Origin of the sequence: Roseovarius sp. (genome assembly GCF_030373445.1) — a bacterium.
Lineage (GTDB): Bacteria > Pseudomonadota > Alphaproteobacteria > Rhodobacterales > Rhodobacteraceae > Roseovarius.
This window is the reverse complement of sequence record NZ_JAUCYU010000006.1, coordinates 1-227,217: the sequence shown is the minus strand read 5'-3', so window position 1 is coordinate 227,217 and position 227,217 is coordinate 1. Positions and strand designations below refer to the sequence as shown.

Genomic DNA, 227,217 nt, shown 5'->3' with positions numbered 1-227,217 from the left:
GCGCCCCGCGCTCGGCCGCGCCGGGCCTCGGCAACCTGCGGACCCTGACGGTCGAGGACGTGTCGGTGCCCAAGGCCGATATCGTGGCGGTGCCCATCGACATCACCAAGGACGAGCTTGTGAGCGTCTTCCGCGACAGCGGCAAGACCCGGCTGCCGGTCTATGACGGCACGCTCGATTCGCCCGTGGGCATGGCGCACCTGAAGGATTTCGCGCTGAGCTACGGGTTCAACGGCAAGGGCGGCAGGTTTTCGCTCAAGCCGCTGGTGCGGCCGCTGCTTTACGTGCCGCCGTCGATGCCGATCGGCGTGCTGCTGCAGAACATGCAGAACGAGCGGCGCCACATGGCGCTGGTGATCGACGAATACGGCGGGGTCGACGGGCTGGTCACGATCGAGGACCTGATCGAACAGGTCGTGGGCGAGATCGAGGACGAGCACGACACCGGCGACGACACCTACTGGATGCAGGAGAAACCGGGCACCTACCTCGCGCAGGCCAAGACCCCGCTCGACGAGTTCGAGGAGGAGATCGGCCAGTCGCTGACCGAGGCCGAGGAGGTGGACGAGGAAGAGATCGACACGCTGGGCGGGCTGGTCTTCATGCTGCTTGGCCGGGTGCCGGTGCGTGGCGAGATGGTCGAGCACCCCGACGGCACGGTCTTCGAGGTGGTCGAGGCCGACCCGCGCCGCATCAAGCGGCTGCGCGTGCGACTGCCCGGACATACGGACGCCTAGGGCGGATGCGCGCCCCGGAAACCGTTCGGGCGCTGGGCGCACGCGCGCAGGTGGCCCTGGCGGTGCTGGCCGGCGCGCTGGGCGCGCTGGGGCAGGCGCCGCTCAACATCTGGCCTGCCACGTTTCTCTCCCTCGCGCTGGTCTACGGGCTGGGCCGGGCAGCGCCGGGCTGGCGCCGGGCCGGCCTGCTGGGCTGGGCCGCGGGCACCGGGTATTACATGCTGGCGCTGTTCTGGATCGTCGAGCCCTTCTTCATCGACGCCCCGCGCCATGGCTGGATGGCGCCTTTCGCGCTTGTCTTCCTCGCCATCGGGCTGGGCAGCTTCTGGGCCGGCGCGCTGGCGGTGACCCGGGCGCTGGGCGGGCGCGCGGCGCCCTTCATCGCCAGCTTCATGCTGATCGAGGCCGCCCGCACCTACCTGCTGACCGGTTTTCCCTGGGCGCAGATCGGCCACGGGCTGATCGACACCGGGCTGCTCTACTGGGCCTCGTGGAGCGGCTCGCTCGGCCTGACCGCGCTGGTCCTGGCGGGCGCAAGCGGGCTCTGGATGCTGATGGCCGGGCGCTGGCGGGCGGGCGTGCCGCTGACCGCGCTGCCGCTTCTGCTGTGGGCCGCGGCGATCCCGCTTCTGCCCGATGCCGGGGCCGAGGCCGACGCCGCCACCATCCGCCTTGTCCAGCCCAACGCCCCGCAGGACGAGAAATGGGACCCGGAGAAGGCCGTGGGCTTCTTCCGCCGGCAGCTCGATTACACGGCGGCCGCCCCGCAGGAGAAGGCGCCCGACCTGATCGTCTGGCCAGAAACGGCGATCCCCTGGGTGCTCGAGCGGGCCGGCCCGGCGCTCGACGCGATCTCCGAGGCGGCGGGCGAGACGCCGGTCGTCCTCGGCCTGCAACGCTTCGAGGGGCGGCGCTATTTCAACTCGCTCATCCGGCTCGACCGGGGCGGCGAGGTGACGGCGCTTTACGACAAGCACCATCTCGTGCCCTTCGGGGAATACATGCCGCTGGGGGATTTCCTAGCGAATTTCGGCATTTACGGCCTCGCCTCGAACGAGGGGAACGGCTATTCCGCCGGCCCCGGCCCGCAGGTGATCGAGCTGGGCAGGCTGGGCCTCGCCCTGCCGCTCATCTGCTACGAAGGGGTTTTCCCGCAGGACGTGGGTGCCTATGACCAGCGGCCCGACCTGCTTTTGCTGATCACCAACGACGCCTGGTTCGGCAACATCCTCGGGCCCTACCAGCACCTGGCCCAGGCCCGCCTGCGCAGTGCCGAACAGGGGCTGCCGATGATCCGGGTGGCCAATACCGGCGTCTCGGCGATGATCGACGCCAACGGGCAGGTGACCGCGCACCTGCCGCTGGGCGAGGCCGGGCTGATCGACACCGCCCTGCCGCCCGCACTGCCGCCCACGGCCTATGCCCGGACGGGCGATGCGCCGATCGTGGGCTTTGCCTTCTTTCTGCTCCTTCTTTCCTTTCTTTATCACAGGCGCCGGGGCGCCGGCGTTTAGGCGTTGACGCCCCGGCGGGGCCAGCCTAAGCAGTCTTGACCCGTCACAACGGCTTCCTGACGTGACGGGAAAATCTTAATGGAGCGTTTTTCATGTCCCGTCAGAACTATACCTTCACCTCCGAATCCGTTTCGGAGGGGCACCCCGACAAGGTGTGCGACCGCATTTCCGATGCCGTGCTCGATGCCTTCCTGGCCGAGGATGCGCTGGCCCGCGTGGCCTGCGAGACCTTCGCCACCACCAACCAGGTCGTCATCGGCGGCGAGGTGGGCCTGACGGACCAGGACAAGCTGCGCGACTACATGGGCCGGATCGAGGATATCGCCCGCGATTGCATCCGCGATATCGGCTACGAGCAGGACAAGTTCCACTGGCAGACCTGCAACGTGCTGAACCTGTTGCACGAACAGTCGGCGCATATCGCCCAGGGCGTCACCGGCGAGGGCAACCGCGACGAAGGCGCGGGCGACCAGGGGATCATGTTCGGCTTTGCCACGAACGAGACCGACGCGCTGATGCCGGCGCCGATCCAGTTCTCGCACGCGATCCTGCGGCGGCTGGCCGAGGTGCGGAAATCGGGCAAGGAACCGGCGCTGGGACCGGATGCCAAGTCGCAGCTTTCGGTGCGCTACGAGGGTGGCAAGCCGGTGGGCGTGACCCAGGTTGTGCTGTCGACACAGCACCTCGACGAGGACCTGACCAGCGACAACATCCGCGAGATCGTCGAGCCCTATATCCGCGAGGTTCTGCCGCAGGACTGGCTGTCGGACGAGACGGTCTGGCACGTGAATCCCACGGGCAAGTTCGTGATCGGCGGGCCGGATGGCGACGCGGGCCTGACCGGGCGCAAGATCATCGTCGACACCTATGGCGGCGCTGCGCCGCACGGGGGCGGGGCGTTCTCGGGCAAGGACCCGACGAAGGTCGACCGCTCGGCCGCCTATGCCGCGCGCTACCTGGCCAAGAACGTCGTCGCCGCCGGCATGGCCGAGCGCTGCACGATCCAGCTGTCCTATGCCATCGGGGTGGCCGAGCCGCTGTCGATCTATGCCGAGACCCACGGCACGGGCGAGATCCCGGAGGAGGAGATCGAGAAGGCAATCCGCGCCTCGATGAGCCTGACGCCGCGCGGCATTCGCGAACAGCTTGAGCTGAACAAGCCGATCTACCAGCGCACCGCGGCCTACGGCCATTTCGGGCGCGAGCCGGAGGCCGATGGCGGATTCAGCTGGGAACGGACCGACCTTGTCGAGGCGCTGAAGAAAGCCGTCTGACGTTTCGGAACAGGATCGAAGGGGCGGCGCCGGGCGCCGCCCTTTTCTGTGGAGGAAGCATGGGTAAAGCCGGGAAACTTAAAGGATGTCGTGTCGATTTGCAAATTGAGCGCCTTCCCGTGTGTGAAATGTACAAGCTTGTCTCGCTCATATCTGACCGGAAACGGGTGTCCCATGAACGATAAATCCCATCCCTCCGGCGCACCGTGGCGCAATTTCTACGGGCGGCTGAAAGGCAAGTCGCTGCGCAAGTCGCAGAAGGTCTATATCGACGAGGATCTTGCCACGCTATCTCCCGGCAAGGTCGACTGGGACGTGAACCCCGAGCGGGAAGCGCTTGACCTGAAAGCGCTTTTTGGCGACCGGCCCGTCTGGCTGGAAATCGGCTTCGGCGGCGGGGAGCACATGGTGCACCAGGCCGCGCGGAACCCCGAAATGGGCTTCATCGGCTGCGAGCCGTATATTAACGGAGTGGCCATGCTGCTGGGCAAGATCCGCGAGGAGGGGTGCGAGAACATCCGCATCCACCCCGGCGACGTGCGCGACCTGTTCGATGTTTTGCCAGAGAAATCAGTGGATCGCGCCTTTCTCCTCTATCCCGATCCGTGGCCCAAGAAGCGCCACCACCGCCGCCGCTTCGTGACGCCCGAGCACCTGGAGCCGCTGGCGCAGGTGCTGAAACCGGGGGCGATCTTCCGGGTGGCGACGGACATTCCCGATTACGTCCGCCAGACCCTGCAACAGGTACCGAAACACGGGTTCGAATGGCTGGCCGAGGGGCCGGCGGACTGGCGCGAGCCGTGGGATGACTGGCTGTCGACACGCTACGAGCAGAAGGCCCTGCGCGAGAGGCGCGTGCCGCATTACCTGACATTCCGGCGGGAAGGTTAGGGTTTCAGGTCAGAGGCTTACACGTCGCTGTTCAACACCCGTCCCGGGCCTGACCCGGGACCTCAGCGGCAAGAAGCGAGGCCCCGGGTCAGGCCCGGCGCGCGGGATCTCAGGCCGCCAGCTTCCCGCCCAGCCGGTCCAGCATGTCGAGGCATTGCTGCAGCTGGTCGATCGAGACGAACTCGTCGGGCTTGTGGGCCTGGTCGATCGAGCCTGGCCCGCAGATCACCGACGACATGCCGAACGTCTGGAAAATCCCCGCCTCGGTGCCGAACGGCACCACGTCGACCGAGTTGGCGCCGGTCAGCTCCATCACGATGTCCCTGGCCTCGTTTTCGTCAACCGGTTCAAGGCCTTCCACCTCGCCGATCACCTCGGTGACGATGTCGGCATCGGGGCAGACAGCCTTCATCGCGGGCAGCAGGTGGGTCAGGCAATACTCGCGCAGGTCGTCCTTGACGAAATCCGCGTCGGATAGCTGGACGGGCCGCATTTCCCACTGCACCTCGGCATGGCCGGCGATGACGTTATGCGCCACGCCGCCCTGCAGGCTGCCGGTGTTGATGGTGGTCCAGGGCGGCTCGAAGCGGCTGCCGGCCGGCGCGCGGGCGCGCAGGGCGTCCTTCAGCTCCAGAAGGCGGTTCACGTAGCGCACCGCGTATTCCACCGCGTTCACGCCCCGGTCGGGGGCCGAGCCGTGGCCGGCAAGGCCCGAGAAGCGGGTGGTGTATTCATAGCACCCCTTGTGGCCTTCGATGATCCGCATCGAGGTGGGCTCTCCGATCACCGCAACGCCGGGCCGCAACCCCCTGGATTTCAGGCTCTTTACCAGGGACTGCGCCCCGAAACAGCCGACCTCCTCGTCATAGGTGAAGGCGAAATGCACCGGCCGGTCCTTCACCCGCTCGGCAAAGACCGGGGCCATGGCCGTCGCGGCCGCGATGAAGCCCTTCATGTCACAGGTGCCGCGCCCGTAGAGCCGGCCCTCGTGCTCGATCATCTCGAACGGATCGGAGACCCAGTCCTGCGGGTCGGCGGGCACGACGTCGGAATGGCCCGACAGCACGATGCCCCCGTCAACTTCGGGGCCTATCGTCGCGAAAAGGTTGGCTTTATGCCCGATATCGTCATGAAAGACATCGACCCGGGCGCCGGCCTCTTCCAGCCGGTACGCCAGGAAGGCGATCATGTCGATATTGCTGAACTCGGAAACGGTGGGAAAGGCGATCAGGTCGCCCAGAAGCGCCACCGTATCGGAAAGCTGTGTTGTCACGCGCACCCTCCCGGCTGTTGGAAAACCTGATCGACTGTGTTGAGGCGGGGCTGCCCCGTCAAGTCAATTCTGGGCAGAACTGTACGCAAGCGGGCGGAGAGGCGGGCGGATGATGGAAGAACCGGCGCCGGGCCCGGTTAATGGTCTGTCCGCGGTCCGGGCCCGCGGGCCATGTCGCATCGCCCGCCGCGCGATGTCGATCCGGGATACGCGGGGCCGCGCGGCGCATGGTAGCAAGGGCCAACTTCCCCGAGGTTTCAAAACGAAATGACGCGCGGTGCCGCGCGCAAGGAGACGACATGGCAGAATTCGACTGGCACGCGGAGCGCGCCGATTTGCAGGGCCTCGCCCAGCTTGACCGCAGCCCCGAGGGCGAGGGCATCGACCTCAAGGCGGTGCGCCAGTACCGGCAGGCGCAGGTGCGCCGCGAGATGGGGCGCCACGGCATCGACGCGGTGATCCTGAGCGACCCGGTGAACATCCGCTACGCCACCGGCACCCGCAACATGCAGGTCTTCTCCATGCGCAACGGCCCGTCGCGCTACCTGTTGTTGACCGCCGACCGTTCGGTCCTGTTCGAATTCACCGGCTGCCTGCACCTGGCCGACGGGTTCGAGACGGTCGACGAGGTGCGCCCCGCGAAAACGGCAAGCTTCGTCGCCGCCGGCCCGAAGATTGCCGAGCGCGAGGTGGCCTGGGCGCGGGACATGGCGGCGCTGGTCGAGGAGCTTGCCGGCAAGCGCGCCACCGTGGGGCTGGAGCGGATGAACGCGGGCGCCGCCATTGCCCTGCACGAGGCGGGCGTGCACGTGGTCGACGCGCAGGCGCCGGTCGAGATGGCCCGCGCGATCAAGTCCGACGAAGAGATGAAATGCGTCAACGCCTCGCTGCGCGCAACCGAACGGGGCGTGGCCAAGCTGCGCGAGGCGATCCGGCCGGGGCTGACGGAGGCGGAATTGTGGTCGGTCCTGCACCAGTCGGTGATCGCCCAGAACGGCGATTACGTCGAGACGCGGCTTCTCAACGCCGGGGCGCGGACGAACCCGTGGTTCCAGGAGACGAGCGACAAGGTGATCGGGGAAAACGAGCTGATCGCGCTCGATACGGACGTGGTGGGCTGTCACGGCTATTACTCCGATTTCTCGCGCACCTTCCATTCCGGGCCGGGCAAGCCCACGGCGGAGCAGCGCGAGCTGTACCGCGTGGCGCATGAGCAGGTGTCGCACAATCTCGGCATCCTGCGGCCGGGCATGTCGTTCCGCGATTACGCCGATGCGGCCTGGGACATTCCGGAGAAGTACCATGCCAACCGCTATTACCTTTCGGCGCATGGCTGCGGGATGACGGGGGAGTATCCCTACCTGTACCACCGGGGCGATTTCCCCGATGCGGGCTATGACGGCGAGATCAAGCCCGGCATGACGTTGTGCGTCGAGAGTTACATCGGCGAGGACGGCGGCAAGGAGGGCGTGAAGCTGGAGCAGCAGGTGCTGGTGACGGAGAGCGGGGTGGAGCTGTTGTCGCGGTTTCCGTTCGAGGAGGAATTGCTGGGGTAGGGTGAAACTGCCGGGTGATGGAGCCGCGCGATTGCCAGCCCGTCGGGGCGGCCCCCTCTCGGCGATTGCCTTGCAATCGCCTGCCGGGCAGCGGGCGATCGCGCGGCGGAGCGCTAAGGCGCTCCTTGATTCCGCGCGAGTCGGCTCACTGGTGTGAATAGATCAGAAAATGCGCGGAGGGCCTGTAAGCCGGATTCTGTCCCGGGTTGCCCCGGGGATGACCATTCATCTGGGCCTGCTGTCGCCAACAGGCTCGTGCTGCCAACCCGGACCGCGGGGCCAAGGCCGGCCCGTGATGCGGTCCCTATTCGGCATTGCTCCCGGTGGGGCTTGCCGTGCCGGTCCGGTTGCCCGTCCCGCGGTGGGCTCTTACCCCACCGTTTCACCCTTACCCCGTGTGATCCGCGAACGGATTGCAGGGCGGTCTGTTTTCTGTGGCGCTTTCCCTCGGGTTGCCCCGGCCGGGCGTTACCCGGCACCGTCGCCTTGTGGAGTCCGGACTTTCCTCGCCACCTTGCGGTGGTGCGGCCATCCGGCCCTCCGCGCATCTGTGGCAGTTAGGCGTTCGGCGCGTCCCGGTCAACGGGAAAGCGGCGGGCCAGGTCCGCGGCCAGCGCGGCATCGGTTTCATCGGCGGGCCCGCTGGCCCAGGGCCGGAAGCGCAGGCGGAAGGCGTGAAGGACCTCCTCCGGCGTGGCCTCGGGCGGATAGCCGAAGCGGCGGGCGGCGTCGAGGAATTCGCCGCCGTCCGCAGGCTCCGGCCACACCGACAGCCCAGACAGCGCCAGCCGCCGCCAGTCGAACCGGGGGCCGGGGTCGAACTTGCGGTCGGGGGCCATGTCGGAATGGGCGATCACCCGGTGCGCCTCGATCGACCAGCGGGCCATGATCCCCGTCATCAACTGCTCGAGCATGGCCATCTGCGGCTCGGGGAAGGGGGCGTTGCCGGTATTGACCAGCTCGATCCCGATGGAGCGGGAATTGACATCCGTGACCCCTGCCCAGTGGCCCGCGCCCGCGTGCCACGCCCGCTGCGCCTCGGGCACCAGCTGCCAGAGCGCGCCGGTCTCGGAAACAAGGTAATGCGCCGACACCTCGGCGTCCGGGTCGCAGAGGCGCTCCTGCGCCGCGGCACGGCTTTCCATGCCGGTGTAATGCAGCACGATCATGTCCGGCCGCGCGCCGCCCCGCCGCGCGCCGCAATTGGGCGAGGGGTGGGCCGTGGCCGACGGGTGGTCGGGCGTCACGTCAGCCGTTGACCGCGATGCGGAAGGGGGCCGGGTTCCACGCGCAGGCATATCCGTCGCCATCGGGGTCGAGGCCCATCTTGTCGCGGTTCGGGCCGCCATTGGCGAGAAAGTCGATCTGCGCACGGTCGGGCGAGGAATACTTGGCGCAGTTGCGCTCGAACCGGCTCTGCTTGTTGAGGCCGATCCGGTTGTAGACCTTGGTGCCGACCGGGTGCTTGGTGGCCAGCGCGTATTCCACGATGTTCGGCCCGGTATTGCCCGAGCGCGAGGGCAGGGCGGTGGGCTGCACCACCTGGTACTGTTCGCGGTTGCGGGCGATCAGCGCGGCATCGCTCTCGATCGAGCGGGCATCGCCCACGGCGTTGAAATCGTTCTCGGTCGAGATGCCGGAGGCGGATTCGACCGTTTCCGGGGGCGGGTTGCCGGGGCTGGCGCGCAACGGTTGCTGGGCGGAGTCGGCGCGCGTCGCGGCCAGCGCGGCCTGCGTTTCCCGCGCCAGCGTCGCACTGTCGGTGTCGTCGGAGGAGGCCGAGGCGATGCTGGCGGACCCGGCGGTGCCGCTGGTTTCGTCCGACATGGCCCCGGCGGGCGGGACGGCGCTGGCGCCGGTCAGCACGACCTCGCGCGCCTGCCGCTTGGCCTCGTACTCGCTGTAATCGTCGAAGCCGACGCCCGCCGCGCTGTCGGGAATGCCGGGCGAACAGGCCGAGACGGCCGCCAGGGCCGCAACGAGGATTGTGAAACGCATCTGCTTATGTCCTGCCATCTATCGTTTTGGACAGTTTACCACCATTTGGCCGGTTTTGCCACATATCCCGCCGCCTGCTCGAGCGCGTAGGCCGTGTTGAGGAGATCGCCCTCTTCCCACGGCCGCCCGATCAGTTGCAGGCCCAGCGGCAGCCCCTGCCGGTCAAGCCCCGCAGGCACGGCGATGCCGGGCAGCCCGGCGAGGTTCACGGTGACGGTGAAGACGTCGTTGAGATACATCTGCACCGGATCGGCCTCGGCCATCTCGCCCAGCCCGAAGGCGGCAGACGGGGTCGCCGGCGTCAGGATCGCGTCGATGCCGTCGGCAAACACATCCTCGAAATCCTTCTTGATCAGCGTCCGCACCTTGCGGGCCTTGTTGTAATAGGCGTCGTAGAACCCCGCCGACAGCACGTAGGTGCCCACCATCACCCGGCGCTGCACCTCGTGGCCGAAGCCTTCGGCGCGGGTCTTCTCGTACATCTCGGTGATGCCGTCGCCCTGTTCCAGCTTCGCCCGGTGGCCATAACGCACCCCGTCATAGCGGGCGAGGTTCGACGACGCCTCGGCCGGCGCGATCACGTAATAGGCGGGCAGGGCGTATTTCGTATGCGGCAGGGAAATATCGCGGATCTCGGCGCCCGCATCCTTCAGCATCGCGGTGCCGTCGGCCCAGAGTTTCTCGATCTCCTCGGGCATCCCGTCCATCCGGTATTCCTTGGGAATTCCGATGACCTTGCCCTTGATGTCGCCCGTCAGCATCGCCTCGAAATCCGGCACGGCCAGGTCGGCCGAGGTCGAATCCTTCGGGTCATGCCCGCACATCGCCTCCAGCATGATCGCGGCATCCCGCACCGACTTGGTCATCGGCCCGGCCTGGTCGAGCGAGGAGGCAAACGCCACGATCCCCCAGCGCGAGCACCGCCCATAGGTGGGCTTGATGCCGGTGATGCCGGTAAAGGCCGCGGGCTGGCGGATCGACCCGCCGGTATCGGTGCCCGTTGCGGCCAAACACAGGTCGGCGGAGACGGCTGAAGCCGAGCCCCCCGAAGACCCGCCGGGCGTCAGCGCCGTCTCGTCATTGCCGCGCCGCCACGGGTTCACCGCGTTGCCATAGACGGATGTCTCGTTCGACGAGCCCATGGCGAACTCGTCCATGTTGAGCTTGCCCAGCATCACCGCGCCCGCATCGAACAGGTTCTGCGTGACCGTCGATTCGTATTCCGGCTTGAACCCTTTCAGGATCCCGCTCGCCGCCTGGCTCGGCACGCCCTTGGTGCAGAACAGATCCTTGATCCCCAACGGAATCCCGCACATCGGCGCATCGTCGCCCTTCTGCAGCCGCGCATCGGCGAACTTCGCCTGCTCCCGCGCGATCTCGGGCGTGTTGTGCACGAAGGCATTGAGCGCGCCCGCGCCCTCGATGGCGGTCAGGCACGCCTCCGTCAGTTCGCTCGACGTCACTTCGCCCGCGCGCAGCTTGTCGCGCGCCTCGGCGATGGTGAGGGTATTCAGGTCGGTCATGCTTACTCCACCACCTTGGGAACCGCGAAAAAGCCTTCGCGCGCGTCCGGCGCGTTCGACAGCACCTTCTTCTGCTGGTGCCCGTCGGTCACCTTGTCCTCGCGCCGCTTCAGGCGCATGGGCGTCACGCTGGTCATCGGCTCGACGCCCTCGACATCCACCTCGCCCAGCTGTTCGATGAAGCCGAGGATGGTGTTGAATTCATTCGCCAGCGCCGGCAGGTCGTCCTCGTCCACGCGGATGCGGGCGAGCTTGGCCACGCGGGCGGCGGTTTCCAGATCGATCGACATTTCGGGCCTCTTCGCGGTGCTCGGGTCTGACGCCAGCGTTTACCCCCCGTGCGGGCGGCGCGCAAGCATGTGACGGCGGTAGACCTCGATCATCCAGCCCAGCAGCAGGCCATTGAGCAGATGCCATGCGAAATGGGTGCCGATGGGCCAGCTTTCGCAGAGCGGCATGTCGAGGCTGCGCAGGGTGATCGAGACGAAAAGCAGCCCCGCTCCGAGAGCGAGGCCGCGCGCGGTCTCGGACGCGCGGCGGGCGAGAACCACCGCGTATCCGGCGATCAGCACGACGACGGGCAAATACCCGGCCGAGGCCGACAGCACCGGCACCTGCGCGAAGAGCGGCACAAGGACCGCGGCAAAGGGAAAGAACAGCCCGACAGACACCAGCGACCAGGGCTTCGACAGCCGCAGGTAATCGCGGCTCGAGGCATAGAGATACACCAGGATGAAGGCCAGGATCGGCGTGGTATCGGCGAGCGCCGCCCAACGCTCGGCATGGGTGTGGAACAGGAAGCTGCCGATCCCGATCACCGCCAGCAGCACCACCATCGCTTTGGCCAGCGGCAGGTGCGCGCCGCGCAGCCGCCAAGCCATCACTGTTGCCGCGACGAGGAAAGCGAGGTTCGTGACCGCGTTCACCGGCTCGGCCCAGTAGGCGGGCCCGAGCCGTTCGCAATATCCGTCGATTGACGCAAACCAGTCCATCGGGGTTTCCTCGCGCGCAGGAGCCACTACGTTACCTGCCAAAGATAGGGAGAACATCATGCAAATCACATTCCTCGGACACGCGTCTTTCAAGATCGCCATCGGCGGGCAGGTCCTGCTGATCGACCCGTGGCTGACCGGCAACCCGATGCTGACCGAGGATCAGCACGACGCGGCGGTCGAGGGCGCGACGCATATCCTGCTGACCCATGCGCATTTCGACCACGTGGCCGACACGGTCGGCCTGTCCCGCAAGCTCGATATCCCGGTGGTCGGGCAGTACGACCTGATGGGCTATTGGGAGGACAAGGAGAAGATCGCCACCGTCGGCTTCAACAAGGGCGGCACGGTCGACCTTGGCGGGGTGAAGGTCACGATGGTCCACGCCGTCCATTCCTCGAGCTTCGGCACGGATGACGGGCCCAACGTGCCCGGCACGGAATGCGGCTTCGTGATCGAGGGCGACGGCCACACGATCTATGTCTCGGGCGACACCGACGTGATCGCCGACATGAAAATCTTCAACGACCTGCACAAGCCCGATATCGGCATCCTTTGCGCGGGCGGGCATTTCACCATGGACATGAAGCGCGCGGCCTACGCGGCCAAGACCTTCTTCGACTTCAAGACGGTCATCCCCTGCCACTACAAGACCTTCCCCTTCCTCGAGCAATCGGCCGAGGCGCTGACCAAGGCGTTGCCGGGCGTGAAGGTGATCGAACCCGAGGTGATGAAGCCGTTCGACCTCTGAGTTGCACGGAACAGGAAGAAGGGGCGGCACCCGCCCTTTCATCTTTCCGAAAATACTCGAATACGAAGGGCTCAGCGCCGCGCGGCGAAGAAGGCTCTGAGCAACGCCTCGGCCTCTTCCGCGGCGATCCCGTCATAGACCTCCGGCACGTGGTGGCACTGCGGATGGGTGAAAATGCGCGGCCCCTGCGCGACGCCGCCCGATTTCGGGTCGGCCGCGCCGTAGTAGAGCCGGGCGATGCGGGCGAAGGAGATCGCCGCCGCGCACATCGGGCAGGGTTCCAGCGTGACATAGAGGCTGTAGCCGGGCAGGCGCTCGCTTTCTGCCAGTTGGCAGGCGGCGCGCAGCACCAGTATCTCGGCATGGGCCGTCGGGTCGTTCCTCTCGCGCGTCCGGTTGCCCGCCTGCGCCACAACGGCACCAGTCGCATCGACGAGCACCGCGCCCACCGGCACCTCGCCCCGGTCGCCCGCCGCGCGCGCCTCGGCCAGCGCGGTCTCCATATGGCTCTTGAACGTCATCCCCCTTCCATGCCCCGCGCATGACGCTTTCGCAAGCGCGGCTTTTGCGCTAAGCGGCCTTCCATGAACAGCAAGACCCCAGATGGCGAGCGCATCGCCAAGGTGATCGCCCGGGCGGGCGTGGCCAGCCGGCGCGAGGCCGAGCGGATGATCGAGGCCGGCCGCGTGACGGTGAACGGCAAGGTGATCGACCGCGCCGCCCTGAACGTGACCGACAAGGACAAGGTGACGGTCGACGGCAAGCCCCTCGACGCGCCCGAGCCGCCGCGGCTGTGGCTCTACCACAAGCCCACCGGCCTCGTGACCACCACGAAGGACGAGCAGGGCCGCGCCACCATCTTCGACGACCTGCCCGAGGACATGCCGCGCGTCCTCAGCGTCGGCCGGCTCGACATCAACTCCGAAGGCTTGCTGCTGCTGACCAATGATGGGGGGGTGAAGCGCAAGCTGGAACTGCCCTCGACCGGCTGGATGCGCCGCTACCGCGTGCGGGTGAAGGGCCGGCCCAGGGACGAGACCTTCGAGCCGCTCCGCAAGGGGCTGGAGCTTGACGGCGAGCGGTTCCAGCCGATGACCGTGACCCTCGACCGCCAGCAGGGCGCCAACGCATGGGCCACGGTGTCGATCCGCGAGGGCAAGAACCGCGAGATCCGCCGCGCGATGGAGGCCGTGGGCCTTTCCGTCAACCGCCTCATCCGCGTCTCCTACGGCCCGTTCCAGCTTGGCCAGCTCAAGCCCGGCGCGGTGGAAGAGGTGCGCCCCCGCGTGATGCGCGAGCAGTTGGGGCTGAAGGACGACAGGCCCGGCAAGAGTGGCAAGCCCGACGCCAAACCCGTTCCCCAGCGCACCCGCCGCCCGAAACGCCGGTAACTCAGCCCCCCGCCACCGGCTGCGTCCACCCCTTGCGATAGGCGCTCGGGCTCTTGCCGTACCGCTTCCGGAACCGCTGCGACAGCTGCGACGAACTGGTGAACCCCGTTGCCGCTGCCACGTCGGCCACCGTCATGTTCGTCTCGTTCAACAGCGCATGCGCCCGCGTCACCCGCAGATCGAGGTAGAACTGCGCCGGGCTCGCCCGGATATACCGCTGGAACAGCCGCTCCAGCTGCCGCTTCGACAGCCCGATATGGTCCGCCACGTCCGCCATCTCCACCGGGTCCTCGAGATGCGCCCGCATGAACTCCACCGCCGCGATCAGCCGCGGGTTCCGGCTCCCGATGGCCGAGGCATAGGCCGTCCGCTGCGGCACCGCGCGGTTCTCCGACCGGCTGTGCAGGCACATGTCGGCCACGATCGTCGCCAGCTCGCCGCCGAAATCCGCCTCGATGATCGCCAGCATCATGTCCGTCGCCGCACTACCCCCGCCGCAGGTCAGCAGGCCGTCGTCGTTCTCGTAGAGGTTCTCGGTCGGCTCCAGGTCCAGGAAGGTCTCGACGAAGGCCGGCTGGTTCTCCCAGTGCAGGGTGAACCGCCGCCCCTCCAGCAGCCCCGCCCGCGCCAGCGCGAACGCCCCGGTGCAGATACCGCCCACCCGCGCGCCGAAGGCCCTCTGCCGGCTGACCCAGCCCACCGCCCGGCGCGACGTGCTCTCGTTGGGCTCGATCCCGCCGCAGACGAAAGCCGCCCCGCCGCGCGGCACGTCGCGCAGGGGGGTGTCGGGCGTGATGGTGACCCCACAGGAGCAGGTGACCGTGGCATCGTCCTCGGTCATCACGTACCAGCGGTACAGCTCCTTGCCGGTCACCTGGTTGGCCACGCGCAACGGCTCCAGCGCCGAGGTGAAGGCCAGTAGCGTCAGCTTCGGCAACAGCAGGAAATGGTAATCCCGCGGCGGCCCGTCATAGGCGATCTTGAGGCTGGCGGCGCCCCGGGGCACGAAAGAGCGGTCTTGCATGGGCATGGCTTAGCACCGTGGCGCGCGTATGTGCAAAATTCCTTGCGCCGGCGGGGCGGCTTGGGCATGGCTGGGCGAAACAGGCTGTTGGCGGAGGGCACGTATGGGCACGATCAACCTGGCGGAAAAACTGGCGCGGTTTACCACTCACTGGGATCCGCATGTCGTGGCCGATTACAACGACAACGACGTCATGGTGGTGAAATTCCAGGGGGAGTTTCCCTTTCACAAGCACGACACGACCGATGATTTCTTCCTCGTGCTCGAGGGCGAGATGGTGATGGAGTTCGAGGACCGCCCGAACCAGACCCTCCGCGCCGGGGAAATGATCGTGGTGCCGCAGGGCGTGGTCCACCGCCCGCGCGCCGAGCAGGAGGTCAGCGTGCTGCTGATCGAGCCGAAGGGCGAGCCCAACTCCGGCGATGCCGACCGCGAGCCGGCGCCGAAGCCGCGGATCTGAAAAGGGGCCGGACATGCGCGCATTGCTGCAACGGGTGGCCCATGCCTCGGTCACGGTCGAGGGCGAGGTGATCGGTCAGACCGGTCCGGGCCTGCTGATCCTCGTCTGCGCCATGCAGGGCGACGCCGAGGCGCAGGCCGACCAGCTGGCCGCCAAGGTCGCGAAACTCCGCATCTTTCCCGACGCGGCCGGCAAGATGAACCTCTCGGTGCGCGACATGGGCGGCGCCGCGCTGGTCGTCAGCCAGTTCACGCTGGCCGCCGACACCAGCCGCGGCAATCGCCCCGGCTTTTCCACCGCCGCGCCGCCGGAGGAGGGGGAGCGCCTCTACGAATATTTCGCCGGGCAACTGGCCGCGCAGGGCGTGCCGGTCGAGACGGGCCGGTTCGGCGCCGACATGAAGGTCGAGCTGCTCAATGACGGGCCGGTGACGATCTGGATGGAAAGCTGAGACCCGCGCGCATCGGCGCGGTTTCCCTTTCCGTCGGCCACGCTAGGATAGGGTCATGCCTTACGAGTGGAGCGCAACGACAGATCCCGGCGGCACCGTGCGCCGCCTGCGTCTCTGGCCGCACCGGTCATTGCCGCGGCGGGGATTCGCGGCCTTCATCCTCGCGACCTTCACGCTGATCACCATCCCGCTTTATCCGCTTCTGGGCACGATCGTGCTGTGGGGGCTTCTGCCCTTCCTGTTGCTGGCGGTGGCGGGGCTCTGGTGGGGGCTGGAACGGTCCTATCGCGATGCCCGGCTGAACGAGGACCTTTCCATCGATTCCGAGGAGGTTCGCCTGACCCGCACCGACCCGCGCGGCGCAACGCAGGAATGGGCCTGCCAGAGCTACTGGGCCAGGGCCGCCATGCACGAGAAGGGCGGGCCGGTGCCGTATTACGTGACGCTGAGCGGCAAGGGCCGCGAGGTCGAGATCGGGGCCTTCCTGTCGGAGGACGAGCGCAAGGCGCTCTACGGCGAGCTGTCCGATGCGCTGCGGCAGGCGGTGAAATCGTAGGGTGGGTGCAACCCACCATTCACCCCCGCCCCGCCCCGCACCTGGGCCCGAGGCCACAACGCATCGAATTCTTGAAAAGAATTCGACCCGATATCTTTTCAAGATATCGCCCCGAACCGCCACGTCTCGGGAAAAAACACCGACGAAATACCGACGTTATACCGACGCGATACCGACGTCGCGATTGCGGCCGAGTTCGTTAACGCGGGCGAAGGCCGGTTCCCGTCAGGCCAGCCGTTCCTTAACCTTCGGACCCACCGTGCCGAAATCCATCTGGCCGGTGTATTTCTCTTTCAGCCGGCCCATGATCTTGCCCATGTCCCGGATCGAGGTGGCCCCGGTGTCCTTGATCGCCTTGTCGATGGCGGCATCCACCTCGGCCTCGTCGAGCGCACGGGGCAGGAACTCGGCGATGATCTCGATCTCGCGCTGCTCGCGCTCGGCCAGGTCGAGCCGGCCGCCCTCCTCGTAGGCGCGGACGCTTTCCTGGCGCTGCTTGGTCATCTTGCCGAGAATGGCCATGATGTCGGCATCGGTCAGGTCGGTGTCGCCATCGGCGCCGCGCCGGGCGATGTCCTGGTCCTTGATGGCCGCGTTGATCAGCCGCAGCGTCGCGAGGCGCGCGCTGTCCTTCTCTTTCATGGCCTGCTTCAGCGCAGTGTTGACCTGCTCTCTCAATCCCATCGACGTATTTTCCCCATGGCCGCTGGCAAGACCGTCAACCTATCGGAAAGCGCAAGGGGTGGCAACCGCGCCTGACGTCACGGCATACCGGGCGGGCCTGCAGATGGCAGCGGTGCAACAGCGCGGTTGTGCCCTTGACCCTCGGGGGCCGCGACCATAGTTTCCGGCCAATTTGCACCCCCGGAGATTCTTTCGCCATGGCCCACTCGCCCCAAAAGCGCCCGACCGCCTGCCTTGTCCTGGCCGACGGGTCCGTCTTCTATGGCAAGGGGTTCGGGGCGACCGGGCAGGTCACGGCAGAGCTTTGCTTCAACACCGCCATGACCGGCTACCAGGAGATCATGACCGACCCTTCCTATGCGGGGCAGGTCGTCACCTTCACCTTTCCCCATATCGGCAATGTCGGCGTGAACCCCGAGGATGACGAGACCGCCGACCCGGTGGCCGAGGGCATGGTGGTGAAATGGGACCCGACCGAGCCCAGTAACTGGCGCTCGGCCGAACGGCTGTCGGACTGGCTGGCGCGGCGCGGCCGCGTGGCGATCGGCGGCGTGGACACCCGCCGGCTGACCCGGGCGATCCGGCAGCAGGGCGCGCCGCACGTGGCGCTGGCCCATGACCCGGACGGGAATTTCGATGTTGGCGCGCTGATCAGCCACGCCCGCGGGTTTGCCGGGCTCGAGGGGATGGACCTCGCCAAGCGGGTGAGCTGTGCGCAATCCTACCGCTGGGACGAGATGCGCTGGGCCTGGCCCGATGGCTATAGCCGCCAGAAAGAGGCGCGGCACAAGGTCGTGGCGGTGGATTACGGCGCCAAGCGCAACATCCTGCGCTGTCTTGCCAGCGCCGGCTGCGAGGTGACGGTGATGCCCGCCACCTCCACCGCCGAGGACGTGCTGGCACAGAACCCCGACGGCGTGTTCCTGTCGAACGGCCCCGGCGACCCGGCGGCGACGGGGGAGTACGCCGTGCCGATGATCCAGGGCGTGATGGACAAGGGGCTGCCGATCTTCGGCATCTGCCTCGGCCACCAGATGCTGGGGCTGGCGCTGGGCGCGAAGACGGTCAAGATGAACCACGGCCACCACGGCGCCAACCACCCGGTGCAGGAGCTGGAGACCGGCAAGGTCGAGATCACCTCGATGAACCACGGCTTCGCGGTCGACAGCCAGACCCTGCCCAAGGGCGTGACGGAGACGCACGTGTCGCTCTTCGACGGCTCGAACTGCGGCATCCGGCTGGATGGCCGCCCGGTCTTCTCGGTCCAGCACCACCCCGAGGCCAGCCCCGGCCCGCAGGACAGCTTCTACCTGTTCGAGCGCTTCGCGGCGTCGATGGACCGTTAACCTTTTCGCCTATTGGGCGTTAACCCTTTGTTTACGCTTCCTTAACCATGTCCGGTCATCCTCGCGTCCGTTTGAGACCGCGAGGAGCGGCAAATGGGCATTTCGGAATTACGTCACCTTGGTCCGGTAAAACGCGCCGCCGGCACAGCTCCGTCGGCGCTGGAAAGGGATTTGCTGGCCAGGGGAACCGTCAGCCGTGACGACCTCGAGCGGGCGGGCTGGGTCGGGGCGCGGTCGGACGCCACGCTTGACCGGATCCTGAGCGCCGAGGGGCTGGCCAGCGAGGCCGAGTTGCTGGAGGCGAATGCGCGCGCGTTCAAGTCGCGCTGCCTGTCGAAGGGGGAGCTGGCGCAGCTAAAGCAGTTTCACGTCGATACGCCGGTCGAAACCCTGATCCGGCACGCGGTGCTGCCGGTGGTCGACCGCGACGGGAAGGCTGCCATCGTCTGCAGCGACCGGCGCAGCAGCGATGCGATCCGGCCGCACCTGCCGATGGCGCTCAAGCCGGCGCGGGTTCTGTTTTCCTCGCGGCCGGTGATCCAGGGCCGGCTGGCGGAGCTGCACCGCCCCGCGCTGACACAGGCGATGGTGACCCGCGTGCCGGAAGAGGAAAGCTGCCGCACATGGGGGCAGCGGCGGGAGGTCCGGCTGACGGCGGTGGCGCTGCTGTTGCTGGCTCTGGCGCTGGTGACGGTGCTTCAGCCGCGGCTCGTCTTCGGGGTGCTGGCGGGCTGGGCGGTGGTCACGCTGATCATTTCGGCCCTGTTCAAGATGGCGGCCTTCGTGACCGGCCTGGTGGTCGGACCGCCGGAGCCCCCGGCACCCCAGCCCCTGCGGAAGCTGCCGCTGCCGCGGGTGTCGGTGCTGGTGCCGCTTTTCCGGGAAACCGAGATCGTGCACGAGCTGGTGGCGCGGCTGACGCGGCTGACCTATCCGAAAAGCCTGCTGGACGTGATCCTCGTGCTGGAGGAGGAGGATGGCGAAACGCGCGAGGCCCTGGCGGGGATCGACCTGCCGCCGTGGATCCGGGCCGTGGTAGTGCCCGATGGCACGCCGCGAACGAAGCCGCGGGCGATGAATTACGCGCTCGATTTCTGCGATGGCGACATCATCGGCATCTACGACGCCGAGGATGCGCCGGCGCCGGATCAGATCATGCAGGTGGTGCGCAGGTTCGGCGCCTCACCGCCCGAGATGGCCTGCGTGCAGGGCTACCTCGACTATTACAACCCGCGCCAGAACTGGCTGGCGCGGTGTTTCACCATCGAATATGCCACGTGGTTCCGGATGATCCTGCCGGGCATGGCGCGGATGGGGCTGGCGATCCCGCTTGGGGGCACCACGGTGTTCTGCCGCCGCGAGGCGCTGGAACGGGTGGGGGCCTGGGATTCGCACAACGTGACCGAGGATGCCGACCTGGGCTTCCGGCTGGCGCGGCACGGCTACCGGACGGAGATGCTGGCGACCGTGACGGCGGAGGAGGCCAATTGCCTGCCATGGCCGTGGATCAAGCAGCGTTCGCGATGGCTGAAAGGGTACATGACCACCTACCTTGTCCATATGCGGCGGCCGCGCGAGTTGCTGCGGCAGTTGGGAACATGGCGTTTCCTGGGCTTCCAGGCGCATTTCGTGACGGCGCTGTCGCAGGTGTTCCTTGCCCCCTTCCTGTGGTCGTTCTGGCTGGTGCTGCTGGGCTTGCCGCACCCGCTCGACCCGGTGCTGCCGCATTGGGTGATGGTGGTGCTGGGGTCGCTCTTCCTGACGATCGAGGTGGTCAACCTGACGATTCATGCCACGGCGGTGGCGCGGGCGCGGCACAAGCACCTCATCCTGTGGACGCCGACCATGCATTTCTATGGTCCGCTGGGGGCGGTGGCGGCGTACAAGGCGCTCTATGAACTGGTGCTGAAACCGTTCTTCTGGGACAAGACGCAGCATGGGCTGTCGCAGGGGGCCGGCCACCTGCGGCGGGCGTTGCCGCGCGGGTCAGACGGTGCTTTCGACTTCCCCTGAATCGAGTTTCAGCCGGGTCACGAAGGCCTTGGAAATATGGGCGCGCAGGGCCTCTCCGGCGGTGTCGGCATCGCGCGACTCGATGGCCGAGACGATGGCGTCATGTTCGCGCAGGGCATCCTCGTCGCGGCCCCGTGCGGCCAGCGACGTGGTGGCCATCAGCGCCATCGAGCGGTGCACGAGATCGAGCTGCTGGACGAGGAAGCGGTTGTGCGAGGCAAGGTGGATCTGCTTGTGGAACCGCCGGTTGGCGCGGGCCAGCGCCTGAGGGTCGTCCAGAAGCTGGCGGTCGTCATCGACCATGTCGCGCAGAACGCGGACCTCTTCCTCGGTGGCGTGGCGGGCGGCGAGGCTGGCAGCGAGCCCCTCGAGTTCGGCCCGGACCACGTAAAGCTCGGCCAGCTGGTTGTGATCGAGCGAGGCCACGATCAGGCTGCGGCCGTCGCGAGCCAGTAGGGACTGGGTTTCAAGCCGCTGCAGCGCCTCGCGGATGGGTGTGCGGGAGACGCCGAAGCGCTCTGCCAGGTCGCTTTCTACAAGGCGGTCGCCGGGCTTGAAGATGCCCATGTCGATGGCTTCGAGGATGAGCGTGTAGGCGTCCTTGATCGGCGATTTCATCGGCTCCGGTGTCCCTGCGGTCATTGGCATTATCGTTATCCGCCGGACCTTACGCGCGGGGCAGCCGGGCAATCAAGCCTTGGCGTTGCAGCGGGCGGCGCGCGCGCCTATCCTGCCGCCATGCCGAAACAGTATTTTACCCATGTCGAAACCTGGGTTTTCGACCTCGACAACACGCTTTACCCGCCCCGCGCCCGGCTTTTCGACCAGATCGAGGTGCGGATGACGCAGTTCGTGATGGACGCGCTGAAGGTGGGCCGGGCCGAGGCGGACCGCCTGCGCAAGCAGTACTGGGCCGAGCATGGCACCACGCTGGCCGGGCTGATGCGGGTGCACGGGGTCGATCCGGGGCCGTACCTGACCCATGTGCATGACATCTCGCTCGATCATCTCGAGGCCGATGCCGACCTCAATTCCCATATCCGGAGCCTGCCGGGGCGCAAGATCGTCTATACCAACGGCACCGCGCCATATGCACAGAAAGTCGTGGAAAAGCGGGGGCTTGGCGGGGCGTTCGACGCGATCTACGGGGTCGAGCACGCGGGCTTTCACCCCAAGCCCGACCGGGCGGCGTTCGACGCGGTTTTCGCACTGGATGGCGTGCTGACCGAAAAGGCCGCGATGTTCGAGGACGACCCCCGCAACCTGGCCGAACCGCACGCCATGGGCATGCGCACCGTCCACGTGGCCGAGGCGCCGCACGTGGCCGACCATATCCACCACCACACCGACGACCTGACCGGCTTCCTCGCGCGGTTGATCTGAGGGCGGCCCTGCGTCGAAACGCGCATTTCGCGCGGGCGCAAAGAGCTTATCTGTGCCCCGGGACGAACGCGAACATGGAGAGTGATATGGCGTATCTCGAAACGGCGGAAGCAATGGACCTTCACGCGCAGGCACAGGAGAACGAAGGGCGGACCGTTGCCTTTATCCTGCTGGGCCTGCTGCTTGTGCTGGCGGCCTGGGCCGCGGCGGTGATAACGTGGGGCCTGCCGGGGCTTTACATTCCGGCGGTGGCCATGGTGCCTGTCTGCATGCTGACCATCGTGCGGATCACGCTGGGCTAGCAGGGCAGGGCGAAAGGACGCAAACGGCATGGACGCGGATATCCTGATCTCGGGCGGCGGCGTGGCCGGGCTTGCGGCGGCGGCGATCTTTGGCCGGGCCGGGTTCCGGGTGACCTGTGTCGACCCCGCCCCGCCGGTGACGGAGCGGGATGCGGAAGGGTCGGATTTGCGGACCACCGCATTCCTGCAGCCCGCGCAGGCGTTGCTTGAAGAGGCGGGGCTGTGGGAGCGGCTGGCGCCCCAGGCCGAGCCGTTGCAGGTGATGCGCATCGTCGATGCCGGGGGCGAGGTGGCGGAGCCGCGGATCATCAAGGAATTCGACGCCGGGGATATCTCGGAGAAGCCGTTCGGGTGGAACCTGCCCAACTGGCTGCTCAGGCGGGAGATGGTGGCGCACCTGGAGGGGCTGGACAGCGTGGATTTCCGGCCCGGAACCGGGGTGGCATCGCTGTTCACGCGGGAGGCCGAGGCGCGGGTGGGCCTGTCGGACGGGTCGCGGGTGCGCTGCCGGCTGGTGATTGCCGCGGACGGGCGGAACTCGCCGGTGCGGGCGGCGGCGGGGGTGCCGGTGAAGACCACGCGCTACGGCCAGAAGGCGCTGGCCTTTGCCGTGACGCATCCCATTCCGCATGAGCATGTGTCGACCGAGATTCACCGCTCGGGCGGGCCGTTCACGCTGGTGCCCTTGCCGGACTATGACGGGCGGCCTTCGTCGGCCATCGTGTGGATGGAGGAGGGGCCCGCGGCGGTGCGGCTGAAAGACCTGCCGGAGGCGGAGTTCGAGGCGGCGATGAACGAGCGGTCCTGCTTGATGTTCGGGCCGCTGAAACTGGCCTCGCGGCGGACGATCTGGCCGATCATCAGCCAGGTGGCGGAACGGATGGCGGCCGAGCGGGTGGCGCTGGTGGCGGAGGCCGCGCATGTGGTGCCGCCGATCGGGGCGCAGGGTTTGAACATGAGCCTGGGCGACATGCGGGTGCTGCTGGAGCTGGCGCAGGCGGCGCCGGAGCGGCTGGGCGACCGGGCGATGCTGGACGAGTATCACCGGCGGCGGCATCCGGAGGTGCGATTGCGTGTGACGGGGATCGACATGCTGAACCGGGCCTCGATGGTGCATTCCCAGCCCTTGCGGGATGCGCGGGCGATGGGGCTCAACGCGATCTATTCGCTGGCGCCGGTGCGCAAGACGCTGATGCAGCTCGGGCTTGGGGCGCGGGGCTGAGCCTGCGGGGCGGCATAGGGCTGCTGAAGGGGCATTGGCAGTTGCTGGTGCTGGTGGTGCTGATCGCCATTCTGTGGCGGACGCCGGTGGTTATTCCTTTGAAAATCCTCGTTGTTTTCCTGCACGAGCTGTCGCACGCGGTGGCGACGGTGCTGACCGGCGGGTCGGTGGTGGGCATGACGCTGGACCCGATGCAGGGTGGCTCGGTCACCTCGCGCGGGGGGTGGCGGTTCGTGATCCTGAGCGCGGGGTACCTCGGGTCTTTGCTGATCGGGGTGGCGCTGTTCCTTGCGGCGGTGAAAACGCGGTGGGACAGGGTGATCCTCGGCGGGCTTGGCGTGGTGCTGCTGGCGGTGACGCTGCTGTATTTGCGGAGCCTTTTTGCCATCGGGTTCGGGGTGGTGACGGGCGTGCTGATGATCGGGGCGGCGAAGTACCTCCGGCGGGACGTGAACGACCTTGTTTTGCGGGTAATCGGCCTTGCCAGCATGATCTACGTGCCGCTCGATATCTTCAGCGATACCATCGCGCGGGCGCATCTGAGGTCGGATGCGCGGATGATGGCGGAGGAGTTTGCCGGCCCCACCCTGTTCTGGGGCGGGGCGTGGCTTTTGGTGAGCCTCTGGGTGATCTGGCTGTGCCTGCGCCGGGGGCTGGGGCGGAGCAGCAATATCGCGTGGCGGTGAGGGGTCAGAGCACCTTGTCGATTACGGCCTGAAGGCGGGCTTTGGCGGCGTCGGTATCGTAGAGCTTGTCGAGGCCGAAGAGGCCGAGGCGGAAGGTCATGAAGCCCTCGGGTTCGTCGCAGGCCAGCGGCACGCCGGCGGCGATCTGCATGCCCTGGGCTGCGAATTTCTTGCCGTTCTGGATGTCGGGATCCGTCGTGTAGCTGACCACCACGCCCGGTGCGCCGTAGCCCTCGGCGGCGACGGAGGTGACGCCCTTTTCGGCCAGCATGGCGCGGACGCCGTTGCCGAGATCCCATTGCGCCTGCCGGAGTTTCTCGAAGCCATACTCCTTCGTCTCGAGCATGGTGTCACGGAAGGCGCGCAGGGCGTCGGTGGGCATGGTGGCGTGGTAGGCATGGCCGCCATTTTCATAGGCCTGCATGATCTGGTGCCACTTCTTCAGGTCGATGGCAAAGCTGTTGGAGGTGGTTTTCTCCAGCCGTTCCAGGGCCTTGTCGGAGAGCATCACCAGCCCGGCGGAGGGGGAGGCGGACCAGCCCTTTTGCGGGGCGGAGATGAGGACGTCGACGCCGGTTTTCTCCATGTCGACCCAGGCGCAGCCGGAGGCGATGCAGTCGAGCACCATCAGCGCGCCCACGTCATGGGCGGCCTCGGCCAGCTGGGTGATGTAGTCGTCGGGCAGGATGATGCCGGCGGAGGTTTCGACATGGGGGGCGAAGACGGCGTCGGGTTTCGCTTCGCGGATCTTGGCGGTGACCTCCTCGATCGGCGCCGGGGCGAAGGGGGATTGGGCGCCGTTGCCGGTCTGGCGGGCCATGCAAACGGTTGTTTCCGCGGTGAATTTGCCCATGTCGAAGATCTGCGACCAGCGGTAGGAGAACCAGCCGTTGCGCACGATGAGCGCGTGGGCGTCTGCGCCGAACTGGCGGGCGACGGCCTCCATCGCGTAGGTGCCGCCGCCGGGGATGATGGCGGTGGAGCGGGCGTTGTAGACCTCTTTCAGCATGCCGGAGATGTCGCGCATGACCTGCTGGAAGGACTGGCTCATGTGGTTGAGCGAGCGGTCGGTGAAGACGACGGAATATTCGAGCAGGCCGTCGGGGTCTACAGTGTCGAGAAGGGCGGTCATGGTCAGGCTCCTGTCGGGCAAGAGGGGTTTGGCGGTGGATGTACCAGAGGGCGCGCGGAACCACATCCCCAAAAGGCGGCAGGGCGGGCGTGGTTTTCGACAACGGGGCGGGGCGGGGCGAAATCTTGAAAAGATTTCGGGGCGATTTCTTTTCAAGAAATCGAGTGGTGCCAGGTGGTTAGCCGATGGGGCCGGGGCGGCGTTCCTCGGAGAGGATGACGTTCGCCTCGACGTCGCCCACGCCGGGCAGCATCATGATGCGGCGGCGCAGGACGCGTTCGAAATCGGAGATGTCGCGGGCCACCACGCGCAGGCGGTAGTCGTAGAGGCCGAGGATATGTTCCACGGTCTGCACCTCGGGGATGGCCGAGACGGCGCGTTCGAAATCGTCGATGCTGACCCGGCCCTTGGTGGCGAGTTTCACGCCGAGGAAGACGGTGACGCCGAAGCCCAGCCTGTCATGGTCGAGGTCGAGGCGCTGGCCCTTGATGACGCCGCTGTCATAGAGGCGGCGGATGCGGCGCCACGTGGCGGGTTGGGACAGGCCGAGCTTGCGGCCGAGGGTGCTGGCCGGTTGGGTGGCGTCGTGGACCAGTTCGCGCAGGAGGCGGCGGTCGATGGTGTCGAGCTCGATCATAGGGGCAGGATTTCGTCGGTCTTGATGCGGGCGACGTGCATCAGGCCCTCGATATCGGCGATATGGGGCAGGGAGAGGATCGCGGTGCGGTAGAGCTCCTGGTAGTGGCCCATGTCGCGGGCGATGACCGACAGGCGCAGGTCGACACGGCCGAGGAAGGTCTGGATTTCCACGACCTCGGGCACCTCGCGCGCGGCGGCGAGGAATTCGTCGAAGGCGCGCGGCTCGGACTTTTCGAGCGTGACGCGCAGGGAGACCTCGACCTCGTACCCCAGCGCGCGCCAGTCGATCACCGCGCGGTTGGCGCGGATGATCCCTGAGCCCTTCATCCGGTCGAGCCGGCGGGCGCAGGTGGCGGGCGTCACACCCGCGGCCTCGGCCAGGTCGGCGACGGGCTGCGCCGCGTCGTGCTGGTAGTGGCGCAGGATGCGCCGGTCGATGTCGTCGAGCATGAAAATTCACGTATCCGGGTTAACGGAGAATGAATACCACGCGGTTTTTCGAAACGCACGGGTAAATGATGTGATTTTCCACGCCGACCGGCAGAGAGTGCGGCGAGAACGTTAAAGGAGACTGAACCATGCGTGTCTATTACGATCGCGATTGCGACATCAACCTGATCAAGGACAAGAAGGTGGCCATCCTCGGCTATGGCAGCCAGGGCCATGCCCACGCGCTGAACCTGCGCGACAGCGGGGCCAAGAACGTGGTCGTCGCGCTGCGCGAAGGCTCGGCCTCGGCCAAGAAGGCTGAAGGCGAGGGCCTGAAGGTGATGGGGATCGCCGAGGCCGCCGCGTGGTGCGACCTGATGATGTTCACCATGCCCGACGAGCTTCAGGCGGACACGTGGAACAAGTACGTCAAGGACAACATCAAGCCGGGCGCGGCGATTGCATTCGCCCACGGCCTGAACGTGCATTTCGGCCTGATCGAGGCGCCGGACAGCGTTGACGTGATCATGATGGCGCCGAAGGGCCCGGGCCACACGGTGCGCGGTGAATACGTCAAGGGCGGCGGCGTGCCCTGCCTTGTTGCCGTTCACAACGACGCGTCGGGCAAGGCGCTGGAGCTGGGCCTCAGCTATTGCTCGGCCATCGGCGGCGGGCGCTCGGGCATCATCGAGACCGATTTCAAGGAAGAGTGCGAAACGGACCTCTTCGGCGAGCAGGCGGTGCTTTGCGGTGGCCTGGTCGAGCTGATCCGGATGGGCTTCGAGACACTGGTCGAGGCGGGTTACGCACCCGAGATGGCCTATTTCGAGTGCCTGCACGAGGTGAAGCTGATCGTCGACCTGATCTACGAGGGCGGCATTGCCAACATGAACTACTCGATCTCGAACACGGCCGAGTATGGCGAATATGTCAGCGGCCCGCGCATCCTGCCTTACGACGAGACGAAGGCGCGGATGAAGGCGGTTCTGGACGATATCCAGCAGGGCCGGTTCGTGCGCGACTGGATGAGCGAATGCTCGGTCGGCCAGCCGTCGTTCAAGGCGATCCGCCGGAACAACGATGCGCACCAGATCGAGGCCGTGGGCGAGACCCTGCGCGGCATGATGCCGTGGATTTCCGCCGGCAAGATGGTGGACAAGGCGAAGAACTGAGGGCTATCCCTTGGACGAGCAGAGGGGCGCCCCGCCGGGCGCCCCTTTTTCATTCGCGGGGAGGGGAATGATGCAGGATATCAGGCCGGTCAACTGGCTTCGGATCGTCGTGCTGGCGGCGATCTGGGGGGCGTCGTTCATGTCGGTGTCGGTGGCGCTGGAGGGCGTCGGGCCGCTGACGGTGGTGGCGGTGCGTCTGGGGTTGGGGGCGGTGTTCCTGGTGGTGCTGTCCTTTGCCTTGGGGCACGGGCTGCCGCCGGTGAGGGGGCGGCCGGCCGGGCGGGTCTGGGCCTTCGTGCTGGCGATGGCGGTGTTTTCCAATGCGTTGCCGTTCCTGCTGTTGAGTTGGGGGCAGCAGGTGGTGGCGTCGGGCTTTGCGGGCGTGTGCATGGCGGTGGTGCCGCTTTTGGTGCTGCCCTTGGCGCATGTGTTCGTGCCGGGCGAGGTGATGTCGCTGCGGCGTCTGGTGGGGTTCTGTATCGGGACGGCGGGGGTGATCGTGCTGATCGGGCCGGGGGCGTTTGCCTCGACCGGCGAGAGTTTCGAGAGTTTGGCGAAGATGGCCTGCGTGGGGGCGGCGTGTTGTTACGCGATTGGCGGGATCTTCACGCGGCTGTGCCCGGCGGTGGATTTGCTGGCGCTGGCGGCGGCGGTTCTGCTGGTGGCGGCGGTGCTGTTCGCGCCGTTGGCTTTGGCCGTCGAGGGGTGGCCGCGGGATGTGCCGGGGTTGAGTTTGGCGGCGCTGCTGTACCTGGGGCTGTTGCCGACGGGGGTGGCGCAGATCCTGCTGGTGATGGTGATCCGGGATGCGGGGCCGGTGTTCCTCGGCCTCGTGAATTACCAGGTGCCGGTGTGGTCGGTGATCTTCGGTGTCGTGCTGCTGGCCGAACCGTTGCCGCCGAGCCTGGTGCTGGCGATGGGGCTTATCCTGGCCGGGGTGGCGCTGAGCCAGTGGGGGGCGCTCAGCCGGTTGTTCCGGCGCTAGGGCAGGCGGCCCAGGGTGGCGGCCTGCCAGAGGCGGAGGGCCTCGGTCGTTTCGCGGACGTCGTGGATGCGGAGGAGCTGGACGCCCTGCGCCACGCCCGCCAGCGCCACGGCGACGGAGCCGGGGGCGCGGTGGCGGGCGGTATCCGAGCCGCCGATGGTGCCGATGAACCGCTTGCGCGAGGCGCCGAGGAGGACGGCGCAGCCGAGCCCGTGGAAGAGGGCGAGGTTCTGCAGGAGCGTCAGGTTGTGTTCCAGCGTCTTGCCGAAGCCGATGCCGGGGTCGACGATGATGCGTTCACGCGGGATGCCTAGGGTTTCGAGCGCGGTCACGCGGGCGGCGAGGTGGTCGTAGACGTCGAGCGCCACGTTGTCGTAGCGCGGGTCCTTCTGCATGATATCGGGCGTGCCCTGGGCGTGCATGACGCAGACCGGCAGGCCGTTCTCGGCGCAGTAGGGGGCGAGGGCCGGGTCGAAGGTGAAGCCGGCCACGTCGTTGACGAGGTCGGCGCCGTCTTCATGGGCGGCGCGGGCGACGGGGGCCTTGCGGGTGTCGATGGAGATGGGCACGGCCATCTCGGCCCTTATGGCGCCGATCACCGGGGCGGTGCGGCGGATTTCCTCTTCGATATCGACTTCGGTCGAGCCGGGGCGGGTGGATTCGCCGCCGATGTCGAGGATGTCGGCGCCCTGTTCAGCCATGGCGCGGGCATGGGCGAGGGCGGCGTCGGGGGAGAAGTGCTCGCCGCCGTCGGAGAAGCTGTCGGGGGTGACGTTGAGGATTCCCATGAGGCGCGGTGCGTCGAAGCTGAGACCGGTGATGGGGGCGCGGGGTTTGGTCAGGTTTTCAAGGGCGTCAGCGGGGATGTCGGCCGCGGGGAGGAGACGGGACGGGGCGTCGCGGTGCATGGCCTCGACCGTGTCGAACCACGCCCAGCCGCCGGCAAGGGGGAAGGCGCCGGTGGGGCGGGCGCGGTCGGTGCTGGGGATGGGGCGGTAGTAGGTCATGGGCGGCTACGGGTCGGGTCAGAGGCCCCGGCTCGGGGGCCGGGACGGGGCGTTTTGCGGGGCGAGGCCCTTACAGGCCCGACTGGGCGATGTCCTGGACAAGCACGGGGACGGGCGGGTCGGCAGGGGGTGTTTCGCCGATGAGCAGCAGGTCGGAGGCGTCGATATGGCCGGCGAACCACGAGGCGAGCGCGACCGGGTCGTCGGGGCCGGTGGTGGGGCCGTCGACGGCGTCGAGCACGATCTTCGAGGGGGCCCAGACGCTGATCTGGCCGTTCTTCATGGCCCAGTCGAGCTCGGTCCGGCTGCCCACGACGACGCAGCGGTCATCACGCCCCGCGAGCACCCAGGCGTTCTGTTCCAGGGCCAGCAGGTCGACGCGGCGCTGGGTCATCTTGTGGCCGGTCTGCGGGGCGGGCGTGTCGGCATGGCCGACGCAGAGGATCACCGGCTCGGCCCGGGCCTGCAACTGGTCGAGCCAGCGGGCGAGGTTGGGCGAGCGGATGGCGGCGTTGGTGAGGTAGACCACGTGCGGGTGCGGGGCCGTGGCGTGGTGAGGCGTGACGGGCTTGGTCTTGAGGTCCGAGACGGAGCGGACGATCTCGACGCCGAGAGCGCCCGGCCCGCGGTCGAGCTTCTCGATGCGGACGAAGGTGCGTACCGCCTGCGGCTCCCACAGGATGCGTTCGGCGATGCGCTCGGCCAGCGTTTCAAGGAGGTTCAGGCGTTCTTCGGCGAGCGCTGCATGGATCGCCTCGGTCACCTTGTCGTAGCTGAGGATGCGGTCGACATCGTCGTCGATCGGGTCGGTGAGGGGGCGCACCTCGACCACGACGTTGAAGGCGACGCGCTGGGTGGTGCCGCGCTCGGCCTGGAAGGCGCCGATTTCCACCTCGACCACGTGATCGCGGACGGAAATGCGGTCGAGCGGGCCGTCGGGGGCGGTGGCGTCGGCGCGGGCCGAGGGGTGGGCGAAGGCGAGGCGGATCTCGTTGGACATGGGGTGTCCTCTGGCAGGGTCGTTGGGGCGGGAGATAGCATGGGGGGCGGCGGATGGGGAGGGGCGAATGCGACGGGGCGGGGCGCGGAGACGGCAGGGGGCGGCGATTCGAAGGTTAACGGCGTTGTTTTGAAGGGATCGTGACGTCGGTATCACGTCGGTATTCCGTCGGTATCGCGTCGGTTTCCGGGGCTGTGGAGCGGTTGGTTGATGTGGCGTTCCGGGCGCAACAGGCGAGATGTTGTGTTGGGCGCAACGGGGGAGAAGTGGTGCCGGGCGGCGGCCGACTGCGGGTGGGCGAGGCGTTTGTTGGGCCGTCTGCGCGGAACAAAGGGCTTCAGCCCGCCGCGCATCGACGGGCCGCCCGGACGGCACGGCGATTTCGCGGGTGGAGTGGCACGCGCGCGGGTTGGATGTGCTTGGCAGGCATAAATTGCCCATCACCAAGGTCGGATCGCCGTACCACGGCCCGCCGATGCGCGGCTTCGCAACGTTGGCGGCCGCGCGGTGCACGACCTGTGTCGTTGCGGGTGGCGGTGAAGCGCGAGCCCGTCCCGCCAATCCACACCTCGCCACACGGGCCGATCACACTATGCTATGCTGCAGACAGTCCTAGAGACGTCTACGTCTGACAACGCCACGCAACACACCCGGAGGTTCTACATGACGACCAGACGCAATTTCCTCATCGGCAGCGCCGCTGCCGGAACGGTCACGGTTCTGCCGTCGCTCGCGCTTGCCGCCGAGGACGGGACGAGCCTGAACTTCATGGACGGCAAGCTGACCATCCATCCGATCTCGCACGCCTCCTTCGTGATGGAAACGCCGTCGGGGGTGATCTACGTCGATCCCGTTGGAGAGGATGCAGCCTACGAGGACCTGCCCGAGCCGGACCTCATTCTTGTCACGCACCGGCATGGCGACCATTTCAGCGCCGACCTGCTGGGGGTTCTGCCCAAGGCGCCGATCCTGACCAACGAGGACGTGACCGCGATGATGCCCGAGGACATGCAGGCGCGGGCCCACGTGATCGCCGCGGGCGACAGCACCGAGATGGCGGGCGTCGGGATCGAGGCGGTGCCGGCCTACAACATCACCGAGGGGCGGATGGAGTTCCACCCGCAGGACCGGGGCGATATCGGCTTCGTGCTGACGCTGGACGGCTCGCGCGTGTATATCTCGGGCGACACCGAGGGGACGGAGGAGATGCGGGCGCTGGAGGATATCGACCTGGCGCTGGTCTGCATGAACCTGCCGTTTACCATGACCGCGGAGCAGGCGGCGGATGCCGTGGCCGCGTTCGCGCCGGCGATGGTGATCCCCTACCATTACCGCGGGCGCGACGGCGGCACGCAGGACCCGGAGGCCTTTGCCAAGATGCTGGAGGAGGCCGGGGCCGAGACCGAGGTCACGATCTATGACTGGTATCACGGGGAGCTGGGGTAAACGCCCGGGGGGTGCGTTCCCCTGGGCTGCCTGGCACCTGCCCGGCGGGTCAATGGTGGGGAGGATCGGGGATGACGACGGCGTTTGGCCCCGGATGAAGCTCCGCACGCAGGCTTTCGTCCGTAGGCTGTAGCAAAAAGGCCCCGGCGCGATGCCGGGGCCTTTCTTTCTGTCGAGCGGGTCGGGCGCCTAGTGGGCGTGGCCCTTGTCCCATTCCTCCTGCTTGGGGAGGATTTCGAACGTGTGCTCGGGCGGGGGCGAGGCCACCGTCCATTCCAGCGTGTCGGCGTATTCGTTCCAGTAGTTGTTCTGGGTCACCTTGGCGCCCCGGAACAGCGAGTAGAACACGATGCCGAAGAAGAAGATGAACGAGGCGAAGGAGATGAACGCGCCGAGCGAGGACCACCAGTTCCAGACCGCGAAGGCCTCGGGGTAGTCGATATAGCGGCGCGGCATGCCCTGACGGCCCAGGAAGTGCTGCGGGAAGAAGGTCAGGTTCGCACCGAGGAACATCGCCCAGAAGTGCAGCTTGCCCGCCCATTCCGGGTATTGGCGCCCGGTCATCTTGCCGAAGTAGAAGTAGATCCCGGCGAAGATGGCGAAGACGGCGCCCAGCGACATCACGTAGTGGAAGTGCGCGACCACGTAGTAGGTGTCGTGGTAGGCGCGGTCGATGCCGGCCTGCGACAGGACGATGCCGGTCACGCCGCCCACGGTGAAGAGGAACAGGAAGCCGAACGCCCAGAGCATCGGCGTCTTGAACTCGATCGATCCGCCCCACATCGTGGCGATCCACGAGAAGACCTTCACCCCTGTCGGCACGGCGATGACCATCGTGGCCAGCATGAAGTAGCTCTGCTGGGTCAGCGACATGCCCACGGTGTACATGTGGTGCGCCCACACGACGAAGCCGAGAAGGCCGATGGCGATCAGCGCCCAGACCATCGGGAGGTAGCCGAAGATCGGTTTGCGCGAGAAGGTCGCGATCACGTGGGAGATGATGCCGAAGCCGGGCAGGATGATGATGTACACTTCCGGGTGGCCGAAGAACCACAGGATGTGCTGGTAGAGGATCGGGTCACCGCCACCGGCCGGATCGAAGAAGGTCGTGCCGAAGTTCCGGTCGGTCAGCAGCATGGTGATGGCGCCCGCCAGGACCGGCAGCGACAGCAGGATGAGCCATGCCGTGACGAAGATCGACCACGAAAAGAGCGGCACCTTGAAGAGCGTCATGCCGGGCGCGCGCATGTTCAGGAAGGTGGTGATCATGTTGATCGCGCCGAGGATCGACGAGGCGCCCGAGACGTGGACCGCGAAGATCGCGAGGTCCATCGACATGCCGGCCTCGCTTGACGAGAGCGGCGGGTAGAGCACCCAGCCCACGCCAGAGCCCAACTGGCCGTTGCCGCCCGGAGAGAGCAGCGAGGCCACGCCCAGCGAGGTACCGGCGACGTAGAGCCAGAACGACAGGTTGTTCATCCGCGGGAACGCCATGTCGGGCGCGCCGATCTGCAGCGGCATGAAGAAGTTGCCGAAGCCGCCGAAGAGGGCCGGGATCACCACGAAGAACATCATCAGGACGCCGTGATAGGTGATCATCACGTTCCAGAGGTGGCCGTTCGGGGTACATTCGCCCGCCGCCGCCGCGATGAAGCGCGCGCCTTCGAGGCACATGTACTGAACGCCCGGCTCCATCAGTTCCATCCGCATGTAGACGGTGAACATGACCGAGATCAGCCCGACGATGGCCGAGGTGATCAGGTAGAGGATACCGATATCCTTGTGGTTGGTGGACATGAACCAGCGGGTGAAGAACCCGCGGTTGTCTTCATGGCCGTCGCCGTGAATGGCCGCATCTGCCATTGGCTGCCTCCTGCTGCATCTTACTGTGGCGCGTCACCGGTCGAGTCACGCACCGGCAATTGGTGCAGGTTTTAGAATGCATCGGTCACAGGGGCAATGCATGAGTTTGACATGGATCAATGAATATTGTCGCACCCCCGGCCGGGCGGTTCCCTGTGATCACGCCGATTTGTGCGGCGGACACGAAGCGGTGAGACGAGGCGGGCGCGGGGCGGTTTTCGTTTGTTTTCAGGCGGAAACGGCACAGGTCACCTGCTACCGGACGGAACAAAGACACCCGGGTGACGTTGACGCTTCACCAGTTAGAGACTTGAGAGGAGTTATTCATGAAACATTGGAACACAGTTACCAAGGCCGGCGCCGCTGCCACGGTCGCGCTGCTTGTCGGCCTTCCCGCCAACGCCATGACCTGCGAGGAATTCTCCGCGATGAGCGAAGACGGCCAGCGCGGCTGGGTCATGGGCATCGATGCCGGTCGCATGGAAGCGCGCGAGATGGCGCGCGGCGACATGGGCGCAGATGCGTCCGCCGAGGGTGTGTCCGTCAAGGAAGACGACAGCACCGATGGCGGCCGTGAAGAGGCCCGCGAAGAGGCCACCGGTGCGCCGGACGTGTATGTCCAGGTCGTCGAGGCCTGCTCGGGTTCGCCCGCGATGGACGTCACCGAGGCGTATCCCATGATGGATCCCCAAGAGAAGGGCGGCTGACGCCCGGGGATCCGTTGCTTTTCAAGGTTGCCGGCCCTTTCGCACAACAGTGCGGAAGGGTCGGTTTTTTTTTGTGGGCCGGGATTTGCGGGGCTCGGCCGCGCAAGCATCCCGGATGTTGGTGCGCCCACCCGCGGTCGGGCGCTGCCCGGCGGGGCAAACGTCCGGCAGGGAACCGTGTTCAAGCCGGGCTCATGCCGGGGCGCGGGCCGGGAAGATCGCGGGGAAGGTCTTTTTCAGCGCCGTGTCGACATCGCCCATTTCCACCGGCAGGCCGAGATCGACCAGCGAGGTGACGCCATGCTCGGCGATGCCGCAGGGGACGATGCCGGAGAAATGCTCGAGATCGGGTTCGACGTTGATCGAGATGCCGTGGAAGCTGACCCACCGGTGCATCTTGATGCCGATGGCGGCGATCTTGTCTTCGGGTTTCGCGCCTGTGGCGGTGAGCGGCCTGTCGTCGCGCACCACCCAGACGCCGACCCGGCCGGGGCGGATTTCGCCCTTCACGTTGAACTGGTCGAGCGTGGCGATCACCCAGGTTTCGAGCTGTTCGACGAAGCGGCGCAGGTCGCGGCCGCGGCGGCCCACGTTCAGCATGACGTAGACCACGCGCTGGCCCGGCCCGTGATAGGTGTATTGCCCGCCCCGGCGGGTCTGGTGGACCGGGAACCGGTCGGGCGCGCGCAGGTCGGCGGGGTTGGCCGAGGGGCCGGCGGTGTAGAGCGGCGGATGCTCGACCAGCCAGACCGCCTCGTCGGCGCGGCCCTCGGCGATGGCGGCGGCGCGCGCCTCCATCTCGCGGCAGGCGTCGTCATATCCGGTCAGGCCGGGGGAGGTGATCCAGTTCACCATGGCGTGGCCAGCCCCTTTGCTGTGGCCGGCGATTCGCCGGCTTTTGCCCCTGGGGAATGGAGTATCGCATTGAGCCGAAAGTGCAAATTGGCGCGCAAAAAAGCGTGACGGATTCGCGAAACCCCGTGCTAGCATGGCCGGCATCAAGGAATTTTCGAACCTAGGGGGATAATTGCAATGGCTTTCAAGAGGATCACGGGTGCGGCGGTGATGACCGCCATGCTGATGGTGCCCGTCGGGCGCGCCCATGCCGGTGACGAGTTCGTGGGCGGGCTTGTCGGCGGGCTGATCGGCGGGGCGATCGGCAGCGGCATCGCCAACCAGCAGCGCCAGAAGGCGCAGACGCGCTCCACGCGGACGCGCACCGTCTATGTCCAGCCGCGCGCCACCTCGGCGCAGCGGCAGGAGGCACGGGAAATCCAGACCTCGCTGAACTATTTCGGCTTCAATGCCGGCGCGGCGGACGGGGTTCTGGGCGGGCAGTCGCGGGCGGCGATCTCGCGCTACCAGGGGTACATGGGATACCCGGCGACCGGGCAGCTTTCGGAATACGAGAAGACCATGCTGCTGGGCGCCTATCACCGGGCGCTGGCCGGCGGCGCCGAGGTCAACCAGATCATCGCCAAGTCGAACGAGGGCGCGCGGGCGTTGCTGATCGCCCAGCGTGACGGGACGACCGGCACGCGCACCACCGGCTATGCCGGGCTGCCGATGGCGGTGTCGGAGGCGGTGGACGAGGTGGCGGACAGTTCCGACCCGTCGGCCGAGCAGCTTCTGCAGCGCTCGGGCTTCATCCAGCTGGCCGACCTCAACGGCGACGGCAGCACGGATTACATCATCGACACCGCGCTGGCCGGCAGCAGCTTCTGGTGCAACGCCTCGCAGTGCAAGACCATGGTCTTTGCCTCGACCTCGGACGGGTACCGGCGGAACGACCTGCTGCTGCATTCGCCGACGCCGGCGAGCTTCGACTGTATCGGCGGCACCTGCCAGGTGAAGGCGGCGCCCGCGGCGCAGCCCGAGGCCAACACGATGATGGCCAAGGCCGAGGAGCCCGAGACCGGCGCCACCGCCGGGCTGACCCTGCCGGTGTTCAACACGGCGCCGAAGCAGAAATCGCTGTCGAGCCATTGCAGCAAGGTCAACCTGCTGACCAGCGCAAATGGCGGGTTCACCACGGTGGCCGATGTCAGCAACCCGGATTTCGCGCTGAACGAACAGCTTTGCCTGACGCGGACCTATGCCGTGGCAAGGGGCGAGGACATGATGGCCTCGGTCCAGGGGGCGAGCCAGGCGGCGATCGAGCAGCAATGCGACGCCTTCGGGCAGAGCATGGCCGTGCATGTCGGCGCGCTCGGCTCGAAGCCGCCCAAGGCGGTGCTGAACGATGTGAGCGGGCTGGTGCTGGAGAGCGGCATGACGCCCGAGCAGCTTCGGACCACGGCGCAGATCTGCATGGCGAGCGGCTACCAGTCGGACAAGATGGCCGCCGCGCTGGGCGGGGCGCTGCTGCTGACCGCGCTGGGCGAGCGGCCCTATGCCGAGCTGGTGGGCCACCACCTGCATGGCGGGTTCGGCACGGATGACAATGCCGACATGGCGCTGGCATGGTACGAGGTGGCGATCTCGGCGCTGGATGGCGGGGCGGCCCCGGTCTTTGCGCCGAGCCAGGCCGACCGGGTCGAGGTGCTGCGCAAGGCGGCGCTGGGGCTGGCGGGCGGCGACGTGGCGATGCCGGTGCCGGCGTCGAGCACGGGCTCGTCGATGCCGGTGTTCACGCTGTCGGAATAACGATCGCAGCCGGGAGGGCGCTCCTGTGTAACCCGGCTGTAGCCTGTGCGCCGCGGGGCCCGAGCCAGCGGTCCCGCGGAGGGCACAGGCGATGCGCGGCATGGGGGAAACCCCGTGCCGCGTCTTCGAGTCCGGGGGGCGTGAAAAAGGCGGAATTTTCCTCTTCACAACGCCCCGGCAATTGCGTATACGCCGCCCACCTACCTGATCACGTGCGGTCGTGGCGGAATTGGTAGACGCGCAGCGTTGAGGTCGCTGTGGGGTAACACCCGTGGAAGTTCGAGTCTTCTCGACCGCACCAGATACTCCCTGACATCGAGGATGCTTGACGCGCTTTCGGCGCGAGTTAGGCGTTTTCTTGAAAAGAAAACGGGTCGGAAAATTGGAATTTTCCGGGACGGAATTCTGCAAAATTCCGTTTGGGTCCCGTGTGTCAGGGATGTGTGTGTCCCGAGGCGGACGCCTTTGCGTTTTCCGCGTGGAAAACGAGAATAGAGAATGCGCATTCTCTATCCCGGAATTTGCGCAAATTCCGGGTTCCCGCTGACGTCCTCGGGTGGGTGAAGTCGATCTGGTTATCGCCAAGTCTCGACTATCCCCGCCAAACGTGCTTCCTGACCCCGGGTAGCGTGTGTGAGGGCCGGGATGACGGGCAGGACCGACAATGCCGTTCTGGGCATTCTGATCAGCATCGTGGCGCTGGTTCTGTTCGACTTCATGGCCCTGATCATCAAGGCGATGTCGGTGCGCTATGCGGCGGCGGAGCTGTCGGCCTATCGCAATCTCTTCGGGCTGGTGCCGAGCGCCGTGGCGCTGTGGATGACGGCGGCGTGGCGGCGCGGCGACCGGAGCCTTCGCATGCGGCAGTGGCGGCTGGCCGTGGCCCGCGGGCTGGCGGTGACGCTGGCGCAGCTTCTGTTCTATTTGTCGTTGGGGCTGATGGCCTTTGCCACGGCGACGACGATTTCCTACACGACCGCGCTTTTCACCACCGCGCTGGCGGTGCCGCTGCTGGGCGAGCGGGTGGGGGTGATCCGCTGGGTAGCGGTGGCGATCGGGTTCGTGGGCGTGGTGCTGATCATGCGGCCGGGGACGGTGGATTTCGCCTGGGTCATGCTGCTGCCTTTCGGGGCCTCGGCGCTTTACGCCTATACCGGGGTGAGTGCGCGGCTGGTCGACGAAGGTGTGCCGACGCCGCTCTTCAACCTCTATTCCTCGGGCGCGGCGGCGGTGGGGTCGGTGGCGCTGGCCTTTGTCCTGGGCGGGTTCACCCCGCTGGCGAGCTGGCAGGATGCGGGGATGATCCTTCTGATGGGCCTGTTCGGGGGCTCGGCGGTGCTGTGCCTGGTGATCTCGTTCCGGATGACCGAGCCCAGCAACCTTGCGCCGTTCAGCTATTTCGGGATTCCCATCGCCTTTGTCTTTGGCTGGCTGTTCTTCGACGAGGCGCCATTCGACACGCTGATGCCGGGGGCGCTTCTGATCGTCGGCGGGGGATTGATGATCGTCTTCCGCGAGCGGCGGTTGCGGCGGGGTGGGGGAAATCCGGAGTGAAAGGGCTGTCCCGGTTATGCGGAACGGCGCGATGAAGCGCTCGCGCGGAATCCAGGGCGAAGCCCGCCGCGCATCGACGGGCCGTCCCGTCGCACCGGAGGTGCGCCGCTATACACGGCACGCCTCTGGCGTGACGGCACGGCGATTTGGCAGTTGGAGTGGCACGCTCGCAGGATGGATGTACTTGGCAGGCACAAAGTGCCCATCACGAATGTTGGTTCGCCGTACCACGGCCCGTCGATGCGCGGCTTCTCACCGGCGCATAAAGAAAGGGCCGCCACGATTGTGACGGCCCCCTCGTATCGCAAGTCGGCCCTGGCTACCCGTAAACCAGCCTTGGCAGCCAGGTGATGATCTGCGGGAAGAGCATGCAGGCCGCCAGCCCCACCACCTGCAGTAACAGGAAGGGCAGGGCCGAGCGGAAGATATCGCCCATCGGGATTTCCGGCGGCGCCACCCCGCGCAGGTAGAACAGCGCATAGCCGAAGGGCGGCGACAGGAAGCTCATCTGCATGTTGACGAGGTAGAGCACCCCGAACCACAGCACCAGGTCGCTTTCGGAGCCGAGGCCGAAGGCCTGGGCCCCCAGCGCCTTGATGATCGGCACGAAGATCGGCACCGCCAGAAGCAGGATGCCGACCCAGTCGAGGAACATGCCCAGCAGGATCAGGATCACCTGCATCAGGATCAGGATGCCCCAGGGGCCCAGGCCGAGACCGGTCATGGTGTCCTCGACGAATTGCTGGCCGCCCTCGAGCACGTAGAGCCCGACGAAGATGGTGGCGCCGAACATGATCCAGATGACCATGGCCGAGGCCTTGAGCGTGGTCAGGCATGCCTCGCGCACGGTGGCCCAGTCGAGCTTGCGGTGGATGGCGGCGACGATGAAGGCGCCGAAGGTGCCGATGCCGGCCGCCTCCACGGGCGTGGCGACGCCGGTGAAGATCACGCCGAGCACCACCGCGATCAGGGTGATGGGCGCCGCCATGTTGCCCAGCAGGCGCAGTTTCTCGGCGTTGCTGACGCGTTCCTCGACCGGGATGGGCGGGCCCTTGGCCGGGTTGGCGTAGCACATCACCGTGACGTATAGGATGTAGAAGCCCGACAGCATCAGCCCCGGCAGCACCGCGCCGATGAACAGCTCGCCCACCGATTGCTCGGCCACCACCGCGTAGATGATGGCGAGGATCGAGGGCGGGATCAGGATGCCCAGCGTGCCGCCCGCCATGATCGAGCCCATGGCGATCTTGGGGTCGTAATGGCGCTTGAGCATGGCCGGAAGCGCGATGATGCCCATGGTGACCACCGCCGCGCCGATCACGCCCACCATGGCGGCAAGGATCGTCGAGGCGATGATCGTGGCCGAGGCGAGCCCGCCCTTCACGCCGCCCAGCAGCTTGTAGATGACGTCGAACATCTCGTTGATGATGCCCGCCCTTTCCAGCATCGCCGCCAGGAATATGAAGAGCGGGATGGCCGAAAGCTGGTAGTTCGTCATCAGGGGGAAGATGCGTGACGGCACGATGTTGAGCGTGCGCGCGTCGCCCAGGATGAATAGGAAGACGCAGGCCAGCCCGCCGGTCACGAAGGCCAGCGGCAGGCCGGCCATCAGGAGCACGATGAGGCTGCCGAACATCAGCAGCGTCAGCCATGCAATGTCAATCTCGATACCCATGGCTTACCCCGCCTGCATGCTGTGACGAACGGTTGCGACGTCGCGGGCGAGCTTGGCGATCCCCTGCAGGATCAGCAGCACCGCGCCCACGACGATGGCCCATTTGAAGGGCCAGTAGGCGATCGTCCATTCCGAGAAGGAGATCTCGTTCACCACCGTCGCGTCCATCGCGAAGATCCAGCCGGTGACCAGAAGGGTGCCCGCGAAGATGAAGAAGAAGATCGAGGTGAAGAGGTCGACCACCGCCTTCCGGAGCGGCGACCACTCGGCGTAGAACACGTCGACCTTCACGTGCGCGTCGGTGAGCGCCGCGTAGGCGCCGGCGATGAGGTATTGCATCCCGAACATCAGGAACATGCCTTCATGCACCCAGATGGTGGGCGAGTTGAAGACGTAGCGGGCGACCACCTCGAAGTAATAGGCGAAGACCGCGATGACCGCCCAGTAGGAGACGAACTCGCCGCAGAAATAGGACATCCGGTCGATCGCCCCGGTCCAGCCGGTGCCGATATGGTCGTGGTCCTTCTTCTCTGCCTCCTGCTCGATATGTTCGAGCCGGGCCTCGGCCGGGCTGACGGGCGCGGGCTCGGCATCGGCGCGGGCCTGGGCCTTGCGGACCATGCCGGGGATCAGCACCGCGTCGATGGCGATAAGCGCGCAAAGCAGCATGAGCGCGTAGAAGGCGAAGTCGGACCATTGCTTGCGGGCGGCGCGGGCGTTGTCGAGCGCCGGGCCGGCAGCGTCGAGGTCGGCCTGGGCCTTCTCGAGGCGCTCGGCGTCGGAGACCTTGGAGCCTTGCGCCTTTTCCAGCTCCTTCTCGGCGCGGATCTGGGCGAAGGAGCCTTCCTCGGCCGCCTCGAGATCGGCCTGCAGCTTGGCGATCCGGTCGTCGGCGCCGGTGACTTTCGGCTCCAGCCGGTCGACGATGCGCTGGGCGCTGGCGACCTCGTTGGCGGTCTGGCTGACCACCTCGCGGGCCTCGCGCCCCTGGGCGTTGAAGACGAGGATGGCGAAGAAGATCGGCAGGAACACCAGCCCCCAGAGGTTGCGGAGGTAGAGCCGGTGCAGGCCGAGCAGCCCGCCGGTGACGAGGATCATGTAGGCGATCGGCACGGAGTATCCCCGTGTCCGCGTGCGCCGGGCCATCACCATGGCGACCAGGGGGAAGACCAGAAGGCCCCCCCAGTACAGCCAGTGCGGCAGGATGAAATCTATGCTGGGCATTGTCTTTCCGCTTGTGCGCGCAGGTCGGGCCCCCGCGCCGTGGCGGGGGCCCGATGTTTCAGGAGATCACGGCAGGCCGTGGCTCAGAGATCGAGTTCCTGGCCTTCGACCATCTCGGGCGTGACGTAGCCCAGCGAGCCCGACATCATGTAGTCGAGCTGGATCTTGAAGACGCGGGCCGCGTTCTTGTCGCGGTTGGCGTACTTGTACCAGATCGGCACGGCGACCTCGGTCATGATCTCGACATCGGTCTGGCTGAGTCGGGTGACCTCGGTGCCGTCGGCCTCGAATTTCTCCCAGGCTTCCTGGTCGGCCTTCTGGATGGCGGCGTGGTGCGCGTCGGAATAGGCGTGCACCTCCATTTCGACGAATTGCTTCATCTCGTCGGAAAGCGCGTTCCAGCTGTCCATGCCGACCGTCAGGTCCATCAGGTCGACGGGCTGGTAGACCGACATGAAGCCCGGCGGGCCCATGGAGATGTAATCGGTCACCTGGCTGAAGCCGAGCGCGTAGTTCACCGCCGGGCCGACGTAATCGGCCACGTCGATCGTGCCCTTTTCCAGCGCCGGGAAGATTTCCGAGCCGGGCAGGAGCGTGGTCTTGGCGCCGAGCGCCGAGAAGAGTTCCGCGACCATGCCGCCGGGGGCGCGCATCTTGCGGCCCGAGAAGTCATCGACCGAGCGGATCGGCACCTTGGAGTGGATGATGTTGGGCCCGTGGTGGATGGGGCCCACGAAATGCATGTTCTGCTGGGCGTAGAGCTCGCGGGCGATCTCGAGCCCGCCGAGGCCGTAGTAGAACACGTCGAATTCGTGCGGGTTGCGCAGGCCCATCGGGTAGCTTGTCAGGAACATGGCCGCCGGGATGATCCCTTGCGCGTAGATGGTGAACGGGTTCACCGCGTCGAGCACGCCATTCTTGACCGCGTCGAAGAGCTGGAAATCGCCCACGACGTCATTGGCGCCGAAAGGCTCGAAGGCCAGCTCGCCGCCGCTTTTTTCCTCGATCGAGGCGGCCCAGTCCTTGAAGATCTGCAACCCGATGCCGCCGGGCCAGGATGTCTGGATCTTCCAGGTGGTGGTCTGGCCCTGCGCCGTGGCGATGGCCGGGGCCGAAAGCCCGGCCGCGCCCGCTGTCGCGAGCCCGGTCAGCGCGGCGCGACGTGAAATCGTCTTGTCGTGTGTCATTCTTTCCTCCCAGTTGTCTGGCATGCCACGCAAAGCGCCCTCCCAGACGCCGGCCGCAGCAGTGCCGCGAGGCCCAAACTAAAGCCTCACTGAAATTGGTAAAGGTTTTTTTCCAATTTGCGGGTTCGCGGTCGGGCCGGGGGGTGGGTCTGGCGGTGGGCGCGCGGTCTGGTAGCGTGCAGGGGAAAGGGATTCGGAGAGGTGTCGAACATGGCGGAAAAGGTTTGCGTGATCATCGGCGGGGGCCGCGGCATGGGCGCCGCCACCGCGCGGGAAATGCACGGGCGGGGGTACAAGCTGGCGCTGATGTCGCCGTCGGAGAGCTGCGAGGCGCTGGCGGCGGAGCTGGGCGGCGTGGCGCGGCGCGGCAAGGCGGAGGTGGCCGGGGATACGCAGGCGCTGTTCGACCTGGCGATGGAGACTTACGGCCGGATCGACGCGCTGCTGATCCACGTGGGCGGGCCGCCCAAGGGGGATCTTCTGGAGATATCCGAGGAGGACTGGGACCGGGCGCACGAGATGGTACTGAAGCCGGTGATCCGGATGGCCAAGCTGGTGACGCCGGTGATGGAGCGCCAGGGCGGCGGCTCGATCGTGGCGATCACCACGTTCTCGGCCTTCGAGCCGAGCCTGACCTTTCCGACGTCGAGCGTCTACCGGGTGGGGGTGTCGTCCTTCGCGAAGCTCTATTCCGACCGGTACGGGCCGGCGAATATCCGGTTCAACTGCGTGCTGCCGGGGTTCACCGACAGCCTGGACCTGCCCCAGAAGTTCGCCGAGATGTCGGCGCTGGGGCGGCTGGGCCGCGCCGAGGAGCAGGCGAAGGCGGCGGCCTTCCTGCTGAGCGAGGACAGCGGGTTCATCACCGGCCAGTCGCTCAGGGTCGACGGGGGCGTGACGCGGCATATGTGAAAGGGTGCGGTGCGCGGCCTGCATGGGCCGGCGCTGCTGACTGGTAGGGAGATAGGGCCGATGATCCTGCGCGTTTTCGTCTTGCTGATGGTGTTTGCGGGCCTGCCGATGGCGGCGGGCGCGGTGGACCGGGCCGCCGTGGAGCGGCAATACCGGGACTGGCTGGAGCAGGTGGTATGGCCGAGGGCGCAGGCCGAGGGCGTGGCGCGGGGCACGTTCGAGGCAGCGTTCCGGGGCGTCACGCTGGATTGGGACCTGCCGGACCTGGTGCCGCCGGGGAGCGCGGCGCGCACGCCCGAGACGCAGTACCAGGCCGAGTTCGGCGTGCCGGCGGCCTATTTCGGGCGCGGCAAGGTGGAAGGCGCGGCCGAGGTCGGGCGGGTGATGGCACGGCGCCATGCCGGGGCGCTGGCCGCGGCGGAGGCGGCGACGGGCGTGCCGGGGCGGATCGTGCTGGCCGTCTGGGGGCGCGAGAGCGGCTATGGCCGGGTCGCGATCAGGTACAACGCGTTCGAGGTGCTGGGCACCAAGGGGTTCATGAGCACGCGGGCGGCGTTCTTCACCGAGGAGCTGATCGCCGCGCTGAAGATCGCCGAGGCGGGCCATGCGCCGGGATCGGCGCTGAAGAGCAGCTGGGCCGGGGCGCTGGGCCAGCCGCAGTTCATGCCCTCGCGATACCTGCAGTTCGCGGCGGATGGCGATGGCGACGGCAAGGCGGATATCTGGGGGTCGGAGGCGGACACGATCGCCTCGATCGCCCGCTACCTCGAGCATTTCGGCTGGGTGCCGGGGCGCGACTGGGGGTTCGAGGTGGCGGTGCCGGCATCGGTCTCCTGCACGCTGGAGGGGCCCGACCAGGGGCGGCCGATCGCAGAATGGGTCGAGATGGGCGTGACCCGCGTGTCGGGGCGGCCGTTTCCCGAGCACGAGCTGGCGGGCGAGGGCTACCTGATGATGCCCGCGGGGCGGAAGGGGCCCGCCTTCATCGTGACGCCGAATTTCTACGTGCTGAAGAAGTATAACGAGAGCGATCTCTACGCGCTGTTCGTGGGGCATGTGGGCGACCGGATCCAGTACGGGATCGGGGATTTCCGGGGCGACTGGGGGCGTGTCGGCGGGCTGAAACGCTCGGACGTGGCGGCAATGCAGGCGGCGCTGGTGGAGCAGGGCCATGACGTGGGCGGGGTCGACGGGCTGGCCGGGTTCAAGACGCGGCGGTCTATCGGGCGCTGGCAGGAAGCGGCGGGCCAGGGGGCGACATGCTTTCCGGAGGCGTCGATGAAAGGGGCCTTGGTGCGGTAAGCGGCCGTTTTCTTCAAAAGAAAACGGTCCGAAATCTTTTGAAGATTTCGGCGCCGGCGCGCGGGAGGCACAGGTTCGGGCCGCGCGGGCCGCTGGCCTGGCGGCCGGATGCGGGCCGTGGCCGGAACGCGAGGGGCGCTGCCGCGTTGGGGTAGCATTGCAACGCGGGTTTGGGGCCGTCGCCATGTTCGAATCCTTTTCGCTTCCGCTGGTCTTCGGCGCCTTCGCGCTGGCGGCGCTGGTCGTGCTGGTGCTGGGCACGAAGATGGCGGGGCTGGCCGACCGGATCGCCGACAGCACCGGGCTGGGCGAGGCGGTGACGGGCGGGCTTCTGCTTGGGGCGGCGACGTCGCTGTCCGGCACCGTGGTGTCGCTGACCGCCGCGCTGGACGGGCGCGCCGGGCTGGCCTTTTCCAACGGCATCGGCGGGATCGCGGCGCAGACGGCGTTCCTTGCGCTGGCCGACATGGTGTACCGGAAGGCCAATCTCGAGCATTCGGCGGCGGACGTGACCAACGTCTTCCAGGCGGCGCTTCTGTCGCTGATGCTGGTGGTGCCGCTGGGGGCGGCGATGACGCCCGATGTCTCTTTCTGGGCGGTGCACCCGGCGTCGGTTCTGCTGCTGGTGATCTACCTGATGGGCGCCTACCGCACGGCGGACATGAAGGAAAACCCGATGTGGAAGGCGGTGGACACCAAGGAGACCCGCCACGACACGCCCGACGAGGAGACGACGGCCAAGGAAAGCCCGGCGCGGCAGATCGCCCTCTTCGTGGCGATGATGTTGGTGCTGGGGGTCGCGGGCTGGGTGATCGCCCAGTCGGCGGAGCAGATCACCGACCGGATGAACCTGTCGGCGGCGCTGGTGGGGGCGCTGATGACGGCGGTGGTGACCTCGCTGCCGGAACTGGTGACGACGCTCGCCGCCGTGCGCCGTGGGGCGCTGCAGCTGGCCGTGGGGGGGATCATCGGCGGCAACAGTTTCGACGTGCTGTTCCTGACCCTGTCGGATTTCGGCTATCGCGACGGCTCGCTCTACCACGCGATCGGGTCGGGCGACCTGTTCTGGCTGATCGTCGGGCAGGCGATGACGGCGATCCTGCTGCTGGGCCTCATCGTGCGCGAGAAGCAGGGGCCGGGGGGGATCGGCTGGGAAAGCGTGCTGATGCTGTCGATCTACGGCGGCGCGGTGGGCTTCCAGGCGTGGTCGGGCTGAGGGGCGCCGGCGGGCGGCGCGCCTCCTTGCCGGCCGCTGGCGGGTCAGCTTCCGTCGGCGGCGGGGCTGACCGAGACGAGGTAGGCCCACAGGTCCTGCGCGTCCTCGGCCTTGCGCAGCTTGAAGGTCATCTTGCCGCGCCCGCTTTCGCCGGTGGTCTCGTTGAGCCAGGCGGTCGGGTCCTGCAGGTAGCCCGCGAAGCTGTCGGCGTCCCAGGCGAGGCCCTGTTCCCCGGCGGTGACGAGAAGGTCGGAATAGCGGAAATCCTCGACCGAGCCGGCCACCCGGCCCGGCAGGCCGTAGAGGTTGGGCCCGGTGCGGCCGCCGCGCAGGATGGTCTCGTCGGCGGACGCAATGGTGTGGCAGGCCTTGCACTGGCGGAAGGCCTTTTCCCCGGCCGCCGCGTCGCCGGCCTCGTCGGCATGGGCGGGCAGGGCAAGGGCGATCGTGGCGGTGAGGGCTGCAATCGTTGGTTTCATCGGGATGCCTCCTGGCTTTGATGGGGGCAGTGTTCGCGGCGCGGGGCGCGCCCGTCAACGCAACGCGGTGTCGCAGGTGCTGGCATCCGGGCGGGATGGGCGTTACATGGCGCTGCGACGGAAGGATTGCAGGACGAGTGACGCCATGACCGGAGCAGAGACCGTGACGCCCGACATGATCCCCGCCTGGGTGGAGGGCGGCCTTGTGCCCGTGGAGAAGATCGAGGTGCATCGCCGGGGCCTCCTGCACAAGGCGGTGTCGGTCTTCGTGCTGTGCGGCGAGGCGGTGCTGATCCAGCGGCGGGCGCTGGGAAAGTATCACACGCCGGGGCTGTGGGCGAACACCTGCTGCACGCACCCGCACTGGGGCGAGGCGCCGGAGGCCTGCGCCCATCGGCGGCTGCGGCAGGAGCTGGGGCTGGAGGGGCTCGACCTCGAGCACCGCGACCAGGTGACCTACCGCGCCGATGTGGGCGGCGGGCTGACCGAGCACGAGCGGGTGGATATCTTCGTGGCGCGGGTGGCGGAGAAGCCCGTGCCGGTGCCGAACCCGGCAGAGGTGATGGCGGTGGACTGGGTGCCGATGGCGGCACTGGCCGCGCAGACGCGCGAGCGGCCGGAGATTTTCACGCCGTGGCTGCGGATTTACCTTTCCGAGCATGCGGGGCAGATATTCGCCTGAGCGGGCGCCGGACCTGCCCAATCTTCGGGCCAAGCGGCGGCCGGGGCGGCGGCATCGCGCGTTTTGCGGCACCGGTTGTTTGACAAGGCGGTTAAAACGCTGAAAAACAAGCCTTAACCAAGGCGCCCCAGGCGGTGCGACACAGGCAGGAGGGACGCGGGCCCGTGCCCAGCAGACCCAACCCATTCGAGGCGCGGCTGCGCGCGCTGGTCGGCCGAATCTACCCGGAGGCCGATCAGAAGGCGATCTGCGGCCAGATCGTCGAGGCGTTCTGGCCCGAGGGCTCGCACCGGCGCAAGCGGGCGCGGGCGCCGTCGAACCGGCTCTGGTCGGAGCAGGACGCGGTGCTGATCACCTATGGCAACTCGATCATCGACGGCACCTACAAGCCGCTGGACCTGCTGGAGGATTTCCTGACCGAACGGATGCAGGGGGTGGTGAACGGGGTGCATATCCTGCCGTTCTTCCCGTTCAGTTCCGATGACGGGTTCGCGGTGACCGATTACCGTTCCGTTAACCCGCAGCTGGGCGACTGGACGGATATCACCCGGATCGCGAGCCAGTTCCACCTGATGTCTGACCTGGTGCTCAACCACGTGTCGAGCCAGGGGTCGTGGTTTCACGACTACATGCAGGGGCGGGAGCCCTATGACCGGTTCTTCTACGAGGGCAACCCCGAGGACGATTTGAGCCAGGTGGTGCGCCCGCGCACGACGCCGCTTCTGCGCGAGGTCGAGACGCGGGACGGGGCGAAGCATGTCTGGTGTACCTTCAGCCATGACCAGGTGGACCTCGATTTCACCAACCCCGAGGTGCTGCTCGAGATGCTGCGCATCATCCGGATGCATATCGACCGGGGGGTGCGCATCCTGCGGCTCGACGCGGTGGCCTTCGTCTGGAAGGAGCCGGGCACGCCCTGCATCCACCTGCCGCAGACCCATGCCATCGTACAGCTCATGCGGCTCCTGTGCGACTACGCGACCGAAACGGTGGTTCTGCTGACCGAGACCAACGTGCCGCGGACCGAGAACCTCAGCTATTTCGGCAACCGGAACGAGGCGCACGCGGTTTACAACTTCCCCCTGCCGCCGCTGATCCTGCACGCGGTGCAGTCGGGCACGGCGCGCTACCTGCACCGCTGGCAATCGGCGATGCCGCCGGCGCAGCTGGGCTGTGCCTATCTCAACTTCACCGCCAGCCATGACGGGATCGGGATGCGCCCCGCCGAGGGCGTTCTGCCGCCCGAGGAGCAGGCGCGGATGATCGAGGCGGTGACGGCGGCCGGCGGCCTCGTGTCGATGCGCACGCTGCCCGACGGGCGCGAGGCGCCCTACGAGCTCAACTGTTCGCTCTTCGAGGCGATGCGGCAGACGTTCCACGGCGAGGACGAGCATCACCACGACCGGTTCCTGTGCTCGCAGACGATCGTGATGTCGCTGGAGGGAATCCCGGCCTTCTACATCCACGCGCTGCTGGCCACGCCCAACGATCACGACGCGGTGGCGCGGCGGGGGATGAACCGGGCGATCAACCGGCATCGCTGGCATTACCCCGACCTTCTGGAGAAGCTGGGCGACGCGGGCTCGGACCAGGCGAGGGTGATGGCCGGGATGGCCGAGCGCCTGAGGCTGCGCTCGAAGCAGAAGGCGTTCCACCCCAATGCCACGCAGTTCACGCTGGCGCTGGACGAGCGGCTCTTCGGGGTGTGGCGGCAGAGCCTCGACCGGCACCAGTCGATCTTCGCCATCCACAATGTCAGCGCCGACGAGGTGCGGGTCAGCCCCTATGCGTTCAACATGATTGAGGGCGAACGCTGGGTCGACCTGCTGTCGGGCGAGGATATCGTGACGGACGCCGAGGACATCGTCTTCGCCCCCTACCAGTGCCGGTGGATCTCCAACCGGGGCTGACGCGCCCCCTGCTTCTTCTTGGTGAAAATACTCAACCGGAATTTGAAAATTCCGGCAGGAAAACCCTGTTTTCCTGGCCGTTTTCCGCGCGGAAAACGCCCCCCCTCAGGCGTATTCCGCCGCGTCCTCGTTGGCGGCCTGCCTGAGGTCGCGCAGGAACTGTGGATCGGCGGCGTGGACGCGGTTCCACGTTGGGATGAAGGGGCTTTCGTTGGGGTTCTCGAGGAAGATCTGCCCGGCGCGGATGATGTTCTCGGCGAACAGTTCGACCGACTTCTCCTCCTTGTGGCGGTCGACGCGGAGGCCGTTCATCTTGGCGTCGTTGTAGTAGCTTTCCAGCAGGTCGAGCGCCTGGCGGTAATAGGTGGCCTTGAGCGTTCGGAAGAGGTTGGGCGTGAACACCGTGCCGTCGGAGGCGAGCTTGCGGAAGACCGCCTTGCAGATGTCGGTGGACATGCGGCTGAGGCCCTTGCTGGCGTCCTCTTCCGAGAGGTCCTGGTGCTTGTGGTCGTAGGCATCCGAGATCTCGACCTGGCAGACCGATTGCGGGGCGAGGTTGCGCCAGGCCTCGGACAGGACGCCGATCTCGAGCCCCCAGTCGGAGGGGATGCGCAGGTCGGGGAGCGATTGGGTCCGCAGGGCGAACTCGCCCGAGAGCGGGTAGCGGAAGCTGCGCAGGTAATCGAGGTAGTCGCGGTCGCCCACCACCTTCTTGAGCGCGATGAGCAGCGGGCTGACCAGAAGGCGCGTCACCCGGCCGTTCAGCTTCCCCTCGCCGATACGGGGGTAGTAGCCCTTGGCCATCTGGTAGGGGAAGGTCGGGTTGGCGACCGGGTAGACCAGCGAGGCCAGCATCGCGCGGTCGTAGGTGAGGATGTCGCAATCGTGGATCGCCATGACCGAGCTGTCGGCGCAGGCGATCAGGTAGCCCATGCAGGTCCAGACGTTCTTGCCCTTGCCGGGCTCCTGCGGGTAGAGGCCGTGCTCCCGGAGACGGTCGCCGAGGGCCAGCATCCGGGGGCTTTCGTTCCAGAGCACCGTGTGGTTCTGCGGCAGCTCGGCGAAGAATTCGCGGGCGTGGCGGAACTGGGCCTCGTCGGCCTGGTCGAGGCCCACGATGATGCGGTGCAGGTAGGGCACGGTCTTGAGCTCGGCCAGGATGTTGGGCAGCGCCGGGCCCTCGAGCTCGGAGTAGAGGCAGGGCAGGACCAGCGTGATGCGGCGGCTCTCGGCGAAGGCCTGAAGCTCGTATTCGAGGTCGTCAAGGCTGCGGGTGCGCAGGTTGTGAAGGGTGGTGATGTTGCCGTTCTGGTGAAAGTCGCTCATGCCCTGGCCTGTTGTCAGCGTTGCGTTTCGGTAAGCCCGAGGTCCTGCATAAGCGCAAGGACGGCGTGGCACCAGCCTGCCGGGCCTTCCTCGGCGGTGCGGCGGATGCGGCCCTCGGCCTCGCCCGCCAGCGGCGGCAGGGGCGGGGCGGCGTCGTTGCGGATGACGACGCCGTGGTCGGCGCGGTCCAGCATCTCGGTATCGTTCGGGGCATCGCCGAGGGCGATGGTGTGGCGCGGGCGGTAGGTGTCGATGATCTCGTCCATGCGGCCGGCCTTGGTGCCTCCGAAAGATAGGGTGAGGAAACGGCCGCCGCGCCGGGCGGAGAGGCCGGCCGCGTCGGCGGCCTTGAGGAAACGTTCGAGGGCGGCGTCGGTTCCCGTCCAGAGGCCGGGTTCGGAGAAGCGGCGATCCCGGGCCAGCGCCGCGGCGGGTTCGGGCAGGCCGGTGATCCCGGCCACTTCGGCCGTGTCCATGTCGCCGAAGCCGCGGAAACCCGGCGGCAGGCCGGCGAGGCGGGCGCGGAGGTCGGCATAGGGGCTGTCGCCGGTCTCCGTCGCCGCGTGGCCCGCGGGCAGCAGGCCGCTGCCGTTCTCGACAATGGCGGGCCAGTCACCGAGCCCCATTTCGGCCCGGAGCGGGGCGATCTCGGCGGCGGTCTTGCTGCTGGCGAGGATGACGCCGCAGCCCTTTGCCTTCAACGCGTCGAGGGCGGGTTTGGCCGGCGCCCAGGAATAGTCGTCATGGTCCAGCAACGTGCCGTCGAGATCGGAGAAGACGAGGATGTCGGGGGTATTCATCATGCCGTCGAACTGTATTGCCTGTCACGGACGACGATAGCCCCGCGCCATCCGGAGCGTAACCGGTTTCTCAGGAAATGGCGAAGCCGGTGATGAGCTGGCGCAGGCCGATGGCGGCACCGATGAAAATTGCGGCGAAGGTGACCGGCGCCGAGAAGGCCAGCACCGAGAAGGCCGAGAGCCCCTGGCCGATGGTGCAGCCGAAGGCCAGCACCGCGCCGAAGCCCATCAGCACCGCGCCCAGCACCTGCCGGCGCAGTTCGCGGGGGTCCTCGCAGGCTTCCCAGCGGAAATGGCCCTTGATCAGGCTGCCCGCGAAGGCCCCGGCAAGCACGCCCGCGACCGAGCCCACGCCGAAGCTGAGCCCGCCGCCGCTGGAGGTCATGACGTAGAGGAGGGTTTCGCCCAGGGGGGCCGAGTAGGTGTGCGAGACCACCGGCAGGGCGCTGAGATGGCTCTGGACGATGGCCGAACTGCCCCACCAGCCCGAGACGATGGCAAGGCCGACGATGGCGGACCATGCCAGCGTGGCGGGGCTGGAGAGAAATGCCTTCGAGGCCAGCGCCGCCACCGTGATGGCAAGGCCGATGACGAGGCCGGGGCCGATGGCGCCGCCGCCCGCGACCTGGCCGATGACGCCGGCGATGGAGAGGGTGTCGAGGCCAAGCTCGGTGGCCTCGATCAGCGCCACGCGGGCGGAGGCGAGGGGGCCGGAGAGCATGACATAGGCCGAGATGCCCATGACCAGCACGATGACGAAGGCGCGGAAATCGCCGCCGCCGGTGCGGGCCAGGGCGCCGAAACCGCAGGTGCCGGCGATCGACATGCCATAGCCGAAAATGAGCCCGCCGAGGATGCTGGCGACGGGCGACCAGGGCGAGGCAAGGTAGAGGGTTTGCGAGAGGTCGATGGCGCCGAACCCGGCGAGGAGATGCACGCCGAAGGTCGCGACGCCGATGGCGAGCACCCACATGCGCAGGCGCAGGGCGCTGTGCTGGTAGAGAAAATCCTCGATGGCGCCGAGGGTGCAGAAACGCCCCAGCCGGGCCGCGAGGCCCAGCAGCGTGCCACCGAAGAGGCCCACGAGGGCCATCAGCGCCGCATCGGAGATGCCGTCGAACAAGTTTTCCTCCTCCCGGTGCCCGGACCTCAGCGCTTGCCGCAGAAGAGGTCGTGGACGGTGTCGAGTATTCGGATCGCGCGATCGTCTGTCAAACGGTAGTAGATGGTCTTGCCCTCGCGGCGCGGGGCGACGAGCCCTTCGGCGCGGAGGCGCGAGAGCTGTTGCGACACCGCGGCCTGCCGGGCGGAGAGCAGTTCTTCCAGTTCGGTCACCGATTTCTCGCCGGTGGTCAGGTGGCAGAGGATCATCATCCGACCCTCGTGGCTGATCGCCTTGAGGAAGGTTGCGGCCTCGGTGGCGCTTTGCACCATGCGGTCGAGCTCGGCCTGCGTGGCCGGGGTATCAGGCGCGTCGGTGGTCCCGGAGGGCAGGCCGGGGGTCATGAGCCTTCCCCGGTGGCCTCGGGGTGGGCGTCGAGCAGCTGCGTCAGCATCGGCCAGAAGAAATGCTCGCCCGGGTAGCCCTCGATCCGGCCGAGTTCCGCGCCGTCCTCGACCAGCACGAAGGTGGGGGTGTAGACGGGCGTTGTGGCGAAATCGATGTCGGGGGGCAGGTCGCCGATGCGGACGCGGCGGAGGGGGGCGCGGCGGGCCTCGTCCGTCTTGTCGTAGCTTGCGCCGATCTCCTCGTGCCAGAGCTGGCACCAGTGGCAGCCGGGCCGTTCGACCATGACCAGCTCGGCCGCGTCTACCGCGCGCAAGGGCAGCGCGGTGATGGCGGCCAGAAGGAGGGCCGTGACAATTGCAGGTCGAAAGGGCATGAAGGCTCCGGTTGACGGGATCGCGACATATAACATAGTTTGAATATGACATGCGATCAAGAATGACGGGCGTGGATTATGCTGGATGTTTCGCTGATTGGCGCCTTTCTTGGCGGGCTGATCGTTTTCTTCTCGCCCTGCGTGCTGCCGATCGTGCCGTTCTACCTGAGTTACATGGCCGGCGCCTCGATGCAGGAGATCAGCGGCGAGGGCGAGCTGGCGCCGGGCGTGCGGCGGCGGGCGTTCTGGGCGTCGGTGATGTTCTCGGCCGGGATCATCACGGTGTTCGTGCTGCTGGGGGCCGCGGCCTTCGGCCTGAGCCAGGCGTTCCGGTCCGTGCAGACGGAATTCCGGCTGGTGGCGGCGCTGATCGTCTTCATCCTAGGGCTGCACTTCCTGGGCGTGCTGAAGATCGGGTTCCTGAACCGGGTCTTCCAGATGGAGGCCGGCTCGACCCAGAAGATGTCGGTGACGGGCGCCTACGTGGTGGGGTTCGCCTTTGCCGCCGGGTGGACGCCCTGCGTGGGCGGCGTGCTGACCGCGGTGGTGTTCACCGCCTCGACGGAGGCCACGGCGCTGCGGGGGCTGGTGCTGCTGCTGGTATTCGGGCTGGCGATGACGACGCCCTTCATGATCGCGGCGCTGTTCATCGGGCCGTTTTTGCGGTTCGCCGCGCGGTTCCGGCGGCATTTGCCGAAGGTGGAAAAGGCGATGGGGTTGCTGCTGATCGTGTTTGCGGTTCTGATCGCGACCGATAGTGTCAACTATATCGCGCAATGGATGCTGGAGGCCTTTCCGGCCTTCCAGAATATCTGACGGAGGAGAAACGGGATGACACGCCTGCTGAGTTTGATCGCCGCCCTGGTGCTGGCCCTGCCGGTCTTTGCCGCCGAGCTGGGCGATGACGGGCTGCACAAGACCGACTGGATGCGGGACACGTTCAAGGACCTGAACGAGGACCTGGCCGAAGCCAATGCCGAGGGCAAGCGGCTGATGATCCTGTTCGAGCAGCGCGGCTGCATCTACTGCACGCGGATGCACGAGAACGTCTTTCCGATGGAGGTGATCGAGGACTACATCGAGGCCAATTACTTCGTCATCCAGATGGACCTCTACGGCGCGACGGAGGTGACGGATTTCGACGGCGAGCTGATCTCGGAACGCGATGCCGCGCGGAAATGGGGGGTGATGTTCACCCCCTCGATCCTGTTCATGCCCGAGGAGGTGGAGGAAGGTCAGACCGCCGCGCAGGCCGCCGTGGCGGTGATGCCCGGCGCCTTCGAGGCGGGCACCACGCTTGACCTTCTGACCTGGGTCAACGAAAAACGGTATGACGGCGATAACGCCGAGGATTTCCAGCGCTACCACGCGCGGATGGTTCGCGAACGCGACGTCGACCTGGGAGACTGAGCCGGACATGAAATGGCATCGAATTCAGGAATGCGAATTTATTCTTGCCCGAACGTGGCGGTCGACGCTATGATATATAAAAACTTGAATGTGTAACGGGAGGACACATGCGGATACTCACAGCAACTTGCGCGGCCGTACTGATGACGGCGGTCAGCGCGGCAGCCGACGAGGTCGCCCCTGACGACGTGACCTTCGGAGAATACGGCGCGGTCGAGACCTCGCTGACCGGTACGGAGGGCGATGCCGAGAACGGCGCGATGGTGATGAAGACCAAGTCGATGGGCAACTGCATTTCCTGCCACCAGGTCAGCGCGCTGAGCGATGCGCCGTTTCACGGCGAGATCGGCCCGATGCTGGACGGGGCGGGCGACCGCTGGTCCGAGGCCGAGCTGCGCGGGATCGTGAGCAACGCCAAGAACACCTTCCCCGAGTCGATGATGCCCGCCTATTACAAGAGCAGCGGCTTCATCCGCCCCGGCGACGGCTTTACCGGCAAGGCGGGCGAAGAGCCGCTTCCGCCCTTGCTGAGCGCACAACAGATCGAGGATGTCGTGGCCTTCCTGATGACCCAGAAGGAAGAGTGACGTCCTGCGACGGAGACACCCAGAGGAGATGACAATGGAATTCACGAGACGCGAAACGCTGGTGATCGGGGCGGCCGCCGCCGCGGTGGCCGCGCTTCCGATGCCGGCGATGGCCGCGACGACCGACGAGTTGATCGCCGAGTTCACCGGCGGGGCCGACGTGGCCGAGGGCGGTGTCGATCTCGACGCGCCTGAGATTGCCGAGAACGGCAACACGGTGCCGATCGAGGTGGGCGCCGAGGGCGCGACGGCGATCATGGTTCTGGCGGCGGGCAACCCCGTGCCGCCCGTGGCGACGTTCAATTTCGGCCCGCTGGCCGGGGCCACCCGCGCCAAGACCCGCATCCGCCTTGCCACCTCGCAGGACGTGATCGCGGTGGCGAAACTGGCCGATGGCAGCTTTGCCAAGGCCACCAAGGCCGTGAAGGTCACCATCGGCGGCTGCGGCGGCTGAGGCACAAGGAGACAAGACAGATGGCAAAAGGTGTACGCCCCCGCGTGAAAGTTCCCTCGTCGGCCTCGGCCGGGGATGTGATCACGATCAAGACCCTGATCAGCCACAAGATGGAATCGGGTCAGCGCAAGGACAGCGACGGCAACAAGATCCCGCGCTCGATCATCAACCAGTTCACCTGTACCTTCAACGGCGAGACGGTGATCGACGTGAAGATGGAGCCCGCGATCTCGACCAACCCGTATTTCGAATTCGACGCCAAGGTGCCCGAGGCCGGCGAGTTCAAGTTCGTCTGGAACGACGATGACGGCTCGGTCTACGAGGAAACCAAGGCGATCGAGGTCGGCTGAGGATCTGCAAGCCAGTTCCGCGCCCCGGGAAAGAGGGCGCGGAACCACGCCAGGGAGGATAGGATTAGATGAAACTCAAAGCACTCACCGCCGCCGCCGCGCTGCTTGTCGCGCCGGGCCTGGCGCTGGCCGGGCCGGATGACGACACGCTGGTGATCAACGGCGAGACCGAGATGGTCACCAAGACCGAGGCGCCCGCCCACATGGAAGAGACCGGCATCAGCGAGATCATCTCGGGCTGGCATTTCCGGTCGGACGAGACACAGGCGCTGGAGATGGACGATTTCGACAACCCCGGCATGGTGTTCGTCGATATCGGCATGGAACAGTGGGAAACGGTCGAGGGCAGCGCCGAGAAATCCTGTGCCAGCTGCCACGACGCCCCCGAAGACAGCATGACGGGCGTCCGCGCCGTCTATCCGAAATGGAACGAAGAGGCCGAGGAAGTGCGCACGCTGGCCCAGCAGATCAACGCCTGCCGGGAAGACCAGATGGGCGCCGAGCCTTACGGGTACACCAGCGGCGAGATGGCCAACATGGAGGCGCTGATCTCGCTCCAGTCCCGCGGGATGCCGGTGGACGTGGCCATCGACGGCCCGGCACAGAGCACGTGGGAGGCCGGCAAGGAGCTCTACTATACCCGCACAGGCCAGCTTGAACTGAGCTGTGCGAATTGCCACGAGAACAACTATGGCAACATGATCCGCGCCGACCACCTGAGCCAGGGGCAGATCAACGGCTTCCCGGTCTACCGGCTGAAGAACGCCAAGCTGAACACGGTGCACGCGCGCTTCAAGGGCTGCGTGCGCGACACCCGCGCCGAGACCTACAGCCCCGGCAGCCCGGAATTCGTGGCGCTGGAACTGTATGTCGCGAGCCGCGGCAATGGCCTGTCGGTCGAGGGACCGTCGGTACGTAACTGAGTGGAGCCCCGCATCGCGCGCGCGTTGCGGGGTTTTCCTTATCTGAACACATTCAATATTCCGCATGTCAAGGCGGGTCAGGAAGCGCATAACATGATTTCACGCCGCGATTTTCTTCAGGTCGGGATGGCCGCCTCGGCGCTGGTGGGGGCCAGCGGGTTCGGCAACTGGTCGAAGCTGGCCGCGCAGCAGGCGCTGACGCAGGACGAACTTCTGCAGTTCGACACGTTCGGCAACGTGAGCCTCATTCACGTGACCGACATCCACGCCCAGTTGAAACCGGTCTATTTCCGCGAACCGGAGGTGAATATCGGTGTGGGCGCGAACAAGGGCGAGGTGCCGCATATCACCGGCGCCACGTTCCGGAAGATGTACGGCATCGAGGATGGCAGCCCCGCGCATTACGCGCTGACCTATGACGATTTCACCGCGCTGGCGCAGGCCTATGGCCGGATGGGCGGGATGGACCGCGTGGCGACGGTGGTGAACGCCATCCGCGCCGACCGGCCCGACGCGATCCTGCTGGATGGCGGCGATACCTGGCACGGCTCCTACACCTGCCATCACACGGAAGGCCAGGACATGGTCAACGTGATGAACGCGCTGAAGCCCGACGCGATGACCTTTCACTGGGAATTCACGCTGGGGCAGGACCGGGTGCGCGAGCTGGTCGAGGGGCTGCCCTTCGCGGCGCTGGGGCAGAACATCTTCGACGCCGAATGGGACGAGCCGTCGGAAGAGTTCGCGCCCTACGAGTTCTTCGAGCGCGGCGGCACCAAGATCGCCGTGATCGGGCAGGCCTTCCCCTACACGCCGATCGCCAACCCGAGCTGGCTGTTCCCGGATTACAGCTTCGGCATCCGCGACGAACGGATGCAGGAGATGGTGAACGAGGTGCGCGGGCAGGGGGCCGAGCTGGTCGTGGTGCTGAGCCATAACGGCTTCGACGTCGACAAGCAGATGGCGACCGTGGTCGAGGGGATCGACGTGATCCTGTCGGGCCACACCCACGATGCCGTGCCCGAGCCGGTGCTGGTGGGCGAGACGATGATCGTGGCGAGCGGGTCGAACGGCAAGTTCGTCAGCCGGGTGGACCTCGACGTGCGCGACGGGCGGATGATGGGCTTCCGGCACAAACTGATCCCGGTCTTCTCGGACGTGATCGAACCGGATGCGGAGATGACAGCGCTGATCGACGAGCAGCGCGCGCCCTTCGAGGCCGAGATGGGTGAGGTGATCGGCCAGACCGACAGCCTGCTCTATCGCCGGGGCAATTTCAACGGCACGTGGGACGACCTGATCTGCGACGCCCTTCTGTCGGAGCGGGAGGCGGAGATCGCCCTGTCGCCCGGCGTGCGCTGGGGGCCGAGCCTGATACCGGGCGACGACATCACGCGCGAGGATATCTGGAACGTCACCTCGATGAGCTATCCCGAGGCCTATCGCACGGAAATGACGGGGGAATTCCTGAAGGTCGTGCTGGAGGACGTGGCCGACAACATCTTCAACCCCAACCCCTATTACCAGCAGGGCGGCGACATGGTGCGGACCGGCGGGCTGGGCTACCGGATCGACGTGTCCAGGCCGCAGGGCGAGCGGATCTCCGACCTGACCCTGCTTGGCAGCGGCGAGGCGATCGAGGCGGATCGGAGCTACGTGGTCGCCGGCTGGGCCAGCGTCAACGAGGGCACCGAGGGGCCGCCGATCTGGGACGTGGTGGAAAGCCATGTCCGCAAGTTGGGCACGGTGAGCGTGAGCGGGAATGACGACGTGACGGTCACGGGCGTCGAGGGCGAGTAAGGAGGGCGAGCGATGTCGGAAAGCCAGTTCAGGAAACCCACCTCGCGCCGCGCGTTCCTTGGCGGGAGCGCGGCGGCGGCGGTGGCGGTCGGGGCCGGGGCGGCAAGGGCCGCCGGGCCCGATCCGCTGATCACCGAGGTGCAGGACTGGGCCGCCGGGCTGGGCGAGGGGGTGGATGCCACGCCCTACGGCCTGCCGATCCGGTTCGAGGATGACGTGATCCGGCGGAACGTGGAATGGCTGACCGCGGACACGATCAGCTCGATCAACTTCACGCCGATCCATGCGCTGGACGGCACGATCACCCCGCAGGGCTGTGCCTTCGAGCGGCACCATTCCGGCGCGATCGAGCTGCGCAAGGAAGATTACCGGCTGATGATCAACGGCATGGTCGAGACGCCGCTGATCTTCACCTACGAGGACCTGACGCGCTTCCCGCGCGAGAACCACGTCTATTTCTGCGAATGCGCGGCGAATTCCGGCATGGAATGGGCGGGCGCACAGCTCAACGGCGCGCAGTTCACGCACGGGATGATCCACAACATGGAATATACCGGCGTGCCCCTGCGCACGATCCTCGAGGAGGCCGGGTATAACGGCGAGGGCAAGTGGGTCTATGTCGAGGGCGCCGATGCCTCGTCGAACGGCCGGTCGATCCCGATGGAAAAGGCGCTGGATGACGTGCTGGTGGCGTTCAAGGCCAATGGCGAGGCGCTGCGCAAGGAGCATGGCTACCCGGTGCGGCTGGTGGTGCCGGGCTGGGAAGGCAACCTCTGGATCAAGTGGCTGCGCCGGGTCGAGGTGACGGATGCGCCGGTGGAAAGCCGTGAGGAGACCAGCAAGTACACCGACACGCTGGCCGACGGCACGAGCCGCAAGTGGACATGGGAGATGGACGCGAAATCCGTCGTGACCTCGCCCAGCCCGCAATCGCCGATCCCGCACGGGCCAGGGCCGCTGGTGATCACCGGGCTCGCGTGGTCGGGGCGCGGGGCGATCACCCGGGTCGACGTGTCGAAGGATGGCGGCCGCACGTGGGAGACGGCCCGGCTGGCCCGGGCTGGCGAGGCGCGGGCGCTGACGCGGTTCTACCTCGATACCGAGTGGGACGGGTCGGAGATGCTGCTGCAGTCGCGGGCGATGGACGAGACCGGCTATGTGCAGCCCTCCAAGGCGGCACTGCGCGAGGTGCGGGGCGAGAACTCGATCTACCACAATAACGGCATCCAGACATGGTGGGTGCGCGAAAGCGGGGAGGCGGAGAATGTCGAGGTATCGTGAATGGGTTGTGCTGGGCCTGTGCCTGGGTCTGGCCGGGCCCGCGATGGCCGGGCAGTACGATCTCGGCCGCCCGGCGCTGCCCGAGGAGATTGCCGCGTGGGACCTGGACGTGCATCCCGATGGCACCGGCCTGCCCGCGGGGCAGGGCTCGGTGAAGGACGGCGAGCGGCTGTTCTCGGCCCGCTGCGCCGCGTGCCATGGCGAGTTCGCGGAAGGCGTGGGCAACTGGCCGGAACTCGCCGGGGGCGAAGACACTTTGGCCGACAAGGACCCGGTGAAGACCGTGGGCTCCTACTGGCCCTACCTGTCGACCGTCTGGGATTACGTCCACCGCTCGATGCCCTTCGGCGATGCGCAGAGCCTGTCGGATGACGAGGTCTACGCGATCACGGCCTATATCCTTTACTCCAACTACCTGGTGGAGGAGGATTTCGTGCTGTCGCAGGAAAACTTCCTCGAGGTGGCCATGCCCAATGCCGACGGGTTCATCGTGGATGACCGGGAAGAGGCGGAGAGCCATTTCTGGCAGGACGCGCCTTGCATGGAGGATTGCAAGGACAGCGTCGAGATCACCATGCGCGCCCGCGTGCTGGACGTGACGCCCGAGGATGAGGGCGAAGATGGTGCCGCCGAGGAGGCTGTCGAGGTGGCGGCGACGGAGGAGACGGCCGCGCCGGACCCGGAGCTGGTGGCCGAGGGCGAGAAGGTGTTCCGCAAGTGCAAGGCCTGTCACCAGGTGGGCGAGGGGGCGAAAAACCGCGTGGGCCCGCACCTGAACGGCGTGGTGGGCCGGGCCGCCGGGGCGGTCGAGGGGTTCCGGTATTCCAAGCCGCTGGAGACGGCGGCGGCGGACGGGCTGGTCTGGACCGAGGACGCGCTGGCCGCGTTCCTGGCCGACCCGCGCGGGTTCCTGAAGGGCACGAAGATGGCCTTTGCCGGGTTGAAATCGGAAGAGGACCGGGCGGCGATCGCGGCCTACCTGGCGACGTTCGAGTGATGGGCTGGCCGGGTGTGCCCGGTTTGCGGCGGGGGTTATGCGACGGGCTGTCGGATGCCTCCGGCGGGGATATTTGGGGCCAGAAGAAGCCGGGGGTGTGGCTGGCATGACCGGGGCGCGTCTGGCATGATGGGGTCAGGTTCGGGTGCGGCGAAAGGAGCGGGCATGAGATACCTGGTGACAGCGCTGGTGCTGGCCGCGATGCCGACGGCGGCAGAGGAGGTGGTGACCCATGATTTCGAGGGCAGTTACGAGGATGCCACCTTCGCGCTGGAAAACGCGATCATCGGGCAGGGGCTGGTCGTCGATCACGTGAGCGACGTGGGCGACATGCTGGCCCGCACGCGCGAGGATGTGGGCAGCGATGTCGTGCTCTATGACGGGGCGGTGGTGATGCAGTTCTGTTCGGCCAGCCTGTCGCGGAAGATGATGGAGGCCGATCCGCTGAACATCGCGCATTGCCCCTACGGGATCTTCGTGATCGACCGGGACGGCACGGTGCAGATCGGCTATCGCACCTTTCCCGAGGGCGAAATGCAGGAGGTGCAGGCCTTCCTTGAAACGATCGTGCAGGAGGCGCTGGAATAGCGCCTCAAACATATTCCAATTGATGCATATCAAGGCACGGGATGCCGGCCGGGGGTAGGACCCGGGCATGTTGGAAACCCTGATCGACACATATGGCGAAGGCGCGGTCCTGATGATGGCGGGGCTGGCGGTGGGCGTGCTGTTCGGCGCGGCGGCGCAGCATTCGCGGTTCTGCCTGCGGGCGGCGGTGGCCGAGGTGACCGGCGGGCAGCTTGGCCCGCGGCTGTCGATCTGGCTGGTGGCGTTCTTCGCCGCGGTGGCGCTGGTGCAGGGCGCGGTGGCGCTGGGCTGGTTCGAGGTGGCGCAGTCGCGCCAGCTGGCCGCGACCGGCAGCCTGTCGGGCGCGGTTTTCGGCGGGCTGATGTTCGGCGCGGGCATGATTCTGGCGCGGGGCTGCGCGAGCCGGCTGCTGGTGCTGTCGGCGACGGGGAACCTCAGGGCGCTGGTGACCGGGCTGGTGCTGACGCTGGTGGCGCAATCGGCGCTGCGCGGGGTCCTCGCGCCTGCGCGGGAGGCGCTGGGGCGGCTCTGGCTGGTGCCGGGGGGCGCGGCGCGGAACCTGCTGGCGGTCACGGGGCTGGAGCCGGGCGGGGCCGCCGGGCTGGCGGCGGCCGGGCTTGCGCTCTCCTTCGGGCTGGCGTGGTGGCGGGGCGTGCGGGTGAGCCACGCGCTGGCCGCGGCGCTGGTCGGGCTGGCGGTGGCGCTGGGCTGGGCCGCGACCTGCGCGGTGGCAAGGGTCTCGTTCGAAGTGGTGCCGATCTCGTCGGTGACGTTCACCGGGCCGGCGACGGACACGCTGATGGGGCTGGTGAACAGCACCCGGCTGCCGGCGGGGTTCGGCGTGGGGCTGGTGCCGGGCGTGTTCGCCGGCGCCGGTGTCATGGCGCTCCTGACCGGGACGTTCCGGGTAGAGCGGTTCGGGGCCGAAACGCCGATGGAGCGCTACCTGCTCGGCGCCGGGCTGATGGGGTTCGGGGCGATGCTGGCGGGCGGCTGCGCGGTGGGCGCGGGCCTGTCGGGCGGGGCGATCATGGCGCTGACCGCGTGGGTGGCGGTGTTCTGCATGTGGCTGGGCGCCATGGCGACGCAGGCGTTGCTGAACCGGGGCGCGGCCCCGCATCCGGTGGCGGGCTGAGACGCTATTCCCACTCCATCTGCTCGTAGACCCGGCCGGCGTTCTTCGTGGCCAGTTCCTCGAACGTGTCGAGATGGGCATAGGGGGATTGATCGACGTAATAGGCATCCGCCAGTTCGCCGCCCGCGTCGATATGCTCGCGGATCTTTCCCCGGAGATAGACGAGGTAGTCGCGCGTATACCGGCGGACTTGCGCCATGTTGGTCGGATGGCCGTGGCCGGGGATCACGTAGGTGGCGCCGAGCGGTTCGAATTCGGTCTCCCACGTTTCCAGCCAGTCGGCGGTATAGGTGTGCTGGAAGATCGGCAGAAGCCGTTCGTGGAAAGCCATGTCGCCCGAGATGACGAGGCTTTGGTCGGGCAGCCAGATCACGATGTCGCCGGGGCTGTGGGCGGGGCCGAGATAGCGGGCCTCGATGCGGAAATCGCCCATCTCGACGATGTACGCGTCGGAGAAGGTTTCCGTGGGGCCCTGCACGGTGGTGCCCTCGGCCTTGTCGCGGTTGTAGCGTTTCATGCCCTCGAGCACGGTGCCGCCATACTCCTCGATTTCCTGCGCCGCGTCCTCGTGGGCGACGATGGGCACGCCCTGTTCCGCCCAGTAGCTGTTGCCCAGCATGGCGTGGCCCTGGCCGTTCTCGTTGAAGACGAGCGTCACGGGCTGGTCGGTGATGCGCCTGATCTCGTCATGCAGCGCCTTTGCAAGGCCGTAGGCGGCACCGCCGTTGATGACGACCACGCCGTCGCCGGTGACGATGAAGCTGAGGTTGTTGTTGTGGCCGGAATTCTCGTAGGTGGGCGGGGCCGACGCGCCGATGGCCGACCAGACGCCGGGGATGACCTCGACCGGGGCGTCGTAGAGCATCGAGCCGGGGTACTTGTCGGCGATCCGCTCGCTGGCCGTGGCGGCGGTGGCGAGGAGGAGGGCGGCGGCGAGGGCCGGGAGCCTCATGCCCCGTCCTCCACGAAGCGGAAGGCGTCGCCGGTGCGCTCGACCCGGCCGATGCCGCCGCCGGGCAGGTGGAAGCCGATCAGGCGCAGGCCGTCGGCGGCGGCCCGGTCGAGCAGCCGGGCGCGGGTTTCGGCGCCAAGATCGGGGTCCTGGTCGGAACCGCTGGGCCAGCCGGGCTGTTCGAAATTCACATGCGCGTTGGTCACCGCGTCGCCCGCCACCAGCACCGGGTCGCCCCCGGTGGCGATCTCGAAGGACATGTGGCCCGGCGTGTGGCCGGGGGTGGCATGGGCCATGATGCCCGGTAGCACCTCGTCGCCATCGGTGAAGAAGCTGGTCTTTCCGGCGATGGCGTCGAGCCGGCGCTGGGCGCCCACGGCGAAGGCGGCGCGGGCCTCGCCGATGGTGTCGACGGTGTCGGGGTCTGACCAGTAATCCCATTCCGCCTGCCCGAAATGAAAGGCGGCCTCGGGGAAGAGCAGCTCGTCGAAATCGTCGAGCACGCCCCAGAGATGGTCGGGGTGGCCATGGGTGAAGACGATGTCGGTGACGTCTTCGGGCGCGATGCCGAGCCCGTCGAGCGTGACCGCCAGGTCGCCCGCGCTGGGCATGAAGAGGGGGCCGGCGCCCGCGTCGAACAGGATCACCCTATCGCCATCGCGCAGCAGGGTGACGTTGCAGGGCTGGCGGATCTCCTCGCGGGAGATGTCGTGGCGGTCGAGGATCGGGGCGAGCTGCGCCTCGTCCATGCCGTCGAAGACGAAATCGCCGGGCAGGACGAGATGGCCGTCGCTGGCGGTGATGACCTCGCGGCCGTTTCCGGCGGCGATGACCCGGGTGGCGAGGCCCGAGAGGCCGGTTGCCAGGGCCGCCGAGCCCAGCCCGTTCAGAACCTGCCGTCTGGTGATGGTCATGCTGTCTCCTCCCGTCTTATATTCGGTGTTGTGAATGTTTTAACCCTGCGCGCGGCGCCGGGCAAGCCCGGACACCGGATATGGTCAGCCGGCGGCGGGGGCGCTAGGTTTGCGGCATGACAGAACTTCTGATCGTTTACCACTCGAAGACCGGGGGCAGCCGGCAAATGGCCGAGGCCGCCGCCAGCGCCGCCGAGGGCGAGGCGCCCACGGTGCTGAAACCCGCGGCAAAGGCCGGCCCGGACGACCTGTTGCGGGCGGACGGGTATATCTTCTGCGCGCCCGAGAACCTGGCCGCGATTGCCGGGGTGATGAAGGATTTCTTCGACCGCTGCTATTACCCGGTGCTGGGCAGGATCGAGGCACGTCCGTATGCCCAGATGGTCTGCGCCGGGTCGGACGGCAGCAACGCGGTGCGCCAGATCGCGCGGATCGCGCAGGGCTGGCGCCTGCGGGAGGTGCAGGCGCCGCTGATCGTCTGCACCCATGCCCAGACGCCGGAGGAGATCCTGGCCGAGAAGACCATTGCCGAGGCGGAGCTGGCGAAATGCCGCGACCTGGGGCAGGCGCTGGCGGCGGGGCTGAGCATGGGGGCGTTCTGAGGTGGCGCGCGTGCTGATCCTGTCGAGCGTGGTGGCGATGGGGCATGTGGGGCTGTCGGCGGGGCAGCCCGTGTGTCAGCGGCTCGGGTTCGAGGTGACGGGCGTGCCGACGATCGTGCTGTCGAACCATCCGGCGTGGCCAAAGGTGGCGGGCACGGCCATCGCGCCCGACCGGATCACCGAAATGGTCGGCGCGCTGGAGGCGAATGGCTGGCTGGCGGGGCACGCGGGCGTTCTGGTGGGCTACATGCCGGGGGTGGGGCATGTCGAGGCGGCGGTCGAAATGGTGGAACGGATGAGGGCGGCGGCGCCCGGTGTGCGTGTGGTCGTCGATCCGATCCTCGGGGATGCGCCTAAGGGGCTTTACGTGAAGGAAGACGTGGCCGAGGCGGTGCGGGACAGGCTGGTGCCGCTGGCCGACGTGGTGACGCCGAACCTGTTCGAGCTGGGCTGGCTGACGGGGCGGGATTGCGCGGATTTGGCCGCGGCGAGGGAAGCGGCAGCGGCGCTGGGTGCGCCGGTGGTGCATGTGACCTCGCCGCCGCTGGGAGAGACAGAGACGGGCGTACTGTCGGTGACGGAGAGCGGGGCGGAATTGTACCGGACCGCGAAGGTACGGCACGTGCCCCATGGCATCGGCGACGTGTTCGCCGCGCTCATCGCGGCCGGTCTGCCCGTCGGACAGGCGCTGGGGCACGTGGCGGCGCTGGCGGAGGCGTCGCGTGGGTGCGATCATCTTGCCATTGTCGAGGGCGCGGCGCGGTGGACCGGCGCGGCGCCGATCACTTCGGAAAGGGTTTGACCGATGGCGTTCAACTTCATCCTCATGCTGACCGAGAATGACCGGACGATCCCCGACGCGGCCGAGCGGCTGGAACAGGCGCTCGAAGGCGGGGCGCGGCATATCGGGTTCAAGGATGTGGGCCTGCCCTTCGAGGAGCTGCGCGGGCTCGCGCGGACCATCCGGCAGGCCGGCGGGCGGTCCTATCTCGAGGTGGTGAGCCTTGACGAGGAGAGCGAGCTGAACTCGGCCCGGGCGGCGGTGGCGCTGGACGTGGATTGCCTGCTGGGCGGCACGCGGGCGGCGGCGGTGACGGAGGTGATCCGGGATCACCCGCTGCGCTATTACCCGTTCCCGGGGCGGATCACCGGCCATCCCAGCGTGCTGGAAGGCCCGGCGGAGGAGATCGTCGCCTCGGCCCGGGCGCTGGCCGATCTCGAGCATGTGCACGGGCTGGACCTTCTGGCCTACCGCTTCGATGGCGACGTGCCGGGGCTGATGGGGCAGGTGGCGCAGGCGGTCAGCAAGCCGGTGATCGTGGCCGGCAGCATCGACAGCGAGGCGCGGATCGGCGCGGTGGCGGAGGCGGGCGCGGCCGGGTTCACCGTGGGCACGGCGGCCTTTGCCGGCGCCTTCCGGGCGGGCGAGAGCTTTGTCGAGCAGGTGCGCGCCATCCTGTCGATCACGGCGCGGGCGCAGGCCCGCTCGACCGCCCCGCGCAAGTTCGCGCTGGTGGCGCATGATGCGCGCAAGGCGCATCTGCGGGCGTGGGTCCTCCGGCACCGGGCGGCGCTGGCGGGGCACCGGCTGATCTGTACCGGCGGCACCGGCACGATGCTGGCCGAGACCTGCCCGGAGTTGCAGGTGCAGCGGCTGCAGCGCGGCTCGATGGGCGGCGACCAGCAGCTTGGCGCGCTGGTCGCCAATGGCGAGCTCGACGCGGTGGTGTTCTTCGCCGACCCGATGGCGCCGCATGGCAGTGACGTCGACCTGCAGGCGCTGACGCGCCTGTCGATCGTGCACGACATTCCCATGGCGCTGAGCGGGGCCGCGGCCGATCTCGTGATCCTTGCGTTTTTGGCAAAGGAGTGAGGGCGGCGCGGTCGCTCGCGCGTCAGGAGGTTCTGGTTTCCGGGTGGGCCGGTGGCAGCGTCAGGACGCGTGCAGCCGGCGGGTGCGGGCGGTCATTTGACCGTACGCACGAGGGCCAGCAGCAGGCCACCGACGGCAACAAGTCCGACAAGGATAAGAGCGCTCGACATGGGTTGTCCCTTTCTCATGCTGAGCATTGGCAACAGACACCTGCTTACGGGCGACTCACCCGTTGCGGCAACGGGGTGTTGCAGGGCAGCCGTGGAAGTGTTGCGGGAATGTCAGGGGGGGTGGGCGGAAAGGCGCCTAGCGTACGGGCCGGGGCGTGTCAGGCCAGCTCGTTGGCGGCGAGGAAGCCGTCGAGCCGGGCCTGCTGCGCGTCGGTCAGCGGCCAGGCGGAGGGCGGGCGCGTCGGGCCGCAATCGTGCCCTTGGGTGAGGAGCGCGGCCTTGACGACGGTGACGTTGGTGCCGTTCATCTCCTCGGCGCGGATCTCCTCGAAGGGGCGCATCCCGGCGATGAGATGGTTGGCTTGCGTATAGTCACCTCTGGCCAGCGCGGCGTGGATCGCGGCGGAGCGCTCGGGCCAGACATTGATGAGCCCGGAGGTGAAGCCGCGCGCACCCACGGCATAGAGCGGCGGCGCCCAGATCTCGGCCAGCCCGCAGACCCAGGTGATGCCCGGGTCGCAGGCGTCGATGGCGGCGGCGAGCTTGAGCGGGTTGGGCGTGGCCCATTTGACGCCCTTCACGCCGGGCAGGGCGCAGAGATCGGCGATGGCCTGCGTGCCCATGGCGTCGTTGCGCAGGTAGAGCATGACCGGCAGGCCGCCGCCTGCGTCGATCACGGCTTTGACGTAATCGACCGTGCCACGCGGGCTGACGAAGGGGTCCGGCGGCTGGTGGATCATCAGGGCCGCCGCGCCCGCCTCGGCTGACGCGCGGGCCAGGCGGCAGGCGTCGCGGACACCGCGCCCGACGCCGGCGAGAAGGGGCGCGCGGCCGTCCAGCAGGGCCGCCACCTCGCGTACCATGGTGCAGGCCTCGTCGGTGGTCAGCGCATAGAACTCGCCCGTGTTGCCGTTGACGACGGGCATGTGCACACCGGCGGCAAGCGCCCGGTCGAGGATGGGCGCCAGCCGGGCGGGCGCGATCTCGCCCGCGTCGTCGTAAGGCGTGACGAGGATGCCGGAAATTCCGGCCAGCGCGGTGTCGAGGTCGTGGGGCATGGGCGTCACCCTTCCAGCAGGCGTTTCTGATCCTTGCGCATGGCGAAGATATCGTGGTCCTCGGTGATCTCCACGTCATCGAGCGTGATCACCTGGTCGCGTTTCACCGGGCGTTTCAGCTTGATGTGGTGGGCAAGGCCGATGGGCAGCGCATCCGCCGCCGCAGACAGCCGGGCCGGGATGGCCTTGGCCCACACCTTGTAGCCGCCCTCGCCGTCGAGCATGTCGCCCGCCTCGAAATCGCCCTTGGCGGTGGCCACGGCATCGGCGCGGTAGCGCGTCGAGCTGCCCGTCGCCTCGCCCCGCAGCACGGCGGAGAGGACCGAGACCGACGTTTCCAGCCCGATCAGGTGGAACGGCCGCCACATCGAGCCATACCAGCCCGACGCATCGGTCAAGAGGCCGTATTGCTGGAAACAGGCGCGGGTGTATTCATCCGGCGCGCGGAAGGTGACGAACATGCCGTACTGGATGTTGTTCAGCACCACGCGCCCGTCCGGCTCGCGGCTGGCAGCGATGTCGACGAGGCCGGGTTTGGCCAGTTGCCCGCCGTCGGTTTGCGGCCTGAAGACGGTGGCAAGATCCTGCAGCCCGGCGGGATGGAAGGCCAGCCCGTCCTCGGGGCAGTCGAGCCCGGTGGCGTTGGCGACGGCGGCCATCTCGATCGCCGCCTTGGTGCCGTCGGTGAAGGAGTTGTACATTTTCGGGTTGAAGTCGCCCTTCGCCACCTCCTCCTCGGACCAGCCGAAGAAATCCCACACCGTATCGGGCGTGGAATAGCGATAGGGCGGGGCGAAGTTCATGCCCTTGCCCGCCGCGACCAGCTCGAACCCGCTGGCATGGACCCAGTCGACCAGCTCGCAGATCGCCGCGGGCTGGTCGCCATAGGCCATGGAATAGACCACCCCCGCCGCGCGGGCCTTTTCGGCCAAAAGCGGCCCGCAAAGCACGTCGGCCTCGACATTGACCATGACCACATGCTTGCCCGCCTCGATGGCGGCCAGCGCATGGCGAATGCCGGCAATGGGGTGGCCCGTGGCCTCGATCACCACCTCGATACCGTCGAAATCGAAGAGCTTGGCGGCGTCGTCGGTGAGGTGGGTGGCGCCGGTCTCGTAGGCGTCGGCAAGGGAGGGGGCGGCATATTGCGCCTTTTCCCAGTGGACGCGGGCGAGCGACTCGCGGGCTTTTCCGATGTCGAGATCGGCCACCCCGACCACGTGGTAGCCCTCGATATGCTTGGCCTGCGCGAGGATCATCGAGCCGAACTTTCCCGCGCCGATGAGGCCGATGCGGACGGGCCGGCCTTCGGCGGCGCGGGCGGCGAGCATGGCGGAGAGGTTCATGAAAGGTCCTTTTCCGTGCGGTTCGCTCGGACCATAGCCAAGGGAGGAACGGCCAAACCATCATTATTTCGAACGCAAACCTTAAGTTCTGCTTCACACCCCTTAACCAGACCTCGCTTGCCAGATGGCGCGTCACCGGGCTTCTTGCGGGCATCCGGTGCAGGCGTCATGGGAGGGACGACGTGCAGACCCGAAGCGAGACATCCGGTTCCAACGTGAGCCTGCCGCAGCGTGCGTGGGCGATCCGGCGCAATGCGCTGCTGATGGGCGAGGTGCAGGGACAGGGCTATATCGGTCAGGCGCTGGGGGTCGCGGATGTGCTGGCGACCTCGTATTTCCACGCGATGACCTACCGCGCCGACGACCCGGAATGGGAGGGGCGCGACCGGTTCTACCTCTCGATCGGGCATTACGCCATCGCGCTCTACGCCGCGATGATCGAGGCCGGGATCCTGCCGGAGGACGAAATCCCGACCTACGGGATGGATGACAGCCGGATGCCGATGTCGGGGATGGCGGCCTACACGCCGGGGATGGAGATCACCGGCGGCTCGCTGGGGCATGGGCTGGGGATCGCCGTGGGGGCGGCGCTGGGGCTGAAGCGCAAGAAGAACCCGGCCTTCGTCTACAACTTGCTGTCGGATGGCGAGCTGGGCGAGGGCTCGACATGGGAGGCGGTGATGTCGGCGGTGCAGTGGAAGCTCGACAACCTGATCGCCATCGTCGATTTCAACAACCAGCAGGCCGACGGGCCGACGCGCGACGCGCTGGCCGTGGGGGCGGAGGCGCCGAAATGGGCGGCCTTCGGCTGGTACGCGCAGGAGGTGGATGGCAACGACCTCGATGCGCTGCTCGCCGCGTTCGACAACGCCCGCAACCATGCCGAGGCCAAGCCGCGCGTGATCATCTGCAACACGAAGATGTGCAAGGGCGTGCCGTTCCTCGAAGAGCGGGAGTCGAACCACTTCATCCGGGTCGAGGCGGATGAATGGGCCAAGGCGCTGGCCGTGCTGGACGAGGGGAAACCGCTGTGACCATTCCTGCCCATTCCCGCCGCAAGTCGAAATACGAACCCCGGTCCGTGCCGGAGGGGGAGAAACTCGCCACCTCGGCGATGATCGCCTCGCTCGATTCCGAGGGGCGCGAGACGGTGGCGGCGCCCTTCGGGCACGCGCTGGTCGACCTGGCGAAGACGCGCGAGGATATAGTGGGGCTCTCTGCGGACCTGTCGAAATACACCGACCTGCATGTCTTTGCGCAGGCCCACCCCGACCGGTTCTACCAGATGGGCATGGCCGAGGCGGTGCTGATGTCGGCGGCGGCGGGGCTGGCTCGGGAGGGGTTCACGCCCTTTGCCACCACCTATGCCGTTTTCGCCTCCCGCCGGGCCTATGACTTCATCGCCATGGCGATTGCCGAGGAGAACCTGCCGGTCAAGATCTGTTGCGCGCTGCCGGGGCTGACAACCGGGTATGGCCCCTCGCACCAGGCAACCGAGGACCTGGCGATCATGCGGGGGATGCCGAACCTGACGGTGATCGACCCCTGTGATGCCGTGGAGATCGACCAGGCGACGCGCGCCATCGCCGAGACGCCGGGGCCGGTCTACATGCGGCTTCTGCGGGGGCAGGTGCCGGATGTGCTTGGCAAGTATGGCTACCGGTTCGAACTGGGCCGCGCGCAGACCATCCGCGACGGCTCGGACGTGCTGTTCATCTCGTCGGGCTTCATGACCATGCGGGTGCTGGACGCGGCCGAGGCTTTGGCGCGCGACGGCGTGTCCTGCGCGGTGCTGCATTCGCCGACAATCAAGCCCCTCGATGCCGAGACCATCGCCGCCGAGGCCCGCAAGAGCGGGCGGCTGGTGATAACGACCGAGAACCATTCGGTGACCGGCGGGCTGGGCGAGGCCGTGGCGGGGGCACTCATGCGGGCGGGGGTGCACGTGCCGTTCCGGCAGGTGGCGCTGCCGGACGAGTATCTCGACGCGGGCGCGCTGCCGACATTGCACGAGCAGTACGGGCTGTCGGTGGGACGCATCACCGCGCGCGTCAAGACATGGCTGGAGGAGTGAACATGCCGGGCACCGCGATCATCGGGTTGGGAAACATGGGGCAGGGGATGGCTAGGTGCATCCTGAAGGCCGGGATCGGGCTGAAGGGGTTCGACCTGTCGGAGGGGGCGCGGACCCGGTTCGCCGGGGACGGGGGGACGCCTTCGGCGAGCGTGGCGGAGGCGGCGGAGGGCTGCGACCTGTTGCTGGTGATGGTGCAGACCCCGGCGCAGGCGCAGGAGGTGCTGTTCGGCACCGGCGGCGCGGCGGCAGCGCTCGATCCCGGATCGACCGTTATCCTGTGCTCGACGGTGGCGCCGTCGGATGCACGGGCGCTCGGCACGGCGCTGGAGGAGGGCGGGCACCTGATGCTCGACGCGCCGGTGTCGGGCGGCATGAAGGGGGCCGAAGCCGGCACGCTGACGGTGATGGCGTCCGGCGCACCCGAGGCGTTCGCGCGGGCCGAAGGCGTGCTGGCGGCGGTGGCGAAGACGGTGCACCGGCTGGGCGATGCGCCGGGGATGGGGGCGACCTACAAGGTGGTGCATCAGCTTGCCGCCGGCGTGCACCTCGCGGCTGCCGCCGAGCTGCTGGCGCTGGGCGCGAAGGCGGGCTGTGACCCGCAGAAACTGTTCGAGATCGTCACCGGGTCTGCCGGGCAGAGCTGGATGCTCGAGGATCGCGGGCCCCGGATGATGCAGGCCGACCCGGCCTGCACCTCCTCGGTCGACATCTTCGTCAAGGACGTCGGCCTCGTGCTGCAGACGGGGCGCGAGAATGCCGTGCCCCTGCCGCTCGCCGCCGCCGCCCACCAGATGTTTCTCGGCGCCTCGGGGCTGGGCCACGGGGCCGAGGATGACAGCAAGGTGGTCCGCGCCTACGCGGCGCTGACCGGCAAGCAGGTGCACGAAAGCTGACCGGCCACGGGGCCGCATCACAGGAGCGACGGATGGGACTTCTCGACGGACAGACGGCGATCATCACCGGCGCGGCCAGCCCGCGGGGGCTGGGCAAGGCCACGGCACGGCTCTTTGCCGAGCATGGTTGCCGCGTGGCGATCCTCGATCTCGACCTGGGCCAGGCGGAAGAGGCGGCGGCCGACCTGGGTGACGGGCATATCGGGCTGGCCTGCGACGTCACCCGCCGGGCCGATTGCGACGCGGCGGCGGCCACGGTGATCGAGGCGTTCGGCTATATCGATATCGTGGTCAACAACGCGGGCATCACCCAGCCGCTGAAGATCATGGACATCCGGCACGAGAATTACGATGCCGTGCTCGACGTGAACCTGCTGGGCACGCTGCATATGAGCCAGGCCGTCATCCCGCATATGCGCGAGCGGAAGTCGGGCAAGTTCGTCAACATGTCGTCGGTCTCGGCGCAGCGGGGCGGGGGCATCTTCGGCGGGCCGCATTACTCGGCGGCCAAGGCCGGCGTGCTGGGGCTGACCAAGGCCATGGCGCGGGAACTGGCGCCCGACGGCATTCGCGCCAACGCCATCTGCCCCGGCTTCATCGCCACCGACATCACCCAGGGCAAGCTGACGCCCGAGATGAAGGAGCAGATCCTGGCCGGTATCCCGATGGGCCGGGCGGGGGAGGCGTCGGACGTGGCGGGCTGTGCCCTCTTCCTCGCGTCGGACCTGTCGGCCTACGTCACCGGCTCTGAGGTGGACGTGAACGGCGGGTCGCTCATTCACTGACGCACGGGCGCTTCAGGTTTGCCCGATGCGGCCCGGGGGCTGTTCTGCCTCGAGCGAGATGTCTTCCATGAAGAGGCCATGACGGTCGAGCACCGCGTGAAGCTCGGCCTCGTGCGCGGCAACCTGTTCGTCGAGCCAGCCGAGGAAGCGGCGCACCGCCCGGCGGTTGAGGTTCCTGGCCGGACAGATCGCCCAGTAGGCCGGGAAGCGCAGCACCGGCAGGGATGGTGTCACCGGCACCAGCCGCCCCTCGGCCAGTTCGGGCAGCGCCAGCGCCAGCGATTCCAGCACGATGCCCGATCCGTCGAGCGCCAGTTGCAGCGCCATCGACGAGCGATCCATCAGGATGGTCTTGCGGTTGGCCCCGGTCTCGACCCCGGTGTGCATCAGCCAGAAATCCCACTGGCAGAGGGCGCGGGCGCTGTCGATCAGCCGGGCCTTGTCGAACATCTCTCCGGGTGTGCCACTGCCGAGACCTTCGAGGTAGTCCGGGCTGCAGAGCGGCAGCACATGGTCCTGCACCACCGCCTGCGCATGGTAGCCCGCCCATTGCCCGGTGCCGTATCGGATATCGAGATCCATCACCTCGCGGTCGAAATCGGTGGGGTCGGGGGCGGCGTCGGCGCGCAGATCCCAGTCGGGATAGCGGGCCACGAAATCCGACAGGCGCGGACCCAGCCAGCGCACCCCGAAGCTGGGCGAGACGCGCAGGTTGAGCCGGTAGGTCTCGCGCGTTTTGCCGAGGTGGCGCTGGGCGCCGCGCAGCATCCTCAGGGCGGTGGCCGAGGTCTGGAACAGCTGCTCGCCTTCCAGCGTCAGGCTGAGCAGCCGCCCCTCGCGGCGGAACAGCCGGACGCCAAGCTGCTGTTCCAGAAGCTTGATCTGCTGGCTGACCGCCGAGGGCGAGACCGACAGTTCCTCGGCCGCGCGGGTGATGGTGCCCCGCCGCGCGACGGTTTCGAAATAGAGGAACCCGTTGAGGTTGGGAGTGCGGGGCATGGCGCGCTCCGTCTCAGTCGGCGGCGACCGTCTCCTGCCGCTGGGTTCCGAGCCCCTCGACGGTCAGCTCCATCACGTCGCCGGGCTTCAGGAAACGCGGCGGCTTCATGCCCAGCCCCACGCCCGAGGGCGTGCCGGTGGCGATGATGTCGCCGGGCTGCAGCTTCATGAAATTGCTCATGTACGAGATGATCTCGGCCACGCCAAAGATCATGTCGTCGGTGTTGGAGTTCTGCACCGTCTCGCCGTTGAGCGAGAGGCTGAGGTCGAGCGCCTGCGGGTCGGCCACCTCGTCGGCGGTGACGAGCCAGGGGCCGGTGGGGCCGAAGGTGGGGGCGGATTTGCCCTTGATCCACTGGCCGCCGCGCTCGGCCTGGAATTCGCGTTCCGAGACGTCGTTTATGACACAGTAGCCGGCCACGTGGCTTAGCGCGTCGGCCTCGCTCACGTAAAGCGTCTCGCGGCCGATGACGACGCCCAGCTCGACCTCCCAGTCGCCCTTGACGGAGTTGCGGGGGATGATCACCGGATCGTTCGGGCCGGACAGGGCCGAGCTGGCCTTGGAGAAGATGATCGGCTCCTTCGGCGGCTGGGCGCCGGTTTCGGCGGCGTGCTTGGCGTAGTTGAGGCCGATGCAGAAGAAGTTCGGCACCGAGGCAAGGCAGGCGCCGATCCGGCCGGGGTTTTCCACCACGGGCAGGCTGTCGAGGTCGAGGCCGCGGATCGCGTCGAGCGCCTCGAGCGAGACGCCGCGACCGGCGAGATCCCCGACCTTGCCGGAGAGGTCGCGCACCTGCCCGTCGGCATCGAGAGCACCCGGCTTTTCCTGCCCCTTCGGGCCAAAACGCAGTAATTTCATGAAGTTGCTTTCCCTCGGGCTGCTGGCCGCCGGATCAGGCGGCCGGTTTGTTGTCGGGTTCGGGAGGCAGGTTTTCCTGCCCGTGTTCGAAGTAGTCGCGCACGTTGATCACCAGGTGTTCCAGATGGCTGTGCAGGTGGCGCTTGACCATTTCCACATCCCGGTCGGCCAGGCCGGTCGCGATGGCGTTGTGCTGTTGCAGCACCCGGTCGCGCGACCGTTTGCGGCTGGCCGACAGGTAGCGCGCGCGCCAGAGCCGGGCGAGGATGGCACCGTGGGTTTCGGCGAGCACCCGGTTGTTCGCGGCGCGCACGATGGTCTTGTGAAACTCCATGTCGAGCTCGAACACGTCAACCATGTCGAGCTCGTCGTAGAGCTGTTCCATGCGGCCCTGGGTTTCGATGATCTCGCGGATCTGGTCGTCGCTGGCGCGTTCGACGGCCAGTTCGCCGGAAAGCATTTCGAGCGAGGTCAGCACCTCGATATTGTCCTCCACCTCGCGCAGGGTGGGCTGGGCGACGATCGGGCTGCGGGCAGGGCGGAGGATGACGAGCCCGTCCTGCGCCAGGATGCGGATCGCCTCGCGCATGGGGGTGCGGCTGACGCCGAGCTCGGCGGCGTTGTCGCGTTCCTTGATCGAAGCCCCCGGCGCCAGCTTGCCGCGCAGGATATCCCGCCGCAGCTGGTTGGCGATCTGTTCTGCCAGAATTCCCTCGGCCATGCCGGCGCTCCACCCTGATCCAGTTTCAAAGGCTTTATAACCCCTTGGAACGTAAGGCCAAGGGAGGTCAAATCAATGAATTTGCAATTTTTGGTATACCAAAATTTGTTGATTGTCGAGGGAGCAATCGGTAGCCTTTGGAGAGATGGTATACCATCTGGGCCGGGGCGCGGGAGAACGCGGCCGGCGAAACCGGTGCTGCCACGGCATCGCCAAGGGAGGAGACAGACATGAAGATCACCAGCTTTCTATTCACGGCCGGAACAGCGGCGCTGATGGCCGCCTCGGCCACGGCCGAGCCGGTCACCCTGCGGGTGCAGACGCATTACGCGACCGAGCATCCGACCGGCAAGCAGCTTGCCGAATGGGCCGATGACATCAACGTCATGTCCGGCGGCGAAATCACGGTAGAAATGTTCTACTCGTCCTCGGTCGTGGCCTCGACCGAGACCTTCGACGCCGCGATCAACGGGATCATCGACTGTGACGCCACGAGCGGCGCCTACCAGACCGGCAAGAACCCGGCGTTCCAGTTCGTGGGCGACATCATGGGCGGGTATGAAACCCCATGGCAGCAATATTCATGGCTCTATTACGGCGGCGGCTACGATGCCGCGCAGGAGCTTTACAACGCGCAGAACATGCAGCTCATCGGCTGGTCGATCTACGGGCAGGAATCGCTGTCCTCCTCGACGCCGATCGCCGGGATGGAGGATGTGAAAGGCTGGAAGTTCCGCTCGCCGCCGGGAATGGAGACGGAGATTTTCGAGAAGCTGGGCGCCTCGCCGATCGTGATGGACTTTACCGAGATCTTCACCGCGCTGGAAACCGGGATCATCGACGGGGCGGACGCCTCGGGCCTCTACAACAACGTCGGGCTCGGCCTCTACGACATCGTCAAGCACGCCACCTATCCGGGCTTCCACTCGATGCCGTCGGACCACCTCGCCTGCAATCTGGACGTGTGGAACGGCCTGACCGACCAGCAACGCCGGATCATCGACACGGCCTGGCAGAAAGTGTCGTTCCAGATCGCGCTGTCGAATGGCAAGAACAACTCGGCCGCCGCGTCGGAACTGCGCGAACAGGGCGTGACGCTGCATGACTGGTCGGAAGAGGACCGCGCGGCCTTCCGCGAGGCGGCGCAGGAATCGTGGGAAGAGTGGGGGGCGCGCTCGCCCGAAGCGGCGGCGATCCTCGAAAGCCACAAGACCTATCTCAAGCAACTTGGCCTGATCGACTGAGGCCGGGGGCGGGGGCGCCATTTGCCCCCTGCGGCGGGCGGGCCCGGACCCGGGCCCGCCCTGGCCGCGGCAGGCCCCTTCGGGACAATTTGGTATACCAAAATTTGTTGATTATCCGAGCACCATTCGTTACCGTCACCAGAGATGGTATACCATCTCTGGCCGCGCGATGGAGGATGAGCGGCCGTGAAACAGGCGCTGCAATGGCACCGCCAAGGGAGGAGAAGAAAATGAAGATCACGAGCTTTCTGATGACGGCCGGCGCGGCGGCGCTGATGGCCGCCTCGGCCACGGCCGAGCCGGTCACGCTTCGGGTGCAGACGCATTACGCGACCGAGCATCCCACCGGCAAGCAAATCGCCGAATGGGCAGATGACGTGCAGGTCATGTCGGGCGGGGATATCACCGTCGAGATGTTCTATTCGTCCTCGGTCGTGGCCACGACCGAAACGTTCGACGCCGCGATCAACGGCATCCTGGATTGCGACGCGACGGGCGGCGCCTACCAGACCGGCAAGAACCCCGCCTTCCAGTTCGTCGGCGACATCATGGGCGGATACGAGACCCCCTGGCAGCAGTATTCCTGGCTCTATTACGGCGGCGGGTATGACGCCGCGCAGGAGCTTTACAACGCGCAGAACATGCAGCTCATCGGCTGGTCGATCTACGGGCAGGAATCGCTCTCGTCGTCCAAGCCCATCGCCGGGATGGACGACCTGAAGGGCTGGAAATTCCGCTCGCCCCCGGGGATGGAAACCGAGATCTTCGAAACCCTCGGCGCCTCGCCGATCGTGATGGACTTCACCGAGATCTTCACCGCGCTGGAAACGGGCATCATCGACGGGGCCGATGCCTCGGGCCTCTACAACAACGTCGGCCTGGGCCTTTACGACATCGTGAAACACGCGACCTATCCGGGCTTCCACTCGATGCCGTCGGACCACCTGGCCTGCAATCTGGACGTGTGGAACGGCCTGACGGACCAGCAACGCCGGATCATAGACACCGCATGGCAGAAGGTCTCGTTCCAGATCGCGCTGTCGAACGGCAAGAACAACTCGGCCGCCGCGGCGGAGCTGCGCGAGAAGGGCGTGACGCTGCATGACTGGTCGGAAGAAGACCGGGCGGCCTTCCGCGAGGCGGCGCAGGCCGCGTGGGATGACTGGGGCTCGCGCTCTCCGGAAGCCGGGGCGATCCTCGAAAGCCACAAGACCTATCTCAAGCAGCTTGGCCTGATCGACTGAGGCCGCAACAGAGCCGCGTGAGGCCCGAAGGCCCGGATGCGCCCCCCGTCGGGCGCATCCGACCGGTGCGGGTGCCAACCAACAAGGAATGACGAGGGAGAGAGCGCGCATGGAGAAGGAAAGCCTCTGGCTCGGACCGCTGCGACAGCCGGTACGTATTGCCATGCTGGTATTCACCGGGATCGTGGTGCTGCTTTACATCTGGCTGGTCGCCAACGCCCTGATATCCGAAACCGCGCTCGGGATGCACGAGATGATCCGGCCGCAGGGGCGCCCGCTGGTCTGGGCGATGCTCCTGTCGATCACCGGCGCCATCCTGTTCGCCGCGCTCTACCTGTCGGATTTCCACGGCCCGCTCGAGAACCGGCCGGGCGGATTTTTCGATATCGTCTCGCTGATCACATCTCGCATGGCGATGATCATGACCGCGCTGATCGTGATCGTGATGTTCTACGAGGTGGTGTCGCGCTACGTCTTCTCGCGCCCGACGCTGTGGGCCAACGAGCTGTCGCTGTGGATCGCGGCGCTGGTGTTCCTGTTCGCGGGGCAATACGCGATGCAGCAGCGCAGCCATATCCGCATCTACGTGATCTACGACATCATGCCCCGCTGGGCGCAGAAGACATCCGACGTGCTGTCGGTGCTGCTGATCGTGGGGTTCACCTTCGCCCTTGTCTGGGGCAACTACGCCGATGCGCAGCGCCGCTTCCTGCGGATGGAGACGTTCGGCACGGCCTGGGATCCGCCGATCCCCGGAACCATCAAGCCGGCGGTGCTGATCATCATCGTGCTTGTGGCGATACAGGCGGTCTCGAACCTGATCGCCGACTGGAACAAGGCGCCCGAGCATCATTCCCCGATGGACGAGATCGACGAGACCGAGATCGAACACATCCGCGAAACGCTGGAGAAGAAGTAGATGGAATTCCTCGAGCTTTTCGCCTGGATGAAGGTGGGCGACGTCGCGACCCTGTCGATCTTCCTGCTGATCGGCATGTTCGTCCTGCTGGCCATCGGGATGCCGCTGGGGTTCGCCTCGGCCTTCCTTGCCGTCGCGGTGATCGTGATGAAGTTCGGGCCGGAGGCGTCGTTCGGGCGCTTCGGCAGCGGGCCGATGTCGGTGCTGGCACAGGCCGTCTACCGGCAGATGACCAACTACGTGCTCATATCGGTGCCCTTGTTCATCTTCATGGCCTCGCTGCTGGAACGCTCTGGCATCGCCAAGGACATGTACGACGCCCTGAACCAGTGGCTGTCGCGGACGCGCGGCGGCATTGCCATCGTCACCTCGATCATGGCGGTGATCATGGCGGCCATGTCGGGGATCATCGGCGGCGAGGTGGTGCTGCTGGGGCTGATCGCGCTGCCGCAGATGCTGCGGCTGGGCTACAACCAGAACCTCGCCATCGGGACGATCTGTGCGTCGGGGTCACTGGGCACGATGATCCCGCCGTCGATCGTGCTGATCTTCTACGGGCTGGTGACCGAGACCTCGATCAAGGCGCTGTTTACCGCGTCCTTCCTTCCCGGCTTCATGCTGGCCTCGTTCTTCATCCTCTACATCATCATCCGCACCAACCTGAACCCGTCGCTGGCGCCCTTGCCGGAAGAGGACCCGACGGCGCCCAAGGGCAAGGAGAAGTTCCTGCGTTTCGTGGGCTTCCTGTCGCGCTTCGCGTTGTGGATCACCGGGTTCCTGCTGCTCCGGGCGGTGTTCTTCACCGTGACCGGCGACAACCAGGTGCAGGAGGGGCTCGAGCCGATCGCGCTGGGGATGGTCTCGGACATACCGTATATCGTGGGGGCCTTCGCCATTGCCGCCGCGCTGATCCTGTTCGTGGTCGGCCGCGAGCGGGCCGAGGAAGGCTGGCAGATGGGCAAGGGCCTTATCGCGCCGATCATCGTGATCGGGGTGGTGCTGGGCTCGATCTACATGGGCATCACCGGCATCACCGAGGCCGCGGGCATGGGGGTGGTGGCGGTCTTCGTCATCGGCCTGGTCCGGCGCGAGATGACCTTCGAGATCGTCTGGGACAGCCTGATGCGCACGCTGAAATCGACCGGCACGATCATCTGGGTCACCATCGGCGCCGCCTCGCTGGCCGCGGCCTACACGCTGGCGGGCGGGCCGACCTACGTGGCCAACATGATCGTCGCGGCCGAGCTGCCGACCATGGGCATCATCCTGGTGATGATGGTGATTTTCCTGATCATGGGCATGTTCATGGACTGGATCGGCATCGTGCTGCTGATCATGCCGGTCTTCCTGCCGATCGTGCTGAAGCTGCCGGTCGAGGAAATCGGGATCTTCGGCGAGCTGGACCCCCGCCAGGTGGCGATCTGGTTCGGCGTGGTGTTCTGCATGAACATGCAGGTGAGCTTCCTGTCTCCGCCCTTCGGGCCGGCCGCGTTCTACCTCAAGTCGGTGGCGCCGCCGCATATCTCGCTGACGGCGATTTTCCGGGGGTTCCTGCCGTTCATCGTGCTGCAGCTTCTGGCGCTGTCGGTGCTGCTGATCTGGCCGCCCATCGTGACGCTGTTCCTCTAGGGCGGCCGGGCTCAAAATCTTCCCGAAGGGGGCGGGCGGGCCCGCCCCTTTCCACGTCCTGACCAGCGCGCGGAGGCGCCATGCTTGACCAATCGCAGATAGACGCGTTCCACCGGGACGGGGTGATCGTGGTGCCCGACGTGCTGCCGCCCGAGGTTCTGGTCTCGGTGCGGGCGGAATATGCGGGCCTGCTGGATACGCTCTATGACGGCTGGCATCGCGAGGGGCGGGTGCCCCCGCCGGAAGGGCGGGATTTCCAGGACAAGCTGCTGACCAGCTACAAGGCCGGCTGCGACTGGTTCCAGCCGATGGACATCTCGCTCCCGGGGGACAAGGTGACGCCCGGGACACCGTTCCATTTCGGCCCGGCGGTGTTCGAGATGATCACCTGCGCCCGGCTGCTCGACCTCGTCGAAGGCCTGATCGGGCCCGAGATCACCTCGAACCCGATCCAGCATGTGCGCCTGAAGCCGCCGGTGGGCGAGTTGCACAAGGACGAGATCCGCGCGCATGTGGGCGGCACCGACTGGCACCAGGATCGCGGCGTGGGGCATGAGGAGGCCGACGGCACGACCATGGTGACGGTCTGGCTGGCGATCACCGATGCCACGGTCGAGAACGGCTGCCTTCAGGCGATCCCCGGCACGCCGCAAATGTACCCGCATTGCCCGAAGAAACAGACGGCGATTGCCGCCGGCTGTCTCGACCTGTCGCAGGCGCGGCCGCTGCCAGTCAAGGCGGGCGGAGCGGTCATCTTCCACCCGCTGACGCCCCACGCCTCGCTCGACAACCGGTCCGACCGGTTCCGCTGGTCCTTCGACATCCGCTACAGCGTGACCGGCCAGCCGACGGGCCGCGCGCATTTCCCCGACTTCGTCGCCCGGTCCCGCGCCCGTCCGGAGACCGAGCTTCACGACTGGCGCACCTGGCGCGAGATGTGGGAGACGGCGCGCGCCCGCCTCGCCGGCCAGCCGCACATCCCCATCCACCGCTGGCGCGCCGACAGCCCCTCCTGCGCGTGAGGACACCCATGAAGACCGTGCAACTGTCCGACGCCGACAACGTGGCGACCGCCATCACCCAGCTCGCCCCCGGTGAGGGCGGCGCGGCCGAGCTGATCCCGCGCGGCCACAAGCTCGCTACCCGCCCCATCCCCCGCGGCGAAGCGGTGCGCAAGTACGCCCAGGTCATCGGCTATGCCTCAACGGACATCCCCCAGGGCGCCCACGTGCACACCCACAACCTCGAATTCCGCAACGTCGACACCGCCTACGAATTCTCCACCAACCTGACACCGGCCGCGCCCGCGACCACCATCGACACCTTCATGGGCTACCGCCGCGCCTCGGGCCGGGTGGGCACGCGCAACTACATCGCCGTCCTCACCTCGGTGAACTGCTCGGCCACCGCCGCGCGCATGATCGCCGACCACTTCACCCCCGAGCGGCTGGCGCCCTATCCCAATGTCGACGGCGTGGCCGCCTTCGTGCACGGCACCGGCTGCGGCATGGCCGGTTCGGGCGAGGGGTTCGAGGCCCTGCAGCGGGTCATGTGGGGCTATGCCCGCAACCCCAACGTGGGCGGCGTGCTGATGGCCGGGCTGGGCTGCGAGACCAACCAGATCGACTGGCTGGTCGAGGCGTTCGGCCTCACGCCGGGGCCGCTCTTCCAGACGATGAACATCCAGGACGTGGGCGGCATCCGGAAGACCGTCGAGGCCGGCATAGCCAGGATCGAGGCGATGCTGCCGCTGGTCAACGAGGCAGAGCGCGAGCCGTGCCCGGCCTCGGAGCTGATGGTCGCCCTGCAATGCGGCGGCTCGGACGCGTGGTCGGGCATCACGGCGAACCCGGCGGTCGGCCATGCCTGCGACCTGCTGGTCGCGCAGGGCGGCACCGGCGTGCTGGCCGAAACGCCCGAGATCTACGGGGCCGAACACCTGCTGACAGCGCGGGCGGCCAGCCGCGAGGTGGGGGAGAAACTCATCTCCCTCATCCGCTGGTGGGAGGATTACACCGCCCGCAACCACGGCAGCATGGACAACAACCCCAGCCCCGGCAACAAGAAGGGCGGGCTGACAACCATCCTCGAAAAGTCGCTCGGCGCGGCCGCCAAGGGCGGCACCACGCCCCTCACCGGCGTCTACAAATATGCCGAACCGGTGACGGCCAGGGGCTTCACCTTCATGGACAGTCCCGGCTACGACCCGGCCAGCGTGACGGGCCAGATCGCCAGCGGCTGCAACCTCGTGGTCTTCACCACCGGGCGCGGCTCGGCCTTCGGCTCGAAACCCGCCCCGACGCTGAAGGTGGCCACCAACAGCCAGATGTACGACCGGATGACCGAGGATATGGACGTGAACGCCGGCCGTATCCTGACCGAGGGCGCCAGCGTCGAAGAGGTCGGGCGCGAAATCTACGCCGCCTGGCTCCGGCTGGCCTCGGGCGAGGTGTCGAAATCCGAGGCGCAGGGGCTGGGCGATCATGAATTCGTGCCGTGGCAGATCGGCGCGGTGATGTAGGGCGCGCCGCCCCGCGCGGGCGGCGCCATGAAAGGGAGGACAACATGAGCAAGCCGACAATCGGGTTTATCGGGCTGGGGCTGATGGGCCGCGCCATGGTGGGGTGCCTGCAGGATGCGGGCCATGACGTGACCGTGCTGGGCAACCGCGACCGGAGCGGGATCGAGGAGGCGGTAAAGCGCGGCGGCAAGGAAGCGGGTTCGGCCAAGGAGATGGCCGAGACCTGCGATATCGTGATGCTGTGCGTGGGCACCTCCGAGCAGGTCGAGCAACGGATCTACGGCGAGGATGGCGTGCTGGCCGGCGCGAAGGAGGGGCAGGTGGTGATCGACTTCGGTACCTCGCTGCCCGCCTCGACGTTGAAGATCGGCGCCGACCTGGCCGAAAAGGGTGCCATCTATCTCGACGCGCCGCTGGGCCGCACGCCGGCCCATGCGAAGGATGGCCTCTTGAACATCATGTGTGCGGGGGACGAGGCGGCCTACGAACAAGTCAAGCCGGTGCTCGACGTGCTGGGCGAGAACGTTTTCCACCTCGGCAAGCTGGGCAACGGGCACACGATCAAGCTGATCAACAACTTCTTCGCCATGACCACCGCCACCGCCATGTCCGAGGCCTTCGCCGCGGCGGATGCGGCCGGCATCGACCGCGAGGCACTGTTCGGCGTGATGTCGGCCGGGCCGCTCAAATCGGGGATGATGGAGTTCATCCGCAATTATGCCGTCGACGGGAAGATCGACCTTGCCTTTTCGGTTGCAAACGGGGCCAAGGATGTGGGCTATTACCGGCAGATGACGGCGGACCTGGGGCTGGAAAGCCGGATGTCGACCGCCGCGGATGCCACGCTGCGCGAGGCGCGGGATGGCGGCGATGGCGGGATCATGATCCCGGAAATGGTGGACTGGATGGGCAAGCATCTCGGGGGTGGACGATCATGAGGTTGAAGGGCAAGCGGGCCTTCATCACCGCCGCCGGGCAGGGCATCGGCCGCGCGAGCGCCGCGGCAATGGCCCGCGAGGGGGCGCACGTGATCGCAACCGACCTGAACGGCGACCTGCTGGGGGGGCTCGAGGTGGCAGAGTGCTTCGCGCTCGATGCGCTGGACAAGTCGGCGCTGTCGAAGGCGGTGGGCGAGGCGGCGCCGGATATCCTGGTCAATTGTTCGGGCGTGGTGCATTCGGGAACGGTACTGGATGCCACGGACGAGGAGTTCGACCTTGCCATGAACCTCAACGTGCGGGCGCATTTCCACGCGATCCAGGCGGCGGTGCCGGCGATGCTGGAACGCGGGGCGGGGTCGATCGTCAACATCGCCTCGGTCTGTTCCTGTATGCGGGGCCTGCCGAACCGGTTCATCTACGGCACCTCGAAGGGCGCGACGATCGGGCTGACCAAGCAGGTCGCGGCGGACTACATCACGCAAGGCATCCGCTGCAACTGCATCGCGCCGGGCACCGTCGACAGCCCCTCGCTTCAGCAGCGGCTGAAGGATACGGGCGATTACGACGCGGCGATGAAGGCCTTCGTGGCCCGCCAGCCCATGGGCCGGCTGGGCGAGGCCGAGGAGATCGCCGATCTCGTGGTCTACCTCGCCAGCGACGAGACGCGCTACATGACCGGGCAATGCGTGGCCATCGACGGCGGGATGACGATGTGACCGGCCTGCGGATGATGCATTGAGCCTGCCCAAGCCAAGGGAAGAGCGCACCGCCGCCGGGGTGCTGACCATGTTCTTTGCCGTGGTCTTCTTCACCTGCATCGACAGTTCCGCCAAGTGGCTGACACTGGCGGGGTTGCCGGTGATGCAGGTCGTCTTCGCGCGGTATTGCGGGCATTTCGTCTATGCCGCCCTGGTCTACATGCCGCAGGAAGGGCTGTCGGCCTTCCGCTCGCGGGCGCCGCTGAAACAGGTCTTGCGGTCGAGCTTCCTGTTCGGCTCGACCGTGTGCAACTTCTTCGCGCTGCAATCGCTGCCGATCACGGTGACCACGACGATCACGTTTGCCGGGCCGATCGTGGTGACCCTGCTGGCCATTCCGATCCTTGGCGAGAAGGTGGGCCTGCGCCGGATCGCGGCGGTCTGCACCGGGTTCGTGGGCGTGCTGGTGGTGATGCAGCCATGGGGGGCCGAGTTCCACCCGGCGATGCTGTTTTCGCTGGCGGCCCTGGCGATCGCCTCGCTCTATTTCATCATGACGCGGATGCTGGCCGGGGTGGAGACGATCGCCACGCAACAGCTCTGGTCGTCGGGGATCGCCTCGGTCGTGCTGGCGCCGGTCGCGGCATCCGTCTGGGTCTGGCCGGACAGCGGCACGGAATGGCTGGTGATGTTCCTGATCGGCGGGTTCGGCATGACCGGGCACGTGCTGGCCACGATCGCGCATCGCTGGGCCGATGCGTCGATCCTGGCGCCGATGGTCTACAGCCAGATCTTCCTCGCCGCCATCGCGGGGATCGTGGTGTTCGCCACGTGGCCCACCGTCTGGACGCTGGGCGGGGGCGTAATCATCATCGGCTCGGGCCTCTATATCTGGCACCGGGAACGGCAGAAGTCCGGGGTGGTGCGCCGGGACACGCGGGTGCCCTGAGCGCGGGGCGCCCATCGCGTCGGCAAAAGCACCGACGTAATACCGACAAAATACCGACGTGATACCGACGTTGGACTCGCTGAAAAACCGGGGGTGTTGGCCCTGAACGGGTCAGTCCTCGAAATGCCCCGCCTTGGCGAACTTTCCACCCTGGTAGATCACCTCCGGATCGCCCGGATCCTGCGCCGGATCATCGGCGAACAGGTGGGCGAATTGCGCCGAGCTATCCTGTGGCTGCCAACCGAGATAGGTGGTTTCGGAATTGTCCCACCAGCTTTCCGCGTTGTCCGAAACCCCGTAAACAATGGGGCATCCAAGCCTCGGCCCCTCCAGCATCACCCCGATCAGCCGCAGCATGTCGGCCGACGACATCCACGTCGCCAGCATCCGCCGATCCTTCGGTTCTGGGAAGCAGGACCCGATGCGCAGGATCAGCGTCTCAATGCCGTACTTGTCCCAATACATCCGCGCCAACGCCTCGCCATAGGCTTTCGACACGCCGTAATTGCTGTCGGGCCGAATGGGGGAGGATGCGGTGAGCCTTGTTTCACGGGCGTGAAAGCCGATCACGTGGTTTGAACTGGCGAAGAGGATGCGCTTGGCGCCTTCCTTCCGAGCGGCCTCGTAGAGGTGATAGGTGCCGTCTATGTTGACCCGGTGGATGAGGTCGGCACGGTTCTCGGTCGAGATGCCGCCGAAATGCAGGATGGCATCGCAGCCCTTGACCATGGACCGCACGGCGTCGGCATCGGTCAGGTCGCAGGGGGTGATTTCCTCATGTGACGCCGGTTCGCCGAGGTCGGCGACATCGGAAAGGCGCACGGTCTTTGCATACTCGGCCAGCCCCTCGCGAATCTGCTGGCCGATGGTGCCGGCGGCGCCGGTCATGAGCAGGCGGTTGGTCTTTCGCATGGCTTACCCCCGTCCGATATAGGGCATGTTGGTGGCCATGACGGTCATGAACTGCACGTTGGCATCCAGCGGCAGGCTGGCCATGTGCAGGACCGAGCTGGCCACCTGTACCACGTCCATCACCGGTTCCACCGCGATGGAGCCGTCGGCCTGTGGCACACCCTCCGTCATCTTGGCGGCCATCTCGGTGAGGGCGTTGCCGATGTCGATCTGGCCGCAGGCGATGTTGAAGGGGCGCCCGTCGAGGCTGATCGAGCGGGTCAGGCCGGTGATGGCGTGTTTCGAGGCGGTGTAGGGCGAGGAACCCCAGCGCGGCACATAGGCCGAGACCGAACCGTTGTTGATGATCCGGCCGCCCTGCGGATCCTGCCGACGCATGATGCCAAAGGCGGCGCGGGCGCAGATGAAGCTGCCGGTCAGGTTGATCTCGATGACCTTGCGGAACTCCTCGACCGGGATTTCGTCGATCGGGGCACCGGGGCGGCCGATGCCGGCATTGTTGAAGATGGCATCGAGGTGGCCCCAGTCTTTCGCCGCGCGGTCGAAGGCCGCCTCGACCTGCGCCTCGTCGGTGACGTCGCAGGGCAGGGAAAGGGCGTTCTCGTGCCCGTTCGCCGTCTCCTCCAGCGCCTCGGCGCGGCGGCCGACGAGCCCCACGCGCCAGCCGGCGTCAAGAAAGGCATGGGCGGTGGCGCGGCCCACGCCGCCGCCGCCGCCGGTGATGATGATGGTCTTGGACATGGCTTTTCTCCCGTTGGGCCGGGCGGCCGGGCCACCCTGCCGCGTGGTCTAGTGGTTGTCCCTCGGCAGGTCGCGGCCGACCTTCTGATAGGCGGTTGCCAATTCGAGACAGCCGCCATTGGCAAGCTGGCCGACATGGGTGCGGTAGATCTCCTGCCACGGGGTCTGGCTTTTGATCTCGGGCGCCTGCCACGCGTCGATCCGGGCCTGCCACTCGGCCTCGTCCACCAGCGCATCCATGCGCGAGGCGTTGAGGTCGAGCCGCACCATGTCGCCGGTCTTGAGATAGGCCAGCCCGCCGCCCACCGCGCTTTCGGGCGAGGCGTTGAGGATCGAGGGGCTTTCCGACGTGCCCGACTGGCGCCCGTCGCCCACGGTGGGCAGGTGGTGGATGCCCTGCCGGATGATCGCGTCGGGCGGCTGCATGTTCACCACTTCCGCCGCGCCCGGGTAGCCGACACAGCCGACACCGCGGATGAAGAGGATGGTGCGCTCGTCGATGCCGAGCCCGGCATCGTTGATCCGGTCGTGGTAATCCTCGGGCCCTTCGAAGACCACGGCGCGGGCCTCGAACACGTTCTCGTTGCCGGGTTCGGACAGGAACCGCTTGCGGAAATCGTCGGAGATCACGCTGGTCTTCATCAGGGCGGAATCGAACAGGTTCCCGGTCAGCACCTTGAAGCCCGCGTTCTTGCGCAGGGGGGCGTCGTAGGTGGTGATGACATTGTGGTCCGCGCTTTCGAGCCCGGCGAGGTTCGTGCCCATGCTTTGGCCGGTGGCGGTCATCACCCCTTGGTGGATGCGGCCCGCGCGGACCAGCTCGGCCATCACCGCCGGCACGCCGCCCGCGCGGAAGAAGCTTTCGCCGAGATATTCGCCGGCCGGCTGCATGTTGACCATGAGCGGCACGTCGAAGCCGATGGTCTCCCAGTCCTTCACGTTCAGGTCGACGCCGATATGGCGGGCGACGGCCTGAAGGTGGGGCGGAGCGTTGGTCGAGCCGCCGATGGCCGCGTTGACGATGATGGCGTTCTCGAAGGCCTCGCGCGTCATGATGTCGGAGGGCTTGAGGTCTTCGTAGACCATGGCGACGATGCGCTTGCCGGTCTCATAGGCCATGGCCATCCGTTCGCGGAAGGGCGCCGGAATGGCCGAGTTGCCGGTCATCGACATGCCGAGCGCCTCGGCCATGGCGTTCATCGTGCTGGCGGTGCCCATGGTGTTGCAATGGCCGAGGCTGGGCGCGGAGGAACAGACGCGGCTCAGGAACTCGTCATAGTCGATCTCGCCCGCGGCCAGAAGGCGGCGGCTTTCCCAGACGATCATGCCCGATCCCGCGCGCTTGCCCTTCCACCAGCCATCCAGCATCGGGCCGCCGTTGAGGGCGATGGCCGGCAGGTCGACCGTGGCCGCGCCCATCAGCATGGCGGGCGTGGTCTTGTCGCAGCCGGTGGTCAGCACGACCCCGTCGATCGGGTAGCCGTGCAGCACCTCGACAAGGCTGAGATATTGCAGGTTCCGGTCGAGCGCGGCGGTGGGCCGCTTGCCGGTTTCCTGGATCGGGTGGACGGGAAACTCCATCGGGATGCCGCCCGCCTCGCGGATGCCGGCCTTGATGCGGTCCATCAGGAAGACGTGGATCTTGTTGCAGGGCGCAAGGTCGGAGCCGGTCTGGGCGATGCCGATGACGGGCTTGCCGGACTGAAGCTCTTCGCGGGTGAATTCCTGGTTCTGGTATCGCTCGAGATAGAGCGCGGTCATGCCCGGGTTGTTCGGGTTGTCGAACCATTCCTGCGACCGGAACTGCTTGTTCGCGCGTGTGTCAGACATCGAGCCAATCTCCCAAATTCGGCGTTCGCTGGCGTCAGGCGAACACGCCTCTTGTGACAGCATTCCCATTTGGTATACCAAATGCAAGGGCAAAGCGCCCTGATTTGAAAGGCATCCGGAGGAATCTTGCGTCCCGTGACGCGGGTTTGCCGGAAATGCCGGGCGTCGCGCCGGAAACGGTGCGGCGGAAAGGCGACGTGCGTTGATGCGACGGCGCCTTGCAGTTTGAAGAACGGAGACCCACGATGATCGAAGAACCGCCCGTATTGACCCTGCGCCGGAGTTTCCCGCGCCCTTCTGCCGCCCAGATTGCCGCGTTCAAGGGCGTGCCGACCGGGTTCGTCTGTGATGCGATGGGCGGGCAGGGGGCGTTGAGTTCCGACATCCAGCCGATCGGCGGCGGGCGGGATATCGACTGTCGCGCCATAGGCCCGGCGCTGGTGGCCGACAACGGCCCGGCGGAAATCCTCGCGACGATGGGTGCGCTGCATATTCTCGAGCCCGGCGACATCATCGTGGCGGCGGTGCATGGCCACCGGAATTGTTCGGCGTCAGGCGACCAGTTCTGCGGCATGATGAAGAACAAGGGGGCGGCCGGGTTCGTGACCGATGGCGAGATGCGCGATTACGAGGGGATCGTGGAGGTCGGGCTTCCGGCGTGGTGCACCGGGCTGAGCCCGAACTCGCCCTATTCCAACGGGCCAGCAAGGGCGGGGTTCGGCGCCGTGATCGGCGGCGTGCGGGTCGAGAGCGGCGATCTGATCGTGGCCGACCGCAACGGCGTGGTCGTGGTGCCGCTGGCCGAGATCGACCGCGTCATCGAGCGGCTGGCAAGGGTGCGGGAGCTGGAAAACGGGCTCGAGGCGAAGGTGCGGGACGGATTCTGCCAGATGGCGGCCATCGAGGAGATGATCGCCGATGGTCGCGCGGTGATCGAGGATTAGGCGGATCAGCCCGGTCTACGGCGCGATATAGGCGATCGAAGCGGGAGCATGGAGGCGAGACGGGGCAGGGCGCCGGTGACCGACGCCGCGAACCGGCCGGGCGACCGGGTGTCGTCCTGCCAGTCTTCGGCGGCGAAGGGCTTGCCGGCGCGTTGCTGGAATACCTCGCGGCCGAACGCCTCGAGGTCGTCGAAGCTGGTAAAGGTCACGGTTGCCGGGCCATCGGGCTGCTCGGATGGGAAGCGCTCCTGCATCCGTTCTTCCATCCAGAGGCGGTCATCCGCGATTTCGGCGGCATCGGCACCGAAGAACTCCGGCGCCAGCGTGGTGCGGCGGCCCGGGATCGTCGTCAACGCCCGGACCATCCTGCCATTTGCCGCGAGCGCCCGGCTGGAGGACAGGGCGAAGCCGGCATGCCTGCGAAACAGGTACAGGAGTGCCGTGGCCTCCGCCGACATCGAGCTGTTGACCCTGACATCGGTGGCCGTGTCCGTCTCCACACCGGTCCAGTTGCAGAAATCCGCGACGAGGTTCCGGCGCACATCTGCCGGGCGGCTGTACATCCTCGTCTTGACCGCATCGCGCCCGAAGGCCTCGTCGAGGTTGGCGATCCGCAGCCGGAAATTCGGCAGCAAGGCGCGGGGTCTCGGCACGTCGCCGGTTTTCAGGCTTTGCTGCAGCATGCTGGCCGCATAGCTCATCGGGTCGCGGACATAGCAGTGCACGTCGATCTGCGGGAAGAAACGGCTGAAGAATTCCCGGCACGCCCTCAGTTCCGGGGGACGGCCGCGATAGACGCGTTCGGCGGAGAAGATGAACAGGTCGTCGCTCGATCCTTCGATTTGCCGGGTCAGAGCCTGTTTCTCCCGCTCGCGCCAGTCGGCACAGGTTTCCGCCGACAGTTCACGCTGGCGGAAAACCCAGTCCGCTTCCGGGCGCCTGGCGAACAGCAGGACGAACAGCGTGGAATGATTGGGGTGATCCCACCCGAAATAGGTCGCGTTCTTCAGTCTGGCCCTGTCGAGAAAGGCTTGGATCGAGGAACTTCCGGTCTTGAACATGCCGGCGTGGAGGACGAGGCGTCTAGGCATGCCCGGCCGATCTGGCCGCGCTGTCCGGCGATGGAGTTACTGGCACTGAACGCTCCGGTAAGACGAGATTGCGGCTTTGGCGGACTATTGTCCAAACCGGCCGGAGGGGCAATCAACCGGACATAATGCGGGCCGTCAATCCATGGCAAAGGCGCTGCGGGCGCCCGCCGATTCCTGCGTTCGGAAGATCGAGTCGGTATCGGGCGCCGGGGGCAGGGGCATGGTGACTGGCACCTGTTCCAGCCGGGGTTTAAGGCAGGGTTTGCCGGTAATCGTGCGGTCCTGAAGATCCTCCCAGAACTTCCGCTGGCCGAGCGCGTGGAAATAGGAATTCGCGCCGAGAAGCGGCCAGGCGTCGGCACTGGCGCATTCGTAGAACAGGATCATCCGTGCCCGGTCGCTCCGGTTCGGGGCGGAGCCGTGCAGGAGGCGGGCGTGATGTACCGTCATGCTGCCGGCCTTGCCGGTGAGGGTGACGATCTTCTCGCGGTCGAAGGCCGGGTCGTCGGGGTCGATGGCACCGGCGAAGACGCCGTTGGACGTATGGTCGAGCACCGGCCCGCGATGCGTGCCGGGGATGACCATCAGGGGCCCGTTCGCCTCATCCACGTCTTCAAGCATCAGGCCGAAGGCGAGCAGCTCGTCATTGGTGTGGGGGTAGAAGGCCCAGTCCTGGTGCCATTCCACCGCGCGCCCGCCGCCGGGGGCCTTGGTGTTGAGCTTGGAGGTCAGGATCGTGGTGTCGGGGCCGAGCAGGTCGTTGAGCACCTGCGTCATGGTGGAGTTGCGCAGCACCTCCCAGAAATACGGGTCCTGCTTGTGGGGGATCTTGATGCGGGTCAGGCGGGGGCTGTCGGGGCCGTGACCCTTGTCGAGGTCGTAGACATCGTTGCTTTCGCTGACCGTGCGGGAGGCGTCGATCAGCCTTGCAGTGATGGCACGCAGGCAGTCGAGCTGGTCGGGCGTGACCGCGTTCTCGACCATCAGGTAGCCGTTCTCGGCGTAGAAATCCCGTTGCGCGTCGCTCAGCATCGTGTCGCCCTCCCTCAGCGGCCCTTCTTCACTTCGGCGTCCATGTCGAGGCCGTTCAGCCGGCCCACGTGATCCGACAGCATCGGCACGTAATCCTGCCCGGCACCCACTGCCTCGGCATGGGTGAAGTAGTGTTTCGCCGCCGCGGCCATCACGTTCATCACGCCGGCATCGGTGGCCATGGCGTTCACGTAGCGGATGTCCTTGGACATGTTGGCGATGGTGAACTTGTGGGCGTCGCGGTCGCGCTCGCAGACATAGGTCATGAAGGTTCCGAAGAAGCCGCTGCCGAGGCGGCTGGGGCCGATCACGTCGCGGAAGGTGTGGGGCGAGATGCCGACCTTGGCGCCGAGCGCCGCGGTTTCCGAATAAAGCGCCGCGTAGGCCGCGCCGAGGAAGTTCATCAGCAGTTTCATCTTGTGGCCCGAGCCCGTCGGCCCGATGCGGGTGATGGTGCCGGCCCAGCAGTCGATGACCGGCGAAACGGTGGCGAAATCACCCTCGTCGCAGCCGACCATGGCGTCGAGCTTGCCTTCCTCGGCCTCCTTGGGGGTGCGGCCCAGGGGCGCGTCGACCATCTTCACGCCCTGCGCTGCCATCTCTTCGGCCAGTGCCATTGTCGAGACCGGGTCGGCAGTGGTGGTGTCGATCACGATCAGCCCTTCCCGCGCGCCGGCGAGGATGCCGTCAGGCCCGCGGATGACGGCCTCGACCTGTGGCGAGCTCGACAGGCAGATATGGATGATGTCGCAGTGTTGGGCCATTTCCTTCGGGCTCGACGCTTCCTTCGCGCCCTTGCTGACAAGGCTTTCGACGGGCTCGCGGTTGACGTTGCCCTTGACCCAGAGCGTGTAGCCGCCCTTGAGGATGTTGCTGGCCATGCCGTGGCCCATCAGGCCCACGCCGATGAAACCGATGACGGGTTTGTCGCTCATGTTCTCCTCCCTTAAAGGCTGGCCGTGATGCCGCCGTCGACGAACAGCGTGTGACCGTTGACGAAGCTCGCCGCGTCGGAGGCGAGGAAGACGCAGGCGCCGACCAGTTCCTCGACCTTGCCCCAGCGGCCTGCGGGGGTGCGTTTCTCGAGCCATGTGGTGAAGTCCGGGTCGGCGACGAGGGCGGCGTTGAGCGGCGTGTCGAAATAGCCCGGCGCGATTGCGTTGCAGTTGAGCCCGTGTTTGGCCCAGTCGGTCGCCATGCCCTTGGTGAGGTTGGTGACGGCGCCTTTCGACGACGTGTAGGGCGCGATGCCGGGGCGGGCGAGCAGGCTTTGCACGCTGGCGATGTTGATGATCCGGCCCGATTGCCGGGCGATCATGTGGCGGGCGGCGGCCTGCCCCACGTAGAAGACCGAGTTCACGTTGGTGCGCATGAGGCGGTCGAAATCCTCGGGCGGGAAGTCTTCCAAAGGCGTGCGGTGCTGCATGCCGGCGTTGTTGACGAGGATGTGGATCGGGCCGGTATCGGCTTCGTATCGGTCGATGGTGTCACGGGCGGCGGTGGCGTCGGTCACGTCGAAGGACAGGGTGTCGACCTCGGCGCCCTCGGCGCGCAGTGTCTCCGCCGCCTCCTTCAGCCGGTCGGCATTGCGGGCGTTCAGCACAAGCCGGGCCCCGGCCTGAGCCAGCCCGCGCGCCAGGGCGAACCCGATGCCCATGGAAGAGCCGGTGACGAGGGCCGTATGGCCCGTCAGATCGAACAGTTGCATTCATCCTCCCTGCGGCGCTCGAAAGGGAAATTCGCATTCCCGGTCGAACGCGCCTTGAACAAATGGTATACCATTTTTATAACGATGCAAGCGGAACCCCTGGGAGGACGGTCTGCGATGACAGCGCTCTACGCCCATGCGGCGAAAGACCTGCGCGTTGAGGCGTGCGACGCGGCCGACCCGGAACCGGGGCAGGTGACGGTGCGGGTGAGTCGCGGCGGGATCTGCGGGTCGGACCTGCATTATTTCAACCACGGCGGGTTCGGCACGGTCAGGTTGCGGGAGCCGATGATCCTTGGGCATGAAGTTGCCGGGACGGTCGAGGCGGTTGGCGAGGGGGTCGAGGGGTTCGACCTCGGTGATCTCGTGGCGGTGTCGCCATCGCGGCCTTGCGGCAGTTGCGGCGAATGCCTGCGAGGGCTGCCGAACCATTGCCTGAACATGCGGTTCTACGGCTCGGCCATGCCGTTTCCCCATGTGCAGGGCGCGTTCCGCGAGGTGCTGGTGGCGGAGGCGGCGCAATGCGTGCCGGCCCACGGTCTGACCCCGGCCGAGGCGGCGATGGCGGAGCCGTTGTCGGTGGCGCTGCACGCGGTGCGCCGGGCGGGGGAGATGCTGGGCCGACGGGTGCTGGTGACGGGCTGCGGGCCGATCGGGGTGCTGGTCATCCTGGCCGCGCGGCGGGCCGGGGCGGCGGAGATCATCGCAACGGATATCGCCGAGAACGGGCTGGCCTTTGCCCGGGCGGCAGGGGCGGATGTGGCGTTGGATACGTCGCAGGACCCCGAGGCGCTGGCGCCTTACGTGGCGGGCAAGGGCTGCCTCGACGTGTTGTTCGAATGCTCGGGCGCCGAAGAGGCGCTGGCAGGTGGCATAGCGGCGCTCCGGCCGCGGGGGCAGGTGGTGCAACTGGGGCTTTCGGGCGACATGCGGCTACCGATGATGCAAATCACCGCGAAGGAATTGTCGCTCATCGGGTCGTTCCGGTTTCACGAGGAATTCGCCGTGGCGGTGGACCTGATGCGCAAGGGGCTGACCGACGTGGCCCCGCTGATCACCCACAGCTTTCCGCTGGCCGAGTTCGAGGCGGCCTTCGCCACCGCGTCGGACCGGGCGCAGGCGATGAAGGTGCAACTGGATTTCACCGCATGCTGACATTCGCCGCCGCCGTCTTCTTCCTGATCATCACGCCGGGGCCCGGGGTGATGACGACGGCCGGGTTCGGGGCGGCCTACGGGTTCAACGCCTCGCTGCGCTACGTGCTGGGGCTGTTCATCGGCACCAACCTGGTGATGCTGGCGGTGATGACGGGGCTCGCGGCAGTGATCCTGTCGGTGCCGTGGCTGCGCAACGTGCTGATGTTCGCGTCGGTCGCCTACCTGCTGTACCTCGCCGGGCGCATCGCCTTTGCCGGGGCGAAGGTGGCGTTCATGGAGGCGAAATCGCCCCCGGGCGTGCTGGGCGGGCTGATGCTGCAGGCGATCAATCCCAAGGCCTATGCGGTGAACACCTCGCTGATCAGCGGGTTCGACTATGCGCCCGATGCCTTCCTGTTCGAGATGATCTCGAAGGCGCTGATCATCAACACGATCTGGATTCCCATCCACCTGGCGTGGCTCTGGGCCGGGGTGTCGCTGCACCGGCTCAACCTGTCGGACCGCACCCAGCGGACGATCAACATCCTGATGGCGCTGTCGTTGCTGGGGGTGGTGGCGCTGGCGCTGTGGTCGGCGTCGCGGGGGTAGAGTGAGAGAGCAGGACATGAAGGAGAGCGCATGACTCAGAGGACGTATTCCGGCATCTGGCCGGTCGCGCCGACACCGTTTCACGAGGACGGACAGGTTGATGGCGAAGGGATGAAGCGGGTGCTCGACTGCATGATCGACCAGGGGGTCGACGGCATCTGCATTCTTGCCAATTTCTCGGAACAGTTCCTGATTTCCGATGCGGAGCGGGAGGCGCTGACGCGGCTGTCGTTGGAGCATGTGGCGGGGCGGGTGCCGGTGATCGTGACGATCAGCCATTTCGCGACGCCCATCGTGGTGGAGCGGGCGCGGTTTGCCAAGGAGCTGGGCGCCGATATCGTGATGATGATGCCGCCCTATCACGGGGCTCTCTTGAAAGGCACGGCCGAGCAGACATTCGAGCAGTTCCGGGCCGTGGGCGAGGTGGGTATCCCGATCATGCTGCAGGATGCGCCGCTGTCGGGTGTCGACCTGCCGGTGCCGCTTCTGGTGCGGATGGCGCGGGAGATCGAGATGCTGAAGCTGTTCAAGATCGAATGCCCGCAGGCAGCGGCCAAGCTGCGGGCGCTGATCGCCGAGGGGGGCGCCGACATCGAGGGGCCGTTCGACGGGGAGGAGGCGATTACCCTTCTGGCTGATCTCGATGCGGGGGCGACGGGGACGATGACCAGTGCGATGATTCCCGACCTGATCGGGCCGGTGGTGCGCGATTTCCTTGCCGGCAACCGGCAGGCGGCGATTGACGGTTATGCCAGGGTGCTGCCCGCCGTGAACCACGAGAACCGGCAATGCGGGTTCAGGTCTGCCAAGGCGGCGATGGTCGAGGGCGGCGTGATCGCCTCGGAATTCTGCCGCCATCCTATTCCGCCGCTGCATCCGGACACGCGGGCGATGCTGATGGAGTTGTTGCGGCCGCTCGACCCGATGGTGCTGTCATGGGGGAAATGAGGCCCATGGAGACCGCTCTGCCGGAGTTGGAGGCCGTTCTCGGAGACCGGTTGGTCACGTCGGAGGCCGACCGCACCCTGCACGGTCAGAACGAGACCTACTACCCCGTCACGCCCCCCGACGCGGTGGCCTATCCGGAGAGCACGGAGGAGGTGTCGGCCATCCTGCGCCACTGCAACCGGCATGGCGTGCCGGTGACGGCCTATGGCGCGGCGAGCAGCCTTGAGGGGCAGCACCTGGCGACGCAGGGCGGCATCAGCCTCGACATGAGCCGGATGGGCGGGGTTCTGGCGGTCAATGCGGAAGACCTCAACGCCGTGGTCCAGCCCGGCATCACCCGCAAGCGGCTGAACGAGGAGTTGCGGGCGACGGGGCTGTTCTTTCCGGTCGATCCCGGCGCAGATGCCAGCATCGGCGGGATGGCCGCGACGCGGGCGAGCGGCACGACTGCCGTGCGCTACGGCACGATGCGCGAGAACATCCTCGCGCTGGAGGCGGTGATGGCGGATGGCACGGTGATCCGCACCGGCAGCCGGGCAAGGAAAAGCTCGACCGGGTATGACCTGACTCATCTGCTGGTGGGCTCGGAAGGGACGCTGGGGATCATCACCGAGCTGACCCTGCGGCTTCAGGGTATTCCGGAAGCGATCAGCGCGGCGACCTGCCGGTTTCCGTCGGTCGAGGACGCGGTGAATTGCGTGATCCTGACGATCCAGTCGGGTGTGCCGATGGCGCGGATCGAACTGCTGGACGAGATGATGGTGCGGGGGTTCAACCGGTATTCGCAGGCCGACCTGCCGGAGGAGCCGCATTTGTTCCTGGAGTTCCACGGCTCGCCCGCGGCCGTGGCCGAGCAGCGCGACGCCTTCGGCGAGATTGCCGCCGAGTTCGGGGCGGATGGCTGGAAGACCGCCGATACCACCGAGGAGCGCAATGCCCTGTGGGAGATGCGGCACAAGGCGCATTACGCCTCGGCCGCCTTCGGCAAGGGCGGACATATCTGGCCCACGGATGTCTGCGTGCCGATCTCGCACCTGGCCGAGGCGGTCTTGCAGGCGCAAAGGGATGCGCAGCGGCTGGGCCTGACGGCGACGATCGTGGGGCATGTGGGGGACGGGAATTTCCACGCAGGGCTGAGTGTTGACCCGGGGGATGCGGACGAGATGGCCCGTGCTGAAGAGTTCACGCAGGCGCTGGCGGAAACCGCGCTGCGGCTGGGCGGGACGGTCAGCGGCGAGCACGGGATCGGGCTGGGCAAGCAGAAATACATGACGGCCGAGCATGGGGCGGCGCTGGCCTACATGCGGGCGATCAAGGCCGGGTTCGACCCCAACAACATTCTCAACCCCGGCAAGCTTCTGCCGCCGGGCAACCGGGAGATTTCGGATGGTTCCTGACGACGGCAAGGCGACACTGGTCGGGCGAGTCTGGCGGCCGGGGATCGGGCCGGCGGTGGTACGGCTCGATGGTGAGGAGGTGGTCGACATCACCAGCCGGGAGATCCCGACGATGCAGGCGTTGTTGGAGGCGGATGATCCGGCGGAGACGGCCCGTGGGGCTGCGTGCGAAATGGTCTGCACGCTTGCGGAGCTTGAGGCGGGATCGACCGAGGATGCCGGGGCGGATGACCTGCGGTTGCTGGCGCCGCCGGATTTGCAGGCCATCAAGGCTGCGGGCGTGACCTTCGCCGAGAGCATGGTCGAGCGGGTGATCGAGGAGCAGGCGGCGGGCGATGCCGACCGGGCCGAGGCGATCCGGGCGCGGGTCAAATCGGTGATCGGCGACAGCCTGTCGGGGATCGAGCCGGGGTCGGACGCGGCGATGCAGGTGAAGGCCGTGCTGCAGGAGGAAGGCTTGTGGTCGCAATATCTCGAGGTCGGGATCGGGCGGGATGCGGAGGTGTTCACCAAGTGCCAGCCCATGGCCTCCGTCGGGACCGGGGCGGCGGTGGGGCTGCACCCGGTGTCGAGCTGGAACAACCCCGAGCCGGAGGTGGTGCTGGCGGTGAATGCGCGCGGTGCGGTCGTGGGGGCGACGCTGGGCAATGATGTGAACCTGCGGGACGTGGAGGGGCGCTCGGCGCTGCTGCTGGGGAAGGCCAAGGACAACAATGCCTCCTGTGCGCTGGGGCCGTTTCTGCGGCTCTTCGACGGGGGCTACGGGATGGCGGATGTGCGCAAAGCCGAGCTGACCATGCGGGTCGACGGCGAGGACGGGTTCGTGCTGGAGGGCCATTCCTCGATGACGAAGATCAGCCGCGACCCGGCCCAGATCGTGGCCCAGACCATCGGGGCGCATCACCAGTACCCGGACGGCTTCTTCCTGTTCCTCGGCACCATGTTCGCGCCGGTCAAGGACAGGGGCGCGCCGGGGCAGGGGTTCACCCACAAGGGCGGCGACGAGGTCACGATCAGCGAGCCGTCGCTGGGGGCGCTGAGCAACATTGTGCGGCTGTCGACCGAGTGCCCGGACTGGGTGTTCGGTACGTCGGCGCTGATGCGGAACCTGGCGCAGAGGGGGCTATTGTGACGGCGGTGGAGGTGTTTGACGACACGAATTGCCTGTTGGGGGAGGGGCCGCTCTGGCACCCTTTGCGGGGGCAGTTCTTCTGGTTCGATATCGACGCGCACCGGCTTTACACGCGCACGGACGAGGGCCGGCAGATGTGGCAGTTCGACGAGCATGTCTCGGCCGCCGGATGGGTGGACGAGGCGCGGCTGCTGGTGGCGTCGGAGAGTGCGCTGATCGATTTCAACGTGGAGACGGGGGTGAGCCGCAAGGTTTGTGGCCTCGAGGCGGACAATCCGGCGACACGGTCGAACGATGGCCGGGCGGACCCCTATGGCGGGTTCTGGATCGGGACGATGGGCAAGTTGAAGGAGCCCGGTGTGGGGGCGGTTTATCGGTATTACCGGGGTGAGCTGCGGCGGCTTTATGCGCCGTGGTCGATCCCGAATGCCATGTGTTTCACGCCGGACGGGCGGTTTGCCTACCTTGCCGATACGCCGACTGGCAAGGTCTGGCGGCAGGCTCTGGATGCCGAGGGCTGGCCGGAGGGGGAGCCGGAGGTGTTCCTCGACCTGCCCGGGGATCGCTATCGGCCGGACGGGGCGGTGGTTGATATGGAGGGCAACATCTGGTGCGCGCAGTTCCGGCATGGGAAGGTGTCGGTGTTCGACCCTGAAGGCCGGGAGGTGCGGAGCATCGCCTTTCCCGCCAGGCGGACGACATGCCCGGCCTTCGGCCGGGAGGATTTGCTGATCCTGTACGTGACCAGTGCCAGCCAGGAACCGGAGGTCACGACCGAGCATGACGGGCGGACATATGCGCTTCGTGTCGATGTGGCGGGGCAGCTAGAGCACCGGGTGATCCTGTGAGCCGGTCGTTCCTTGCCATCGGGGAATGCATGGTCGAGATGGCCGATGCCGGCGGCGGGTTGTACCGGCGCGGCTTTGCGGGGGACACGTTCAACACGGCGTGGTATGCGCGGCGGCTGCTGCCGGCGGATTGGACGGTGGGCTATGGCAGTTGTATCGGCACCGACGCGGTTTCGGCCGAGATGTGCGCCTTCATGGAGGGGGAGGGGATCGACACCTCGTCCCTGCGGCGGTTGGAGGATCGCACGGTCGGCCTCTACATGATCAGCCTCGAGCAGGGGGAGCGCAGCTTTTCCTATTGGCGCAGCCAGTCGGCGGCGCGGGCGCTGGCGGATGATCCGGGCTGGCTGGCGGAGGTGCTGGCGGGGCGGGATATGATTTATTTCTCGGGGATTACGCTGGCGATCCTGTCGGCTGATGCGCGCCGGGTTCTGTGCGACGCGCTGGCGCGTGCGCGGGGTGAGGGGGCGCTGGTGGCGTTCGATACCAACCTGCGCGAGCGGTTGTGGGAGACGCCGGAGGCGATGCGCGAGGGGCTGACCATGGGGGCCTCGGTGGCCGACGTGGTGCTGCCCTCCTTCGACGAGGAGCAGCGCGCGTTCGGGGATAGCGCGCCGGAGGAGACCATCGCCCGCTATCGTGAGTGCCGGGCGAGCATCGTGGCGGTGAAGAATGGCGGCGGCGACCTGACGCTTTGGGATGAGAAGGGCGCCAGAACGCTGCCGGCTGTGCGCTTTGAGAGCGTGGTCGACACGACCGCCGCTGGCGACAGTTTCGGGGCGGCGTTCCTTGCTGGCATGGCCGCCGGGGAATCAGTGGATGACGCGGCGCGGGGGGCGATGGAGCTTGCTGCGCGGGTCATCCAGTACCGCGGTGCGCTGGTGCCGCAGATATTCGAAGGAGGAGAGACATGAACATCCTGATCATCGGGGGCGGCGGGGTCGTCGGGCAGAAGCTGGGCCGGGCGCTGGCCGCGAAGGGAGCGCTGCGCGGTAAGGCGATCGAGAAAATCACGCTGGCGGATATCAACGACCCGGCGCCGATCGATGGTGGTGCGGTCCCGGTCGAGACGGTGACCTGCAACATCGCCGACCCGGCCTCGGTCGCGGAGTGCGTCACGGCGGATACGGACGTGATCTACCTGCTGGCCGCCATCGTCTCGGCCCACGCGGAGGAGGATTTCGACGCGGGGCTTTCGATCAACCTGATGGGCACGCTCAACGTGCTGCAGCGGGCGCGGGAGCTGGGAACGAAACCGGTCGTGGTCTTCACCTCCTCGATTGCCGTCTATGGCGGCGAGGTGCCGGACCCGATCACCGATCATACCTTCCTCAATCCGCAGACCTCTTATGGGGCGCAGAAGGCGATGGGCGAGCTGTTGCTGAATGACTTCTCGCGAAAGGGGTATGTCGATGGGCGGGGGTTCCGGCTGCCGACGATCTCGGTGCGGCCGGGTAAGCCGAACCGGGCGGCGTCGAGCTTCATGTCGTCGATCCTGCGCGAGCCGCTGAACGGGCAGGAGGCGGTTTGCCCGGTGGAGGAGGATTTCGCGCATTACTACCTGAGCCCGCGGAAATGCGTGGAGAACCTGATCAAGGGGGCGGAGCTGGATGAGGGTGAGCTTGGGCAGAACCGCTGCATGATGATGCCGGGGCGGACGTGGACGATCGGGCAGATGATCGACGCGATGACGGCGGTGGCGGGGCCGGAACCGGCAAAGCTGATCAAGTGGGAGGCACAGCCGGATATCCAGGCGATCGTGAGCGGCTGGCGCTTCGATTTGCGGCCCGAGAAGGCGGTGAAACTGGGGCTGTCGGCGGACGAGAGTTTCGAGGACAACGTGCGGTATTACCTCGAGGACGACAAGCCGGCGGGTTGAGGGCAGTGCCCGTTTTCTTCGAAGAAAACGGGTAAGAAAATGGGATTTTCTTGCCCGGAATTCTTGAAAATTCCGGGTCGCCCTAACCCTTGAAGTGCTTGCAGGCCTCGAGCCGGGCCAATGCGCCGCGGCGCAGGAGCGGCAGGTCGATATCGACCGCGGTGAAGGTGCAGCCGGCCTTCACCACGTCTTCCAGCAGCGCCTGGTCGGGCGACAGGAAGCCCGCCGGTTTCCCGGCGGCGCGGATGCGGGCGATGCCGTCGGTGATGGCGGCGTGGACCTCGGGGTGCTTGGGGTTGCCCGGGTGGCCGAGGCTGGCGGCGAGGTCGGCGGGGCCGATGAACAGCCCGTCGATGCCCGGCACGGCGGCGATCTCCTCCAGCCGGTCGAGCGCCTCGCGGGTTTCGATCTGGACGATCAGGCAAATCTCCTCGCGCGCCTTGGTGAAATACTCGGGTTCCGCGCCGAAACCGGTGGCGCGGGAGACGCTGCTGACTCCGCGGATGCCCTCGGGTGGGTAGGCGACGGCGGCGGCGGCGAGTTCGGCCTCTTCGACGGTCTGCACGTAGGGCACGAGGATGTTGCGGGCGCCCACGTCGAGCAGGCGCTTGATCTCGGCCACGTTGAGGCAGCTTGGCCGGACCATCGGTTCGGTCTCGCAGGCCGAGAGGGCCTGCAGCATGGCCATGACGCCGGGCTCGTCATTGGGGGTGTGTTCGCAGTCGAGCAGGATCCAGTCGAAGCCCAGCTGGCCCAGCATCTCGGTGACCATCGGCTCGCGCATCATGCTCCAGATGCCGATCTGGGGGCGGCCTTGGGCGATGGCGCGTTTGAAGCAGTTTTCCTTCATGGCCCGGACCCCTCAGTTGACGGCGGTCAGCAGGGGCTGACCGGCGTGGAATGCGGCGATGTTGTCACGCTGGAGCTGGCCCATGGCGGCGCGGGTTTCGACCGTGCCGGAGCCTTGGTGCGGCTGGATCACCACGTTGTCGAGCGCGTAGAAGCGCTTGTCGATATCCGGCTCGCCGAGGAACACGTCAAGCCCGGCGCCGGCGATGCGGCCCTGTTCGAGCGCGTCGAGGAGCGCGGCCTCGTCCACCGTGGTGCCGCGGGAGATGTTGACCACCACGCCGCGGGGGCCGAGCGCGTCGATCACCTCTTTCGAGACGAACTTCTCGGTATCGGGCCCGCCGACGATGGCGATCACGAGGTAGTCGACCGCCTCGGCCAGCGACACGGGGTCGGCGTGGTAGGTCCAGCCGGGCGTCTCCTTCTCGGAGCGGGCGTAGTAGTGGAGGTCCATCTTGAAGGCGGCCAGCCGGTCGGCAATCTCGCGCCCGATCCGGCCGAGGCCGACGATCCCCGCGCGGCCGCCGGAGAGCTTGCGGTTGAGCCGGTATTCGCCCTTGGTCTTCCAGTTGCCGGAGCGGGCCCAGTTGCTGGCCTGCTCCATCTCGCGGACCTGCATCAGCAGCATGGCGACGGCGAGGTCGGCCACGTCGTCGTTCAGCACGTCGGGCGTGTTGGTGACCTTGATGCCGCGGGCATCGGCGGCGGAGACATCGATGGCGTCGTAGCCCACGCCGTAATTGGCAATGAGTTCGAGGTTGGGCAGTTGGTCCATCTCGGCCGCGCCGAAGGCGTGGTGGCCCTTGTAGGCAAGAGCGGTGAAGGCGTTGCGCGTGGCGTCGTCGAGTGATGGCAACTCGGCGGCGCTGGCGAGGGTGACGGGGGTGAAGGCCGCGTCGAGCGCGGTGGAGTCGGTGTCGCTGTAGGGGCCGATGACGAGCGTGGCGGTCATGATTTCTCCTTTTGACTTGGCAGCGGGGCGCGGCGGTTACCCGGCGCAGATCTCCTCGACGGATTTCTTCACGGCGTCGAGGCTGAACACCTCGTCGAGCCAGTTTTCCCTGAAGATGACGGTCTTGGCCTTGTCGATGGCCATGAGCGCCCCGTCGGAGAACTTGCCTTCCGGGAAGATGCCGAAGGCGATGGCCAGCTCGATCTTGAGGTGGCCCAGCACGAAATCATGCGCCGCGGCCTCTGGCACGCCCATGGCGACGGCGCGGTCGGTCGCGTCGCGCAGGGCCAGGGAAAGGGTTGCGGCCACGGTTTCGGAAAGCGCGGGCTCGAGCACGGCGATGTTTTCCAACGTGCAGCGGTGCGAGCGGGCGACGGGGGCGTAGATCACCTTGGCGATCTCCTCGCAGAGCGCGTAATGCTCTTCGGGGCCTTGTATCAAGGCGCAGACGATGCCCTGGGGGGCGGCGATGCCGCCGAAATAGTCCCTTTGCGCCTCGGCACTGTCCTGTACTTCGAGGATGTGCGGGTGGCAGGGATGGGTGCAGAAATAGGTGACGTCGTCGCGTTTCGGCATTTCGCCGGCGTAGGGTGCGGCGGCGTCGAGGACGATGATGGCGGTGCCGGGGCGGACCTTGTCGATGAAGCCATGGGCGATCTTGCCGATCAGCCGGTCGGGGACGGCCATCAGGACCACGTCGGCATTGGCGAGGGCGGTGTCCTGATCCACCGCGTCGAGCCCGGTTTCGGATTTGAGGCGGGCGCGGCCGTCTTCGGAGATCTCGACGGGGTCGATCTCGAAGCGGGAGTTGCGGAGGTTCGTGGCGAGCCTGACGCCCATTTTTCCGCCTGCGCCGAGCAGGGCTACCTTGGTCATGTGTGTGTCCTTTCCAGTGTTTGCGGGGCGGTGCCGCCGCCGCGTTTGATCCAGCCGAAATAGTCGGGGCTGCCCATCTGCCCGCCCTTGAGCGCCAGTTGCAGGCCGGCGAGGGCGGGGTCGTGGGAATGGGCTTGGAGGAGGGCCGCGCCGGGGATGGTGGGGGCGAGCGCGGTGAAGGCGAAGAGGCCGAGCTGGCGGGCGGCGTGGCCGGAGGTGTCGCCGCCGGAGATGACGGCGCGGCGCAGGCCGGTTTCCTTGAGGAGCCGGGCGAGGAGGCGGCCGAGGGCCGCGCCGAGGCGGGCGTTGGCCTCGTCCATGGCGAGGCCGGTTTCGGTCACGGCCTGGCGCATGGCGGCGACGGCGGGGTCGTCGGGGCCGCGGGCGGTGTGAATGATCGGGTCACGGTTCCGGCGCAGGGCGTCGAGGGCGGCGGAGAAGGTGCGGTCTTCGGCGGAGGGGTCGTTGCGGATGATGGCCGCGGCATCGAGGGGGATGGGGGCGAAGCCGTTCTGTTCGGCCCAGTCGATCTGGGCGGCGGTCACGGGGGAGACGGAGCCGGAGACGGCGAGCATTTGCTCGATCGGGCCGGCGGTGTCGTTGGTCTCCTGCCGTGGCAGGGCGCCGGTTTCGCGCCAGTGGGCGACGAGCGCGTATTCCACGCCCTGGGAGCCCACGGCGAAGCGGGGGCCGTCGCGGTTCTCCCAGATCAAGGCGCCGCAGCGGGCCATGTCGTCGTCTCGCATGGCGTCGAGGCAGATGACTTGCGCCTCCCGGGCGCGTTCGCGGGTGAGGGCGGCGTGCGGGTCGCGGGCGAGGTCTTCGAGGTCGACCAGACCGAAGCGGCGGTCGGTCTGGCGGGAGAGGTGGCGGGCGACGTCGGATTCGTCCATCGGCGTGACCGGGTGGCGGGACATGACCGGGTGGCGGTCGAGGCGGAAGACGCCATCGGGCACTCCGGCGAAGAGGTGGCCGAACGCCTGGTAGCGGCGCAGGGCCGGGGCGGCGAGCAGGCAGGGCGCCCAGCCGCCGAAAAGGGGCAGGCCGAGGTCGATGGCCTTGCCGATGGAGCCCACGTGGGGGGCGCTGTCGAGGGTGGAGCAGGTCTTGTAATGGACGACCGCCGCGCCGGTTTCGCGCAGGAAGTCGAAGGCTTGCGGCAGGTGGCGTTCCATCCAGTCGGGCCCGTGGCTGCGGGCGGTGGAGGCGATGCCGATGGCGCGTGTGCCGGGGAAGGCGGCCAATTGCTCGGGGGTGGGGATGTCGAAGAAGAGGACGGCGGGGATGCCGGAGAAGGCCAGCACCTCCATCGTGGCGGCGGAGCCGGTGAAGTCGTCGCCGTACCAGCCGACGAGGGGGGGTTGGGGCTGCTCGGTCATCCGCCGTAGGCCTTCAGCGCGCGGGCGAGGGCGGGGTGGGTGCGGGCGTGCTCGCGGGCCGGGATGCCGGCCATCGCGGCCTCCCAAGCCTCGCGCAGGGAGGTGACGCCGGCGGCGGGCCCGTCGGGGTGTGCCATGATCCCGCCGCCGGCGGCATAGATGCAGTCGGCGCTGCCGAGGCGGCGGTAGGTTTCCTCGGGCTGCACCGCCGACTGGCCGGAGGAGAAGACCGGCATGGGGATGCAGGGTTTGTCGGCGAACATCGGGGTGAGCAGGGATCTGGCGGAGGCGATGACGCTGTCGTCTGGCTCGCTGAACTTGTTCTTCAGGCCGTTGACATGCATGTGGTCGGCCCCCGCGAGGCGCCAGAGTTTTGACCATGCGGGATAGTCCCAGCCCAGCATCGGCGCGCGGCTGAGATAGCCCCAGCCGTTGCGGTGGGCGTGGATGGGAAGCTCGGTATGGCGGGCGAGGGCCAGCAGGCCGGCGAGGCCGACCGAGTTGAGGCTGGCCATCACGCAGGTGCCGCCGAGGTCGCGGACGAGGTCGTGGCGGCGGCGCATGTCGTCGACCTCTCCGGTGAGGTTGAAGGCGTACATCACCTTCTTGCCGGTGCGCTGGGCGTGGTCGTCGAGGACGCGCATGACGGCGCGGGCGCGGTCTTCGAAGGGGCAGGCGGGGCCGTTGGCCTGAAGCTCGTCATCCTTGATGAAGTCGATGCCGGCGCGGGCGAGGGTGCCGGTGAGGGTGGCGGTGTCTTCGGGGGTCAGGCCGACGGAGGGTTTGACGATGGTGCCGATGAGGGGGCCGGTGCCGACCCCGGCCAGCTTGCGGGTGCCGGGGATGCCGAATTGCGGGCCGGGGCAGGCGGCGGCGAAGCTGTCGGGCAGGCGCAGGTCGAGGAGGCGCAGGCCGGAAAACTGTCGCAGTTCGAAGAGGTTGCCGGCGACGGTCGCCATGAGTGTCAGGAGGTCGGGGCCGATTGTCTCGACCGGCCAGGAGAGGGTGACGCGGGCGCGGTGGTAGGTATCGCCGGCGAGGCCGCCGGGGAGGGAGGGGGTGGGGACGTCTTCGATCACCTCGAGCGCTTCCACGCGGGCGGCGGCGCGGTCGTGGAGGTCGGGGGTTTCGCCGGGAACCTTGACGAAGGTGCCGGAGCTTTGCTCGCCCGCCATGGCCTCGGCCGCAGCGTTCGGGGCGACGGGGGTTTCGATCAGGTAGTCGGCTTCGATCCGGTCGGTCATGCGCGGCCTCCACGGTGGGTTTCAAGCCAGTGGAGGGAGGCCTCGGTGGGGCCTTGCGGCTTGTACTCGGCGCCCAGCGGGGCCTGCCAGCCGAGCCGGGAAATGGTTTCGAAAAGGTAAACGAAGTTCTGTTCTCCGCTGCCCGGCGGGCCGCGGTCGGGGGCGGAGGCGAACTGGATATGGCCGATATGGGGCAGAAGGGTCTGGAGGCGGTGGGTCAGGTCGCCTTCCATGAGTTGCACGTGGTATAAATCGAACATCAGCTTGAGGTTAACGGCGCGGACGGTGTCGATGATTTGGGCGGCTTGTGCCGTGGTCGTCAGGAAATAGCCGGGTGCGTCGTAATGGTTGAGCGGCTCGATCAGGATGGTGATCCCGTGCGCGGCGGCGGCGGTGCAGGCGTAGTGCAGGTTGTCGAGGAAGGTGGCTCGGGCGGCGTCGCCGGAGGCAAAGCCGGCCATGACATGCACGTTGCGGGTGCCCGTGGCGGCGGCGTAGGCGATGGCCTCGTCGATGGCGGCGCGGGCGTCCGGTTCGCGGCCGGGGAGGGCGGCGAGGCCGTTCTCGCCCACGTTGCCGCGGCGGGTGTTGAGGCCGAGCATGGGCAGGCCGGTTTCGGTGAGGGCGGCGGTGACCCCGGCGGCGGGGGTGTCGTAGGGCCAGTGGCATTCGACCGCGTCGAACCCGGCGGCGGCCGCCGCGTGAATGGCGTCGGGCAAGGGCCTGTCATTCCAGAGGAAACCGAGGTTGGCGGAGAATTTCAATCGTCCCACTCCACGTCGAATTTCGTGACGACCGTGCGCACCTGCTCGGGGGTGAGCATTTGTGCCTTCGTGCCGCGGAGGAGAAGGGCGAGTTTGGCGGTTTCCTCCAACTCCTCGATGGCGTTGCAGGCGGCTTCGACGTCCTTGGCCGCGACCACGGGGCCGTGATTGGCGAGCATCACCGCCGAGCGCTTGCCGGCGAGCCCCCGCACCGCCTCGCCCATGGCCGGATCGCCCGGCAGGAAGAAGGGCAGGAGGCGGACCTTGCCGAGCTTCATGATCGCGTAGGGGGTCATGGGGGGCAGGAAATCGTCGGGGTCGGCGTCGGGCAGCATCGAGAGGGCGACGGAATGGGTTGAATGCAGGTGGACGACGGCGCCGGCGGTGGCGCGGGTGTCGTAGAAGGCGGTGTGGAGGGGCATTTCCTTGGTGGGTGTGTCGCCGTCGATCTGGGTGCATTGGGCGTCGAAGCGGGAGAGGCTGCCGGGGTCAAGCCTTCCGAAGGAGGTGCCGGTGGGCGAAACGAGCAGGCCGCCATCGGGGGTGCGGGCGGAGATGTTGCCGGTGGAGCCGTGGGTGAGGCCGCGGTCGAAGAGGGATTTGGCGAGCAGGCAGATCTGTTCGCGAAGGCGGGTTTCCTCGGTCATGGTTTCTCCAGCGCGGTGAGGGCGTCGGTGAAGAAGGTTTCCGCGCCGAAATTGCCGGATTTGAGGGCGAGGGCAACGGGGTGGCCGCCGGTTTGGGCGAAGCACCACGGGACGCCGGGGGCGATTTCACGGCCGACATCGAGGCGGGTGATGCCGAGGGCCTGGGTGACCGCGCCGGAGGTTTCGCCACCGGCGATGACGAAGCGGCGGGCGCCGTGGTCGCGGGCGGTGGTGGCGCAGGTGGCGAGGGTGTCTTCGACGATCTCTCCCGCGCGGGTTTGACCGAGTTGGGCTTGGGCGGCCTCGACGGATTGCGGGTCGGCGGTGGCGTAGAGGAGGGGGGCCTGGCGGAGGTCTTGTTGGGCAAGCCAGTCGAGGGCGGGCCGGGGCCCGTGTTCGGCGAGGGAGAGCGGGTCGAGCTGGAAGCAGGGCGCGCCGGTGGCACTGTAGGCGGCAACCTGGCGGTTGGTCATGGCGGAGCAACTGCCGGAGAGGATTACGGTTTCGGGGGCGGTGGCGGGCGGGGTGAAGGTCTCGGCCCGTTCGTGGTCCTGTGCCAGCAGGCCGGGCAGGGGCTGGGCCAGGGCGGAGCCGCCGGTGAGGAGGGGCAGGTGGTGCGTGGCGGCGGCGATGGTGGCGAGGTCGTCATCCGCCACGGCGTCGATGATGACGTGGGCGATGCCGTCTTTGGCCAGTTGGGCGAGGGCGTCGCGGATAGCGTCGGGCCCGCGGGCGACGGTGAGGCGGTCGATGAGGCCGACCTTTCCCTTCACCTGGGGTTGGAGGAGGCGGAGGAGGCTGGAGTCGCGCATGGGCGTCAGCGGGTGGTCCTTCATCGGGCTTTCCGACAGGGGATCGCGGCCGACGAAGAGGTGGCCCATGAAGATCGCGCGGCCGTTTTCGGGGAAGGCGGGGCAGTAGATGGTCTGGGGGGTGTCGAGTTCGGCCATCAGCGCCTCGGCGACGGGGCCGATATTGCCCTTGGCGGTGGAGTCGAAGGTGGAGCAGTATTTCCAGTAGAAGCGTTGGGCGCCGGCCGAGCGGAGCCATGCAAGGGCTTGTTCTGAAAGGGTTAACGCTTCGCTAACGGGGGTGGTTCTTATCTTGAGGGCGATGACCTCGAACGGGGCGGTGTTCTCGGGCGGGGATTGGGGCACGCCCATGCGGAGCGAGACCCGCGCGCCGCTGCGGGCCAGGAGGCCGGCGAGGTCGGTCGCGCCGGTGAAATCGTCGGCGATGGCGCCGAGGAGGGTGGTCATCGGGGCGCCCGGGGCGGATTTGATGACGGTTGCGGCGGCATCTGTTCAGGTTCGTCCCCTGCTTACGGTGATTTGGTATACCAAATATCTGTCAAAGCGCGCGGAGGGTCAATGGCTGAGCAACTCTTTCGCGGTGGAGACCACGCGGGCGGGGGTGATGCCGAAATGGTCATAGAGAACAGGGGCCTGCGCCGAGGCGCCGAAGCCTTCCATGCCGATGAAGCGATCGGTGGGGCGGAGCCACTGGTGCCAGCCGAAGGGGGAGGCGGCCTCGATGGCGATGCGGGGGGCGGTGCCGAGGGTGGTGGATTGGTAGGCTGTGTCCTGTTGCGCGAAGAGTTCCCAGCAGGGCATGGAGACGATGGCGGCGGCGATGCCGGATTGGTGCAGTTGGGCCTGTGCCTGAAGGGCGAGGCCGACTTCCGTGCCGGTGGCGATGAGGGTGATGTCGCGGGGGCCGTCCGTGTCGCGGAGGATGTAGGCGCCGCGGCGGGTGAGGTTCTCGGAGCGGTCGGTGCGGACCTGGGTGGCGTCCTGCCGGGAGAGGGCCAGCATGGAGGGGCCGTCGCGGCGTTCGAGGGCGAGTTTCCAGGCCTCTGCGGTCTCGATGGCGTCGGCGGGGCGGAAGACGTGCATGTTGGGCATGGCGCGGAAGCTGGCGAGGGTTTCGACCGGTTGGTGGGTCGGGCCGTTGGAGCCTACGCCGATGGAATCGTGGGAGAAAACGAAGATGCCGGGCAGGCCCATGAGGGCGGCCATGCGCATGGCGGGGCGTTCGTAATCGGCGAAGGCGAGGTAGGTGACGTTGACGGGGCGGAGGCCGCCATGGGCGGCAATGCCGCAGGTCATGGCGCCCATCAGGTGTTCGCGCACGCCGCAATGGACGTAAGTGCCGGCGCGATGATCGGCGGTGAAGGCTTGGCGGCTGCGCTTGTGGTTGGTTGGGGCTTCGAGATCGGCGCAGAGCACGAGGGTGTCGGGGAGGATCTCGGTGAGGGCGTCGCAGATGTCGCCGGAGGAGAGGATGGTGGGGCGGGGGGTGTCGGTTGGCAGGGCGTTGGGGCCGAGATTGTGCCAGAACGCCTCCCATTCATTGGGCAGGGTGGCGGTGTGCCAGCGGTCGAATTCGGTGGGATTTTCAACGTCGGTATAACGTCGGTATTTTGTCGGTATTGCGTCGGTGCGGCTGGCGATGGATGCGGCCCAGTCGGCGCGGATCTCGGCCGGGATGTCGAAGGGCGGGTGGGGCCAGTTGCGGGCCTTTCGGGCGGCGGCGGCGTCCTCGGGCGTGAGCGGGGCGGAGTGGCCGCCGCGCTGCCCTTCGAGCCGTGGGATGCCGAGGGCGATGGTGGTGCGGCAGGCCAGCAGCGAGGGGCGCGGGTCGGATTTGGCGGCGTCGAGGGCGGCGTCGATGGCCGCGATATCGTGGCCGTCGAGTTCCTGAACGTGCCAGTGGGCGGCGCGGAAGCGGGCGGGGATGTCTTCGCTGATGGAGAGGGCCGTGGCGCCGTCATCGGTGATCTGGTTGTCGTCCCACAGGAAGGTGAGCTTGCCCAGGCGGAGGTGGCCGGCGAGCGATATGGCCTCCTGCCCGATGCCCTCCTGCAGGCAGCCGTCGCCGACGAAGGCCCAGGTGCGGTGGTCGACGTGATCGGGGCCGAACCGGTCGGCGAGGCGGGCCTCGGCCACGGCCATGCCGACGGCGCAGGCGATGCCCTGGCCCAGCAGGCCGGTGGTGATCTCGATCCCGGCATCCTGTTCGATTTCGGGGTGGCCGGCGCAGACGTTGTGCAGCTTGCGGAAGGATTTGAGGGCGTCGGTGGTGAGTTTCTCGTAACCGGCGAGGTGGAGCAGCGCGTAGAGCAGCATCGACCCGTGGCCATTCGAGAGGACGACGCGGTCGCGGTTTGGCCAGAGGGGGTTTTTCGGGTCGATCCTGACGTGGCGGGCGTAGAGCGTGGCGGCAATCTCGGCCATGCCGAGGGGGACGCCCTGGTGGCCTTCGCCGGCGTTGAGGATGGCGTCTATGGCGAGGAAGCGGATCGCGTCGGCCATTTTCTGGATGTCGGTCATGGTGCCCTCCCCCGGGTTTGTTGGGAGGAGTAGCGGGTTTCGGGGTGGGGGAGGGTTAAGTTTTGCTAATGGTGGATTTGATTTTGGTTAAAGGTTTGGTGGCAGGTGGGGCCACTGGCGCGATTGGAAAAGGTGTGCCTCCAATGCGGACCTGTCTGTGACGTGCTTGCGCGGAATCGAGGGCGAAGCCCGCCGCGCATCGACGGGCCGTCCCGACGGCACGGCGATTTGGCAATTGGAGTGGCACGCTCGTGGGTTGGAGGTGCTTGGCTGGCATTAAGTGGCCATCATTTGCGTTGGTTCGCCGCGCCACGGCCCGTCGATGCGCGGCTTCTCGGCGTCGGGATAAATGACAACGGGGGCAGGAGGATGGTTGTCGGGTTCGCGGTGGCTGGCTTAGGGTCGATCACAAGGTAAGAGCAGGGAGAAGGACGGGCGATGACACCGCAGGAGGCAAGCCGCAGGACAAGGGAATTGTGCGGGCTGGCGCCGGTCATTCCGGTGCTGGTGATCGAAGAGGCGGGCAAGGCCAGGCCATTGGCGGAGGCGTTGGTGGCCGGGGGCCTGCCGGTGCTGGAGGTGACGTTGCGGACGCCGGCGGCGCTGGAGGCGATCCGGGCGATGGCGGAGGTGCCGGGCGGGCATGTGGGGGCCGGGACTTTGATTTCTGGTGACGATGTGCGGGCGGCGAAGGCGGCGGGGGCCACGTTCGGGGTTTCGCCGGGGGCGACGGATGCGCTGCTGGAGGCTTGCGAGGAGGAGGGCTTGCCGCTGTTGGCCGGCGCCGCGACGGCGAGCGAGGCGATGCGGTTGTTGGCACGGGGCTATGACATGCTGAAGTTCTTCCCGGCCGAGGCGTCGGGCGGGGCGGCGGCGCTGAAGGCGCTGGGCGGGCCGTTGCCGCAGGTATCGTTTTGCCCCACGGGGGGCGTGAGCCCGGGGAATGCGGGCGATTACCTGAAGCTTTCGACGGTGCCCTGTGTCGGAGGGAGCTGGATTGCGCCCGCCGACCTGGTGGCGGCGGGCGACTGGAGTGCGATCGAGGTCAAGGCGCGGGAGGCCGCCGGCCTGTCGGGGTGACGGCCGGCGGCGGGGGTCAGGCGGGCTTGGTGTCGGCCTCGACCGTGATGGGCTGGGTCTTGCCGTCTTTCGACTCGCCGAAGAAGATCGTCTGGTGGGGGAACGGGATCTCGATATTGCGGTCGTCGAAGACCCGCTTGAGCACGCCGTTATAGGCCCGCCCGATGCCCCATTGCCGCCCCGGCACGCACTTGATGCGGGCGCGGAGCATGACGGCGCTGTCGCCGAAGCTGTTGAGGCCGAACCATTCCAGCTCGTCCAGGATGCCGTCGGCCTGGTCGGGGTCGCCCTTGAGTTCGGCGAAGGCGTCCATCATGGCCTGTTTCACCTCGTCCACGTTCTCGCGGTAGGCGACGCCCATGTCGCAGACGAAATAGCCGTAATCCTTGACGTAGTTCGACACCATGTCGACCGAGGAGAAGGGGATGATGTGGTAGACGCCGTGCAGGTCGCGCAGGCTGACCGAGCGGATGGTGAGGCGTTCGACGACGCCGGTGGTGCCGCCCACGGTGACCACGTCGCCCACGTTCATCGCGTTCTCGAACTGGATGAAGATGCCGGTGATGATGTCCTGCACCATCTTCTGGGCGCCGAAACCGATGGCGAGGCCGAGTACCCCGGCGGAGGCGAGAAGCGGCGCGATGTCGAGGCCGATCTCGGCCAGCACGAACATCAGCGTGATGATGATGAGCGCGATGGTGGCGGCGTTCCGGAGCAGGGTCAGGAGGGTCTGTTCGCGGGCGGTGGCGACCGAGCCGAATTGCGGGTTGAGGCGATAATCGACCCAGGAGGTGAGTGCGAGCCAGAGGCCGAAGGCCACCAGCAGTACTGCCGAGACCGAGAGGATCGTGCCGGTCAGGCGCAGGCCGAACTGGCTGACCATCCAGGCGCGGAGGTCGATGAGGCCGATGGCGTTGAAGGCCAGCAGCACGACGGCCACGAAGATCAGCCCGCGCAGGACGAAGAGGATCTTCGGCACGAAGGCGTTGAGGCGCCCCTGCAGGAGCGGCACGCGGTCGGAGACGTTGGCCGGCAGGCTGACACCGCGGGCGATTGAGCGGCTGAGGAAGCCGGCGATGGCAAAGCCGAGGAGGCCCACCACGAGGACCTGGCCGGAGGCGATGAAGGTCTGGAAGACCGCGTTGCCGGGGCGCAGCAGGACGATGACGAACATCGCCAGAAGGTAGGCCAGCGCCGGCCAGTGCCAGTGCCGCGCGAGGTAGTGCAGCGCGCCGCGGCGGCGGCTGCGGCGTGGCTGCGGCGTGGCGGCAGGGTCCATGACCGGGGCGGTATCGGCCGTGGCGGTGACCATCGGCGCGCCGATCTCGTCGAGCGCTTCCTCCTGCGGGGGCTCGGGGTCGTGATGGTGGGGGGCCGGGTGGGGCTCGTCGGCGCCCAGCATCCAGTCGGTCACGGGCTTGCGGTTGCGCAGCACGAGCCAGATGGCGAAGGCCAGCACCGCGAAGGCGATGAGCGCCGAGACGGCGCGGCCCGCCGCGAAGGAGACGTTGCCGTTGATCAGCGGCACGACGAGAAGCTGGCCGTAGCCCACGATGCCGACGATCAGGTTGATCCGGGTCGAGAGGTAGGAGGCCGCCCGGTCGCTGATGGGCAGCGGCCGGAGCGAGGTGGCGGAGGGCGAGAGCACGAGGCGCACCGCCACCTTGGCCATCTCGACCAGCAGGAAGGCGTTGAGGTAAAGGGTCTGGCGGATGCCGATCTGGCCGAACTCGCCGAGGGCGAGAATGGCGAGTGCATAGCCTGCGGCCCATGCCAGGATGACGATCAGCGCGTCGATGACCGCGGACATGATGAAAAGCACGACGGTGCGGGCGATGCCGCCGTCGCGGGCCGAGGCGCTCATGCGGGCATAGGCGGACTTGCCGAACCAGCGCAGGAGAATGAACGACAGGACGGTGCCGGCGATGACGAGGGCGAGATCGGCGAGCGCGTCGAGCAGGACGCCGGCCTCGCCGCCGCTGAGACCGTCGAAGACGGCCGGGGCGCGGGTGAGCTGGCGCCAGAAGGTGGTGGCGAAGCTGGCGATGTCTTCGGCCGCCTCCTGCGTGATCAGCGCGACGCGGCGTCCGAAGGAGAGGTCTTCGGGCGGGGGAGTGCCGTCGGCGAGGGTGTCGACGATCTCGTCGGGGGTGGCTTCCTCTTCCGGAAGGCCCGCGGCCCTGAGCCGGTCGATCAGCTCGGCGCGGGTGGCGTCATTCTCGATCACGTCGATGAGGAGATCGACGCTGGAGGGGGTGTCTTCGGGGGTGGTGGCCTCGGGCGTGGCCTCCTGCGCCGTGACCGGCGCGAGTGTCAGGAAAACAAGAACGAGGAAACTCGCAACCAGTCGCAGCATACTTCACCGTCTCCGCTCAATCCGAATCTTTTTGCGGGCAAGACCACGCCCGGAGGCGCCTCCCGGCCCGAAAAGATGACCGAAAGACCCCTCATTTCCCTCTTACCTATCGGGAAGAGAGGTGAGGTCAAGCAAGCGGCGGGGGCAAACCGGCGGGTGGCAGGCTGCTGCCGCGTTCAGGCGGTGTGTCCGGGGGCGCCTTCCGGCATGGGCTGGCTTTCGACCACCTCGAGCCCGTAGCCGCGGAGCGCCACGAGCGGGTGGACGGAGTTGTTGAGCAGGATCATCTCGCGGATGCCGAGGGCGCGGAGGATCTGGGCGCCGGTGCCGTAGTCGCGGATCGTGCTGCCCGAGGGCTGGGGGCTGGCCTTGCGCGAGAGGAGCATTTCGGAGGGGCTGCTGCGGTGGGTTTCGCGCATTAGCACGACGACGCCGCGCCCCGCCTTGCCGATCTCCTCCATCGCGCCGAAGACGGCCGAGCCGTGGGAGTAGAAGCGGTCGCCGACGATGTCGTCGAAGAGGTTGACGGCATGGACGCGGACGAGGGCGGGTTTGCCGTCGGCCACGTCGCCCTTGACCAGCGCCACGTGTTCCACGCCGTCGATCAGGTTGCGGAAGACGATGGCGGTGAAGGTGCCGCCGTGGCGGCTTTCGATGGTTTCCTCGCAGACCTTCTCGACCAGTTGCTCGCGGTTGCGGCGGTAGGTGATGAGGTCGGCGATGGTGGCGACCTTGAGGTTTTCGCGGGCGGCGAATTCGAGGAGTTGGGGCAGGCGGGCCATGGTGCCGTCGGGGTTCATGATCTCGCAGATGACGCCGGCGTCGCCGGCGCCGGCGAGGCGGCTGATGTCGACCGCGGCCTCGGTATGGCCGGAGCGGACCAGAACGCCGCCGTCGCGGGCGACGAGCGGGAAGACATGGCCGGGCGAGACGATGTCGGCGGGCCGGGCGCCGTCGGCCACCGCGGCGGCGATGGTGCGGGCGCGGTCGGCGGCGGAGATGCCGGTGGTGACGCCCTCGCGGGCCTCGATCGAGACGGTGAAGGCGGTGCCCATGCGGCTTTCGTTGCCGCGGGCCATCAGGGGCAGGGCAAGCTGTTCGGTCTTTTCGCGCGAGAGGGCGAGGCAGATCAGGCCGCGGCCATGCAGGGCCATGTAGTTGACCGCCGCCGCGTCGGCATGGCGGGCGGGGATGAAGAGATCGCCCTCGTTCTCGCGGTCCTCGTCGTCGACGAGGATGGACATGCGGCCCGCCTTCGCATCGGCGATGATGTCCTCGATCGGGCTGAGGCCGGGGATGGTGGTGTCGGGCATGTCACGGGCTCCCTTGGGCGAAGTCGCGGGTTGGACCCCTATATTGTGTCATATTGTTTCGAAACAAAACCGGAAAATTGTAGCGGTGCCAATTTCGGGGTCAGTCGGCCCGGGGGATGCGGCGGCAGATCAGGCTGACGCCGAGGCCGATGACGCCGACGGAGGCGAAGAGGACGCTGTAGCCCAGAGAGGATGCCGTGGCGCCCGGTTCGGGAAACAGGCCGAGAAGGACGGCCGAGGCGGACTGGGTGAGGAAGACGCCGCCGAGGGAGAGGACGCCGATGGTCGAGATCACCCGGCCGGAATAGCTGGAGGGGAAGAGGCTTTGGGCGTGGGCCATGATCAGCATGAAGAAGGTCGAGAGCCCGCAGGCGAAGGCGCAGAGCGCGGTGGCGAGCATCCAGTGGATGTGGCCGAAGAGGGCGAGCAGCAGGAAGTCGAGCCCCATGAGCGTGGCGCCGATCACGATGAGGGTGCGGCGCGAGCGCAGGCGGCGATCGAGCGTGCCGTAGATCAGCGGCCCGAGGCTGAGGAAGATTATGAGGACGACGAGACAGTAACTGCGTTCGAGCGGGTTCAGCCCGTGCACGTCGGCGAGGTAGGGCAGGGCCCAGAGGCCGGCAAGGATTTGCACCGGTGTATAGAGCATCGGGGCGGCGAGCAGCAGCGGCCAGACCTTGCGGGTGGCGAAGACCGAGGCGACGCCGCGGAGGCTGTCTTTCAGGCTTTCGGGCTTGCGCAGCGGCAGGATCTGGGTGCCCGGGGGCGCGTCGCGCACGACGAGGTAGAAGAGCAGGGCGACGGTGGCGGTGCCGGCGGCGAAGAAGACGAAGACCATGCGCCAGCCGTACTCTTCCAGCATGAGGGTGAGCGGGGTGGTGGCGAGCAGGCCGCCCAGCATGCCGAAGAACAGGTAGCGCCCGGTGATGGCTGTGGTGGCGTCTTCGGACACCCAGGCGGCGAAGAGCTTGAAGCCGCCCATCACGGCGGCCGAGAAGCCGAGGCCGATCAGCGCGCGGCCGAGCATCAGCACGCCCCAGTTGCCGGCGGCGGCGACGATGGCGCAGCCGGCGGCCGCGACCACGCCCATGGCGGTGAGCGCGCGGCGGGCGCCGTAGCGGTCGAGCAGGATACCGGAGGGGATCTGGCCGAGGCCCTGGGCTAGGAACATGATGCCGATGACCACGCCGATCTGGTGCGAGCGCAGGGCGAAATCGGCGGCGAAGACCGAGGAGAGCACGCTGCCCGAGGTGCGGTGGAACTGGCCGAGGGCGAAGAGCATCGAGGCGAGGATGAAGGCGGCGAAGAACCGCGCCGACCGGGAGGGGATCTTGGTGGTCGGGGAGGGGTTGCACGCCATCGGGGCTCACTTCCGTGGGCAGGGCTGCCACTATGGGTGAGAGCCGTGCCAAATTGTACGGGTTCAATTTACGGTAGTGTTCCGCATTGAGCCGGAAAGCGCAAGGGCATAAGCGGGCAATTTCCCGAAAAGCGATACAAGACGCAGGTTGTCTGCCTGCGAACGAGGCGGCAAGAACCGGGCAATGGGCGCCGCAAGCTGGCTGGGCGCGGTCTTTTGGGGTGGTTTAATGTCAGAAATTCACATGATTATCAGTGTTTTGATGGCGGACCTGCCTTGCGCGGGAGGGGGCGCCAAAGGGTCGGGGTGTGCCGCTGGCCCGTGCGCATCATCCTGCGAGTTGCGTTGAATTAGGGGTACAAAGTATCGCAAAGAGGGGTTGCAATGTGATCAGATTAAAATCATTATGACAGGTACAAGAGATTGCGACGGCATGGGAGGACATGGTGGCCGAGGCAAGAACGGGGAGAACCGCCGTGGTGACCGGAGGCGGGCGCGGAATCGGCCTGGCGATCGGCCGGCGGTTCGCGCAGAACGGTGACAGCGTGGTCCTGATCGACCTGGATCCGGGGGTGGCGGAGGCCGGCAAGGCGCTGGCGGACGAGACCGGCGCCGCGGTGAAGGGCATCAAGTGCGACGTGACCGACGGCGCCGCGGTAAAGGACAGCTTCGCGGCGGTTGCCGAGGAGTTCGGCTCGGTCGACGTGCTGATCAACAATGCCGGCGTGCTGCGCGACAACCTGATCCACAAGATGTCGGAGGATGACTGGGACACGGTCATGGGGGTGCACCTGAAGGGCGCTTACCTGTGTGCGAAGGCGGCGCAGACCTACATGGTGCCGAAGCGCTACGGTAAGATCGTGAACCTGTCCTCGACCTCGTCGCTGGGGAACCGGGGGCAGCTGAATTACTCGACCGCCAAGGCGGGGCTGCAGGGGTTCACGCGGACGCTGGCGCTGGATCTCGGCAAGTTCAGCATCAACGTGAACTGCATCGCGCCGGGGTTCATCGATACCGAGATGACGCGGTCGACGGCGGAGCGTCAGGGGATCGACCCCGAGGATTACAAGAAGATGAAGGCCGAGAAGATCGCCATCGGCCGCGTGGGCGTGCCGGAGGACGTGGCCAACGTGGCAAATTTCCTGGCGAGCGACGAGGCGTCGTTCGTCAACGGACAGATCATTTATGTGAGCGGAGGGCCGGAAACCCGGCGGTGAGATCATGAATACATTCAGCCCCGTGAAGGGAGAGACCAAGATGCTGGACCCGGTGGAGGCCCTGGAGACCGACAAGATGCGCGAGCTGGAGCGCATGGCGATCGAGAATTTCCGCCCGAGGGGGCGGGAGTACGATGCGCAGAGCGTGATGCCGATGGAGAATATCCGCGAGCTGCACGAGGCCGGGTGGCTTCGGGCGACGCTGCCGCATGAATGGAACGGCATGAATAGCAACGTCGACAGCGACGAGGACCCGGCGACCTTCCTGCAGGGTCTGCGGATGATCGCGCGGGGCTGTCCGGGGACGGCGCATTGCTACCAGGTGACGAACCATTGCGGCTGGGCGGTGCATGACCTGGGCACGGAGGAGCAGCACGAGCTGTTCCTGAAGCCGATGCTGAGCGAGCCGTATCTCGGCACGTTCGTGGGCTCGGAAGCCAAGCGCAAGCACATGTACATGATGAACACCTCGGCCAAGAAGGTCGATGGCGGGTACATCCTGCGGGGCGAGAAGAACTATGCCACGAATGGCAGCGCGCTGGGCTTTGCCATCATCTTCGCGGCGATCGAGGGGGTGGAGAACTTCCTTGACAACCACCAGATGCTGATCGTGACGCCGGACATGGAGGGGGTGTCGATCGACACGAGCTGGTACCGGCCGAACGGGATGCGCTGTGCCGACAGCCCGGTGATCACGCTGAACGACGTGTTCGTGCCGGACAGCCACGTGCTGGGCGCGCCGGGGGATTACCCGCGCAAGCGCTGGCAGGGCAAGTTCCACCTTGGTTTCACCGCCAACTATCTTGGCGCGACCGAGGGGATGTATGGCTGGTACCTCGATTATATCGTCAACAAGGGCAAGGGCGAGGCCGAGCTGATCCAGATGCGGACCGGCGAGATGAAGATCAAGCTGGATGCCGCGGTGTCGATCTTTCACGACGCGATCCGGGCGTACCGGACGAAGCCGATCGTCGAGGCGGAATTGCTGGCGATGGCGGCGAAGTCGATCGCCGCGGACGTGGCGTTCGAACTGTCGCACAAGATCATCCACGCGGCCGGGTCGACGGCGCTGTTCGACGAGTTCCCGCTGAGCCGGTACCTGCGCGATCTCGAGACCCACGTGCTGCACGCGGGCCACGACAAGACGGCGCAGATCATCGGGCAGTCGGAGTTGAAGCAGACGTTCGACTCGACCCTGCAGCGCTGAGGGCGGGGCCGTGAACCAGGAGTTCGCACCGGAGATCGGAGAGCGCTCGAGTTACACGACCGAGCCGGTCACCACGAAGCAGATCGTGATGTATGCCGGCGCCTCGGGCGACTTCAACCAGATCCACTATGACCAGTCCTACGCGGAATCCGCGGGGCTGGGCGGAGTGATCGCGCATGGCATGCTGACCATGGGCATGGCCGGGCGGTGCGTGACCGACTGGGCCGGCCCCGGTCGGTTTGTCGAGGATGTGCGGGGCCGGTTCCTGCATCCGGTGAAGCCGGGCGACCGGGTGACCTTCGCGCTGGAGGTGACCGGCGTCGGCGAGGCCGTGGAGATGGACCTGACCGGCCATGTCGGCGAGACGCAGGTGTTCAAGGGCACGGCGCGTGTCGCAGGCGGGAACAAGGCCTGATTTGTGAGTGCCGGTCCTGACCGGCGGCGCGCGGTTCGGTGACGGGCCGCGCGATTTCTTGATCGAGAGGAAAGGCGGAGCGGCATGAAGAAGGTATTGATCGCCAACCGGGGAGAAATTGCCTGTCGGGTCATCGAGGCCTGCCGGGCCCAGGGGTTGAGCTCGGTGGCGGTGTATTCCGAAGCGGATGCCGGGGCGCTGCACGTGGAATTGGCCGATGAAGCGGTGTCAGTGGGCCCGGCGCCGGCGCGGAAGAGTTACCTCGACCGTGTGGCAGTGCTGGAGGCCGCGCGGCGGACCGGGGCGGATGCGGTGCATCCGGGCTACGGGTTCCTGTCGGAGAGCGCCGGGTTCGCGCGGATGGTGGAGGAGGCGGGGCTGATCTGGCTGGGGCCGGATGCCGAGACGATTGCCATCATGGGCGACAAGGGAGCGGCAAGGCAGGCGGCGATCGAGGCCGGGGTGCCGGTGCTGCCCGGCACCGCGCCGTTCGGGCCAGCGGAGGAGGCGGATATCGATGCGCTGGGCGCCGAGATCGGGTTTCCGCTGCTGGTGAAGGCCACGGCCGGGGGCGGCGGGATCGGGATGCGCCGGGTGGAGACGCCCGAGGCGCTGGCCGATGCGGTGGCCACGGTGCAGGCCCATGCCGAGCGGACCTTCGGGGACGGGACGGTCTACCTGGAGCGATTCATCCGGCGGGCGCGGCATATCGAGATACAGATTTTCGGAGATGGCGCGGGCCATGTGGCCGTCTTCCCCGAGCGGGACTGCACGTTGCAGCGGCGGTACCAAAAGATACTGGAAGAATCGCCCGCGCCGGACCTGTCCGAGGACGTGCGGGCGGCGATGAAGGCGGCGGCGCGGCGGCTGGCGCAGGCGCGGCGGTATCGCAGTGCCGGGACGGTGGAGTTCGTCTACGATGCCGAGAAGGGCGACTGGTTCTTCCTGGAGATGAACACGCGCATACAGGTCGAGCACCGGGTGACCGAGATGGTCACCGGGACCGACCTTGTGGGAATGCAGTTGCGGCTGGCGCTGGGGGGGCTGGACGACCTGGCGGAGGAATACGGCGTGCTTGGCGGGCGCTGGGCGATAGAGGCGCGGCTTTGTGCCGAGGACCCGGAGAAGAATTTCCTGCCCCGGCCGGGGAAGCTGGAGCGGCTGGACCTGCCGCAGGCGGACGAGACGCTGGTGGTGGATTGCGGGCTGCGGGCGGGCGACGCGGTGTCGCCGCATTACGATTCGATGATCGGCAAGCTGGTCGCCTGTGGCCCGAGCCGGGAGGCGGCGATGCGGCGGCTGGACAAGGCGCTGGCGGCGGTCAGGGTCGAGGGGGTGGTGACCAATGCAGGCTTCGTGCGCCGGCTTCTGGCGCTGCCGGATTTCGCCGCGGCGGAAGTGCATACCCAGTATGTCGATGTGAAGCTGGCGGAGTTGCTGACGGGGGAGACGGCGCCGGCCTGAGCGGCAGCGCTTTTCCTGCTCCGAAACCAAAAAAGAGCCGGCATTGCGCCGGCTCTTTCAGTTTATGCGGTCGGGAGAAGATTGACCGCAATCAGTATTCGGCGTCGGTCTCGATCTTCGAGAAGATCTCTTCCTCGAGCAGGCGCTGGTAGGTCTCGCGGTCGGTGCCGTTCTCTTCCAGCAGCTTGGTCCACTTCTCGCGCAGGCGGCTGATCTCGTCGGCGATCTCCTGCGGGTGGGCGATGCCCTTTTCCTCGCCCTTGGCGACGGCCTGGCTTTGGTATTCCTCGGCGAAGTTGGCGACGAATTCGGCGAACTCCGGCTCGGCGTGGTAGAACTTGGTGCCGGAGGCGGTGTATTCGTCGATCACGTCTTCGTCTTCCTTGAGGTAGTTGAAGATCGCCCCGGTCACCAGTTCGGCGAGGTTGCCGGTGATGGCCTTGCGCTGATCGGGGGTGAGGGAGTTCCATTTCTCGATGCGCATGTTCATGGTCGAGGCGCCGAAGAAGCCGCCGAGCGGATCGAGGATCACGTACTTGGCGGCCTCGCCGTAGGAGCGGGCCTTTTGCGCGGCGACCGAGTGCAGGGCGCAGTCGAGGATGCCGCGGTCGAGCGCCTCGTAGGCTTCATCCGGGCTGACATTGACCGGGGTGGCGCCGAGGGCGGTGGCAAGCTCAGCATAGGCCGCGATGCCGCGGACGCGCTTGCCCTTGAAGTCTTCGAGCGTCTTCAGCTCTTCCCGGCAGTGGTAGACGTAGGGCGTAAGTGCGTAGGTCGCGAGCGGGCGGGTGTTGAAGTCGCGGTATTCCTGCTCGCAGTCGGGGCAGTTGAAGAGCACCAGCTCGTTCAGGACGCCGGTCATGACGAGCGGCTTGTCGTTGAGCAGGCTGAATTCGCCGAGATAGGTGTCGACCGGCATTTCGGAGGGCACGTAGGCGCCCACGAAATAGCCCGCGTCGGCCAGGCCATCGCGCACCCCGCCGGGGATGTCGCGGCCCGAAAGCAGCGAGCCGCCGACGTGCATCTCGTATTCGATGGTGCCGTTGGAATCCTCCTTCACGTTCTCGGCGAACTCGTTCAGCACCGGGTTGGTGATGTGCAGGGGGTTGAGATAGCTGGCGTAGACGATCTTGGTTGTCTCCTGGGCCATGGCCGCCGTGGCGGTCAGGGCCGCGGTGGCGGCAATCGCTAGTGTTCCAAGTTTCATTTGTGGTCCTCCTCTGTTTTTCGTCGGTGGGCGGCTCCTCTGCCGCCGCTGGGTAATGCCGGTGGCCGGGCGGCTCATCGCATGAGGCCCGGGATGAAGAGCGATATCTGCGGGAACAGGATCAGCAGGGCGAGCGTGACAAGGTCGGCCAGCAGGAACCACAAAACCCCGCGGAAGATGGTGGTGAGCGAGATGGCGTTGCCCACCACCCCCTTGATGATGAAACAGTTCAGCCCGACGGGCGGGGTGATCAGCCCGATCTCGAGATACTTGATCATGATGACGCCGAACCAGATCAGGTCCATGTCGAGGGCGTGCAGGATCGGCACCATGATCGGGATTGTGAGCAGCATGATGCCCATCGAATCGAGGAACATGCCGAGCAGGATGTAGATCAGCGAGATGCCCAGCATGAAGAGCAGCGGATCGACCGCCATCTGCTCGACCACGTCGGACAGGAAGGTCGGCAGGCCGCTGAAGGCCATGAAGCGGGCCAGAAGGAAGCCGCCCATGGCGATGAAGAGGATGGTGGCCGTGCCCTTGAGCGCGTCGAGCAGCGAGTTGATCATGACCGTGAGCGTCAGCCGGCGCTGGGCGGCCGCGATGACGAAGGCCATGAGCGCGCCGCCGGCGGCGGATTCGGTGGCGGTGAAGACGCCGGAATACATGCCGCCGATGACCGCGAGCACCAGAAGGGGCAGGGGCCAGACCTCGAGCAGGATGGCGAAGCGGGCGCGCCATGTCACGGTTTCCTCGACCGGCGGTGCCAGCGAGGGTTTCAGGCTGCAGCGCAGGACGATGAGCGCCATGAACATGAAGGCCGACAGGATGCCCGGCAGGATGCCGGCGAGCAGGGCCTGGCCGACCGAGACCTCGGCGAAGATGGCGTAGAGCACCATCAGGATGCTGGGCGGGATGAGCGAGCCCAAGGTGCCGGCGACCGCGACCGAGCCCGAGGCGAGGCCGGGGTCGTACTTGAAGCGCATCATCTCGGGGATGGCGATGCGGCCCATGGCGGCGGCGGTGGCGACGCTGGAGCCCGAGGCCGCGGCGAAGCCCGCGCTGGCCATGGTGGAGGCCACGGCAAGGCCGCCCGGCAGGCGGCTGAGCCACAGGCGGGCGGCGGCGAAGAGGCTTTGGGTGAGGCCGCTGTTATAGGCGACGGCGCCCATCAGCAGGAACATCGGCACCGCCGAGAGCGACCAGTGCGCGATGAAGTTGTAGGGCTGTTCGGTGAGCACGGCGAAGGCCGCGCTGGGCCCGCGGATGGCGGCGACCCCGGCCACGGACACCCCCGCCAGGGCCAGCGCGATGGGCACGCGCAGGGCCAGCAGGACGAGCAGGGCGGCGAGCCCGAGGGCCCCTATGGCGATGGAAGACATCAGTGGGCCGTCCCGTGTTCTGGAGCGTCGGAGTCAGGGTCGCCGCGGCCGAAGGCCTTGGCGAATTCCTCGATCGCGGTGAAGGCGTAGACGAGGCTCATCAGCCCGGTGCCGGCGACCACGAGCCAGCGGGCGGGCCACGTGTAGACGAGGATCACACCGAGGACGAATTCGCCGAGCGTGGTCATCTTCATCGCCTTCTCGAAGGCGGCCATGGTGAAATAGCCCATGGCGAAGGCGGCGAGCGAATAGACGATGGCGTCGATCAGGGCGTTGGTGCGGTCGCTGAGGCCGCTGGTGAAGAGCTCGATGATCACGTGGCCGCGGTGCAGCTGGATATAGGCCAGCGGCAGGAACACGACCGAGACCATATAGTAGAAGGACACGATTTCGAGCGTGCCGGGCACGGACGAGTTGAACAGCGTGCGCAACGCGGCATCGGCGCAGATCTGCACCATCATCAGGATCATCGCGATACCGCCGAGGCAGATCTGTAGCCTGCACAGCAGCACGATGATGCGGCGAATGGCCGACATTTTGTCCTCCCTTACGGGCCGAGAGCGAAGATTTCGGCCTCGGCAACCGCTGTCTCAACTTAGAAAATTGATTAATATTAATGCAAGCAAATTATATGGTTTATATTGGTCCAATTGCGGAATTGTATCTGTAATTGCATCGACACATTTAGGAATTGAATTTCCCGTTCTCATTTCTCGCCAGCCGGTCGGCGACATTCGCCTCGGCCGCGAGGCGGCGGGCCTCGGTGGCCGGCGCCGTGGCGGCGGTTCGGATGAGCCGGCGGATTCGGTTGAGCCGGTCGGGAGGGAGAGAGGCGAGGTGGCGGGCCAGGGTTGCGGCCGTGTCCCCGGGCGTGTCGGACAGCTGGGTGACGATGCCGAGGTCGAAGGCCTCGGCGGCATCGAAGGGTGTTTCGGTGCAGAGCACGTGCAGCGCGCGGCGTTCGCCGATCACCCTGACCAGCGGCGGCACCACGAGGGCGGGGAGCACGCCCTTGCTGAGCTCGGGAAAGGCGAATCGCGCCGCGGGCCCGGCGATGGCCAAAGTGCCCGAGCAGACGATGCCGCAGCCCGCGCCGAGGGCGGGGCCATTGACGACGCAGATGCTGGGAATGGCGAGATCGGACAGCGTGGCGAAGAGGCCGCCCAGCCGCGCGGCATGGGCGCGGAATTCGACCTCGGTGGTCATGGCGCCGACGGATTTGAGATCGGCGCCGGCGCAGAAGGCGGGGCCTTCGCCGGAGAGGGTGACGACGCGGGCCTCTGCCTCGGCCTTCTTCAGGGCCTCGGTGAGGGCGTCGATCAGCTCGGCGTTGAGCGCGTTGCGCTTGTCGGGGCGGTTGAGGGTGAGGCGTGCGACGCCGTCGGAGATGTCGAGTTTCACGAGGCTCATGAGGGCACCGTTTCGCGGGTGAGGGCATGGCGGGCCGCTGTCCAGCCGCCGACGAGGCATTCGGTGAGGTTGCCGCCGCTCATGTAGACATGGCCGAAGATGCTGCCCAGCTCGCCCGCGGCGTAGAGGCCGGGGATGGGGGCGCCGAACGGGTCGACGACCTGCTGGTGGACGTTGCGGCGGGGGCCCCCTTGGGTGTTGATGACGATGGGTTGGATTTCGCCCGCGTAGAAGGGCGGGGTGGCGATGGGGCGCATGGTGTCGGGCTGGCGGTTGAACGCGGTGTCGGTGCCGGTTTCGCAGGCGGTGTTCCAGGTCTCGATGGTCGTGCGGAGGGTGTCGGGGGGCGTGCCGGTGAGCTGGGCCAGCTCTTCCAGCGTGTCGGCTTTCCGGAAAATGCCCATCGCGACTTCGGCGAGGTTGTCGGCGCTCCACTCGTGGCGGGGGTGGGGGTCGTTATGGACGACGCGGCCCATCGGGTACATCTGGCGCCCGGCCTCGTCGAATATCATGAAGGCGGGTTTGCGGGGGAAGGTCTGGGTGCCGAAATCGAAGACGTCGAAGGGGCGGGCGCCGGAATCGCCGGGGTAGGGCGGGTATTCGTCCATGAAGCGGCGGCCGGTGGAGTCGACCACGATCCATGCCAAGGGGGCCAGCGAGCGGGTGCTGGCCCGGGTTTGCGGCGGGTCACTGCCTTCGAGGCCGAGATCGGCCAGCATGTCGAGGCGGCCGGGCGTCCACATCGGGACGGCCTTGAGGAACAGGCCGAACGGATAGTCGGGGTCGGGGTGCTTGAGGCCGTAGGGCCCGTGGTAATGCCACATGTGCCAGAGGTCTGCGCCGACGGCCTGGGCCATGCGGATGCCGTCGCCGGTGTTGCCGAGGAAGGCGCCGGGAATGAGCGGGCCGCCCTGGAAGTATTGCGCCTGCATCTCGGGGGCGTGTTCGAACCCGCCGCAGGTGAGGATGATGCCGCGGCGGGCGCGGATGCGGTGTTCGGTGCCGCCCATGGTGGCGGTGAGGCCGGTGACGGCGCCGCTGTTGTCGGTGACGAGGCGATGGGCGGGGGCGTTCATCTCGATCCGGACGCCGGCGGATTGGGCGGCGTGTTCGAGGACGCGGAAGAGGCGCGTGCCGTTCTTGACGGGGGACACGGCGTGGTAGCCCGAAGCGCCGTCGATCTCGGGGAGGGCGGTGATCTCGGCATAGGCGAGCGCGTCGTAGCCGGGATAGGGGTAGTTGCCGAGGGCCTCGGTGACGCGCATCTCGGCGCCGCAGCGGTCGGCGAGGGTCTGCAGGTAGGCGGGCGCCTCGGCCATGCCGGTGGCGAAGGCCTGCAGGATGTCGTCGGGGGTATTGCCGCCGCAAGTGGCGCGGAGGTAGTCGAGGGCCTTCTCGGGCTGGTGGCTCACGCGGATGCCGCCGGCCGAGGCGATTGAGAGGCCGCCGGGGAAGGGCATTTTCTCGAGCAGGAGCGTGTCGGCGCCGGAGGCCGCGGCCTCGTAGGCGGCGGTGGCACCGGCGGCGCCGAAGCCCACGACGACGATATCAGCCTCGTCCGTCCAGCCGCTCATGGATCGATCCGGGCGACGAAGCCGGTGCGGCGGGTGGCGTGGGCGCTTTCCAGCGCCTCGATGATCGTGGTGCGGGTTTCGTCGGGGCGGATGATGTCGTCGATCAGGCCAAGCTCGGCGGCGATGTAGGCGGAGGCTTCTTCCTCGGCCCGGGCCATCAGTTCACGGCGCTTGTCGTCGGGGGATTCGGCCTCGCGGATCTGCTGGCCGTAGGTGAGCTCGACCCCGGCGGCGGGGCCCATCACGTCGAACTGGGCGGTGGGCCAGGCGACGAGGCGGTCGGGCCCCATCGTCTTGCCGCCGAGGGCGAGGTAGGCAAGCCCGATGGCCTTGCGGATCACCACGGTGACCTTGGGCACCTCGCTGGAGGCGACGCTGTTGAGGATGCGCGCGGCGAGCGAGACCATGCGCTTTTCCTCGATCTCGGGGCCGACGATGAAGCCGGGGCAATCGGTGAGGAAGACGAGGGGGATGTGGAAGGCGTTGCAGGTGTCGACGAACTTGCGCAGCTTGACGGCGGCCTTGTCGTCCATCGCGCCGGCCCAGTGCATGGGGTTGTTGGCGACGAGGCCGACGGTGTGGCCATCGAACCGGGCGAAGTGGGTGAGCAGCCCCTTGCCGTAGGTCGGCCGGAAGGGGAAGGTGCGGCCGCCGTCGACGATAAGCTCGACGAGGCGGTGCATGTCGTAGGCGCGGCGGTGGTTGTCGGGGACGAGGGCGTTGAGCTCCTCGGCGCCCTTTTCGCTGTCGCAGAGGGCGGGTTCGGGCTCGTGGCGGGGTGGAAGGCTGTCGCAGTTCGACGGGAAGTAGGAGAGGAATTCCCGGATCGAGAGCAGCACGTCGCGGTCATCCTCGCCGACGTAATCTGCCTGGCCGGTGGTTTCCGAGGACATCTGCCAGCCGCCGAGCTCGTCGGGGGTGACGGACTTGCGGATGCCGACGCGGACGACGGCGGGGCCGGACATGCCCATGAAGCCGCTGTTGCGGGTCATGGGCACGAAATCGGATTGCGCGGCGGTGAAGGAGGGCCCGCCGAAGCAGGCGCCCATGATGGCGGCGACCTGCGGGACGCGGCCCGACAGGCGCATGTGTTCGCGGAAGCGGTTGCCGATAGCGGCCGCCGCGGCGCCGTTGTTTTCCTGGAACCGCCCGGCGCCGGCCTCCATCAGGGCGATGTAGGGGGCCGCGTGCTTGAGGGCGAGTTCGCGGAGGCGGGAGATCTTGGCCTCGGCGGTGCGTCCGCGGGTGCCGCCGACGACGGAGGCGTCTTCGGAGCAGACATAGACCAGCTTGCCGTCGATCGTGCCCTTGCCGGCGATCAGCCCGTCGGCGGGGGTGCGGTCGTGCAGGTCGGGATGGGGGCTTCGGCCGAGCAGGCCGAGTTCGGAGAAGGAGCCCGGATCGAGCAGGATGTCGAGGCGGGCGCGCGCGTCGAGCTTGTTCTGCGAGGCGAGCCGCTCGAGCCGCTCGGGGCCGCCCATCTGTCGCGAGGCGGCGCGGCGCGCTTCGAGCTCTTCCAGTGTCTTCTTGTCCATTCCGTCGCTGTCCGTCTTCGTTTTTGTTTGGGATTGACTATAACAATTGACCGGCATTGTGCCAATAACTATGGTTGCATTAAGTGGAAAGAATGGAGTTCCCCATGGCGCGTACCGAGATCACTGCAACTGTCACAGGTTCTGTATGGGAGGTGCCGGTCTCGGTTGGCGACAGCGTTCTCGAGGGGGACGAGCTTGTGGTGGCGGAGGCCATGAAGATGGAGATCGCCATCGCGGCAACGGTCTCGGGCAAGGTGGTCGAGTTGCGGGTTGCCAAGGATGACGAGATCGAGGAAGGCGCAGTGATCGCGGTCATCGAGAGTTGAGGGCGCGGCACGGCGCACCTCAGGCAACCGCCGTCATCCCCTTGTAGGCGCCGTCGAAATAGAGCAGCGGCGCATCTGCCTCGGGCAGGGAGGCCACCACGACGCGGCCGATGAAGATCGAGTGGGTGCCCGAGGCAATGACCTGGTCGACCTCGCAATCGAAGCTGACAAGCGAGCCGTCGATGGCCGGGGCGCCCGTAGCAAGGCGGGACCAGTCGCAGAGGTCGAGGCGCTTGGTGCTGTCGACGCCGAGAAAGTCGCGGGCGAGGTCCTGTTGTTTCTCGCTGAGGACGTTGACGCAGAACCGGCCGCTCCTGGCGATGGGTTCGCAGGCCGACGCGGAGTTGTTCACGCACACCAGGAGGGTGGGCGGTTCGGCGCTGACCGAGCAGACCGCGGTGGCGAGCATGCCGTAGCGCGTGCCCTCCGATTCGGTGGTGATGACGTTGACGGCGGCCGCAAGCCGCCGCATGCCCATGCGGAAGTCTTCCGGCCCGGCGGCGGTAAAGGAATTGTGGCTCATGTTCATGCGGTCCCTCCCGGCCGGCGGGCGGCGCCGCGGGGGTGCGGGCCTGTACCGTCGGCTTGATTATCACGATACATTATGCACATATTGTTCTTGCCAGCAAGATGACAATGCGCGATGATTGTGCATATGATTGATTGCAAGACAGGTCGCCGGCCCAGGCCGGCGATTCTCATGGGAGGAGGCGCAGAGCATGGATTTTGACCTGAACGAGCGGCAGGCCGACCTGGTGCGCGCGGCGGAGGAAGTGGCCGAGCGCAAGCTTGTGCCGATGCTGAAGGACGCGGACACGCCCGCGGGGGTCAATGCGCTGCGCCGGACGATGGCGGAGCAGGGGCTTCTCGGGCTGAACCTGCCCGAGGCGCTTGGCGGCATGGGTGTGCCGCTGCTCGATACGCTGCTGGTGACGCGGGCGTTGCAGAAGGCCGCGCCGCTGTTGGGCGGGATCGCGCATCGCAGCTCGACCGGCGCCGTCGGCGCGGTGGCGGAATACGGGACGCAGGCCCAGAAGGAGACCTTCGTCATCCCGTCCTGCAAGGGCGAAATCGGGATTTCCATCGGGATCACCGAGCCGGATGCCGGTTCCGCCGCGACCGCGATGAAAACGCGCGCGACGGTCGAGGGTGACGAGGTGATCCTGAACGGCTCGAAGCAGTTCGTGAGCTTCGTGAACAACAACCATTACACGCTGGTCTATTGCCGGTTCGGCACGACGGGACGGCCCGGGGATATCGGCGCCGTGATCGTGCCGCACGACGCGCCCGGGTTCAGCCATTCCGAGGGCACGCTCAACATGGCCGACGAGCTGCTCTTCGAGCTCTATTTCGACGAGTGCCGGGTGCCGAAGGAGAACATCCTTGTCGATGGCGGGGCCTTCGGCAAGCTGATCAGCGTCTACAATGCCGAACGGCTTGGTTCGATCGCGCGGATGATCGGCTCGGCCGAGGCGGCCTTCGAGATGGCGCTGGCCTATGCCAAGGAGCGCAAGCAGTTCAATCGTGAGCTGGCCGATTTCCAGGGGATTCAATGGATGCTGGCCGACATGCGGGTGAAGCTGGACGCCGCGGCGCTTCTGACGTGGCGGGCGGCGGCGACGGCGGTGAAGACGGGGCTGCCCTCTCCCACGGAGACGTCGATTGCCAAGGTGTTCACCGCGAAGGCCGCCAAGGAGGTCTGTGACGACGCGATCCAGATCATGGGGGCGAACGGTTACACCAAGGAATACCCGCTGGTGCATCGCTATGCCGAAGTGCGGGGCGGCTCGATCTATGGCGGGACGATGCAGATCCACAAGAACATGATCGCGGGTGCCATCCTTGGGCAGTCGTCGAGCCAGTGGAAGCGCAGCTAGGAAGGCAGGGATCATGGAGATCGACAGGGAGCTGATCGGCACATCGAGCGCGCCTTGGGTCGTGGAGGTGGAGCGCGGGGCCATCCGGCGGTTTGCCGAGGCGATCGGGGACGACAACCGGCTGTGGCGCGACGCGGACCATGCGCGGGCGCAGGGGTACCGGGATGTGATCGCACCGCCGACCTTCCCGGTGAGCTTCGTGATGCCGGGGATCCCGCCGTGGTGGGAAGGCCTGGACCGGAAGCGGTTCCTGGCAGGCGAGCACGGGTTTGCCTACGAGCGGGCGATCACGGTGGGCGATATGCTGACCCTTCGGATGACGCTGCTGGATGTTGCGCGGAAGGAGGGCCGGTCGGGCTCGATGGACCTGATGCTGCAGGAAGTGCGCGGTGTCGACGCGGCGGGGCGGGATGTTTTTGCCCACCGGCGGACGACGGTCTATCGCGGCGTCGGCAGCCAGGTGCGCGGCTCGTGATGGCGGAGGCGGCGACGGTTGAAGCGGCGGCGCTCGTGGCGCGGGGCATGGACTGGCCGCGCCGGGACTGGGCGTTGCTGGACGTGCGGGACGTGGGCGAATACGAGCGCGGGCATGTGCCGGGGGCGACGTCGCTGCCAAGGCGGATGCTGGAGTTCCGGGCGGGCGAGGTGATGCCCGATCATGGCTGGCCGGTGGTGGTGTATGACAGCGGGCGGCCGGGCGACCTGCGGGCGATGCTGGCGGCGGAGCGGCTGGGCGAGATGGGGTATGGCCGGGTCGAGATGCTTGACCGCGGATTGCCGGGCTGGACGGCGGAGGGCCGGGCGCTGGCGGTGGGCGTCAACGTGCCGTGCAAGCGGTTCGGAGAAGAGGTTCTGGAAGGTGACGGGGTGAAGCTCATCCCGCCGGACGCGCTGATGCGCGACGGGGCGGGGGTGCTGTGCGACGTGCGGACGGCGGGGGAGTTTGCCGATCATCACCTGGGCGGCGCGGTATCGCTGCCGGGATTCGAACTGGCCGGGCAGTTGCCGGGGCTGGCGCGGCGGCATGACCGGATCGTGCTGAACTGTGCCGGGCGGACGCGGTCGATCATCGCGGCGGCGACCGCGGGGGCGCTGGGCTATGACTGCGCGGCGCTGGAGAACGGCACGATGGGCTGGCGGCTGGCCGGCGGCGAAGTGGCGCGCGGCGCGGGCGGTGACGTGCCGGACGCGGCGGCGGCTGACGTGGCGGCCGTGACGGCAAGGGCGCGGGAGCTGGCGGTATCACTGGGCGTGGTGGCCGTGGCCGCGGAGGATCTCGCCCGGCGGCGCGCGGCGGATGGCGCGGCACGGCCTTACGTGCTGGACGTGCGGACGCGGGAGGCGTTCGAGGCGGGGCATGTGCCGGGGGCGATTCATTTGCCGGGCGGGCAGGCGATCCAACGGACGGATGATTTCCTGGCGGTGCCGGGAGCGCCTGTGGCTGTCGTGGACGATGGCGATGCGCGGGCATGGCTGGCGGCGTGGTGGCTGACGCGGATGGGCTTTGCGGAGGTTGTCGTGCTCGATGGCGGAATGCCCGCGTGGCGCGCGGCGGGGCTGGACGTGGAAACGGGCCGGGGGCGGATGCGCCCGGAGGTGATCGACCGGCTGGTCGCGGACGTGCCGGTGGTGAGCTGCGATGCGTTGATGGAGCCGGGCGCGGCGCCGGTGGTGATCGATGTCAGTTCGAGCCGGGCCCATGCGAAGGGGCATCTGCCGGAGGCGATCTGGATTTCGCGGGGCTGGCTGGAGCACGAGGTTCGGCGCCATGCCTCGCCCGGTGATGAGATCGTGGTGACGGCCGGTGACCTTGTTCAGGCGAAGCTGGGGGCGGAGGCGTTGTTGCGCGCGGGCTACCGGCGGGCGGTGGCGCTCGATGCGGGGCTGGAGGACTGGCGGGCGATGGGCGGGACGGTGGAGATCGGGCCGGTTCCGCCGCACGCTATGGACGTGGTCGAGCCTCCCTATGCCAAGGGGGAGGCGGCGATGCGGGCGTACCTGGAGTGGGAAGTCCGGCTGACCGCCGGGGAAGTGAACGAGACGGAAGGGAGCCTGACATGACCGCCTTGACCGCGATCGGAACCTACGTGCCGCGCCTGAGACTGGCGCGGAAAGCCATCCTGGAGGGCCAGGGAAAGCGGGGCGGCAAGGGCGAGCGGGCCGTCTGTGGCTGGGACGAGGATGCGCTGACCATGGCGGTGGAGGCCGCACGGGGCTGTCTGAGGGAAGCGGATGTGACGGTCGGGGGGATCACGCTGGCCTCGACCACGATGCCGTTCGAGGAGCGGCAGAACGCGACGATCCTGGCGAGCGCGCTGAACCTTGGCGAGGATATCCGGACGCTGGATACCGGCGGAACACAGCGGGCGGGCACCTCGGCGCTGATCGAGGCAGTCGCGGCGGCGGGGCCGGGCGGTGACCGGCTGGTCGTGGCGTCGGACAAGCGGGAGAGCAAGCCGGGCTCGCCGCAGGAGCTGAGTTTCGGCGACGGGGCGGCGGCGGTTTGTGTCGGACCCGGAGACGGGATTGCCGAGGTCCTTGCGACGCGGTCGAAATCGGTGGATTTCATCGACCATTACCGCGGACAGGGCCGGCGGTTCGACTATTACTGGGAAGAGCGCTGGATCCGCGACGAGGGGTATCTGAAGCTGGTGCCCGGCGTGGTGACGGCCGCGCTGGAGGAGGCCGGGGTGGCGCCGGGCGACGTGGCGCATGCGGTGTTGCCGCAGGCTGTGCCGAAGGCCGCGCAGGGGATTTGCAAGGCGGTGGGATTGCCGCCGGAGGCTCTGGCGGACAGTTTGCAGGACCGGGTTGGCGAGACCGGCACGGCGCATCCGCTGATGATGCTGGCGGCGGTGCTGGAAAAGGCCGAGCCGGGGCAGGTGATCGTGCTGGTGGGGTTCGGGCAGGGCTGTGACGTGATCGTGCTGCGGGCGACGGAGTTGCTGGCAGACTGGCGGTCGAGCGACTGGTTCAGCGGGCCGCTGGCGCGGCGCGCCGAGGAGGCCAGCTATTACCTTTACATGGCGCGCAACGAGCTGATCGAGCGTGACGAGGGGATGCGGGCCGAGGTGGATTACCAGTCGGCGATGACGCAGATCTACCGGCGGCGCGACATGCTGCTGGGGCTGGTTGGCGGGCGCTGTACCGAGTGTGGCACACCGCAGTTTCCCCGCGCCCGCGTTTGCGTGAACCCGGCCTGTGGGTCTTTCGCAGAGCAGGAGGCGTATCCTTTTGCGGACAGGACGGCAAAGGTGGTGAGCTGGTCGGCGGATCACCTGACCTACACGCCCGAGCCGCCGGCGCGCTACGGGCTGATCCAGTTCGAGGGGGGTGGCCGGATGTTCGCCAACTTCACCGACGTGGCCGGCCCCGAGGTGGATGTGGGCAGCGACATGCGGATGGTGTTCCGGATCAAGGAGTTCGACCGCAAGCGCGGCTTCCGCCGCTATTTCTGGAAGGCCACGCCCGTTGCGGGCCGGGCAGACGACAAGGGAGGCGCGTGATCATGGCCAGCGGGATCAAGGACAAGGTCGCCATCATCGGCATGGGATGTTCCAAGTTCGGCGAGCGCTGGGAGGCAGATGTCGAGGACCTGATCGTCGAGGCCTACCAGGAGTGCATCGCCGATGCCGGGATCGGGATGGAGGATATCGGCGCGGCGTGGCTGTCGACGGCGATCGAGGAAATCCATGGCGGGAAGGGCGCGTTGCCGCTGTCCTTCGCGCTTAGGCTGCCGAATATCCCGGTGACGCGGGTCGAGAACTTCTGTGCCAGCGGGTCGGAGGCGTTGCGCGGGGCGACCTATGCGGTGGCCTCGGGGGCGTGTGACATCGCACTGGCGCTGGGGGTGGAGAAGCTCAAGGACACGGGCTATGGCGGGTTGCCGCAGCGAAGCCGTGGGATGCTCAACCAGATGTGGTGGGCCAATTACTCGGCGCCCGGGGCCTTTGCGCAGCTCGCTTCGGCCTATCGGCGCAAGCACGGGATCGCGGCGGACGACCTCAAGCGGGCGATGGCGCATGTCTCGGTGAAGAGCCACCAGAACGGGTCGAAGAACCCCAAGGCGCATTTGCAGAACATCATCACCGAGGAGAAGGTTCTGAACGCGCCGATGGTGGCCGAGCCGCTGGGCCTGTTCGACTGCTGCGGCGTCTCGGACGGGGCGGCCTGCGCCATCGTGACGACGCCGGAGATCGCGAAATCGCTGGGCAAAACCGACCTGGTGACGGTGAAGGCGCTGCAGATCGCGGTGTCGAACGGCTCGGAGTCGGGGTTCAGCGACTGGGACGGCAGCCACGTGATGACCGCGCGGCTGGCCAGCCGGCGGGCCTACGAGGAGGCCGGGGTCAGGGAGCCGCGCAAGGAGATCGGTCTGACGGAAGTGCATGACTGCTTCTCGATCACCGAGCTGGTGACGATGGAGGACCTTGGCCTGTCGGGCGAGGGGGAGGCGTGGCGCGACGTGCTGGACGGGGTGTTCGATGCCGATGGCGCCGTGCCCTGCCAGATCGACGGGGGGCTGAAATGTTTCGGCCATCCGATCGGGGCGTCGGGGTTGCGGATGATCTACGAGCTTTACCTGCAATTGCATGGCCGGGCGGGCGCACGGCAGGTGGCCGATCCGCGGCTGGGGCTGACGCACAACCTTGGCGGGGCGCCGCATCAGAACGTGTGTTCTGTGTCGATCATCGGGCATCACGGGGTGTGACCGGGATGCCCGTTTGGTCAGACCATCATCGGCGGAGCGTTCCGCTCGGCCATCAGGCCGGTCAGGATGTCGATGCCCTTTTCCACCATCTCGGGCTTTTGCCACGGGTTGACGGAGATGCGCACCGCCGGCTTCGCGCCGGGGCGGATCATGAAATTGTCGGCCGGCACGGTCGAGACGCCGGCGCGGCGGGCGGCCTCGTAATATTCCAGCGAGGTCCAGTGATCGGGCAGGTGGAGCCAGATGAAGAAGGCTGCCGGGTGGCTGCTGTGGGGGACGGTCTTGAGCCGGCGGCTCATCATCTCGTGCCGGGCGGCGAGTGCCTCGAGGTTGCGCTGGGCGACGGTTTCGGCGGTGCCCTCGTTGATCAGGGCGGTCGCGACCTCGGCCATCAGCGGCGGGTTGGCGAGCGTCAGGGCGTGCAGCGTGGTACCCAGCTGTTCGAAGAGCTGCGGCGGGCTGACGAGGTAGCCCACGCGCATGGCGGGACTGACGGATTTCGACAGGCCGGTGACATAGATCACGTTGTCGGGGGCATAGTGGGCCAGCGGCAGGGGCCGGTCGCGCAGGCCGCCGATGGCGCCGTCATCCTCGATGGCGATGACGCCGTGGCGGGTGATGATCTCGGCGATCTCGCGGCGGCGGGATTCCGGCATGACCGCGCCTGTGGGGTTGTGGCAGGTGGGCTGCATGTAGACGAGGCGCACGTTGGTCTCGGCGATGCGGCGGTCGAGGTCTTCGGGGATGACGCCCTTGTCGTCGATCGCCACGCCTTCGAGGTTGCGTTCGAGCAGCGAACCCAGTGCCTTGATGCCGGAATAGGCAAGATCCTCGACGAGGACGGTTTCACCGGCCTTGCTGAGCGCGGTGATGGCGAGCATCAGCGCCTGCTGCGTGCCGTTGGTGACCATGGTGAGCTCGGGCGCGGGTTTGAAGCCGGTGCGCGAGATCCAGGTGGCGCCGGCGGTGCGGTGCGGCAGGAAGCCCACGGCAGGGGCGTATTTCTGGAGCGGCATGAGGCTGGAGCGGTGGCCCACGTTGATCATGGCGCTGGAGATCGAGTCGACGAGGCCGGGGACGGAGAGGCTGAAACAGGCGAAGTCGATGGTGCCGGGCTGGCGTTCGGGCAGGGGGCTCAGCATGCCCTCTTCCATCGCGGCCTCGCGGACGAAGGTGCCGCGGCCGACCTGGCTGCTGAGAAGCTGGCGTTCGCGGACGATGTTGTAGGCGCGGCCGACGGTGCCGACTGTGACCTTCAGTTCGCGGGCGAGGTCGCGCTGGGGCGGAAGCTGGGCGCCGGGCTGCAGTTCCCCGCTTTCGATGGCTTGAGAAATGGCGCTGGCCAGGGCAAGGTAGCGCGGCCCTTCGCTGTCGGCGATTTCAGGTACCCACATGGTTATCATCCCTCGGTTTGTTGCCTACCCTGCACGGGTATTGCATCTGTCATTGTCTCGATTGTAGACAATACACTGAGGTCAGATAAAGCCACAATTTTCAAAATGTCTCGAATTTCCGGGACAATGGCAGCGGGTCCACAGCGACAAGCCGGCCGAATGGCGGGATTGCGGAAGGAGGCGTCGATCCATGGGTAACCCATTTCTCGGCAAGACTTACGCGGAGAGCCTTGCGCTGATCGCCGGGCAGTACCCGGACCGCGATGCGCTGGTGTTCCGCGACAGGCGGTACAGTTTCGCCGATCTGAAGGCGGAGGCCGACAAGGTGTCGGCGCGGCTGGCGGCGCTGGGCATGCGGCGGGGCGACAAGGTAGCAATCCTGATGCCCAACCGGCCGGAATTCCTGTTCATGTGGCTGGGCGCCGCGCAGATGGGCATGACGGCGGTGATGATCAACACGCGGCTGAGACCGGACGAGATTGCCTATCAGCTGGCGCAGTCGGAGAGTGACGCGGTGTTCATCCCCGGGCAGGGCGCGTTCCGCGATTTCGTGGGCGAGCTGGCGGGGCTGGCGCCCGCATTGCGGGATGGCCGGCCGGGCGAGCTGGGCTCGGAGAAGCTGCCGCGGCTGCGCTGGGTGATCGTGGCGGATGCGCCGCCCGAGGGGTATGCCGGGCTGACCGACTGGTCGGGGCCGGCGCCGGAGGGGCTGGCGATGCCGCCGATGGAGGGGAATATCGACCAGCCGGGGATCATCGCCTACAGCTCGGGCACGACGGCGCTGCCCAAGGGCGCGATGATCGGGCATCACGTGTGGCGCAAGGGCTGGGATATCGGGATCCGGGTGGATTTCGACGCCGAGGACTGTCTTTACATGTCCATTCCGCTGTTCGGGTCGATGGCCACGATGAACGGGGTTCTGCCGCTCTGGACCCGGGGGGCGAAGGTGGTGCTGGGCGAGCAGTTCGATGCCGGCGTATGCCTCGAGGCCATCGAGCAGGAGCGGGTGACGGCCATTCACCTGCTGCCGCCGATCGTGTCGCAGATGGCGGAGAATCCGGACCTCGACCGCCGCGATACCTCGTCCTTGCGGATCGGGTTCGTGCTGTCGATCGCGCCGGAGATCCTCGACAAGGTGGCGGATGTGCTGAAGATCCCCGGCGTGATGACGGGCTATGGCATGACCGAGACGACCACGGTGCTGACCCGCAACTGGTGGAACGACCCGCGCGAGGTGCGTCATGCCAAGCAGGGCTTTGCCCTGCCCGATATCGAGCTGAAGATCGTCGATCCGCAGACGCTGGAGGCGGTGCCGGCGGGCGAGCAGGGGGAAATCTGGTCGCGCGGATATTGCAACATGCTGGGCTATTACAACAAGCCGGAGGAGACGGCGCGCGTACTGCGGGAGGACGGGTGGTTCCGGACAGGCGATACCGGGTGGCTGGACGAGACCGGGCGGCTGACCTACACCGGCCGGCTTGGCGATGCGTACAAGTCGCGCGGGTTCAACGTGGCGCCGCAGGAGATCGAGCATGTGATCGCCCGGATCGAGGGCGTGCGGCAATGCGCGGTGGTGGGGATTCCCGCGGGCAATGACGACAACGTGGGCGTGGCCTATATCGTGCCGGAAGAAGGCGCGCGGCTGGAGGCGGCGGATATCCTGCAGGTGCTGAAGCCGAAGCTGGCCAGCTACAAGATGCCGGGGGAGGCGTTCATCGTCGATGACCTGCCGATGACCTCGGGGACGGGCAAGGTGCAGAAATTCAAGCTGCGCGAGGATGCGATGGCGCGGATGAAGCTGACGGCGGGGTAAGCCCTGTCAGGCCTTGCGGTCGAGGAAGTCGAGGATCGCCGTGGCGATGCGCTGGGCGCCGTCCGGGTCGAGGTGGACATGGTGGTCGCCGGGGATGTCGATGGCCTCGTAATCGGCGATGAGGTCTCCGGCGAGGCGCCGGGCCGTGTCGGGCCATTCGGTATAGGCTGGCAGGCCGTCTTTCGCCCAGATATTGAGAACGGGCATGGTCAGGGCGCCAAGCACCGCCTCGACCTGTGGCCGGGTGAGTTTCATGGCGGAACTGGCGAAAAGCCGGGCGTCGGCGCGGGTGCGGACGCCGTCGGGGGTTTCCGCAACGGCGCGGTCGACGAGGGCCTCGGCGGTCTGGCGGCTGTTGCGGCGTTCGCTGCGGCGGGTGACGTAATCCTCCTTCGAGGTGAAGCTGCGCCGGGGGCGCGCGATCTGCTGGCGGGTCTCCTCGATGAAGGCGCGCAGGGTGTCGACCACGGCCTCCTCGGAGACGGGGTCGGGGACGAGAGCGTCGAGGGCGATGACGGCGTTGACACGGTACGGTTGCGCGGCGGCGAAGAGCGAGTTGATGTTGGCGCCGCGGGAATGGCCGATGAGCGTGCAGGTTTCCCAGCCGAGCGTGTCGATCAGGGTCGCCATCTGTGGCAGGTCATCCCAGAGGTTGTAGGTGGCGTCGGGCGAGCGGTGGGCGCTGTGACCCTGGCCGCTGAGGTCGAGGGCCACGACGCGACAGCCGGCCAGGCGGGGGGCCAGTTCGCGGAAGCTTTCGGCATGGTCCATCCAGCCATGGGTGGCGAGGACCGGGCGGCCGTCAACCGGACCCCATGCGAGGCCCGCGTAGCTCAGCCCGTCGAGGATCCAGCGATGCTCTTGCGGTGATGGCTGGTCGTGGTCCTTCATGGCGCGGCCCTTGTCTGGTCGGTTCGGGCCTTCGATACAGGAGCGGCGCGGCGGCGTCGATGCATTTGAGGCGGCGCGGAACCGGACGGGGATTCGCAGCGTTGAGCTTCATGAGCTCAAGACAGCGTGACCGAGGGCATCACTGGCTGTTGGGTCCCGCCGGCCGTTGGCTGGCGGGATTTTTGACGTTGGCGCTTCTGTCGGCCTGCGGGAAGGATCAGTCGGCGCTGGACGCCGCCGGGGTCGATGCGGAGGCGATCCGCAACATCTTCATGGTCACGCTGGTGGGGGCCTGCATCCTGTGGGTTCTGGTGAACGGGGCCTTCTACACGCTGACCCGGCTGCGGACCGATCCGCTGGACGACAGGTTCGTGCGGCCGCTGCTGATCGGGGGCGGGATCGTCGTGCCGTCGGTGCTGCTGATCGGGTTGCTGGCCTGGGCGTTGAGCATCCTGCCGGACCAGCGGGCGCCGGGCGACGGCTTGCAGGTGCGGGTCACGGGAGAGCAATGGTGGTGGCGGGTGGAATACTGGCCGGACGGGGCGGAGGAACCGATTGTCACCGCCAACGAGATCCGGCTGCCGGCCGGGCAGCGGACGGAGTTCGTGCTGGATGCGGACCGGGTGATCCACTCGTTCTGGATCCCGTCACTGGGCGGAAAGATGGACATGTTCCCGGGGCGCGAGACGCGGGTGAGCCTGCATCCGGAGCGGCCGGGACGATACCGGGGGCAATGCGCCGAGTTCTGCGGGGTGAGCCATGCGTGGATGGCCTTTGCCGCCGTGGTGATGCCGGAGGAGGAGTTCGACGCGTGGCTCGAGCGCGAGGCGGGAGATGCCGTGGCGCCGGAGAGTGCCGAGGCGATGCGCGGCGAAGAGTTGTTCCGGTCGGAAGGCTGTGGCGCCTGTCATGCCGTGCGCGGGACCGAGGCTGTGGGGCAGGTGGGGCCGGACCTGACGCATGTGGGCAGCCGCGAGACGCTGGGCGCGGGCCGTCTGGGGGCGACGCTGGAGGATTTCGAGCGGTGGATCGCGCATACGGGCGAGCTGAAGCCCGAGGTCCTGATGCCGACCTATGATCACCTTGGCGAGGCGGAGATCGCCGATATGGCGACTTATCTGAAGGGGCTGAAATGACCGATTACCGGCAGGACCGTTCAGCATTGCCGAAACCCTCGGGGACGTATCCGCCGACCGAGGAAATGCTGGCCGAGCCGGTGCCGGACGAGGTGCAGGCGGCGCAGGCCGAGCGGCTGAGGGCGGCGTGGGCCACGCCGAAGGGGTTCCGCTACTGGACGGCGGTGAACAACAGCGAGGTGGGCAAGTGGTATTGCCTGACGGCGCTGTTCTTCATGTTGCTGGCCGGGGTGATGGCACTTCTGATCCGGGCGCAGCTTGCGGTGCCGGAGAGCGAGCTGATCTCGGCCGACCGGTTCAACCAGCTGTTCACGATGCACGGCTCGGCGATGATGTTCCTGTTCGCGGTGCCGATGTTCGAGGCGATTTCGATCCTGCTTTTGCCGGGGATGCTGGGGGCGAGGGACATGCCGTTTCCGCGGCTTTCGGCGTTTGGCTACTGGTGTTTCCTGATCGGTGGGGTCTTCGTGATCGGGTCGATCTTCTTCGATGCGGCGCCACGGGCGGGGTGGTTCATGTATCCGCCGCTGGCAACCGAGGACGAGGGGCCGGGCAGCGATATCTGGCTGCTGGGGCTGAGTTTCATCGAAGTGGCGTCGATCGCGGCGGCGGTGGAGCTGATCGTGGGGACGCTCAAGTGCCGGCCGCCGGGGATGCGGGTGAACATCATGCCGCTTTACGCGTGGTACGTGATGGTTGTGGGCGGCATGATCCTGTTCGCGTTTCCGCCGCTGATTGCCGGGGATTTCCTGTTCGAGCTGGAGCGCAGCTTCGACTGGCCGTTCTTCGACCCCGAGCGGGGCGGTGACCCGATGCTGTGGCAGCACCTGTTCTGGATCTTCGGGCATCCGGAAGTCTACATCGTGTTCCTCCCATCGATTGCCATTGCCGCGATGATCATTCCGACCGTCGCCCGGCGGCCGATCGTGGGGTATTCGTGGATCGTGCTGTCGGCGGTGGGCACCGGGTTCCTGAGCTTCGGGCTTTGGGTGCATCACATGTTCACCACGGGCCTGCCGACGATTTCGCTGGGCTTCTTCTCGGCCGCGTCCGAGGCGGTGGTGATCCCGACGGGCGTGCAGATCTTCGCGTTCCTGGCGACGCTCATGGTGGGGCGGGTGAAGATGACGCTGCCGATGCTGTGGATTGCAGGCGCCCTGGCGATCTTCACCATGGGCGGGCTGACGGGCGTGATGCTGGCGCTGGCGCCGTTCGATTTCCAGGCGCATGACACGTATTTCGTGGTGGCGCACCTGCATTACACGCTGTTCGGGGGGATGGTGTTCCCGGTGATCGCGGGGGTCTATTACTTCTTCCCGTTCATCCAGAAAAAGCAGTTGTCGGAGCGGCTGGGGCGCTGGGCGTTCTGGCTGATCTTCTGCGGGTTCAACCTGACCTTCCTGCCGATGCACCTGACCGGGTTGTGGGGGATGCCGCGGCGGATCTATACCTACCCGACGGGGCTTGGCTGGGATGGGCTGAACCTGATTTCCACGGTGGGCGCGTTCATCATCGCCGCCGGTTTCGCGGTGTTCGTGTGGGACTTGGTGCGGCCCAAGCACCGCCAGCCGCAGATCAAGCGGAACCCGTGGGAGGCGGGCACGCTGGAATGGACCCATGACGTGCCCGAGGAGGCGTGGGGGATCCGGTCGATTCCGCATGTGACGAGCAGGTATCCGCTGTGGGACCAGCCAGAGATGCAGGCGCGGATCGACACCGGGCGATACTACCTGCCCGATGCGGCCGAGGGGCGGCGGGAGACGCTGGTGACCTCGGTGATCGATGCCGAGCCGATCCAGGTTCAGCGGGTGACGGGGCCCGCCTGGATTACCCAAGCGGCGGCGGCGTTCACCGGGGGCGCGTTCATCTTTCCGACGTTTCACTGGTATCCGCCGGCCATCGTCTGCGCGGTGTTGGCGGTGTGCTGCATCATCTACTGGCTCTGGACCTCGACCGCGCGTGTGCCGGAGGCGCCGAGCAAGGATGCGGGGCTTGGGCTGACCCTGCCGACCTATGCGTCGGGGCATGCCTCGGTTGGCTGGTGGGCGATGTGGATCACCATGCTGGGGGATGCGACGGCGTTTGCCTCGCTGGTCTTCGGGTTCTTCTTCTACTGGACGTCGCAGGATGACTTTCCGCCGGAGGGGGCAATGCATGCCGAACCTTGGCTCGTGGGGCTTGCGGCGCTGGGGCTGGCGGCGGCATGGGCGCTGACGGTGGGCGCGCGGGAGCTGAACCGGCGCTGGATGGTGGGCGCGGCGCGGGCCTGTCTGGCCGTGGCGCCGTTGGCGGCGGCTGGGGGGGCTGCGGCGCTGATGGTGTCGGTGCTGGAACTGGAACCGGAGACGCATGTCTACCCGGCGGTGCTTTGGGCGCTGGCGATCTGGGTTACAGTGCATGCGGGTGCCGGGGTGATCATGCAGCTTTACTGCCTGGCCGGCTCTGTCTTCGGCAAGCTGACGCCGCGCTATGATGCGGATATCTGGAACGTCTCGCTTTACTGGCATTTCCAGGTGCTGGCGGCGCTGGTGACCTGCGCGGTGATGGGCCTTGCCCCGGGGGTGCTATGACCGAGCGGAAAGAGCAGCTCGAGGAAATCGCCGAGGAGCGGGCGAGCCTGATGAAGATCACGATGGGGCCGCTGATCTGGGCCATCCATTTCGTGATCTGTTACGGGCTGGCGGCGGTGACCTGTGCCAAGGGCTGGGACATCGAGATGGCGCGGGTCGGTCTTCTGGTGTTCAGCGTCGGGTCGTTGGGGGCGATCATCTGGGTCGGCTGGAACAGCTGGCGGCAGTGGAACCCGCACGAGACCGGCGATTACTTCAATAGCTGGGGGCGGGCGGAGGATCGGCATCATTTCCTTGGGCACGCGGCGTTCCTTCTGGCGATCATCTCGTTTCTTGGGGTGGTGTTCACCTCCTTGCCGCTGGTGATGCTGGGGGGGTGCCAATGAGCGTGCGCTTCCTATTGCCGGGCGTCGCGCTGCTTGCGGCTGTGTGGGTGATGCCGCTGGAGGCGGTGATGCCTGTCTTCGCGGCGCATATGCTGCGGCACATGGTGCTGGTGGCGGTGGCGGCGCCGCTGATCGTGCTGGGGCTGCCTAGGCTGACGGAGCGGCTGGCGGTGCCGCCGCTGGCGGCGGCCGCGGCGGAGTTCGTGGTGGTCTGGGCGTGGCACCTACCGGTGGCGCACGGGCTGGGGCGGACCATGGCGCTGGGCTACGTGGCGGAGCAGGCGAGCTTCCTGGTCGTCGGCCTGCTGGTCTGGGCCGGGTGCCTGCGGCGGGACAGGCCGCTGGCGGGCGCCGGGGGGCTATTGCTGACCTTGATGCACATGACGCTTCTGGGGGCGCTGATCGTGCTGGCGCCGCGGGATCTATATGCCGAGATCTGCGGGACGGCGCCGGATCTTTCGGGGCAGCAGATCGGCGGGATGCTGATGCTGGGGATCGGGACGCCGGTCTACCTCATCGCGGGGCTGGCGCTAACCGGGCTGTCCCTTCGGGAAAGGGGGGCGGCATGAGGGCGGTGTTCATGACACTGGCCGCGCTGGCGGCGCTGGGCCTGACCGGGGCCGTGGCGGTGGTGGCGCTGGGGCTTTACAACGTGTCGGCCGTGGCGGGGCATTTGCCTGGGGTGAGTTGGGTGCTGCACACGACTTTCCGGAATTCGGTGTGGCTTCGGGCGCCGTCTGAGGAGGAGGTGCCGGAGCTGGACGATGCGGAGCTGGTCGCGCTGGGGGCGGGGCATTACGCGACGGCCTGCGTGCCGTGCCACGGGGCGCCCGGCCAGGAGGCGAGTGCCACGATGCGGGCGATGGTGCCGGAGCCGCCGCAGATCGAGGAGGCGGTCGCCCATTGGGAGGCGAACGAGCTGTTCTGGATCGTCGAGAACGGCATCAAGATGACCGGGATGCCGGGCTGGCCCGCCGAGGGGCGGGATGACGAGGTGTGGGCGGTGGTGGCCTACCTTGAGTCGGTCAAGGGGGAGGCGGCGCCGGAGCTGGTGCTGGAGACGAGCGAGCCGGAGGAATATTGCGCGAGTTGTCACGGCGAGGTCGGCGGGCAGGTGCCGCGGCTGGATATCCTGTCGGCGGCGTATCTCGAGGCGCAGTTGCAGGCCTACCGTTCGGGCAAGCGGCCGAGCGGGATCATGGCGCAGGCGGTGACCTCGGTGCCGGAGGAACGGCTGGCCGAGCTGGCACGGCATTTCGCGGAAACGGCGGACGAGGCGGAGGAGGCGCCTGTGGCCGACGCGGAACTGGCGTCGAAGGGCGAGGCGCTGGCGCGGGAGGGCACGCGGGACGTGCCGACCTGCCTGGCCTGTCATGGCGAGCGCGAGGACGGGCGGCGGAAGGGGCCGGTGCTGGACGGGCAGCGGCGCGGGTTCCTGGAGGTGCAACTGACGCTGTGGCGGGACGGTATCTACGATTACGATCCGCTGATGCATGCGGCCGCGCGCGACCTGAGCGACGAGGATATCGCGGCGCTGGCGGCGTACTTCGCGGGCCGGTAGGCGGCGGCTGCGCGGAAACTTTCAAGGGGGATGTGCGTTTTGCGCCCGTGGCCTGACGTCGGGGTGGCCCCGCGCAGGCCGATGAATTGCGCCGATGATGCCAGGAAACGCCCCATGAACAAGCTCGACCGGTACAGCGAGAAACGTGATTTCGACACAACGCCGGAGCCGCGTGGCGAGGCGGCGGCGGTTGGCGGTTCGCAACTGTCGTTCGTGGTGCAGAAGCACGACGCGAGCCGCCTGCATTTCGATTTCCGGCTGGAATGGGAGGGTGTGCTGCTGTCCTGGGCGGTGACGAAGGGCCCGTCGGACGACCCGTCGGAGAAGCGGCTGGCGGTCCGGACGGAGGACCACCCGGTCGATTACGGGAGTTTCGAAGGCATCATACCCGAGGACCAGTATGGTGGCGGGACCGTGATGCTTTGGGACAGCGGGTCGTGGGAGCCGCTGCATGACGTCGAGAAGGGGCTGAAGGAAGGCAAGCTGCATTTCCGTCTGCATGGCGCGCGGATGGAGGGCGGCTGGGCCTTGGTCAGGATGGGGGGCGACAAGGGCAAGCGCGAGAACTGGCTGCTGATAAAGGAGCGCGACGACCTTGCCGGCCGGAGCGCCGATGCGCTGATCAACAAGCACAAGCGCAGTGTCACGACCGGGCGGACGATGCGGCAGATCGCGAAGGAGAAGGCCGCCTTCGAGGCGGCGGAGCACAAGAAGGCGCTGCCGCGGTTCCGGAAGGTGGAGCTGGCGACGCTGAAAGACGAGCCGCCCGAGGGCGAAGGCTGGCAGCACGAGGTGAAGTTCGACGGGTATCGCTGCCTGATGGCCGTGGGCAAGGGCGGCGTGCGGCTTTACACGCGGAACGGCAAGGATTGGTCAGACCGGTTCGGGGCGCTGTGCGGGCCGGCGGATGCGCTGGACTGCGATGCCGCTTTGATCGATGGCGAGGTGGTGGCCGAGCGGGGCGGGTTCTCGGAATTGCAGACGGCATTGAAGAGTGGCGATCCGCTGGTGTTCTACGCGTTCGATTGCCTGCATCTGGATGGCAAGGACCTGACCGGCAAGCCGCTGAAGAAACGGCGGAAAGCGCTGGAGGGGCTGTTCGAGGGTCTGCCGCCGCGCGGGCCCTTGCGGCTGAGCCCCGTGCTGGAGGGCGACGGGGCCGAGGCGCTGGCGGCGATGTGCAAGGCGGGCGGCGAGGGGATCGTGTCGAAGAAGGTCGACGCGCCCTATAGCGGCAAGCGCAGCAAGGCGTGGATCAAGGCGAAATGCATTCAGGAAGCCGAGTTCGTGGTGGGCGGCTGGTCGCCCTCGGACAAGAAAGGACGGGCGTTTTCCTCGCTCTTGCTGGGGAGCTACGAGGACGAGGGGTTCGTGTATCGTGGCCGGGTCGGCACCGGGTTCGATGACGAGGATTTCGAGGCGCTGGCGAAGGAACTGAAGCGGCTGGGCCGGAAGACCGTCCCGTTCGAGGGCGAGCTGCCGTCGGAGACGAAGGGCGCGCATTGGGTGACGCCCGAGCTTGTGGCGCAGGTGGAGTATACCGAGTTCACCAGTGAAGGCCGGATCAGGCACGGCGCCTACAAGGGGCTGCGCGAGGACAAGGAGGCGGAGAACGTGAGTGCGAAGGCGGAAGCGGAAACCGACAGCGGCGACGAGGAGATCGGCGGTGTGCGGGTATCGAGCACGGGGCGCGTCATCTTCCCCGACGCGGGGCTGACCAAGGGCGACGTGGCGCGGCATTATGCACGGGTGGCCGGGCGGATGCTGGAGCATGTGGCCGACCGGCCGCTCTCACTGTTGCGCTGTCCGGACGGGATCGCGGAAGATTGCTTTTTCCAGAAACATGCCGGGAAGGGGTTTCCGGAGGATATCAAGGCGGTTCCCATCAAGGAAAAGGACGGTGGGACCGAGGATTACATGTATGTCACCACGCCCGAGGGCCTGATCGGGGCGGCGCAGATGGGGGCAGTGGAGTATCACGTCTGGGGCGCGAAGCGGGACAAGCTGGAGCGGCCCGACCGGATGGTGTTCGACCTCGACCCCGACGAGGGTTTGGGGTTTGAAGAGGTGAAGCGGGCCGCCGCCGAGGTTCGTGAGGGGCTGAAGGCCTGCGGGCTGGAGGCGGCGCCGATGGTGACGGGCGGCAAGGGCGTGCACGTGATCGTGCCGCTGCGGCGGATCGCCGAGTGGGATCGAGTGAAGGATTTCGCCAAGGGGTTCGCGCAAGCGTTGGCCGAGAAGGCGCCGGAAAAATACACCGCGACGATGTCGAAGGAGAAGCGCAAGGGGAAGCTGTTCATCGACTGGCTGAGGAACGAACGTGGGGCGACGGCGATCGCGCCGTATTCTCTGCGGGCAAGGCCCGGAGCGGCGGTGGCCGTGCCGGTGAGCTGGGACGAGTTGGACGGGCTGGACCGGCCCGACGGGTTTGGTGTCGACGACATGGAGGACCGGCTATCGCGCGCGTGCCCGCTGGGCAAGGTCAAGGCACAGGGGCTTGGAAAGGGTGCCATGGAGGCGCTTGAGGACTGGGCCGGATAAGGGCGGTCAGATCCAGTAGTAGAGCGTGACCGGAATGACCGATAGCAGCGCCAGCGAGGCCAGCGCCAGCACGCCGTCGCGGGTGAGCAGGCTGGCGGCGAAGAGCGCGATGACGCCCGAGGCGATGGAGCCCGAGGTCGGCACGATTTCCATGAACGGCATGAAGAGCGTGAGCGCCATCACGAGGATCAGCGGCACCCAGATCCAGGGCCGGTGAAAGAACCACGTGAAGCGTGGTTTGAGGAACCGCTCGACGAAGCGCACCGGTTTGCGCAGCCACTTGATACCGTTGCAGAGCTTGTCGGTGGAGAGCTTGCGCCTCGTGATGAAGGACGGCAGCCAGAGGCTTTCGCGCCCGAGCATCATCTGGGCCACCAGGATGAAGACGAGCACGGCGACCACGGCGGTGACGCCGGGGATGGCGCTGGCCGGGGAGGTGGAGATCAGCGAGAAGACCAGCATCAGCGAGGCGAAGGAGGAGCGGCCGAGGGCCTCGATCACGTCGTCGACACGGATCGACTTGCCATGGACGGTGTTTTCCAGCTCGTCGAGCACGTCGCTCAGCGCATGTGTCTGGCGCGCATGTTTACTGGAGGTGCTCACGTGTCTTCTAACCCTCTGGTTTCGTGGTAGCCTGTCAGTTGGATAACCCGCGGGGAACGCCCGGGGTTCCTGCCTGCGGGGCAGTTGACCTGACTCTTTCAGCCGGGCCATCTCATCCTAACTGGGGTGTTTCGTCACCGCTTGCAATGCGCCTGCCAGCGCCCAGGCTTCGAGCCGGTCTTTCAGGGTGCCGGGCCGGTCGAGGCCCATGCGGGCCATCTCCTCGGGCGGTTTCCGGGCGGTCATGCCGGAGAGGACGAGCCGCGCCATGCCGAGCTTGTTGCCTTGCGTTTCCGACAGGCGGCCGAGGGCGGGGAGGATGCGGCGCTCGACGGCATCGAAATCCGTGCCGAAGGGGAAATCGGGCAGGTTGTGTGGGGCGAGCCACCGGGCGAGGGATTCGGGGGTGTTGGCGCGCCAGGCGGGTTCGATGGTGAAATCCCTCGCCACCTTGCCGGCGGACTTGGCCTTGTCCAGCAACTCGTCCTGGAAGCGGCTGTCGGTGATGGCGAGCATCCGGGCGATGGCATCCTCGTCGCGCTGGCCGCGGAGGTCGGCGATGCCGTACTCGGTCACGATGATGTCGCGGTAGGCGCGAGGCACACTTTCATGCGGGTGTTCCCAGACGATGTTCGACACGGTCTGGCCGTTTTTCGTGCGGGTCGAGGGCAGGGTGATGAGCGCACGGCCGCCGTCGAGGGCGAAGGCCTGTTCGATGAAGTTGAACTGGCCGCCGATGCCGCTGACCTCCTGCGCGCCGGTGGTGATGTCACTGACCAGACCGCCGAGCAGGGTGGCCTTCATGGCGGAGTTGACGAAGCGGGCGTCGGTGCGGGCGGCACGCTTGGCGGGTTCGTCACCGTAGAGCTGGTTGGTGTAGGAGACGGGCATCATGTGGATTTTCGCCCGCTGTTCAGGGGGGAGTTCGCGCAGGCGGTCGTAGAAATCGCGGCAATCGACGAAGAAGCCGGCGTGGATGGCGGCGCCGTCGACTTCGCGCTTGATGATACCGCGTTCGAAGAGCTGAAGGAGCCCGTCGACCAGCATCTCGGTGACGGCATAAAGCCCGGTGTCGAAGGGGTCGCGCTCGTCGAAGGCGTCGGGGGCGAAGGGGGAGGTGTCGGTGATCTTCGAGAGCTGGCCCGTCTGGCGCAGGATGAGTGCATGGGCCACCGCGTCGCCGATGGCGCCGATGCCTATCTGGAGCGTGCCGCCGTCGGGGATGGTGCGGGCGACGTGGAGACCGATGGCGTGTTCGGGCTGGCCGACGGGGCGTTTGACGACCGAGAAGAGGTCGAATTCGGCGGGAGACTCGCAGTGGAGATGGACCTCGTCACGGGGAAGGCGGGCCTCGGGGCCGTCCATGGCCGGCAGCTTGTCGTTGACCTCGCCCACGACCAGGAAATCCTGCCGCCCCGCGCGGCGTTCGCGCAGCAGGTCGGCGGAGATGTCGGTGTTGCAGGACAGGCTGTAATTGGCGTTGTCGAGGGGCGCCAGCAGTTGCATCAGCACGTTGGGGCGCCAGTTGGCCAGCACGTCGTATGCGTGGGTGTAGTTGGCGGGGATGTATCGCCGCTGGGCGTCGCGAATGCCGATCCAGCGGCCGGCCTGCATGAAGAATTCGGACACCTCGATATTCCCGGGCAGGGTGCCGGCGCGCAGCATATCGGCATAGGCGAGCGGCGGGTAGCGTCCAAAGAGGCGGTCGGCGACCGGTTCGAGGAAACGCTGCGCCATGCCGTCTGACATGTCGGGACGTTCGAGCGTGAGCGCGGTGAGGATGGAAAGCCGCGTTTCAGGCCGGCTGGCCACCGCGCGGGTCAGGGCGTTTACGAGCGTGACCGGCTTGCCCAGCCCGAGGGGCAGGGCAAGCCGGATGTCGCCGCCGGTGCGCGTGATGATCTCCTGCGCGATGGCGTCGGCAGACCGGGCGGTGTCAGGCAATGTCGCCCCAGCCGGGGTCGGGCGTGAAGCGGGGGCCGTGGCGGTCGGCCAGTTGTTCGAGCACGCGGGGCACGTCGCGGCGGGTCTTGGCATAGTGCAGCGGGCCGCCGCGGAAAGGAGCCCAGCCGGTGCCGAAGATGACGGCGCCGTCGATCGTGTCGGCGTCGGGCGCCACGCCCTTGCGCAGGCATTCGACGGCGGCGTTGCACATGGGCAGGATCAGCCGGTCGATGATCTGCTGGTCGGGATCGTCGGCGGGCGTCTCGGGGGCCTCCTCGCTGTTGTAGTCGTAGAGGCCCTTGCCGGCCTTTTTGCCGGTTTCGCCCTTCTCGACCTTCTCGCGCAGCCAGGCGGGCGTGTCGGCGACGGGGGTTTCGAGGCCTTCCTGCATGGAGTTGGCCACTTCGAGGCAGATGTCGAGACCGACTTGGTCGGCGAGCGTCACGGGGCCCATCGGCATGCCGAAGGCGAGCGCCGCACGGTCGATGTCTTCCTTTGAATAGCCCTCGTCGAGCATGACCATCGCCTCCATCAGGTAGGGGGCGAGGATGCGGTTGACGAGGAAGCCGGGATAGTCCTTCACCCGGGCGGGCAGGCGGTCGATGCCGGTGGTGAAGGCGGCAAGGCGGTCAAGCGTGTCGGCCGAGGCCATGTCGTGCGAGACGACTTCGACGAGGGGCATCTGGCTGACCGGGTTGAAGAAGTGCAGCCCGGCGAAGCGCACGGGGTCGGGGGCGGCGTCGACGAGGTTGGACAGCTTGAGGCTGGAGGTATTGGTGGCGAGGATCGCGCCGGGTTTCATCACGTCGACGAGGGAGGCGTAGATCTTCTCCTTCAGGTCCAGCTTTTCGGGGGCGGCCTCGATCACCAGGTCGGCGCGCGACCGGCCCAGCCCCTCGGGGTCGGGCATCAGCCGGTCGAGCGCGTCGCGCTTCTCGATCCCGCTGAGGTGCTTCCTGTCGTAAATGCGAGCGGCGGACTTGATGGCAGAGCCGAGCGGGTCGAGCTTGACGTCCTCGAGGGTGACGCGTTTGCCCTGCATGGCGGACCAGGCGGCGATTTCCGCGCCCATGGCGCCGGCGCCGATGACGTGGACATGTGCGATGCCGTCCTCGCCCTTGCCGGCGGATTTGAGGGTCCGGCGCAGGAAGAAGACGCGGATCAGGTTCTGGGCCGTGGGCGTGCCGAGCAGGTTGGCGAAAGACGTGATCTCGGCCTTCTGCATGTCGGCGGCGTCGTCCCCGTGATCTTCCCAGAGGTCGATCAGGGCGAAGGGGGCGGGGAAATGGGCGCGGGGGGCCTTCTTCTCGCTTTCCGAGCGCATGCGGGTGGCGGCGAGGTTGCGGGCCACGCCGGTGCGCAGGGCGGAGGCGCGGAAGCCGCCATGTTCGCGGGTCATCTTGCCACTGGCGGCGGCATCTGTGGCGGCCTCGACATGGCGTTCGGGGACGAGCGCGTCGAGGATGCCGAGCTTTTTGGCCTTGCGGTCATGGGCGGATTTGCCGGTGAGCATCATCTGCATCGCCTCGGTCGGGTCGATGAGCGAGGTCAGTCGGAAGGTGCCGCCAAGGCCGGGATGCAGGCCAAGCTGGATTTCGGGGAAGCCGAGCTTCACCCCGTCGATCCCGATGCGGTAGTCGCAGGCGAGGGCCAGTTCGAACCCGCCGCCGAGCGTGGCGCCGTGGACCACGGCGATGGTGGGTAAGGGCAGGCCGGCCAGCTTGTCGAGCACGGCGTGGCCCTGTTGCAGCATCTGGATCGCTTCCTCGTCACGCAGGCCGGCAAAGCCGTCGATATCTGCGCCGGCGGCGAAACCGCCGGGTTTGGCGGAGCGGATGACCAGTGCCTTGGGCTGGGCCGCCTTGACGTGGTCGAGCAGGTTGTCGAGCTCGCGCAGCACCGCCTCGGAAATGACGTTGGTGCCCGTATCGGCGCAGTCGAGCCACAGAACGGTCAGGTCGCCCTTCGCCTCCTTGCGCCAGTTGCGGGCATCGGGCGCGGTGGGGGCATCGGTGGTCTCGTCGGGGGTGATCTTGTCGAGTACGTCGGTCATGCGGCCTCCAGAAGCATGGCGCCGCCCTGTCCGCCGCCGATGCATTCGGTGGCGATGCCGCGTTTTGCGCCGCGGGCCTTGAGGGCGTTGGCGAGGTGAAGCACGATGCGGTTGCCGCTGGTGCCCACGGGGTGGCCGAGGCTGATCGCCCCGCCGTCGACGTTGAGCCTGTCGTGGTCGATGCGGCCGAAGGCGCTGTCGTATCCAAGGACATCGCGGCAGAAATCGTCATCCTGCCAGGCGGCGAGGCAGGCGAGCACCTGGGCGGCGAAGGCCTCGTTGATCTCCCACAGGTCGACATCGTCGACCGAGAGGCCGTGGCGCTGGGCCAGAGGGGTCGAGGCCAGCACCGGGCCGAGGCCCATGATGCCGGGGTCGAGCGCGGCCCATTCGCTGTCGACGATCTTGGCGATGGGGGTGAGGCCATGCGCCTCGACCGCCGTTTCGGAGGCGAGGATGGTCCAGGAGGCGCCGTCGGTGATCTGGCTGGAATTGCCGGGGGTGACCTTGCCGTAGGGTTTCTCGAAGGCCGGGTTCAGTTTGGCGAGCTTGTCGATGGAGCTGTCGGGGCGCACGCCGTCATCGTGCTCGTGCGCCGTGCCGTCCTTGTCGAAGGCGGGGAAGACCTCGCCCTTGAGGCGGCCTTCCTTTTGGGCGGCGGTGAGGCGCTTGTGGCTGTCGACGGCATAGGCATCGGCGGTGGTGCGGTCGATGCCGAAGCGGTGGGCCAGCACCTCGGCCGTCTGGCCCATGTTGAGCGAGGTGATCGGGTCGGTCAGGCCACGTTCGAGGCCGATGACCGGGGAGAAGAAATCGGGGCGCACCTCGGCCATGGCCTTGACCTTGTCGAGGGGGCTCTTGGCGCGGGCGAGGTCGCCATACCATTCGGTGGCCTCGCGGCTGTAGACGAGGGGAGCATGGCTGAGCGCTTCGGTACCGCCGGCGAGGATCATCTCGTGGCTGCCCTCGCGGATGTAACGGTAGGCGGTGTCGATGCTCTGCATGCCCGAGCCGCAGTTGATCTGGACGGTGAAGGCCACCTGCTTTTCGCCCATGCCGAGGCGGAGGGCGGCGACGCGGGCGGGGTTCATCTCGTCCTGTATGACGTTGACGCAGCCGAGGATCACGAGGTCGAACGCGGTCGCCTCGAACGGCTGGCGCATCAGCAACGGCCGGCCGCATTGCACCGCGAGATCGACGGGGGTGAAGGGGCCGGGACGGCCGCGGGCGCGCAGGAAGGGCGTGCGGGCGCCATCGACGAGGTAGACGGGTCGGCTCATTCAGCGGCCTCCTTGTTGCCGCCCCAGTCGCTGGAGCGGCGCATGTCGGGGAACAGGTTGGCGAGTTCTTCGGGGGTGTAGTCGTCGACGGCGACGACACGGCGCACGGCCTCCTCCACCTCTTGCAACCGGGCGAAATCGGCGTCGGAGAGCACGCCTGCGTCGAGTGCTTCGCGCGGCGTCTTGCGGATGTCGCGCAGGCGCTTGGCCAGCGGCTCGGTGTCGGTCACGAGGCGGTAGGCCCGGTCGAGCAGGCCCAGCCCGCTTTCGGGGGCGGGATGGTGCAGATCGCGGACCAGCCTGTTGCGGGTCTGGGACGGGTGGTAGATCAGCATTGCGCATTCCTCCGTCACCTTGTCGGAGGGGCCGCGCGGGTGGGCGCGGGGCAGCAGGATCGGGCGCAGCAGCCAGCCGACCCAGCGGGCGGGCATGTTGGCGATGGTCTCGTCGAGCGCCTGGCCGATGCGGTTGAACCCGGTCTCGGCGGCGTGGTGCACGAGCGGCAGGTCGGCCTCGTTGCGGCCTTCGTCCTCCCACCGTTTGAGAGTGGCGGCGAGGAGGTACATCTCTGACAGGGCATCGCCGAGGTGGGCCGAGATCATCTCTTTCCGCTTGAGCGCGCCGCCGAGGGTCAGAAAGGCCATGTCGGCGGTGACGGCGAAGGCCGCGGACCAGCGCGACAGGCGGCGGTAGAGGGGCGCGATCTTGCCCGCGCCCGAAGGCGCGGCGCCAAGGCCCGTCCACGCGTACCAGCCGGCGCGGAACACGGTGCGGACGGAATGGCCAACATGGGCCCAGAAATGCTTGTCGAAGGCGTCGAGGGATTTCTGCTCGTCGGGTTCCTGCAGCGCCTCGATTTCATCGAGGAGGTGCGGGTGCGCGCGGATGGCGCCCTGGCCGAAGATGATGAGGTTGCGGGTGACGATGTTGGCGCCCTCGACGGTGATCCCGATGGGAATCGCGCGGTAGGAGGGCAGCAGGTAGTTGAGGGGGCCGTCGATCACGGCCTTGCCGGAGTGCACGTCCATCGCGTCGGTGATGGCATCGCGCATGCGGGTGGTGGCGTGGTATTTCATGATCGCCGAGATGACGGCGAGCTTGTAGCCCTGGTCGAGCGTCGCGGTGGTCAGGCGGCGGCCGGCATCGACGGTGTAGGCGCTGGCGGCGATGCGGGCCATGGGTTCCTGCACCCCGCCGAAAAGGCCGATGGGCAGGTTGAACTGCTTGCGGATGCGGGCATAGGCGCCGGTGGTGTGGGCGGCCATGGCAGTGGAGGCGGCGGAAAGCGAGGGCAGGGAAATGCCGCGCCCGGCGGCCAGCGCGCTCATCAGCATCATCCAGCCGCGGCCGGCGTATTCCGGCCCGCCGATGATGTTCTCGAGCGGGATGAAGACATCGGTGCCGGTGGTCGGCCCGTTGAGGAACATCGTGCCCGAGGGCAGGTGGCGGCGGCCGGTTTCGACGCCGGGCAGGTCGGTGGGCACGAGGGCGCATGTGATGCCGATATCCTCGGTCTCGCCCAGCAGGTGATCGGGGTCGCGCAGCTTGAAGGCGAGGCCCAGCACGGTGCAGACCGGAGACAGGGTGATATAGCGCTTGGCCCAGTTCATGCGGATACCGAGCACTTCCTCACCATTCCATTGGCCCTTGCAGATGACGCCATCGTCGGTCATCGCCGAGGCGTCGGAGCCCGCGTCCTCGCTGGTCAGGCCGAAGGCGGGGAGCTCCTGCCCGCTGGCGAGGCGGGGCAGCCAGTCCTTCTTCTGGTCGTCTGTGCCGAATTGCAGGATCAGCTCGCCGGGCCCGAGCGAGTTGGGCACCATGACGGTGACGGCGGCCACGACGGAATGACTGGCGATGTAGCGCACGACCTCGGAATGGGCATAGGCGGAAAAGCCGAGGCCGCCGTGCTCCTTCGGGATGATCATGCCGAAGAAGCCCTTTTCGCGCAGGAACTTCCAGGCTTCGGGCGACAGGTCTGCGGTGTAGTTGTCGATTTCCCAGCTATCCACCATGCCGCAGAATTCGCGGCAGGGGCCGTCGATGAACGCCTGTTCCTCGTCGGTCAGCGCGGGCGCCTTCATGGATCGCAGCATCGACCAGTCGGGCTTGCCCGAGAACAGCTCGGCCTCGAAATGCACGTCGCCGGAATTGATGGCCTCGGCCTCGGTGTCCGACAGGGTGGGCAAGGCGCCCTTAGCCCATTTGAATATCGGCTTGGTGATGTAGTCTCGGCGAAATGACACTATGCGACCCTCCTGCTGGTATGAAACGCACGGGTCAGTGCGTGAGTTCCGTGCTGATCCGTCGCGCCGGCGGGTTTTCCGGTCATGCGGCGAAAAGGCTGCGGAAATTGGCCGAAACCCGCCTGCCGGGCCGGGGGTCATTTACCGGTCGAGGGTATCCAGCCGCTGCCGAAGGGCATCGACGATGGGTTCGTCGGACTGGGCCAGAACGCCCAGTTCCTTCATTTCGTCGGCGGCCTTGAGGGCCAGCCGAAGTGTCTGCTCGGCGTCGCCGCCGGCGTCGGATACGCCCTTGTAGGCAACCAGTTGATCGCGTTGCCAGCGGGCGTTCAACGGGTCGGCCTCGACGAGGCGGCGGGCGATGGCCAGGCTTTCGGAATAGGCGGTCAGGGCGGCGTCGGTGGCGCCTGCCGCCAGGTGGGCCGCGCCGATCTTGCGCAGCGTGACGGCGGTAAAGCGCTGGGTCGCAAGGTCGTCGGGGGCGGCGTCGCGGGCCTTGCTCATCCGGGCGAGGCTCGACTGGTATTGGGTGAGCGCCGCGCCGGGGTTGCCGGCGGCGAGATGGGCGTCGCCGAGGTTCTCCTCGGTGATCGCCACCACGCGGCGCCAGCGGGTGTTTTCGGGGTCCTGTTCGAGCAGGACCGACATGACGGAGAGTTCGCGGCCATAGGCGGCAACCGCGTCGTCATGGGCGGCCATGCGCATGTAGGCATTGCCGATCAGTTCGTGGCTGATGCCCAGGACGAAGCGCCAGTCGCCGTTTTGCGGGTCGGTCGCGACCAGTTTCTCGCGGAGGGTCAGGCTGTTGCGGTAGAGGTCGAGCGCCGCGTCGGTGTCGCCCTTGTCCATCAGGACGCCGGCGAGGTGATCCTGCGTGAAAGAGAGGAAGCGGTTCAGTTCCATGTCGGTCGGGCTGGCATCGCGCAACGGGGTCATCCGGTCGAGGCTTTGCCGGTAGTAGGCCATCGCCGCGTCGAGATCGCCCCGGTCATGGGCCAGCCGCCCGAGCCGTTCATCGGCGACCGACAGGTCGCGGAGCCAGCGGACGTTGGTAGGGTCCGAGGCGGAGAGGCGGGTGACGATGGCGTGCTTGGCCTCGTAGGCGGCGGTGGCCGCGGGCATGTCACCCATGCGGGTCAGGATATCGCCGAGGCGTTCGTGGCCGATGCCGAGGATGTATTGCCAGTCGGCATTGGCGGGGTCGGTGGCGGCAAGGGTGGAGCGCAGGGCGAGGCTGTCTTCGAATTTCCGGCGCGCCTCGGGCAGCCTGTTCTGGAGAGCGTAGACATCGCCCAGCCGGTCGAGCGTGATGGAGGTGAAGCGCTTGAGTTCGTGATCCTCGGGGTGGGCGTCGCGGATCGGGATCATGCGGTCGAGGCTGGCCCGGTAGTGTGCAAAGGCGCCGTCGAGATCGCCGCGTTCGAGAAGGATGTCGCCAAGCCGTTCGTCGCTGATCGAGAGGTCCCGCTGCCAGCGGTAGCCCTTTGGCTGCGCCGCCACCATGCGGGTGCCGAGGCGGTGCTTGTCGAGGAAATAGGTCTCGGCTGCGGCGAGGTCGCCCTGCCGCTGGTGGATGCGGCCGAGGCGTTCGTAGCTGTTGCTGAGGGCGAACCTGATGTCCTCGTCGTCCGGGTTGTCGGCGGCCATCGCCTCGCGCACGGCGTGCCCGGCGCGGTAGTGGTCGAAGGCGTCGGCGACGCGGCCCTGTTCGAGCAGCACGTCGCCGAGATTGTCGCGGGACAGGGCGAGGGTGAGCTGGAGGTCGGCGTTGTCGGGATGGCGGGCGCTGGCGTTCTGCGACAGGGCGAGTTGCTGTTCGAAAGCTCTGGCGGCGTCAGGCAGGTTGCCGATGGTGATGTTGATGCGGCCGAGGGCGCCGAGGGCGGCAAGCTGTTGCTGGCGGGCGTCGGGCGGGAGCAGGTCGTCGTCGAGTTCGGCGAAGAGGGCGAGGGCCTTTTCGTAGTCGTACATTGCCAGTTGGTAGCGGAGTTCGGCTTGAGCCGCGCCGCCGTTAAGGTAATGGGTCGCGGCCTCGGAGAGGGTGCGCTCGAGGAGGTTGGCCTTGAGGGTCTCGCGCGAGCTGGCGTCGATCTCGGCCGCCTCGGTCAGCTTGGCGCGGGCGGTTTCGAAGGCGCCGAGGGCAAGCTGTTCCTCGGCCTGTTGCCGCAGGTCGGTGACCCGGTCGTCGCCGGCGCGCAGGCGGCGCAGCTCGTCGCGGACCTGGGCGAAGGCGCTGGCCGCCTCGGTCAGCTTGTCGCTGCGCTGCTGGCGGTCGAGACCGGCGAGGTCGGAGCCGATGAGCGCGCCATAAAGGGGGGCAAGCGGCACGTCGGCGTCGAGGGCGACACGCTCGACATCCTGCCGGACGGTGTCGTCGATCTCGGCCATGGCAAGGAGCAGGCGTTCGCGTTCCGGCAACTCGCCCGGCGTGGCGCTGACGAAGTAGAGGCCCGGGAGGCCGCTTTCGACGTAAGGCAGCTGGGTGCCGCGGGTGCGGTCGTAGACGTCCTGCTGGACAAGCGTAAGGGCGGTGCGCAGTTCCAGCCCGCTAGTGCCGAGATGGCGGACGAGGGCGGCGGCGAAGGGGGAATTGTCGCCTTCGCCGTCAAGCGCGCCCTGCCCGGGGGCGGCGGCGAAGGCATAGACCAGCCTGTCGGCCCGCCCGATGCGACCGAGGCCGGGGCTGATCGCGGCCTCGAGGCTGAAGGCGCCGCGGGTGGCGTCGGCGAGGGGTACGCCGAAGGCATCGGTGCGGCAGGCGTCAATCAGCAATAGCCCGGCGCGGGCCTCGGACACGGCGGCGACCACGTCGGCGAGCGGCAGGGCCGTGGCCTTGAGTTCTTCGACGTCACCGGCGGCGGCGTCGCGGGCAAAGAGCAAGTTCTCGCCCGCGACTTCCATGCCGTGCCCGGCGAAGTAGACGACCGCGAGGTCGGCGTCGCGCGCATCCTCGGCGAATTGCTCCAGCGCCCGGCTCAGGCGGGCGAGGTCGCGGTCGGTGACCATGTCGACCTGAAAGCCCAGATCATAAAGGGTTTCGTCCATCGATCGGGCGTCGTTTCGGGGGTTCTTGAGCGGGCGGAGCGCGTCGTATTCGCCGACGCCGATGACCAGAGCGATGCGGGTCTCGGCAAGGGATGCCGAGCTCCAGATCACCAGTACGATGGCGGCCACCAATACGCGCACGCAGGTCTCCCGGGCCCAAGGTTCGGGTCGGAGTATCCGCTGTTTGACCCTTTGTCGCAAGGCGCACAGCGGGGAGATGAAGCGATTGTGAGGTTTCGTTTGCGGGCGGCGCGAGGGGGAGGCCGGGGCTTCCGGTAGGGGCGTTTGGCCCGGCAATTACAACGTCGGTATTACGTCGGTATCTTGTCGGTATCACGTCGGTGCGGTTGTCGGCGGGTGGCTGGCGGCCCCGGGGGGCCATGTCCCGCCTAGCAAATGTCGTCGAGATGCATAGGCTGCCCGCCCGATAGCCGCGTGATCTCGAGGCTCAACGACCATCGCGGCGCGGTCTCGACTGAAAGCATGGTGTGCCGGACCAGCTCGGCAATGGCCGGCCCGGGCCGGTAGCCGGGCGGGTGGCGCAGGATGATCCGCTCGACCCGGCCCAGCCCGGCGCTTCGCTGCAGCGCTCCGGCGCGGCCGTCCGTCCATTCGGAAGGGGGCCTGTCGCCGGGAGAACGGAACACGAAGGGAGCCGTCGGGTCATCGCTTTCGGTCGCGACGGCAATGGAGGTGCCGGCGGGGAGGAAGGGCGGCTCATAGTGCCAGGTGTCGACGTCCATCGTTCCGTCCGCCTCGTTGCGCCAGGCGATGCCGATAGGGCAGACAGAGGCGTCGCCGGAGCCTCGCCGTATCAGCGCCGTGCGGGCCACGTGCGGATGCTGTTCCGCCGTGGCATCTTCGACCCGGAGGAGCTCGAGATAGGTGTTCTCGAAGCAGTAGCAGACATTCGCGGTTCCCTGGCCGGGATGGTCCCGACGGAAAGAGGGTACAAGCCCCTCCATGTCCAGCCGCCGCTGCAACGCGGCGGGGTCGCGGGGGAACACGAAGACGTGGTCTATCTGCGTCATCCGTCCATTCCGAGCGCGTCGATGAGGTCGCCGATCCGGGCATGGGCGGGCAGTTGCGCGGTCGTGTAACCCTCCTCTGCCTGGATGGCATCTGCCGCTTTCGTCGCGGCGGCGGCCCCGTCGTCATCGTGGCCCTCGAGGCGGGCCGCCATTTCGCGGAGCAGCTTGATGCGGATGATCGGCATGTCCGCCGACTCGGCGTCCTGCAGAACTTTTCGAAGTTGTCGGACCGAGCCCTTGTCCTCGTCCCGGACCGCGCAGGCCACCGCGGCCCTGGCCTTGATCTGGGCGATCTGAAGCAGCGTCGCATCCGCGCGGGCCAGGAAAGCCTGCAACTCTTCCAGGCCTTCCTGGAACGCGCCGGATGCCAGCTTGAGTTCTGCCAGGTCCGCCTCGGCCCATGCGACATAGGCGGGCGTGTCGGCGCGCAGCCCGATCTCCCGCGCGGCGGCATAGGCCTGCATGGCGGCCCCGGGCGCGTCGGAGAACACGCAGATATCGGCGAGCCCCCGCATGGCGATATAGCGATCCACCGGCCTGTTCGTCTCTGCCGCCGTTTCGGCTGCACCCTTTATGTCACGCCAAGCCGCTGCGCCGTCTCCCAGCGCCGCGTGGGCGCGTCCGGTGTGGAACTTCAGCATGACGTACCGCGTCACCAGAAGACCGTCCTGCACGTGCCGGCGCTGATCCCAGGCCGTTTCGTGGGGGCGGATCGCCTGAAGGGCGGCGCGCATCCGGCCATGCAGCGCGTAGGTCTGGCACCGGGCGAGGACGGCCTCGGCGACGAGTTGGGCGTCTCCCATGCGGGAGGCCGCGGCTTCCGCTTTCCCGGCATATTCCAGGCCGAGCTGCGGCTGGCCATCGTCGGTGTGAATGTAGGCGCGGTGGATACAGACCTCGGCCAGTTTCCGGTCGTCGCCGAGCTGCGTTGCGATGGCTTCGGCCCTTTTCAGGCCGTCCACGGTGCGTGTCTTCTGGCCCAGAGGCCACAGCAGCGCCCGCCGCCAGGACAGGATGCCGGCTTCCTCGCGCAGGAGCCGGTCGCTTGGGGGAAGCTGTTCGATGGCCTGCAGGGCAAGGTCGGTCATGCGGTTCGCAAGCGCGTAGGCGGATCGCGTGGCCGCGTCTTTCGCGGCCCGCATCGCCAGGTCGAGCGCGCGGTCCGGCAGGTTGCCCCGAAGGGCATGCCCCGCGAGAACGGTGTCATCCAGCCCGGACGTCTGCCCCAGCTCGTCGCGCAGGCGAACCACGCCCGCGTGAAGCGCCGTGCGCCGGCTGGCCGGTATGCCCTGGTAGGCGGCGTCCAGCACGAGGGCGTGCTTGAAGGCGTAGGAGCGCTGCGGGAAGGTTCGTATGCGGTAGAGCAGGTCGGCATCGGCGAGGGTCGACAGGGCGTTTTCGTAGGCATCGGGGCGGAGGCCGCCGAGGGGTGCCAGCAGATCGTCCGTCGGGGCGGCGCCGAGTATCGCCGCGGCCTCGAGGGTCTGGCGAGCCGCGGCGGGCAGCGCGTCGATGCGGTAGGAGAGGATGCCGCGCAGGGCAATCGGTATCCCGGAGCCGGCCGGAAGAGAGGATTGCGGGGCCGCGTCGAACAGGTCCGGCGCCGCCGTGGCGGCCCGGGAGAGTTCCTCGAGAAACAGCGGCACGCCATCGCCGCGTTCGAGGATCGCGGTGCGGACGTTGCCGGGCAAGGGCGACCCTTCCAGGAGCGCCTCGGCTTCGCGACGGTCGAGGGGGCGCAGGGGCAGGCTTCGGACGGTTTCGTGCCCCAGCCAGCTTTCGGCCTTGCCGGGCCGTCGGGTGACGATCACCATCGGGCCCTCTGCCCCCAGCGACAGGACCAGGCGCTCGACCAGGAACTGCGCATCGTCGTCTGCCCAGTGCGTATCCTCGATCAGAAGCACGCTTCTCCGGTCGCAGCGCGCCGCGATGATCGTCAGGAGGGCATCGGCAAGGGATTGGAGCCTGCGGTTGCGCGACAGGTCGAGCCATGCCTGCTCGGGGCCGGCGAGCCCCAGCAGTCCGGCGATGGCCGGCTGAAGCGTTTCGGCGATCCCCGGGTCGCCCAGCCGTTCGCGCAGAATGTCCGGCAGTGCCGTGGCCGACGGCTCCGATTCCATGCGCAGGAGGGCACGGGCCATGTCGCGGAAGCAGGCGATGCCGCCGCCCGCCTCGCCGCGCCCGAACTGGACGCGCATCAGCGTTGCAGGCTCGTACTGCCTGATGAACTCGTGGGCGAGGCGCGACTTGCCGATCCCGGCTTCGCCCATGATGGCCACGACGCGCGGGCCGTGATGGTCCGCGACCTCGGCCAGCGCCGAGAGTTCGCGCGCCCGCCCGCCGAACCGGCTGAGCCCGCGGGCCACGCGGATATCGAAACCGCTGCGCGCGGAGGTTTCGCGTTCGAGGCGCCAGGAGGGTGCGCCGTCGGGGCCCGGGGCCGGCGCGACATCGGAAAAGACGAACGCCCCCCGGCAGGCGGCCTCGACCACCGGGGCGACGCGGACCTCGCCGGGCCGGGCCATGTCGGCGAGGGACTGCGCCACGTGCGCGAGCGGGTAGGTCGCCGATTGCGGGCCGACCAGCCCGGTGCCGGCGTTGATGCCGACGGCGCAGTCCTGCCGGGCGATCTCGAAACCGGCGAGCGCGGCGGAGAGGGCGGGGCTTTCGTCGGGGCGATGTGCGCCGAAGACGGCCGAGAGCTGGTGCCCGGCCCGGCCGATGATCTCTCCGCCCTCGCGCGCGACCGCGACCTCGATGTCGCGAATGGCCTTCTGGCTTCCGGCCTCGGCGTTTTCCGGATCGGGGTCGCGGAGGGCCGCGCGCAGCCGCTCGGAGCGGAGGTGGATCACCGCGAGGTTGCGCAAGTGGGTGATGAAAGGGCTGTCGGGCGGGGGCGGCGTTGGTGTCGCGCCCGCCTCCGGTTCGGCAGGGGCCGTGTCGTCCGGGCGGGCCTGCGGCGTGCGGGGGGTGTCCGGCTCCTTTTCGCGCGCGGCGCGGATGGTCTGGTAGAGGGCGGCGGTCTGGTCTTCCACGGAAACGGAAAGGTCGTCGCGGATCTTCTGGCTGACCTGGCGAAAGGCGGCAAGGGCCGCGTTGCGGCGGCCTTGGCGCCAGAGCGCGGTCATCAGGTCCCGCAGCGCCGCCTCGTCGTAGGGTTCCACGGCAAGGCGGGCCCGCGCATGACCTTCCAGGTCGATGAAACGCCGCTCTGTCAGCGCCGTCGCCGCCGCGGCCTCGTGCCAGTCGCACAGGCGGCGTCGCAGCTCGGCGCGGGCGGTGTCGAGCAGGTCCTCGATCTCGGGCTCGAAGCCGGAAAGCCCGTCGAGGGGAAGGCCGCTCGGGATGTCGGCCGCCGGGGCATCTTCGGCGTCGAGCGCATCCGTGTCGAGGACAACCGCGTCGCGCCGGAGCTTGACCCAGCCCGTGGTGGTCTCGATCGCGCGGGAATGATCGGTGCCGAGCGCCCCGCGGAGGCGGAACAGCGCCTGCCGGAGCGACGCCCGCGCCTGTGCGTCTTCCTGCTCGGGCCAGAGCAGCGCGGCGAGGTGGGACCGGCTGAACGCCTTCTCCGGCGAGAGTGCGAGAAGCGCCAGGATCAGTTCGACGCGGCGTGTCGGCATCCGGACGGGCACGTCGTGGATGCGGGCTTCGAACACGCCGAAAAGGTTGATCCTGAGCTCTTGCATGAGCGGATGCATATCACGCGGAGGGCGCTGGCTGAATCGGGTCACTGAGCCGGGCCATGATCAGCGCGTCGCGATAGGCGCCGTCGACGACGACGAACCGTCGCAGGCGCCCCTCGACCTCGAAGCCGAAACGTTCGTAGAGCCGGATGGCGGCATCGTTGCCGTCCCAGACATAGAGTTGCAGGCGCGTCAGCTGCAGCCAGCGGTCGGACAGGTCGACCATGGCTTCCAGCAGCGCGGGGCCCACGCCACGACCGCGGAACTTCGGGTGGGTCGCGATCATGTCGATCTCGGCCCCGTGGCGCTGGCGGGGCCTGTCGGGCCATGTCTCGAGCTCGCCGTATCCGGCGACCGCGCCATCGATCTCGGCGACGAGCTTCACCTTATGGGGATCGTCGGCAATGCGCGCGGCGACCTGGGTGTCGGCGTGGAACGGCAGGCGCTGGGTTCCGAGATTCACGTGGTGGGCGTTGAGAATTTCCAGAACGGCGTCGAGGTCGCTTGCACGCACATGCCGAATTTTCGGCGCCTCGCCGCTGCCGGGTGTGTGTTCATTTGCCATGACCGAACCTTCTAGCTGGGGCAAAACCGCTGCATCGCGCCGATGTATTGGCGCCTGCGCGTGAACCGGTAAAGCGTTTATTTCCCGCTGCCAGCCGTTTTGACGCTCTTGTAACGCTACGCAAACGCGCCGCGTGACAGGCAGGGGCGAAAGAGGGGTCGTCAACAAACAGAGAGACGATCCATGCGATTCCTTTTCAATCTGTTCCGGCACAGGAACAAAGTCATCCTGCCATTCAGCCCGCACCTGAGACGCGACATCGGGCTGTCCGAAATCGACCGATCCGACTGGCTGATCGGCCGTCAGATCTCTTCGGTGCGGGGGTGGTTGTAATGCTTGCCCTTCATCGCAATCGCCTGCCGCAGGCCGACGGCACGCCGCTGCTCACCGATTCCGGCCTCGAGACGACGCTTATCTTCCTCGATGGGCTGGACCTGCCGTGTTTCGCCTCCTACCCGCTGCTCGACACCGTCGAGGGGCGCCGGACGCTGCGCGCCTATTTCGAACGGCACCTTGCCATCGCGGCCGATCATAACAGTGGTTTCCTGCTGGAATCGCCGACCTGGCGGGCCAGCCGGGACTGGGGGGCGGAACTGGGCCACGGGCCGGCCGACCTCGAACGGCTGAACAAGGCTGCCATCGCGCTGCTGGCCGAGATCCGGCGCGACGCGGGGGCCGTGGCGCCGATCGTCATCTCGGGCAATATCGGCCCGCGCGGCGACGGCTACCAGCCCGACACCGCGATGTCGGCGGACGAGGCCCAGGCCTTTCATGCCGAACAGATCGGGTGGTTCGCCGAGACCGCGGCCGACCTCGTGACCGCGGTCACGATCTGCACCGTGAACGAGGGCGTCGGGATCATCCGCGCGGCAGCGGCCGCCGAGATGCCGGTGGTTCTGTCCTACACGACCGAAACCGACGGCCGGTTGCCCGACGGCACCCCGCTGGGCGAAGCGTTCGAGCAGACCGACATGATGACCGCCGGGGCCGCCGCCTATTACATGATCAACTGCGCCCATCCCGATCACTTCCGGGCCGCACTCGAGACCGATGCGGCCTGGCTCAAGCGGGTCTGGGGCGTGCGCGCCAATGCCTCGCGGCTCAGCCATGCCGAGCTCGACGAGGCCGAGGAGCTTGATGCCGGCAACCCGGCCGAACTTGGGCGCGACTATGCCCAGCTCAAGCGCGTGCTGCCCAACCTGCGGGTCTACGGTGGCTGCTGCGGCACCGATCATCGCCACATCGAAGCGATGGCCGATTGCTGCTTCCAGCATCAGAACGCCTGACCGACGCGCCCTCCGGGGGAGCAGGGGCGCCGGCCCGAAAGGGTAACGCCCCCGTCTTCCCCCGTCGGGGCCGTTAATCCCATCCACCTTCGATCAAGAGACATACACCATGAAACATACCCTATTAACGACCGTGGCGCTTGCCTTCATGCCTTGCGCCAGCCTTGCCGACGAGGTCTTTACCGAGGACGTGATCATCGACAGCAACCTGCTCTGTGTCGGTACCGCCTGCACCGACGGGGAAGACTCCATCCCGTCCGCGCGCGCCGGCCTCAAGGTAAAGGATATCAACGGCGCCATTCGCTTCGAGGACACGACGGTTGCCGACGACTTCCCCAAGCGCAGCTGGCAGCTTTCGGCCAATGAAGAGGGATCCCAGGGCCAGGAGGCGTTTTTCCTGACCGACCTCACGGACGGGGAGATTCCGTTTTGGGTTTCGGGCGGGGCGCCGACCAATTCCCTCTATATCCGGGACAACGGTTTCATCGGCGTGAGAACGTCCATTCCCCAAGCGGATCTGCATATCGTGAACGGCTACTCCGGGGCCGCCCGGATTCGGCTGGAAGAGACAGTCGGAGACCGGGGGCGCTGGGATCTGGTCGCGGGGAGCAGTGCCTTTGGCGTGATCAACGGAGACACCAGTCAAACGCCCTTCCGGATCCAGTACCAGGCGCCCAGCAGGTTGCTCGAGCTTGCGGCGAACGGCAACGTGGGGATCGGCACGAACACCCCGCAGGCACCGCTCGAGGTCAGCGATGACGAGACGTTCAGCTTCTTCCGCATCACCGCCACGGACGCGCCCATCAACCAGTCTGCCGACGTCGTCTTTACCGAAGGCCCGCTTCGCACCGGTGAGCTCCGTTACAATATCGTCGACGGCGACGGGCCGGAAATGCGCCTGAACGCCGATGGCGACATGGTGCTGAGCGGGGCATTGACAACGGCCGGGCCGACCTGTGCCGCGGGCTGCGATGCCGTGTTCGAACCGGATTACGACAGGTTGTCGATCGCCGAGCACGCGTCGGAGATGTGGGCCAAGGGATACCTGCCCGCGGTGGGCCCCACCATGCCCGGCGCGCCGCTGGACGTCGCGGAGAAGCTGGGCGCCGTGCTGAACGAACTGGAGCATGCGCATATCTACATCGAGCAAGTGCACGAGGATCTCGTCGACCAACGGGCGCGTATCGACCGGCAGGACAGGCTGATCTCCTCGCTTCTGCAGCGGTTGGCGAATGTCGAGCAAATGTAAGGCCCGCGCGCCGGCCCGTTCTTTCGTCCAACGGAAGGACGGGCCACCGATCCAGGCCTTGAGCACGCCCCGGCCACCGGGGCGGGGCCATCCCGATCAGACCACAATTCGACAAAGGACAGACCCATGACCACTTATGCCGAACCTCTCGAACGGGGGCCGGGTGCGGCGGGCGAAACCCGCTCGGTCCCGAACCACGACGCGATCCTCGGCACGCTGACCGCGGCGTTCGAGACCGATCCGCCCGTGCGGTGGATGTATCCGGACCGGGCCGACTATTTGGCGCATTTCCCGGCTTTCGCAACGGCCTTCGCCGGCCGGGCCATTTCCGATGACACGCTCGTCACAGTCGAGGGCGGGGTCGCGCTGTGGATCGCGCCGGGGGCGGAGCCCGACGAGGCCGCGCTCGTGGCCGCCGTCGAGCGCTCCATTCCCGAACAGCGCCAGGCGGAGGTTTTCGCCGTGTTCGAGGCGATGGGAGACGTTCACCCGCGGGAGCCGCACTGGTACCTGCCGATGATCGGGGTTCGGCCCGACCGGCAGGGCAGGGGCCTGGGCAGTGCGATGCTGTGGCCCGTTCTGGCGCGGTGCGATGCGGAGGGTATCCCCGCCTATCTCGAGGCGACGACACAACGCAATCGGGATCTCTATGCCCGTCACGGGTTCCGACAGACCGCAACGATCGAGGTCGCGGGCTGCCCGACGCTTTACGCGATGCTGCGACAGCCGGCGCGGGTTGCGGCGAAAGATTCCGTTTGAACACCATCATGGAGGTGGAACCGTGACCTGCCAGGACACATTCGATATTCGATGGGCACGGCCCGTCGACGCCGCCGAGATCGCGCGGCTCTTCCTGATGTCGTCGGATGGGCTGGCGGCCTATATCTGGAGCCGGCACGCGCGGGAGGGCGAACCGGTCGAAGCGGTCGGCGCGGCCCGTTATGCCCGGACCGGGACGGCGTTTTCCTACGAGAACTGCCTGCTGGCGACACGGGGCGACGAGGTGCTGGGGATGATCCACGCCTTCGAGATGCCGGAACCGGACAGCGAGGCCGCGTCGCCCGACAGAGTGCTGGCGCCCTATGCGGAGCTCGAGGATCCGGGGTCGCTTTATATCTCGGGGCTGGCGGTGCACGCGCCTTTCCGTGAGCATGGCATCGGCGGCACGCTCCTCGATTACGTGGAGGCGCTGGCTCTCACCCGCGCGCTGCCGCGGCTGTCGCTGATCTGTTTCGAGCAGAACGTTCCGGCGCGGGACTTCTACCTTCGCCGCGGCTTCGCGGTCGCAGACCGCCGTCCGATCGTTCCCCATCCCTGCCTTCACTACACGAAGGGGGACGCGCTGTTGATGGTGCGGCCCCTGATGGACGCAGCGGACACGCCCGAAATCCGCCTTCCTGAAACCGCCGTTCAGCATGCAGGCTGAGCGGACCGAATACGAGGATATGCAAATGACGTCCATTGAAACCACCGTGCCCGGCGTGTCCGGCGACCTGCTGAACGTCCGTCGATACGCGGCGTTCTCGGAAGGGGGGCGGGGCGGGAACCCGGCCGGGGTGATGATCGCGGAGCAGTTGCCCGCGGCCGACGAGATGCAACGGATCGCGGCGAAGGTCGGCTATTCCGAGACCGTCTTTGCCGCGCGCGAGGCGGATGGCCATTGGCGGGTGCGCTACTTTTCCCCCGAGGCCGAAGTTCCGTTCTGTGGCCATGCCACCATCGCGCTCGGCGCGGCACTGGCGGAGGAGGTCGGCGCCGGTGTCTTTGCGCTGCGGCTGAACGGCGCCCAAATCACCGTCGAGGCGTCGTCGGACGAGACCGGGACGCAGGCGGCGCTTCAGTCGCCCCCCACGCGCAGCCGGCCGGCCGCGGAGGGGCTGGTGACCGAGACGCTGTCGCTTCTCTCGATGGGACCCGACGATCTTGACCCGCGCATTCCGCCCGCCATCGCGGAGGCGGGGGCGACCCACCTGGTGCTGGCGTTGAAGACACGCGAGAGGCTGGCGGCGATGTCCTACGATTTCGAGCGCGGGAAAGACCTCATGCTCGCGTGGGATCTGGGCACGATCTGCTTGGTTCATGCCGTCGAGCGGGCGGAGTTCAGGGCGCGGAATATCTTCGCGTCGCACGGGGTCTACGAGGATCCGGCCACCGGTGCCGCGGCCGCCGCCTTTGCCGGGTACCTGCGCGACCTTGGATGGCCCCACGGAGGCGAGGTTGCGATCCGGCAGGGAGAAGACATGGGATGTCCGTCCCGGATCACGGTTGGCATCCCGTCTGGCGCGGGGTCCTCGATACGCGTGTCGGGCCGGGCCAGGTCGATCGGGGCCGAGCGAGAGGGCAGTACATGAGCCCGGGTTTCGCCGGCGGGGGCCGGGGAATTCCCCGGTGCCCCGGGCGGGACACTGGAAAGACGACGGTGGGCCTCGTCGGGTTCGGAGCGTTCGGCAGGCTGATCGCCGCGCACACGGCGGCGTATTTCGAGCTGATGGCATACGATCCCGCACCGGGTTTTCGCGAGCGGGCCATCGGCCTTGGCGTCGCCCCCGTTGATCTGGAGACGGCGGCGCGATGCGATGTCGTGGTCCTTGCGGTGCCTGTATCGTCCCTTGAGCGCGTGGTGGGCGAGATTGCCCGTTACTGTCGGCCCGGTGCTTTCGTGATCGACGTGGCTTCGGTGAAGGTCTGGCCTGTCGAGGTGATGAGGGACGCCCTTCCCGACCAGGTCCGGATCATTGCGACGCATCCCCTGTTCGGCCCCGAGAGTGCCAGCGATGGCATTGCCGGGCTGAAGATCGCGGTTTGTCCGGTTCGCGGGCCCTGCCATTGTCTTGTGGCGTTCCTGCGCGAGCGCCTGCACCTCGAGGTGATCGAGACGACCCCGGACGCGCATGACAGGGACGCGGCCACGGTTCAGGGCCTGACCCATCTCATCGCGAAGGTGTTGTCGGAGATGGGCCCCGTGCCGACGCGGATGACGACGCCAAGCTTCGATCTTCTGGTGAAGGCGATCTCGATGGTGCGAGACGATCCGCCGGAGGTGTTCGACGCGATCGAGACGATGAACCCATACGCGCAGGACGTGCGCCGCGCGTTCCTCGAACGGGTCGCGGGCCTCGATCGCGCCCTCTGTGACAGGGCCGGTTTGGCAGACGGGGATCCCGGCCCGCCGGAAGACGGCACGATGCGCAGGCAGATCGGGCCCGACGCGGATATTCTTGCCGGTGACAACCGGCGGTGGCACGGCGACCCGAGAAAGGCGAGGCGGCGCTGTCTTTGACAATGGCGGGCTTCATCGCCACTGGCCCGAGGCGCCGCGCGCGGCCGAGGTCGCGCAGCGACCGTTACCCCTGCCGCGCAGATGATACCTGCTTGGTAAAATCACGGCCCTTGCCGTCTCGGTGCAGCGGTGGTTGTCTGTGTTGCTCGGCCTCCGCTATATGATGTGCGTGTCGACAGATTGCAGGTGCCATGGCGCGTACGGACAAGACTGAGGCCCCCGCAAGAGGCAGGCCGCGAAATCACAGGACCCACGGGGCGATCATCACGGCCGCGAACGAGATCCTGTCCGAGCAGGGGTTCGCAGCGTTGAGTTTCGAGGGCCTCGCCGCGCGCGCCGGGGTTTCCAAGACATCCATCTACCGGCGATGGTCCTCGAAGGGAGAGCTCTTGCTGGACCTCTACATGTCCGAGGTCAGCGAGCCGCCTGAAGTGCCGGGACGGTCGTTCCCGGAAGCGCTTGAGGAATACCTCATGCTGACCGTCGTCCGGTTGGAGACCCCCTGGTGGTCGGTCGCGATCCGCAGCCTTGTCGCCGAGGCGCAATCGGACGAGGCGCTGGCCAAGCTGGTTCGCCAGAAGGTCGTCGGCCCGCGCCGTGCCGCCGTGCGCAAGCTGATGATACAGGCGTTCAAACAGGGCGAACTGGCCACGAGCGCCGATATCGAGGTGCTGCTCGACATGCTTTTCGGCGCGATGTGGTACAGGCTTCTGCTGTCGCACGCGCCATTCGACCGGCGCTTCGTGAGCGACCTGGTGGACGGGTTCATGGATATGGCCGGCGCCGGGTGAGTCGCCTCTTCGTGCCTGTCGAGGCACGGGACGCAGGAAGAGCGCGGCGGCGGCCCTGTCGTTGCCTTTCGGCAAGTCGCTGAAATCCCTGAAGGATATTTGCACTTTCCCAAGGGTGGCCAACATCTCTTGCAAATTAAAGATACGGTACGTATCGTATATAAATAATTCGACGAGAGCACGGCGCACGACCGGCCCGGACAACATGGAGAGACGAAGATGAAAAGACACCTGACAGCGGCCCTTGTGGCAGCGCTCGTTGCGCTGGGACCCGTTCCTGCGGCCGAGGCGGCCGAGATCACCTGGGCCTCGCAGGACGATGCCGCGACCCTCGATCCACATGCGTTCAACCACGGGATGACGATGACCGTCCTGGCCCATGTCTACGAGGGCCTCGTGCGGCGTGACCGTGACCAGCGGATCGAGCCCGCGCTCGCCGAAAGCTGGGACCAGCCGACGCCGACCCTCTGGCGCTTTCGCCTGCGGCCCGGGGTGAGCTTCCACGACGGTACGGCGCTGACGGCGGACGATGTCGTCTTCTCGATCCGGCGCGCGCTGTCAGACGCGTCCGACATGAAGATCTTCACGGCTTCGATCGTCGACGTGAGGGCGCCGGACGACCTGACCGTCGAGGTGGAGACCGAGTTTCCCAACGCCGCCCTCATCCAGTCGCTGCCGGAAGTGAGGATCATGTCGCGGGCCTGGGCCGAGGCGCATGACGCCGGGAGCCCGTCGAACGTGCGCGAGGGGAAAGAGAACTATGCCTCGACCCACGCGAACGGCACCGGCCCTTACCGCCTGGTCTCGCGCGAGCCGGAGGTGAAGACCGTGCTGGAGGCCAATGCCGATTGGTGGGATCCCGATACGCCGGACGTCACGAAGGCCACGCTGGTGCGGATCGCCTCGGGGCCGACGCTTGTCGCCGCGCTTCTGACCGGCGAGGTCGATTTCGCATATCCCGTGCCGCTGCAGGACATCCCGCGGGTCGAAGCCACGGATGGTTTGAAAGTCCTGACGGGGCCCGAGATCCGGACCATGTTCCTCTCGATGGACCAGGCAAGCGAAACGATGAAATACGGCTCGGTCACCGACGCCAACCCGTTCAGGGACCGGCGTGTCAGGCAGGCGGTCTACCAGGCGCTGGACATGGACCTCATTGCCACGAAGGTGATGCGCGGGTCGGCCACGCCGACGGGCAACCTGATGGCGCCGGGTGTGAACTCGGTCGCGCCGGAGCTCCAGGCGCGGGCCTATCCCTACGATCCCGAGGCCGCCAGCGCGCTGCTGGCCGAGGCCGGCTATGCCGAGGGGTTCCGGGTGACGCTCGATTGTCCAAACGATCGTTACGTGAACGACGAGCAGGTCTGCCAGGCGGTGGCCGCGCTCCTGGCCCGCGTCGGCATCACGGTGGATGTGAACGCGATGCCTGCGTCCAAGTTCTTTCCGAAAGTCGGCGGGCGGGATTCGAGCTTCAACTTCTTCGGCTACACGCCGGTGAACCTCGACGCCTTCAACACGCTGTCCGTCATCGTGCATTCGCCGAAGGACGGACGCGGGCAGTGGAATGTCGGTGACTTCTCGGACGCGGAGATCGACGGCATGATCAACGAGGTGCTGAGCGAGATGGATGCCGAAAAGCGGACGGAGCTGGTGACCGGGATCATGCGGCGCGAAGCCGAACTGGTGGGGCATATCCCGCTCTACCAGCAGGGGCTCAGCTGGGGGATGCGCGATGGCATCACCACCCCGCTCGCGATCGACAACCGGGTGAACCTGACCTGGTTCGAGCTCGACTGACCCCCGAGGCGGCGCGCCGTTCCTTTCCGGCGCGCCGCCCACTGATGGACGCCTCCAATGTACCTGAACACGATAATTTCGCGGCTGCTGCAGGCAGCGTGGGTGATCGTGGCCGTCTCGGCCATTGCCTTCGCGCTCTTCCAGTACGTGGGCGACCCCGTCAGCCAGATGCTGGGGCAGGACGCCAGCGCGGCGGATCGCGACGCCCTGCGGCGCGACCTGGGCCTGGACCGGCCCGTGGCGTTGCAGTTCCTGCAATTTCTCGGGAACGCGGCCCGGGGGGATTTCGGCCTGTCGCTGCAACAGGGCCGCCCGGTGATGGACCTGATCCTCGAGCGCCTGCCGGCCACGCTGGAACTGACGGTCTTTTCGACCGCCATCGCGGTGCTGCTCGGCGTGCCGATGGGAATGGTCGCGGCCCTGCGGCCGCGGGCCCTGGTGAGCCGGGCGATCATGCTTGTCTCGCTGATCGGGGTGTCGCTGCCCACCTTCTTCATCGGCATCCTGCTGATCCTGGCCTTCTCGGTCATCCTGGGCTGGCTGCCGTCTTTCGGCCGTGGACCGGTGGCCGACATCGGCGTGTGGCGCACCAATTTCGCGTCGTGGGACGCTTTCCGGTACATGCTGATGCCGGCGTTCACGCTGGCCCTGTTCCAGCTGACCCTGATCGTGCGGCTGGTGCGCGGCGAGATGATGGAGGTGATGGGGCAGGACTTCATCCGCTTCGCCCGCGCCCGGGGGTTGCCGGCCCGGTCCATCCTGGTCCGGCACGCGTTGAAGAATGCGCTGATGCCGGTGGTGACCATCATCGGGCTGCAGCTTGGCACGATCATCGCCTTCGCCCTGATCACCGAGACGGTGTTCCAGTGGCCGGGCATGGGCCTTCTGTTCGCCGAGGCCGTGGCCTTCGCCGACATCCCCGTGATGGCCGCGTACCTTTGCCTGATCGCAGTGATCTTCGTGACGATCAACCTCGCGGTCGACTTTCTCTACATCCTGATCGACCCCCGGCTGCGCCGCGGGCACGGAGCGTCCCGATGACATTCACCCCTGACGACATCGCCCCCCGGGCGGCGGATTACGAGCGGATGCGCAAGCATCTGCATGCCCATCCCGAACTGGGGTTCGAGGAAGCCGAAACCGCGGCCCTGGTGGCGCGCGAACTGGCGGCGCTTGGCCTGGTGCCGGAGACGGGGATCGGCCTGACCGGCGTCGTGGCCGTGATCGAAGGCAGGGCCGGGCATGGCAACCGGGCCGTCGGGCTCAGGGCCGACATGGACGCGCTTCCGATCACCGAGGCGAACGGGTTCGCCCATGCCTCGAAGCTGCCCGGCAAGATGCATGGTTGCGGACATGACGGGCACACGGTGATGCTTCTGGCCGCGGCACGCCTGCTGGTCGGGGCCCGCGACAGGTTTGCCGGCCGGGTGGTGCTGGTGTTCCAGCCGGGCGAGGAGGGCCATGCCGGTGCACGCGCGATGATCGAGGACGGGGTGCTCCATCGCTTCGGGATCGACGAGATCTACGCGTTGCACAACTGGCCTGCTCTCGAGCCGGGCCGGGTGGCGCTCAACCCCGCCCGGATGATGGCCGGGATCGACCGGTTCTCGCTCAAGCTCACCGGCACCGGCGGGCATGGCGGACATCCGCACCAGGCGAATGACCCGATGATCCCCGCCTCGCTGCTGGTGCAGGCACTGCAAAGCATCGTGGCCAAGAACGTGAGCCCCTTCGACGAGGCGGTGGTCAGCCTCAACCGGCTGGAGTCCGGCGATCGCGGCGCGCTGAGCGTTGTTCCGGAAACCGTTCTCATGGAGGGGATGACCAAGTGGTACGCCCCGGAGGTGCGCGAGTTGCTGGAGCGGCGTATCGCGGAACAGGTGGACGGGCTCGCGCGGGCTTTCGGCATGACGCACGAGCTTTCCCACCAAAGGCTCTACCCGCCCACGATCAACACGGCGCCCGAGGCGGAGCGGCTGGCTTGTGCCGCCGAAAAGGTGCTGGGGCCCGGCTGCGTCGATCGCTCGATCCGGCCCAGCATGGGCTCGGAGGATTTTGCCTTCTTCCTCGAAAAACGCCCGGGGGCCTATTTCCGGCTGGGTCAGGGGCGCCCGGAGGCCTTCCTGCACTCGCCGCATTACGACTTCAACGATGCGGTGACAGGGCACGGCGCCGCGGTCCTGGCACAGGTTGCGCTCGATGCGCTGAACGGGGAGGGCAGGGCATGATCCGGTCCGTCCTTGCCAGTGACCTGGCGTGGCGGCTGAGCCGCAGCCCCGGTGCGATGCTGGCGCTCGCGGTGCTTGTCACGCTGCTGATCCTTTCCCTGTTCGCCCCGGTCTTCGCGCCCCAGAACCCCTTCGACCTCGCGACGCTCGACCTCTTCTCGGGACTGACACCGCCGGTCTGGCGAGAGGGCGGCCGCGCGGAGTATTTTCTCGGGACAGACGAACAGGGGCGCGACCTCTGGTCGGCGATCCTTTACGGCATGCGGATCTCGCTGGCGGTCGGGCTGGTCTCGGTCGTGCTGTCCATGGTCGTCGGCGTCGCGATCGGTCTGATTGCCGGGACCTCGGGCGGTTGGGTGGACACCGTCCTGATGCGAGTGGCGGACGCGCAGCTCGCATTGCCGGCGATCCTCGTGGCGCTGCTCATAGACGGCGCGGCGCGGGCCGTGGTCGACGTCGCCGCGCAGCAATCGCTCGCGATCCCCGTGCTGATCTTCTCGATCGCGCTTTCCGGCTGGGTTCAATACGCCCGCGCGGTCCGCGCCGCCGCCATGGTGGAGATGCGACGCGATTACGTTTCCGCCGCCCGGCTCCTGGGGCTGGGCCGGGCGCGGCTTCTGATCCGGCACGTGATGCCGAACTCCATCGGCGCGGTTTTCGTGCTCGCGACCGTGCACGTTGCGGCCGCGGTCGTGACCGAGGCCACGCTGAGCTTTCTCGGCGTCGGCATGCCGCCGACCGTGCCTTCGCTCGGAACGCTGATCCGCAATGGCTACGACTTCCTGTTCTCCGGAGAATGGTGGGTTTCGATCTTCCCGGGCTGCGCCCTCGTCCTCCTCGTCTTCGCGGTGAACGTCCTTGGGGACTGGCTGCGCGACACACTGAACCCGAGGCTTCAATGACCCCGTTGCTCGACATCCGTGATCTCTCGGTCTCGTTCCGGACACGTGCCGGCCTGGTGCCGACGCTCGACAAGGTCAGCCTGCAGCTCGGCCGCGGAGAAATTCTCGGTCTCGTGGGGGAGTCGGGGGCCGGGAAATCCCTGACGGGCCTGGCGCTTACAGGTCTTCTGCCGCCGAACGCGGTGGTGACCGCGGGCTCGGTGCGGTTTGACGGGCAGGAGGTGCTCGGCCTGTCCGAAGCGGCCCTCCGGCGCATCCGCGGGCGGAGGATCGGCATGGTTTTCCAGGATCCGATGACCGCGCTCGACCCCCTGATGCGGATCGGCGAGCAGCTGGTCGAAACGATACGTCACCACCTGAGGCTGTCCCGTGGCGCCGCGCTGGACCGGGCCGCCGAGCTGCTCGACGCGGTCGGTATTCCCGCGGCGCGGCAGAGGCTGCGGAGCTACCCGCACGAGTTCTCGGGGGGGATGCGGCAAAGGGTGGTGATCGCCCTTGCCCTGGCCGCCGAACCCGAGCTTATCGTGGCGGACGAGCCGACCACGGCGCTCGACGTCTCGGTCCAGGCGCAGGTGCTCGAGCTTCTGCGGGGTCTCTGTCGCGACCGTGGGACCGCGATCCTCCTCGTGACCCACGACATGGGGGTGATCGCGGAGACGGCGGATCGGCTGGCGGTTCTCTACGCCGGGGGCGTGGTCGAGGCCGGGCCGGTTGGCCCGGTGCTTTCCGAGCCCGGGCACCCCTATGCGCGGGGCCTGATGCGCGCGATTCCCCAGGTGGGCGCCGCCCGGGACAGCCTTGTCCCGATCGAGGGCGCGATGCCGCGCCCCGGCCAGTGGCCCGGAGGGTGCCGCTTCCAGCCGCGCTGCCCCCTGGCCCGCGCGGCCTGTGGAGAGCCACCGCCCGATGTGCCGCTTGGTTCCGGTCACGTCGCGCGTTGCCAATTTGCCGGTGTCGAGGAGGAACCGCGTCATGCTCGAGCTTGAAGCCCTCAGCGTCACCTACCCGGTCGGGCGGCGGGCGCGTCTCGCGGCGCTGAGCGATCTCAGCCTGAAGGCGCGCGCCGGCCAGACGCTTGCCATCGTCGGGGAAAGCGGTTGCGGCAAGTCCACCGCGGCCCGCGCCGTCGCCGGGCTGGAAGAGCCGAGCGGCGGACGTGTCCTGCTTGACAATCGCCCCCTCGCGCCCGCTGTCGAACGCCGCAGCCGGGAGGAGCGGCAGGCAATCCAGATGGTCTTCCAGGACCCGATGTCGAGCCTGAACCCCCGCCGCAGCATCCTGCACACGGTGGCCGAGCCGATGCTTGAGATGGGGCTCGTCCGGACGCTGGGACAGGCGCGCCCGCTGGTCGAGGCGGCGCTGGCCGAGGTCGGGCTGCCGGGCGCCGACCTGAGCCGGTATCCACATCAGTTCTCGGGCGGGCAGCGGCAGCGGATCTGCATTGCGCGTGCGCTGGCCGGAGAGCCGAGGCTCATTATCTGGGACGAGCCGACCTCTGCTCTCGACGTTTCGGTGCAGGCCCAGGTGCTCAACCTGATCCAGCGGCTGCAGCGGGACCGGGACCTGGCCTATGTCTTCATCTCGCACGACCTTGGCGTGGTGGATCATGTCGCCGACGAGGTTGCGGTGATGTATCTCGGACGTGCGGTCGAGACCGGCCCGGCCAGGCAGATCATGCGCGCGCCGCGCCACCCCTATACCCGCGCCCTGCTGGCCGCCATCCCCAGCCTGGCGGCCACCGGGTCACGCGCGCGCATCGGCGGCGAGGTTCCGAATCCCATGGCGCCGCCTGCCGGCTGCCCCTTTCACCCGCGCTGCCCCGAGGTTCGGCCCGCCTGCCGCGCCGCCCTGCCGGAGCTGCGCCCGCTTACCGAAAGCCGCCGCGTGGCCTGTCTGCGCGCGGAAGACCTGTACGGAGAACCAACCACATGACACGCCAGGATCCACACCGGCATTACCTTTCGCCATGGGCGAAACAGGACAGGGCTCCGGCCGGCCCCAGCTTCGACCGGGGGGAGGGCGCCCATCTCGTCGGCGATGACGGGGCGCGCGTCTTCGACTTCTCCTCCGGCTGGATCGCCGCGACCCTGGGCCATTCCAACGGTGACATGGCCGATGCCGTGGCGGAGCAGATGCGCCGCCTCTGCTTCGCGCCGCCCTCCTTCCCCCATGCGCTCCGGTCGGAACTGGCCCGCCGCCTGTCCGACCTCTCGCCCTGGAGCGAAGGCGCCCGGGTCCATTTCACCACCGGCGGGGGCGAGGCGAACGACGACGCGGTGAAGGCCGCGCGCCTGCTGACCGGGCGGACCAAGGTGATGGCCGCCTACCGCTCCTACCACGGTACCACGGGCACCGCGGCGGGGCTGACGGGCGACATGCGCCGCTGGGCTTCGGAACCGACGACATTTCCCGCAGTGCGCTTTTTCGCGCCCTATCCCTATCGCAGCCCGTTCCACACGGACGACCCGGCGGTCGAGACCGCCCGCGCGATGGACCACCTCTCGCGGATCGTGATCCAGGAGGGCGCGCATAACATCGCCGCCCTCGTGATCGAGCCCATGGTGGGCTCCTCCGGTGTCATCGTCTATCCCGAGGGCTACCTCGACGCGCTTCGGCGGTTCACGGAGCGGCACAGAATCCTGCTGATCTTCGACGAAGTCATGACCGGCTTCGGCCGGACGGGCGCGGCCTTCGCCGCGGAGCGGTTCGGCGTCGCGCCCGACATGATCACCTTCGCGAAGGGTGTGAACGGCGCGGCTGTCCCCCTCGGCGGGGTGATGATCCGCGAAAGCGTGGCGAAAGGGTTCGACGATCGCGTCTTCGACATCGGGCACACCAATGCCGGGCATCCCGTCGCCATGGCCTCCGGCCTCGCCGCGCTGGACCTTTACGAGCGCGGAGACCTCTTCGCCCGGGCACGGGAGATCGAAGGCCTCATGGCCGAACGGCTCGACGCGCTTCGACAGAAGCATCCGCTGATCGGCGATGTCCGCGGAGTGGGAGCCTTCTGGGGGATCGAACTGGTCGGCGACCGGGCCTCGAGGGCGCCCCTGATCGAGTGGTATGCCGCCGATCCATCGCTGAACCATTCGCTGGTGGACGAGATGCTGCGCCGGGGGCTCTGGGTCTATGCCCGCTACGGGATCCTGATGCTCGCCCCACCGCTTGTCGCCACCGACGACGACCTGAACGACGCCTTCGACCGTCTCGATGGCGCGCTCGGCTGGCTTGCCGATACCCTGGAGGACCCGAAATGACAGGCAGCATTCTGATCCACGACGACGCGCATGTCCGCACCATCACCATCAACCGGCCGGATCGGATGAACGCGCTCAACCGGCCCGCCGCGCAGGCGCTTCTGGACGCAATCGCCGAAACGCGAGAGCGGGCCGAGATCGGGGTCGTCATCCTGACGGCCGCCGGCGACCGCGCCTTCTGCACCGGGGCGGACGTGAAGGAATTCACCGTCGGCTCGGGCTATGACGGCGCGTCCTGGACGGGGATCGGCCTGCCGATGGAGGAGATCCAGCTTGCCATCCGTGCGTTGCCGCAGCCGGTCATCGCCGCGGTGAACGGCTTTGCCATCGGCGGCGGCAACGTGTTGCAGGTCGTCTGCGACATGTCGATTGCCGCGGCGACGGCGACGTTCGGCCAGGTGGGCCCGAAATACGGCAGTTTCGACGCCGGATTCGGTTCGGCGCTGTTGGCGCGGCTGGTCGGCGAGCGCAAGGCGCGCGAGTTCTGGTTCCGCTGCCGGACCTACACCGCGCAGGAGGCGCTCGACATGGGGCTGGTCAACGCCGTCGTGGCGCCGGAGGCGTTGATGGAAACCGCCCGGGCCTGGGCGCAGGATGTGCTTGCCCTCAGCCCGACCGCGCTGAAGATGCTGAAGGCCAGCTTCAACGCCGACAGCGACCACATGGCCGGGCTGAACGCGATCGCCTTCGCCGGCCTCAAACTCTACTACGCCGGGCCCGAAGCGGCCGAGGGACATGCCGCCTTTGCCGAGAAGCGTGCGCCGGCCTACAACCAGTTCCGCAGGCCCGACCATGACTGAGACGGCAACGGCCTGGAGTCCGGATGCCGGGACGCTCGAGAACGCCCGGCTGACGTCGCTGATCGCCCGGTTGAACCTGCCCTCGTATGACGCGTTGCTGGACTTCGCACTGGCTCGCCCGGCCGACTATTGGCGCGGGGCGATGGCGGAATGCGGGATCGATTTCCCCTTCACCGAATATGTTGACCTGTCCCGCGGGCCGGCGTTCCCCCGCTGGTTCCCGGGGACCGTCTTCAACGCCTGTATGCCGATCCTCGCATGGGCCGCGAGAGAGCCCGACAGGCCGGCCCTTGTCGCCGAAGGCGAGGACGGCGATGCCCGGAGGCTGAGTTACGCGGAAACGCTTGCCCTCGTCCGGCAACTGGCGGGGCTTCTCGCCGCGCAGGGGGTGCGCAGGGGGGACCGCGTCGCGCTGCTGATGCCGAACCGGGTCGAGGCAGTCGGCCTTCTGCTGGCCTGTGCCTGGCTGGGCGCAGTCGCGGTGCCGCTCTACTCGGGATTCGGGCCCGAGGCCATTCGGCAGCGGCTCGGCCACAGCGGGGCGCGCCTGCTGGTGACAGTGCGCGAAACGGTCCGCGCGGGACGCCGGATCGACATGGAGCGGCCAGCGCTTGCCGGCGCGGCCGAGCTGGGCGACTCGTGCGACGTGCTGTTTCTCGAGGATGCCCGGCCGGCCCCGCCCGTGGAGGACCCGGTCGCGACCGAGGCCGGGGAGCCGCTCATGATCCTTTACACGTCGGGAACGTCGGGCACGCCCAAGGGGACGGTGCACACACATGCGGGCTTCCCGTTGCGGGTGTCGCACGACATGGCGCTGCTCTTCGATGTGCATCCGGCCGAGCGGGTCTTCTGGTTCAGCGACATGGGCTGGATGATCGGGCCGATGCTTGCCTTCGCGCCCCTCATGCTGGGCGCCGCCGCGGTATTCTACGAGGGTGGTCCCGCCGCTCCCGGGGTGACCCGTCTGCTCGATACGGCGCGGCGTCACTGCGTGACCCACATGGGCGTTGCGCCGACGCTGGCGCGTGCCTGGCGGAGCGCCGGCGTGGCGGCGCAGGAGCTGCCGGACCTCCGGGTCCTGATGTCGGCCGGAGAAATTCTCGACCCCGACCTTTTCCGTTACCTGCACGGGACGGTCAACGAAGGGCGGTTGCCGATCGTGAATTATTCCGGCGGGACCGAGGTTTCGGGCGGGCTGCTCAGCAACGTCCTGCTCCGCCCGATCCTGCCATCCGGGTTCAACAGTATCGCCCCCGGTGTCGATCTTCGGATCGTGCCCGATGGCGGAGACCCGGATACCGGCGAGATGGTTCTCGCCAATGTCTTTCCCGGTATGACATCGGGCCTGTGGGAGGACGAGGCGACCTATCTCGAGACCTACTGGTCCGCCCGGCCGGGCCTGTGGAGCCATGGCGATATCGTCACCCGCAACGGCACGCATCACGACATCGTCGGCCGGGCGGACGATGTTCTGAAGCTGTCCGGGCGCCGGATCGGGCCGAGCGAGGTCGAGGCCGCGGCGCTTGCGTGCCATGGCGTGGCGGAGGCGGCCGCCGTGGCACTTCCCGGTGCGGATGGGGTCGAACGCCTGGCGATCTACATCGTGGCCCGGGAGGGCGCGGGACCGCGGATCGGGGCCGATACTGCCCGCCATGTCGAAGAGAGGCTGGGCAAGGCATTCCGGCCCGATCGCGTCTACAGCGTTCCCATGCTGCCGAGGACGCGCAACGGCAAGCTGTTGCGCAAGACCCTGAAGGCCCTTGCGCTTGGCAAGGCCGTGGATCCTTCCTCGGTGGCCGATCCGCGATGCATCGAACATGGATATCCGCCATTCGCCCCCGGGGTCGCAGATCCCGGTGAGGAGGGGGCCGAGACCAGGGGGGCGGAGAGCAGACGTGATGCCTGACGCCGCTTCGCCTTCGGATGTCACGTACCGGCGGTCCTCGGCCGAGGACGCAGAAGTTGTCTTCGAGCTGACTGCTGCCGCCGTTGCGCCGCTTGCGCCCGATCCCTATCCGACGGAGGTTGTCGAGACATGGATGACCGGGCGGACGGCCGAGACCTATCGCAAGGATTGCGCGAGCGGCACCCTGTGGATCGCCGAGGCCGACGGGCGTGCTGCCGGCTATTGCCACGCGGTTCCGGGCGAGGTGATCCGGCTTTTCGTGGCGCCCCTGTTCGGCGGCAAGGGGATCGGGCGCAACCTGATGGTTCGGGCGCTCGCCGATGCAAGGGCCGGGTGGCGCGGCCCGATCCGGATCGACGCGACGCTCAACGCGGTGTCATTCTATCGGCAGTGGGGATTCGTCGTGCGGGCGGAGGGGATCTTTCCCGGCCGGCCCCGGCACGTGCCGGATATCGCGGTCAAGATCATGGAATTGAACGCGGCGCTGGATCCCTGGCGCGGAGGGAGCGCGCAAGGCGCGTGATGGGGCTCGCGATGCCGCGTATGTCCGATGCGCCACCGCGGCCCCTTTCCCACGGCCCGATCTAGCGCGCCGCTTCTTGCGCTGCGCGCTCGAAGGTCCGCCTGGCAACGTGGGGTTGGCGGATCTGACCCGTACCCTTTTAGAGACGGAAGAAGCGGCATCGCGGTAAGGGCGTTCGATGCAATTGGAGCGCCTTCCTGTTCGCGACATGTCTCCCGCGCCGCGGCAGAGTATTTTCCCGGTTCCTCACAATTCTTGTTGACTCATCTTGTTACCCTGAGGAAACATCATGGAAACAAGGGAGGGGAGACCTTTGATGTATTGTCGAGAGTCACGTGCTGACGCTCGGGCCTGTTTCGTGCGGCCAAGGCAACTGCGAAGTTTCAGACAGTCTTTTTCGGCATGAAGGTCTTTCGTGCCATTGACGGCTTCAGCCGGGCGCTCGGAAAGACGGTCGCCTGGATCATGCTGGGGCTCACGCTCCTCTCCGTGACCGACGTCATGCTGCGAAAGTTCGCGTCGTCTCCGATCCCGTGGGCGTTCGACGTCTCGGTCCAGCTTTTCGCGGTTCACTTCATGCTCGCGACGCCGTTCGCGCTTCTGGCGGGGGAGCATGTTCGTGTCACGCTGTTCCGCGACGGGTTGACCGTGCGCGGCCAGGCCGCGCTCGAGATCGTCAGCTACCTGGTCTTCTTCATGCCGATGTGCGTGGTCCTTATCATCTACGGTGCCGACTTCGCGGAGCGTGCCTGGACCTATGGCGAGAGCAGCCCCGGCGTGGTCGCGGTGCCGATCTACTACGTCAAGACGGTCATTCCCCTGACCGGGGCGGTCCTGGTCCTTCAGGGGCTCAGCGAGCTGGCGCGGCTTGTCGTGCAATACCGGACCGGAGTGAAGCCGGCATGAGCCCCGAATTCCTGACATTCGCCATGTTCGCCGCGCTGTTGGTCGGCATCTTCATGGGCCATCCGCTGGCCTTCGTGCTGGGCGGCCTGGCGGTGATCTTCGCCTTGCTCGGACCAGGGCCGGGCATCATGCCGATCCTGATCGGCCGCATCTACAGCCAGATGGACAATTACATCCTGATTGCCATCCCCATGTTCATCCTGATGGCCCGGCTTCTGAGCGATTCAGGCGTTACGGACAAGATGTTCGACGCGCTTCGGCTGATGCTCGGACGGGTGCGGGGCGGGGTGGCGATCACGGTTGTCATCATTTCCGTCATCCTCGCCGCGACGACGGGGATCATCGGCGCGTCCATGACCGTGATGGGCGTGCTCGCCCTGCCGGCCCTGATGAAATACGGCTACCAGAAAGAGCTCAGCACGGGCGTGATCGCCGCGGGCGGCAGCCTTGGCATTCTCATACCGCCCAGCATCATGCTGGTCATCCTGGGCAGCTACGCCCAGGTCTCGGTGGGGCAGCTTTTTGCCGCGGCGCTGGTGCCGGGGCTCATGCTGGCGGCGCTTTACGTGGGGTATGTCATCGTCGTGACCCGCCTTCGGCCGGACTGGGGGCCTGCTGCGACGGAAGAGGAATTGCGCGCGGTCAACAAGCGGGAGCTTTTCGTTCTCCTGGCAAAGGTCGCCGTTCCGCCCATCCTGCTTATCTTCGGTGTGCTCGGGTCGATCTTTGCCGGTATCGCCACCACGACCGAGGCCGCTTCCATCGGCGCGTTCCTGACGCTTGTGCTGGTGATCGTCTACGGAAAGTTCTCGTGGAGGCTGATGGCCGAAGCGCTGTACGCGACGGCGAAGACGTCCAGCATGGTGCTGTTCGTCGTCGTGGGCGCCACGGCTTTCACGGGGGTCTTCGTCGCCATAGGCGGGACGCGCATCGTGGGCGAATTCATCGGCGATCTCGGTCTCGGGCCCTGGTCGACCTTCCTGATCATGATGGTGATCGTGTTCATCCTCGGGATGTTCCTGGACTGGCTCGGGATCGTCCTGATCTGTCTGCCGATCTTCCTGCCGATCGCGACGTCCTTCGGGTTCGAACCGCTCTGGTTCGTCATGATGATCGCCATCGTGCTCCAGACCTCGTTCCTTACGCCGCCCTTCGGTTATGCGCTCTTCTACCTTGAAGGTGTCGCACCGCCGGGCATCACGCTCATGCACATTTATCGCGGAGTCCTGCCATTCGTCGGGCTGATCCTGATCGGCACGGTCCTGTGTGCCGTGTTTCCGCAAATCATCACCTGGTTGCCAGGTGTCATATTCGGCCGCTGAACCGGCGCCGAAGTTCCAAGGGAGGAAACCATGAAAGCAATGAAGAACCTGTTCCTGACAGCCGCGGTCGCGTTGAGTGCGGCGGCGGCATCGGCCGAGGAGGTCACGCTGCGGATGACCAGCGTCTGGCCGGAGGGCATCAACCTGATCGACTCGGACAAGCATTTCGCGGAGCTCGTGAACTCGATCGGCGAGGGGGTCATCCAGATCGATTTCACGCCCGGCGGCGTGCTTGTTCCCTCGACGCAGGTGTTCAGCGCGGTTCAATCCGGCGGCGTCGACATGGCCACGGACTGGCCCGGCTACTGGGCCGGAACGGATTCCACCTTTTCGCTGCTCGGGTCCTTCCCGATGCTCTTCACCTCGGCGGACTACATCCTGTGGACCAATGAGTGGGGCGGGCGTGACCTGTTCAACGAGGTTTACGGCAAGTACGGCATGACCTACCTGCCGATCGCGATCTTCTCGTCGGAATCCGGCCTGCGCGCCAACAAGCCGCTTCCGACGCTCGAGTCGCTGAACGGTGCCCGCCTGCGGATGTCCGGCCGTCCGCAGGGCGCGATCCTCGAAGCGCTCGGCGCAGCGCAGGTCACCCTGCCGGGGTCCGAGGTCTACCAGGCGCTCGAACGCGGCGTGGTCGATGCCGCCGAGTTCTCCATGCCGTCCACCGACCTGGGAATGGGCTTCCAGGAGGTGACGCAGCATTGGCAGTCGCCCGGCTGGCACCAGCCCGGCTCGTTGAACGGCATCATGTTCGGCAAGGACGTCTGGGACGGGCTGACCGATCAGCAGCGCAATATCCTCGAGATCGCGGCCAAGGCCAACATGCTCTGGACGATCAGCCATTACGAGAAGACCTCGACCGAAGCCGTGAAGGTGTTCCAGGAGGCCGGAACCGAGGTCGCAACGCTGACCGACGAGGAAATGGCCCGCCTGCAGGAGATTGCGAACGAGGTGCTCGTGACGGAATCCTGCGATAACCCGCTCTATGCCAAGGTTGCGGCATCGCAGATCGAGTTCATGCAGGATTACGGCAACTGGCGCGGCATGCAGGGCGATTTCGCCATGGGGCGCAACCTGGCCAGCTATCCCGACCTCGAGAAGATCAAGGGCTGTGCGGCCGAGTAGACCCGGCCCCGACGACGAAGGGGGCTTGCACCGGGCGGGCCCCTTTCAGACCTGCTTGTTCGGGATGATCACGACGAACGCACGCGCCGGCTTGCCGCCGAGGGCATACCCGAAATGCTCGTTCTGGGCGTCGAACTGGATGCAGTCGCCTTCGTTCAGGACGATCTCGATCCCGGCATATTCGAACATCATCTGGCCTTCCAGCATCAGCAGGACCTCTTCGCCGTTGTGCCGGTTCTTGGGGGGCACGACGCCGGGTTCCAGGCAGGGAAGGGTGAGGAAGAAGACCTCGGATTGCGGATTGGCCTTGGAATGCTCGCCGATCTCGTAGCGATACCCCACCTCTGTTCCGGAGCGGTTGATCGCGCGGTGTTGGCCGTCCCTGAGAACGACGATCGATTTTCGCTCGCCCTCCGGCATGAAGAACTCGGAGAGGCCGACGCCGTAAACCTCGGACAGCCGGTTGATGACGGCGATGGACGGCGTGGCCTGACCGCGCTCGACCTTGGACAGGTATCCCTTGGTCACATCGGCGCGGTCCGCGGTCCAATCCAGCGTATAGCCAGCGCTTTGCCTTATCCGGCGCAAGCGCGCACCCAGCTCGTCTCTGAAGTCTTCCGTATTCAACCGGCTCTGTCCTCTGCGGTTTCCATTGGTTCTCTGCACCAATCGGCCTGCGCTTGGCCACAAGAAATTTCCTGAAAATATCATATTTCGCGAATTTCACGCAACAGGAGTTGACAGCAAGTACACACATATGAAACATGGAGGAAACACTATGACTTGACGCCAGGGGAGGGGCGGAGAGTTATGACTGCAAGACGTTCAAGCGGCTGCCACGGGGCCCGTTCCGCAAGCGCAAAATCGGATCGCCTCGGACGAGGCGCCTTCGGGCGGATTTCAATCAAGGCACATTGTCGATGACGCCGCGGGACGGTTTGAACCACCCGGCTATCGGCGGGACGGTTGGCGGCATGTTTCGCGATGCGGCCATCGGGTCTCCGGACGAGGTTGCCGTTCGCGACGGGAGCGTTTCCCTTACCTACCGGGATTTCAATGCGCGGGTGAACAAGTTGACCGCGGCGCTCCATGACCGGGGCCTCTCCAAGGGGGACCGCGTCGCACTCTTGTCGGAAAACTGCATAGACTACGTGACCGTCCTGATGGCCTGCGCCAAGGGAGGGTTCGTCGCGGCATGCCTGAACTGGCGGCAGACCAGGCGCGAGCTTGATGGCAGCATCGCCTTGACTGAACCGGCCCTTCTCTTCGTGTCCTCGGACTTCCTTGATCGGTGCCCGGAGGAGGTGCCGCAGGTCGTAATGGGCGAGCCCTTCGAGCAGCTTCTTGCGGGTCGTGATGATGCCGAGCCCGAGGTGGAGGTGGAGAGCGAAGATGGGCTCATCATCCTGTACACGAGTGGCACGACGGGAACGTCGAAAGGCGCGCTGATCAGCCATCGGGCGATGATTGCCCGCGGGTTGCTGATGCGGGCAGACTGGTCGATCCGGCGCAGCGACGGGTTCATCGCGTGGTCCCCGCTGTTCCACATGGCCTCGGCCGATCCGACCTTTGCGACGTTGACACAAGGGGCGACCGTGTCCGTTCTGGCCGGTTTCGACCCGGCCGGAATCGTTGAGGCGCTGACCTGTCACGATGTGGGCTGGATGGTGCTGATGCCCGGCATGATCGAGCGACTGGCCGAAGAGCTCGAGCAGAGGAATGCGCCGCTCCGCCGGGTCGCGGCGGCCGGTTGCATGGCCAACCTCGTGCCGACTGAACAGATTTCCCGTATCAGCCGCTTGCTGAATGCGCCTTTCCTCAACTCCTTCGGGTCGAGCGAGACGGGCATCGCGCCGGCGAGCGGCAATTGGATCGCGCCGGGGGAGGACCCGGGCGACCTTGGCAAAAGGCAGAATTCATCCTGCGAAATCAAGCTGGTCGGCGAGGATGGCATGCCGGTCTCTGACGGGGCGGTCGGAGAAATCTGCCTCAAGAGCCCGCTGTTGTTCTCGGGCTACCTGAACGATCCTGAAGCCACGGCAAAGGCGTTTCGCGATAGCTGGTATCACATGGGCGACGCCTTCTACCGGGACACGTCCGGCCGGCTGCATTTCGCGGATCGCAAGAAATACCTCATCAAGTCCGGTGGCGAGAACATCTACCCGGCAGAGATAGAGCTGCTGCTCCGCAATACTCCCGGAATCTCCGACGCCGTTGTCGTCAAACGGATCGATGACCGCTGGGGGGAGGTGCCGGTCGCCTTCGTGGTCGCGGAGACGCCCGGCCTGTCGCGCGATGACGTCCTTGATGCGCTGAAGGGCAAGATCGCCCGCTACAAGCTTCCCAAGGACATTCATCTCATTGGTCCCGAAGAGATCGAGCGGAACCCGACGGGCAAGATCCGCAGGGATCTTCTGGAGAAACGCGCCCAGCAGACGGCAGACGCAGAAAAGGATGCGACAACATGAGTGGCGGAGGCAAGAAAGCGCGCGGGATATCGCAGGAAGGCATCGTGATCGCGATCTCGGCCGTCATCTTCCTGGTATTTGCGGTCACGCAGCCGGTGTTCCGAACCCCGGAAAACATCCTGTCGCTGATCCAGAACGTATCCATCCTCGGCATTCTCGCGGTGGCCATGGCCCTGACCATCATCGGGCGCGGCATCGATCTGTCGCTCGTGGCCATCATGGCGGTTTCCGCGGCGTGGGTGTTGCAACTCTCGAACAATGGCATGCCCATCGGGCTGGCCTGCCTGATTGGCCTCGGACTGGCGCTACTGATCGGTCTCGTGAACGGCATCCTGATCGCGTATCTCGAGATCCCGGCGATCTTTGCCACGCTGGCGATCGCGACCGCGGCCTACGGGTTCGTGCGGTCGATGCTTCTGGAAGACAACCTTATCTATCTCAAGGCGGCGCAGGACACGTGGTTCAAGGTTATCGGCAGCGGTGACGTGCTGGGCGTGCCGAACCCGGTCATCCTTTTTGCCATCGTCGCGTTGGTCGTGCACCTGTTCCTGAAGCACGCGGTCAAGGGCAGGTTTCTCTACGCGATGGGCGAGAACCCGTCTGCCGCCCGTATCACGGGGCTTCCCAACCGCCCGATGGTGCTGCTGCAATACCTGCTGGCCGCCGCCATCGCCTTTCTCGCCGGGCTCATCATGGCCACGTCGGTCGACTCGATCGAGACCCGCATCGCGCGGTCGACGCTGGTCTACGACATCATCCTGGTGGTCGTGATCGGCGGCGTGGGCCTTGCGGGCGGAAAGGGGAAGGTTCGGAACGTCATCGTGGGCACGCTGATGATCGGGATCCTGCTGAACGGCATGACGATCCTGAACACGCCTTACACCATTCAGAACATCATCAAGAGCGTCATTCTGCTTGCCGCGATCATCGTCGATTCCGTGATGAACCCACGGGACGAACAAACCTCGCAGCAAGGGGATATTTGACCGGCCGACGGTCGGCCGGTTGCGGTGCATTCCGCGCAACGAAGGGGAGGAGACCCATGAAACACATACTGAAAATGGCAACGGTGGCCGCGGCGCTTGCCGCACCGGCTTGGGCGGAAAAGCCGGATGATGGCCTGGTCCACGAATCCGCGTCGGCGATGGAGGGGAAGACAGTCGCCTACGTGCCGATCGCAATGGGCTTCGATCTTACCGAGGCCTGGGCGTCCGGCCTTCGCAAGGATGCCGAGGCGTGGGGGTACAACCTGACGATCCGCGATCCGAACTGGTCGGTCGATGCCGGCGCGCAGGCGCTGAGCCAGCTGATCACCGAGAAGCCGGACGTGATCGTCGTGCATCCGCCCGAAATCCAGGCCTATGCCCGGCTTTTGAAGCAGGCGGCGCGTGCGGGCATTCCGGTGATTACGATGAACCTCAAGGCGAGCGAGAATACCGACTACTTCATCGGTGCCGACTGGTACGACATCGCGGTGCAGCAGACCGAGCAGCTGATCGAGATCTGTGGCAAGTCGAATGGCGGCAGTGGCCAGGTCGCGGTGATCCAGGGCGTGTTGACCAATCCGACGTCACAGTACGGCATGATGGCGATCGAGGCGACGATGGCCGCTCATGAAGGCGAACTCGAGATGGTGTCCAACCAGGCGGCCGACTGGGATGCCAGCAAGGCCCATGCCATCGCGACCACTGTTCTCAAGGCAAACCCGGATCTCTGCGGATTTGCCGGCATGTGGGACAACATGGATGTGGGGATCGCCGCGGCGATCAAGGAAGCCGGCAAGCAGGGCGACGTTCACGTCGTCACCTCGGGCGGGGGGAACAAGGACAGCGCCTGCGACAATGTCGAGAACGGCAATTTCGACAGCTACATCAGTTACGACGCGGCCGGCCAGGCGCGCGACCTGATGATGGCGGTCCGGGCCGTGCTGCAGAACCCGCCAGAGGAAGCCGCTGCGCATCCCGTCGCAGTCTACACGCCGCTCAAGACGATCACGAAGGAGAGCCTGTATCCCGGCGCCTGCTGGTCACTCGACGATCTGAACACCTACGGACCGTAATCTCGCGGCCCCGTTCGCCGGGCCGTCCGACACCTCCCGTGCGGGCGGCCCACCTTGAAATGCCCTGGAAAGGCCAGACACCATGTCATTCCGTCGTTCGCTCGCGCGGGCCCGTTACAAGTACGTTCCCGACCATGTTCTGGGCGAGCTTCTGTCCAAGAACTGGGTCGACAATGCGATCCCTGTCCTGATCCTCGTACTGACCCTGGTCGTTCTCGGGTCGCTTCTTGACGGTCTTGTCAGCGTCTCCAGCCTGCTCGGCATGTCCGCCCAGTACGGGGAGGTCCTGCTGGTGACGATCGGCATGACGGTCGTCCTGCTGGCAGGGGGCATCGATCTGAGTGTCGGGTCGGTTTTCGCGTTGGCGAACTTCGTGATGCTTGCGTTGTTCAACATGATGGGCCTGCCGATCGGCGTTGCGATCTTCGGCGCATTGGCCTGCGGGGCGGCTGTCGGGGCGGTGAACGGGATCCTGATCGGCTACCTTAAGCTGCGGGCATTCCTGACGACGCTGGTGTCCATGATCATCGTGCGGGCGATCGTCGACATGCTGCTCCTGTCCTATGCCGTGAAGATCGCCAACCCGGTGACCGAAAGCGCCTTCTGGGATTTCATCAGTTTCGAGACCTTGTGGGGTCTGCCGTTTTCGTTTCTCGCGGCGGCCGTCGTGGCGATTGCGGGACATGTTCTGCTGACCCGTCTCCGGCCGGGCTGGCGCATTCTGGCCGTGGGCGGCTCGCGGCGCTCTGCCTATAATGCCGGTCTGCCGGTGAAGCGGACCGTCGCGTCGACCTATGTCATCTCGGGCGTTCTTGCCGCGCTTGCCGGCGTTTTCTACGCGTCCCGTCTCAATGCGGCCGGGTCCGGCACCGGCGCGGGCCTCGAGATCGTAGCGCTGACGGCGGCGGTCGTCGGCGGCAACTCCCTCGGAGGCGGCCGCGGTTCGATTTTCAAGGCGGTTCTCGGCGCCGTTATCGTCCTGCTCGTGACGAACAGCGTGATCCGCCTGGGCCTTCCGGCGGGGGGCGACTCCCTTGTCCTGGGGCTGATCCTGCTGCTGGCGGTGGGCATCGACGTGAAATGGGTCAAGAACCGCTCGAAGCTGGTCAGCCGCGTCTATGTCTCGCCTGCGCATATGGAACTGTCCGAGCGGCCGGAGACGGCAGAAGGCTCCGGCAGCCCTTATGCGCTGAATGACAAGCTTGCCGATGTCGAATTGATCGGCCTGGGCCAGATCGACGGGCCCGAGGACCCGGTACTGGACGAGGATGGCAACATCTATGCAGGCACGCGTCACGGCGACATCATCCGTTTCCGCGCCCCCGACTTCGCCGAACCTGAAGTCTTCGTGCATATCGGGGGTCACCCGCTTGGCCTGACATTCGACCGCGACGGAAACCTTCTGGCCTGTATTGCCGGTATGGGGGTCTACTCGATCTCTCCGCAGCGGGAAATTCGCAAGCTGACGGATCAAACCAACCGCAGCCTGACGAGCATCATCGACGACAGCCGGATGCGCCTTGCCGACGACCTGGACGTGGCACCGGACGGTCGGATCTTCTTCAGCGAGGCGACGGTCCGGTTCGACATGTCGGACTGGATGGTCGATGCGCTGGAGGCGCGCGGAAACGGGCGGATCATCAGTTTCGATCCGGCCTCGGGAAAGACCCGGACAATCCTGCCGAACCTGCGTTTCCCCAATGGCATCTGCATGTGCCGCGACGGGGAGTCGTTTCTCTTCGCGCAAACCTGGGGGTGCTCGATCAGCCGCTACTGGTTCGCGGGCCCCAAGACCGGGAAAGTCGACGTCGTGGTGCCGGATCTTCCGGGCTATCCCGACAATATCAACCGCGCCTCGGACGGTGGCTACTGGGTGGCCCTCGTGGGCATGAGGACCCCGGCATTCGACCTGATCCTGAAGAACCCCGCCTTGCGCAAGCGCATGGTGGAACGGGTGGCGCCGGATGAATGGCTGTTCCCGAACATGAATTACGGCTGCGTCGTCAAGATCGACATCGATGGCACTGTTACCGACTGCCTTTGGGATCGCAGCGGGACCAACCACCCGATGATCACCTCGATGCGCGAGCACAAGGGATGGCTCTACCTCGGGGGCGTGTCGAACAACCGGATCGGCCGGTACCGCATTCCCGGGGCGGACCCGGAATGGACAGCGGCGAAATCTTACAGGGGAGAGGCGGCATGATCGGCTTTCTGAAAGGTGTCCGGGACCGTATCCGCGGCGGTGGCGAATACGCGATCACCGTTCCGCCGATGGACGGCGCCCTGCGCCCGAACAACGATCTCGAGGAGGCCTCCGTCCTTGTCACGGCGCAGGCCCCGGGCCATCTGAGCGACGTCGACGGCGCGCTGTGGTTCGCCAGTGGCCGGGACGTGATGCGCGTCGGTCCTGACGGCACGTGTGAGGCAATGCGTCAGCTTCCCTCGGAGATCACGGCGCTGGCCGTGCGCCCGGGGCCGGAGATTTTCGCGGCCTGCGCCGATGGCAGTTGCGATCTTCCCGAAGGCTACAGCCTCGACGCGCTTCCCGCCGCCGCCCGCCGCTGCGTGACGGCCATCGGTGCCGGGCCGGACGGTGAGGTTTATCTGGCGGTCGGCTCTCTCGAGAACGGCGCGGGCGACTGGTCCAAGGATCTGCTCGAGCGGCGGCAGACCGGCTCGGTGTGGCGATTGGAGCGGGGCGCCCCCGCGTCACAGTTTGTCGGGGGGCTGGCATGGCCGGCGGGCATGATCGCACCGGGTGATGACCTGCTGGTGACGGAAGCCTCACGCGGGCGCCTTGTGCGCGCGTCGCGGAACGGAGCCATCACGCCGGTCCTGTCCAACCTGCCCGGGTACCCGGCAGGGCTCTGTCCGGATCGCGCGGGTGGCTATCACCTCTGTATCATGGCACCGCGCAACCAGCTTATCGAGTTCATCCTTCGCGAACGTGATTTCGTGGAGGAAATGATCGCGACAACGGATCGCGACCACTGGATCGCGCCCAGCCTGAAAGCACCGGAAACCTTTCTGGAGCCCTTGCAGGGTGGCGCGCTCAAGCAGCTTGGCATCATGAAGCCCTGGGCGCCGAGCCGGTCCATTGGACTGGTCATGCATCTTTCCGAAGATTTCGTGCCGACCCGAAGCCATCACAGCCGGGCGGACGGGAAGAACCATGGCACGACCTCCTGTGCGCTCTGGCGTGGTGACCTGGTCGTGGCCAGCCAGGGCAACAACCGGTTGCTTCTCTTGCCACAAGAAGGAGGCCGGGCATGACCTCTCCGATGATCCGCATGACGGGCATGGTCAAACGCTACGGGCCGGTGGCCGCCATCGACGGCGTCGATTTCCAACTCGGCGAGGGGGAGATCCATTCCCTTCTGGGCGAGAATGGCGCCGGCAAATCCACCCTGACCAAGATGCTGTCAGGCGTGGCGACACCGACATCGGGCGTCATCGAACTGGATGGCCGGCCCGTGACGTTCGAAACTCCGGCCGATGCGATGCGCGCGGGCATCAACATGGTCTACCAGGAGAACTCCCTGGTCCCGTCCATGAGCGTGGCGCAGAACCTTTTCATGGGCGATGAGAAGCTCTTCAACCGTTTGCGCCCCCTTTACATCGCGGCGCAGCAATTCCTGCAATCGCTCAACTTCAACGTGGACCCGTGGGCCAGCGTTTCGACCCTCGGGGTGGCGCAGCGTCAGATGGTCGAAATCGCACGGGCCGTGCGCAAGAATGCGCGCGTCATCGTCTTCGACGAGCCCACCGCTTCGCTGACCCCCGAGGAGAAACACCACTTCTTCAACCTGATCCGCCGTCTAAAGCAGGACCGGGTGTCGATCATCTTCATCAGCCACGCGCTGGAAGAGGCGCTGGAGATCTCGGACCGCATCACCATCCTGCGGGACGGCAAGCTTGTCGAAACCGGCGACGCGAAAGACTTCGATCGGGCCCGCATCATCGCCGGCATGGTTGGCCGGGAAAGCGGGATCGAGGGCGAAACCGCACCGGCTGACGCGAAACCGCCGGGCAAGCGTGTTCTCAGCGTTCAGAACCTGTCCATGGGCAAGGCGGTGCGCAACACCTCCTTCAGCCTCTATTCCGGCCAGGTGACAGGTATCTTCGGGCTTATCGGCTCGGGGCGGACGGAGACGGCCAAAGTCATCTCGGGCGTATTGAAACGCAACATGTTCCACGGCGGCGAGGTCTGGCTGGAAGACAAGCCGGTGCGGTACCGCGTGCCGCGCACCGCGATGCGGGACGGCATCGTCTATGTCACCGAGGACCGCAAGGCGGAAGGCTTCTTCGACGACATGTCCATTGCGGAGAATATCGGCATGGGCTTTCTCGCGGCGGGGTTCAACAAGAGCCAGGTGGTGCGCAGATCGGATATCGCCGAAGTCGCCAAGTACTGGACGGGAAAGTTCAATGTCGCCGCCTTGTCGAACGAGGCGCGTGTCATCGAGTTGTCGGGCGGCAACCAGCAGAAGGTCGTGATCGCCAAGTCGCTGGTCCAGAAGCCGCGGGTCGTCTTCTTCGACGAGCCGACCCGCGGCGTGGACGTGGGGGCCATCGCGGAGATCCACAGGCTGATCCGCGAGTTGTCGCGCTCCGGGATCACGGTCGTCGTGATCTCGTCCTACTTGCCCGAGATCCTGTCGATTTCCGACCGCATTCTCGTCTGCCGCAAAGGGCGGATCGTCGAGGAGTTCGCGGCGGGTACGGCGGAAGAAAAAACCATCATGTACGCGGCGGTTCACTGAGGTCCGCTTTGGAAAGGAGAGAGTCATGAAGCAGGTCAAGTCAGCGGTTGTGGGGATCGGGGAGGTGCCTTCGGGCAAGTTCCCGGATCGCTCGGAGCTGGAAGCGGCGATGATCGTGTGCCGCGAGGCGATCTTGGACGCGGGTCTGAGCCCGCGGGATATCGACGTGATCCTGCCGGTCGGGGCGCTTGCGAACTCGCACTGGCAGGTTGACCTGGTGTTCTCGCGGCTGTGCGAGGAGCTGGGGATGTTGCGCAGTGTGAAGATGAATTGCCAGGTCATGGCGGGCGGAGCGACGTCCTCGTCGGTGCTGACGGTGGCCGATGCGCTGATCGCCTCGAGCCAGGCGAAGCGGGTGCTGGTGGTGCATTCGGACGCGGTGGGCTCGCTGCCCAAGCAGCGCGGGATCGATCTTTTCGCGACGACCGGTGTCTCCGAGGAATGGGAGGCGCCCTATGGCCATAACATGAACGCGGTCGGGGCGCTGGCCGCGGCGCGCTACATGCACGAGACCGGGACCACCGAGGAGGAGATGGCGGCGGTCTGCGTGTCCTTGCGCAAATGGGCGGAGCTGAACCCGCACGCGATGTATCGCACGCCGCTGACGATCGAGGAGGTGCTGAGCTCCAAGATGATCGCGACGCCGCTGCGCTCGCGCCATTGCAACATGCTGGCCGACGGGGCGAGCGCCTTCGTGGTTGCGGCGGCCGAGGATGCCGCGTCGATCACCGACAGCCCGGTCTACGTGCGGGGCCATGGCTCGCTGGTGACGCATTACACGCTCAGCCAGGACACCGACCTTGCGAAGCTGGGCTTCGTCGAGGCGGGCCGGCAGGCCTATGCCGAAAGCGGTCTGGGGCCGAAGGACATCCAGCTGGCCTCGATCTACGATGCCTACCCGGTCTGGCCGCTGATCTCGCTCGACGGGCTGGACCTGTGCCGGGGCGAACGGGCCGGGGCCTTCGTCGCCGCGGGCGAGACCGACCCGGGCGGGTCGCTGCCGATGACGACCAATGGCGGGATGCTCTCGATGGGGCACACGGCCGTCGGGGGCGGCGTGGCCGTGCTGGTGGAAAGCTTCCGCCAGCTGATGGGCAAGGCCGGGGAGCGGCAGGTGCCGAACCTCGTCAACGCCGTTGAAACCGCCTCCGGGGGCACCTGGATGGATTCCCATGTCACCATTCTTTCGAGGGAAGCAGCATGACCGAGACACAACGCCCCCTTCCGCACGCCACGGCCTGGTCCGCGCCCTACTGGGACGCGGCCAGGGACAAGCGTTTCGTGATCCAGCACTGCACGGATTGCGACAGGCCGATCATGTATCCGCGGCGCTTCTGCCCGCATTGCCTGAACGACACCCTCGAGTTCCGGCCCTCCGAGGGCAGGGGCGAGATCTACACGATGACGGTGCAGGTCGCGGGCCCGCCTTCGGGCTTCGGCGACAGGCTGCCCTACGTGGTGGCGGTGATCCGGCTGGACGAGGGGGTCCAGCTGATGAGCAATATCGTGGGGGACGACCGCGAGAGCGCGCGGATCGGCGACCGGGTCCGGGTGGACTTCGAGACGGTCGAGGACGGCCAGACCGTCCTGCCGGTCTTCCGCCTGGAGAGGGGGTAGGCCATGTCCGGAACCGACACCCGTATCGCGGTGGTGACCGGCGGGGCGCAGGGGATCGGCGGCACGACGGCCGCCCTCCTCGCCGCGCAGGGCTATACCGTGCACTCGCTCGACCTGAAACCGAACCCGTCCGGGGCCGTGACCAGCCATGTCTGCGACGTGACCGACGCGGCACGCCTTGCGGAGCTGGCCGAGGCGATCGGCCCGGTGGACGCGCTGCTTTGCGGGGCGGGGATCAACCTGCGCCCCCGGGACAGCCGCCCGGAGCAGATCGACCTCGAGGCCTGGCGCAAGACGCTGGACGTGAACCTGACGGGGACGCTGCTGACCGTGCGGGCCTTCCGCCCGCGGATGCGGGAGGCGGGCGCCATCGTCACCATGGGCAGCGTCGCGGCGCTGGTGGCGATGCCGCTGGCCGATGCCTACACGGCCTCGAAGGGGGCGATCGTGGCGCTGACCCGGTCCTGGGCGGTGGATTACTCGCGCTTCGGGATCACGGTGAACTGCGTCTGCCCCGGCCCGGTCGACACCGAGATGATGGCCGGCGTGCGCGAGAAGTTCAAGGAGGACAGCCAGGTCCAGCTGCCGCAGCAGCGCATGGCCCGCCCCGAGGAAGTCGGCGACCTGATCGCCTTCCTCATGTCGCCCCAGAGCAGCTACGTCTCCGGCGCGGTCATCCCCGTCGACGGCGGCCTCACCGCCCACAGCGCGGGAATGCCGTTCCCAAAAAGAAAATACGACTGACATGGCCGGGCCCTGGGCCGCTTGATCATCCGCGGCGTAAGCTGTTCTTGCCCGGGCCTCTCGAGGTCTCGCTGACTGCGCCCGCTGGCGTGCCGCAGCCGGAGAGGCGCTGACCGGGTCACCGGCCTGTTGTCTTCACCCAGTGGGCAGCCCTAGAGAACGTTGCCGAGAAACTCGCGTGTCCTGGCGTTCTGCGGGTTCCCGATCACGTCGCGCGACGGTCCGCTTTCAACCACGACGCCGCCATCCATGAACACGACCCGGTCCGCCACGTCTCGCGCGAAACTCATTTCATGCGTGACGACCACCATGGTCATTCCCTCGCGCGCGAGGGCCCGCATCGTTTCCAGAACCTCGCCGACAAGCTCCGGATCCAGCGCCGAGGTCGGCTCGTCGAACAGCAACAGCTTTGGCTCCATCGCAAGGGCGCGCGCGATGGCGACCCTTTGCTGCTGTCCGCCGGAGAGTTCACTGGGATAGGCATCCGCCTTGTGAGCGAGCCCCACCTTTTCAAGCTGCGCCATCGCCAGTTCCTTGGCCCTGGACCGGCGCATCCGGCGAACGACGACCGGGCCCTCCATGACATTCTTCAGCGCCGTCTTGTGCTCGAAGAGATTGAAATGCTGAAACACCATTCCGATCTGCGCCCGGCGTGCGGCCGCCTGGCTTTCGCGAAGTTCGTAGAGCAGGTTGCCGCGTTTCTCGTAGCCGACGGGTTCTCCGTCGACCGACATCATGCCTGCGTTAATCGTCTCCAAGTGGTTGATGCATCGCAGGAAGGTGGATTTCCCGGACCCGGAAGGCCCGATGAGGCAAACCACTTCGCCCCTGTCCACGACCATGTCGATGCCCTTCAGAACCTCGACCGTACCAAAGGATTTCTGGATGTTCCTTGCCTCGACCATCGGGTGCGTTGCGATGACGGTCTGGTTCGTCATGTCATTTCCGGACTGCATGTCTCTCACCGCTTGCTCTTGTGGCCGCGTCCGAGACGCCGTTCGAGGTAGTATTGCCCAACCCCCAGGATCGAACAGACCGCCAGGTACCAGCAGCTGGCAACGATCAGCAGGGGAATGATTTCGAATGTGCGGGAATAAATGGCCTGTGCCGAATAGAGCAGTTCCGGGAGCGCGATCACGCTGACGAGGGAGGTCGTTTTCAGCATCAGGATCACCTGGTTGCCGGTCGCCGGCACGATGACCCTCAGCGCCTGTGGCAGCACGATCCGCCCGAATGTCTGCATGGGCTTCATGCCCATTGCCTTGGCCGCTTCGCCTTGCCCATGCCCCACGGCCATGACGCCGCCTCTCACGATTTCCGCCATATACGCGCTTTCATGCAGGCTGAGCCCGAGAAGCGCGGCCATGAACGGCGTGATCGAATTGCCCGAAAAACTGAACAGTTCACCGACGCCGGCGATCGAAAGGCTGATCTTGGGATAGAGCGCCGAGATGTTGAACCAGAAGATGAGCTGGACCAGAAGGGGCGTGCCGCGAAACAGCCATTTATAGGCCTCCGCCACGCCCCTGAGCCAAGGGTCGTCCGAAATGATCATCAGGGCCAGCACGACGCCGATGACGGATGCGATGACCATCGTCAGGACCGTCAGCTGCAGCGTTGTGACGAGCCCGCCGAGGATCATTTGATGAGTCAGGTATTGAAATACCACGTCCCACTGGAAATTCGGGTTGGTGGCACTGGTCCATATCAGCCCCAGAACGATCAGAACCAGAACCGCATCCGCAAACCACCGGCCGTATGCGCGGCGGCGCACCACGCGCAGACCCGAGCCTTCGTCGTGCCCGACCGCGGAGTTCCGCGATCGGGCAATTTCGTGTTCAGAAGAAATCATTGTCTATTCGCCATTCAGAAGCGGCGTGTCCAACGCGAGCTCCTTCATGTGCCAGCCTTCGATGATCTCTTCGTAGGTTCCGTCCGCGATCAGCTGCTCGGTTGCTTCCTTCACCAGCTGCGCGAGCGGATCACCCTTGCGGAACGCGAAGGCAGACCAGCCCGTCAGGTCGGCAGTTGGGGCCACGGCAAAGATCTCGGGCTGCTGGCGCACCAGGTAGGCGGCGTTCGGGGCATCGCCCAGCCACCCCTCGACCCGGCCGGTCTTGACCGCAAGGCTGACTTCCGAAAGGCCCGCGAAGTTCAGGGCATCGATGTCCTCTTCACCTGCGCTCTCACAATCGGCCTGAAGAGCCGGAAGCAGGTCAAGCGCCTGCTTGCCACCGGTCACGACGCCGATCGTATGGCCGCACAGTTCGTTCAGGTCCACCTCCGTGGGATTGCCGGCCTGCACCATGATCGAGGACCCGCTGCGCAGGAGGGCGACCATGTCCATCATCTCGCGCCGTTCCGGTGTGTCCTGGAAATAGCTGGAGTCATAGCGCCCGCCCATGATCCCGGTGATGATCGCCGCGAACTTGGCCGCCTCGGCCTTGTAAGGGATGCCCAGTTTGGCGGCGATGGCCTTGTGAAAATCAATGGCGTAGCCAACCATTTCGCCGTTTTCGTCGATGAAGTAGCCCGGGGGATATTGCGGGTCGTAGACGCCGGTGAACCCGTCCAGGTATTCTTCCGGCACCCGCTCGTGCAGCGCGGGATCGACGGCGACCTCGAGCGCCTCCTGTGCCGACGCTGGGCCGGTGCCCAGCCCCGCCATCAGGGCCATGGTTGCACCTGCGATCTGCGAAGGCATCGCGCCGGGGCGCCAGATAGTAGCATCTTGTGTCATTGTTAGTTCTCCGTTGGACTTCAGTCTTGGTTTTGCCGCCGTAGCGGTTTCAGGCATCCAGCTCGTATTCTTTGAGGATCGTGCTGACCTGATCCTTTGCCGGCAATGCGAAGTCGTAGAACCGGCCAAAAACATAGGGCGCGTAGACGTCGCGCTGCCCTTCGATCGTGACGCTCCGCTCCGGCGCCATGTAGTAGGTGCCGCTGGCACGACCCATTTCGATCATGTTGCCGACCGGCACCGTGTGAGTGGGATCGATTTCGGAGCCGGGAAGCTTCACGGTCCCCTGGCCCTTGCGATAGCTTGCCCGTTTCTCGGTCAGCCTGATCACATGCACCTCAGGGTCGGCATCGAGAGAATAACGGTCGGTTGCAATATGCCCCTTCAGACCAAAACACTTGCCCTCGATTTCTTCCGGGCCAAGGTCTTCGCCGAATTCCGCGTCGATCTCGATCAGCCGATGGCCGAAACGGTCGCCCGTGGCAAAGACCTTCTGCCCGTCCGCCCGAATGTCCATCGTGCCGACCTTCTTGCACTCTCCATACATGTCGCGCCCGAAGTACGACGCCATGTCCGTGCTGATCAGGTGGATGATGTCGTACCATCCCTCTTCGCCCTCGAAGACGGCACGTACATTGAGGGTCGCAACCATGAACTTCTCGCGCGGGACCTTCCACGAGGACACCGTGGCGCAGGCTGTTGCCTGCGGGGCCGGCTCGAAACACGGTGGAAGCACGTGTCTCACGAAATCCGGGTCGGTCTCGAACACCGCGGTGAGGCGGTCGTAGTAGATGAGGTGTAGTGGGCGTAAAGCGAGACTCTTGATGATTTCCATCTCTTCCGGCGTCCGAACGAACCCCATGGCGTACTCCAATCACAATGAACGTGTTGTCGGGACTGTCATTTGGCCGATCATGAAAATCAAGGAAAAATTTCATATATGTGAAAAAAGGAAGTCGAGGGTAATGGAGTTGAATCAGAGATTTACCATGTAATACATTCATCTAGATGGGTAAAAACTATTCTGCGTCGCAGGCCCTGTTAGCTCAAAAAGTATTCACAAAAATGAAATTGCTTGAAAAGCAGGTTCTTCCGGTTTTAAGTGAGTCGATAGCCTTCATCATGGCCGTCACCTCGGAACGACAGAGAAGGCACGCATGGGAATGACGTCACAGGGCAAACTCCTTCGGAAACTGCGAAAGGACAAGTCGCTTACCCTGTCCCAGCTCGCGTCGGAAGTCGGGCGCTCTGTCGGCTACCTGAGCCAGATCGAGCGTGGCATTTCCTACCCGCAACTCAAGGATCTTGTCGCGATCAGCGTCGCTCTGGACGTGTCGCTTGCAACCATCCTGCCCGATGCCGAGGGTCCAAAGACAAATGATCCCGGCACGACGGTCTTGCATGAAGGCGGCCGGCGGCGCCTGGCTTCGGAAGGCATCCTTACCGAAGCCCTGACACCTACCTCGGTGCCGAATTTCGACTTCATGAAATCTGTGATCGCCCCGGGTATCTCCACCCAGTTCAAGCAATCGCCGAACGATGGCAGCATGGAAATCGGCTACATCGTGTCCGGCAGCCTTGAGCTTATGCTGAACGGCGAGAAGACCCTTCTCAAGGCAGGCGACAGCTATTCCTATCGCCGATCAAGCATCCATTATTCGACCAACACCGGTACGGAAGACGCGGTCATCATATGGTGCGTTCTCTACTCATAGGCAGGGATGTGACAGCGGGCTGACGTCGAGGTCGGTTCAATCGCCTGTAGCCGGCGGATAGTGGGTCCCACGGTCATGCCTGTTCAATCACCTTCCGGTTAGCGTGACACTGCCCTCGCGACGCGTTCAGGCGGAAATCAGCAGGTGCGACTCGATCTGCTCCCGGTCCGTTGCCGACTCCCCGCGCAGGTCGGCGACGATCTTGCCGCCACGCAGGATTATACTGCGATCGACGATGTTGCTCAGGAAATCGAGGTTCTGTTCCACGACAATGATGGTCAGGCCCAGATCGCTCCGCAGGCGCGACAACTTCTGTCCGATGTCGCTTACGATCGAGGGCTGGATGCCTTCGGTCGGCTCGTCCAGCAGCAATAGGCGCGGGCGGCCCATCAGGCACCTGGCCAGCGCGAGAAGCTGTTGCTGTCCACCCGACAGGCGGCTGCCGGGGCGGTCGAGCAGCTCCGACAGTTCGGGGAAAAGCTCCAGCATCTCCTGGTACGCCGAGGCGCCCTTATGCGCAGCCTGGCCCAGCAGCAGGTTCTCCTTCACCGACAGGCCCTTTATGATCTCGCGGCCCTGAGGCACGTAGCCGAGTCCGAGCTGGTTCCGCCGGTGGGGTGGTAGCCGGGTAATGTCGCTGCCCATGAAGGAGATACGCCCCGCGCGCGCCGGAACCGCGCCAATCAGGCTGCGCATGAGAGTCGTTTTGCCCATGCCGTTATGCCCGAGAATGCCAACGAGTTCTCCCTCGGCCACGTTTAGCGTCAGCCCGTCGAGCACCGTGATCCCGCCATAGCCGGAGGTGAGCCCGGCCACTTCAAGCTGCATCGCGTCCGAGATAGACATTCTTCACCTCCTCGTTTTCCATGATCTTGTGCATCGGACCTTCGGCGAGGATGCAGCCTTGGTGAAAGACGGTCACGAAGGCGTTCAAGCGCCGGATAAAATGCATGTCATGCTCGACCACGATCACCGCCATGGTCTTGTTCAGCTCGGCGATCAGTTCGGCCGTGCGCGTGGTCTCCGCGGCGGTCATGCCGGCCGTCGGTTCGTCCAGCAGGGCCAGTTTCGGCGCCAGTGCAATGACCATGCCGAATTCCACCCATTGCCGCTGGCCGTGGGCGAGATTGCCGACCAGCTCCTTGCGGCGGGTCTTGAGGTCAAGCAGGGCGAGCGTGTCTTCGACGACGGAAAGAGCGCTATCCTTGCCGGCCCGCGACCGTGCCGCGAGCCAGATATTCTCCTCGACGCTCATTCCGTCCAGAACGTCCGGCACCTGGTTCTTGATGCCGATGCCAAGGCGGGAGATCTCGCTCGGCTCGAGGTCGGTTATATCGCGATTGTCGAAGATGATCCGGCCGGAACTGGGGGGTATCTGCGCGGTGAGCATCTTGAAGAAGGTGCTCTTGCCCGCGCCGTTGGAGCCGATCAGGCAGCGGAGTTCCTTGTGATCCACGGCGAAATTGACGTTATCGATCGCCGTGACCCCACCGAAGCGCCGGGTCAGCTCGCGTGTTTCCAGAAGCGCGGTCACTGCTTTTCTCCCGTCATGGAGGTGGAGGTGCGCCGTGACGGCTGCGCCAGGCTGGCCAGGTGTCCAAGGCACCATTTGCAGATGGCCGAGATCATCGGCACCACGCCTTGCGGAAAGATCTGTACGGCGGCGATCAGGATGAGGCCGAGTACGAGGTTGACCTGGCCGACCCCGGCCGATCCCAGCCAGCTTGTAAGTGATTGGACGATGCCGGTCCCGACGAGCGGGCCAAGCAGGCTAGCCTTGCCACCGACGAGCACGTTGATCACCACGGAGGCTGAAGAGTTCAGGTTCATCATTTCTGGCGCGACGAAGTTGCCCCAGACCGCGTAAAGCCCTCCGGCAAGGCCTGCGACCCCGCCCGAAATGATGAAGATCAACAACTTGTAGCGGCGCGGGTCATAGCCCAGCAGCGCGACGCGCTGCTCATTCTCGCGGATGCCGACCAGTACGCGTCCGATCCGCGCTCTCAGCAGCAGGGAATAGCCTGCGGTCACCAGCAGCATGGCGATGAAGATCAGGTAATAGACCTCCGTCACGAACAACGTTTCGGACGGGTTCCAGGGCACTTTCAGATCGGGCAGGGCGGAGATGCCGTTTTGTCCCTGCAACTTCACGTCGCCTATCTTGATACGCGGGTCGGAGGTTGCGCGCACGGCCTTTTCCAGTGCGATGGTCGCGACCATGGTGATCACGGCGAAATAGATATCGTTGATTCCGCCGTAGATGATGAAATAGCCCAACAGGGCCGCCACGATCATCGGCAAGAGAACTGCAAGCAGCATCGCCGTTGTCGTGTCGCCAGTGTTCAGCGCGAAGATCGCGTAACTGTAGCCGCCAATGCCGAAGAACACCGTCTGGCCGAAGCTCATCATGCCGACCTGGCCCCACATGAACCCCATGGACAGGGCGAGTATGGCGTAGACGAAGATGATCGACAGGTCGAGCTGCAGGCTCAACCCCGCGAATTGCGGGACTGCAAGGATGGCGACGCTCGCCAGGGCCAGGAGGATCAGCGTCGCGATCTCGATCGTGGAAAGTTTCGAGGTCATTGGGCGCGTCCTTTCTGAGATGTCATCCCATGCGGGAGGAAGCGCAAGAGCACGATTGCGATCAGGAAAACACCGATTTCACCGATCACTTGGGAATAAGCGTAGGAAAGGACGCCATTCGTCGTGCCGAAAAGCCCGCCGGCCAGAAGCGTGCCGAGGAAGGGCAGCTCTCCGCCGGTGATCACCGAAACGAAGGCCTGCGCCACGTAGAGCCCGCCCATGGTCGGTTGGGTGCCGACGATCGGGGCCAGCATCGCGCCGGCAAGGCCCGAGAGCGCGGAGCCGATCCCGAATGTGAGCATGTAGTACTTGTGGCAATCGACGCCGAGGGCAGAGGTCATGCCGGGATTGGCCATGACCGCCCGGGCGATCATCCCGAAGCGCGTGTAGCGCCAGAGCGCCCAGCAGCTCGCGAGGGCGGCGAAGGCCACGAGTATGATGTAGAGGTTGTAAACCGAGACCGAGTAAAGCTCGCCCACGGCGATGCGCCCGGTCTCGACGCTGACGCCCGCGACCTGCGGTCCGAGGAACGTGGTGACGGCGCCGATCATCAGCAGGCTGAGCCCCCATGTCGCCAGCAGCGTGTCTGTCAGGCGCCCGTAGAGGAACCGGATCAGCAGTCGTTCGACCAGCACGCCGAAAAGCCCCACGCCGATCATGGCCAGAAGGGCGGAAAGGATAAATGGCAGGCCCATCACCTCGCCCAGCAGCGCGAAATAGGCGCCGAGCATGATGAACTCCCCCTGTGCGAGGTTGATGACCTTCATCATTCCGAAGATCACTGCCAGGCCCGTGCTGATCAGGATGAACAGGCTGATCGAGAACACGACCTGGTAAAGGAAGATTATCGCGTCATACATGGTTGCCCCTTGCGGGCGGCGTGCCCGGAAACACGCCGCCTGACTGGTTGGGTTTAGCTTCCAAGGGTGCAGACCGCTTGCGTGTCGACCGGTTGCAGCTGCTCGGTGGTGCCCAGATGATCCCAGCCCTGTTCGCGGTTGGCGCGGATCAGGTGGATGTCCATGATGGCGTGGTTCGTCTGGCCGTCGATGGTAACCTTGCCGCCGGGTGCGTCGAAGCTGGTGCCGGGCAATGCCTCGATCACCGCATCGGCCGAGGCATCGCCTGCCTTCTCCGCGGCCAGCGCCCAGAGCTTCACGCCCCGGTATCCCAACTCGCCATAGTCGCCCACGTAGGAGTCATCATTGGCGTAGGTCTTGAAATTATCGAGGAAAGTCTTTGCCGCCTCGGTCTCGAGCCCGTCATGGAAAGAGGTCGCATTGACGATGCCGGCGGACTCGTCGGCGCTCAAATAGGTCTGTTCGCGCCCGATCCCGAACATGCAGGAGGCGAGCGGGATGGTGTCCTTGCCCACTGTTGCCTCGTATTGGCGGTAGAATGCGTTATGGGCGTTGCCGACCAGTACGGACCACACCACGTCCGGCTTTTCGGCCTGTATGCGGGTGATGGCAGAGGCGAAGTTCGATACGTCGAGTGGGAAGAACTCGGTCGCGATCACCTCGCCGCCCGCTTCCTCGGTGTATTTCTTGATCCATTCGCCCATCGTGTGGGGGTAGAGATAATCGGCGCCGAGCACATAGGCGCGCTTGCCCATGTTCTCGACCACGTGTGGCACCAGCGGCTTGAGCTGCTGTGAGGGTACCATCGCCGGGCAAACATGGCGCGGATCGCAGACCCCGCCCTCGTACATCGAGTTGTAGAAATAGAGCCCGCCGAACTTGTTGACGATCGGCCGCATCACTTCGCGAGAAGAGGAGGTGACACCGCCATGCACGACCACGGCCTCGTCCCGGACCAATGCTTCGGTCATGTATTGCGCGTTGAGCTGGTTGTTCGACTGAGAGTCGTAGAACACCAGTTCCAGCGGCCGGCCCAGCACGCCGCCGCCCGCGTTCAGCTCGTCGACGGCCATGGCCGTCGCCTTGATCTGCTGAAGGCTGTAGATGTTCAGGCCCCCGGTCTGGTCAAGGATGTTGCCGATCACGATCGGTTTTTCCTGCGAGATGCCGGCCGTGGCCAGAACGCTGGGGGCGCTGGCATAGGCCAGGGCGCCACTGGCGGCTTTCATGAAGTTCCTTCGGCTGAATTTCATTTGGACAGTCCTCTCCTGTGGACTCAAACGGCGGAAGCCGGTTTGAGTTGGTGATGTTGCTTTGGTGGGTTTTTCGGTTTCTGGATGCTGAGAGCGACTGCTCGCACAAGCATCTTATTCCCGAATTGGCGCCCCTGGGTTGACCTTCCAGAAGGCGCGGGTGCGGCGCTGTTGCCACATTGATGACAGGTTAGAATCGCTTTTGGAAACCTGTCAAGAAAAGGGTGTTCTCATCCTTGAGAATGGCGCTGTTTTCCATGTGAAATACTTGGAGATGATGGATTATTCAGCTTTTCTCGCTTCTCGCTCCCGTCCGGTTTCGGGCCATGGTCCGATGCCCCGCGCAGGGCGTACCGAGTTGCCGGAAACCTGACTTTCTGGCAAGCATGGAGGGAGCCGGAAGTTCATGTGTCCGGGCAGGTGGCGGAGCATATCGTGTCGGGTTCCAAGTACCTTTCGTCCTGACCTCCTTTTCTGCGCCGAAGCGCGTCCCATCACTCCACGCCCGCGATCAGTTCGTCGACGATCTCGGAGATTGTCACGCGCTGGCGCATGGCGCTTCGCCGCAGGAGCGTGTAGCCTTCGTCCCGGCTGACGCCATGTTGTTCGGCCACGATCGACTTGGCCCTCTCGATCTTGTCGCTGAATCGCACTTTCTCCTCCAGACGCCTGATCTGGGCGCGGCGTTCCTGCTCGCGTTTGAAATTGGCGAAGCTCAACAACACTTCCATCAGGACCCCGAAAGTGCGGAGGGGCATGGTAATGATGGATTGCGCGTTAAGGGAGAGCGTCTTCTCGACCATCAGCGGGTTTTCGTAATCGGCTATGGCAACCAGGGCGGCGGAGGGGGCCTCGACATTCCAATCGAAGGGGGTCTGGTCTTCGATCAGTTGCCGCATGGAGATGAAGACCACGTCGGCGTCGATCTCCGACTCCGGCGGAGGCGGCCAGGAGGTGACAGCCGAACAGCCCATGCGGCGAAGGTGCTGGATCAACTCGTCGGCTTCGCCGCCGGGCGGCACCAACAGGTGGATCCTCAGGGTCCGAAAGCTCTGGACCAATTCCCGTATCGGTTTGCTTGGTCTGTCCGGCGCGGCCATTGGCTCAGCTATTGCTCCCTGACATAAGGGCCGGTTCCCGCATTTCCCAGGTTTTCTCGTGGACGAAAGGGGAATAGGGGTCGGGTTTGACGGCGCTGAGGGACTCCCGGATGACGTCGAACTGGCCGCTGGCGTTGATCTTGCCGATCCGGGGCCAGAGATAGGTATGACCGTTATCCGCGTCGATTCTGATCTGGCCTTGCGGAGCGTCGAACGTGGCGCCCATCAGTGCCTCGCGCACCTGGTTGGGGTCGTCCGTGCCGCAGGCCTGCATGGCCCTGGCGGCAAGGTGCACCTGCGAATAGGTCGCTTCCCAGACCATGTTGGTCGGTGTCCCTTCGCCCAGCCAGTCGTAGAACCCGCTCAGCACCTGCTGGTTTCGTGCATTGTCCAGTGACTGGAAGTAGGGGGCCGCGGTGACATGACCTTCGGCTGCGTCAAAGCCCATTATGGCGATATCCGTCTCCGAGGTGGTGAGGCTGAAGATCGGCAGCTTCGCAGGGTCCAGCCCCATGGCGCGATAGGCCTGGTAGAAATGGGGGATCGAGGGGCCCACAAGGTTGCAGTAGATGCCGTCCGGCGAGGTTTTCAGGATTTCCCGAAGGTAGTTGTCGAATTCATCCCTGGATGCGTCCAACTTGACGAAGAAATCGGTCAGCGGGGGCTGATCGTCGTGGCAGATCTGTTCGGCCATGGTGCGGGAGGCGACGCGCGGCCAAATGTAATCCGACCCTATGATGGCGATGCGTGAGCCTGCGGTTTCGGCGATGTATTCCGCCATCTGGCTGGAATTCTGGTTGGCCACGGCCCCGCCATAGATCACGTTCGGGGAATATTCGAACCCTTCGTACTGGGTCGGATAGAACAGCAGGCCGTTCTTGTGTTCGACCACGGATTTCACGGCCATCCGGGTGCTGGAGCGGTAGGCGCCGAAAATCAGGCGTACCCCGTGATTGGAGATCAGCTCGTCGGCGAGGTAGCGGTAATAGACGACGTCGGAGCCGGGGTCGAAATGGACAATCTGCAACTCTTCACCGTCAATGCCGCCGGCGGCGTTGACCTCGGAGACGGCGAATTTCAGCGCCGCGAGCATCAACCGTTCGGTGCTCGCGGTGACGCCGGTCTCCGAGTGCAGGACACCAATGCGGAATTTTGATTTGGATTTCTTCAAACTTGGCCCTCTGCAATGCTTTTCGTCTGCCGGTCGTCCGGGGTGTGCTGCCGCTGGGCAGAGCAAGGCTGGCGCCTGGGCTGCCCCATTGTCCGGCATGGGCGGTTCACAGGTCGGGAGCGGAGTTCAGGTGTCCCGAATTTTGTGAAGCAGGAATGTCCCATTCAAGTCCCGACTGTGGGTTTGGCCCCACCGGGCATATCCCGAAGGGGCATTTTCCGCGGGACGGCACAAAATTTGCGCCGTCCCGCCGCGTTCAGGTCATGCGGCCTTGTGGCGCTCCTGCGCCTCTTTGCTCAACGTGGCGAGCGTCTTGCCCCAATAAGGCAGGGTGCGCCGTTTCAGCATGTCGCGGAACTGGCTGGTGGTTTTGGCCAGAAGCGTGCCGTCGCCCCAGTCGAGGATAACGCCGTACTGGCGGATGCAGTCCATGTCCTTGATCTCGCCCGCGCGGTAGCGCGCGGCGATGGCCTCGGGATCCTCGTCCAGCCATCCGACCCGCTCTGCCGCGATCCGCGCACGCGCCGCCTTGGTCGCCTCTTCGTCGACCTGGTATTCGGCAAGGTCCCTGTCGATTACCTTGATGACGACGCCATAGTCGATCAGGGCACGCTGCACGCTGACATACTCGTCCGCCACGTCCTCGCAGACAGCTTGCGCGTCGCGCATAAGCGGATCGCCCACGCCACCACCTCCGGCAGAGGGACGGGTGAACACGTCGTTCAACTCCAGAGGCATGTTCGAGAAAATTGAGCCGAGATAACGCTCCTTCTCGGTGCCCTTGTTGAGCCAGACCCCGTGCGGGATGGACGGCAGCCCGCCCCACATGCCCCAGGTGACCGAGCGCTCGCGGTCACAGCAATAGGACATCACGATCCGTTCGCCCTCGAACACGGCGCCACCTTTCTGCGCGCCCAGTCCGCCACGGGATTCCCCCGGCCCGGCGGAGTCCTGCACGAAGTCGTGGCATTCGGTTATGACCGGCGCCAGTCGTTCCTGGCCCTCCAGCGGCTGGATGCCGTATTGCGCGCCGAAAACCGGGGCGGTGGCGTTGAAGCCGTCGCGCCCGTTGCGGCCGCCCCAACCGCCCGCCATCCAGTCATACCACATGAAATAGGGCTTCTCCTCGATCCGCGTGTCGCGCCCGCCGACCAGCAGGTATTCGAGATTGAAGGCGCAGCCCATCGTCCGTTCGGGAAGGATATCTGCCCAGATGCCGAATACCGAGTTCATCAGCTTCTCGAACGGGCCGGAACAGAACCCCGCGCTGGGGCTGGGCCATTGCGCATTAACCACCGTTCCCGGCTCGCCCACGTTGACTGTCACCGCCCGGTAGAGGCCGGAGTTGAGCGGCAGGTCCGGGAACTGGTACTTCGTGCCCGCCACGACCCCCGCGAAGGAGCCGCCATAGGCCGCGTTGAGAAAGGTCGAGATCTGCGGGTGAGAGCCGGAGAGATCATAGTGGGCATGGTTGCCGTCGATCGTCAGCTTGATCTTGATCGGGATCATGCCTTCGCCCAGCTTGGGATCCTGGTCGATGTAATCCTCCGCATACCAAGTGCCGTCGGGCAGTTCCGCAAGGCGGGTGCGAGTCAGCACCTCGACGTAATCCTGCACCTCTTGAAAGGCCGCCTTGATCGTCTCGACCCCGTACTTGTCGCAAAGGCGCACGATCTCGCGCTCCGACACGGCGGTCGCCTCGGCCTGGGCCTGCATGTCGCCAATCACGTCGCCCGGGTTGCGGGTGTTCGCGGCCATGAGCTTGGCCACATCGGCCAGCCAGACGCCCCTGCTCCAGACCCGCACGGGGGTGATGCGCAGCCCTTCGCCCATGTGATCCAGCGCCGTGATGTTGAACGAGCCGGGCGCCGCGCCACCCACATCCGCCCAATGGCCATTTGCCTGCGAATACCCGATCAGCTCGCCCTTGTAGAACATCGGGCGGACGATCCGGGTGTCGTTGAAGTGGCTGCCCCCCCGGAACGGGTCGTTGACGATGAACACGTCGCCGGGATGAATGTCGTCACCGAACTCCTCGATTATCGCCTTGCAGGTATAGTGCAGCGTGCCGACATGGGCGGCGATGTCGCCGGTGCCCTGCATCACCAGGTTGCCCTGCGGATCGCACAGGCCGGAAGAGAAGTCACGGCAGTAGATCACGAAGGAATAGCAGGTACGAAGTAACTGCTCGGCCATCTGGTCGACGATATTGACGAAGGCGTTGCGCAGCACTTCGAAGGTTATCGGGTCGAGGCTCGTGTTGAACTCGGTCAGCCGGTCCGCCGGAGCGGGGGGTGTTTGAATGCCCTTGTCTGACAGGCCGGAATAGGTGGTCAAATCTTTCATGTTCTGTTCCTTTTCAATGTCTGCGGGCGGCAGCTGCTATTCGTCGCCAAGCTTGATCTGGATGTTCAGCCACCCGTCGATATAGGCGGAGGCATTGGGCGGAATGACAGTGGTGGAATCGAGCTGGTCGATGATCGCCGGGCCTTCGATTGTGACTCCGACGGGCAGGTCATCCCGGTCGTAGAGGTTGGTCGTCAGCGCGCTGTCCTGGCCGTGGAACCAAACCTCGCGCGTGCCCTTGGGGGTCGCCTCGGGGCTTTCGCCGATCTCGATCTTCGGGAAGGTCGGCTTGGGTGTCACGCCGATGGCGCGCAGGGTCAGGCGGTAGACTTCCACCGGGAAGTCCTCCCGTCGGAAATTGTGAGCCTTCTCGTATTCGTCGTGGAAGATCGAGATCGCCTCTTTCATGGAAGTGACGTTCGCCGGCAGCGGCACGGCGAGCGACCGCCACTGTCCGCGGTAGCGCATGTCGACCAGCCGCTGGAAGGTCATCTCCTCGTCCCGGACGCCGTCTTTCAATAGACGTTCGCGCCCTTCGACTTCGATCTCGGCAAAGGCCGCCTCCAGCTCCGCGGGGTCGACTTCGGAGGCATCGGCAAAGAACATCTTGGTGACGTCATGTTGCACATCCACCAGCATGCAGCCCACGGCCGAGGTCACACCGGGGTTCGGCGGCACCACCACGGCGGGAATATTCAGCTCCCGTGCGATGTCGGCCCCGTGGAGCGGGCCCGCGCCGCCGAAGGCGACCAGGACGAAATCCCTAGGGTCGTGGCCCCGCGCGATGGAGATCAGGCGCACCGCGTCGGCCATGTTGGCGTTGGCCACCCGCAACGTCGCCAGCGATGCTTGCACGATGTCGAGGCCGAGCTGGTCACCGATCTTGCTCATCGCCGTCACGGCGGCATCGCGATCCAGCTTCTTTTCGCCGCCCGCCAGCTCGGTGCCGACCCGGCCCAGGATGATGTTCGCATCCGTGTTCGTTGCTTCGGTGCCGCCGCCGTTGTAGCAGGCCGGACCGGGCACCGAGCCCGCGGAATGCGGGCCGTTGCGCAACGATCCGGCTTTGTCGAGCCATGAGATGGAGCCGCCGCCGGCGCCGATGGTCAGGACCTCAATCGAGGGGAAGCAGATCGGGTGGCCCCAATCGACCTCCCATTTGTCGGTCATGCGCAGTGCGCCGTTTTCGGCCAGCGAGATATCGGCGGAGGTGCCACCCATGTCGAGGCCGATCGCGTTGTCATAGCCGCATAGCCCGGCGAAATACTTGCTGGCAATCGCCCCTGCCGCGATCCCGGAAGCCGCCAGGCGCGCGGCGTATTTCTCGGCCGAGGCCGGGGTCATCACCCCGCCGCCGGAATGGAACAGCAGCACGTCCGAGGCATAGCCGGAGTCGCTGGTGCGCTTGGCAAGGTCGCGGGCATAGGGGCGAATGATCGGGGCGAGGATGGTGTTGGCCACCGTGGTCGAGAAACGGTCATCCTCGAAGATCTCGGGGTGCGTTTCGTGCGACGTGGTAATGGCCACGTCCGGCCCCAGCACCTCCTCGAGGATCGCGGCCATGCGCAGCTCATGCGCACCGTTGATATAGGCGTTGATGAAGCAGACCGCGACAGCACTGACACCGCGCTTCTTCAGGACGCGGGCGATTTCGCGCGCGGCATCCTCATTGAGCGGCTCGACGATCTCTCCGCGGTAGTTGATCCGCTCGGCCACGGCGAAGCGGTCGCGGCGACGGACATAGGGCGGGGTGCCTTCCTTGTAGGCGTCCCACGGATCCTCGCGTGTGCCGCGGCCGATCTCCAGCACGTCGCGGAAACCCTTGGTGGTCACCATCGCGGCGGGCTTGAAATTCCGGGTGATCAGGGCGTTCGTCGCGGTGGTGGTGCCGTGAGTGAACAGTTCCACATCGGCCCAGTCCACACCCACTGCGTCGGCCCCATTCATGACGGCATCGATCGGGTTGGCAGTGCTGGGTACCTTGGCGACTTTCTGGATGCCGTCGCCCCCGAGCACGAAGATATCGGTGAACGTACCGCCCACGTCGATTGCCATGCGCACTTTCGGCTTATCGGCCGAAGATCTAACTATATTTCCATCCATGGACATTCTCGGAATCCTCTCGGGTTTAGAGATCAGGGAGCCGCACCATAAACCGAACGGAATCGTGGCGTTTGGGTCGGGTCGGACTAACTTTTGGGGGTGTCATAGATCCCGCACACGCTGTCGGGGCGAGATCTGGCTGCGCTCGCTGTTGAGCGCTTACGTTGACCGTACAGAGGATTCGGGATTTCGCAACGGTTTTTTTAAAGTAAACAATTTCAATAACGTACGTGGGGCGCGTGCGGTTTGGACCTCGGGTGAGAGCTTCATGTGGCTGAGCATTCCAGCCGCGCGGTAGGGGGCGATTCCTTATGATGGCCGCCCGGGAAATCGTGTAACTTTGTTCTTCAGTCGCAGTGGCCAGACGAATTCGAATTCGTCGCGGCTCGGACGGTCACCTGCTTGCTTCAGTCAAAGACAAATACCGACGATCTCGTCTGCCGTAGTGGCAATACGTCACCGCCTGACCAGTACAGAGGTGCGCATCGAGATATCATGGATGATGCATCATGCTTGACTTGTGAGGCCAGCCGTGAAAATGTTGCAGCGATCAAGATGCCGCGAGGCTGATGGTACGTGTGGCTTTGGGCACAGGGTGTCCGGTGAAAGCCCCAGAGTATCCATTCGGCACTTCGCGCTTCGCTTTAGAGTTTGAGCGGGAGGAAACATGCAGAACACGGAGCTTACCGAAGCCGAGATCGAACTTCTTCAGGACAAGGCGCAGTTTGTCCGTCTCGAGACGCTGCGCCTGATTTCGATAGCGAAAGTCGGTCACTATTCCTCGGTTTTTTCCTGTGCCGAGATATTCGCGTCGCTCTACTACGACGTGATGAGCATCCGCCGGGGCGAGCCCGGCTGGCCTGACCGTGACCGCTTCCTGATGGGGAAGGGACATGCCGCGGTGGGCCTTTTTCCGATCCTTGCCGACCTGGACTTCTTCGATAAATCCTGGCTCGACAATTACACGCGCCTCGGGAGCCCGCTGGGCGACCATCCCGACATGCGCAAGGTGCCCGGGGTCGATTTCAGTTCCGGATCCATCGGTCACGCGTTGTCGAACGGCGTCGGCATGATGCACGGGGCCCGGATGCAGGGGAAGGAGTTCAACGCCTTCGTCATGCTCGGTGACGGCGAGATGCAGGAGGGGCAGGTCTGGGAGGCGGCGCTGAACGCCGCCGGTCACGGGCTGTCCAATCTTGTCGCCATCGTGGATCGCAACGGCTACCAGCTTGACGGCAAGGTCGATGACGTTCTGGGGGTCGAGCCGCTTGACGAGAAGTGGCGCGCCTTCGGCTGGGAGGTGCACACCGTCGATGGCCACGATGTCGTCGCCCTCACGGAACTGCTGCGTCGGGTCAAGGCCGACAAGATGCGCACAAAGCCGTGCTGCATCATCGCCAAAACCAGCAAGGGCAAGGGCGTCGACTACATGGAAAGTGAGCCGGGCTGGCACCTCGGCTATCTCGCGCCCGAAGATACCGAGCGCGCCCGTCAAATGATCCTGACCCAGAATGGAGAGCAATCGTGAGCGCCCCCATAAGCAAAGAGAGCTGGCAATACCGTGAAATGAACACGCGCGCACCGAGCCTTTCGGTGCTGTCGGACACCCTCATCGAACTAGCGGAGGCCGGCCATCCCGTGGCCGCAGGCACCGCCGACCTGCAATATTCAAACGGGCTGGTGGGCTTCGCGCAACGCTATCCCGACAGGTTCGTGCAATTCGGCATTTCCGAACAGAACATGGTGTCTGCCGCCGCCGGCATGGCCACAACGGGGCTTGTTCCGTACGTTGCGACCTTCGCGTCGTTCCTCGGGCTGCTGGCGTGCGAGCAGATCCGGATGGACATTGCCTACTGCGCACAACCTGTCCGGTTGATCGGCCACCACACAGGAATATCACTGGGCTTCTACGGCACCTCGCACCATGCCACCGAGGATATCTCGACCATGCGCGCGATTGCCGACCTGACGGTCATCTCGCCCGCTGACGGGGCCCAGTTCGCACAGCTCCTGCGGGAATCCGCCACCTATCCGGAGCCGATCTATTTCCGCATCGGGCGCGGTCACGATCCGGCGGTGTATGACCCGCAGGAAGAATTCCGGATCGGCAAGGCCAAGGTGCACGGCATCGGCGACGACATTACCATCATCGCATGCGGCTATGCCGTTCACGGCGCGAAGGCGGCGAAAGAGGCGCTCGAGGCGAAGGGCCATTCGGTGGGGCTGATCGATATGCACACGGTCAAACCACTTGACGAGGATGCCGTCCGTCAGGCGGCCGAGCGGTCCAAAGTGATCCTGACCGTGGAGGAGCATAACATCCTCGGCGGTCTCGGCAGCGCGGTGGCGGAAATCATGGCCGAAAACCCCGGAAAGGCCCGTCTGAAGCGTCACGGCATCATGGACGAATACAGCCTGATCGCGCCGCCCACGCATCTTTACAAGCACTACAAGCTCGATGCCGCGGGGATCGAGGAGGTCGCCGCTGCGCTGATCTGAGCATCGGCTGGCGTAACGAAAAGGGCGCGCGACCCAACGGTCGCGCGCCCTTCCTCGTTTCGTGTCGGGTTACGCGAAATCCAGCAGCACCTTGATCGATTGCGCCCTGTCCATCGCGCAGGCAAAGGCGGCCTCGGCCTCTTCGGGCGGGAAGGAGCCGCTGATCACCGGGCGCACGTCGATTTCGCGCGATCCGATCAGGTGAACCGCCCGCTCGAACTCCGCGTCGAACCGGAATGTCCCGCGATAGGTGATTTCCTTGGTGATGACCGGGTTCAGGGTGACCGGCACCTCGTTGGGTGTCATGCCCACCTGGATGATCGTGCCGCCCGGGCGCGTGACGTCGATGGCTTCCCGGATGGAATTGGGATGACCGGAGCACTCGAACACGACATCGACCTGCCCACGCTCGTCTTTCTCCGCGTCCAGCGCGGCGGGGTCCGAGACATCGAAGACGGTGTCCGCCGCCAGCGTCGTCGCCAGGGCCAAGGGACGCGGGGCAACATCTGCCGCCATGACCGCCGCCGCCCCGGCCTGACGTGCGGCAAGAAACGTCAGCGCCCCGATCGGCCCGAACCCGGTGACCAATACGCGCGCGCCCTTGAGGTCAGGCCCCTGCGCGACCGCGTGCAGACATACCGCCAACGGTTCGGCAAGTGCCGCCTCCCTGAGGCTTGCGGGTCCGACGAGCGGAACCGCCTGGGCCTCGGTGCAGGTCACGAATTCGCGGAAGCCACCCTCCACCGGCGGGGTCCGCATCGCGCTCCCCATGAACCGCATGTCACTGCACATCCGCGCCATTCCCTGACGGCAGTATCGGCATGAGCCGCAGGCTAGGCTCGGGTTGACGGCCACGAGGTCACCGGGGGCAACCCGCGTGACGCCGGAGCCCACGGTTTCGACCGTGCCTGACAACTCGTGCCCCAGCACCATCGGCGACGTCATGCGCACGGTTCCGAATCCGCCATCCTGGTAGTAATGGATGTCCGAGCCGCATATGCCGCCGTGGTGAATCCTCACCCGGACCTCCTCCGGCCCGGGGTCGGGCATCTCCCTCTCTTCAAGACGGAACTGTCTTGGCTCGTCGAGTATCAGGGCTTTCATTCTTCCTCCCGTGTCATCCGGTGTTGACGCTACAAGACATATCATGCATCATGCGTGATAACAATCGCAATCACCTGGATGCTGAGGAAACGGGAGGAGCCGCTTGCAAACGCCGGGCATGATAGATGGAAAGACGCGCGTCATTGCGCATCTGGCTTATCCGTCGGATCACCTGCGGACGCCACCGCTCTTCAACGCGCGCTGCCGGGCGCTCGGATTGAATGCCGTTCTTGTCCCGTGGCAGGTTCACCCCGACAATCTCGCCACGGTGCTCGATGCCTTGCGGGTCAGCGAAAGCGTCGTCGGCGTCATCGTCACTATCCCGCACAAGGAAACCGTCGCCGCGCTTTGCGACAGCCTCGAAGGCCCCGCCAGTCATCTCGGTGCCGTCAATATCGTCCGCAAGGACGACGACCTGACGTGGCGGGGGCGGATGCTCGACGGGGTTGGTTTCGTGCAGGGGCTCGATGCTGCCGGCCACAAGATCGCGGGGCGTCATGCGCTTCTGGTGGGGGCAGGGGGCGTCGGGGTCGCCATCGCGGATGCGCTGGCGGAGGCCGGCGTCGCGAAACTGACGATCTCGAACCGCACCCCGGAACGGGCCGAACGGCTGGCGGACAAGCTTCGCAAGGTGCACACCGGCGTGGCGATCAGCACCGGCCCGGCGGATGCGACGGGGTTCGACCTTGTCGTCAACGCCACCTCGGTCGGCATGAAGCGGGACGACCCGCTCCCGCTCGATCCCGAAACGATAGCCGAAGGCACTATTGTCGCGGAGGTTATCATGGAGCCCGAGGAAACCGCGCTCCTGAAGGCCGCAGCCTTGCGCGGCGCCATCGCACATCAGGGAAAGCACATGCTCACCGGGCAGATCGACGCTTTCGTCGATTACCTGCTGCCGGAAATCGACGCCCCCCCGGCCGATCCCGGCACCGATACACAAGACCATATGGAGAAGGCAAAGAGATGATCGTTTTCGGAGCACCACGCAAGTACATCCAAGGCCCCGGCGCGCTTGCCTCGATCGGGCCGGAACTGGCCGGCATGGGCAAGAGCGTTGCCCTGCTCGCCGACGAGCGGGTCCGAGACCTCGTATCCGGGGCGATGCGCGACAGCTGCGCCGAGGCCGGGCTCGAAATGTCCGAATTGCTGTTCGGAGGCGAGATTACCTATGCCGAGGTCGACCGGCTCGCGGGCCTTCTTGACGGCGCGACGCCGGATATCGTCATCGCCGCCGGCGGCGGCAAGGCGATCGACACCGGCAAGCTTCTCAGCCGCAAGATCGACGCGAAATTCGTCTCGGTGCCGACAGTGGCCTCGAACGACGCGCCCACCAGCCATATCGCCGTTGTCTACGACGAGTCCCACAAGATCGTCGGTGTCGAGGAAAACAAGTCGAACCCCGATCTGGTGCTTGTCGACACGGCGATCATCGCGAAGGCTCCGGTGCGGCTGCTGTCCGCCGGGGTGGGTGACGCCCTCGTGAAGTGTTTCGAAGTGCGGCAATGCATCGAGTCGGGCGGCAAGAACGTCTTCGGCGCGACATCCCCCCGCACCGCGCTTGCCCTTGCCGAAGCCTGCTATGACACGGTTCGAACCCATACCGCCGCGGCCTACAAGGCACTCGAGGGGGGCGAGCCCAATGAGGATTTCGAGCGCGTTGTCGAAGCCTGCATCCTGATGAGCGGCCTTGCCTTCGAAAGCGGTGGCCTCTCGGTGTCTCATGGCATGACGCGCGGCCTTTCCGCCGTGCCCGGCGTGGCCGATGCCCTGCACGGTCACCAGGTGGCCTACGGGCTTCTGGTGCAACTCGTGCTCGAAGGGCGCGGACCCGAATTCATGTCCGACATGCGCGGTTTCTACAGGGAGGCATTGCTGCCTCTGACGCTGGCGGAGCTTGGCCACAGCGGGCAGGCCAACTCCGACATCAAGACCATCGCCGACCTTTCGGCGGAGGCCGCGCACATGAAAAAATTCGAAAAGCCGATCAGCGCCGACGACATCGCCCGTGCGATCGACGAAATCGAGGCCGCCTGAAAGGGGCCGTGACATGGAGGATCTCGCGTGAGCCTGAACCGCTTCTCCCTTGACGGGCGTGTCGCGCTCGTCACAGGGGCCGGCCGTGGCATCGGACGGTCCCTGGCCGAAGGCTTTGCCGGGGCAGGGGCCAAGGTGCTGGTCAACGACCTGCACCCGGAGATGGCCGCCGAGGCGGCCGATGCGATCCGCGCCCAGGGCGGCACCGCCGAGCCGCTGGCCTTCGATGTGACCGACACAGCGGCGGCGGAAGACGTGGTCGCACGCGTCATCGCCGAGCATGACCGCATCGATATCCTCATGAACAATGCCGGCATCCTGATCCGCAAGCCGGTCGAATCCCATGACATGGACGACTGGAACCGCGTTGTCGGGATCAACCTGTCGGCGCTCTACGGCCTGTCCCGCGCGGTGACGCCGCATATGAAGCAAAAGGGGCGGGGGCGGATCATCAATACCGGCTCGACAATGAGCGTCTCTTCGCGACCGGGGGTGATTTCCTATGTCGCGGCCAAGCATGGCGTTCTGGGCCTCACGCGCGGCCTTGCCGCGGAGCTTGGGCCCCATGGCATCACCGTGAACGCGATCGGTCCGGGTTACATCCTGACAGAGATGAACAAGAAGGTGCTCGGCACCGATCTCGAGCAGATCGTCATCGACCGCACACCGCTGGCGCGGTGGGCCGCCCCGGAAGAACTGCAAGGCGCGGCAATCTTCCTCGCCTCCGACGCGGCAAGCTTCGTGACCGGACAGATCATCGTTGTTGACGGCGGCATGACGACCAATGTCTTCCTGACCGAGAGCGTGGATCTCGGAGTGGCAAGTTGAGGGCCGAATGACAGCGCAGAGTGACATGACGTTGAAAAGCGCCGAGGTGATGCGGGTGAACCTGCCGCTGGCCTCGCCGGTGCAACTCGGTGCACAGGAGATTTCGGCGCGGGAATACATCGTGCTGCGGCTCACGCTGGCCGATGGGTGCGAGGGCTTCGCCTATGCCTACACGCGCGGGCTGCCGCTCTTCGAGATAACGGTCGAGGCCGCGCGGCGCTATGTCGGCGGGTCGGCTGACATGCGCTGCGGTCTCCAGGCGGCGGCCATGGGGCAGGCGCCTGCGCCGCACGCGGCCCTCGCACGTGGTGTCAGCCTGTGCGACATCGCCCTTTGGGGCGCGTGGTGCCGCGCCGTCGGCAAACCTCTGTGGAAGGTGCTGGGCGGCGCACGCGAGGCCGCGGTGGCGATGCCGGTCATCGGTTACGGCATGACACCCGAAAAGGCGGCGTCCGAAACTGCGGACCTGGCCGCGCGCGGGTTCACGGTCATCAAGCTCATGATCGACGGGCGCGACCCCGAGGCGGACATCGCCGTGATGGAGGCAATGGCCGGCGCCCTGCCGCCCGGCTGCGGCTTCGGCATCGATGCCCACTGGTCATGGACGTCAAAGGCGCAGGCGATGCGCACCTGCCGTGCCGCCGAACGGCTGGGCGCCCGATTTGTCGAAGACCCGGTCGCCCCGGCCCGGTGGCGCGTCGCGGGCGAGATCGCCGGTGAGGTGCCGGTTCCGCTGGCCATGGGAGAGGACGTGACCGATATCGCGACATTGCGGGACATCGCCGGCGTGTCGGCCATCCTGCGCATTGACGCATCCGTCATGGGCGGCATCAGCGGAACGCGCACGGCCATGGCGCTGGCGCAGACGTTCAGCCGACCGGTGATCTCACACGTCTTCCCGGCGCTGCATCTGCATTTTGCCCTCGCGGCGGAAGGCGACATGACCGTCGAGACCATCCTGCCCGAGCTGGGCGCCGATCCGATCGATCGTTTCCTGCTGGAACAGCCGCGGATCGAAAACGGAATGTTCCATGCCGGTGACACGCCGGGCGAGGGGCTTCGCATGGATTTCGATCGGCTATCAGACTACGCAATTCAGACAGAGAGAGTGACGCAATGACCCAGGCCGCACACCGCGCAACGTTCGACCACGTGGGGTTCATCACCTCGGATATCGAGACCTCGATCACCTTCTGGCGCGACGTGATGGGCTTCGACCCGCAGCCCGTCGGGGAGCGCCGGCAAGAATGGATTTCCAGGTTCATCGGCGTGCCCGGCGCACAGGTCAGGCTCGTCCACCTCTTCGGCCACGGCGCGCATATCGAGTTCATCGAGTTCTTCGAGCCGACCGCCGAGCCTGTGACAGCGGCGGCCAACCAGCCGACCGTCGCCCATGTCTGCCTGCGCGTCGACGATGTCGATGACTGGCGTGCCCGGATCCTCGAAGGGGGCGGCTCGCTTCAGGGCGAGACCGTAGCGATCACCGAAGGGATGGCGCAGGGACTGCGCGGCTTGTATATGAAAGACCCACACGGGATTCTGATCGAACTTGTCGAGTCTCCGCAAGAAACGGACGGGTGATGCATCATGGCGGGCAAAAGCTTATCCAGAGAAAGCCTTGCGACGCAGCTTTACAACAGCTTGCGGGCCTCTCTCATGGATGGCCAGTACGAACCCGGCCAGCGCCTGACTATCTCCGGAATCGCAAATGAATATGGCACCAGCATCACGCCGGTGCGCGAGGCGATCTTCCGCCTGGTCAGCGAGCGCTCGCTCGAACTGCGGGCCGCAACCTCCGTTCAGGTTCCTGAACTCGATATCGACCGGTTGCGCGAGGTTCAGCAGATCCGGATCGAGCTGGAAGGCCGGGCCGCCGCGCGGGTTGCCGAGATCATCACGCCTTCGCAGCTAAAGGACCTCAAGGCGCTCAACGCCCGCTTTATTGAGACGGCCGCAACCGACCCGGCGGCGGCAAGCCTGTTGAACCGCGATTTCCACTTTGCCGTTCTCAAGCTGGCCGACATGCCGATCCTTGAAGGCCTCTGCGAGAACATGTGGGTTCTGATGGGCCCCTTCCTGCGCCTTTTCCACGACCGTATGCCTGTGCGCAAACTGTCGAGCGAGAACCACAAGCATTTCGATCTGCTTGTCGCGCTCGAAGCCCATGACAGCGTCGCCAGCGAAGCCGCCATGCAGGAGGATATCCGCTGGGGCGAAGAGCTCCTGGACACGCTCGAGGAAGAACTTCGGGGCGGGGCGTCACTGGATGCGGCGGCAGCCGGGGTCGCCTCGGGCGTCAAACAGAAGCGCTCCTGAACCGGAGCCGCCTGAAAACCTGCGATTTTACACGGAAACAACCAAGAAGAACGGGGCTATGAAGCTTGACGACGCATGATGCATCATATATCGTACCAGATATAATGAGTGGGAGAATACCAACTCCTGCCACGATCCGCGAAGGCCGAATCTGACCGGGTCAAATATGCGAGCCGAAGGCCCCGCGCATCGGGGTCGGGTGTTCGCGGAACAGCCGGGATGCATGGCAATGCAACCCACTTAGGAGGAGAGAAATGGTAAAATCGATTGGTACTATCAGCCGTATCGGCGCACTGGGCCTTGGGCTCGCCGTGGGGCTTGGCAGCGTTGCAGCATGGGCGCAGGAGGCGACCACGCTGAAAATGAACCTCGTGATCTCGAACCAGGATCCGGTCTATGCCTACTGGGAGGACTTCGCCACCAAGATCGAGGAAGAATCCGAAGGCACCTTGAACATCGAGGTCTACCCGACCGAGACGCTCGGCAAGACCACCGACATGATCCAGGCGATCTCGCGCGGCGCGCCGATCCTGCAGGATTCCGACCCCAGCCACCTTGCGAACTACGTGCCCGACTACGCGGTCTTCATGGCGCCCTACCTGTTCAAGGAACCGTCGGATATTCCCGAGGCGTGGCAATCGGAAATCGGCCAGCGCATGGAGAAGGAGCTCAACGACCAGGGCCTGCGCATCGTGACGCTCGTCTATTTCGGCACCCGCAACCTGATGTGCAACACGCCTGTCGACGCCCGCGCCGATACTGCCGAACTGAAAGTTCGCAATGCGCCGACGAAGATGTGGAACTGGGTCGGTGAGGTGCTTGGCGGTATCACCGTCAATACCGCGTGGAGCGAAGTCTACACGGCGCTTTCGCAAGGCGTGGCCGACTGTGTCGAGTCGCCGCCCAACGTCGTCTACGGGATGAAATTCCACGAGATTCTCGACAACTACAACCTCACCGAGCACCTCGTGGCCAGCACCTCGATCGTCATGTCGCAGCAGGTCTACGAGTCGCTTCCCGAGAAGGCACAGCAGGCGCTTGACAGCGTCGGTCAATCCTACCCTGCGGTCCGGGCCGATCAGATCAAGTCGATCGAGAAAGAGTACATGGACAAGCTTGCCGAGGCCGGCGTGACGGTCAACGAGGACGTCGACAAGTCCGCCTTTATCGAGAAGGCGAGCGAGGTCAGCGAAAGCTTCCCCGAGTGGACTCCGAACCTCTATCAGGACATCGTGAGCGTAATCGAGTGATCCATTGCGTGATCCGTGCCGGTGCCATCGGCGCCGGCACGGGCCATCTCGCTTGGGTCAGGGCTCCTAAGGATCCGGAAGGCGCGACATGATGCTGTGGTTTGCGAGAAATTTCGAATTCCTGATCAGCGCCGCGGCCTTCACCCTGATGCTTGTCACGATCAGCGCCAACGTGCTCTGCCGGTACTTCTTCAGTTACGCGCTGCCATTCGCCGAGGAACTTGCGTATCTGGGCTTCGACTATGCCGTCTTCTTCGGCGCGAGCCTGCTGTATCGGGAACATGGCCTGATCGCGGTCACCGTCTTCGTCGACCGCCTGTCGCAGGGCATCAGGCACTACGTCCTGCTCTTCAATTTCCTCGTTCTGACCTTGGCCAATGCCTATCTCTGCTATCTCGGCTGGATCCTGTCCCAGGGAAGCTGGGTGCGCAGGTCGGCTTACATCGAATACCCGTACTTCTTCATCAACATCGCCCCGACGATCGCCTTTGGCCTGATGGCGATCTACAGCGCCAGGTTTTTCCTCAAGACCCTGTTTGGCGGCGTCGGGGAAGATGCCGGCATCTCCGAAGCCGAGTCGCCGGACGCAACATGACCCCACCCGCCACGTGCGGCCAAGAGACTGCGGAGTAGAGACATGCTTCCATACATGCCGGCCATCATCATGTTCGTTCTCTTCTTCCTGAGAATCCCGGTCGCCTTTGCGATGCTCATCGCGACCTGCTTCTACTTCGCGGTGATCAACACCACCTTCCCGGTGGAACTCGTCGTGCAGCGGCTTGTCGCCTCGACCGAGTCCTTCCCCTACCTTGCCATTCCCTTTTTCGCCTGCGCCGGCGTGGTCTTCAATTACGCCGGTATTACCGAGCGGCTCATGAAACTGGCCGAGATGCTTGTGGGGCACATGCGCGGTGGCATGGGGCAGGTGAACGTGCTGATGAGCGCCATGATGGGCGGCCTTTCCGGGTCGGCCAACGCCGACGCAGCGATGCAAACCAAGATCGTGGTGCCCGAGATGGAGAAGCTCGGCTATTCCCGCGGATACTCCACGGTGGTCACGGCCGCGTCCTCCTGCATCACGCCAATCATCCCGCCGGGCATCATATTGATCCTCTATGCGCTCGTCGCCGATGTCTCGATCGCCCGGATGTTCTTCGCGGGCTACCTGCCGGGCATGATCATCTGCGCCCTTCTGATGATCACCGTTGGCCTGATCTCGCGCTACCGCAACTACGCCCCCTCGCGCGACAGCCGCGCCGACCTCAAGGCGATCGGCTGGCAAATGGTCGACTCGATCTGGGCGCTCGTTCTGCCGCTCGGCATCTTGATGGGGTTGCGCATGGGCGCCTTCACCCCGACAGAAGCGGGCGCCGTCGCCGTGCTCTACGCCATTGCCGTCGGCGCATTCATCTACCGCAAGCTGAAATGGTCTGACGCCCCCAAGATCCTGCGGGAATCCGTCATCGCCACGGCGAGCGTCATGTTCATCATCGGCGCGGCCAGTGCATTCGGCCAGTACCTTACCTGGGAAGGCATTCCGCGCGCCATCGCCGCCGCCCTCGTCGAGAATATCGATCAGCCCTGGGTGCTGCTGCTCGTGATCAACCTCATCCTGATCGCCGTGGGATGCTTTTTCGAGGGCGGTGCCGCGATGATCCTGCTCGCGCCCATCTTCGTGCCGGTCATCAAGCAGGCGGGCATCGACCCGATCCATTTCGGTATCGTCATGTCGATCAACCTGACGATTGCCGGTTTCACGCCGCCATTCGGCACCATGATGTTCATCACGACGTCCATCGCGCGGGTCCGTTTGGAGGAATACATCCGCGAATCCTGGCCGTTCTTGCTGGCGTTGCTCGGGGCGTTGTTGCTGTTCACCTTCGTACCGCAGATCGTGTTGGTCGTGCCGAACCTGTTTTACGGCTGACGGCTGAGAGCGGCTGGATCAAGCCGTCAATCCGGCCTTCGCGTCTAGCAACAGCCCTTATGACGCAAGCGCGTCCTCGACTAGCACGTGATCCTGCGCAATCTCGCCAACAGGGCGGGTAAGGGCGTTTCGCAGGCCGTGGCCTTTGTCTTCAATCTCCATAGCCTGCCAGAGCATGCGTGCTGACAGAACTGACGGGAATGCCGTTCGAGAAGGAGGTGGTGGCGATCCTGCCGTTCCTGGTGCCGATCCTGCTCACGCTGCTGCTGTCGGTGTTCTTCCCTTCTCTGGTGACGTACCTGCCGGACGTGACGCACTGGGGCCCGGTGTTGCGGGGAGCGGAACGCATGGTTCGGGAATTGGCACTACTTGGGGGCGGAGCGGCGCTGTAGTCTGCGCCGGAGGACCAAGGGAGGCTCAGGCACGAGGAGGAGAAGAGCGTGGCTGACTTCGACGTATTTTCACTTTTCCGCATGAGTTTTGCCATGGGTCCGGGCCGGTTTGGGCGGTCGTTGCGCGCGCAGGCGTCGAATGGCGGCAAGACCCGGGGCACCGTTGTGCACGTAATGGCACACCGGCGGCGCCAGCGAGGCCGGGCATGAGGGTTACACATCACGCGGGCGCCGGGGGCGCGCCGCGATCCGATATCGGGAAAGGCAGACAATGAGCGTACATTCTGGAACGAGGAAGCTGACGGCGATGTCGCTTGCGGGGCGGCGGGGGGAGATGCCGATCGTTGGGCTGACGGCCTATACCGCGCCGATCGCGGCGGCGATGGACGAGGTGGTGGATTTCATCCTCG

Annotated in this window: 208 protein-coding genes, 1 tRNA gene, 1 other RNA gene and 1 riboswitch (1 of these 211 only partly in view); of the genes, 124 read left to right on the top strand and 86 right to left on the bottom strand. The window is 66.5% G+C overall.

The window, feature by feature from the left end:
• The 4 genes from QUV18_RS13005 to trmB form a co-directional block, all read left to right on the top strand.
• Window positions 1-737, top strand: the 3' portion of a protein-coding gene (locus QUV18_RS13005) for a hemolysin family protein (RefSeq protein WP_300894361.1). 148 nt of this gene lie to the left of the window's left edge; the window shows 737 of its 885 coding nt (coding positions 149-885); the start codon falls outside the window, past its left edge; the stop codon is at window positions 735-737.
• 5 nt (window positions 738-742) lie between these two features.
• Window positions 743-2,251, top strand: a complete 1,509-nt coding sequence (lnt, locus tag QUV18_RS13000; RefSeq protein ID WP_300894360.1) for an apolipoprotein N-acyltransferase — start codon at window positions 743-745, stop codon at window positions 2,249-2,251.
• A gap of 37 nt (window positions 2,252-2,288) precedes the next feature.
• Window positions 2,289-2,337, top strand: a riboswitch (SAM-SAH riboswitch).
• 6 nt (window positions 2,338-2,343) lie between these two features.
• Complete coding sequence (metK, locus tag QUV18_RS12995; RefSeq protein WP_300894359.1) at window positions 2,344-3,525, top strand: methionine adenosyltransferase; 1,182 nt, start codon at window positions 2,344-2,346, stop codon at window positions 3,523-3,525.
• Window positions 3,526-3,699: 174 nt separating this feature from the next.
• Window positions 3,700-4,416, top strand: a complete 717-nt coding sequence (trmB, locus tag QUV18_RS12990; protein ID WP_300894358.1) for a tRNA (guanosine(46)-N7)-methyltransferase TrmB — start codon at window positions 3,700-3,702, stop codon at window positions 4,414-4,416.
• 109 nt (window positions 4,417-4,525) lie between these two features.
• On the opposite strand, the gene argE is transcribed toward trmB, so the two are convergent.
• Entirely contained in the window at window positions 4,526-5,689 is a 1,164-nt protein-coding gene (gene argE, locus QUV18_RS12985; protein WP_300894357.1) for an acetylornithine deacetylase, read from the bottom strand.
• Window positions 5,690-5,988: 299 nt separating this feature from the next.
• Between argE and QUV18_RS12980 the strand changes: the two genes are divergently transcribed.
• Entirely contained in the window at window positions 5,989-7,245 is a 1,257-nt protein-coding gene (locus QUV18_RS12980; protein ID WP_300894356.1) for a Xaa-Pro peptidase family protein, read from the top strand.
• 169 nt (window positions 7,246-7,414) lie between these two features.
• On the opposite strand, the gene rnpB is transcribed toward QUV18_RS12980, so the two are convergent.
• From rnpB to QUV18_RS12950, 6 genes are all read right to left on the bottom strand, one after another.
• An RNA gene (rnpB, locus tag QUV18_RS12975) (RNase P RNA component class A) lies at window positions 7,415-7,789 on the bottom strand.
• A gap of 13 nt (window positions 7,790-7,802) precedes the next feature.
• Window positions 7,803-8,414, bottom strand: coding sequence for an N-acetylmuramoyl-L-alanine amidase (locus QUV18_RS12970; protein WP_300894441.1), 612 nt, complete (start codon window positions 8,412-8,414; stop codon window positions 7,803-7,805).
• A gap of 79 nt (window positions 8,415-8,493) precedes the next feature.
• Window positions 8,494-9,243, bottom strand: coding sequence for a hypothetical protein (locus QUV18_RS12965; RefSeq protein WP_300894355.1), 750 nt, complete (start codon window positions 9,241-9,243; stop codon window positions 8,494-8,496).
• Between the two features lie 35 nt (window positions 9,244-9,278).
• The gene (gene gatA / locus QUV18_RS12960; RefSeq protein WP_300894354.1) at window positions 9,279-10,766 is read right to left on the bottom strand and encodes an Asp-tRNA(Asn)/Glu-tRNA(Gln) amidotransferase subunit GatA; all 1,488 of its coding nucleotides are present in this window, start codon (window positions 10,764-10,766) and stop codon (window positions 9,279-9,281) included.
• A 2-nt stretch (window positions 10,767-10,768) separates the two neighbouring features.
• Window positions 10,769-11,056, bottom strand: a complete 288-nt coding sequence (gatC, locus tag QUV18_RS12955; RefSeq protein WP_300894353.1) for an Asp-tRNA(Asn)/Glu-tRNA(Gln) amidotransferase subunit GatC — start codon at window positions 11,054-11,056, stop codon at window positions 10,769-10,771.
• A gap of 39 nt (window positions 11,057-11,095) precedes the next feature.
• Window positions 11,096-11,758, bottom strand: coding sequence for a ceramidase domain-containing protein (locus tag QUV18_RS12950; protein ID WP_300894352.1), 663 nt, complete (start codon window positions 11,756-11,758; stop codon window positions 11,096-11,098).
• A 58-nt stretch (window positions 11,759-11,816) separates the two neighbouring features.
• On the opposite strand from QUV18_RS12950, the gene QUV18_RS12945 reads away from it, so the two are divergent.
• Window positions 11,817-12,509 (top strand): metal-dependent hydrolase, encoded by a 693-nt coding sequence (locus tag QUV18_RS12945; protein WP_300894351.1) that lies wholly within the window; start codon window positions 11,817-11,819, stop codon window positions 12,507-12,509.
• 71 nt (window positions 12,510-12,580) lie between these two features.
• On the opposite strand, the gene QUV18_RS12940 is transcribed toward QUV18_RS12945, so the two are convergent.
• Entirely contained in the window at window positions 12,581-13,030 is a 450-nt protein-coding gene (locus QUV18_RS12940; RefSeq protein ID WP_300894350.1) for a nucleoside deaminase, read from the bottom strand.
• Window positions 13,031-13,093: 63 nt separating this feature from the next.
• Between QUV18_RS12940 and QUV18_RS12935 the strand changes: the two genes are divergently transcribed.
• Window positions 13,094-13,900 (top strand): pseudouridine synthase, encoded by an 807-nt coding sequence (locus QUV18_RS12935; RefSeq protein WP_300894349.1) that lies wholly within the window; start codon window positions 13,094-13,096, stop codon window positions 13,898-13,900.
• Between the two features lies 1 nt (window position 13,901).
• On the opposite strand, the gene QUV18_RS12930 is transcribed toward QUV18_RS12935, so the two are convergent.
• Window positions 13,902-14,924: a GlxA family transcriptional regulator gene (locus QUV18_RS12930; protein WP_300894348.1), complete on the bottom strand. Its 1,023-nt coding sequence runs from the start codon at window positions 14,922-14,924 to the stop codon at window positions 13,902-13,904.
• Window positions 14,925-15,027: 103 nt separating this feature from the next.
• Here QUV18_RS12930 and QUV18_RS12925 point away from each other — a divergent pair, with 103 nt between their 5' ends.
• From QUV18_RS12925 to QUV18_RS12915, 3 genes are read left to right on the top strand one after another with little or no spacing between them, the layout of a single operon-like run.
• The gene (locus QUV18_RS12925) at window positions 15,028-15,384 is read left to right on the top strand and encodes a cupin domain-containing protein (protein ID WP_300894347.1); all 357 of its coding nucleotides are present in this window, start codon (window positions 15,028-15,030) and stop codon (window positions 15,382-15,384) included.
• A 13-nt stretch (window positions 15,385-15,397) separates the two neighbouring features.
• Window positions 15,398-15,835 (top strand): D-aminoacyl-tRNA deacylase, encoded by a 438-nt coding sequence (gene dtd / locus QUV18_RS12920; protein WP_300894346.1) that lies wholly within the window; start codon window positions 15,398-15,400, stop codon window positions 15,833-15,835.
• A 55-nt stretch (window positions 15,836-15,890) separates the two neighbouring features.
• Entirely contained in the window at window positions 15,891-16,391 is a 501-nt protein-coding gene (locus QUV18_RS12915) for a DUF2244 domain-containing protein (protein WP_300894345.1), read from the top strand.
• Window positions 16,392-16,616: 225 nt separating this feature from the next.
• Here the strand turns inward: QUV18_RS12915 and QUV18_RS12910 are convergent, their stop codons facing one another.
• Entirely contained in the window at window positions 16,617-17,075 is a 459-nt protein-coding gene (locus QUV18_RS12910; protein ID WP_300894344.1) for a GatB/YqeY domain-containing protein, read from the bottom strand.
• A gap of 197 nt (window positions 17,076-17,272) precedes the next feature.
• On the opposite strand from QUV18_RS12910, the gene carA reads away from it, so the two are divergent.
• Together carA and QUV18_RS12900 are read left to right on the top strand one after the other, a co-directional pair.
• Window positions 17,273-18,421: a glutamine-hydrolyzing carbamoyl-phosphate synthase small subunit gene (gene carA, locus QUV18_RS12905; RefSeq protein WP_300894343.1), complete on the top strand. Its 1,149-nt coding sequence runs from the start codon at window positions 17,273-17,275 to the stop codon at window positions 18,419-18,421.
• Window positions 18,422-18,592: 171 nt separating this feature from the next.
• The gene (locus tag QUV18_RS12900; protein ID WP_366914652.1) at window positions 18,593-20,434 is read left to right on the top strand and encodes a glycosyltransferase; all 1,842 of its coding nucleotides are present in this window, start codon (window positions 18,593-18,595) and stop codon (window positions 20,432-20,434) included.
• Here QUV18_RS12900 and QUV18_RS12895 read toward each other — a convergent pair.
• Complete coding sequence (locus QUV18_RS12895) at window positions 20,408-21,052, bottom strand: GntR family transcriptional regulator (RefSeq protein WP_300894440.1); 645 nt, start codon at window positions 21,050-21,052, stop codon at window positions 20,408-20,410. The two genes, QUV18_RS12900 and QUV18_RS12895, sit on opposite strands and share 27 nt — an antisense overlap.
• 120 nt (window positions 21,053-21,172) lie before the next feature.
• On the opposite strand from QUV18_RS12895, the gene QUV18_RS12890 reads away from it, so the two are divergent.
• The 4 genes from QUV18_RS12890 to QUV18_RS12875 all read left to right on the top strand — a co-directional run bounded on the left by QUV18_RS12890 (window position 21,173) and on the right by QUV18_RS12875 (window position 24,027).
• Complete coding sequence (locus QUV18_RS12890; protein WP_300894341.1) at window positions 21,173-21,817, top strand: pyrimidine 5'-nucleotidase; 645 nt, start codon at window positions 21,173-21,175, stop codon at window positions 21,815-21,817.
• 86 nt (window positions 21,818-21,903) lie between these two features.
• Entirely contained in the window at window positions 21,904-22,119 is a 216-nt protein-coding gene (locus QUV18_RS12885) for a hypothetical protein (protein ID WP_300894340.1), read from the top strand.
• Window positions 22,120-22,147: 28 nt separating this feature from the next.
• Window positions 22,148-23,341 (top strand): UbiH/UbiF family hydroxylase, encoded by a 1,194-nt coding sequence (locus tag QUV18_RS12880; protein WP_300894339.1) that lies wholly within the window; start codon window positions 22,148-22,150, stop codon window positions 23,339-23,341.
• A 47-nt stretch (window positions 23,342-23,388) separates the two neighbouring features.
• On the top strand, window positions 23,389-24,027 hold the full coding sequence (locus QUV18_RS12875; RefSeq protein ID WP_366914656.1) for a M50 family metallopeptidase: 639 nt from the start codon (window positions 23,389-23,391) through the stop codon (window positions 24,025-24,027).
• Window positions 24,028-24,031: 4 nt separating this feature from the next.
• On the opposite strand, the gene QUV18_RS12870 is transcribed toward QUV18_RS12875, so the two are convergent.
• From QUV18_RS12870 to QUV18_RS12860, 3 genes are all read right to left on the bottom strand, one after another.
• Window positions 24,032-25,159, bottom strand: a complete 1,128-nt coding sequence (locus tag QUV18_RS12870; RefSeq protein ID WP_300894337.1) for an aminotransferase class V-fold PLP-dependent enzyme — start codon at window positions 25,157-25,159, stop codon at window positions 24,032-24,034.
• 178 nt (window positions 25,160-25,337) lie between these two features.
• Window positions 25,338-25,796, bottom strand: a complete 459-nt coding sequence (locus QUV18_RS12865; RefSeq protein ID WP_300894336.1) for an Lrp/AsnC family transcriptional regulator — start codon at window positions 25,794-25,796, stop codon at window positions 25,338-25,340.
• Window positions 25,793-26,248, bottom strand: a complete 456-nt coding sequence (locus QUV18_RS12860) for an Lrp/AsnC family transcriptional regulator (RefSeq protein WP_300894335.1) — start codon at window positions 26,246-26,248, stop codon at window positions 25,793-25,795. The genes QUV18_RS12865 and QUV18_RS12860 overlap by 4 nt, the downstream gene beginning before the upstream one ends.
• Before the next feature lie 128 nt (window positions 26,249-26,376).
• Between QUV18_RS12860 and ilvC the strand changes: the two genes are divergently transcribed.
• Entirely contained in the window at window positions 26,377-27,399 is a 1,023-nt protein-coding gene (ilvC, locus tag QUV18_RS12855; protein ID WP_300894334.1) for a ketol-acid reductoisomerase, read from the top strand.
• Window positions 27,400-27,469: 70 nt separating this feature from the next.
• Window positions 27,470-28,384 (top strand): DMT family transporter, encoded by a 915-nt coding sequence (locus tag QUV18_RS12850; protein ID WP_300894333.1) that lies wholly within the window; start codon window positions 27,470-27,472, stop codon window positions 28,382-28,384.
• On the opposite strand, the gene folP is transcribed toward QUV18_RS12850, so the two are convergent.
• Window positions 28,381-29,391, bottom strand: a complete 1,011-nt coding sequence (gene folP / locus QUV18_RS12845) for a dihydropteroate synthase (protein WP_300894332.1) — start codon at window positions 29,389-29,391, stop codon at window positions 28,381-28,383. The two genes, QUV18_RS12850 and folP, sit on opposite strands and share 4 nt — an antisense overlap.
• Window positions 29,392-29,461: 70 nt before the next feature.
• Entirely contained in the window at window positions 29,462-30,391 is a 930-nt protein-coding gene (locus tag QUV18_RS12840; RefSeq protein ID WP_300894331.1) for a dihydroneopterin aldolase, read from the bottom strand.
• A 663-nt stretch (window positions 30,392-31,054) separates the two neighbouring features.
• Here QUV18_RS12840 and QUV18_RS12835 point away from each other — a divergent pair.
• Window positions 31,055-31,837, top strand: coding sequence for an MBL fold metallo-hydrolase (locus tag QUV18_RS12835; protein WP_300894330.1), 783 nt, complete (start codon window positions 31,055-31,057; stop codon window positions 31,835-31,837).
• A gap of 189 nt (window positions 31,838-32,026) precedes the next feature.
• On the opposite strand, the gene QUV18_RS12830 is transcribed toward QUV18_RS12835, so the two are convergent.
• Complete coding sequence (locus QUV18_RS12830; RefSeq protein WP_300894329.1) at window positions 32,027-33,700, bottom strand: cytochrome c oxidase subunit 1; 1,674 nt, start codon at window positions 33,698-33,700, stop codon at window positions 32,027-32,029.
• Window positions 33,701-34,026: 326 nt separating this feature from the next.
• Here QUV18_RS12830 and QUV18_RS12825 point away from each other — a divergent pair, with 326 nt between their 5' ends.
• Window positions 34,027-34,407 (top strand): hypothetical protein, encoded by a 381-nt coding sequence (locus QUV18_RS12825; protein WP_300894328.1) that lies wholly within the window; start codon window positions 34,027-34,029, stop codon window positions 34,405-34,407.
• Window positions 34,408-34,599: 192 nt separating this feature from the next.
• Here the strand turns inward: QUV18_RS12825 and lipB are convergent, their stop codons facing one another.
• A complete protein-coding gene (gene lipB, locus QUV18_RS12820) occupies window positions 34,600-35,262 on the bottom strand; it encodes a lipoyl(octanoyl) transferase LipB (RefSeq protein ID WP_300894327.1) in 663 nt (220 codons plus the stop codon).
• A gap of 177 nt (window positions 35,263-35,439) precedes the next feature.
• On the opposite strand from lipB, the gene QUV18_RS12815 reads away from it, so the two are divergent.
• The 3 genes from QUV18_RS12815 to QUV18_RS12805 all read left to right on the top strand — a co-directional run bounded on the left by QUV18_RS12815 (window position 35,440) and on the right by QUV18_RS12805 (window position 38,607).
• Window positions 35,440-37,053, top strand: coding sequence for a peptidoglycan-binding domain-containing protein (locus tag QUV18_RS12815; RefSeq protein WP_300894326.1), 1,614 nt, complete (start codon window positions 35,440-35,442; stop codon window positions 37,051-37,053).
• A 214-nt stretch (window positions 37,054-37,267) separates the two neighbouring features.
• Window positions 37,268-37,354, top strand: a tRNA-Leu gene (locus QUV18_RS12810).
• Window positions 37,355-37,698: 344 nt separating this feature from the next.
• The gene (locus QUV18_RS12805; protein ID WP_300894325.1) at window positions 37,699-38,607 is read left to right on the top strand and encodes a DMT family transporter; all 909 of its coding nucleotides are present in this window, start codon (window positions 37,699-37,701) and stop codon (window positions 38,605-38,607) included.
• Window positions 38,608-38,926: 319 nt separating this feature from the next.
• On the opposite strand, the gene QUV18_RS12800 is transcribed toward QUV18_RS12805, so the two are convergent.
• The 3 genes from QUV18_RS12800 to dctP (QUV18_RS12790) all read right to left on the bottom strand — a co-directional run bounded on the left by QUV18_RS12800 (window position 38,927) and on the right by dctP (QUV18_RS12790) (window position 42,693).
• Window positions 38,927-40,282 (bottom strand): TRAP transporter large permease subunit, encoded by a 1,356-nt coding sequence (locus QUV18_RS12800; RefSeq protein ID WP_300894324.1) that lies wholly within the window; start codon window positions 40,280-40,282, stop codon window positions 38,927-38,929.
• A 3-nt stretch (window positions 40,283-40,285) separates the two neighbouring features.
• Window positions 40,286-41,506 carry a TRAP transporter small permease subunit gene (locus tag QUV18_RS12795; protein WP_300894323.1) on the bottom strand — a complete coding sequence of 407 codons (1,221 nt, stop codon included), beginning with the start codon at window positions 41,504-41,506 and terminating at the stop codon, window positions 40,286-40,288.
• Window positions 41,507-41,589: 83 nt separating this feature from the next.
• Window positions 41,590-42,693, bottom strand: a complete 1,104-nt coding sequence (gene dctP / locus QUV18_RS12790) for a TRAP transporter substrate-binding protein DctP (RefSeq protein ID WP_300894322.1) — start codon at window positions 42,691-42,693, stop codon at window positions 41,590-41,592.
• Between the two features lie 210 nt (window positions 42,694-42,903).
• On the opposite strand from dctP (QUV18_RS12790), the gene QUV18_RS12785 reads away from it, so the two are divergent.
• The 3 genes from QUV18_RS12785 (at window position 42,904) to QUV18_RS12775 (ending at window position 46,123) form a co-directional block, all read left to right on the top strand.
• The gene (locus QUV18_RS12785) at window positions 42,904-43,605 is read left to right on the top strand and encodes an SDR family oxidoreductase (protein WP_300894321.1); all 702 of its coding nucleotides are present in this window, start codon (window positions 42,904-42,906) and stop codon (window positions 43,603-43,605) included.
• Between the two features lie 60 nt (window positions 43,606-43,665).
• On the top strand, window positions 43,666-44,907 hold the full coding sequence (locus tag QUV18_RS12780) for a lytic murein transglycosylase (protein ID WP_300894320.1): 1,242 nt from the start codon (window positions 43,666-43,668) through the stop codon (window positions 44,905-44,907).
• Between the two features lie 184 nt (window positions 44,908-45,091).
• Window positions 45,092-46,123: a sodium:calcium antiporter gene (locus QUV18_RS12775; protein ID WP_300894319.1), complete on the top strand. Its 1,032-nt coding sequence runs from the start codon at window positions 45,092-45,094 to the stop codon at window positions 46,121-46,123.
• Between the two features lie 44 nt (window positions 46,124-46,167).
• Here QUV18_RS12775 and QUV18_RS12770 read toward each other — a convergent pair whose 3' ends face one another.
• The gene (locus QUV18_RS12770) at window positions 46,168-46,602 is read right to left on the bottom strand and encodes a c-type cytochrome (RefSeq protein WP_300894318.1); all 435 of its coding nucleotides are present in this window, start codon (window positions 46,600-46,602) and stop codon (window positions 46,168-46,170) included.
• A 145-nt stretch (window positions 46,603-46,747) separates the two neighbouring features.
• On the opposite strand from QUV18_RS12770, the gene idi reads away from it, so the two are divergent.
• Both idi and QUV18_RS12760 read left to right on the top strand, forming a co-directional pair.
• Entirely contained in the window at window positions 46,748-47,284 is a 537-nt protein-coding gene (gene idi, locus QUV18_RS12765) for an isopentenyl-diphosphate Delta-isomerase (RefSeq protein WP_300894317.1), read from the top strand.
• Between the two features lie 164 nt (window positions 47,285-47,448).
• Window positions 47,449-49,194, top strand: coding sequence for a sugar phosphorylase (locus QUV18_RS12760; RefSeq protein ID WP_300894316.1), 1,746 nt, complete (start codon window positions 47,449-47,451; stop codon window positions 49,192-49,194).
• Between the two features lie 105 nt (window positions 49,195-49,299).
• Here QUV18_RS12760 and QUV18_RS12755 read toward each other — a convergent pair whose 3' ends face one another.
• The 5 genes from QUV18_RS12755 to QUV18_RS12735 form a co-directional block, all read right to left on the bottom strand.
• Window positions 49,300-50,520 (bottom strand): glycosyl transferase, encoded by a 1,221-nt coding sequence (locus QUV18_RS12755; protein ID WP_300894315.1) that lies wholly within the window; start codon window positions 50,518-50,520, stop codon window positions 49,300-49,302.
• 14 nt (window positions 50,521-50,534) lie between these two features.
• Window positions 50,535-51,320, bottom strand: a complete 786-nt coding sequence (locus QUV18_RS12750; RefSeq protein WP_366914651.1) for an HAD-IIB family hydrolase — start codon at window positions 51,318-51,320, stop codon at window positions 50,535-50,537.
• Window positions 51,321-51,390: 70 nt separating this feature from the next.
• Complete coding sequence (locus tag QUV18_RS12745; protein WP_300894313.1) at window positions 51,391-52,443, bottom strand: YeeE/YedE family protein; 1,053 nt, start codon at window positions 52,441-52,443, stop codon at window positions 51,391-51,393.
• Between the two features lie 26 nt (window positions 52,444-52,469).
• Window positions 52,470-52,826 (bottom strand): metalloregulator ArsR/SmtB family transcription factor, encoded by a 357-nt coding sequence (locus tag QUV18_RS12740; RefSeq protein WP_300894312.1) that lies wholly within the window; start codon window positions 52,824-52,826, stop codon window positions 52,470-52,472.
• A complete protein-coding gene (locus QUV18_RS12735) occupies window positions 52,823-53,203 on the bottom strand; it encodes a hypothetical protein (protein ID WP_300894311.1) in 381 nt (126 codons plus the stop codon). The genes QUV18_RS12740 and QUV18_RS12735 overlap by 4 nt, the downstream gene beginning before the upstream one ends.
• A 78-nt stretch (window positions 53,204-53,281) precedes the next feature.
• On the opposite strand from QUV18_RS12735, the gene QUV18_RS12730 reads away from it, so the two are divergent.
• The 11 genes from QUV18_RS12730 (at window position 53,282) to QUV18_RS12680 (ending at window position 62,728) form a co-directional block, all read left to right on the top strand.
• Window positions 53,282-54,019 (top strand): cytochrome c biogenesis protein CcdA, encoded by a 738-nt coding sequence (locus tag QUV18_RS12730; RefSeq protein ID WP_300894310.1) that lies wholly within the window; start codon window positions 53,282-53,284, stop codon window positions 54,017-54,019.
• Window positions 54,020-54,034: 15 nt separating this feature from the next.
• Complete coding sequence (locus QUV18_RS12725; protein WP_300894309.1) at window positions 54,035-54,613, top strand: thioredoxin family protein; 579 nt, start codon at window positions 54,035-54,037, stop codon at window positions 54,611-54,613.
• A gap of 107 nt (window positions 54,614-54,720) precedes the next feature.
• Window positions 54,721-55,200, top strand: coding sequence for a sulfur oxidation c-type cytochrome SoxX (soxX, locus tag QUV18_RS12720; protein WP_300894308.1), 480 nt, complete (start codon window positions 54,721-54,723; stop codon window positions 55,198-55,200).
• Between the two features lie 34 nt (window positions 55,201-55,234).
• Window positions 55,235-55,654, top strand: coding sequence for a thiosulfate oxidation carrier protein SoxY (gene soxY / locus QUV18_RS12715; protein ID WP_300894307.1), 420 nt, complete (start codon window positions 55,235-55,237; stop codon window positions 55,652-55,654).
• Between the two features lie 20 nt (window positions 55,655-55,674).
• Complete coding sequence (soxZ, locus tag QUV18_RS12710; RefSeq protein ID WP_300894306.1) at window positions 55,675-56,004, top strand: thiosulfate oxidation carrier complex protein SoxZ; 330 nt, start codon at window positions 55,675-55,677, stop codon at window positions 56,002-56,004.
• Between the two features lie 68 nt (window positions 56,005-56,072).
• On the top strand, window positions 56,073-56,927 hold the full coding sequence (soxA, locus tag QUV18_RS12705) for a sulfur oxidation c-type cytochrome SoxA (RefSeq protein ID WP_300894305.1): 855 nt from the start codon (window positions 56,073-56,075) through the stop codon (window positions 56,925-56,927).
• Between the two features lie 93 nt (window positions 56,928-57,020).
• Complete coding sequence (soxB, locus tag QUV18_RS12700) at window positions 57,021-58,727, top strand: thiosulfohydrolase SoxB (protein WP_300894304.1); 1,707 nt, start codon at window positions 57,021-57,023, stop codon at window positions 58,725-58,727.
• Window positions 58,728-58,739: 12 nt separating this feature from the next.
• Entirely contained in the window at window positions 58,740-60,008 is a 1,269-nt protein-coding gene (gene soxC, locus QUV18_RS12695; RefSeq protein ID WP_300894303.1) for a sulfite dehydrogenase, read from the top strand.
• Window positions 59,992-61,005: a c-type cytochrome gene (locus QUV18_RS12690; RefSeq protein WP_300894302.1), complete on the top strand. Its 1,014-nt coding sequence runs from the start codon at window positions 59,992-59,994 to the stop codon at window positions 61,003-61,005. Before soxC ends, QUV18_RS12690 begins: the two co-directional genes overlap by 17 nt.
• Before the next feature lie 165 nt (window positions 61,006-61,170).
• Window positions 61,171-61,593 carry a DUF302 domain-containing protein gene (locus tag QUV18_RS12685; protein WP_300894301.1) on the top strand — a complete coding sequence of 141 codons (423 nt, stop codon included), beginning with the start codon at window positions 61,171-61,173 and terminating at the stop codon, window positions 61,591-61,593.
• 67 nt (window positions 61,594-61,660) lie between these two features.
• Complete coding sequence (locus tag QUV18_RS12680) at window positions 61,661-62,728, top strand: YeeE/YedE family protein (protein WP_300894300.1); 1,068 nt, start codon at window positions 61,661-61,663, stop codon at window positions 62,726-62,728.
• A gap of 4 nt (window positions 62,729-62,732) precedes the next feature.
• On the opposite strand, the gene QUV18_RS12675 is transcribed toward QUV18_RS12680, so the two are convergent.
• Together QUV18_RS12675 and QUV18_RS12670 are read right to left on the bottom strand one after the other, a co-directional pair.
• Window positions 62,733-63,680, bottom strand: a complete 948-nt coding sequence (locus QUV18_RS12675) for an MBL fold metallo-hydrolase (RefSeq protein ID WP_300894299.1) — start codon at window positions 63,678-63,680, stop codon at window positions 62,733-62,735.
• On the bottom strand, window positions 63,677-64,594 hold the full coding sequence (locus QUV18_RS12670; RefSeq protein WP_300894298.1) for an MBL fold metallo-hydrolase: 918 nt from the start codon (window positions 64,592-64,594) through the stop codon (window positions 63,677-63,679). Before QUV18_RS12670 ends, QUV18_RS12675 begins: the two co-directional genes overlap by 4 nt.
• Window positions 64,595-64,710: 116 nt before the next feature.
• Between QUV18_RS12670 and QUV18_RS12665 the strand changes: the two genes are divergently transcribed.
• The 3 genes from QUV18_RS12665 to QUV18_RS12655 are packed head-to-tail and all read left to right on the top strand — an operon-like array spanning window position 64,711 to window position 67,069.
• Window positions 64,711-65,196 carry an NAD(P)H-dependent oxidoreductase gene (locus QUV18_RS12665; RefSeq protein WP_300894297.1) on the top strand — a complete coding sequence of 162 codons (486 nt, stop codon included), beginning with the start codon at window positions 64,711-64,713 and terminating at the stop codon, window positions 65,194-65,196.
• A gap of 1 nt (window position 65,197) precedes the next feature.
• Window positions 65,198-65,998, top strand: coding sequence for a pyridoxal kinase (locus tag QUV18_RS12660; protein ID WP_300894296.1), 801 nt, complete (start codon window positions 65,198-65,200; stop codon window positions 65,996-65,998).
• A gap of 3 nt (window positions 65,999-66,001) precedes the next feature.
• Window positions 66,002-67,069 carry a methylglyoxal synthase gene (locus QUV18_RS12655; protein ID WP_300894295.1) on the top strand — a complete coding sequence of 356 codons (1,068 nt, stop codon included), beginning with the start codon at window positions 66,002-66,004 and terminating at the stop codon, window positions 67,067-67,069.
• A gap of 328 nt (window positions 67,070-67,397) precedes the next feature.
• Here the strand turns inward: QUV18_RS12655 and QUV18_RS12650 are convergent, their stop codons facing one another.
• Both QUV18_RS12650 and QUV18_RS12645 read right to left on the bottom strand, forming a co-directional pair.
• Window positions 67,398-68,297 carry a dihydrodipicolinate synthase family protein gene (locus QUV18_RS12650; RefSeq protein ID WP_300894294.1) on the bottom strand — a complete coding sequence of 300 codons (900 nt, stop codon included), beginning with the start codon at window positions 68,295-68,297 and terminating at the stop codon, window positions 67,398-67,400.
• A gap of 5 nt (window positions 68,298-68,302) precedes the next feature.
• Window positions 68,303-69,643, bottom strand: a complete 1,341-nt coding sequence (locus tag QUV18_RS12645) for a flagellar biosynthesis protein FlgA (RefSeq protein WP_300894293.1) — start codon at window positions 69,641-69,643, stop codon at window positions 68,303-68,305.
• A 263-nt stretch (window positions 69,644-69,906) separates the two neighbouring features.
• On the opposite strand from QUV18_RS12645, the gene QUV18_RS12640 reads away from it, so the two are divergent.
• Genes QUV18_RS12640 through QUV18_RS12625 form a run of 4 tightly spaced genes read left to right on the top strand, consistent with a single transcriptional unit; the run spans window position 69,907 to window position 73,398 of the window.
• On the top strand, window positions 69,907-70,677 hold the full coding sequence (locus tag QUV18_RS12640; RefSeq protein WP_300894439.1) for a transketolase: 771 nt from the start codon (window positions 69,907-69,909) through the stop codon (window positions 70,675-70,677).
• Window positions 70,674-71,717 (top strand): transketolase family protein, encoded by a 1,044-nt coding sequence (locus QUV18_RS12635; protein ID WP_300894292.1) that lies wholly within the window; start codon window positions 70,674-70,676, stop codon window positions 71,715-71,717. Before QUV18_RS12640 ends, QUV18_RS12635 begins: the two co-directional genes overlap by 4 nt.
• Window positions 71,718-71,719: 2 nt before the next feature.
• On the top strand, window positions 71,720-72,613 hold the full coding sequence (locus QUV18_RS12630; RefSeq protein ID WP_300894291.1) for an NAD(P)-dependent oxidoreductase: 894 nt from the start codon (window positions 71,720-71,722) through the stop codon (window positions 72,611-72,613).
• 32 nt (window positions 72,614-72,645) lie between these two features.
• Complete coding sequence (locus tag QUV18_RS12625) at window positions 72,646-73,398, top strand: SDR family NAD(P)-dependent oxidoreductase (RefSeq protein WP_300894290.1); 753 nt, start codon at window positions 72,646-72,648, stop codon at window positions 73,396-73,398.
• A 12-nt stretch (window positions 73,399-73,410) separates the two neighbouring features.
• Here QUV18_RS12625 and QUV18_RS12620 read toward each other — a convergent pair whose 3' ends face one another.
• Genes QUV18_RS12620 through QUV18_RS12610 form a run of 3 tightly spaced genes read right to left on the bottom strand, consistent with a single transcriptional unit; the run spans window position 73,411 to window position 75,977 of the window.
• Window positions 73,411-74,397, bottom strand: coding sequence for a LysR substrate-binding domain-containing protein (locus QUV18_RS12620; protein WP_300894289.1), 987 nt, complete (start codon window positions 74,395-74,397; stop codon window positions 73,411-73,413).
• Between the two features lie 13 nt (window positions 74,398-74,410).
• Window positions 74,411-75,256, bottom strand: coding sequence for a fumarylacetoacetate hydrolase family protein (locus QUV18_RS12615; RefSeq protein ID WP_300894288.1), 846 nt, complete (start codon window positions 75,254-75,256; stop codon window positions 74,411-74,413).
• Window positions 75,257-75,290: 34 nt separating this feature from the next.
• Window positions 75,291-75,977 (bottom strand): GntR family transcriptional regulator, encoded by a 687-nt coding sequence (locus tag QUV18_RS12610; protein WP_281683610.1) that lies wholly within the window; start codon window positions 75,975-75,977, stop codon window positions 75,291-75,293.
• Window positions 75,978-76,207: 230 nt separating this feature from the next.
• On the opposite strand from QUV18_RS12610, the gene QUV18_RS12605 reads away from it, so the two are divergent.
• From QUV18_RS12605 to QUV18_RS12565, 9 genes are all read left to right on the top strand, one after another.
• On the top strand, window positions 76,208-77,221 hold the full coding sequence (locus QUV18_RS12605; protein WP_300894287.1) for a TRAP transporter substrate-binding protein: 1,014 nt from the start codon (window positions 76,208-76,210) through the stop codon (window positions 77,219-77,221).
• 230 nt (window positions 77,222-77,451) lie between these two features.
• Complete coding sequence (locus tag QUV18_RS12600) at window positions 77,452-78,465, top strand: TRAP transporter substrate-binding protein (RefSeq protein ID WP_300894286.1); 1,014 nt, start codon at window positions 77,452-77,454, stop codon at window positions 78,463-78,465.
• Window positions 78,466-78,574: 109 nt separating this feature from the next.
• Window positions 78,575-79,384 (top strand): TRAP transporter small permease, encoded by an 810-nt coding sequence (locus tag QUV18_RS12595; protein WP_300894285.1) that lies wholly within the window; start codon window positions 78,575-78,577, stop codon window positions 79,382-79,384.
• A complete protein-coding gene (locus QUV18_RS12590; RefSeq protein WP_300894284.1) occupies window positions 79,385-81,013 on the top strand; it encodes a TRAP transporter large permease subunit in 1,629 nt (542 codons plus the stop codon).
• 80 nt (window positions 81,014-81,093) lie between these two features.
• Entirely contained in the window at window positions 81,094-82,035 is a 942-nt protein-coding gene (locus QUV18_RS12585; protein WP_300894283.1) for a phytanoyl-CoA dioxygenase family protein, read from the top strand.
• Between the two features lie 8 nt (window positions 82,036-82,043).
• Window positions 82,044-83,534: a UxaA family hydrolase gene (locus QUV18_RS12580; RefSeq protein ID WP_300894282.1), complete on the top strand. Its 1,491-nt coding sequence runs from the start codon at window positions 82,044-82,046 to the stop codon at window positions 83,532-83,534.
• A complete protein-coding gene (locus QUV18_RS12575; RefSeq protein ID WP_300894281.1) occupies window positions 83,510-84,472 on the top strand; it encodes an NAD(P)-dependent oxidoreductase in 963 nt (320 codons plus the stop codon). Before QUV18_RS12580 ends, QUV18_RS12575 begins: the two co-directional genes overlap by 25 nt.
• The gene (locus QUV18_RS12570; RefSeq protein ID WP_300894280.1) at window positions 84,469-85,191 is read left to right on the top strand and encodes an SDR family oxidoreductase; all 723 of its coding nucleotides are present in this window, start codon (window positions 84,469-84,471) and stop codon (window positions 85,189-85,191) included. The genes QUV18_RS12575 and QUV18_RS12570 overlap by 4 nt, the downstream gene beginning before the upstream one ends.
• 19 nt (window positions 85,192-85,210) lie before the next feature.
• Window positions 85,211-86,122, top strand: a complete 912-nt coding sequence (locus QUV18_RS12565) for a DMT family transporter (protein ID WP_300894279.1) — start codon at window positions 85,211-85,213, stop codon at window positions 86,120-86,122.
• A 111-nt stretch (window positions 86,123-86,233) separates the two neighbouring features.
• On the opposite strand, the gene QUV18_RS12560 is transcribed toward QUV18_RS12565, so the two are convergent.
• The 3 genes from QUV18_RS12560 to QUV18_RS12550 are packed head-to-tail and all read right to left on the bottom strand — an operon-like array spanning window position 86,234 to window position 89,605.
• On the bottom strand, window positions 86,234-87,034 hold the full coding sequence (locus tag QUV18_RS12560; protein ID WP_300894278.1) for an NAD(P)-dependent oxidoreductase: 801 nt from the start codon (window positions 87,032-87,034) through the stop codon (window positions 86,234-86,236).
• 3 nt (window positions 87,035-87,037) lie between these two features.
• Window positions 87,038-87,775, bottom strand: coding sequence for an SDR family oxidoreductase (locus QUV18_RS12555; RefSeq protein WP_300894277.1), 738 nt, complete (start codon window positions 87,773-87,775; stop codon window positions 87,038-87,040).
• Between the two features lie 48 nt (window positions 87,776-87,823).
• The gene (locus tag QUV18_RS12550; RefSeq protein ID WP_300894276.1) at window positions 87,824-89,605 is read right to left on the bottom strand and encodes an IlvD/Edd family dehydratase; all 1,782 of its coding nucleotides are present in this window, start codon (window positions 89,603-89,605) and stop codon (window positions 87,824-87,826) included.
• Between the two features lie 245 nt (window positions 89,606-89,850).
• On the opposite strand from QUV18_RS12550, the gene QUV18_RS12545 reads away from it, so the two are divergent.
• Window positions 89,851-90,549 (top strand): RraA family protein, encoded by a 699-nt coding sequence (locus tag QUV18_RS12545; RefSeq protein WP_300894275.1) that lies wholly within the window; start codon window positions 89,851-89,853, stop codon window positions 90,547-90,549.
• 5 nt (window positions 90,550-90,554) lie between these two features.
• On the opposite strand, the gene QUV18_RS12540 is transcribed toward QUV18_RS12545, so the two are convergent.
• The 4 genes from QUV18_RS12540 to QUV18_RS12525 form a co-directional block, all read right to left on the bottom strand.
• Complete coding sequence (locus QUV18_RS12540) at window positions 90,555-91,640, bottom strand: hypothetical protein (RefSeq protein ID WP_300894274.1); 1,086 nt, start codon at window positions 91,638-91,640, stop codon at window positions 90,555-90,557.
• Between the two features lie 135 nt (window positions 91,641-91,775).
• The gene (locus tag QUV18_RS12535; protein WP_300894273.1) at window positions 91,776-92,672 is read right to left on the bottom strand and encodes a phytanoyl-CoA dioxygenase family protein; all 897 of its coding nucleotides are present in this window, start codon (window positions 92,670-92,672) and stop codon (window positions 91,776-91,778) included.
• Window positions 92,673-92,686: 14 nt separating this feature from the next.
• On the bottom strand, window positions 92,687-93,607 hold the full coding sequence (locus QUV18_RS12530; RefSeq protein ID WP_300894272.1) for an NAD(P)-dependent oxidoreductase: 921 nt from the start codon (window positions 93,605-93,607) through the stop codon (window positions 92,687-92,689).
• An 11-nt stretch (window positions 93,608-93,618) separates the two neighbouring features.
• Window positions 93,619-94,380, bottom strand: coding sequence for an SDR family oxidoreductase (locus QUV18_RS12525; RefSeq protein ID WP_300894271.1), 762 nt, complete (start codon window positions 94,378-94,380; stop codon window positions 93,619-93,621).
• 117 nt (window positions 94,381-94,497) lie between these two features.
• Here QUV18_RS12525 and QUV18_RS12520 point away from each other — a divergent pair, with 117 nt between their 5' ends.
• Genes QUV18_RS12520 through denD form a run of 8 tightly spaced genes read left to right on the top strand, consistent with a single transcriptional unit; the run spans window position 94,498 to window position 102,329 of the window.
• Window positions 94,498-95,535 carry an L-idonate 5-dehydrogenase gene (locus QUV18_RS12520; RefSeq protein ID WP_300894270.1) on the top strand — a complete coding sequence of 346 codons (1,038 nt, stop codon included), beginning with the start codon at window positions 94,498-94,500 and terminating at the stop codon, window positions 95,533-95,535.
• Window positions 95,529-96,125 (top strand): LysE family translocator, encoded by a 597-nt coding sequence (locus QUV18_RS12515; protein ID WP_300894269.1) that lies wholly within the window; start codon window positions 95,529-95,531, stop codon window positions 96,123-96,125. Before QUV18_RS12520 ends, QUV18_RS12515 begins: the two co-directional genes overlap by 7 nt.
• 30 nt (window positions 96,126-96,155) lie before the next feature.
• Window positions 96,156-97,073: a dihydrodipicolinate synthase family protein gene (locus tag QUV18_RS12510; RefSeq protein WP_300894268.1), complete on the top strand. Its 918-nt coding sequence runs from the start codon at window positions 96,156-96,158 to the stop codon at window positions 97,071-97,073.
• 5 nt (window positions 97,074-97,078) lie between these two features.
• The gene (locus QUV18_RS12505; RefSeq protein ID WP_300894267.1) at window positions 97,079-98,470 is read left to right on the top strand and encodes an FAD-linked oxidase C-terminal domain-containing protein; all 1,392 of its coding nucleotides are present in this window, start codon (window positions 97,079-97,081) and stop codon (window positions 98,468-98,470) included.
• Window positions 98,460-99,602, top strand: a complete 1,143-nt coding sequence (locus tag QUV18_RS12500) for a fumarylacetoacetate hydrolase family protein (RefSeq protein ID WP_300894266.1) — start codon at window positions 98,460-98,462, stop codon at window positions 99,600-99,602. Before QUV18_RS12505 ends, QUV18_RS12500 begins: the two co-directional genes overlap by 11 nt.
• Before the next feature lie 11 nt (window positions 99,603-99,613).
• Window positions 99,614-100,450 (top strand): SMP-30/gluconolactonase/LRE family protein, encoded by an 837-nt coding sequence (locus QUV18_RS12495; protein WP_366914650.1) that lies wholly within the window; start codon window positions 99,614-99,616, stop codon window positions 100,448-100,450.
• Between the two features lie 29 nt (window positions 100,451-100,479).
• A complete protein-coding gene (locus tag QUV18_RS12490; RefSeq protein WP_300894436.1) occupies window positions 100,480-101,364 on the top strand; it encodes a sugar kinase in 885 nt (294 codons plus the stop codon).
• Window positions 101,361-102,329 (top strand): D-erythronate dehydrogenase, encoded by a 969-nt coding sequence (denD, locus tag QUV18_RS12485; RefSeq protein WP_300894265.1) that lies wholly within the window; start codon window positions 101,361-101,363, stop codon window positions 102,327-102,329. The genes QUV18_RS12490 and denD overlap by 4 nt, the downstream gene beginning before the upstream one ends.
• 82 nt (window positions 102,330-102,411) lie before the next feature.
• Here the strand turns inward: denD and QUV18_RS12480 are convergent, their stop codons facing one another.
• The 9 genes from QUV18_RS12480 to tkt all read right to left on the bottom strand — a co-directional run bounded on the left by QUV18_RS12480 (window position 102,412) and on the right by tkt (window position 112,372).
• Window positions 102,412-103,179: an HpcH/HpaI aldolase/citrate lyase family protein gene (locus QUV18_RS12480; protein ID WP_300894264.1), complete on the bottom strand. Its 768-nt coding sequence runs from the start codon at window positions 103,177-103,179 to the stop codon at window positions 102,412-102,414.
• A 12-nt stretch (window positions 103,180-103,191) separates the two neighbouring features.
• Window positions 103,192-104,130, bottom strand: a complete 939-nt coding sequence (locus tag QUV18_RS12475; protein WP_300894263.1) for a 2-hydroxyacid dehydrogenase — start codon at window positions 104,128-104,130, stop codon at window positions 103,192-103,194.
• Window positions 104,131-104,166: 36 nt separating this feature from the next.
• The gene (locus QUV18_RS12470; protein WP_300894262.1) at window positions 104,167-105,006 is read right to left on the bottom strand and encodes a phosphogluconate dehydrogenase C-terminal domain-containing protein; all 840 of its coding nucleotides are present in this window, start codon (window positions 105,004-105,006) and stop codon (window positions 104,167-104,169) included.
• Entirely contained in the window at window positions 105,003-106,385 is a 1,383-nt protein-coding gene (locus tag QUV18_RS12465) for a four-carbon acid sugar kinase family protein (protein ID WP_300894261.1), read from the bottom strand. The genes QUV18_RS12470 and QUV18_RS12465 overlap by 4 nt, the downstream gene beginning before the upstream one ends.
• Window positions 106,382-107,629, bottom strand: a complete 1,248-nt coding sequence (locus QUV18_RS12460) for a ribulose-bisphosphate carboxylase large subunit family protein (RefSeq protein WP_300894260.1) — start codon at window positions 107,627-107,629, stop codon at window positions 106,382-106,384. Before QUV18_RS12460 ends, QUV18_RS12465 begins: the two co-directional genes overlap by 4 nt.
• Entirely contained in the window at window positions 107,626-108,393 is a 768-nt protein-coding gene (locus tag QUV18_RS12455) for a TIM barrel protein (protein ID WP_300894259.1), read from the bottom strand. Before QUV18_RS12455 ends, QUV18_RS12460 begins: the two co-directional genes overlap by 4 nt.
• Window positions 108,390-109,040, bottom strand: a complete 651-nt coding sequence (locus QUV18_RS12450; protein WP_300894258.1) for an aldolase — start codon at window positions 109,038-109,040, stop codon at window positions 108,390-108,392. The genes QUV18_RS12455 and QUV18_RS12450 overlap by 4 nt, the downstream gene beginning before the upstream one ends.
• Window positions 109,037-110,299, bottom strand: coding sequence for a 3-oxo-tetronate kinase (otnK, locus tag QUV18_RS12445; RefSeq protein ID WP_300894257.1), 1,263 nt, complete (start codon window positions 110,297-110,299; stop codon window positions 109,037-109,039). The genes QUV18_RS12450 and otnK overlap by 4 nt, the downstream gene beginning before the upstream one ends.
• 108 nt (window positions 110,300-110,407) lie before the next feature.
• On the bottom strand, window positions 110,408-112,372 hold the full coding sequence (gene tkt / locus QUV18_RS12440) for a transketolase (protein ID WP_300894256.1): 1,965 nt from the start codon (window positions 112,370-112,372) through the stop codon (window positions 110,408-110,410).
• Window positions 112,373-112,810: 438 nt separating this feature from the next.
• On the opposite strand from tkt, the gene eda reads away from it, so the two are divergent.
• Window positions 112,811-113,452, top strand: coding sequence for a bifunctional 4-hydroxy-2-oxoglutarate aldolase/2-dehydro-3-deoxy-phosphogluconate aldolase (gene eda / locus QUV18_RS12435; protein WP_300894255.1), 642 nt, complete (start codon window positions 112,811-112,813; stop codon window positions 113,450-113,452).
• Window positions 113,453-113,468: 16 nt separating this feature from the next.
• Here the strand turns inward: eda and QUV18_RS12430 are convergent, their stop codons facing one another.
• The 3 genes from QUV18_RS12430 to QUV18_RS12420 all read right to left on the bottom strand — a co-directional run bounded on the left by QUV18_RS12430 (window position 113,469) and on the right by QUV18_RS12420 (window position 118,481).
• The gene (locus QUV18_RS12430) at window positions 113,469-115,808 is read right to left on the bottom strand and encodes a mechanosensitive ion channel domain-containing protein (RefSeq protein WP_300894254.1); all 2,340 of its coding nucleotides are present in this window, start codon (window positions 115,806-115,808) and stop codon (window positions 113,469-113,471) included.
• 176 nt (window positions 115,809-115,984) lie between these two features.
• Window positions 115,985-117,121 carry a 3,4-dihydroxy-2-butanone-4-phosphate synthase gene (ribB, locus tag QUV18_RS12425; RefSeq protein WP_300894253.1) on the bottom strand — a complete coding sequence of 379 codons (1,137 nt, stop codon included), beginning with the start codon at window positions 117,119-117,121 and terminating at the stop codon, window positions 115,985-115,987.
• Window positions 117,122-117,221: 100 nt separating this feature from the next.
• A complete protein-coding gene (locus tag QUV18_RS12420; RefSeq protein WP_300894252.1) occupies window positions 117,222-118,481 on the bottom strand; it encodes an MFS transporter in 1,260 nt (419 codons plus the stop codon).
• Between the two features lie 446 nt (window positions 118,482-118,927).
• Between QUV18_RS12420 and fabG the strand changes: the two genes are divergently transcribed.
• From fabG to QUV18_RS12400, 4 genes are all read left to right on the top strand, one after another.
• Window positions 118,928-119,698 (top strand): SDR family NAD(P)-dependent oxidoreductase, encoded by a 771-nt coding sequence (fabG, locus tag QUV18_RS12415; RefSeq protein WP_300894251.1) that lies wholly within the window; start codon window positions 118,928-118,930, stop codon window positions 119,696-119,698.
• A gap of 4 nt (window positions 119,699-119,702) precedes the next feature.
• Entirely contained in the window at window positions 119,703-120,905 is a 1,203-nt protein-coding gene (locus QUV18_RS12410) for an acyl-CoA dehydrogenase family protein (protein ID WP_300894250.1), read from the top strand.
• A gap of 10 nt (window positions 120,906-120,915) precedes the next feature.
• The gene (locus QUV18_RS12405; protein ID WP_300894249.1) at window positions 120,916-121,320 is read left to right on the top strand and encodes a MaoC/PaaZ C-terminal domain-containing protein; all 405 of its coding nucleotides are present in this window, start codon (window positions 120,916-120,918) and stop codon (window positions 121,318-121,320) included.
• An 84-nt stretch (window positions 121,321-121,404) separates the two neighbouring features.
• The gene (locus QUV18_RS12400) at window positions 121,405-122,784 is read left to right on the top strand and encodes a biotin carboxylase N-terminal domain-containing protein (RefSeq protein ID WP_300894248.1); all 1,380 of its coding nucleotides are present in this window, start codon (window positions 121,405-121,407) and stop codon (window positions 122,782-122,784) included.
• 91 nt (window positions 122,785-122,875) lie between these two features.
• On the opposite strand, the gene QUV18_RS12395 is transcribed toward QUV18_RS12400, so the two are convergent.
• The 6 genes from QUV18_RS12395 to QUV18_RS12370 all read right to left on the bottom strand — a co-directional run bounded on the left by QUV18_RS12395 (window position 122,876) and on the right by QUV18_RS12370 (window position 129,892).
• Window positions 122,876-123,991 carry a C4-dicarboxylate TRAP transporter substrate-binding protein gene (locus QUV18_RS12395; RefSeq protein WP_300894247.1) on the bottom strand — a complete coding sequence of 372 codons (1,116 nt, stop codon included), beginning with the start codon at window positions 123,989-123,991 and terminating at the stop codon, window positions 122,876-122,878.
• A 74-nt stretch (window positions 123,992-124,065) separates the two neighbouring features.
• Window positions 124,066-125,373 carry a TRAP transporter large permease gene (locus tag QUV18_RS12390; protein ID WP_300894246.1) on the bottom strand — a complete coding sequence of 436 codons (1,308 nt, stop codon included), beginning with the start codon at window positions 125,371-125,373 and terminating at the stop codon, window positions 124,066-124,068.
• Window positions 125,373-125,909 (bottom strand): TRAP transporter small permease, encoded by a 537-nt coding sequence (locus QUV18_RS12385; protein ID WP_300894245.1) that lies wholly within the window; start codon window positions 125,907-125,909, stop codon window positions 125,373-125,375. The genes QUV18_RS12390 and QUV18_RS12385 overlap by 1 nt, the downstream gene beginning before the upstream one ends.
• 148 nt (window positions 125,910-126,057) lie before the next feature.
• Window positions 126,058-126,783, bottom strand: coding sequence for an enoyl-CoA hydratase/isomerase family protein (locus QUV18_RS12380; protein ID WP_300894244.1), 726 nt, complete (start codon window positions 126,781-126,783; stop codon window positions 126,058-126,060).
• The gene (locus QUV18_RS12375) at window positions 126,780-128,357 is read right to left on the bottom strand and encodes an FAD-dependent oxidoreductase (protein WP_300894243.1); all 1,578 of its coding nucleotides are present in this window, start codon (window positions 128,355-128,357) and stop codon (window positions 126,780-126,782) included. The genes QUV18_RS12380 and QUV18_RS12375 overlap by 4 nt, the downstream gene beginning before the upstream one ends.
• Complete coding sequence (locus tag QUV18_RS12370; protein WP_300894242.1) at window positions 128,354-129,892, bottom strand: carboxyl transferase domain-containing protein; 1,539 nt, start codon at window positions 129,890-129,892, stop codon at window positions 128,354-128,356. Before QUV18_RS12370 ends, QUV18_RS12375 begins: the two co-directional genes overlap by 4 nt.
• A gap of 104 nt (window positions 129,893-129,996) precedes the next feature.
• Between QUV18_RS12370 and QUV18_RS12365 the strand changes: the two genes are divergently transcribed.
• Complete coding sequence (locus tag QUV18_RS12365) at window positions 129,997-130,218, top strand: biotin/lipoyl-containing protein (RefSeq protein ID WP_300894241.1); 222 nt, start codon at window positions 129,997-129,999, stop codon at window positions 130,216-130,218.
• 19 nt (window positions 130,219-130,237) lie between these two features.
• Here the strand turns inward: QUV18_RS12365 and QUV18_RS12360 are convergent, their stop codons facing one another.
• A complete protein-coding gene (locus QUV18_RS12360; protein WP_300894240.1) occupies window positions 130,238-130,747 on the bottom strand; it encodes a flavin reductase family protein in 510 nt (169 codons plus the stop codon).
• 190 nt (window positions 130,748-130,937) lie between these two features.
• Here QUV18_RS12360 and QUV18_RS12355 point away from each other — a divergent pair, with 190 nt between their 5' ends.
• From QUV18_RS12355 to QUV18_RS12335, 5 genes are read left to right on the top strand one after another with little or no spacing between them, the layout of a single operon-like run.
• Window positions 130,938-132,095, top strand: coding sequence for an acyl-CoA dehydrogenase family protein (locus tag QUV18_RS12355; RefSeq protein WP_300894239.1), 1,158 nt, complete (start codon window positions 130,938-130,940; stop codon window positions 132,093-132,095).
• A 13-nt stretch (window positions 132,096-132,108) separates the two neighbouring features.
• On the top strand, window positions 132,109-132,570 hold the full coding sequence (locus QUV18_RS12350) for a MaoC family dehydratase N-terminal domain-containing protein (protein ID WP_300894238.1): 462 nt from the start codon (window positions 132,109-132,111) through the stop codon (window positions 132,568-132,570).
• Entirely contained in the window at window positions 132,570-134,156 is a 1,587-nt protein-coding gene (locus QUV18_RS12345) for a rhodanese-like domain-containing protein (RefSeq protein WP_300894237.1), read from the top strand. The genes QUV18_RS12350 and QUV18_RS12345 overlap by 1 nt, the downstream gene beginning before the upstream one ends.
• Window positions 134,153-135,601, top strand: a complete 1,449-nt coding sequence (locus QUV18_RS12340; RefSeq protein WP_300894236.1) for a 3-oxoacyl-[acyl-carrier-protein] synthase III C-terminal domain-containing protein — start codon at window positions 134,153-134,155, stop codon at window positions 135,599-135,601. The genes QUV18_RS12345 and QUV18_RS12340 overlap by 4 nt, the downstream gene beginning before the upstream one ends.
• A 2-nt stretch (window positions 135,602-135,603) precedes the next feature.
• The gene (locus QUV18_RS12335) at window positions 135,604-136,806 is read left to right on the top strand and encodes an acetyl-CoA acetyltransferase (protein WP_300894235.1); all 1,203 of its coding nucleotides are present in this window, start codon (window positions 135,604-135,606) and stop codon (window positions 136,804-136,806) included.
• Window positions 136,807-136,823: 17 nt separating this feature from the next.
• Here QUV18_RS12335 and QUV18_RS12330 read toward each other — a convergent pair whose 3' ends face one another.
• Window positions 136,824-138,200, bottom strand: a complete 1,377-nt coding sequence (locus tag QUV18_RS12330) for a PLP-dependent aminotransferase family protein (protein WP_300894234.1) — start codon at window positions 138,198-138,200, stop codon at window positions 136,824-136,826.
• 190 nt (window positions 138,201-138,390) lie between these two features.
• Between QUV18_RS12330 and QUV18_RS12325 the strand changes: the two genes are divergently transcribed.
• Window positions 138,391-140,013 (top strand): AMP-binding protein, encoded by a 1,623-nt coding sequence (locus tag QUV18_RS12325; protein WP_300894233.1) that lies wholly within the window; start codon window positions 138,391-138,393, stop codon window positions 140,011-140,013.
• A 6-nt stretch (window positions 140,014-140,019) separates the two neighbouring features.
• On the opposite strand, the gene QUV18_RS12320 is transcribed toward QUV18_RS12325, so the two are convergent.
• Window positions 140,020-140,904 (bottom strand): alpha/beta fold hydrolase, encoded by an 885-nt coding sequence (locus QUV18_RS12320; protein ID WP_300894232.1) that lies wholly within the window; start codon window positions 140,902-140,904, stop codon window positions 140,020-140,022.
• 188 nt (window positions 140,905-141,092) lie between these two features.
• Here QUV18_RS12320 and coxB point away from each other — a divergent pair, with 188 nt between their 5' ends.
• From coxB to ligD, 6 genes are all read left to right on the top strand, one after another.
• Window positions 141,093-142,040, top strand: a complete 948-nt coding sequence (coxB, locus tag QUV18_RS12315) for a cytochrome c oxidase subunit II (protein WP_366914648.1) — start codon at window positions 141,093-141,095, stop codon at window positions 142,038-142,040.
• Window positions 142,037-144,610 (top strand): cytochrome c oxidase subunit I, encoded by a 2,574-nt coding sequence (gene ctaD / locus QUV18_RS12310; protein ID WP_300894230.1) that lies wholly within the window; start codon window positions 142,037-142,039, stop codon window positions 144,608-144,610. Before coxB ends, ctaD begins: the two co-directional genes overlap by 4 nt.
• Window positions 144,607-144,996 (top strand): hypothetical protein, encoded by a 390-nt coding sequence (locus QUV18_RS12305; protein ID WP_300894229.1) that lies wholly within the window; start codon window positions 144,607-144,609, stop codon window positions 144,994-144,996. Before ctaD ends, QUV18_RS12305 begins: the two co-directional genes overlap by 4 nt.
• Window positions 144,993-145,565, top strand: a complete 573-nt coding sequence (locus QUV18_RS12300; protein WP_300894228.1) for a cytochrome c oxidase assembly protein — start codon at window positions 144,993-144,995, stop codon at window positions 145,563-145,565. Before QUV18_RS12305 ends, QUV18_RS12300 begins: the two co-directional genes overlap by 4 nt.
• Complete coding sequence (locus tag QUV18_RS12295) at window positions 145,562-146,557, top strand: c-type cytochrome (protein ID WP_300894227.1); 996 nt, start codon at window positions 145,562-145,564, stop codon at window positions 146,555-146,557. The genes QUV18_RS12300 and QUV18_RS12295 overlap by 4 nt, the downstream gene beginning before the upstream one ends.
• Before the next feature lie 114 nt (window positions 146,558-146,671).
• Window positions 146,672-149,098 carry a DNA ligase D gene (gene ligD / locus QUV18_RS12290; RefSeq protein ID WP_300894226.1) on the top strand — a complete coding sequence of 809 codons (2,427 nt, stop codon included), beginning with the start codon at window positions 146,672-146,674 and terminating at the stop codon, window positions 149,096-149,098.
• A gap of 6 nt (window positions 149,099-149,104) precedes the next feature.
• Here the strand turns inward: ligD and QUV18_RS12285 are convergent, their stop codons facing one another.
• The 9 genes from QUV18_RS12285 to QUV18_RS12245 form a co-directional block, all read right to left on the bottom strand.
• Window positions 149,105-149,701, bottom strand: coding sequence for an exopolysaccharide biosynthesis protein (locus QUV18_RS12285; protein ID WP_300894225.1), 597 nt, complete (start codon window positions 149,699-149,701; stop codon window positions 149,105-149,107).
• Between the two features lie 117 nt (window positions 149,702-149,818).
• On the bottom strand, window positions 149,819-151,645 hold the full coding sequence (locus tag QUV18_RS12280) for an acetyl-CoA hydrolase/transferase C-terminal domain-containing protein (protein WP_300894224.1): 1,827 nt from the start codon (window positions 151,643-151,645) through the stop codon (window positions 149,819-149,821).
• Window positions 151,638-153,698 carry a 3-hydroxyacyl-CoA dehydrogenase NAD-binding domain-containing protein gene (locus tag QUV18_RS12275; protein WP_300894223.1) on the bottom strand — a complete coding sequence of 687 codons (2,061 nt, stop codon included), beginning with the start codon at window positions 153,696-153,698 and terminating at the stop codon, window positions 151,638-151,640. The genes QUV18_RS12280 and QUV18_RS12275 overlap by 8 nt, the downstream gene beginning before the upstream one ends.
• Entirely contained in the window at window positions 153,695-154,978 is a 1,284-nt protein-coding gene (locus QUV18_RS12270; RefSeq protein ID WP_300894222.1) for an acetyl-CoA C-acetyltransferase, read from the bottom strand. The genes QUV18_RS12275 and QUV18_RS12270 overlap by 4 nt, the downstream gene beginning before the upstream one ends.
• Entirely contained in the window at window positions 154,975-157,224 is a 2,250-nt protein-coding gene (locus QUV18_RS12265) for an acyl-CoA dehydrogenase (protein WP_300894221.1), read from the bottom strand. Before QUV18_RS12265 ends, QUV18_RS12270 begins: the two co-directional genes overlap by 4 nt.
• A gap of 141 nt (window positions 157,225-157,365) precedes the next feature.
• Complete coding sequence (locus QUV18_RS12260; RefSeq protein WP_300894220.1) at window positions 157,366-160,410, bottom strand: caspase family protein; 3,045 nt, start codon at window positions 160,408-160,410, stop codon at window positions 157,366-157,368.
• Window positions 160,411-160,658: 248 nt separating this feature from the next.
• A complete protein-coding gene (locus QUV18_RS12255; protein WP_300894219.1) occupies window positions 160,659-161,300 on the bottom strand; it encodes a VOC family protein in 642 nt (213 codons plus the stop codon).
• Complete coding sequence (locus QUV18_RS12250) at window positions 161,297-164,989, bottom strand: AAA family ATPase (protein ID WP_300894218.1); 3,693 nt, start codon at window positions 164,987-164,989, stop codon at window positions 161,297-161,299. The genes QUV18_RS12255 and QUV18_RS12250 overlap by 4 nt, the downstream gene beginning before the upstream one ends.
• A gap of 13 nt (window positions 164,990-165,002) precedes the next feature.
• A complete protein-coding gene (locus QUV18_RS12245) occupies window positions 165,003-165,551 on the bottom strand; it encodes a GNAT family N-acetyltransferase (RefSeq protein WP_300894217.1) in 549 nt (182 codons plus the stop codon).
• Between the two features lie 332 nt (window positions 165,552-165,883).
• On the opposite strand from QUV18_RS12245, the gene QUV18_RS12240 reads away from it, so the two are divergent.
• The 20 genes from QUV18_RS12240 (at window position 165,884) to dctP (QUV18_RS12145) (ending at window position 186,926) form a co-directional block, all read left to right on the top strand.
• Window positions 165,884-166,837 (top strand): homocysteine S-methyltransferase family protein, encoded by a 954-nt coding sequence (locus tag QUV18_RS12240; RefSeq protein ID WP_300894216.1) that lies wholly within the window; start codon window positions 165,884-165,886, stop codon window positions 166,835-166,837.
• A gap of 133 nt (window positions 166,838-166,970) precedes the next feature.
• Entirely contained in the window at window positions 166,971-168,086 is a 1,116-nt protein-coding gene (locus QUV18_RS12235; protein ID WP_300894215.1) for a hypothetical protein, read from the top strand.
• A gap of 126 nt (window positions 168,087-168,212) precedes the next feature.
• On the top strand, window positions 168,213-168,845 hold the full coding sequence (locus QUV18_RS12230) for a GNAT family N-acetyltransferase (protein WP_300894214.1): 633 nt from the start codon (window positions 168,213-168,215) through the stop codon (window positions 168,843-168,845).
• A 22-nt stretch (window positions 168,846-168,867) separates the two neighbouring features.
• Window positions 168,868-169,512 (top strand): GNAT family N-acetyltransferase, encoded by a 645-nt coding sequence (locus QUV18_RS12225; RefSeq protein WP_300894213.1) that lies wholly within the window; start codon window positions 168,868-168,870, stop codon window positions 169,510-169,512.
• 25 nt (window positions 169,513-169,537) lie between these two features.
• The gene (locus QUV18_RS12220) at window positions 169,538-170,437 is read left to right on the top strand and encodes a PhzF family phenazine biosynthesis protein (protein WP_300894212.1); all 900 of its coding nucleotides are present in this window, start codon (window positions 169,538-169,540) and stop codon (window positions 170,435-170,437) included.
• Window positions 170,332-171,366 carry a prephenate dehydrogenase gene (locus QUV18_RS12215; RefSeq protein ID WP_366914647.1) on the top strand — a complete coding sequence of 345 codons (1,035 nt, stop codon included), beginning with the start codon at window positions 170,332-170,334 and terminating at the stop codon, window positions 171,364-171,366. Before QUV18_RS12220 ends, QUV18_RS12215 begins: the two co-directional genes overlap by 106 nt.
• A 191-nt stretch (window positions 171,367-171,557) precedes the next feature.
• Window positions 171,558-172,157, top strand: coding sequence for a TetR/AcrR family transcriptional regulator (locus QUV18_RS12210; RefSeq protein ID WP_300894210.1), 600 nt, complete (start codon window positions 171,558-171,560; stop codon window positions 172,155-172,157).
• Between the two features lie 219 nt (window positions 172,158-172,376).
• Complete coding sequence (locus tag QUV18_RS12205; protein WP_300894209.1) at window positions 172,377-173,954, top strand: ABC transporter substrate-binding protein; 1,578 nt, start codon at window positions 172,377-172,379, stop codon at window positions 173,952-173,954.
• A 57-nt stretch (window positions 173,955-174,011) separates the two neighbouring features.
• Window positions 174,012-174,995 carry an ABC transporter permease gene (locus QUV18_RS12200; protein ID WP_300894208.1) on the top strand — a complete coding sequence of 328 codons (984 nt, stop codon included), beginning with the start codon at window positions 174,012-174,014 and terminating at the stop codon, window positions 174,993-174,995.
• Complete coding sequence (locus QUV18_RS12195; RefSeq protein WP_300894207.1) at window positions 174,992-176,182, top strand: amidohydrolase; 1,191 nt, start codon at window positions 174,992-174,994, stop codon at window positions 176,180-176,182. Before QUV18_RS12200 ends, QUV18_RS12195 begins: the two co-directional genes overlap by 4 nt.
• Entirely contained in the window at window positions 176,179-177,084 is a 906-nt protein-coding gene (locus QUV18_RS12190; protein ID WP_300894206.1) for an ABC transporter permease, read from the top strand. Before QUV18_RS12195 ends, QUV18_RS12190 begins: the two co-directional genes overlap by 4 nt.
• Window positions 177,081-178,070, top strand: coding sequence for an ABC transporter ATP-binding protein (locus tag QUV18_RS12185; protein ID WP_300894205.1), 990 nt, complete (start codon window positions 177,081-177,083; stop codon window positions 178,068-178,070). Before QUV18_RS12190 ends, QUV18_RS12185 begins: the two co-directional genes overlap by 4 nt.
• Window positions 178,036-179,016 carry an oligopeptide/dipeptide ABC transporter ATP-binding protein gene (locus tag QUV18_RS12180; protein ID WP_300894204.1) on the top strand — a complete coding sequence of 327 codons (981 nt, stop codon included), beginning with the start codon at window positions 178,036-178,038 and terminating at the stop codon, window positions 179,014-179,016. The genes QUV18_RS12185 and QUV18_RS12180 overlap by 35 nt, the downstream gene beginning before the upstream one ends.
• Window positions 179,013-180,341: an aminotransferase class III-fold pyridoxal phosphate-dependent enzyme gene (locus tag QUV18_RS12175; protein WP_300894203.1), complete on the top strand. Its 1,329-nt coding sequence runs from the start codon at window positions 179,013-179,015 to the stop codon at window positions 180,339-180,341. Before QUV18_RS12180 ends, QUV18_RS12175 begins: the two co-directional genes overlap by 4 nt.
• Window positions 180,338-181,141: an enoyl-CoA hydratase-related protein gene (locus QUV18_RS12170; RefSeq protein ID WP_300894202.1), complete on the top strand. Its 804-nt coding sequence runs from the start codon at window positions 180,338-180,340 to the stop codon at window positions 181,139-181,141. Before QUV18_RS12175 ends, QUV18_RS12170 begins: the two co-directional genes overlap by 4 nt.
• Entirely contained in the window at window positions 181,134-183,047 is a 1,914-nt protein-coding gene (locus QUV18_RS12165; RefSeq protein ID WP_300894201.1) for an AMP-binding protein, read from the top strand. Before QUV18_RS12170 ends, QUV18_RS12165 begins: the two co-directional genes overlap by 8 nt.
• Window positions 183,040-183,570, top strand: coding sequence for a GNAT family N-acetyltransferase (locus QUV18_RS12160; protein ID WP_300894200.1), 531 nt, complete (start codon window positions 183,040-183,042; stop codon window positions 183,568-183,570). Before QUV18_RS12165 ends, QUV18_RS12160 begins: the two co-directional genes overlap by 8 nt.
• A gap of 402 nt (window positions 183,571-183,972) precedes the next feature.
• The gene (locus tag QUV18_RS12155) at window positions 183,973-184,476 is read left to right on the top strand and encodes a TRAP transporter small permease subunit (protein WP_300894199.1); all 504 of its coding nucleotides are present in this window, start codon (window positions 183,973-183,975) and stop codon (window positions 184,474-184,476) included.
• Window positions 184,473-185,798: a TRAP transporter large permease subunit gene (locus QUV18_RS12150; RefSeq protein ID WP_300894198.1), complete on the top strand. Its 1,326-nt coding sequence runs from the start codon at window positions 184,473-184,475 to the stop codon at window positions 185,796-185,798. Before QUV18_RS12155 ends, QUV18_RS12150 begins: the two co-directional genes overlap by 4 nt.
• A 30-nt stretch (window positions 185,799-185,828) precedes the next feature.
• Entirely contained in the window at window positions 185,829-186,926 is a 1,098-nt protein-coding gene (gene dctP / locus QUV18_RS12145; protein ID WP_300894197.1) for a TRAP transporter substrate-binding protein DctP, read from the top strand.
• A gap of 45 nt (window positions 186,927-186,971) precedes the next feature.
• Here dctP (QUV18_RS12145) and QUV18_RS12140 read toward each other — a convergent pair whose 3' ends face one another.
• On the bottom strand, window positions 186,972-187,637 hold the full coding sequence (locus QUV18_RS12140; RefSeq protein WP_300894196.1) for a helix-turn-helix domain-containing protein: 666 nt from the start codon (window positions 187,635-187,637) through the stop codon (window positions 186,972-186,974).
• 209 nt (window positions 187,638-187,846) lie between these two features.
• On the opposite strand from QUV18_RS12140, the gene QUV18_RS12135 reads away from it, so the two are divergent.
• From QUV18_RS12135 to QUV18_RS12095, 9 genes are all read left to right on the top strand, one after another.
• Window positions 187,847-189,394, top strand: coding sequence for a class I adenylate-forming enzyme family protein (locus QUV18_RS12135; protein ID WP_300894195.1), 1,548 nt, complete (start codon window positions 187,847-187,849; stop codon window positions 189,392-189,394).
• Window positions 189,391-190,380 (top strand): ABC transporter permease, encoded by a 990-nt coding sequence (locus tag QUV18_RS12130; RefSeq protein ID WP_300894194.1) that lies wholly within the window; start codon window positions 189,391-189,393, stop codon window positions 190,378-190,380. The genes QUV18_RS12135 and QUV18_RS12130 overlap by 4 nt, the downstream gene beginning before the upstream one ends.
• A gap of 56 nt (window positions 190,381-190,436) precedes the next feature.
• Entirely contained in the window at window positions 190,437-191,453 is a 1,017-nt protein-coding gene (locus tag QUV18_RS12125) for a sugar ABC transporter substrate-binding protein (RefSeq protein WP_300894193.1), read from the top strand.
• Window positions 191,454-191,535: 82 nt separating this feature from the next.
• Window positions 191,536-193,659 (top strand): SMP-30/gluconolactonase/LRE family protein, encoded by a 2,124-nt coding sequence (locus tag QUV18_RS12120; RefSeq protein ID WP_300894192.1) that lies wholly within the window; start codon window positions 191,536-191,538, stop codon window positions 193,657-193,659.
• Window positions 193,656-194,729, top strand: coding sequence for a hypothetical protein (locus QUV18_RS12115; RefSeq protein WP_300894191.1), 1,074 nt, complete (start codon window positions 193,656-193,658; stop codon window positions 194,727-194,729). The genes QUV18_RS12120 and QUV18_RS12115 overlap by 4 nt, the downstream gene beginning before the upstream one ends.
• Complete coding sequence (locus QUV18_RS12110) at window positions 194,726-196,219, top strand: sugar ABC transporter ATP-binding protein (protein ID WP_300894190.1); 1,494 nt, start codon at window positions 194,726-194,728, stop codon at window positions 196,217-196,219. The genes QUV18_RS12115 and QUV18_RS12110 overlap by 4 nt, the downstream gene beginning before the upstream one ends.
• A gap of 25 nt (window positions 196,220-196,244) precedes the next feature.
• A complete protein-coding gene (locus tag QUV18_RS12105; RefSeq protein WP_300894189.1) occupies window positions 196,245-197,423 on the top strand; it encodes a thiolase family protein in 1,179 nt (392 codons plus the stop codon).
• A complete protein-coding gene (locus QUV18_RS12100; protein WP_300894188.1) occupies window positions 197,420-197,836 on the top strand; it encodes an OB-fold domain-containing protein in 417 nt (138 codons plus the stop codon). Before QUV18_RS12105 ends, QUV18_RS12100 begins: the two co-directional genes overlap by 4 nt.
• Before the next feature lie 3 nt (window positions 197,837-197,839).
• Entirely contained in the window at window positions 197,840-198,580 is a 741-nt protein-coding gene (locus QUV18_RS12095) for an SDR family NAD(P)-dependent oxidoreductase (RefSeq protein ID WP_300894187.1), read from the top strand.
• A gap of 152 nt (window positions 198,581-198,732) precedes the next feature.
• Here QUV18_RS12095 and QUV18_RS12090 read toward each other — a convergent pair whose 3' ends face one another.
• From QUV18_RS12090 to QUV18_RS12075, 4 genes are all read right to left on the bottom strand, one after another.
• Entirely contained in the window at window positions 198,733-199,485 is a 753-nt protein-coding gene (locus QUV18_RS12090; RefSeq protein WP_366914655.1) for an amino acid ABC transporter ATP-binding protein, read from the bottom strand.
• 56 nt (window positions 199,486-199,541) lie between these two features.
• Window positions 199,542-200,432 carry an amino acid ABC transporter permease gene (locus tag QUV18_RS12085; RefSeq protein WP_300894185.1) on the bottom strand — a complete coding sequence of 297 codons (891 nt, stop codon included), beginning with the start codon at window positions 200,430-200,432 and terminating at the stop codon, window positions 199,542-199,544.
• 3 nt (window positions 200,433-200,435) lie between these two features.
• Window positions 200,436-201,284 (bottom strand): transporter substrate-binding domain-containing protein, encoded by an 849-nt coding sequence (locus tag QUV18_RS12080; protein WP_300894184.1) that lies wholly within the window; start codon window positions 201,282-201,284, stop codon window positions 200,436-200,438.
• Window positions 201,285-201,369: 85 nt separating this feature from the next.
• Entirely contained in the window at window positions 201,370-202,155 is a 786-nt protein-coding gene (locus QUV18_RS12075; protein ID WP_300894183.1) for an acetoacetate decarboxylase family protein, read from the bottom strand.
• 322 nt (window positions 202,156-202,477) lie between these two features.
• Here QUV18_RS12075 and QUV18_RS12070 point away from each other — a divergent pair, with 322 nt between their 5' ends.
• The gene (locus tag QUV18_RS12070; RefSeq protein ID WP_300894182.1) at window positions 202,478-203,035 is read left to right on the top strand and encodes an XRE family transcriptional regulator; all 558 of its coding nucleotides are present in this window, start codon (window positions 202,478-202,480) and stop codon (window positions 203,033-203,035) included.
• A 126-nt stretch (window positions 203,036-203,161) separates the two neighbouring features.
• Here the strand turns inward: QUV18_RS12070 and QUV18_RS12065 are convergent, their stop codons facing one another.
• The 9 genes from QUV18_RS12065 to QUV18_RS12025 form a co-directional block, all read right to left on the bottom strand.
• A complete protein-coding gene (locus tag QUV18_RS12065) occupies window positions 203,162-203,881 on the bottom strand; it encodes an ABC transporter ATP-binding protein (protein ID WP_300894181.1) in 720 nt (239 codons plus the stop codon).
• Window positions 203,853-204,569, bottom strand: coding sequence for an ABC transporter ATP-binding protein (locus tag QUV18_RS12060; RefSeq protein WP_300894180.1), 717 nt, complete (start codon window positions 204,567-204,569; stop codon window positions 203,853-203,855). The genes QUV18_RS12065 and QUV18_RS12060 overlap by 29 nt, the downstream gene beginning before the upstream one ends.
• Window positions 204,566-205,621 (bottom strand): branched-chain amino acid ABC transporter permease, encoded by a 1,056-nt coding sequence (locus QUV18_RS12055; RefSeq protein ID WP_300894179.1) that lies wholly within the window; start codon window positions 205,619-205,621, stop codon window positions 204,566-204,568. Before QUV18_RS12055 ends, QUV18_RS12060 begins: the two co-directional genes overlap by 4 nt.
• The gene (locus QUV18_RS12050; RefSeq protein WP_300894178.1) at window positions 205,618-206,481 is read right to left on the bottom strand and encodes a branched-chain amino acid ABC transporter permease; all 864 of its coding nucleotides are present in this window, start codon (window positions 206,479-206,481) and stop codon (window positions 205,618-205,620) included. The genes QUV18_RS12055 and QUV18_RS12050 overlap by 4 nt, the downstream gene beginning before the upstream one ends.
• Window positions 206,482-206,534: 53 nt before the next feature.
• Window positions 206,535-207,710 (bottom strand): transporter substrate-binding protein, encoded by a 1,176-nt coding sequence (locus QUV18_RS12045; RefSeq protein ID WP_300894177.1) that lies wholly within the window; start codon window positions 207,708-207,710, stop codon window positions 206,535-206,537.
• 518 nt (window positions 207,711-208,228) lie between these two features.
• Entirely contained in the window at window positions 208,229-208,834 is a 606-nt protein-coding gene (locus tag QUV18_RS12040) for an ANTAR domain-containing protein (RefSeq protein ID WP_300894176.1), read from the bottom strand.
• 4 nt (window positions 208,835-208,838) lie between these two features.
• Entirely contained in the window at window positions 208,839-210,005 is a 1,167-nt protein-coding gene (locus QUV18_RS12035; protein ID WP_300894175.1) for a transporter substrate-binding domain-containing protein, read from the bottom strand.
• 261 nt (window positions 210,006-210,266) lie between these two features.
• Window positions 210,267-212,351: a hydantoinase B/oxoprolinase family protein gene (locus QUV18_RS12030; protein WP_300894174.1), complete on the bottom strand. Its 2,085-nt coding sequence runs from the start codon at window positions 212,349-212,351 to the stop codon at window positions 210,267-210,269.
• A gap of 36 nt (window positions 212,352-212,387) precedes the next feature.
• The gene (locus tag QUV18_RS12025; protein ID WP_300894173.1) at window positions 212,388-214,406 is read right to left on the bottom strand and encodes a hydantoinase/oxoprolinase family protein; all 2,019 of its coding nucleotides are present in this window, start codon (window positions 214,404-214,406) and stop codon (window positions 212,388-212,390) included.
• A 715-nt stretch (window positions 214,407-215,121) separates the two neighbouring features.
• Here QUV18_RS12025 and QUV18_RS12020 point away from each other — a divergent pair.
• Both QUV18_RS12020 and QUV18_RS12015 read left to right on the top strand, forming a co-directional pair.
• Window positions 215,122-215,982, top strand: a complete 861-nt coding sequence (locus QUV18_RS12020) for a transketolase (RefSeq protein ID WP_300894172.1) — start codon at window positions 215,122-215,124, stop codon at window positions 215,980-215,982.
• Window positions 215,983-216,020: 38 nt separating this feature from the next.
• Entirely contained in the window at window positions 216,021-216,953 is a 933-nt protein-coding gene (locus tag QUV18_RS12015) for a transketolase C-terminal domain-containing protein (protein WP_300894171.1), read from the top strand.
• A gap of 69 nt (window positions 216,954-217,022) precedes the next feature.
• Here the strand turns inward: QUV18_RS12015 and QUV18_RS12010 are convergent, their stop codons facing one another.
• A complete protein-coding gene (locus tag QUV18_RS12010) occupies window positions 217,023-218,057 on the bottom strand; it encodes an L-idonate 5-dehydrogenase (protein WP_300894170.1) in 1,035 nt (344 codons plus the stop codon).
• 118 nt (window positions 218,058-218,175) lie between these two features.
• On the opposite strand from QUV18_RS12010, the gene QUV18_RS12005 reads away from it, so the two are divergent.
• From QUV18_RS12005 to QUV18_RS11960, 10 genes are all read left to right on the top strand, one after another.
• Complete coding sequence (locus QUV18_RS12005) at window positions 218,176-219,027, top strand: shikimate dehydrogenase (RefSeq protein ID WP_300894169.1); 852 nt, start codon at window positions 218,176-218,178, stop codon at window positions 219,025-219,027.
• On the top strand, window positions 219,024-220,094 hold the full coding sequence (locus QUV18_RS12000; protein WP_300894168.1) for a glycerol dehydrogenase: 1,071 nt from the start codon (window positions 219,024-219,026) through the stop codon (window positions 220,092-220,094). The genes QUV18_RS12005 and QUV18_RS12000 overlap by 4 nt, the downstream gene beginning before the upstream one ends.
• Window positions 220,095-220,121: 27 nt before the next feature.
• Window positions 220,122-220,922 carry a glucose 1-dehydrogenase gene (locus QUV18_RS11995; RefSeq protein ID WP_300894167.1) on the top strand — a complete coding sequence of 267 codons (801 nt, stop codon included), beginning with the start codon at window positions 220,122-220,124 and terminating at the stop codon, window positions 220,920-220,922.
• A gap of 31 nt (window positions 220,923-220,953) precedes the next feature.
• The gene (locus tag QUV18_RS11990; RefSeq protein ID WP_300894166.1) at window positions 220,954-222,042 is read left to right on the top strand and encodes an enolase C-terminal domain-like protein; all 1,089 of its coding nucleotides are present in this window, start codon (window positions 220,954-220,956) and stop codon (window positions 222,040-222,042) included.
• Entirely contained in the window at window positions 222,039-222,503 is a 465-nt protein-coding gene (locus QUV18_RS11985) for a VOC family protein (RefSeq protein ID WP_300894165.1), read from the top strand. The genes QUV18_RS11990 and QUV18_RS11985 overlap by 4 nt, the downstream gene beginning before the upstream one ends.
• Before the next feature lie 6 nt (window positions 222,504-222,509).
• A complete protein-coding gene (locus QUV18_RS11980; protein ID WP_300894164.1) occupies window positions 222,510-223,238 on the top strand; it encodes a GntR family transcriptional regulator in 729 nt (242 codons plus the stop codon).
• A 254-nt stretch (window positions 223,239-223,492) separates the two neighbouring features.
• Complete coding sequence (gene dctP / locus QUV18_RS11975) at window positions 223,493-224,488, top strand: TRAP transporter substrate-binding protein DctP (RefSeq protein ID WP_300894163.1); 996 nt, start codon at window positions 223,493-223,495, stop codon at window positions 224,486-224,488.
• 88 nt (window positions 224,489-224,576) lie between these two features.
• Window positions 224,577-225,083 (top strand): TRAP transporter small permease, encoded by a 507-nt coding sequence (locus tag QUV18_RS11970; protein ID WP_300894162.1) that lies wholly within the window; start codon window positions 224,577-224,579, stop codon window positions 225,081-225,083.
• Window positions 225,084-225,125: 42 nt separating this feature from the next.
• Window positions 225,126-226,415 (top strand): TRAP transporter large permease, encoded by a 1,290-nt coding sequence (locus QUV18_RS11965; RefSeq protein ID WP_300894161.1) that lies wholly within the window; start codon window positions 225,126-225,128, stop codon window positions 226,413-226,415.
• 179 nt (window positions 226,416-226,594) lie between these two features.
• Complete coding sequence (locus QUV18_RS11960; protein WP_300894160.1) at window positions 226,595-226,807, top strand: hypothetical protein; 213 nt, start codon at window positions 226,595-226,597, stop codon at window positions 226,805-226,807.
• Window positions 226,808-227,217 lie beyond the last annotated feature (410 nt).

Coding starts and splice junctions, on each gene's coding strand:
- lnt (WP_300894360.1), top strand. CDS start 743: ATGCGCGCCCCGGAAACCGTTCGGGCGCTGGGCGCACGCGCGCAGGTG.
- metK (WP_300894359.1), top strand. CDS start 2,344: ATGTCCCGTCAGAACTATACCTTCACCTCCGAATCCGTTTCGGAGGGG.
- trmB (WP_300894358.1), top strand. CDS start 3,700: ATGAACGATAAATCCCATCCCTCCGGCGCACCGTGGCGCAATTTCTAC.
- QUV18_RS12980 (WP_300894356.1), top strand. CDS start 5,989: ATGGCAGAATTCGACTGGCACGCGGAGCGCGCCGATTTGCAGGGCCTC.
- QUV18_RS12970 (WP_300894441.1), bottom strand. CDS start 8,414: ATGATCGTGCTGCATTACACCGGCATGGAAAGCCGTGCCGCGGCGCAG.
- QUV18_RS12965 (WP_300894355.1), bottom strand. CDS start 9,243: ATGCGTTTCACAATCCTCGTTGCGGCCCTGGCGGCCGTCTCGGCCTGT.
- gatA (WP_300894354.1), bottom strand. CDS start 10,766: ATGACCGACCTGAATACCCTCACCATCGCCGAGGCGCGCGACAAGCTG.
- gatC (WP_300894353.1), bottom strand. CDS start 11,056: ATGTCGATCGATCTGGAAACCGCCGCCCGCGTGGCCAAGCTCGCCCGC.
- QUV18_RS12950 (WP_300894352.1), bottom strand. CDS start 11,758: ATGGACTGGTTTGCGTCAATCGACGGATATTGCGAACGGCTCGGGCCC.
- QUV18_RS12945 (WP_300894351.1), top strand. CDS start 11,817: ATGCAAATCACATTCCTCGGACACGCGTCTTTCAAGATCGCCATCGGC.
- QUV18_RS12940 (WP_300894350.1), bottom strand. CDS start 13,030: ATGACGTTCAAGAGCCATATGGAGACCGCGCTGGCCGAGGCGCGCGCG.
- QUV18_RS12935 (WP_300894349.1), top strand. CDS start 13,094: ATGAACAGCAAGACCCCAGATGGCGAGCGCATCGCCAAGGTGATCGCC.
- QUV18_RS12930 (WP_300894348.1), bottom strand. CDS start 14,924: ATGCAAGACCGCTCTTTCGTGCCCCGGGGCGCCGCCAGCCTCAAGATC.
- QUV18_RS12925 (WP_300894347.1), top strand. CDS start 15,028: ATGGGCACGATCAACCTGGCGGAAAAACTGGCGCGGTTTACCACTCAC.
- dtd (WP_300894346.1), top strand. CDS start 15,398: ATGCGCGCATTGCTGCAACGGGTGGCCCATGCCTCGGTCACGGTCGAG.
- QUV18_RS12915 (WP_300894345.1), top strand. CDS start 15,891: ATGCCTTACGAGTGGAGCGCAACGACAGATCCCGGCGGCACCGTGCGC.
- QUV18_RS12910 (WP_300894344.1), bottom strand. CDS start 17,075: ATGGGATTGAGAGAGCAGGTCAACACTGCGCTGAAGCAGGCCATGAAA.
- carA (WP_300894343.1), top strand. CDS start 17,273: ATGGCCCACTCGCCCCAAAAGCGCCCGACCGCCTGCCTTGTCCTGGCC.
- QUV18_RS12895 (WP_300894440.1), bottom strand. CDS start 21,052: ATGAAATCGCCGATCAAGGACGCCTACACGCTCATCCTCGAAGCCATC.
- QUV18_RS12890 (WP_300894341.1), top strand. CDS start 21,173: ATGCCGAAACAGTATTTTACCCATGTCGAAACCTGGGTTTTCGACCTC.
- QUV18_RS12885 (WP_300894340.1), top strand. CDS start 21,904: ATGGCGTATCTCGAAACGGCGGAAGCAATGGACCTTCACGCGCAGGCA.
- QUV18_RS12880 (WP_300894339.1), top strand. CDS start 22,148: ATGGACGCGGATATCCTGATCTCGGGCGGCGGCGTGGCCGGGCTTGCG.
- QUV18_RS12870 (WP_300894337.1), bottom strand. CDS start 25,159: ATGACCGCCCTTCTCGACACTGTAGACCCCGACGGCCTGCTCGAATAT.
- QUV18_RS12865 (WP_300894336.1), bottom strand. CDS start 25,796: ATGATCGAGCTCGACACCATCGACCGCCGCCTCCTGCGCGAACTGGTC.
- QUV18_RS12860 (WP_300894335.1), bottom strand. CDS start 26,248: ATGCTCGACGACATCGACCGGCGCATCCTGCGCCACTACCAGCACGAC.
- ilvC (WP_300894334.1), top strand. CDS start 26,377: ATGCGTGTCTATTACGATCGCGATTGCGACATCAACCTGATCAAGGAC.
- QUV18_RS12850 (WP_300894333.1), top strand. CDS start 27,470: ATGCAGGATATCAGGCCGGTCAACTGGCTTCGGATCGTCGTGCTGGCG.
- folP (WP_300894332.1), bottom strand. CDS start 29,391: ATGACCTACTACCGCCCCATCCCCAGCACCGACCGCGCCCGCCCCACC.
- QUV18_RS12840 (WP_300894331.1), bottom strand. CDS start 30,391: ATGTCCAACGAGATCCGCCTCGCCTTCGCCCACCCCTCGGCCCGCGCC.
- QUV18_RS12835 (WP_300894330.1), top strand. CDS start 31,055: ATGACGACCAGACGCAATTTCCTCATCGGCAGCGCCGCTGCCGGAACG.
- QUV18_RS12830 (WP_300894329.1), bottom strand. CDS start 33,700: ATGGCAGATGCGGCCATTCACGGCGACGGCCATGAAGACAACCGCGGG.
- QUV18_RS12825 (WP_300894328.1), top strand. CDS start 34,027: ATGAAACATTGGAACACAGTTACCAAGGCCGGCGCCGCTGCCACGGTC.
- lipB (WP_300894327.1), bottom strand. CDS start 35,262: ATGGTGAACTGGATCACCTCCCCCGGCCTGACCGGATATGACGACGCC.
- QUV18_RS12815 (WP_300894326.1), top strand. CDS start 35,440: ATGGCTTTCAAGAGGATCACGGGTGCGGCGGTGATGACCGCCATGCTG.
- QUV18_RS12805 (WP_300894325.1), top strand. CDS start 37,699: ATGACGGGCAGGACCGACAATGCCGTTCTGGGCATTCTGATCAGCATC.
- QUV18_RS12800 (WP_300894324.1), bottom strand. CDS start 40,282: ATGGGTATCGAGATTGACATTGCATGGCTGACGCTGCTGATGTTCGGC.
- QUV18_RS12795 (WP_300894323.1), bottom strand. CDS start 41,506: ATGCCCAGCATAGATTTCATCCTGCCGCACTGGCTGTACTGGGGGGGC.
- dctP (WP_300894322.1), bottom strand. CDS start 42,693: ATGACACACGACAAGACGATTTCACGTCGCGCCGCGCTGACCGGGCTC.
- QUV18_RS12785 (WP_300894321.1), top strand. CDS start 42,904: ATGGCGGAAAAGGTTTGCGTGATCATCGGCGGGGGCCGCGGCATGGGC.
- QUV18_RS12780 (WP_300894320.1), top strand. CDS start 43,666: ATGATCCTGCGCGTTTTCGTCTTGCTGATGGTGTTTGCGGGCCTGCCG.
- QUV18_RS12775 (WP_300894319.1), top strand. CDS start 45,092: ATGTTCGAATCCTTTTCGCTTCCGCTGGTCTTCGGCGCCTTCGCGCTG.
- QUV18_RS12770 (WP_300894318.1), bottom strand. CDS start 46,602: ATGAAACCAACGATTGCAGCCCTCACCGCCACGATCGCCCTTGCCCTG.
- idi (WP_300894317.1), top strand. CDS start 46,748: ATGACCGGAGCAGAGACCGTGACGCCCGACATGATCCCCGCCTGGGTG.
- QUV18_RS12755 (WP_300894315.1), bottom strand. CDS start 50,520: ATGAGCGACTTTCACCAGAACGGCAACATCACCACCCTTCACAACCTG.
- QUV18_RS12750 (WP_366914651.1), bottom strand. CDS start 51,320: ATGAATACCCCCGACATCCTCGTCTTCTCCGATCTCGACGGCACGTTG.
- QUV18_RS12740 (WP_300894312.1), bottom strand. CDS start 52,826: ATGACCCCCGGCCTGCCCTCCGGGACCACCGACGCGCCTGATACCCCG.
- QUV18_RS12735 (WP_300894311.1), bottom strand. CDS start 53,203: ATGCCCTTTCGACCTGCAATTGTCACGGCCCTCCTTCTGGCCGCCATC.
- QUV18_RS12730 (WP_300894310.1), top strand. CDS start 53,282: ATGCTGGATGTTTCGCTGATTGGCGCCTTTCTTGGCGGGCTGATCGTT.
- QUV18_RS12725 (WP_300894309.1), top strand. CDS start 54,035: ATGACACGCCTGCTGAGTTTGATCGCCGCCCTGGTGCTGGCCCTGCCG.
- soxX (WP_300894308.1), top strand. CDS start 54,721: ATGCGGATACTCACAGCAACTTGCGCGGCCGTACTGATGACGGCGGTC.
- soxY (WP_300894307.1), top strand. CDS start 55,235: ATGGAATTCACGAGACGCGAAACGCTGGTGATCGGGGCGGCCGCCGCC.
- soxZ (WP_300894306.1), top strand. CDS start 55,675: ATGGCAAAAGGTGTACGCCCCCGCGTGAAAGTTCCCTCGTCGGCCTCG.
- soxA (WP_300894305.1), top strand. CDS start 56,073: ATGAAACTCAAAGCACTCACCGCCGCCGCCGCGCTGCTTGTCGCGCCG.
- soxB (WP_300894304.1), top strand. CDS start 57,021: ATGATTTCACGCCGCGATTTTCTTCAGGTCGGGATGGCCGCCTCGGCG.
- soxC (WP_300894303.1), top strand. CDS start 58,740: ATGTCGGAAAGCCAGTTCAGGAAACCCACCTCGCGCCGCGCGTTCCTT.
- QUV18_RS12690 (WP_300894302.1), top strand. CDS start 59,992: ATGTCGAGGTATCGTGAATGGGTTGTGCTGGGCCTGTGCCTGGGTCTG.
- QUV18_RS12685 (WP_300894301.1), top strand. CDS start 61,171: ATGAGATACCTGGTGACAGCGCTGGTGCTGGCCGCGATGCCGACGGCG.
- QUV18_RS12680 (WP_300894300.1), top strand. CDS start 61,661: ATGTTGGAAACCCTGATCGACACATATGGCGAAGGCGCGGTCCTGATG.
- QUV18_RS12675 (WP_300894299.1), bottom strand. CDS start 63,680: ATGAGGCTCCCGGCCCTCGCCGCCGCCCTCCTCCTCGCCACCGCCGCC.
- QUV18_RS12670 (WP_300894298.1), bottom strand. CDS start 64,594: ATGACCATCACCAGACGGCAGGTTCTGAACGGGCTGGGCTCGGCGGCC.
- QUV18_RS12665 (WP_300894297.1), top strand. CDS start 64,711: ATGACAGAACTTCTGATCGTTTACCACTCGAAGACCGGGGGCAGCCGG.
- QUV18_RS12655 (WP_300894295.1), top strand. CDS start 66,002: ATGGCGTTCAACTTCATCCTCATGCTGACCGAGAATGACCGGACGATC.
- QUV18_RS12650 (WP_300894294.1), bottom strand. CDS start 68,297: ATGCCCCACGACCTCGACACCGCGCTGGCCGGAATTTCCGGCATCCTC.
- QUV18_RS12645 (WP_300894293.1), bottom strand. CDS start 69,643: ATGAACCTCTCCGCCATGCTCGCCGCCCGCGCCGCCGAAGGCCGGCCC.
- QUV18_RS12640 (WP_300894439.1), top strand. CDS start 69,907: ATGGGCGAGGTGCAGGGACAGGGCTATATCGGTCAGGCGCTGGGGGTC.
- QUV18_RS12630 (WP_300894291.1), top strand. CDS start 71,720: ATGCCGGGCACCGCGATCATCGGGTTGGGAAACATGGGGCAGGGGATG.
- QUV18_RS12625 (WP_300894290.1), top strand. CDS start 72,646: ATGGGACTTCTCGACGGACAGACGGCGATCATCACCGGCGCGGCCAGC.
- QUV18_RS12620 (WP_300894289.1), bottom strand. CDS start 74,397: ATGCCCCGCACTCCCAACCTCAACGGGTTCCTCTATTTCGAAACCGTC.
- QUV18_RS12615 (WP_300894288.1), bottom strand. CDS start 75,256: ATGAAATTACTGCGTTTTGGCCCGAAGGGGCAGGAAAAGCCGGGTGCT.
- QUV18_RS12610 (WP_281683610.1), bottom strand. CDS start 75,977: ATGGCCGAGGGAATTCTGGCAGAACAGATCGCCAACCAGCTGCGGCGG.
- QUV18_RS12605 (WP_300894287.1), top strand. CDS start 76,208: ATGAAGATCACCAGCTTTCTATTCACGGCCGGAACAGCGGCGCTGATG.
- QUV18_RS12600 (WP_300894286.1), top strand. CDS start 77,452: ATGAAGATCACGAGCTTTCTGATGACGGCCGGCGCGGCGGCGCTGATG.
- QUV18_RS12595 (WP_300894285.1), top strand. CDS start 78,575: ATGGAGAAGGAAAGCCTCTGGCTCGGACCGCTGCGACAGCCGGTACGT.
- QUV18_RS12590 (WP_300894284.1), top strand. CDS start 79,385: ATGGAATTCCTCGAGCTTTTCGCCTGGATGAAGGTGGGCGACGTCGCG.
- QUV18_RS12585 (WP_300894283.1), top strand. CDS start 81,094: ATGCTTGACCAATCGCAGATAGACGCGTTCCACCGGGACGGGGTGATC.
- QUV18_RS12580 (WP_300894282.1), top strand. CDS start 82,044: ATGAAGACCGTGCAACTGTCCGACGCCGACAACGTGGCGACCGCCATC.
- QUV18_RS12570 (WP_300894280.1), top strand. CDS start 84,469: ATGAGGTTGAAGGGCAAGCGGGCCTTCATCACCGCCGCCGGGCAGGGC.
- QUV18_RS12560 (WP_300894278.1), bottom strand. CDS start 87,034: ATGCGAAAGACCAACCGCCTGCTCATGACCGGCGCCGCCGGCACCATC.
- QUV18_RS12555 (WP_300894277.1), bottom strand. CDS start 87,775: ATGTCCAAGACCATCATCATCACCGGCGGCGGCGGCGGCGTGGGCCGC.
- QUV18_RS12550 (WP_300894276.1), bottom strand. CDS start 89,605: ATGTCTGACACACGCGCGAACAAGCAGTTCCGGTCGCAGGAATGGTTC.
- QUV18_RS12545 (WP_300894275.1), top strand. CDS start 89,851: ATGATCGAAGAACCGCCCGTATTGACCCTGCGCCGGAGTTTCCCGCGC.
- QUV18_RS12540 (WP_300894274.1), bottom strand. CDS start 91,640: ATGCCTAGACGCCTCGTCCTCCACGCCGGCATGTTCAAGACCGGAAGT.
- QUV18_RS12535 (WP_300894273.1), bottom strand. CDS start 92,672: ATGCTGAGCGACGCGCAACGGGATTTCTACGCCGAGAACGGCTACCTG.
- QUV18_RS12530 (WP_300894272.1), bottom strand. CDS start 93,607: ATGAGCGACAAACCCGTCATCGGTTTCATCGGCGTGGGCCTGATGGGC.
- QUV18_RS12525 (WP_300894271.1), bottom strand. CDS start 94,380: ATGCAACTGTTCGATCTGACGGGCCATACGGCCCTCGTCACCGGCTCT.
- QUV18_RS12520 (WP_300894270.1), top strand. CDS start 94,498: ATGACAGCGCTCTACGCCCATGCGGCGAAAGACCTGCGCGTTGAGGCG.
- QUV18_RS12515 (WP_300894269.1), top strand. CDS start 95,529: ATGCTGACATTCGCCGCCGCCGTCTTCTTCCTGATCATCACGCCGGGG.
- QUV18_RS12510 (WP_300894268.1), top strand. CDS start 96,156: ATGACTCAGAGGACGTATTCCGGCATCTGGCCGGTCGCGCCGACACCG.
- QUV18_RS12505 (WP_300894267.1), top strand. CDS start 97,079: ATGGAGACCGCTCTGCCGGAGTTGGAGGCCGTTCTCGGAGACCGGTTG.
- QUV18_RS12500 (WP_300894266.1), top strand. CDS start 98,460: ATGGTTCCTGACGACGGCAAGGCGACACTGGTCGGGCGAGTCTGGCGG.
- QUV18_RS12490 (WP_300894436.1), top strand. CDS start 100,480: ATGGTCGAGATGGCCGATGCCGGCGGCGGGTTGTACCGGCGCGGCTTT.
- denD (WP_300894265.1), top strand. CDS start 101,361: ATGAACATCCTGATCATCGGGGGCGGCGGGGTCGTCGGGCAGAAGCTG.
- QUV18_RS12480 (WP_300894264.1), bottom strand. CDS start 103,179: ATGAAGGAAAACTGCTTCAAACGCGCCATCGCCCAAGGCCGCCCCCAG.
- QUV18_RS12475 (WP_300894263.1), bottom strand. CDS start 104,130: ATGACCGCCACGCTCGTCATCGGCCCCTACAGCGACACCGACTCCACC.
- QUV18_RS12470 (WP_300894262.1), bottom strand. CDS start 105,006: ATGACCAAGGTAGCCCTGCTCGGCGCAGGCGGAAAAATGGGCGTCAGG.
- QUV18_RS12465 (WP_300894261.1), bottom strand. CDS start 106,385: ATGACCGAGCAGCCCCAACCCCCCCTCGTCGGCTGGTACGGCGACGAC.
- QUV18_RS12460 (WP_300894260.1), bottom strand. CDS start 107,629: ATGACCGACCGGATCGAAGCCGACTACCTGATCGAAACCCCCGTCGCC.
- QUV18_RS12450 (WP_300894258.1), bottom strand. CDS start 109,040: ATGACCGAGGAAACCCGCCTTCGCGAACAGATCTGCCTGCTCGCCAAA.
- otnK (WP_300894257.1), bottom strand. CDS start 110,299: ATGACCACCCTCCTCGGCGCCATCGCCGACGATTTCACCGGCGCGACC.
- tkt (WP_300894256.1), bottom strand. CDS start 112,372: ATGACCGACATCCAGAAAATGGCCGACGCGATCCGCTTCCTCGCCATA.
- eda (WP_300894255.1), top strand. CDS start 112,811: ATGACACCGCAGGAGGCAAGCCGCAGGACAAGGGAATTGTGCGGGCTG.
- QUV18_RS12430 (WP_300894254.1), bottom strand. CDS start 115,808: ATGCTGCGACTGGTTGCGAGTTTCCTCGTTCTTGTTTTCCTGACACTC.
- ribB (WP_300894253.1), bottom strand. CDS start 117,121: ATGCCCGACACCACCATCCCCGGCCTCAGCCCGATCGAGGACATCATC.
- QUV18_RS12420 (WP_300894252.1), bottom strand. CDS start 118,481: ATGGCGTGCAACCCCTCCCCGACCACCAAGATCCCCTCCCGGTCGGCG.
- QUV18_RS12410 (WP_300894250.1), top strand. CDS start 119,703: ATGAATACATTCAGCCCCGTGAAGGGAGAGACCAAGATGCTGGACCCG.
- QUV18_RS12400 (WP_300894248.1), top strand. CDS start 121,405: ATGAAGAAGGTATTGATCGCCAACCGGGGAGAAATTGCCTGTCGGGTC.
- QUV18_RS12395 (WP_300894247.1), bottom strand. CDS start 123,991: ATGAAACTTGGAACACTAGCGATTGCCGCCACCGCGGCCCTGACCGCC.
- QUV18_RS12390 (WP_300894246.1), bottom strand. CDS start 125,373: ATGTCTTCCATCGCCATAGGGGCCCTCGGGCTCGCCGCCCTGCTCGTC.
- QUV18_RS12385 (WP_300894245.1), bottom strand. CDS start 125,909: ATGTCGGCCATTCGCCGCATCATCGTGCTGCTGTGCAGGCTACAGATC.
- QUV18_RS12380 (WP_300894244.1), bottom strand. CDS start 126,783: ATGAGCCTCGTGAAACTCGACATCTCCGACGGCGTCGCACGCCTCACC.
- QUV18_RS12375 (WP_300894243.1), bottom strand. CDS start 128,357: ATGAGCGGCTGGACGGACGAGGCTGATATCGTCGTCGTGGGCTTCGGC.
- QUV18_RS12370 (WP_300894242.1), bottom strand. CDS start 129,892: ATGGACAAGAAGACACTGGAAGAGCTCGAAGCGCGCCGCGCCGCCTCG.
- QUV18_RS12365 (WP_300894241.1), top strand. CDS start 129,997: ATGGCGCGTACCGAGATCACTGCAACTGTCACAGGTTCTGTATGGGAG.
- QUV18_RS12360 (WP_300894240.1), bottom strand. CDS start 130,747: ATGAACATGAGCCACAATTCCTTTACCGCCGCCGGGCCGGAAGACTTC.
- QUV18_RS12355 (WP_300894239.1), top strand. CDS start 130,938: ATGGATTTTGACCTGAACGAGCGGCAGGCCGACCTGGTGCGCGCGGCG.
- QUV18_RS12350 (WP_300894238.1), top strand. CDS start 132,109: ATGGAGATCGACAGGGAGCTGATCGGCACATCGAGCGCGCCTTGGGTC.
- QUV18_RS12345 (WP_300894237.1), top strand. CDS start 132,570: ATGGCGGAGGCGGCGACGGTTGAAGCGGCGGCGCTCGTGGCGCGGGGC.
- QUV18_RS12340 (WP_300894236.1), top strand. CDS start 134,153: ATGACCGCCTTGACCGCGATCGGAACCTACGTGCCGCGCCTGAGACTG.
- QUV18_RS12335 (WP_300894235.1), top strand. CDS start 135,604: ATGGCCAGCGGGATCAAGGACAAGGTCGCCATCATCGGCATGGGATGT.
- QUV18_RS12330 (WP_300894234.1), bottom strand. CDS start 138,200: ATGTGGGTACCTGAAATCGCCGACAGCGAAGGGCCGCGCTACCTTGCC.
- QUV18_RS12325 (WP_300894233.1), top strand. CDS start 138,391: ATGGGTAACCCATTTCTCGGCAAGACTTACGCGGAGAGCCTTGCGCTG.
- QUV18_RS12320 (WP_300894232.1), bottom strand. CDS start 140,904: ATGAAGGACCACGACCAGCCATCACCGCAAGAGCATCGCTGGATCCTC.
- ctaD (WP_300894230.1), top strand. CDS start 142,037: ATGACCGATTACCGGCAGGACCGTTCAGCATTGCCGAAACCCTCGGGG.
- QUV18_RS12305 (WP_300894229.1), top strand. CDS start 144,607: ATGACCGAGCGGAAAGAGCAGCTCGAGGAAATCGCCGAGGAGCGGGCG.
- QUV18_RS12300 (WP_300894228.1), top strand. CDS start 144,993: ATGAGCGTGCGCTTCCTATTGCCGGGCGTCGCGCTGCTTGCGGCTGTG.
- QUV18_RS12295 (WP_300894227.1), top strand. CDS start 145,562: ATGAGGGCGGTGTTCATGACACTGGCCGCGCTGGCGGCGCTGGGCCTG.
- ligD (WP_300894226.1), top strand. CDS start 146,672: ATGAACAAGCTCGACCGGTACAGCGAGAAACGTGATTTCGACACAACG.
- QUV18_RS12275 (WP_300894223.1), bottom strand. CDS start 153,698: ATGACCGACGTACTCGACAAGATCACCCCCGACGAGACCACCGATGCC.
- QUV18_RS12270 (WP_300894222.1), bottom strand. CDS start 154,978: ATGAGCCGACCCGTCTACCTCGTCGATGGCGCCCGCACGCCCTTCCTG.
- QUV18_RS12255 (WP_300894219.1), bottom strand. CDS start 161,300: ATGACGCAGATAGACCACGTCTTCGTGTTCCCCCGCGACCCCGCCGCG.
- QUV18_RS12250 (WP_300894218.1), bottom strand. CDS start 164,989: ATGCAAGAGCTCAGGATCAACCTTTTCGGCGTGTTCGAAGCCCGCATC.
- QUV18_RS12245 (WP_300894217.1), bottom strand. CDS start 165,551: ATGGCAAATGAACACACACCCGGCAGCGGCGAGGCGCCGAAAATTCGG.
- QUV18_RS12240 (WP_300894216.1), top strand. CDS start 165,884: ATGCTTGCCCTTCATCGCAATCGCCTGCCGCAGGCCGACGGCACGCCG.
- QUV18_RS12230 (WP_300894214.1), top strand. CDS start 168,213: ATGACCACTTATGCCGAACCTCTCGAACGGGGGCCGGGTGCGGCGGGC.
- QUV18_RS12220 (WP_300894212.1), top strand. CDS start 169,538: ATGACGTCCATTGAAACCACCGTGCCCGGCGTGTCCGGCGACCTGCTG.
- QUV18_RS12215 (WP_366914647.1), top strand. CDS start 170,332: ATGTCCGTCCCGGATCACGGTTGGCATCCCGTCTGGCGCGGGGTCCTC.
- QUV18_RS12210 (WP_300894210.1), top strand. CDS start 171,558: ATGGCGCGTACGGACAAGACTGAGGCCCCCGCAAGAGGCAGGCCGCGA.
- QUV18_RS12205 (WP_300894209.1), top strand. CDS start 172,377: ATGAAAAGACACCTGACAGCGGCCCTTGTGGCAGCGCTCGTTGCGCTG.
- QUV18_RS12200 (WP_300894208.1), top strand. CDS start 174,012: ATGTACCTGAACACGATAATTTCGCGGCTGCTGCAGGCAGCGTGGGTG.
- QUV18_RS12195 (WP_300894207.1), top strand. CDS start 174,992: ATGACATTCACCCCTGACGACATCGCCCCCCGGGCGGCGGATTACGAG.
- QUV18_RS12190 (WP_300894206.1), top strand. CDS start 176,179: ATGATCCGGTCCGTCCTTGCCAGTGACCTGGCGTGGCGGCTGAGCCGC.
- QUV18_RS12185 (WP_300894205.1), top strand. CDS start 177,081: ATGACCCCGTTGCTCGACATCCGTGATCTCTCGGTCTCGTTCCGGACA.
- QUV18_RS12175 (WP_300894203.1), top strand. CDS start 179,013: ATGACACGCCAGGATCCACACCGGCATTACCTTTCGCCATGGGCGAAA.
- QUV18_RS12170 (WP_300894202.1), top strand. CDS start 180,338: ATGACAGGCAGCATTCTGATCCACGACGACGCGCATGTCCGCACCATC.
- QUV18_RS12165 (WP_300894201.1), top strand. CDS start 181,134: ATGACTGAGACGGCAACGGCCTGGAGTCCGGATGCCGGGACGCTCGAG.
- QUV18_RS12160 (WP_300894200.1), top strand. CDS start 183,040: ATGCCTGACGCCGCTTCGCCTTCGGATGTCACGTACCGGCGGTCCTCG.
- QUV18_RS12155 (WP_300894199.1), top strand. CDS start 183,973: ATGAAGGTCTTTCGTGCCATTGACGGCTTCAGCCGGGCGCTCGGAAAG.
- QUV18_RS12150 (WP_300894198.1), top strand. CDS start 184,473: ATGAGCCCCGAATTCCTGACATTCGCCATGTTCGCCGCGCTGTTGGTC.
- dctP (WP_300894197.1), top strand. CDS start 185,829: ATGAAAGCAATGAAGAACCTGTTCCTGACAGCCGCGGTCGCGTTGAGT.
- QUV18_RS12140 (WP_300894196.1), bottom strand. CDS start 187,637: ATGATATTTTCAGGAAATTTCTTGTGGCCAAGCGCAGGCCGATTGGTG.
- QUV18_RS12135 (WP_300894195.1), top strand. CDS start 187,847: ATGACGCCGCGGGACGGTTTGAACCACCCGGCTATCGGCGGGACGGTT.
- QUV18_RS12130 (WP_300894194.1), top strand. CDS start 189,391: ATGAGTGGCGGAGGCAAGAAAGCGCGCGGGATATCGCAGGAAGGCATC.
- QUV18_RS12125 (WP_300894193.1), top strand. CDS start 190,437: ATGAAACACATACTGAAAATGGCAACGGTGGCCGCGGCGCTTGCCGCA.
- QUV18_RS12120 (WP_300894192.1), top strand. CDS start 191,536: ATGTCATTCCGTCGTTCGCTCGCGCGGGCCCGTTACAAGTACGTTCCC.
- QUV18_RS12115 (WP_300894191.1), top strand. CDS start 193,656: ATGATCGGCTTTCTGAAAGGTGTCCGGGACCGTATCCGCGGCGGTGGC.
- QUV18_RS12110 (WP_300894190.1), top strand. CDS start 194,726: ATGACCTCTCCGATGATCCGCATGACGGGCATGGTCAAACGCTACGGG.
- QUV18_RS12105 (WP_300894189.1), top strand. CDS start 196,245: ATGAAGCAGGTCAAGTCAGCGGTTGTGGGGATCGGGGAGGTGCCTTCG.
- QUV18_RS12100 (WP_300894188.1), top strand. CDS start 197,420: ATGACCGAGACACAACGCCCCCTTCCGCACGCCACGGCCTGGTCCGCG.
- QUV18_RS12095 (WP_300894187.1), top strand. CDS start 197,840: ATGTCCGGAACCGACACCCGTATCGCGGTGGTGACCGGCGGGGCGCAG.
- QUV18_RS12090 (WP_366914655.1), bottom strand. CDS start 199,485: ATGGTCGAGGCAAGGAACATCCAGAAATCCTTTGGTACGGTCGAGGTT.
- QUV18_RS12085 (WP_300894185.1), bottom strand. CDS start 200,432: ATGATTTCTTCTGAACACGAAATTGCCCGATCGCGGAACTCCGCGGTC.
- QUV18_RS12080 (WP_300894184.1), bottom strand. CDS start 201,284: ATGCCTTCGCAGATCGCAGGTGCAACCATGGCCCTGATGGCGGGGCTG.
- QUV18_RS12075 (WP_300894183.1), bottom strand. CDS start 202,155: ATGGAAATCATCAAGAGTCTCGCTTTACGCCCACTACACCTCATCTAC.
- QUV18_RS12070 (WP_300894182.1), top strand. CDS start 202,478: ATGGGAATGACGTCACAGGGCAAACTCCTTCGGAAACTGCGAAAGGAC.
- QUV18_RS12065 (WP_300894181.1), bottom strand. CDS start 203,881: ATGTCTATCTCGGACGCGATGCAGCTTGAAGTGGCCGGGCTCACCTCC.
- QUV18_RS12055 (WP_300894179.1), bottom strand. CDS start 205,621: ATGACCTCGAAACTTTCCACGATCGAGATCGCGACGCTGATCCTCCTG.
- QUV18_RS12050 (WP_300894178.1), bottom strand. CDS start 206,481: ATGTATGACGCGATAATCTTCCTTTACCAGGTCGTGTTCTCGATCAGC.
- QUV18_RS12045 (WP_300894177.1), bottom strand. CDS start 207,710: ATGAAAGCCGCCAGTGGCGCCCTGGCCTATGCCAGCGCCCCCAGCGTT.
- QUV18_RS12040 (WP_300894176.1), bottom strand. CDS start 208,834: ATGGCCGCGCCGGACAGACCAAGCAAACCGATACGGGAATTGGTCCAG.
- QUV18_RS12030 (WP_300894174.1), bottom strand. CDS start 212,351: ATGAAAGATTTGACCACCTATTCCGGCCTGTCAGACAAGGGCATTCAA.
- QUV18_RS12025 (WP_300894173.1), bottom strand. CDS start 214,406: ATGGCAATCGACGTGGGCGGTACGTTCACCGATATCTTCGTGCTCGGG.
- QUV18_RS12020 (WP_300894172.1), top strand. CDS start 215,122: ATGCAGAACACGGAGCTTACCGAAGCCGAGATCGAACTTCTTCAGGAC.
- QUV18_RS12015 (WP_300894171.1), top strand. CDS start 216,021: ATGAACACGCGCGCACCGAGCCTTTCGGTGCTGTCGGACACCCTCATC.
- QUV18_RS12010 (WP_300894170.1), bottom strand. CDS start 218,057: ATGAAAGCCCTGATACTCGACGAGCCAAGACAGTTCCGTCTTGAAGAG.
- QUV18_RS12005 (WP_300894169.1), top strand. CDS start 218,176: ATGATAGATGGAAAGACGCGCGTCATTGCGCATCTGGCTTATCCGTCG.
- QUV18_RS12000 (WP_300894168.1), top strand. CDS start 219,024: ATGATCGTTTTCGGAGCACCACGCAAGTACATCCAAGGCCCCGGCGCG.
- QUV18_RS11985 (WP_300894165.1), top strand. CDS start 222,039: ATGACCCAGGCCGCACACCGCGCAACGTTCGACCACGTGGGGTTCATC.
- QUV18_RS11980 (WP_300894164.1), top strand. CDS start 222,510: ATGGCGGGCAAAAGCTTATCCAGAGAAAGCCTTGCGACGCAGCTTTAC.
- dctP (WP_300894163.1), top strand. CDS start 223,493: ATGGTAAAATCGATTGGTACTATCAGCCGTATCGGCGCACTGGGCCTT.
- QUV18_RS11970 (WP_300894162.1), top strand. CDS start 224,577: ATGATGCTGTGGTTTGCGAGAAATTTCGAATTCCTGATCAGCGCCGCG.
- QUV18_RS11965 (WP_300894161.1), top strand. CDS start 225,126: ATGCTTCCATACATGCCGGCCATCATCATGTTCGTTCTCTTCTTCCTG.